The 227,533-nt window shown below is 72.3% G+C and carries 201 protein-coding genes, 2 tRNA genes and 3 pseudogenes (2 of these 206 cut by a window edge); 94 read left to right on the top strand and 112 right to left on the bottom strand.

Features of this window, described 5'->3' with window-relative positions; genetic code table 11:
- Positions 1–53, top strand: the 3' end of a protein-coding gene (locus AB6L24_RS26110; protein WP_405663336.1) for an SLATT domain-containing protein. The gene continues 691 nt to the left of window position 1, outside the view; 53 of the gene's 744 nt are visible here — the last part of the coding sequence; its start codon lies off the left edge, out of view; its stop codon occupies positions 51–53.
- Between the two features lie 121 nt (positions 54–174).
- On the opposite strand, the gene AB6L24_RS26105 is transcribed toward AB6L24_RS26110, so the two are convergent.
- The 5 genes from AB6L24_RS26105 to AB6L24_RS26085 all read right to left on the bottom strand — a co-directional run bounded on the left by AB6L24_RS26105 (position 175) and on the right by AB6L24_RS26085 (position 6,421).
- Positions 175–825, bottom strand: a complete 651-nt coding sequence (locus tag AB6L24_RS26105) for a hypothetical protein (RefSeq protein WP_380842556.1) — start codon at positions 823–825, stop codon at positions 175–177.
- An 87-nt stretch (positions 826–912) separates the two neighbouring features.
- Complete coding sequence (locus AB6L24_RS26100; protein WP_405659041.1) at positions 913–3,360, bottom strand: dolichyl-phosphate beta-glucosyltransferase; 2,448 nt, start codon at positions 3,358–3,360, stop codon at positions 913–915.
- Positions 3,357–4,112 carry a GntR family transcriptional regulator gene (locus tag AB6L24_RS26095; protein WP_405659038.1) on the bottom strand — a complete coding sequence of 252 codons (756 nt, stop codon included), beginning with the start codon at positions 4,110–4,112 and terminating at the stop codon, positions 3,357–3,359. The genes AB6L24_RS26100 and AB6L24_RS26095 overlap by 4 nt, the downstream gene beginning before the upstream one ends.
- A gap of 193 nt (positions 4,113–4,305) precedes the next feature.
- Positions 4,306–5,664 (bottom strand): aspartate aminotransferase family protein, encoded by a 1,359-nt coding sequence (locus tag AB6L24_RS26090; RefSeq protein WP_380842562.1) that lies wholly within the window; start codon positions 5,662–5,664, stop codon positions 4,306–4,308.
- 322 nt (positions 5,665–5,986) lie between these two features.
- A complete protein-coding gene (locus tag AB6L24_RS26085; RefSeq protein WP_405659036.1) occupies positions 5,987–6,421 on the bottom strand; it encodes a hypothetical protein in 435 nt (144 codons plus the stop codon).
- A gap of 163 nt (positions 6,422–6,584) precedes the next feature.
- On the opposite strand from AB6L24_RS26085, the pseudogene AB6L24_RS26080 reads away from it, so the two are divergent.
- Together AB6L24_RS26080 and AB6L24_RS26075 are read left to right on the top strand one after the other, a co-directional pair.
- Positions 6,585–7,274: pseudogene (locus tag AB6L24_RS26080) on the top strand (response regulator transcription factor); the annotation flags it as partial.
- A 167-nt stretch (positions 7,275–7,441) separates the two neighbouring features.
- Positions 7,442–8,806, top strand: a complete 1,365-nt coding sequence (locus AB6L24_RS26075) for a sensor histidine kinase (protein ID WP_405659034.1) — start codon at positions 7,442–7,444, stop codon at positions 8,804–8,806.
- Here the strand turns inward: AB6L24_RS26075 and AB6L24_RS26070 are convergent.
- On the bottom strand, positions 8,754–9,551 hold the full coding sequence (locus tag AB6L24_RS26070) for a VTC domain-containing protein (protein ID WP_405659032.1): 798 nt from the start codon (positions 9,549–9,551) through the stop codon (positions 8,754–8,756). The genes AB6L24_RS26075 and AB6L24_RS26070 overlap by 53 nt on opposite strands.
- Complete coding sequence (locus tag AB6L24_RS26065) at positions 9,548–10,165, bottom strand: DUF4956 domain-containing protein (protein WP_051811654.1); 618 nt, start codon at positions 10,163–10,165, stop codon at positions 9,548–9,550. The genes AB6L24_RS26070 and AB6L24_RS26065 overlap by 4 nt, the downstream gene beginning before the upstream one ends.
- Before the next feature lie 177 nt (positions 10,166–10,342).
- Between AB6L24_RS26065 and AB6L24_RS26060 the strand changes: the two genes are divergently transcribed.
- The 5 genes from AB6L24_RS26060 (at position 10,343) to AB6L24_RS26040 (ending at position 16,016) form a co-directional block, all read left to right on the top strand.
- Positions 10,343–10,939 (top strand): DJ-1/PfpI family protein, encoded by a 597-nt coding sequence (locus tag AB6L24_RS26060; RefSeq protein WP_405659030.1) that lies wholly within the window; start codon positions 10,343–10,345, stop codon positions 10,937–10,939.
- A gap of 134 nt (positions 10,940–11,073) precedes the next feature.
- Positions 11,074–11,508 carry a MarR family winged helix-turn-helix transcriptional regulator gene (locus AB6L24_RS26055; protein WP_405663334.1) on the top strand — a complete coding sequence of 145 codons (435 nt, stop codon included), beginning with the start codon at positions 11,074–11,076 and terminating at the stop codon, positions 11,506–11,508.
- Positions 11,509–11,666: 158 nt separating this feature from the next.
- Positions 11,667–12,173, top strand: coding sequence for a flavodoxin family protein (locus AB6L24_RS26050; RefSeq protein ID WP_405659028.1), 507 nt, complete (start codon positions 11,667–11,669; stop codon positions 12,171–12,173).
- A 127-nt stretch (positions 12,174–12,300) separates the two neighbouring features.
- Positions 12,301–14,241 (top strand): serine/threonine-protein kinase, encoded by a 1,941-nt coding sequence (locus AB6L24_RS26045; protein WP_405663333.1) that lies wholly within the window; start codon positions 12,301–12,303, stop codon positions 14,239–14,241.
- Positions 14,242–14,414: 173 nt separating this feature from the next.
- Positions 14,415–16,016 (top strand): substrate-binding domain-containing protein, encoded by a 1,602-nt coding sequence (locus tag AB6L24_RS26040; protein ID WP_405659026.1) that lies wholly within the window; start codon positions 14,415–14,417, stop codon positions 16,014–16,016.
- Here AB6L24_RS26040 and AB6L24_RS26035 read toward each other — a convergent pair.
- Positions 16,013–17,296, bottom strand: a complete 1,284-nt coding sequence (locus AB6L24_RS26035) for an adenylosuccinate synthase (RefSeq protein ID WP_380842583.1) — start codon at positions 17,294–17,296, stop codon at positions 16,013–16,015. The genes AB6L24_RS26040 and AB6L24_RS26035 overlap by 4 nt on opposite strands.
- 174 nt (positions 17,297–17,470) lie before the next feature.
- Here AB6L24_RS26035 and AB6L24_RS26030 point away from each other — a divergent pair, with 174 nt between their 5' ends.
- A complete protein-coding gene (locus tag AB6L24_RS26030) occupies positions 17,471–18,325 on the top strand; it encodes a diacylglycerol kinase (protein ID WP_405659023.1) in 855 nt (284 codons plus the stop codon).
- Positions 18,326–18,344: 19 nt separating this feature from the next.
- Here the strand turns inward: AB6L24_RS26030 and AB6L24_RS26025 are convergent, their stop codons facing one another.
- Positions 18,345–18,863 carry a GbsR/MarR family transcriptional regulator gene (locus AB6L24_RS26025; RefSeq protein WP_405659021.1) on the bottom strand — a complete coding sequence of 173 codons (519 nt, stop codon included), beginning with the start codon at positions 18,861–18,863 and terminating at the stop codon, positions 18,345–18,347.
- 93 nt (positions 18,864–18,956) lie between these two features.
- On the opposite strand from AB6L24_RS26025, the gene AB6L24_RS26020 reads away from it, so the two are divergent.
- Both AB6L24_RS26020 and AB6L24_RS26015 read left to right on the top strand, forming a co-directional pair.
- Complete coding sequence (locus AB6L24_RS26020; RefSeq protein WP_405659018.1) at positions 18,957–19,889, top strand: ATP-binding cassette domain-containing protein; 933 nt, start codon at positions 18,957–18,959, stop codon at positions 19,887–19,889.
- Positions 19,886–21,511 (top strand): ABC transporter permease, encoded by a 1,626-nt coding sequence (locus AB6L24_RS26015; protein WP_405659015.1) that lies wholly within the window; start codon positions 19,886–19,888, stop codon positions 21,509–21,511. The genes AB6L24_RS26020 and AB6L24_RS26015 overlap by 4 nt, the downstream gene beginning before the upstream one ends.
- Before the next feature lie 24 nt (positions 21,512–21,535).
- Here the strand turns inward: AB6L24_RS26015 and AB6L24_RS26010 are convergent, their stop codons facing one another.
- The 15 genes from AB6L24_RS26010 to AB6L24_RS25940 all read right to left on the bottom strand — a co-directional run bounded on the left by AB6L24_RS26010 (position 21,536) and on the right by AB6L24_RS25940 (position 38,732).
- Entirely contained in the window at positions 21,536–22,744 is a 1,209-nt protein-coding gene (locus AB6L24_RS26010) for a cytochrome P450 (protein ID WP_405659013.1), read from the bottom strand.
- An 85-nt stretch (positions 22,745–22,829) separates the two neighbouring features.
- A complete protein-coding gene (locus tag AB6L24_RS26005; RefSeq protein WP_030363193.1) occupies positions 22,830–23,510 on the bottom strand; it encodes a response regulator transcription factor in 681 nt (226 codons plus the stop codon).
- Positions 23,510–24,970, bottom strand: coding sequence for a sensor histidine kinase (locus tag AB6L24_RS26000; RefSeq protein ID WP_405659011.1), 1,461 nt, complete (start codon positions 24,968–24,970; stop codon positions 23,510–23,512). Before AB6L24_RS26000 ends, AB6L24_RS26005 begins: the two co-directional genes overlap by 1 nt.
- A gap of 1,032 nt (positions 24,971–26,002) precedes the next feature.
- Complete coding sequence (locus AB6L24_RS25995) at positions 26,003–26,950, bottom strand: alpha/beta hydrolase (RefSeq protein WP_405659009.1); 948 nt, start codon at positions 26,948–26,950, stop codon at positions 26,003–26,005.
- A gap of 233 nt (positions 26,951–27,183) precedes the next feature.
- Positions 27,184–28,467 carry a kynureninase gene (kynU, locus tag AB6L24_RS25990; RefSeq protein ID WP_405659007.1) on the bottom strand — a complete coding sequence of 428 codons (1,284 nt, stop codon included), beginning with the start codon at positions 28,465–28,467 and terminating at the stop codon, positions 27,184–27,186.
- 16 nt (positions 28,468–28,483) lie between these two features.
- Positions 28,484–29,356 (bottom strand): tryptophan 2,3-dioxygenase family protein, encoded by an 873-nt coding sequence (locus AB6L24_RS25985; RefSeq protein ID WP_405659004.1) that lies wholly within the window; start codon positions 29,354–29,356, stop codon positions 28,484–28,486.
- Positions 29,357–29,535: 179 nt separating this feature from the next.
- Complete coding sequence (locus AB6L24_RS25980) at positions 29,536–29,949, bottom strand: DUF3151 domain-containing protein (RefSeq protein WP_405659002.1); 414 nt, start codon at positions 29,947–29,949, stop codon at positions 29,536–29,538.
- Between the two features lie 513 nt (positions 29,950–30,462).
- Complete coding sequence (locus AB6L24_RS25975; protein ID WP_405659000.1) at positions 30,463–31,614, bottom strand: MalY/PatB family protein; 1,152 nt, start codon at positions 31,612–31,614, stop codon at positions 30,463–30,465.
- Positions 31,615–31,696: 82 nt separating this feature from the next.
- Positions 31,697–32,719, bottom strand: coding sequence for a class II fructose-bisphosphate aldolase (fbaA, locus tag AB6L24_RS25970; RefSeq protein WP_405658998.1), 1,023 nt, complete (start codon positions 32,717–32,719; stop codon positions 31,697–31,699).
- Positions 32,720–32,883: 164 nt separating this feature from the next.
- Positions 32,884–33,435, bottom strand: a complete 552-nt coding sequence (pyrE, locus tag AB6L24_RS25965) for an orotate phosphoribosyltransferase (protein WP_380842611.1) — start codon at positions 33,433–33,435, stop codon at positions 32,884–32,886.
- Positions 33,436–33,445: 10 nt separating this feature from the next.
- Positions 33,446–34,249: an aldose 1-epimerase gene (locus tag AB6L24_RS25960; RefSeq protein WP_405658996.1), complete on the bottom strand. Its 804-nt coding sequence runs from the start codon at positions 34,247–34,249 to the stop codon at positions 33,446–33,448.
- Positions 34,250–34,738: 489 nt separating this feature from the next.
- Positions 34,739–35,602, bottom strand: coding sequence for an SRPBCC domain-containing protein (locus AB6L24_RS25955; RefSeq protein ID WP_405658994.1), 864 nt, complete (start codon positions 35,600–35,602; stop codon positions 34,739–34,741).
- A gap of 70 nt (positions 35,603–35,672) precedes the next feature.
- Positions 35,673–37,262 (bottom strand): polyamine aminopropyltransferase, encoded by a 1,590-nt coding sequence (locus AB6L24_RS25950; RefSeq protein WP_405658991.1) that lies wholly within the window; start codon positions 37,260–37,262, stop codon positions 35,673–35,675.
- 195 nt (positions 37,263–37,457) lie between these two features.
- Positions 37,458–37,979: a DUF2617 family protein gene (locus AB6L24_RS25945; RefSeq protein WP_030362063.1), complete on the bottom strand. Its 522-nt coding sequence runs from the start codon at positions 37,977–37,979 to the stop codon at positions 37,458–37,460.
- Between the two features lie 477 nt (positions 37,980–38,456).
- A complete protein-coding gene (locus tag AB6L24_RS25940) occupies positions 38,457–38,732 on the bottom strand; it encodes a hypothetical protein (RefSeq protein ID WP_405658989.1) in 276 nt (91 codons plus the stop codon).
- Positions 38,733–38,905: 173 nt separating this feature from the next.
- Between AB6L24_RS25940 and AB6L24_RS25935 the strand changes: the two genes are divergently transcribed.
- The gene (locus AB6L24_RS25935) at positions 38,906–40,195 is read left to right on the top strand and encodes a pyridoxal phosphate-dependent aminotransferase (RefSeq protein ID WP_405658987.1); all 1,290 of its coding nucleotides are present in this window, start codon (positions 38,906–38,908) and stop codon (positions 40,193–40,195) included.
- A gap of 69 nt (positions 40,196–40,264) precedes the next feature.
- Positions 40,265–41,458: a hypothetical protein gene (locus AB6L24_RS25930; protein WP_405658984.1), complete on the top strand. Its 1,194-nt coding sequence runs from the start codon at positions 40,265–40,267 to the stop codon at positions 41,456–41,458.
- Positions 41,459–41,479: 21 nt separating this feature from the next.
- Here AB6L24_RS25930 and AB6L24_RS25925 read toward each other — a convergent pair whose 3' ends face one another.
- Together AB6L24_RS25925 and clpB are read right to left on the bottom strand one after the other, a co-directional pair.
- Entirely contained in the window at positions 41,480–42,022 is a 543-nt protein-coding gene (locus AB6L24_RS25925; RefSeq protein WP_190117929.1) for a YbjN domain-containing protein, read from the bottom strand.
- Positions 42,023–42,115: 93 nt separating this feature from the next.
- Positions 42,116–44,752 carry an ATP-dependent chaperone ClpB gene (gene clpB, locus AB6L24_RS25920; protein ID WP_405658981.1) on the bottom strand — a complete coding sequence of 879 codons (2,637 nt, stop codon included), beginning with the start codon at positions 44,750–44,752 and terminating at the stop codon, positions 42,116–42,118.
- 118 nt (positions 44,753–44,870) lie between these two features.
- On the opposite strand from clpB, the gene AB6L24_RS25915 reads away from it, so the two are divergent.
- Complete coding sequence (locus AB6L24_RS25915; protein WP_405658979.1) at positions 44,871–45,296, top strand: pyridoxamine 5'-phosphate oxidase family protein; 426 nt, start codon at positions 44,871–44,873, stop codon at positions 45,294–45,296.
- Positions 45,297–45,410: 114 nt separating this feature from the next.
- Here the strand turns inward: AB6L24_RS25915 and AB6L24_RS25910 are convergent, their stop codons facing one another.
- Positions 45,411–45,782 carry a hypothetical protein gene (locus AB6L24_RS25910; protein WP_087885128.1) on the bottom strand — a complete coding sequence of 124 codons (372 nt, stop codon included), beginning with the start codon at positions 45,780–45,782 and terminating at the stop codon, positions 45,411–45,413.
- A gap of 348 nt (positions 45,783–46,130) precedes the next feature.
- Between AB6L24_RS25910 and AB6L24_RS25905 the strand changes: the two genes are divergently transcribed.
- From AB6L24_RS25905 to AB6L24_RS25895, 3 genes are read left to right on the top strand one after another with little or no spacing between them, the layout of a single operon-like run.
- Positions 46,131–47,081, top strand: coding sequence for a helix-turn-helix transcriptional regulator (locus tag AB6L24_RS25905; protein WP_405658977.1), 951 nt, complete (start codon positions 46,131–46,133; stop codon positions 47,079–47,081).
- Positions 47,078–48,058, top strand: a complete 981-nt coding sequence (locus tag AB6L24_RS25900; RefSeq protein ID WP_087885125.1) for a LuxR family transcriptional regulator — start codon at positions 47,078–47,080, stop codon at positions 48,056–48,058. The genes AB6L24_RS25905 and AB6L24_RS25900 overlap by 4 nt, the downstream gene beginning before the upstream one ends.
- A 55-nt stretch (positions 48,059–48,113) precedes the next feature.
- Positions 48,114–49,088: a LuxR C-terminal-related transcriptional regulator gene (locus AB6L24_RS25895; protein ID WP_405658974.1), complete on the top strand. Its 975-nt coding sequence runs from the start codon at positions 48,114–48,116 to the stop codon at positions 49,086–49,088.
- 32 nt (positions 49,089–49,120) lie between these two features.
- Here the strand turns inward: AB6L24_RS25895 and AB6L24_RS25890 are convergent, their stop codons facing one another.
- The 3 genes from AB6L24_RS25890 to AB6L24_RS25880 form a co-directional block, all read right to left on the bottom strand.
- On the bottom strand, positions 49,121–49,516 hold the full coding sequence (locus AB6L24_RS25890) for a hypothetical protein (protein ID WP_405658972.1): 396 nt from the start codon (positions 49,514–49,516) through the stop codon (positions 49,121–49,123).
- On the bottom strand, positions 49,513–50,187 hold the full coding sequence (locus AB6L24_RS25885) for an XRE family transcriptional regulator (protein WP_405658970.1): 675 nt from the start codon (positions 50,185–50,187) through the stop codon (positions 49,513–49,515). The genes AB6L24_RS25890 and AB6L24_RS25885 overlap by 4 nt, the downstream gene beginning before the upstream one ends.
- A 329-nt stretch (positions 50,188–50,516) precedes the next feature.
- Positions 50,517–51,497: an MBL fold metallo-hydrolase gene (locus AB6L24_RS25880; RefSeq protein ID WP_405658967.1), complete on the bottom strand. Its 981-nt coding sequence runs from the start codon at positions 51,495–51,497 to the stop codon at positions 50,517–50,519.
- A 296-nt stretch (positions 51,498–51,793) separates the two neighbouring features.
- Between AB6L24_RS25880 and AB6L24_RS25875 the strand changes: the two genes are divergently transcribed.
- Together AB6L24_RS25875 and AB6L24_RS25870 are read left to right on the top strand one after the other, a co-directional pair.
- The gene (locus AB6L24_RS25875; RefSeq protein ID WP_405658965.1) at positions 51,794–53,053 is read left to right on the top strand and encodes a LuxR C-terminal-related transcriptional regulator; all 1,260 of its coding nucleotides are present in this window, start codon (positions 51,794–51,796) and stop codon (positions 53,051–53,053) included.
- Positions 53,054–53,206: 153 nt separating this feature from the next.
- Positions 53,207–54,388 (top strand): LuxR C-terminal-related transcriptional regulator, encoded by a 1,182-nt coding sequence (locus AB6L24_RS25870; RefSeq protein WP_405658962.1) that lies wholly within the window; start codon positions 53,207–53,209, stop codon positions 54,386–54,388.
- 309 nt (positions 54,389–54,697) lie between these two features.
- On the opposite strand, the gene AB6L24_RS25865 is transcribed toward AB6L24_RS25870, so the two are convergent.
- The 5 genes from AB6L24_RS25865 to dnaK form a co-directional block, all read right to left on the bottom strand.
- Positions 54,698–55,216 (bottom strand): hypothetical protein, encoded by a 519-nt coding sequence (locus tag AB6L24_RS25865; RefSeq protein WP_405658959.1) that lies wholly within the window; start codon positions 55,214–55,216, stop codon positions 54,698–54,700.
- A 207-nt stretch (positions 55,217–55,423) separates the two neighbouring features.
- Positions 55,424–55,879, bottom strand: coding sequence for a heat shock protein transcriptional repressor HspR (locus AB6L24_RS25860; RefSeq protein ID WP_030362079.1), 456 nt, complete (start codon positions 55,877–55,879; stop codon positions 55,424–55,426).
- A gap of 4 nt (positions 55,880–55,883) precedes the next feature.
- On the bottom strand, positions 55,884–57,083 hold the full coding sequence (gene dnaJ / locus AB6L24_RS25855) for a molecular chaperone DnaJ (protein ID WP_405658957.1): 1,200 nt from the start codon (positions 57,081–57,083) through the stop codon (positions 55,884–55,886).
- An 84-nt stretch (positions 57,084–57,167) separates the two neighbouring features.
- Entirely contained in the window at positions 57,168–57,896 is a 729-nt protein-coding gene (grpE, locus tag AB6L24_RS25850) for a nucleotide exchange factor GrpE (RefSeq protein ID WP_405658955.1), read from the bottom strand.
- Positions 57,896–59,767 (bottom strand): molecular chaperone DnaK, encoded by a 1,872-nt coding sequence (dnaK, locus tag AB6L24_RS25845; protein ID WP_405658953.1) that lies wholly within the window; start codon positions 59,765–59,767, stop codon positions 57,896–57,898. Before dnaK ends, grpE begins: the two co-directional genes overlap by 1 nt.
- Before the next feature lie 319 nt (positions 59,768–60,086).
- Between dnaK and AB6L24_RS25840 the strand changes: the two genes are divergently transcribed.
- Both AB6L24_RS25840 and AB6L24_RS25835 read left to right on the top strand, forming a co-directional pair.
- Positions 60,087–62,369 (top strand): (Fe-S)-binding protein, encoded by a 2,283-nt coding sequence (locus AB6L24_RS25840; protein ID WP_405658951.1) that lies wholly within the window; start codon positions 60,087–60,089, stop codon positions 62,367–62,369.
- A 129-nt stretch (positions 62,370–62,498) separates the two neighbouring features.
- Positions 62,499–63,812 carry an FG-GAP-like repeat-containing protein gene (locus tag AB6L24_RS25835; protein ID WP_405658948.1) on the top strand — a complete coding sequence of 438 codons (1,314 nt, stop codon included), beginning with the start codon at positions 62,499–62,501 and terminating at the stop codon, positions 63,810–63,812.
- Here AB6L24_RS25835 and AB6L24_RS25830 read toward each other — a convergent pair.
- The 3 genes from AB6L24_RS25830 to AB6L24_RS25820 all read right to left on the bottom strand — a co-directional run bounded on the left by AB6L24_RS25830 (position 63,805) and on the right by AB6L24_RS25820 (position 65,846).
- Entirely contained in the window at positions 63,805–63,993 is a 189-nt protein-coding gene (locus AB6L24_RS25830; RefSeq protein ID WP_405658946.1) for a hypothetical protein, read from the bottom strand. The genes AB6L24_RS25835 and AB6L24_RS25830 overlap by 8 nt on opposite strands.
- The gene (locus tag AB6L24_RS25825) at positions 63,990–64,496 is read right to left on the bottom strand and encodes a hypothetical protein (RefSeq protein WP_405658943.1); all 507 of its coding nucleotides are present in this window, start codon (positions 64,494–64,496) and stop codon (positions 63,990–63,992) included. Before AB6L24_RS25825 ends, AB6L24_RS25830 begins: the two co-directional genes overlap by 4 nt.
- A gap of 87 nt (positions 64,497–64,583) precedes the next feature.
- The gene (locus AB6L24_RS25820) at positions 64,584–65,846 is read right to left on the bottom strand and encodes a helix-turn-helix domain-containing protein (protein ID WP_405658941.1); all 1,263 of its coding nucleotides are present in this window, start codon (positions 65,844–65,846) and stop codon (positions 64,584–64,586) included.
- Positions 65,847–66,082: 236 nt separating this feature from the next.
- Between AB6L24_RS25820 and AB6L24_RS25815 the strand changes: the two genes are divergently transcribed.
- The 5 genes and pseudogenes from AB6L24_RS25815 to AB6L24_RS25795 all read left to right on the top strand — a co-directional run.
- Positions 66,083–67,474: an FG-GAP-like repeat-containing protein gene (locus tag AB6L24_RS25815; protein WP_405658939.1), complete on the top strand. Its 1,392-nt coding sequence runs from the start codon at positions 66,083–66,085 to the stop codon at positions 67,472–67,474.
- Between the two features lie 52 nt (positions 67,475–67,526).
- Positions 67,527–68,963 (top strand): FG-GAP-like repeat-containing protein, encoded by a 1,437-nt coding sequence (locus AB6L24_RS25810; RefSeq protein WP_405658936.1) that lies wholly within the window; start codon positions 67,527–67,529, stop codon positions 68,961–68,963.
- Between the two features lie 296 nt (positions 68,964–69,259).
- Positions 69,260–70,729, top strand: a complete 1,470-nt coding sequence (locus AB6L24_RS25805; protein ID WP_405658933.1) for an FG-GAP repeat protein — start codon at positions 69,260–69,262, stop codon at positions 70,727–70,729.
- Positions 70,730–70,807: 78 nt separating this feature from the next.
- On the top strand, positions 70,808–72,286 hold the full coding sequence (locus tag AB6L24_RS25800) for an FG-GAP-like repeat-containing protein (protein ID WP_405658930.1): 1,479 nt from the start codon (positions 70,808–70,810) through the stop codon (positions 72,284–72,286).
- A gap of 747 nt (positions 72,287–73,033) precedes the next feature.
- Positions 73,034–73,420, top strand: a pseudogene (locus tag AB6L24_RS25795) (YIP1 family protein); the annotation flags it as partial.
- A gap of 164 nt (positions 73,421–73,584) precedes the next feature.
- Here AB6L24_RS25795 and AB6L24_RS25790 read toward each other — a convergent pair.
- On the bottom strand, positions 73,585–74,082 hold the full coding sequence (locus AB6L24_RS25790) for a phosphoribosyltransferase (RefSeq protein WP_030362096.1): 498 nt from the start codon (positions 74,080–74,082) through the stop codon (positions 73,585–73,587).
- Positions 74,083–74,090: 8 nt separating this feature from the next.
- Complete coding sequence (gene dcd / locus AB6L24_RS25785; protein WP_030362097.1) at positions 74,091–74,666, bottom strand: dCTP deaminase; 576 nt, start codon at positions 74,664–74,666, stop codon at positions 74,091–74,093.
- A gap of 611 nt (positions 74,667–75,277) precedes the next feature.
- Between dcd and AB6L24_RS25780 the strand changes: the two genes are divergently transcribed.
- Positions 75,278–75,351 (top strand) — tRNA-Gly (locus AB6L24_RS25780).
- Positions 75,352–75,458: 107 nt separating this feature from the next.
- Here AB6L24_RS25780 and AB6L24_RS25775 read toward each other — a convergent pair.
- Entirely contained in the window at positions 75,459–75,902 is a 444-nt protein-coding gene (locus AB6L24_RS25775) for a PIN domain-containing protein (RefSeq protein WP_405658926.1), read from the bottom strand.
- Positions 75,899–76,159, bottom strand: coding sequence for a CopG family transcriptional regulator (locus tag AB6L24_RS25770; RefSeq protein WP_405658924.1), 261 nt, complete (start codon positions 76,157–76,159; stop codon positions 75,899–75,901). The genes AB6L24_RS25775 and AB6L24_RS25770 overlap by 4 nt, the downstream gene beginning before the upstream one ends.
- Positions 76,160–76,438: 279 nt before the next feature.
- On the opposite strand from AB6L24_RS25770, the gene AB6L24_RS25765 reads away from it, so the two are divergent.
- Together AB6L24_RS25765 and AB6L24_RS25760 are read left to right on the top strand one after the other, a co-directional pair.
- Complete coding sequence (locus AB6L24_RS25765; RefSeq protein ID WP_405663331.1) at positions 76,439–77,611, top strand: 4-hydroxybenzoate 3-monooxygenase; 1,173 nt, start codon at positions 76,439–76,441, stop codon at positions 77,609–77,611.
- 50 nt (positions 77,612–77,661) lie between these two features.
- Positions 77,662–79,362 carry a methyltransferase gene (locus tag AB6L24_RS25760; protein WP_405658922.1) on the top strand — a complete coding sequence of 567 codons (1,701 nt, stop codon included), beginning with the start codon at positions 77,662–77,664 and terminating at the stop codon, positions 79,360–79,362.
- 81 nt (positions 79,363–79,443) lie between these two features.
- Here AB6L24_RS25760 and AB6L24_RS25755 read toward each other — a convergent pair whose 3' ends face one another.
- From AB6L24_RS25755 to AB6L24_RS25745, 3 genes are read right to left on the bottom strand one after another with little or no spacing between them, the layout of a single operon-like run.
- On the bottom strand, positions 79,444–80,004 hold the full coding sequence (locus AB6L24_RS25755) for a CGNR zinc finger domain-containing protein (RefSeq protein ID WP_405658921.1): 561 nt from the start codon (positions 80,002–80,004) through the stop codon (positions 79,444–79,446).
- Between the two features lie 30 nt (positions 80,005–80,034).
- Positions 80,035–80,244 carry a hypothetical protein gene (locus tag AB6L24_RS25750; RefSeq protein WP_405658918.1) on the bottom strand — a complete coding sequence of 70 codons (210 nt, stop codon included), beginning with the start codon at positions 80,242–80,244 and terminating at the stop codon, positions 80,035–80,037.
- Between the two features lie 40 nt (positions 80,245–80,284).
- Positions 80,285–81,322 (bottom strand): alpha/beta fold hydrolase, encoded by a 1,038-nt coding sequence (locus tag AB6L24_RS25745; RefSeq protein ID WP_405658916.1) that lies wholly within the window; start codon positions 81,320–81,322, stop codon positions 80,285–80,287.
- Positions 81,323–81,632: 310 nt separating this feature from the next.
- Between AB6L24_RS25745 and phoA the strand changes: the two genes are divergently transcribed.
- Positions 81,633–83,012 carry an alkaline phosphatase gene (gene phoA / locus AB6L24_RS25740; RefSeq protein WP_405658914.1) on the top strand — a complete coding sequence of 460 codons (1,380 nt, stop codon included), beginning with the start codon at positions 81,633–81,635 and terminating at the stop codon, positions 83,010–83,012.
- 208 nt (positions 83,013–83,220) lie between these two features.
- On the opposite strand, the gene AB6L24_RS25735 is transcribed toward phoA, so the two are convergent.
- A complete protein-coding gene (locus AB6L24_RS25735; protein WP_405658912.1) occupies positions 83,221–84,462 on the bottom strand; it encodes a PucR family transcriptional regulator in 1,242 nt (413 codons plus the stop codon).
- A 314-nt stretch (positions 84,463–84,776) separates the two neighbouring features.
- On the opposite strand from AB6L24_RS25735, the gene AB6L24_RS25730 reads away from it, so the two are divergent.
- Entirely contained in the window at positions 84,777–85,670 is an 894-nt protein-coding gene (locus AB6L24_RS25730; RefSeq protein WP_405663329.1) for a DUF4394 domain-containing protein, read from the top strand.
- Between the two features lie 22 nt (positions 85,671–85,692).
- Here AB6L24_RS25730 and AB6L24_RS25725 read toward each other — a convergent pair whose 3' ends face one another.
- From AB6L24_RS25725 to AB6L24_RS25715, 3 genes are all read right to left on the bottom strand, one after another.
- The gene (locus tag AB6L24_RS25725) at positions 85,693–86,964 is read right to left on the bottom strand and encodes a DUF2201 family putative metallopeptidase (RefSeq protein WP_405658910.1); all 1,272 of its coding nucleotides are present in this window, start codon (positions 86,962–86,964) and stop codon (positions 85,693–85,695) included.
- Positions 86,961–88,274: an AAA family ATPase gene (locus AB6L24_RS25720; RefSeq protein ID WP_405658908.1), complete on the bottom strand. Its 1,314-nt coding sequence runs from the start codon at positions 88,272–88,274 to the stop codon at positions 86,961–86,963. The genes AB6L24_RS25725 and AB6L24_RS25720 overlap by 4 nt, the downstream gene beginning before the upstream one ends.
- A 70-nt stretch (positions 88,275–88,344) precedes the next feature.
- Positions 88,345–89,973, bottom strand: a complete 1,629-nt coding sequence (locus AB6L24_RS25715; protein WP_405658905.1) for a hypothetical protein — start codon at positions 89,971–89,973, stop codon at positions 88,345–88,347.
- A gap of 233 nt (positions 89,974–90,206) precedes the next feature.
- Here AB6L24_RS25715 and AB6L24_RS25710 point away from each other — a divergent pair, with 233 nt between their 5' ends.
- The 4 genes from AB6L24_RS25710 to AB6L24_RS25695 all read left to right on the top strand — a co-directional run bounded on the left by AB6L24_RS25710 (position 90,207) and on the right by AB6L24_RS25695 (position 93,437).
- Positions 90,207–90,767, top strand: coding sequence for a tellurite resistance TerB family protein (locus AB6L24_RS25710; protein ID WP_405658903.1), 561 nt, complete (start codon positions 90,207–90,209; stop codon positions 90,765–90,767).
- Positions 90,768–91,058: 291 nt separating this feature from the next.
- Positions 91,059–91,262, top strand: coding sequence for a cold-shock protein (locus AB6L24_RS25705; protein ID WP_030259935.1), 204 nt, complete (start codon positions 91,059–91,061; stop codon positions 91,260–91,262).
- 195 nt (positions 91,263–91,457) lie between these two features.
- Positions 91,458–92,981 (top strand): DEAD/DEAH box helicase, encoded by a 1,524-nt coding sequence (locus AB6L24_RS25700; RefSeq protein WP_405658899.1) that lies wholly within the window; start codon positions 91,458–91,460, stop codon positions 92,979–92,981.
- A gap of 126 nt (positions 92,982–93,107) precedes the next feature.
- Positions 93,108–93,437, top strand: a complete 330-nt coding sequence (locus tag AB6L24_RS25695) for an SCO5918 family protein (protein WP_405658897.1) — start codon at positions 93,108–93,110, stop codon at positions 93,435–93,437.
- An 86-nt stretch (positions 93,438–93,523) separates the two neighbouring features.
- Here AB6L24_RS25695 and AB6L24_RS25690 read toward each other — a convergent pair whose 3' ends face one another.
- Positions 93,524–93,916: a hypothetical protein gene (locus tag AB6L24_RS25690; RefSeq protein ID WP_405658895.1), complete on the bottom strand. Its 393-nt coding sequence runs from the start codon at positions 93,914–93,916 to the stop codon at positions 93,524–93,526.
- A 174-nt stretch (positions 93,917–94,090) separates the two neighbouring features.
- On the opposite strand from AB6L24_RS25690, the gene AB6L24_RS25685 reads away from it, so the two are divergent.
- Positions 94,091–94,489 carry a MerR family transcriptional regulator gene (locus AB6L24_RS25685; protein WP_405658893.1) on the top strand — a complete coding sequence of 133 codons (399 nt, stop codon included), beginning with the start codon at positions 94,091–94,093 and terminating at the stop codon, positions 94,487–94,489.
- Here AB6L24_RS25685 and AB6L24_RS25680 read toward each other — a convergent pair.
- Positions 94,486–95,082, bottom strand: a complete 597-nt coding sequence (locus tag AB6L24_RS25680) for a TetR/AcrR family transcriptional regulator (protein ID WP_405658890.1) — start codon at positions 95,080–95,082, stop codon at positions 94,486–94,488. The genes AB6L24_RS25685 and AB6L24_RS25680 overlap by 4 nt on opposite strands.
- 88 nt (positions 95,083–95,170) lie before the next feature.
- Between AB6L24_RS25680 and AB6L24_RS25675 the strand changes: the two genes are divergently transcribed.
- The 3 genes from AB6L24_RS25675 (at position 95,171) to AB6L24_RS25665 (ending at position 99,388) form a co-directional block, all read left to right on the top strand.
- On the top strand, positions 95,171–96,790 hold the full coding sequence (locus AB6L24_RS25675) for a PQQ-binding-like beta-propeller repeat protein (protein WP_405658887.1): 1,620 nt from the start codon (positions 95,171–95,173) through the stop codon (positions 96,788–96,790).
- 90 nt (positions 96,791–96,880) lie between these two features.
- Complete coding sequence (locus tag AB6L24_RS25670; RefSeq protein WP_405658885.1) at positions 96,881–98,554, top strand: PQQ-binding-like beta-propeller repeat protein; 1,674 nt, start codon at positions 96,881–96,883, stop codon at positions 98,552–98,554.
- Between the two features lie 132 nt (positions 98,555–98,686).
- Entirely contained in the window at positions 98,687–99,388 is a 702-nt protein-coding gene (locus AB6L24_RS25665; RefSeq protein ID WP_405658882.1) for a hypothetical protein, read from the top strand.
- A 2-nt stretch (positions 99,389–99,390) separates the two neighbouring features.
- Here the strand turns inward: AB6L24_RS25665 and AB6L24_RS25660 are convergent, their stop codons facing one another.
- The 3 genes and pseudogenes from AB6L24_RS25660 to AB6L24_RS25650 form a co-directional block, all read right to left on the bottom strand.
- The gene (locus AB6L24_RS25660; protein ID WP_405658880.1) at positions 99,391–99,819 is read right to left on the bottom strand and encodes a pyridoxamine 5'-phosphate oxidase family protein; all 429 of its coding nucleotides are present in this window, start codon (positions 99,817–99,819) and stop codon (positions 99,391–99,393) included.
- 43 nt (positions 99,820–99,862) lie between these two features.
- Positions 99,863–100,285: a TIGR03618 family F420-dependent PPOX class oxidoreductase gene (locus tag AB6L24_RS25655; RefSeq protein ID WP_405663327.1), complete on the bottom strand. Its 423-nt coding sequence runs from the start codon at positions 100,283–100,285 to the stop codon at positions 99,863–99,865.
- 48 nt (positions 100,286–100,333) lie between these two features.
- Positions 100,334–101,821: pseudogene (locus AB6L24_RS25650) on the bottom strand (MFS transporter); the annotation flags it as partial.
- Between the two features lie 130 nt (positions 101,822–101,951).
- On the opposite strand from AB6L24_RS25650, the gene AB6L24_RS25645 reads away from it, so the two are divergent.
- From AB6L24_RS25645 to AB6L24_RS25635, 3 genes are all read left to right on the top strand, one after another.
- Positions 101,952–102,437: a MarR family winged helix-turn-helix transcriptional regulator gene (locus AB6L24_RS25645; protein WP_030362130.1), complete on the top strand. Its 486-nt coding sequence runs from the start codon at positions 101,952–101,954 to the stop codon at positions 102,435–102,437.
- 95 nt (positions 102,438–102,532) lie between these two features.
- Positions 102,533–102,898, top strand: coding sequence for a PH domain-containing protein (locus AB6L24_RS25640; RefSeq protein WP_030362131.1), 366 nt, complete (start codon positions 102,533–102,535; stop codon positions 102,896–102,898).
- An 87-nt stretch (positions 102,899–102,985) separates the two neighbouring features.
- On the top strand, positions 102,986–103,318 hold the full coding sequence (locus AB6L24_RS25635) for a putative quinol monooxygenase (protein WP_405658877.1): 333 nt from the start codon (positions 102,986–102,988) through the stop codon (positions 103,316–103,318).
- A 67-nt stretch (positions 103,319–103,385) separates the two neighbouring features.
- Here the strand turns inward: AB6L24_RS25635 and AB6L24_RS25630 are convergent, their stop codons facing one another.
- Positions 103,386–103,763 carry a nuclear transport factor 2 family protein gene (locus AB6L24_RS25630; RefSeq protein WP_030362133.1) on the bottom strand — a complete coding sequence of 126 codons (378 nt, stop codon included), beginning with the start codon at positions 103,761–103,763 and terminating at the stop codon, positions 103,386–103,388.
- Positions 103,764–104,058: 295 nt separating this feature from the next.
- Here AB6L24_RS25630 and AB6L24_RS25625 point away from each other — a divergent pair, with 295 nt between their 5' ends.
- On the top strand, positions 104,059–105,072 hold the full coding sequence (locus AB6L24_RS25625) for an SGNH/GDSL hydrolase family protein (protein WP_405658874.1): 1,014 nt from the start codon (positions 104,059–104,061) through the stop codon (positions 105,070–105,072).
- A 17-nt stretch (positions 105,073–105,089) separates the two neighbouring features.
- Here AB6L24_RS25625 and AB6L24_RS25620 read toward each other — a convergent pair whose 3' ends face one another.
- Positions 105,090–106,079: a CU044_5270 family protein gene (locus tag AB6L24_RS25620; protein WP_405658872.1), complete on the bottom strand. Its 990-nt coding sequence runs from the start codon at positions 106,077–106,079 to the stop codon at positions 105,090–105,092.
- Positions 106,072–106,617 carry an RNA polymerase sigma factor gene (locus tag AB6L24_RS25615; RefSeq protein ID WP_380842787.1) on the bottom strand — a complete coding sequence of 182 codons (546 nt, stop codon included), beginning with the start codon at positions 106,615–106,617 and terminating at the stop codon, positions 106,072–106,074. The genes AB6L24_RS25620 and AB6L24_RS25615 overlap by 8 nt, the downstream gene beginning before the upstream one ends.
- Before the next feature lie 106 nt (positions 106,618–106,723).
- On the opposite strand from AB6L24_RS25615, the gene ctaD reads away from it, so the two are divergent.
- Positions 106,724–108,361 (top strand): cytochrome c oxidase subunit I, encoded by a 1,638-nt coding sequence (gene ctaD, locus AB6L24_RS25610; RefSeq protein WP_405658869.1) that lies wholly within the window; start codon positions 106,724–106,726, stop codon positions 108,359–108,361.
- Between the two features lie 5 nt (positions 108,362–108,366).
- The gene (locus AB6L24_RS25605) at positions 108,367–108,711 is read left to right on the top strand and encodes a hypothetical protein (protein ID WP_405663325.1); all 345 of its coding nucleotides are present in this window, start codon (positions 108,367–108,369) and stop codon (positions 108,709–108,711) included.
- A gap of 89 nt (positions 108,712–108,800) precedes the next feature.
- Here AB6L24_RS25605 and AB6L24_RS25600 read toward each other — a convergent pair whose 3' ends face one another.
- Positions 108,801–109,754 (bottom strand): esterase/lipase family protein, encoded by a 954-nt coding sequence (locus tag AB6L24_RS25600; protein ID WP_405658867.1) that lies wholly within the window; start codon positions 109,752–109,754, stop codon positions 108,801–108,803.
- A gap of 328 nt (positions 109,755–110,082) precedes the next feature.
- Positions 110,083–111,153 carry a PP2C family protein-serine/threonine phosphatase gene (locus AB6L24_RS25595; RefSeq protein ID WP_405658865.1) on the bottom strand — a complete coding sequence of 357 codons (1,071 nt, stop codon included), beginning with the start codon at positions 111,151–111,153 and terminating at the stop codon, positions 110,083–110,085.
- 177 nt (positions 111,154–111,330) lie between these two features.
- Between AB6L24_RS25595 and AB6L24_RS25590 the strand changes: the two genes are divergently transcribed.
- Together AB6L24_RS25590 and AB6L24_RS25585 are read left to right on the top strand one after the other, a co-directional pair.
- Entirely contained in the window at positions 111,331–113,385 is a 2,055-nt protein-coding gene (locus tag AB6L24_RS25590) for an ATP-binding protein (RefSeq protein WP_405658862.1), read from the top strand.
- Positions 113,386–113,489: 104 nt separating this feature from the next.
- Entirely contained in the window at positions 113,490–114,161 is a 672-nt protein-coding gene (locus AB6L24_RS25585; RefSeq protein WP_405658859.1) for a TetR/AcrR family transcriptional regulator, read from the top strand.
- A gap of 86 nt (positions 114,162–114,247) precedes the next feature.
- Here AB6L24_RS25585 and AB6L24_RS25580 read toward each other — a convergent pair whose 3' ends face one another.
- Positions 114,248–115,114 carry an LLM class flavin-dependent oxidoreductase gene (locus AB6L24_RS25580; RefSeq protein ID WP_405658856.1) on the bottom strand — a complete coding sequence of 289 codons (867 nt, stop codon included), beginning with the start codon at positions 115,112–115,114 and terminating at the stop codon, positions 114,248–114,250.
- Positions 115,115–115,798: 684 nt separating this feature from the next.
- Between AB6L24_RS25580 and AB6L24_RS25575 the strand changes: the two genes are divergently transcribed.
- The 4 genes from AB6L24_RS25575 to AB6L24_RS25560 all read left to right on the top strand — a co-directional run bounded on the left by AB6L24_RS25575 (position 115,799) and on the right by AB6L24_RS25560 (position 118,844).
- A complete protein-coding gene (locus tag AB6L24_RS25575) occupies positions 115,799–116,371 on the top strand; it encodes a hypothetical protein (RefSeq protein ID WP_405658853.1) in 573 nt (190 codons plus the stop codon).
- 203 nt (positions 116,372–116,574) lie between these two features.
- Entirely contained in the window at positions 116,575–117,402 is an 828-nt protein-coding gene (locus AB6L24_RS25570) for a hypothetical protein (protein ID WP_405658850.1), read from the top strand.
- A 181-nt stretch (positions 117,403–117,583) separates the two neighbouring features.
- Positions 117,584–118,075, top strand: a complete 492-nt coding sequence (locus AB6L24_RS25565) for a cupin domain-containing protein (protein ID WP_380842805.1) — start codon at positions 117,584–117,586, stop codon at positions 118,073–118,075.
- The gene (locus AB6L24_RS25560) at positions 118,068–118,844 is read left to right on the top strand and encodes an SDR family NAD(P)-dependent oxidoreductase (protein WP_405658847.1); all 777 of its coding nucleotides are present in this window, start codon (positions 118,068–118,070) and stop codon (positions 118,842–118,844) included. Before AB6L24_RS25565 ends, AB6L24_RS25560 begins: the two co-directional genes overlap by 8 nt.
- Before the next feature lie 375 nt (positions 118,845–119,219).
- Here AB6L24_RS25560 and AB6L24_RS25555 read toward each other — a convergent pair whose 3' ends face one another.
- Complete coding sequence (locus AB6L24_RS25555) at positions 119,220–119,552, bottom strand: DUF4429 domain-containing protein (protein WP_405658844.1); 333 nt, start codon at positions 119,550–119,552, stop codon at positions 119,220–119,222.
- Between the two features lie 193 nt (positions 119,553–119,745).
- Here AB6L24_RS25555 and AB6L24_RS25550 point away from each other — a divergent pair, with 193 nt between their 5' ends.
- A complete protein-coding gene (locus tag AB6L24_RS25550) occupies positions 119,746–120,147 on the top strand; it encodes a hypothetical protein (RefSeq protein WP_405658841.1) in 402 nt (133 codons plus the stop codon).
- A 5-nt stretch (positions 120,148–120,152) separates the two neighbouring features.
- On the opposite strand, the gene AB6L24_RS25545 is transcribed toward AB6L24_RS25550, so the two are convergent.
- Complete coding sequence (locus tag AB6L24_RS25545; protein WP_405658839.1) at positions 120,153–120,737, bottom strand: hypothetical protein; 585 nt, start codon at positions 120,735–120,737, stop codon at positions 120,153–120,155.
- Between the two features lie 568 nt (positions 120,738–121,305).
- Between AB6L24_RS25545 and AB6L24_RS25540 the strand changes: the two genes are divergently transcribed.
- Positions 121,306–122,646, top strand: coding sequence for a tetratricopeptide repeat protein (locus AB6L24_RS25540; protein ID WP_405658836.1), 1,341 nt, complete (start codon positions 121,306–121,308; stop codon positions 122,644–122,646).
- A gap of 134 nt (positions 122,647–122,780) precedes the next feature.
- Here the strand turns inward: AB6L24_RS25540 and AB6L24_RS25535 are convergent, their stop codons facing one another.
- From AB6L24_RS25535 to AB6L24_RS25520, 4 genes are all read right to left on the bottom strand, one after another.
- On the bottom strand, positions 122,781–123,800 hold the full coding sequence (locus tag AB6L24_RS25535; protein WP_405658834.1) for an endonuclease/exonuclease/phosphatase family protein: 1,020 nt from the start codon (positions 123,798–123,800) through the stop codon (positions 122,781–122,783).
- A 96-nt stretch (positions 123,801–123,896) separates the two neighbouring features.
- Positions 123,897–124,895 (bottom strand): hypothetical protein, encoded by a 999-nt coding sequence (locus tag AB6L24_RS25530; RefSeq protein WP_405658832.1) that lies wholly within the window; start codon positions 124,893–124,895, stop codon positions 123,897–123,899.
- A gap of 107 nt (positions 124,896–125,002) precedes the next feature.
- Positions 125,003–125,848, bottom strand: coding sequence for an ABC transporter permease (locus AB6L24_RS25525; RefSeq protein WP_405658829.1), 846 nt, complete (start codon positions 125,846–125,848; stop codon positions 125,003–125,005).
- A complete protein-coding gene (locus AB6L24_RS25520; RefSeq protein ID WP_405658827.1) occupies positions 125,845–126,903 on the bottom strand; it encodes an ATP-binding cassette domain-containing protein in 1,059 nt (352 codons plus the stop codon). The genes AB6L24_RS25525 and AB6L24_RS25520 overlap by 4 nt, the downstream gene beginning before the upstream one ends.
- Positions 126,904–127,130: 227 nt before the next feature.
- Between AB6L24_RS25520 and AB6L24_RS25515 the strand changes: the two genes are divergently transcribed.
- Positions 127,131–127,526 carry a hypothetical protein gene (locus AB6L24_RS25515; RefSeq protein ID WP_030362368.1) on the top strand — a complete coding sequence of 132 codons (396 nt, stop codon included), beginning with the start codon at positions 127,131–127,133 and terminating at the stop codon, positions 127,524–127,526.
- A 92-nt stretch (positions 127,527–127,618) separates the two neighbouring features.
- Here AB6L24_RS25515 and AB6L24_RS25510 read toward each other — a convergent pair whose 3' ends face one another.
- Positions 127,619–128,923 carry an SGNH/GDSL hydrolase family protein gene (locus tag AB6L24_RS25510; protein WP_405658824.1) on the bottom strand — a complete coding sequence of 435 codons (1,305 nt, stop codon included), beginning with the start codon at positions 128,921–128,923 and terminating at the stop codon, positions 127,619–127,621.
- 225 nt (positions 128,924–129,148) lie between these two features.
- Between AB6L24_RS25510 and AB6L24_RS25505 the strand changes: the two genes are divergently transcribed.
- Complete coding sequence (locus tag AB6L24_RS25505; protein ID WP_405658821.1) at positions 129,149–130,057, top strand: LysR family transcriptional regulator; 909 nt, start codon at positions 129,149–129,151, stop codon at positions 130,055–130,057.
- Between the two features lie 43 nt (positions 130,058–130,100).
- Here AB6L24_RS25505 and merB read toward each other — a convergent pair whose 3' ends face one another.
- The 3 genes from merB to AB6L24_RS25490 all read right to left on the bottom strand — a co-directional run bounded on the left by merB (position 130,101) and on the right by AB6L24_RS25490 (position 132,071).
- A complete protein-coding gene (gene merB / locus AB6L24_RS25500) occupies positions 130,101–130,721 on the bottom strand; it encodes an organomercurial lyase (protein WP_380842822.1) in 621 nt (206 codons plus the stop codon).
- A complete protein-coding gene (locus tag AB6L24_RS25495) occupies positions 130,718–131,209 on the bottom strand; it encodes a hypothetical protein (protein ID WP_405658818.1) in 492 nt (163 codons plus the stop codon). The genes merB and AB6L24_RS25495 overlap by 4 nt, the downstream gene beginning before the upstream one ends.
- Positions 131,210–131,315: 106 nt before the next feature.
- Positions 131,316–132,071: a TetR/AcrR family transcriptional regulator gene (locus AB6L24_RS25490; protein WP_405658817.1), complete on the bottom strand. Its 756-nt coding sequence runs from the start codon at positions 132,069–132,071 to the stop codon at positions 131,316–131,318.
- Positions 132,072–132,245: 174 nt separating this feature from the next.
- Between AB6L24_RS25490 and AB6L24_RS25485 the strand changes: the two genes are divergently transcribed.
- Positions 132,246–133,868 carry an MFS transporter gene (locus AB6L24_RS25485; RefSeq protein WP_405658815.1) on the top strand — a complete coding sequence of 541 codons (1,623 nt, stop codon included), beginning with the start codon at positions 132,246–132,248 and terminating at the stop codon, positions 133,866–133,868.
- A gap of 492 nt (positions 133,869–134,360) precedes the next feature.
- Positions 134,361–136,427, top strand: a complete 2,067-nt coding sequence (locus tag AB6L24_RS25480; RefSeq protein WP_405658813.1) for an FUSC family protein — start codon at positions 134,361–134,363, stop codon at positions 136,425–136,427.
- Positions 136,428–136,620: 193 nt separating this feature from the next.
- Here the strand turns inward: AB6L24_RS25480 and snpA are convergent, their stop codons facing one another.
- Positions 136,621–137,301 carry a snapalysin gene (gene snpA, locus AB6L24_RS25475; protein WP_405658811.1) on the bottom strand — a complete coding sequence of 227 codons (681 nt, stop codon included), beginning with the start codon at positions 137,299–137,301 and terminating at the stop codon, positions 136,621–136,623.
- Positions 137,302–137,510: 209 nt separating this feature from the next.
- Here snpA and AB6L24_RS25470 point away from each other — a divergent pair, with 209 nt between their 5' ends.
- Together AB6L24_RS25470 and AB6L24_RS25465 are read left to right on the top strand one after the other, a co-directional pair.
- The gene (locus AB6L24_RS25470; RefSeq protein ID WP_405658808.1) at positions 137,511–138,629 is read left to right on the top strand and encodes a LysR family transcriptional regulator; all 1,119 of its coding nucleotides are present in this window, start codon (positions 137,511–137,513) and stop codon (positions 138,627–138,629) included.
- 176 nt (positions 138,630–138,805) lie between these two features.
- Positions 138,806–140,107: a hypothetical protein gene (locus AB6L24_RS25465; protein ID WP_405658806.1), complete on the top strand. Its 1,302-nt coding sequence runs from the start codon at positions 138,806–138,808 to the stop codon at positions 140,105–140,107.
- Between the two features lie 104 nt (positions 140,108–140,211).
- Here the strand turns inward: AB6L24_RS25465 and AB6L24_RS25460 are convergent, their stop codons facing one another.
- Positions 140,212–142,332, bottom strand: coding sequence for a PhoX family protein (locus AB6L24_RS25460; protein ID WP_405658804.1), 2,121 nt, complete (start codon positions 142,330–142,332; stop codon positions 140,212–140,214).
- A 784-nt stretch (positions 142,333–143,116) separates the two neighbouring features.
- On the opposite strand from AB6L24_RS25460, the gene AB6L24_RS25455 reads away from it, so the two are divergent.
- The 5 genes from AB6L24_RS25455 to metG all read left to right on the top strand — a co-directional run bounded on the left by AB6L24_RS25455 (position 143,117) and on the right by metG (position 151,030).
- Positions 143,117–144,298, top strand: a complete 1,182-nt coding sequence (locus AB6L24_RS25455; protein WP_405658802.1) for a VWA domain-containing protein — start codon at positions 143,117–143,119, stop codon at positions 144,296–144,298.
- A gap of 108 nt (positions 144,299–144,406) precedes the next feature.
- On the top strand, positions 144,407–144,730 hold the full coding sequence (locus AB6L24_RS25450; RefSeq protein WP_405658800.1) for a trypco2 family protein: 324 nt from the start codon (positions 144,407–144,409) through the stop codon (positions 144,728–144,730).
- A 19-nt stretch (positions 144,731–144,749) separates the two neighbouring features.
- Complete coding sequence (locus AB6L24_RS25445; RefSeq protein WP_405658797.1) at positions 144,750–148,898, top strand: trypsin-like peptidase domain-containing protein; 4,149 nt, start codon at positions 144,750–144,752, stop codon at positions 148,896–148,898.
- Entirely contained in the window at positions 148,895–149,371 is a 477-nt protein-coding gene (locus tag AB6L24_RS25440; RefSeq protein ID WP_405658795.1) for a DUF4913 domain-containing protein, read from the top strand. Before AB6L24_RS25445 ends, AB6L24_RS25440 begins: the two co-directional genes overlap by 4 nt.
- 33 nt (positions 149,372–149,404) lie before the next feature.
- Positions 149,405–151,030, top strand: a complete 1,626-nt coding sequence (gene metG / locus AB6L24_RS25435) for a methionine--tRNA ligase (protein WP_405658792.1) — start codon at positions 149,405–149,407, stop codon at positions 151,028–151,030.
- Positions 151,031–151,115: 85 nt separating this feature from the next.
- Here metG and AB6L24_RS25430 read toward each other — a convergent pair whose 3' ends face one another.
- Positions 151,116–151,700, bottom strand: coding sequence for a TetR/AcrR family transcriptional regulator (locus tag AB6L24_RS25430; protein WP_405658789.1), 585 nt, complete (start codon positions 151,698–151,700; stop codon positions 151,116–151,118).
- Positions 151,701–151,817: 117 nt separating this feature from the next.
- Between AB6L24_RS25430 and AB6L24_RS25425 the strand changes: the two genes are divergently transcribed.
- The gene (locus tag AB6L24_RS25425) at positions 151,818–152,687 is read left to right on the top strand and encodes an NAD(P)-dependent oxidoreductase (RefSeq protein ID WP_405658787.1); all 870 of its coding nucleotides are present in this window, start codon (positions 151,818–151,820) and stop codon (positions 152,685–152,687) included.
- Between the two features lie 45 nt (positions 152,688–152,732).
- On the opposite strand, the gene AB6L24_RS25420 is transcribed toward AB6L24_RS25425, so the two are convergent.
- Together AB6L24_RS25420 and AB6L24_RS25415 are read right to left on the bottom strand one after the other, a co-directional pair.
- Positions 152,733–153,173, bottom strand: a complete 441-nt coding sequence (locus AB6L24_RS25420; RefSeq protein WP_405658784.1) for a VOC family protein — start codon at positions 153,171–153,173, stop codon at positions 152,733–152,735.
- Between the two features lie 117 nt (positions 153,174–153,290).
- The gene (locus tag AB6L24_RS25415) at positions 153,291–154,142 is read right to left on the bottom strand and encodes a helix-turn-helix domain-containing protein (RefSeq protein WP_405658782.1); all 852 of its coding nucleotides are present in this window, start codon (positions 154,140–154,142) and stop codon (positions 153,291–153,293) included.
- A gap of 256 nt (positions 154,143–154,398) precedes the next feature.
- Here AB6L24_RS25415 and AB6L24_RS25410 point away from each other — a divergent pair, with 256 nt between their 5' ends.
- Positions 154,399–154,884 carry an ATP-binding protein gene (locus AB6L24_RS25410; protein ID WP_405658778.1) on the top strand — a complete coding sequence of 162 codons (486 nt, stop codon included), beginning with the start codon at positions 154,399–154,401 and terminating at the stop codon, positions 154,882–154,884.
- On the opposite strand, the gene AB6L24_RS25405 is transcribed toward AB6L24_RS25410, so the two are convergent.
- Complete coding sequence (locus AB6L24_RS25405) at positions 154,827–156,335, bottom strand: MFS transporter (protein ID WP_405658777.1); 1,509 nt, start codon at positions 156,333–156,335, stop codon at positions 154,827–154,829. The genes AB6L24_RS25410 and AB6L24_RS25405 overlap by 58 nt on opposite strands.
- Before the next feature lie 222 nt (positions 156,336–156,557).
- Between AB6L24_RS25405 and AB6L24_RS25400 the strand changes: the two genes are divergently transcribed.
- On the top strand, positions 156,558–156,752 hold the full coding sequence (locus AB6L24_RS25400; RefSeq protein ID WP_380842860.1) for a hypothetical protein: 195 nt from the start codon (positions 156,558–156,560) through the stop codon (positions 156,750–156,752).
- A gap of 6 nt (positions 156,753–156,758) precedes the next feature.
- On the opposite strand, the gene AB6L24_RS25395 is transcribed toward AB6L24_RS25400, so the two are convergent.
- The 4 genes from AB6L24_RS25395 to AB6L24_RS25380 all read right to left on the bottom strand — a co-directional run bounded on the left by AB6L24_RS25395 (position 156,759) and on the right by AB6L24_RS25380 (position 162,804).
- Positions 156,759–158,342 carry an amino acid ABC transporter substrate-binding protein gene (locus AB6L24_RS25395; protein ID WP_405658775.1) on the bottom strand — a complete coding sequence of 528 codons (1,584 nt, stop codon included), beginning with the start codon at positions 158,340–158,342 and terminating at the stop codon, positions 156,759–156,761.
- Between the two features lie 75 nt (positions 158,343–158,417).
- Positions 158,418–160,628, bottom strand: a complete 2,211-nt coding sequence (locus AB6L24_RS25390; RefSeq protein WP_405658772.1) for a hypothetical protein — start codon at positions 160,626–160,628, stop codon at positions 158,418–158,420.
- A 314-nt stretch (positions 160,629–160,942) separates the two neighbouring features.
- On the bottom strand, positions 160,943–162,148 hold the full coding sequence (locus tag AB6L24_RS25385) for a winged helix DNA-binding domain-containing protein (protein WP_405658770.1): 1,206 nt from the start codon (positions 162,146–162,148) through the stop codon (positions 160,943–160,945).
- Positions 162,145–162,804, bottom strand: coding sequence for a TetR/AcrR family transcriptional regulator (locus AB6L24_RS25380; protein WP_405658768.1), 660 nt, complete (start codon positions 162,802–162,804; stop codon positions 162,145–162,147). The genes AB6L24_RS25385 and AB6L24_RS25380 overlap by 4 nt, the downstream gene beginning before the upstream one ends.
- Positions 162,805–162,983: 179 nt before the next feature.
- On the opposite strand from AB6L24_RS25380, the gene AB6L24_RS25375 reads away from it, so the two are divergent.
- Both AB6L24_RS25375 and AB6L24_RS25370 read left to right on the top strand, forming a co-directional pair.
- On the top strand, positions 162,984–163,370 hold the full coding sequence (locus tag AB6L24_RS25375) for a VOC family protein (protein ID WP_405658766.1): 387 nt from the start codon (positions 162,984–162,986) through the stop codon (positions 163,368–163,370).
- Positions 163,371–163,372: 2 nt separating this feature from the next.
- Positions 163,373–163,756, top strand: coding sequence for a VOC family protein (locus AB6L24_RS25370; protein ID WP_405658764.1), 384 nt, complete (start codon positions 163,373–163,375; stop codon positions 163,754–163,756).
- A gap of 33 nt (positions 163,757–163,789) precedes the next feature.
- Here AB6L24_RS25370 and AB6L24_RS25365 read toward each other — a convergent pair whose 3' ends face one another.
- Together AB6L24_RS25365 and aspS are read right to left on the bottom strand one after the other, a co-directional pair.
- Positions 163,790–164,143 carry an SCO0607 family lipoprotein gene (locus AB6L24_RS25365; RefSeq protein ID WP_405658762.1) on the bottom strand — a complete coding sequence of 118 codons (354 nt, stop codon included), beginning with the start codon at positions 164,141–164,143 and terminating at the stop codon, positions 163,790–163,792.
- A 133-nt stretch (positions 164,144–164,276) separates the two neighbouring features.
- Positions 164,277–166,085, bottom strand: a complete 1,809-nt coding sequence (gene aspS / locus AB6L24_RS25360; protein WP_405658759.1) for an aspartate--tRNA ligase — start codon at positions 166,083–166,085, stop codon at positions 164,277–164,279.
- A gap of 213 nt (positions 166,086–166,298) precedes the next feature.
- Here aspS and AB6L24_RS25355 point away from each other — a divergent pair, with 213 nt between their 5' ends.
- Positions 166,299–168,677: a SpoIIE family protein phosphatase gene (locus AB6L24_RS25355; protein WP_405658757.1), complete on the top strand. Its 2,379-nt coding sequence runs from the start codon at positions 166,299–166,301 to the stop codon at positions 168,675–168,677.
- Here AB6L24_RS25355 and AB6L24_RS25350 read toward each other — a convergent pair.
- The 3 genes from AB6L24_RS25350 to AB6L24_RS25340 all read right to left on the bottom strand — a co-directional run bounded on the left by AB6L24_RS25350 (position 168,590) and on the right by AB6L24_RS25340 (position 171,411).
- The gene (locus tag AB6L24_RS25350) at positions 168,590–169,642 is read right to left on the bottom strand and encodes an AI-2E family transporter (RefSeq protein WP_405663323.1); all 1,053 of its coding nucleotides are present in this window, start codon (positions 169,640–169,642) and stop codon (positions 168,590–168,592) included. The two genes, AB6L24_RS25355 and AB6L24_RS25350, sit on opposite strands and share 88 nt — an antisense overlap.
- A 180-nt stretch (positions 169,643–169,822) precedes the next feature.
- Positions 169,823–170,779, bottom strand: a complete 957-nt coding sequence (locus tag AB6L24_RS25345; RefSeq protein ID WP_405658755.1) for a pirin family protein — start codon at positions 170,777–170,779, stop codon at positions 169,823–169,825.
- Between the two features lie 152 nt (positions 170,780–170,931).
- Positions 170,932–171,411: an SseB family protein gene (locus AB6L24_RS25340; protein ID WP_030362335.1), complete on the bottom strand. Its 480-nt coding sequence runs from the start codon at positions 171,409–171,411 to the stop codon at positions 170,932–170,934.
- Between the two features lie 469 nt (positions 171,412–171,880).
- Between AB6L24_RS25340 and AB6L24_RS25335 the strand changes: the two genes are divergently transcribed.
- The 4 genes from AB6L24_RS25335 to AB6L24_RS25320 all read left to right on the top strand — a co-directional run bounded on the left by AB6L24_RS25335 (position 171,881) and on the right by AB6L24_RS25320 (position 176,867).
- On the top strand, positions 171,881–172,741 hold the full coding sequence (locus AB6L24_RS25335) for an alpha/beta fold hydrolase (RefSeq protein ID WP_405658752.1): 861 nt from the start codon (positions 171,881–171,883) through the stop codon (positions 172,739–172,741).
- A 162-nt stretch (positions 172,742–172,903) separates the two neighbouring features.
- Positions 172,904–174,730 (top strand): acyl-CoA dehydrogenase, encoded by a 1,827-nt coding sequence (locus AB6L24_RS25330; RefSeq protein ID WP_405658749.1) that lies wholly within the window; start codon positions 172,904–172,906, stop codon positions 174,728–174,730.
- 283 nt (positions 174,731–175,013) lie between these two features.
- Positions 175,014–176,318: a M18 family aminopeptidase gene (locus AB6L24_RS25325; protein ID WP_405658747.1), complete on the top strand. Its 1,305-nt coding sequence runs from the start codon at positions 175,014–175,016 to the stop codon at positions 176,316–176,318.
- Between the two features lie 51 nt (positions 176,319–176,369).
- Entirely contained in the window at positions 176,370–176,867 is a 498-nt protein-coding gene (locus AB6L24_RS25320) for an LURP-one-related/scramblase family protein (RefSeq protein WP_405658745.1), read from the top strand.
- Positions 176,868–176,990: 123 nt separating this feature from the next.
- Here AB6L24_RS25320 and AB6L24_RS25315 read toward each other — a convergent pair whose 3' ends face one another.
- Positions 176,991–177,779 (bottom strand): carbon-nitrogen family hydrolase, encoded by a 789-nt coding sequence (locus AB6L24_RS25315; RefSeq protein WP_405658742.1) that lies wholly within the window; start codon positions 177,777–177,779, stop codon positions 176,991–176,993.
- Between the two features lie 168 nt (positions 177,780–177,947).
- On the opposite strand from AB6L24_RS25315, the gene AB6L24_RS25310 reads away from it, so the two are divergent.
- Entirely contained in the window at positions 177,948–178,772 is an 825-nt protein-coding gene (locus AB6L24_RS25310; protein ID WP_405658740.1) for a maleylpyruvate isomerase family mycothiol-dependent enzyme, read from the top strand.
- Positions 178,773–178,884: 112 nt separating this feature from the next.
- On the opposite strand, the gene AB6L24_RS25305 is transcribed toward AB6L24_RS25310, so the two are convergent.
- Together AB6L24_RS25305 and AB6L24_RS25300 are read right to left on the bottom strand one after the other, a co-directional pair.
- Positions 178,885–180,207 (bottom strand): nitrate/nitrite transporter, encoded by a 1,323-nt coding sequence (locus AB6L24_RS25305; protein ID WP_405658738.1) that lies wholly within the window; start codon positions 180,205–180,207, stop codon positions 178,885–178,887.
- Positions 180,204–180,911: a GntR family transcriptional regulator gene (locus AB6L24_RS25300; protein WP_405663321.1), complete on the bottom strand. Its 708-nt coding sequence runs from the start codon at positions 180,909–180,911 to the stop codon at positions 180,204–180,206. The genes AB6L24_RS25305 and AB6L24_RS25300 overlap by 4 nt, the downstream gene beginning before the upstream one ends.
- 274 nt (positions 180,912–181,185) lie before the next feature.
- Here AB6L24_RS25300 and AB6L24_RS25295 point away from each other — a divergent pair, with 274 nt between their 5' ends.
- Positions 181,186–182,091 (top strand): D-alanyl-D-alanine carboxypeptidase family protein, encoded by a 906-nt coding sequence (locus AB6L24_RS25295; protein ID WP_405658736.1) that lies wholly within the window; start codon positions 181,186–181,188, stop codon positions 182,089–182,091.
- Between the two features lie 84 nt (positions 182,092–182,175).
- On the opposite strand, the gene AB6L24_RS25290 is transcribed toward AB6L24_RS25295, so the two are convergent.
- The 3 genes from AB6L24_RS25290 to pdhA (AB6L24_RS25280) are packed head-to-tail and all read right to left on the bottom strand — an operon-like array spanning position 182,176 to position 185,878.
- The gene (locus AB6L24_RS25290; RefSeq protein WP_405663318.1) at positions 182,176–183,636 is read right to left on the bottom strand and encodes a dihydrolipoamide acetyltransferase family protein; all 1,461 of its coding nucleotides are present in this window, start codon (positions 183,634–183,636) and stop codon (positions 182,176–182,178) included.
- 20 nt (positions 183,637–183,656) lie between these two features.
- Positions 183,657–184,637 carry an alpha-ketoacid dehydrogenase subunit beta gene (locus tag AB6L24_RS25285; protein ID WP_405658733.1) on the bottom strand — a complete coding sequence of 327 codons (981 nt, stop codon included), beginning with the start codon at positions 184,635–184,637 and terminating at the stop codon, positions 183,657–183,659.
- Between the two features lie 2 nt (positions 184,638–184,639).
- Positions 184,640–185,878: a pyruvate dehydrogenase (acetyl-transferring) E1 component subunit alpha gene (gene pdhA / locus AB6L24_RS25280; protein WP_405658730.1), complete on the bottom strand. Its 1,239-nt coding sequence runs from the start codon at positions 185,876–185,878 to the stop codon at positions 184,640–184,642.
- A 359-nt stretch (positions 185,879–186,237) separates the two neighbouring features.
- On the opposite strand from pdhA (AB6L24_RS25280), the gene AB6L24_RS25275 reads away from it, so the two are divergent.
- On the top strand, positions 186,238–186,897 hold the full coding sequence (locus tag AB6L24_RS25275; protein WP_385709629.1) for a response regulator: 660 nt from the start codon (positions 186,238–186,240) through the stop codon (positions 186,895–186,897).
- 150 nt (positions 186,898–187,047) lie between these two features.
- Positions 187,048–187,518, top strand: a complete 471-nt coding sequence (locus AB6L24_RS25270; RefSeq protein ID WP_405658728.1) for a pyridoxamine 5'-phosphate oxidase family protein — start codon at positions 187,048–187,050, stop codon at positions 187,516–187,518.
- Here AB6L24_RS25270 and AB6L24_RS25265 read toward each other — a convergent pair.
- Positions 187,491–189,092, bottom strand: coding sequence for a protein kinase domain-containing protein (locus AB6L24_RS25265; protein ID WP_405658726.1), 1,602 nt, complete (start codon positions 189,090–189,092; stop codon positions 187,491–187,493). The genes AB6L24_RS25270 and AB6L24_RS25265 overlap by 28 nt on opposite strands.
- A gap of 363 nt (positions 189,093–189,455) precedes the next feature.
- Here AB6L24_RS25265 and AB6L24_RS25260 point away from each other — a divergent pair, with 363 nt between their 5' ends.
- On the top strand, positions 189,456–191,111 hold the full coding sequence (locus tag AB6L24_RS25260; RefSeq protein WP_405658724.1) for a protein kinase domain-containing protein: 1,656 nt from the start codon (positions 189,456–189,458) through the stop codon (positions 191,109–191,111).
- Positions 191,112–191,226: 115 nt separating this feature from the next.
- Here the strand turns inward: AB6L24_RS25260 and AB6L24_RS25255 are convergent, their stop codons facing one another.
- Entirely contained in the window at positions 191,227–191,910 is a 684-nt protein-coding gene (locus AB6L24_RS25255) for a TetR/AcrR family transcriptional regulator C-terminal domain-containing protein (protein WP_405658722.1), read from the bottom strand.
- 177 nt (positions 191,911–192,087) lie between these two features.
- Between AB6L24_RS25255 and AB6L24_RS25250 the strand changes: the two genes are divergently transcribed.
- Together AB6L24_RS25250 and AB6L24_RS25245 are read left to right on the top strand one after the other, a co-directional pair.
- Positions 192,088–192,609: a hypothetical protein gene (locus tag AB6L24_RS25250; RefSeq protein WP_405658720.1), complete on the top strand. Its 522-nt coding sequence runs from the start codon at positions 192,088–192,090 to the stop codon at positions 192,607–192,609.
- Positions 192,610–192,746: 137 nt separating this feature from the next.
- Positions 192,747–193,208, top strand: coding sequence for a carboxymuconolactone decarboxylase family protein (locus AB6L24_RS25245; RefSeq protein ID WP_405658718.1), 462 nt, complete (start codon positions 192,747–192,749; stop codon positions 193,206–193,208).
- Positions 193,209–193,321: 113 nt separating this feature from the next.
- Here the strand turns inward: AB6L24_RS25245 and AB6L24_RS25240 are convergent, their stop codons facing one another.
- The 9 genes from AB6L24_RS25240 to pdhA (AB6L24_RS25200) form a co-directional block, all read right to left on the bottom strand.
- On the bottom strand, positions 193,322–193,861 hold the full coding sequence (locus AB6L24_RS25240; protein ID WP_380842918.1) for a bacterial proteasome activator family protein: 540 nt from the start codon (positions 193,859–193,861) through the stop codon (positions 193,322–193,324).
- Between the two features lie 230 nt (positions 193,862–194,091).
- Entirely contained in the window at positions 194,092–194,598 is a 507-nt protein-coding gene (locus AB6L24_RS25235) for a hypothetical protein (protein ID WP_405658716.1), read from the bottom strand.
- 360 nt (positions 194,599–194,958) lie between these two features.
- Positions 194,959–195,954 (bottom strand): NAD(P)H-quinone oxidoreductase, encoded by a 996-nt coding sequence (locus AB6L24_RS25230; RefSeq protein WP_405658714.1) that lies wholly within the window; start codon positions 195,952–195,954, stop codon positions 194,959–194,961.
- Between the two features lie 70 nt (positions 195,955–196,024).
- On the bottom strand, positions 196,025–197,140 hold the full coding sequence (locus AB6L24_RS25225; protein WP_405658711.1) for a potassium channel family protein: 1,116 nt from the start codon (positions 197,138–197,140) through the stop codon (positions 196,025–196,027).
- Positions 197,137–199,233 (bottom strand): molybdopterin-binding protein, encoded by a 2,097-nt coding sequence (locus tag AB6L24_RS25220; RefSeq protein WP_405658709.1) that lies wholly within the window; start codon positions 199,231–199,233, stop codon positions 197,137–197,139. The genes AB6L24_RS25225 and AB6L24_RS25220 overlap by 4 nt, the downstream gene beginning before the upstream one ends.
- Positions 199,230–200,402 carry an NTP transferase domain-containing protein gene (locus AB6L24_RS25215; protein WP_405658707.1) on the bottom strand — a complete coding sequence of 391 codons (1,173 nt, stop codon included), beginning with the start codon at positions 200,400–200,402 and terminating at the stop codon, positions 199,230–199,232. Before AB6L24_RS25215 ends, AB6L24_RS25220 begins: the two co-directional genes overlap by 4 nt.
- A gap of 90 nt (positions 200,403–200,492) precedes the next feature.
- Positions 200,493–202,187, bottom strand: a complete 1,695-nt coding sequence (locus AB6L24_RS25210) for a dihydrolipoamide acetyltransferase family protein (protein WP_405658705.1) — start codon at positions 202,185–202,187, stop codon at positions 200,493–200,495.
- The gene (locus tag AB6L24_RS25205; protein WP_405658702.1) at positions 202,187–203,191 is read right to left on the bottom strand and encodes an alpha-ketoacid dehydrogenase subunit beta; all 1,005 of its coding nucleotides are present in this window, start codon (positions 203,189–203,191) and stop codon (positions 202,187–202,189) included. Before AB6L24_RS25205 ends, AB6L24_RS25210 begins: the two co-directional genes overlap by 1 nt.
- Positions 203,188–204,330, bottom strand: a complete 1,143-nt coding sequence (gene pdhA, locus AB6L24_RS25200) for a pyruvate dehydrogenase (acetyl-transferring) E1 component subunit alpha (protein WP_405658700.1) — start codon at positions 204,328–204,330, stop codon at positions 203,188–203,190. The genes AB6L24_RS25205 and pdhA (AB6L24_RS25200) overlap by 4 nt, the downstream gene beginning before the upstream one ends.
- Positions 204,331–204,521: 191 nt before the next feature.
- On the opposite strand from pdhA (AB6L24_RS25200), the gene AB6L24_RS25195 reads away from it, so the two are divergent.
- Positions 204,522–205,022 (top strand): Lrp/AsnC family transcriptional regulator, encoded by a 501-nt coding sequence (locus tag AB6L24_RS25195; protein WP_380842935.1) that lies wholly within the window; start codon positions 204,522–204,524, stop codon positions 205,020–205,022.
- A 75-nt stretch (positions 205,023–205,097) separates the two neighbouring features.
- Here AB6L24_RS25195 and AB6L24_RS25190 read toward each other — a convergent pair whose 3' ends face one another.
- A complete protein-coding gene (locus tag AB6L24_RS25190) occupies positions 205,098–205,691 on the bottom strand; it encodes a TetR/AcrR family transcriptional regulator (protein ID WP_405658697.1) in 594 nt (197 codons plus the stop codon).
- The gene (locus AB6L24_RS25185) at positions 205,688–207,202 is read right to left on the bottom strand and encodes a 3-hydroxyacyl-CoA dehydrogenase (protein ID WP_405658695.1); all 1,515 of its coding nucleotides are present in this window, start codon (positions 207,200–207,202) and stop codon (positions 205,688–205,690) included. Before AB6L24_RS25185 ends, AB6L24_RS25190 begins: the two co-directional genes overlap by 4 nt.
- Positions 207,203–207,418: 216 nt before the next feature.
- Between AB6L24_RS25185 and paaN the strand changes: the two genes are divergently transcribed.
- Entirely contained in the window at positions 207,419–209,110 is a 1,692-nt protein-coding gene (gene paaN, locus AB6L24_RS25180; protein ID WP_405658693.1) for a phenylacetic acid degradation protein PaaN, read from the top strand.
- A gap of 35 nt (positions 209,111–209,145) precedes the next feature.
- Here paaN and AB6L24_RS25175 read toward each other — a convergent pair whose 3' ends face one another.
- The 3 genes from AB6L24_RS25175 to AB6L24_RS25165 are packed head-to-tail and all read right to left on the bottom strand — an operon-like array spanning position 209,146 to position 212,148.
- Positions 209,146–209,958, bottom strand: coding sequence for a TrmH family RNA methyltransferase (locus AB6L24_RS25175; protein WP_405658691.1), 813 nt, complete (start codon positions 209,956–209,958; stop codon positions 209,146–209,148).
- Positions 209,959–210,004: 46 nt separating this feature from the next.
- A complete protein-coding gene (locus AB6L24_RS25170; protein ID WP_405658689.1) occupies positions 210,005–211,300 on the bottom strand; it encodes an HTTM domain-containing protein in 1,296 nt (431 codons plus the stop codon).
- A complete protein-coding gene (locus AB6L24_RS25165) occupies positions 211,297–212,148 on the bottom strand; it encodes a DUF5819 family protein (protein ID WP_405658687.1) in 852 nt (283 codons plus the stop codon). The genes AB6L24_RS25170 and AB6L24_RS25165 overlap by 4 nt, the downstream gene beginning before the upstream one ends.
- 251 nt (positions 212,149–212,399) lie before the next feature.
- On the opposite strand from AB6L24_RS25165, the gene paaA reads away from it, so the two are divergent.
- The 6 genes from paaA (at position 212,400) to AB6L24_RS25135 (ending at position 217,439) form a co-directional block, all read left to right on the top strand.
- Positions 212,400–213,413, top strand: coding sequence for a 1,2-phenylacetyl-CoA epoxidase subunit PaaA (paaA, locus tag AB6L24_RS25160; protein ID WP_405658685.1), 1,014 nt, complete (start codon positions 212,400–212,402; stop codon positions 213,411–213,413).
- A complete protein-coding gene (gene paaB / locus AB6L24_RS25155; protein WP_405658682.1) occupies positions 213,410–213,700 on the top strand; it encodes a 1,2-phenylacetyl-CoA epoxidase subunit PaaB in 291 nt (96 codons plus the stop codon). The genes paaA and paaB overlap by 4 nt, the downstream gene beginning before the upstream one ends.
- Entirely contained in the window at positions 213,697–214,482 is a 786-nt protein-coding gene (gene paaC, locus AB6L24_RS25150; RefSeq protein WP_405658679.1) for a 1,2-phenylacetyl-CoA epoxidase subunit PaaC, read from the top strand. The genes paaB and paaC overlap by 4 nt, the downstream gene beginning before the upstream one ends.
- The gene (paaD, locus tag AB6L24_RS25145; RefSeq protein ID WP_405658677.1) at positions 214,476–215,069 is read left to right on the top strand and encodes a 1,2-phenylacetyl-CoA epoxidase subunit PaaD; all 594 of its coding nucleotides are present in this window, start codon (positions 214,476–214,478) and stop codon (positions 215,067–215,069) included. The genes paaC and paaD overlap by 7 nt, the downstream gene beginning before the upstream one ends.
- Entirely contained in the window at positions 215,069–216,136 is a 1,068-nt protein-coding gene (gene paaE, locus AB6L24_RS25140) for a 1,2-phenylacetyl-CoA epoxidase subunit PaaE (protein WP_405658675.1), read from the top strand. The genes paaD and paaE overlap by 1 nt, the downstream gene beginning before the upstream one ends.
- A 151-nt stretch (positions 216,137–216,287) precedes the next feature.
- Positions 216,288–217,439, top strand: coding sequence for an acyl-CoA dehydrogenase family protein (locus AB6L24_RS25135; protein ID WP_405658673.1), 1,152 nt, complete (start codon positions 216,288–216,290; stop codon positions 217,437–217,439).
- A 112-nt stretch (positions 217,440–217,551) separates the two neighbouring features.
- On the opposite strand, the gene AB6L24_RS25130 is transcribed toward AB6L24_RS25135, so the two are convergent.
- The 5 genes from AB6L24_RS25130 to AB6L24_RS25110 form a co-directional block, all read right to left on the bottom strand.
- Positions 217,552–217,881: a rhodanese-like domain-containing protein gene (locus tag AB6L24_RS25130; protein WP_405663315.1), complete on the bottom strand. Its 330-nt coding sequence runs from the start codon at positions 217,879–217,881 to the stop codon at positions 217,552–217,554.
- A gap of 184 nt (positions 217,882–218,065) precedes the next feature.
- A complete protein-coding gene (locus AB6L24_RS25125; RefSeq protein ID WP_405658671.1) occupies positions 218,066–219,013 on the bottom strand; it encodes a J domain-containing protein in 948 nt (315 codons plus the stop codon).
- A gap of 9 nt (positions 219,014–219,022) precedes the next feature.
- Positions 219,023–220,579, bottom strand: a complete 1,557-nt coding sequence (locus AB6L24_RS25120; RefSeq protein ID WP_405658669.1) for a DUF2252 domain-containing protein — start codon at positions 220,577–220,579, stop codon at positions 219,023–219,025.
- A 214-nt stretch (positions 220,580–220,793) separates the two neighbouring features.
- Positions 220,794–221,141 carry a DoxX family protein gene (locus tag AB6L24_RS25115; protein WP_405658667.1) on the bottom strand — a complete coding sequence of 116 codons (348 nt, stop codon included), beginning with the start codon at positions 221,139–221,141 and terminating at the stop codon, positions 220,794–220,796.
- Between the two features lie 399 nt (positions 221,142–221,540).
- Positions 221,541–221,624: transfer RNA gene (locus tag AB6L24_RS25110), tRNA-Leu, on the bottom strand.
- Positions 221,625–222,368: 744 nt separating this feature from the next.
- On the opposite strand from AB6L24_RS25110, the gene AB6L24_RS25105 reads away from it, so the two are divergent.
- The 5 genes from AB6L24_RS25105 to AB6L24_RS25085 all read left to right on the top strand — a co-directional run.
- Complete coding sequence (locus AB6L24_RS25105) at positions 222,369–223,262, top strand: DUF3662 and FHA domain-containing protein (protein ID WP_087884994.1); 894 nt, start codon at positions 222,369–222,371, stop codon at positions 223,260–223,262.
- Positions 223,263–223,272: 10 nt separating this feature from the next.
- On the top strand, positions 223,273–223,779 hold the full coding sequence (locus AB6L24_RS25100) for an FHA domain-containing protein (protein ID WP_030360578.1): 507 nt from the start codon (positions 223,273–223,275) through the stop codon (positions 223,777–223,779).
- A gap of 120 nt (positions 223,780–223,899) precedes the next feature.
- A complete protein-coding gene (locus tag AB6L24_RS25095) occupies positions 223,900–225,495 on the top strand; it encodes a Stp1/IreP family PP2C-type Ser/Thr phosphatase (RefSeq protein ID WP_405658664.1) in 1,596 nt (531 codons plus the stop codon).
- A 26-nt stretch (positions 225,496–225,521) separates the two neighbouring features.
- Entirely contained in the window at positions 225,522–226,934 is a 1,413-nt protein-coding gene (locus tag AB6L24_RS25090) for an FtsW/RodA/SpoVE family cell cycle protein (protein WP_087884992.1), read from the top strand.
- Positions 226,931–227,533: the start of a peptidoglycan D,D-transpeptidase FtsI family protein gene (locus AB6L24_RS25085; protein ID WP_405658661.1), read on the top strand. It continues 861 nt past the right edge of the window; the window shows 603 of its 1,464 coding nt (coding positions 1–603); the start codon lies at positions 226,931–226,933; its stop codon lies beyond the right edge, outside the window. The genes AB6L24_RS25090 and AB6L24_RS25085 overlap by 4 nt, the downstream gene beginning before the upstream one ends.

The raw sequence follows: 227,533 nt of genomic DNA, 5'->3' as shown, positions 1-227,533 counted from the left end.
CGCCCGGGGCCCGGCCGAACATGCCTCGGCAGCGGCCGCCGGAACCCAGGTAGGGGCTGGGTGGGGGCCCTGCCGGGGGCTCCCCAAGCCCGCCCCTTCCCGAAACTGGGGCTCCGCCCCAGACCCCGCTCCTCAAACGCCGGAGGGGCTGAAAATTACCGTCGCAGGCCCGGTTCAGCTGTAGATGATCATCGAGCCCTGCGCCAGGCTCCTCGTCGTCGCCGCGTGCAGGCCCAGCCAGACGTGGCGTTCGCGGGCGAAGGGGCTCGGGTCGTGCGGGGGCGGGGTGGCGGGTTCTTCGAGGGTGGTGGGGGCCTGGGGCGGGGCCGGGGGGAGCGGGGGGTTGGCCGGGTCTATGCCGATGGCGGGGGCCACGAACTCCAGCTCGCGCAGGAGGGCCTGGGAGGAGCCCAGGGGGCCGCCGCCGGAGAGGAGTTCGTCGTTGGACAGCGGGGCGGGGAAGTCCACGGGGACGTACGCGCCCGCGTGGTCGTAGTGCCAGACCAGGTGGGACTGCTGGGCGGTGGAGTCGAACATCTCCAGGAGCTGTTCGTAGTCGCCGCCGAGTTCGTCGACGGGGGTGACCTCCAGGCCGCAGATCTTCAGGAGGTAGGCGCGGCGCAGGAAGTGCAGCGCGTCGTAGTCGAAGCCCGCGACCGGGGCCACGTCGCCGGAGAGCCCCGGCATGTACGCGTACACGGGCACCGCCGGAAGGCCCGCGTCGCCCAACGCCTTGTCGTACGCGGCGAGTTCCTCGGCGAAGGGGTTGTCGGGGCTGTGGCACAGCACGTCGACGAGGGGGACCAGCCACAAGTCGCAGGCCAAGAAATGCTCCTAGGGTCGGTGAACGGGTTCCTCTGTACACAGCTACCGTGCGTGTTGTTCCGGCAGCGTAGTGGCACCGGGGCCTGCTCAGCCTCCCCCGTGCACGTCCCAGATCCACACCCCGTCTACCCACTTTGCGCGCTGCCCAAGAAGGTCGTCGACCGTCGTGCGCAGCGCCGCGGCGCCGGGCTGCGGCGCGAGGACGAGGAGGCCCGCCTTCCAGTACCGCAGGTCGACGCGGGCGGCCTCCCGCCAGGCGTCGGTGATCCGCACGGCCTGACCCGAATTGCGCACGTCCCGCAGGAGGTTGGAGGTGTTGCGGGGCGAGGCGCCGTAGATGCCGACGCGGTCGGGGCCCCAGGGTCCGTTGAAGTAGCCGCCGGGCAGCCGGAATCCCAGGTCGGCGGTGGTCTGCCAGTGCAGGGCCTCGGCGTAGGCGGGGTCGGGCAGCGGCACCGGTACGAGGGTCTCGCCGGACGCCGTGTCGACGTACCGCTTCCAGGTGCCGTCGGCGATGAACGCGGGGACCTCGGTGCGGTCGACGGCCCTCAGGGGCAGCGGGAGGAGGGGGAGGAGGGCGAGGGCGACGGCGGCGAGTCCGGCGTACCGGAGCGGCCGTCCCCACATCGGGCGGCCCTCGGCGCCACGCGCCACGAGCCGCCCCACCGCGAGCGCCACCAGCATCCCCAGCGCGGGCGCGCACACCATCGCCACCCGTGACTCGATGACCGACTCGAACAGCGGCTTGTCGGAGAGCAGCGCCCACGGCCCCGAGAGGACGACGTCGGTCAGCGGGATGCGGAACTTCGGGCCGAGGGACAGGAACGCCGCCGCGACCGCCGTGAAGGCGAGCGCCTTCACCACCGCCTCACGCCACAGCCACACCACGATCAGCAGGGCGAGGGCGACGAGCGGCCAGCCGTAGAAGGCGTTCTGCTCGGTGGGGTTCATGGACAGCGAGGCCGCGGTGTCGGCGTCGCCCGCGAGGGAGCGCTCGGCGAAGGACAGCAGGGCCAGCGGGCTGTTGCCCGCGTTGTCGCCGTGCAGGACGCTCTTGTAGCTCTGCGGCCCGAAGAACTGCCACCAGAGAGGGAAGGCCACCAGGGGCAGGCAGACGGCGAGCCCGATGCCGATGCCGCGCGCCAGCGGACGCCAGGCCGCGCGCGCCACATCGCGGCGCACCACCGCGTACGCCACCGTGAACAGCAGCATGCCCATCGCGGCGAGCAGCAGCGGCTCCTCGCCGAGGAAGATCTGGTACGTCGCGAAGAGCCCGAGGACGACCCCGTCCCGCACGACCCGCGTGCCCTCGCAGAGCCGCAGCGCGCGGTCGACGATCAACGGGATCATGAAAAGGACGATGAAGTTCGGGTGCGCGTGCGCGTGGCTGATCATCGGGGGCGCGAAGGCGGCGAGGGCCGCGCCGAGGACGGCGGCGCCCCGGTGGCGCACGAGACGGCGGACGATCAGCCAGTACCAGGCGAAGGCCGTCGCGGCGAGGCCGAGGGTCATCGCCAGATTGAGGCTGACGGCCGGGCCGAAGAGCCAGGTGACGGGCGCGAGCGGGACGGAGAGCCCGAGCATGACCGTGTTGGCCATGAGGTTCACGCCGTCGGGATACCCCTGGAGATCGGTGAACAGGGGGTTCTGCAGATGCCGCAGGTTGTGGGCCGTGACCTCGAAGAACCACTCCCACTGGTTCTGGTCCTGGAGGGAGTGCGGGAGGTAGCGGTGGTCCGGCGATATCCAGCGGGACGAGTACAGGACCGTCGTGAAGGCGACGAAGAGGGCGGCGACCAGGAGGTCGGCGCGGCGCACGGAGCGGATCCTGAGGGCGGAGACCTCGGCGAGCACCCGGACGTAGTCACCGGGCCTGACCTTCGATCCCTCCTGGTGCGACCAGCGCACCGGAACCTCGGCGACCGGCCAGCCCTCCCTCCTGAAGTGGTGCAGGATCTCCACGTCGATGCCCCAGCCGCTGAGGCGGGACGCGGCGAAGGCCGCGCGGGCACGGTCGCCGTCGAAGAGCTTGAACCCGCACTGGGTGTCGCGGATCCCGGGGACGGCGACCGCGCGTATCAGGAAGTTGCCTCCCCGGCCGAGCAGCTCGCGCAGCCGGTGCTGGTGGACGTCGATCGTCGCGCCCGGCCGCGCGCGCGAGCCGACCGCCGCCGCGTGCCCGTCGGCGAGCGCCTTCTCCAGGGCCTCAAGCTCCTCGATGGGCGCGGCCAGGTCGGCGTCCGTGACGAGGACACGACGGCCATACGAGGCGAGGACGCCCTGGCGCAGGGCGTGGCCCTTGCCGCGGTTGCGGCCGCCGCGAAGCAACTGAATTCTCGGGTCCGCGGCGGCGGCCTCGGCGGCGATCTCCGCCGTGCGGTCCGTGGAGCCGTCGTCGACGACGATCAGCTCCCACTGCGGGCGGCCCGTGTCGGCGGCCGGTCCGTCCAGGTAGGCGCGGATCGCGTCCAGGGTGGGGGCGAGGCGGCGTTCCTCGTTGTAGGCGGGGATGACGATGGTGAGGTCGACGCTCATGCGGGGGCCTGCGGGGAGTGCGGGCCCGGGCCCTCGCCCGGACGGGCCTCCTGGCCGCCGCTCGCGGCCAGACCCTCCACCAGCTCCAGCGAGTGGACGTTGTACTCCGCCACGATCGCGTGCGCGAGGACGGCGTCGCGGCAGGTCAGGGCCTCCACCAGGTCCAGGTGGCGGGACCAGAGGCGGCCGCGCAGGTCGCCGCCGCGCTCCGCCTCGCGGCGCAGGTGCGGGACCGCGCACACCCAGGACTGGACGCGCAGGCGGTGCAGGAAGTCCGAGAGGTAGGCGTTGCCGAACAGGGCGCTCAGTTCGCGCCAGAAGCGCAGGTCGTAGCCGATCAGGACGGTGAGGTCGCCGGCCGCCGCGGCGCGGGCCGCCTCCTCGCCGCGGCGCTTCACGGACACGAAGCTCGCCGCCGGTACGGCCTGGTGGGCCGCCGTCGTCGCGACCTCGCGGAAGATGGCGTCCGCGATGAGGCCTCTGGCCTGGAGCATGCCCCGGTAGTCGGCCAGGGTGTGCTCGTGCACGCGGAAGCCGCGGTGCTGCACGGAGTCCAGGAGGCCCTGCGCCGAGAGGTTCACCAGGGCCTCGCGGACCGGGGTCGCGGAGACGCCGTACTGGTCGGCTATCTCCTTCACCGTGAACTCCTGGCCCGGCACGAGGCGGCCCGCGAGGATCTCGTCGCGCAGGGCGTCGGCGATCTGCTGGCGCAGGGTGCTGCGGATGACGGCCGGGCCGTCGGGTCCGGGCATGGTGGTGGGCCTCCCCCTACGCATTTCTCTGACGTGGGCGTCCTCGAACGGACGTGGGTAAGTTCCGGTCACTTACGAGCACGTCAGACTACGTGGTCGAAGTTCCCCTGCCCCGTGACCGACGTCACCGCACGTCACAGGGGGGCGGTGGGGTGAGCCCACACGCTCACCCCACCCACCCCCGGTCGCCGCGTCAGGCCACGTGGGCGTCGGCGGCGTCCAGGGCCGCGTCCAAGGCCGCGAGGCCAGCCTTCGCGTCGGGCTCCGAGATGTTGCACGGCGGCACCACGTGCGTACGGTTCATGTTCACGAACGGCCAGAGCCCCTGCGCCTTCGCGGCGGCGGCGAACGCGGCCATGGGGGCGTTGGCGTCCCCGGCGGGGTTGTAGGGCACCAGCGGCTCCCGGGTCTCCCGGTCCCGTACCAGCTCAAGGGCCCAGAACATCCCGAGCCCCCGCACCTCGCCCACGCTCGGGTGCCGCTCGGCCAGCTCCCGGAGCCCGGGCCCGATGACGTCCTCGCCCATCCGGGCGGCGTGCTCGACGACGCCCTCGTCCGCCATGACGTTGATCGTGGCGACGGCGGCCGCGCAGGCCAGCGGGTGCCCGGAGTAGGTGAGCCCACCCGGGTAGGGCCGCTTGGCGAAGGTCTCGGCGATCGCGCCGGAGATGGCGACACCGCCGAGCGGCACGTACCCGGAGTTCACGCCCTTGGCGAAGGTCAGCAGGTCGGGGACGACACCCTCGTAGTGGTCGACGGCGAACCACTTGCCCGTACGCCCGAAGCCCGCCATGACCTCGTCGAGGACCAGCACGATCCCGTACCGGTCGCACAGCTCGCGGACGCCCGCGAGGTAGCCGGGCGGCGGCGGCATGATCCCGGCGGTGCCGGGGACGGTCTCCAGGATGATCGCGGCGATCGTCGCGGGACCCTCGAAGGCGATGGTGTCCTCGAGGTGCTGAAGGGCCCGCTCGCACTCCTGGGCCTCGTTCTCGGAGTGGAACGGCGAGCGGTAGAGGAACGGCGCCCAGAAGCGGACCACGCCCGCGGAGCCGTTGTCGGACGGCCAGCGGCGCGGGTCACCGGTGAGGTTGATCGCGGCGGCGGTGGCGCCGTGGTACGAGCGGTACGCGGAGAGCACCTTCGGGCGGCCCGTGTGCAGACGGGCCATGCGGGTGGCGTTCTCCACGGCCTCGGCGCCGCCGTTGGTGAAGAAGATCTTGTCCAGGTCGCCGGGGGTGCGCTCCGCGATGAGGCGGGCGGCCTCGCTGCGGGCCTCCAGGGCGAAGGCGGGCGCGAACGTCGTCATCGTCGCGGCCTGCTCCTGGATCGCGGCGACGACCTTCGGGTGCTGGTAGCCGATGTTCGTGTAGACGAGTCCGCTGGTGAAGTCGAGGTACCGGTTGCCCTCGTAGTCCCAGAAGTACGAGCCTTCCGCGCCGGCCACGGCGAGCGGGGTGATGAGGTCCTGGGCGGACCAGGAGTGGAACACGTGGGCGCGGTCCGCGGCGGACACGGCTGCGCCGAGCTGCGGGTTTGGCTGAGGGGTCATGGGGCCGAGGGTAGATGTCCACTTCGTGGACGGGACATGGGCGTCCTGTCTGGCGGCTGCCGGGGAACGCGACACTTTGTCGGGCGGGGGCGCCTTCCGGGGCTTGCCCCCCCGTCGTCACGGTGCCGTCGGACTGGGGCGTGCCCCTCCCCCGTCGTGACGGTGCCGTCGGACTGGGGCTGTGCCCACCCGTTCCGCCCTCTGGGCGGCCCAGCTGCCCACAGCGTGGGGGACCCCCGTCGCCCCTGGCGGCCCAGCTGCCCCCAGCGGGAAGCCGTCACGGCCTGGGACGCCACAGCGGGGCGGGGGTAGGAGGGGTGGGTCAGTCGTCGTCCGGTTCGGGGACGGCTCGGGCGTGGGGGACGGACCGGGTGCAGTGGATTTCGTAGGTCAGGTCGGGGTGTGCGTCGTCGTCGTTGGCCTCGGCTTCGAGGTGGGCCGTGGGGGACGGGCCGCGGGTGACGTCGTCGTCTATGTGGTAGCCGTCGGCCGGGCTCCAGGAGAGGAGGTAGACGGTGCCGTCGGGGCGGCACTCCACCGTCGCCGTACCGCCCGTGAAGCGGACCGTCGACCGTTCGACGGCCCGTTCCGTCGGCTCGGCCGGGCGCGAGGGCGAGGCCGACGGGGAGTGCGGCGTGGCCGCCAAGGCCCGCCGCACGGCACCCTCGTCCAGGGGCCTGCTGTGGGCGGCCCCGCCGGCATCCGCGCTGGCCAACTGCCAAGCCCCCAGCGCCCCCGCAGCCGTACCCACCGCCACCCACGCCGCCGTACCCGCGGCACTCCACCACTTGCCCACCCCCACACCCTCCCCCACCGTTCCCTAACGTCCGGTTAAAAGCCCGGTTAAGGTCGCCCCAGGGAACGCGAACCGGCGTGAATCGGCGCCCGATTCCCGGTGAACCCCTGGTTACGGTGGCCGCATGGCCCACCTGCTCGTCGTCGAGGACGACCCCCAGCTGCGCGGCGCCCTCGTGCGTGCCCTGCGCGACAAGGGCCACGCCGTCGCGACCGCGCCCACCGGCATGGCGGGGCTCGACGCGGCCGTGACCCACCGGCCCGACCTCGTCGTCCTCGACCTCGGACTGCCCGACGTGGACGGCGCCCAGGTCCTCCGGATGCTGCGGGCGGTCAGCGACGTACCCGTCATCGTGGCGACCGCCCGCGACGAGGAGCCGGAGATGGTGTCCGTCCTCGGCGCCGGGGCCGACGACTACATCGTGAAGCCGTTCGGCGCCGCGCAGTTGGAGGCCCGGGTGAAGGCGGTCCTTCGGCGGCTCGGCGCCGGTGCGGAGGGCGCGGAGCCGCTGCGGGTCGGCGGGCTCAGCGTCGACGTCGCCGCCCGCGAGGTGCGACTTGACGGGGAGCCGGTCGACCTCACGCCCCGCGAGTTCGACCTGCTCGCCCATCTCGCGCGCCGCGCGGGCCAGGTCGTCTCCCGACGCGAACTCCTCGCCGAGGTCTGGCACCAGCCGCTCGGCGGCGCCGACAAGACGGTGGACGTCCATCTGTCGTGGCTGCGGCGCAAGTTGGGCGAGACGGCGCTCGCGCCGCGCTACCTGCACACGGTGCGCACGGTCGGCGTCAAGCTCAGCGCGCCGGACGAGTCCGCGCCGGACGTGCCCGCGGCGGGTGGGTGCGCGTCGGACGAGTCCGCGCCGAATGGGCCCACGGCGGACGGGCCCGCACCGGATGCGTCCGCCCCGGACAGGCCGTCCTCGGACAGCCCCGCGCCGGACGGACCCGCGCCGGACGGACCCGCCCCGAACGGCCCCCTCTGATGCGGCGCCGCCTCCTCCTGCTCACCGCCGCCACCACCGCCCTCGTCCTCACCGCCCTGCTCGTCCCCCTCACCCTCCTCACCCGCAGCCACGCCGCCGACCGCGCCACCGCCGAGGCCACCGCCCGGGCGCAGTGGGTGGCTCATGCGATCGGGCCCGCGCTCGCCTCGGCCGGGGAGCGGCCGACCGCCGAGCAGACCGTCGCCGGGGTCAACGGGGACGGGCTGCCCCGTACGTCGCTCGTCCTCGGGGACGGGACCGTCGTCGGGCCCGGACACCGCTCCGGCGGCGCCGCCGTCACCGACGCCGTGCGGCTCGCCCGGACCGGGCGGGCCTTCACCTACGAGCCCGCGGGCGGCGGACGTCAGGTCCTGGTGCCCGTGCACGGGGCCGCCGACGGCACCGCCGTCGTCCAGGTCACGCTCACCGAGCGGCAGTTGTACGCCGGTACGCTCACGTCCTGGCTCGTCCTCGCCGGGATCGGGGTGGGGCTCGTGCTGCTCGGGCTGCTGCTCGCCGACCGGCTCGGGGCGCGGCTCGTGGGGGCCACGCGGGGGCTCGCCCGGACCGCGGACCGGCTCGCCGCCGGGGATCTCACGGCTCGGGCCGTGCCGGACGGTCCACCGGAACTGCGGCTTGTCGCCGGGGAGTTGAACCGGCTTGCCGGGCGCATCGACGAACTGCTCCGGGCCGAGCGGGAGAACGCCCGCGAGAACGCGGCCGACCTCGCGCACCGGCTGCGGACCCCGGTCGCCGCGCTGCGCCTCGACGCCGAGTCGCTGCGGGACTCCGGGGAGGCCCGGCGGATCGCCGAGGACGTCGCCGCGCTGGAGCGCAGCGTGGACGACGTGATCCGGCGGGCCCGGCTGCCCCTGCGCGGGGAGGCGTGTGCCGACCTCGCTGCCGTCGCGCGTGAACGTGCGGCGTTCTGGGCGCCGTTGGCCGAGGACCAGAGCCGGGGGCTTCTGGTGGACGTACCGGTACGCGGCGGGGACGAAGCCTCCGGCCCCGCGCTCGTCCCCGTCCCCCCGGACGAACTCTCCGCCGCCCTGGACGCTCTCATCGGGAACGTTCTCGACCACACCCCCCACGGCACCGCCTTCCGGATCGCCGTCGAGGTCACGGGGGACGGGCACGCCCGGGTCACCGTCGCGGACGAGGGGCCCGGGTTTCCCGATGGTTACGAGGAGGCCGCCGCGCGTGGGGCGAGTGGGGGCGGGTCGACCGGGCTCGGGCTCGACATCGCGCGGCGGACCGCCGAGGACGCGGGGGGCGGGTTCGTGATCGCGAGCGGGCCGACCCGGGTGACCCTCAGCTTCCCGCTCGCGGGAACACCGTCCGGACCGCCCGCGCCCAGCGGTTGACGCCGAGGTCGGGGCGGACGGCAGCGAAGCCTCCGCAGTACTTGGTGAACTCGGCGGCGCGCAGGCCGTAGCGGTGCAGGACGCGGTCGGCCTCGGTGAGGCGGCCGCGGGTCTTGGTCTCGACGAGGACGAGGCCGCTGTCGGCGGCGGCGGTGCGGCCCGTGGCCACGTCCCGCACCACGAGCGCCGCGTCGCAGGTCACGCGCTGGCCGTCGGCGACGAAGGTGGCGCGGCGGTAGTCCGTGACGAGGGAGGCGGTGAGTCCGTGCGGGGCCTCGATGCCGTACGAACCCCTCAGCACCCCGGCGAGGAAGCCCCGCCGGGTGGCGTCGAGGGCGTGGTCGGCGCCCTCCATCCGCTGCCGGTGCTTGACGGTCTCGCCGCGCCCGGTCTTCAGCTTGATCTCGAACTGCCGCTCCCCGCTGTCCTGGTAGACCCGCTCGCGGACGCGGTAGCGCAGCCTGCGGCCCTGGCGGTGGTCGTGGTACGTGCGCAGGGCGGGGGTGTCGTAGTACGTGGAGAGGTAGCCGAACGAGCGGCGGCCGCCGATGCTGAGGGCGCGGAACGGGCCGCCCGCGCGGCGCGGGTCGGTGAGCAGCGCCGCGAAGTCCTCGAAGATGTCGACGGGGACGAGATAGCTGTGGTCGTAGCGGGCGAGGAGCTCCGCGCGGACGTTCAGCTCGTCGAGCGAGACGGGGTGCGCGGCGAGTGCGGCACGGCTCAGGGCACGTACGGCGGGTTTCACGCGGCCTCCTTGGCGTACGGCGGGGTCACTCGTACGAACTCCCCATCGTGGGCCATAGGTTCCGGCTGGCGGAAGCGGACTTCCAGCACCATGAGGTCGCGTACGTAGTCGACCTCCTGGACGGTCCAGCCGAGCGGTTCGCCGAGGCGCCGGGCCAGCTCGGCGCGGAGGGCGTCCTCGTGCCGGTACACGGCGTCGAGGGTGACCAGGGCGCGGCGGTCGCGGGCGTACAGGCGCGGGTGGTCGCCGACGTACATCACCAGGAGCAGCACGCCGGAGAGACCTGCGGCCAGTGGCAGGGAGAGCCCGGGCAGGCCGCAGAGAAGGCCGAGGACGAGGGTCGTGAAGTAGTACGCGACCTCCTGGTGGCGTACGGAGTCGGAGCGGAGCCGGACGATCGACAGGACGCCGAAGAGCCCGAACCCGAGCGCGAGCCCGCCCCCGCCGGACGCCTCCGACAGCGCCGCGACGACCGCGAACAGGGCGACGTTCAGGGCGAGGTAGGCGGGGACGAGCTCGCGCCTGCGGTGCCGTGGGCAGAACACGGCGAAGGTCAGGAGCGAGACGGCCACGAGGTCGAGGCCGAGGTGCGCGGAGAGGGTCGGGATGTCCATGGGCCGGACGCTAGGGAGGCGGGGGTTAAGGGGACCGCCGACGGGGGTTAATCCCTCGCGGGTCGATCCACCGCGGGTCGATCCACCGCGGACTGCCCACCCCGGACCACCCCCACCATTGACAGCACACTGTCGAGATGACAGCATCCTTACATCAGCCACCGAGTGGAGGTCACCATGAGCACCACCGCTGTCGTTCACCTCGCCGTCTACGACGCCCTCGCCGACTGGGAGACGGGCTACGCCACCGCCTACCTCGCCCGCGCGGGCCACACGATCCGCACCGTCGCCGCCACCCGCGAGCCCGTCACCACGGTCGGCGGGGTCCGCGTGCAGCCCGATCTGACCCTCGACGAGCTGCGGCCCGAGGACAGCGAGCTGCTGATCCTGCCGGGCGGCGACCTGTGGGACACCGGCGACTCGCTGGCCCCGTTCGCCCGCGCGGCCCGCACGTTCCTGGCCGCGGGCGTGCCCGTGGCCGCGATCTGCGGGGCCACGGCGGGGCTCGCCAGAGAGGGGCTCCTCGACGACCGGGCGCACACCAGCGCGGTGTCGATGTACCTGGACGCGACGGGCTACAAGGGCGCGGACCACTACGTCGAGTCGGACGCCGTCACCGACGGCGACCTGATCACGGCGGGCCCGACGGAGCCGGTCGCGTTCGCCCGCGAGGTGCTCAAGCGGATGGGCGCCTTCGAGGGCGAGAAGCTGGACGCGTGGTACCGCCTCTTCCACGACTCGGACCCGACGGCGTACGAGACACTCGAGTCATGAGCAGCGAGAAGCAGGCCGGCCGGCTCGGGAACGGGGAGCCGGCCGGCGGGGACGGGGAGCCGACTGGCGGAGACGGGTCGCAGGTCGTCAACGTCACCGTCGGCGACGGGGTCCTCGCCCGCCCCGAGCAGGACCTGCTGACCCGCACCGCCCTCGGCGTCTTCCGGCTCAACGGCCAGTTCCTCACCGTCTCCGAGGAGATGGCCCGCCCGGCCGGACTGACGGCCGCCTGGTGGCAGGTGCTCGGCGCGGTCCTGCGCGAACCGCAGCCCGTCGCCGGGATCGCCCGCACCATGGGCATCACCCGCCAGAGCGTGCAGCGCGTGGCCGACCTCCTGGTGCGACAGGGCCTCGCCGAGTACACCCCCAACCCGGCCCACCGCCGCGCCAAACTGCTGCGCCCCACGGACGAGGGCCGCGCCGCCGTCCACCGCATCCAGCCCGCCCACGCGGACCTCGCCACCCGCCTCAAGGAAGCACTCGGCGCCGACGGGTTCGCGCGCACAGCCGATGTGCTGGAACGCCTCTCCGAGGTCCTCGCGGGGCTGGAGGCGGACGTCACGCCCTAGACAGGGCGGAGGCGTCGGACAGCGGCGTCAGCGCCCCCCGGGGCGGGGCGAGGACGCGCTCGCGCACCTGCGGTGTGGCGGTCGTCACGCCCAGCTGGTGTCACGTCGGATGCCGCTCCCGTGTCTCAGTGCGGAAGGCGAGAGAAGGGATCGTGAGGATGAAGACCGTCATCGTGTGCGCGTCCGTGTCGCACGGCAATACACGTCGTATCGCCGACAGCATGGCCCAGGTCCTGGGCGCGAAGGTCGTCTCCCCGGAGGAGGCCGACCCGGCGGAGCTGGCCGCGGCCGACCTGGTGGGATTCGGCTCCGGCGTGTTCTACGGCAGACTCCACTCGCGCCTGACCGACTTCGTCAAGGCGCTTCCCACCGGGCGGGGCCGGGCGTTCGTGTTCGCCACCAGCGGGCTCCCCGAACTGCCGGTGGCGCCGTACACCCGCCCTCTGGTCAAGATCCTCGAAGGCAAGGGATACGAGGTGGACGGGCGCTTCACGTGCCGGGCGCTCGACACCTGGGCCCCGTTCAGGCTCGTCGGCGGGATCAACAAGCAGCGGCCGAACTCCGGGGATGCGGCGGCGGCGCGGGCGTTCGCCCGCAGTCTCACGGATGTGTCACAGATTCCGTCGACCGACTGCGGAAAAGGCGCCCATGTAGTGGGCTTATAGAGGACTCGGGGGCGTCCCATGGACCGTACGGACGGTGCGTAGACTCCTCGGTCTGTCGCACGGCGATGTACGCGAGGTCGCCGCACCGCGGTGGCTGAAAACCAGGGGGAGGACGGCGCCGATGGCCATGGAGAAACTCGGCCCCGGGGATCCGCAGCGGATCGGTGCCTACCGGCTGCTCGCGCGGCTCGGCGCGGGCGGCATGGGGCAGGTGTATCTGGCGCGCTCGGACCGCGGGCGCACCGTCGCGGTCAAGCTGGTGCGGGAGGAGCTGGCCGCGCAGGACGAGTTCCGCGGGCGGTTCCGGCAGGAGGTGGGGGCCGCTCGGCGGGTCGGCGGGGCGTGGACCGCGCCGGTTCTCGACGCGGACACGGAGGCCGACATCCCGTGGGTCGCCACGGGATACGTCGCCGGGCCCTCGCTGCAGGCCGTCGTCTCGCACGACCACGGGCCGCTGCCCGAGCGGTCCGTGAACATCCTCGCCGCCGGGCTCGCCAACGCCCTCAAGGACATCCACGCGGCCGGGCTCATCCACCGCGACCTGAAGCCCTCCAACGTCCTCGTCACCATCGACGGGCCCCGCGTCATCGACTTCGGCATCGCCCGCGCCCTGGAGACCGTCACCGACGGAGGCCTCACCCGCACCGGCGCGCTCGTCGGGTCGCCCGGGTTCATGGCTCCCGAGCAGGTGCGCGGCGACCGCGTCACCGAGGCCTGCGACATCTTCTGCCTCGGGTCCGTCCTCGCCTACGCGGCCACCGGAGCGCTGCCCTTCGGCACCGCCAACAGCGGCGTGCACGCGCTGATGTTCCGCATCGCGCAGGAAGAGCCCGACCTGGAGGCCCTGCCCGAGTCCCTGCGTGATCTTGTGGGGCACTGTCTCTCCAAGGCCCCGGGGGACCGGCCTTCCCTGGACGAGATACTCGCCCGGACCGGTGCCGAGGACACCCTCTCCGAGGGCAAGTCCCTGGAGCCCTGGCTCCCCGGGGCCCTCGTCGCCCAACTCGGGCGGCACGCCGTGCAGTTGCTGGAGATCGAGGAGCCCGAGGGGGCGGCGGCAGCCGGGGGCGCGACCGGGTCCGGTGAGTCCAAGTCCGGTGAGTCCAAGTCCGGGGCTGCGGGAGCGGCTGCGGCAGGTGCGGCCGCGCCCTCCGCCCAAGGCGCCCCCGGCCCCGGCACCCCGCCCGCCACACCCCCGGGCGACCCGTCCGGCCCCGACACCCCACCCCCACCCGGCACCCCCGGCCACGCCCCCGTCAACCACCTCCCCACCATGGTCAGCGGCCTGCCCCCGGCCCCGACGGCCGCGCCGACGCCGACCCCCGGACACACGCCGACCCCCGGGCCCACGCCCACCCACTCCCCCGCGTACGCCTACCCCCACCAGTCCCCCGGCTACGGCTATCCGCACCCGCAGCAGCCCCCGTACGGCGCCACCCCGCCCTACGGCCCCACGCCCCCGTACGGCCTCCCCGCCGGGGAGCCGCAGCGGCGCAGCGGGCGTTCCACCGCGCTGCTCGTCGCCGTGGCGCTGATCGTCGCCCTCGGCGCGGGCGGCACCGTGTACGCGACGATGAAGGGCGACGACGGGGACCCGAAGGCGCGGGGCGGAGGCGACGGGAAGAACCGGCAGAGCAGTGCGCCAAAGACGCCCGGCTCGCCGTCGGAGTCCGACTCAGGGCCTTCCCCCTCGCCGTCCACGTCCGCCGTCTCGGACAAGACGGTGCCGGACAAGTTCATCGGGACCTGGAACGGCACGCTCAGCGGCGACGCCGGGGTCAGCACCCGTCGGCTGACCATCCAGCAGGGCGAGCAGGGCGACACCATCCTGTCCATGACGGCCGACGGGCCGCTGGAGGGCGGCGGCACCTACCACTGCGTGTTCCAGGGCGAGTTGAGGTCCGCGAGCGAGGACCGGCTGACCATCGGCCCGACGCGGGTCACCGTCGGCGGCCCCCCGGCCTGCGACCCCGGCAAGCCGACCGTCGTCACGATCCTGCCGAGCGGCGAACTGCACCGCGTCAACACCGACGGCACCCGCGCCCTGACGTACACCAAGGGCAGCTGACAGCGACGACGACCGGCCGCACGGCAGGCGGCAGCGGCGAACACGACCGGCGGTCAGGGCAACCCGCCCGCACGGCAGGTCAGTTGAACCGGCGGCGAACGTCCGGCGGCGGAAGGGCGAAGTCCCCCGCCCGGGCGTTCCCCGCTCCGGGGGCGCCTCCGTAGCGTGCGGGCGTGGACTGGTTGAGCCCCGAGAATGTCGTCGCTGTTCTGACCGCCGCGCTCGGGCTCCTCGCCACGCTGGGTGCCATCTGGTACGAGCGCCGGGTGCCGCGGCGCAAGCGCATCGGCTACCGCGTGCAGATGGACACCGCCATAGGCGACAACGTCCGCACGGGCGGGGCGAACGCGCGCCTCGGGCTCTTCGACGAGACGCCGGAGATGTCCGACGCCACGCTGGTGCTGCTGCGGGTGGAGAACGACGGCTCACAGTCCATCAGCGACGCCGACTACACCGGGCGGGCCCTGCACGGCCTGACCGCCGTGTTCACCGGGCGGACCGTGCGCGGCCTCGCCGTCACCGCGCAGGCGGGCGCCGACCACCTGATGGAGCACTTCACCCCGGCGGCGGGCCTGCGGTACGACGGCTCGACGCTGCACATCCCGCGCGTCCCGCTGAACCGCGGCCAGCACTACAAGCTCCTCGTCCTGCTCACCGGCGGCGCCGTCGGCTGCGAGATCACCGTGTCCGGCGGCATCCAGGCGGGCGAGGTGAAGCCCAACAGGTCCACCACGCCCGACGACAAGCCACCCCTGTTCAGCCGCCCCGCGAAGATCCTGACCGCCCTGCTCACCGCGTCCGTGGTCACGCTCGCCGCGATGATCCTGGTGGGCGAGGACGACCCGACGCCGATCGAGTGCGCCACGGGCCGGCTGACCGTCGTGGGGTCCACCGCGTTCCGGCCCGTCGCCGAGGAGCTGAAGGAGAAGTACGAGGACGACTGCCCGGGCGCCGACATCAGCGTCAACGCGCACGGCAGCACGGCGGGGATACGCGAACTCGACGCGGAGGGCGCCGAGTCGGCGAAGTCGGCGAAGAAGTCGCCGCCCCTGATCGCCCTGTCCGACGGGCCCAAGTCGGACGGCTATCCGCGGCTGGTCGAGCACCGCGTGGCGGTCTCGGCGTACGCGCTGGTCGTCAACGACGGCGTACGGCTGCGGAATCTGTCCCTGAAGGACGTGCGGCGGCTCTACCGCGGCGAGATCAAGAACTGGGAGCAGCTCGGCGGGCCCGACCAGGAGGTCGTCCTCGTCAGCCGCGGGTCCAGCTCCGGCACCCGCGACACCCTGCAACGCCGCCTGCTCGGCGGCGACTTCGAGATCAAGGCGTCGTCCAACGACTGCGTGCGCAAGGACGACGCCCGCGCACCCGTGATCCGCTGCGAACTCGACTCCACCGAGCAGGTCATCGACGCCGTCGGCCGCATCCCCGGCGCCCTCGGCTACAGCGAGCTGCGCGCCGCCACGAGCCTGAAGGGCCTGCACCGGCTGTCCCTGGACGGCACGGAGCCCTCCACGGACGACCTCGCGGGAAGCGACGGCTACCCGTACCGCGAGATCGAGTACGCCTACACCTACGGACAGCCGCCCGCCGACTCGCTCGCGTCCGGCTTCCTCGCGTACGCGCGCGGCAGCGGCCAGGACGTGATCCGCACCCATGGTCATCTGCCGTGCGCGACACCCGAGGGCCTGCGCGCCTGCTCCGAGCTTCCGGACGAGCCGGACTCCCGGACCAGGCGCGCGGGTCGACCCCTCGACGAACGAGCGGACCGCTAGATGAACGAGTTGATCTCGATCGTCTCGGTGCGGCCCGGGCCCACGCCGATCGCGGAGATCGGGGCGCCGGACATCTCCTCCAGGGCCTTCACATAGCCCTGCGCGTTCTTCGGCAGGTCGGAGAAGGTCTGGGCCTTGGTGATGTCCTCGGACCAGCCCGGCAGCGTCTCGTAGATCGGCTTCGCGTGGTGGAAGTCCGTCTGGTTGTACGGGAGTTCCTCGACGCGCTTGCCGTCGATCTCGTACGCGACGCAGACCGGGATCTGCTCCCAGCCGGTGAGGACGTCCAGCTTGGTGAGGAAGAAGTCCGTCAGGCCGTTCACGCGGGTCGCGTAGCGGGCGATCGGGGCGTCGAACCAGCCGCAGCGGCGGTCGCGTCCGGTGGTGACACCGCGCTCGCCGCCGATGGTGCGCAGCGCCTCGCCGTCCTTGTCGAACAGCTCGGTCGGGAACGGGCCCGCGCCGACACGCGTGGTGTACGCCTTCAGGATGCCGATGACCCGGCTGATCTTCGTCGGGCCCACGCCGGTGCCCGTGCAGGCGCCGCCCGCGGTCGGGTTCGACGAGGTGACGAAGGGGTACGTGCCGTGGTCCACGTCCAGGAGCGTGCCCTGGCCGCCCTCGAACAGGACGACCTTGTCCTCGTCGAGCGCGTTGTTGAGGATCAGCGTGGTGTCGGCGACGTACTGCTTGATGTTCTCGCCGTGCTCCAGGAGCTGGTCGACGATCTGCTCGGCCTCGATGGCGCGGCGGTTGAACACCTTCGTCAGGAGCTGGTTCTTCTGCTCCAGGGCCGCTTCGACCTTCTGCTTCAGGATCGACTCGTCGTAGAGGTCCTGGACGCGGATGCCGGTGCGGTTGATCTTGTCGGCGTACGTCGGGCCGATGCCGCGCCCGGTCGTACCGATCTTCCGCTTGCCGAGGAAGCGCTCACCGACCTTGTCGACCGTCACGTTGTACGGCGTGATGATGTGCGCGTTACCGCTGATCAGCAGCTTCGACGTGTCGACGCCGCGCTCGTTCAGACCGCTCAGCTCGGAGAGCAGGACCGACGGGTCGACGACGACTCCGTTGCCGATGACCGGGACACAGTCCGGCGAGAGGATCCCGGAAGGGAGGAGATGCAGCGCGTACTTCTGGTCGCCTACGACAACCGTGTGGCCGGCGTTGTTGCCGCCCTGGTAACGCACTACATAGTCCACGGAGCCACCGAGCAGGTCGGTGGCCTTTCCCTTGCCTTCGTCACCCCACTGAGCACCGAGCAGCACGAGTGCGGGCACAGGCGTACACCCCTTCCGGGCGGGGCATGTCCAAGGTCAGGGGCCACAGCGACAGGCCGTCGGCCGTCGATGTGGGTGTGCCTTGGTTGCCCCGGAATAGACGAAGCCCCTGGCGCAATAGCGCAAGGGGCTCTTGCACAAAGATGCTACCCGAGACCTAAAGAAAGGGCGCACGTGTCGGCTCGCGACCAGCTTCTGGTGGTCATCGACCCGGTCGCCCGGCGCACGGACGGGGAGTCCGTGCGCATCGCCAAGGACGTGCTTGGCGCGGGCGCGGGCGTCAGGGTGTGCCTGCCTGAAAGCCCCGAGGAATTCACGAAAGCGCTGGTCAGACGGGGGACACGGCGGCCCGTGGTGGTGGGCGACGATGCCGCGCTGCTGCGTGCGGTCGGGGTGCTGCACCGGGAGCGGGCGCTCGCGTCCGCCGTTCTCTCCGTCGTGCCCGTCGGCTCCGCCGCGTCCGCCGTCCGGCTCGCCCGGGGGCTCGGCGTGCCCGCCGGGGCGGTCGCGGCGGCGCGGGCCGTCCTGGAGGGCGCGCCCCGGCGGCTCGATCTGCTCGTGGACGACCGGGACGGGGTGGTCCTCGGGGATGTGCTGATCCCGCCCGTGGGGGCGGTGGGGACCGGGCTCTCCGGCGCCGGTGGCGCTGGGGACGCCGGGGGCGGGGAGCGGCATCCGTGGCTGCGGACCTGTCAGTCGCTCGTGCGGACGCTGGCCGTGCGGCCCTCGCGGGTGGTGCCCGGCGGGCCCTCGCGGCTGCGGGTCGAGGCGGACGGGGTGACCCTCGTGGACCTCGACCAGCCCGTCGAGGGCGTGTCCGTGCGGCCCGGTGGCGCGGGGTTCGCGCGGGTCGAGGTGCATCCGGCGTCGGTCGGGGCGGAGGTGGCGCCGGTGCGGGCGCGGGCCCGGTCGGTGACGGTGTCGGGGCCGGACTTCCGGTACCGGGCGGACGCGGTGGTCACGGGTCCGGTGCGGAGCCGGACGTGGCACGTGCGGGCGCAGGCCTGGGGGCTCGTGCTGCCTCGGTGAGGCGCCGCCGACGCGCGGGTCAGCGGGGCTGCGGGCCGAAGAGGGTCTCCCGGTGGGCGCGCCAGCGGGTCATCATGCCCGCCAGTTCCACCTGGACGAACTCGAAGAAGGCGAGGGTCTCCTCCAGGCGGTGGCCCGCCGGGGAGTCGGGGCCGAGGCTCGCGATGCCGTCGCGCAGGGAGGTCTCCCAGCGCTTGAGGACGGAGTCCCGGTTGGTCAGCGCCTCGTACCACTGGTCGCTGTGCACCCGGAAGATGTCGCGCCGCGAACCGGGCTCCCGCTCGCGCGCGACCATGTACTGCTGGCTGAGATAGCGCACCGCCCCCGACACCGCCGCCGGGCTCACATGCAGCCGCTCCCCCAGCTCGGCCGCCGTGAGCGAGCCGGACTCGGAGGCGAGCAGCGCGGCGAAGACCCGGGCGGGCATGCGCGGCATCCCGGCCCAGATCAGCTGCGCGGCGAACTGCTCGGTGAACCGGGATGCGGCCGCCAGGTCCTCCGTACGCCCCGCCGCCGTGTCCTTCTCGTCCGTGCTCATCCCTGGATCATCTCCCTTGCTCGCCCCGGCCCACCCAAGTTTATACAGTTCCTTAACTTCACAAATTTGTGAAAGCAGCGTACTTTCAAAAACATGACGAAGGCAATCACCGTCTCCGGGCTGCACAAGTCGTTCGGCCGGACACGCGCACTGGACGGCCTCGACCTCGACGTCGAGCGCGGCGAGGTCCACGGCTTCCTCGGACCCAACGGGGCCGGCAAGTCCACCGCCATCCGCGTCCTGCTCGGCCTCCTTCGCGCCGACTCCGGCGCCGCGCAACTCCTCGGCAAGGACCCCTGGCACGACGCCGTCGAACTGCACCGGCGCCTCGCGTACGTGCCGGGCGACGTCACCCTGTGGCGGAACCTCTCCGGCGGCGAGGTCATCGATCTGTACGGCAGGCTGCGGGGCGGCCTGGACAAGGAGCGGCGGGCCGAGCTGACCGAGCGGTTCGAGCTCGACCCGACGAAGAAGGGCCGCGCCTACTCCAAGGGCAACCGTCAGAAGGTCGCCCTGGTCGCCGCGTTCGCGTCGGACGTCGAGCTGCTGATCCTCGACGAGCCGACGTCCGGCCTCGACCCGCTGATGGAGGAGGTCTTCCAGAGCTGTGTGGTCCGTGCGCGCGCGGAGGGCCGCACGGTCCTGCTGTCCTCGCACATCCTCAGCGAGGTGGAGACCCTCTGCGACCGGGTCAGCATCATCCGCAAGGGCAGCACGGTGGAGTCCGGCTCCCTCGCCGACATGCGCCACCTCACCCGCACCAGCGTCCGCGCAGAGCTGGCCACGGCCCCCGACGGGATCGCCCACCTGCCGGGCGTGCACGACCTGGAGGTCGAAGGACACCGCGTCGCCCTCCAGGTCGACACCGACAAGCTGGACGCCGTCCTGCGCGCCCTCACCGACTCCGGCATCCGGTCCCTGACCAGCACTCCGCCCACCCTGGAAGAGCTGTTCATGCGGCACTACCAGGACGACGTGGACCCGGCGGGCGCCGGGCGCGGGAGCACGGAGGCGATGGCGCGATGACCGCCGTGACCACCGCGCCGCCCACGACCCCCGCGCGCCGCACCGGCGGCCGGGGCCACCTCGCGGGCACGGGCCCGCTGCTGCGCCTCGCGCTGCGCCGCGACCGCGTCGTCGTCCCGGTCTGGCTCGCCGTCATCGCGATGATGGTCCTGAGCATGCCGAACACCCTCAAGGAGGTGTACGGCACGGCGGCCCAGCGCGCCGACCTGATGGACTCCCTCGCCACCAACGCCTCCCTGCGCGCCCTCTACGGCCCGGTGTTCGACCAGTCCTTCGGCGGGCTCACGGCCTGGCGGGTCGGCACCTTCGCCGGGGTGTTCGCCGCCGTGATGAGCCTCGTCATCGTCGTACGGCACACACGCGAGGAGGAGGAGACCGGGCGCCAGGAGATGATCTCCTCGGCCATGGTCGGGCGCCGCGCGCCGCTGACGTCGGCGCTGCTCACGGCGCTCGTCGCCAACGCGCTCCTCGGCCTGCTCGTCACCGCCGGGCTCGCGGGCGAGGGCGGCGCGGGGGCGCTCGCGCTGGGGCTCGGCATCGCCTGCGTGGGCATGGTGTTCGCCACGATGGCGGCGATGGTCGCCCAGTTCACGGAGAGCGCCCGGCTCGCCAAGGGCCTCACGTCGGCGCTGCTCGGCGCGGCGTTCGTCCTGCGCGCGGCGGGCGACTCGGCGACGGCCGACGGCTCCTCGCTGCTCACCTGGCTGTCGCCGGTCGGCTGGCTGGAGAACATGCGCGCCTTCGGCGCCGAGCGGTGGTGGGTACTGCTGCTCTTCGCGGGCGCCGTCGCCGTCCAGACCATCGGGGCGTACGAACTCGCCGGGCGCCGCGACGTCGGCATGAGCTTCCTGCCGTCCCACCCAGGACCCGCGCACGGCCGCCTCGGCACGGCGGGCGCCCTGGCCTGGCGGCTGCAACGCGGCGCCGTCGTCGGCTGGAGCCTCGGCTTCCTCGCCGCCGGAGTCGTCTTCGGCGGCATGACGGAGGGCGCCACCGACCTGGTCGGCGACAACGAGAACACCCGCGAGATCTTCGAGCGCATGGGCGGCCAGACCGGCCTCACCGACGCCTTCCTCGCCGCGATCGTCGGCATCATCGGCATGGTCGGCGCGCTCTACGCCGTCGCCTCGGTCCTGCGGCTGCACGCCGAGGAGACCTCGCAGCGCGCCGAGCCGGTCCTCGCGAACGCCGTGGGCAGGCTGCGCTGGGCCGCGGGCCACCTCGTCATCGCCTTCGCGGGCGCCGCGCTGATCATGCTGCTCGCGGCCTGCGGACTCGGCATCGGGTACGGACAGGACTTCGGGCCGATCGTCGGCGCCTGCCTGGTCCAGCTCCCCGCGATCTGGCTGATCGGCTCCCTCGCGGTGCTCCTTCACGGCGTCTCGCCCCAACTGGCCGTCGGCGCCTGGGGCGCGGCCGGCCTGGCCCTGCTCATCGGCTGGATCGGCCCCGCACTCGACGTACCGCAGCCGATCATGAACCTGTCGCCGTTCTCGCACCTGCCGAAGCTCCCGGGGCAGGACATGGCGTGGACCCCGGTGCTGCTGCTCACGGCGGCCGCGGTGGTCTTCACGGCGGCCGGGCTCGCGGGGCTGCGCAGGCGGGACCTGGCGACGGGCTGAGCGCGCCCCCGGTCACCTGGTCCCTCAGCACGCGACGAGCAGCTCCTCGAGGCCCCGGATCACGAAGCCCGGCTTGCGCACGGGCTCCGCGGCGAGCCGCAGGTCCGGGGCCCGGCGCAGCAACGCCCGCAGCGAGGCCGCCAGTTCGATGCGGGCGAGGGGCGCGCCGACGCAGTAGTGGATGCCCGCGCTGAAGGAGATGTGCGGGTTGTCGGCGCGGGCCAGGTCCAGGGTGTCGGGGGCGGTGAAGGCGTCCGGGTCCCGGTTCGCGGAGCCGAAGAGCAGCGCGACCTCGCTGCCGCGCGGGATCCGGGTGCCGCCGACCTCGATGTCGTCGAGCACCCACCGCTCGAAGAGCTGGAGCGGGGTGTCGTGGCGCAGCAACTCCTCGACGGCGGTGGGCAGCAGCTCCTCGGGGGCGGCGCGCAGGGCGGCGAGCTGGTCCGGGTGCCGGAAGAGAACGTGCCACCCGTTCGCCGTGGAGTTGACGGTGGCCTCGTGGCCCGCGTTCAGGAGCAGCACACAGGTCGAGATCATCTCCTGCTCGCTCAGCCGCTCGCCCTCGTCGTGCGCGGCGATGAGGGCGCTGATGAGATCGTCCCCGGGCTCCTTGCGGCGCGCGGTGATCAACTCCCTCAGGTACGCCGAGAACTCCACCGACGCGTGCACGGCCCGAGCGGCCGTCTCCGCCCCCGGATTCAGCTCGTACATCCCGCAGATGTCCGCCGACCACGGCCGCAGCGGCCCCCGGTCCGCCTCCGGGATGCCCAGCATCTCGGCGATCACCGCGACGGGCAGCGGCTCGGCGACCCGCGCCACCAGGTCCCCGCCCCCGTCCGCCACGAGCCCCCGCACCAGGTCGTCGGCGAGCCCCTCGACGTACGGCCGGAGCCGCTCGACCGTACGCGGCGTGAACGCCTTCGCCACCAGGCGGCGGACACGGGTGTGCGCCGGGGCCTCCAGGTCGAGCATGCCGTGGTCGTTGAGGACGTGGAACGGCGCGTGCTCGGGCGGCGGGGCCTGGCGGCCGAACTCCTCGTGGCTGAACCGGTGCAGGTACGTGCGGCCCAGGCGGCGGTCGCGCAGCAGGGCCGAGACGTCCGCGTGGTGCGGGATCAGGTACTGGCGGCTGGGTTCGTAGTAGTGCGCGCGGCCCCCGGCGCGGAGGGCGGCGTAGGCGGGGTAGGGATCCGCCACGAACTCGGGCGACCAGGGGTCGAAGGGGGCGTCCATGCACGGACGCTAGCCCCGCGCACCCGGCCTGACCAGCCCCCGCCCAGCCCTCGGCCCTTCACCCCTCGCAGCCCTCGCGCCCCTCTCAGCCCGGCGTGACGAGCCGCGCCTCGTACGCGAACACCGCCGCCTGGGTGCGGTCGCGCAGGCCGAGCTTCACCAGGACCCGGCTGACATGCGTCTTGATCGTGGACTCGGCGACGACGAGACGGGCGGCGATCTCCCCGTTCGACAGGCCCTGCGCGATGAGCACCAGGACCTCCGTCTCGCGTTCGGTCAGCTCGCCGTACTGCGCCTGAGCCTGCGCGGACGCCGCGAGCCGCGGGTTGTCCGACAGCTTCGAGAACTCCGTGATCAGGCGGCGCGTCACGCTCGGCGCGAGCAGGGCCTCGCCGGAGGCCACCACCCGTACACCGTCGGCGAGTTGGCGGGCGGAGGCGTCCTTGAGCAGGAAGCCGGACGCGCCCGCGCGCAGCGCCTGGTACACGTACTCGTCCAGGTCGAACGTCGTCAGGACGAGGACCTTCGTCTCGACCCGGGCGTCCGCGACGATCTCGCGGGTCGCCTCGATGCCGTTCAGCTCCGGCATGCGGATGTCCATCAGGACGACGTCCGGGGCGAGTTCACGCACGCGCTCGACGGCCTCGCGCCCGTTCACCGCCTCGCCGACGACCTCGATGTCCGGCATCGCGTTCAACAGCACGGAGAAGCCCTCGCGGACCATCATCTGGTCGTCGGCGATCAGGACGCGGATGGTGCGGTTCATCAGGCGTGACCTCCGGCGGGCTTGTCGAGGGAGAGGGTGCGGGTGGAATCGGGGGAGGCAGGCCCGGCCGGGGCGGCGGACGGCCCCGGGGCGCCCCCGGTGTCCGCGGCCTTCGGGACACCGCCCGCGTCGGCGGCCCTCGGGGCACCCCCCGCGTCGGCGGCCCTCGGGGCGTCCACCGGCACCGGCAGGAACACCGTCACCTCGTACCCCCCGTCCGCCGTCGGCTCCGCCGTCATGTCGCCGTCCAGCATCGACACCCGCTCCCGCATCCCCGTGATGCCGTGCCCGGCGCCCGGCGAGGGCTTCACCAGCTCCGTCGGCGGCCCGTTGACGACCCGCAGGCCCAGCCCGCCGAGGACGTAGCCGATCTCCACCCGGGCCGTCGCGCCCGGCGCGTGCCGCAGGCTGTTGCTCAGCGCCTCCTGCACGATGCGGTACGCCGACAGCTCCACGCCCTGCGGCAGCTCGCGGGCCGCGCCGGTGACGACCTTCTCCACGGCGAGGCCGGTGCCGCGCACGTTGTCGAGCAGCCGGTCGATGTCGGCGAGGGTGGGCTGCGGGGCGTCCGGGGCCTCGTAGTCCTCCGCCCGGACCACGCCGAGGACGCGGCGCAGCTCGGTCAGGGCGATCACCGCGTTCTCGCGGATCGTCGCGAAGGCCTGCTCCAGCTCCGGCGGCGGGTTCTCCACCCGGTACGGGGCGGCCTCCGCCTGGATCGCGACCACCGACATGTGGTGGGCGACCACGTCGTGCAGCTCCCGGGCGATGTTCGTACGCTCCTCGAGGAGCGTGCGCCGGTCCCGCTCCACCGCCGTGACGGTGCGCTCCGCCACGACCTCGCGGCGGGTGTGGGAGTTCACGGCGATCAGGCTGACCAGGGCGACCGCGACGCCGCTGACCACGGCGAGCGCGCCGCTGTTGGAGGCGTAGTGCGAGCCGCCGGCGTCCGCGACGAACGAGTACACCGTCGTGAGGATCCACATCCAGGCCGCCGTGCGGGGGCGGGTGCGGGCCGCGACCACCATCATCACCATCGTGTGGCCCGCGAAGGAGCCCGGCGACCAGGGGTAGTCGACGCCGCCGCCCACGGCCACGAGGAACGGGGTCACCGCCAGGGACAGCCACCACGCCAGGAGCGGGCGCACCAGCGTCAGGGCCACCGTGGCCGCCGGGACCAGTGACGCGAGGACCTCGATCAGGCCGTTGCCGCCGTAGCCGCCGGACATCCCCGCGTACGTGATCATCACCGTGAGCGCGGCCATCGCCAGGACCACGCCGTGCGGGAACCACACGGCGAGCCTGCGTATCCGCCCCGGCAGCCACTGCACCGGCGCGGCGTCCGGGCTCAGCGGGGGCAGGGGGCGGTAGGCGAAGGCGTCGTGGAAGAGGTCCGTGCGCAGGCCCTGGAGGGCGTTCTGCGCGAGGTGGAACTCCGGGCTGCGCGTTTTCTCGGTCACGCGTTAGACGGTACGGGGCGGGGGGACGGCGCCGCGTCCCCTCCGGGACGGGTTCGCGGGGGTCCGTCCCAGGTACTACGTGCCGAGGGCCGAGCCCCTGCCGGGAGCTCCCCAACCCTCGTCCCAGGCACTACATGCCGAGGGCCGAGCCCTGCCGGAAGCTCCCCAACCCTCGTCCCAGGCACTACATGCCGAGGGCCGAGCCCTGCCGGAAGCTCCCCAACCCTCGTCCCAGGCACTACATGCCGAGGGCCGAGCCCCTGCCGGAAGCTCCCCAACCCCACCCCTTCCCGAAACCGTGGCCCCGCCCCTGGCCCCCGGGGGCGGGTCTCCCCTCCAGCCAGCACAGCTCCCGCCCGGGGGGGGTGGGTCTCCCCTCCAGCCAGCACAGCTCCCGCCCGGGGGCGGGTCTCCCCTCCAGGCAAGACAGCTCCCGCCGATCGGCCTTCGGCCTCGTCCTCAAACGCCGGACGGGCTTTCTCCCACCCACCCGCCCCCGCCATTGCTTCGGCAAGGGTGGGTCGCACTGCCTGCCCGGTGCGCCTCCCGCCCACCCCGGCTGAATCTCAGCCCGTCCGGCGCTTGAGGACGAGGCGCGCAGCGCCGATACGGGGGCGACCCTCGCGGGGCTGAAGGTGCCGGGCTGCCGGGCAGGCCGGTGCAAGTTCGGGCGGGTGGGTGGGAGAGAGCCCGTCCGGCGATTGAGGACGAGGCGCGCAGCGCCGCATCGGCGGTGACCCCGGCGGGGGTGGGGGTGCCGGGCCGTTGGGCAGGACGGTGCAAGTTCGGGCGGGTGGGTGGGAGAGAGCCTGTCCGGCGATTGAGGACGAGGCGCGGAGCGCCGCATCGGGGGTGCCCCCGGCAGGGCTGAGGGTGCCGGGCCGTTGGGCAGGACGGTGCAAGTTCGGGCGGGTGGGTGGGAGAGAGCCCGTCCGGCGATTGAGGACGAGGCGCGGAGCGCCGCATCGGGGGTGACCCCGGCAGGGCTGAGGGTGCCGCCGGCGGGCAGGCGGTGGGACGGGGGGACGCCGGTCAGAAGGCCAGCTGGGCGATTTCTTCTGCGACGACCGCGCACGCGTCGGCCGCCGGATCGATCAGGGGAAAGTGACCGACGTCCTCAAGAAGCGTCAAGCCGACCACCTCTCCGGCCTTGGCCGCCGCATCCGCGTACGCCTCGGACACGGCCTGCGGCACGACGATGTCGGTACGCCCCTGCACGACGGCGGTAGCGATCCCGGTCGGCAGCAACACCGCCGGATCAGCCTGGGCAAGCCGCTCCTCGAACAGCACCTCGGCGTCATCCACGCCGGAACCGACCGCACCAGAACCCATCGGACCAGCCCCAGCCCCAGCCCCACCCAAGAACTGCCGCACCGCCCCCGAACACACCCCCAGCTCATCCGCCACCCGCAAATCCCCGATAGGCGCCAGCGCCACCACCCCCCGCAACGGAGCAGGCCGCGCCAAGTGCCACGGCGAGCTCTCCGGCAGGACATGCCGCGCGGCCGCCCACAACGCGAGATGCCCCCCGGCCGAGTGCCCGGTCAGCACGACCCGGTGCGGGTCGGCCACGGGCAGGGCCGCCCGGACGAGCCCGGGCAACGCGTCGAGCGCGGCGGCCACGTCGTCGAGGGTGTCGGGCCACCGCCCGGCGAGGGGCCCGGCACCGCCCTGCGCCGGCACAAGCCCTCCCGAAGCCCCCCGCCGATACTCGACGTTCGCCACGGCGAACCCCCGCCGGGCCAGGAAGTCCGCGAACGGTGACACGTGCGCGCGGTCGTACGGAGCCCGCCACGCACCCCCGTGCAGCACCACGACGAGCGGAGCGCCCCGATCGGCGGCGCCGCGCGGGGCGTAGAAGTCGATGACCTGGTCCGCGTGCGCCCCGTACGCGGCGGTGGCGTCGGGCGGGACCGCGGGATGCGCGAACGCGGAGTCCTGCTCGGCGGCATCGCGGGCCACGGCGGCGTCGTCCGGCATACGGCAACCCTCTCAAACTCGGCCACTGGCCGCCCCTCGACCACCGCCGGCAACTGTCCGGCGGCCGACGGGCGTTCGTACCATGATCCAGATTTGCCGGACGGTATCAGGATCCGGCCGACATCCGTGCCGCAGGGCCCACCGCACCGCCCCATCCAGCGACCCCACCCGGCGCTCTCCCCGGCCACGGGGAGCCCTCGGGGGCCGCGGGACGCCACGGTGGGCACCCCCGGCTACACCGCCGCCCCGGGCGCCTCCGCCAGCGTCCGCGCGAGGACCCACGCGGCCCGCTCCGCGTCCGCGAACGACACGTACAGCGGCGTGAAGCCGAAGCGCAGCACGTCCGGCGCCCGGAAGTCCCCGACCACGCCCCGCTCGATGAGCCGCTTCATGACGTCGGCGGCGTCCGGGCAGCGCAGCGCGATCTGGCTGCCCCGCTCGGCGTGCGCCGCGGGCGTGACCACCTCGACGCGGCCCGCGGGGACGTACGCGGCGACGCACTCCAGGAAGAAGTCCGTCAGGGCGAGGGACTTGGCGCGCACGGCCGCCATCGACACGCCGTCCCAGACGTCGAGCGCGGCGTCGAAGGCGAGCAGCGACAGGATGTCCGGCGTGCCGACGCGACCGCGTACGGCATCGGGGGCGGGCTCGTACGCGGACCGCATCCCGAAGGGCTCGACGTGCGAGTTCCAGCCGGGCAGCGGCGAGTCGAAGTGCGGCTGGTGCTCCCGGCGCACGTACAGGTACGCGGGCGAACCGGGGCCGCCGTTCAGGTACTTGTAGGTGCAGCCGACGGCCAGGTCCACGCCCTGCTCGTCGAGGCCGATGGGCAGCGCGCCCGCCGTGTGGCACAGGTCCCACACGACGAGGGCGCCCACCGCGTGCACGGCGGCGGTGAGGCCGGGCAGGTCGTGCAGGCGCCCCGACTGGTAGTCGGCGTGGTTGAGCAGGACGGCCGCGGTACGCGGACCGAGCGCGCCGGGGACGTCCGCCGGGGCCACCGGGATCAGGCGGCAGCCGGTGAGGCGGGCGGCGGACGCGGCGATGTACCCGTCCGTGGGGAACGTCGTGGCGTCAACGACGAGTTCGTCGCGCCCCTCATCCGGGGAGGTCCCGTCCCCGTCCCGCTGACGGACGATGCGTACGGCCGCCACGAGCGCCTTGAAGATGTTGACGCTCGTCGAGTCGGCGACGACGACCTGTCCGGGGCCGGCGCCGATCAGCGGGGCGAGCCGGTCGCCGATCCGCTCCGGCGCGGTCCACCAGCCGCTCTCCTCCCAGGAGCGGATGCGCATCTGGCCCCACTCGCGGGTGATGACGTCGACGACGCGGGCCTCGACGCCCCGGGACAGCGCGCCGAGCGAGTTCCCGTCGAGATAGACAGTCTCGTCGAGGACGAACTCCGCGCGCTTGTGGGCGAGTTCGTCCTTGCCGTCCAGGACGGCGGCGGCGTCACCGAGCCGCGCGCGCCCGACGTCCAAGGCCACCTCGCCCGCTTCCGACACCTCTGCCGCCATCTCCGACCTCCGTGTCTCAGACATGGCTGCGCGCCGTCCACAGCTCGGGGAACACGTTCTTCGTGGCCCGTTTCTCCAGCCAGGCCACCCCGGCGGAGCCGCCCGTGCCGGTCTTGGAGCCCATGGCGCGGCGGGTGGCGACCAGGTGGTCGTTGCGCCATCGCCAGACGAGTTCGCCGACGTCGGTCAACGCCTCGCCGAGCCGGGCGAGTTCGTCGCCCTCGTCCCCGGCGTACAGGGCCGTCCAGACGGCCTCGACCTCGGGCGAGGGCTCGTACTTGCGGGAGATGTCACGGTCGAGCACCGCGGCCGGTATCGGGTGCCCGCGCCGGGCGAGGAGCCGCAGCACCTCGTCGTACAGGCTCGGCTCCTGCAGCGCCTTCTCCAGCTCCGCGTGCACACGCGGGGCGCCGCGGTGCGGCACCAGCATGGACGCGGACTTCTCGCCGAGCAGGAACTCCATGCGCCGGTACATCGCCGACTGGAAGCCGGAGCCCTCCCCGAGCGCGCCCCGGTAGGAGTTGAACTGGGCCGGGGTGAGCTGCCCGAGCGGCTTCCACGAGTGGTTCAGGGCCTCCAGCTCCCGCACCGACCGCTTCAGGGCGGCGACGGCCACCGGCACGTCGTCCTCGCGCAGGGCGCGTGCGGCGGTCTCCCACTCGTGGACGATGACGGTGAACCACAGCTCCATCACCTGGGTGGTGACGAGGAAGACCATCTCGCCGGGGTCGTCGGACCGCAGATGCTGGAGGTGGGTGAGGACGTCCGCCTGGACGTAGTCCTCGTAAGGGGTGGTGCCTGCGAAGTCGAGGTTCGGGCTGTCCGGGCTGTCGTCCGTGGTCACGGACTGTGGCCGGGTCTCGTGCGCCGCGTGCGCCTCGTGGGACATCGCTGTCTCCTAGATGCGTACTCCGGGTAGCGGTCCGCCCCTGCCGGTACCGGCACGGGGGCCCCGGTCCCCACCCGCATCCTCCGCAACATCCCGGGAAACGGCAAGACCTGCCTGGTCACACCGGGTGTCCAGGCAGGTCGTGTGCGGCCCGCGGGTGCGGGGGCCCGGCGGGGCCGCTAGCCAAGCGTGTCCGCCGCCGCCGGGGAGGAGTCGCGCAGGAACGTCGAGCAGCGCTCGTACTCCTCCTGCTCGCCGATCGAGCCCGCGGCGCGGGCCAGGGCGTGCAGGGCGCGCAGGAAGCCGCGGTTCGGCTCGTGCTCCCAGGGGACCGGGCCGTGGCCCTTCCAGCCGCTGCGGCGCAGGGAGTCCAGGCCGCGGTGGTATCCCGTACGGGCGTACGCGTACGACTCGACGACGCGGCCTGCCTCGTACGCCTCGTCGGCGAGGCGGGCCCAGGCGAGGGACGACGTCGGGTACTTCGCCGCCACCTCCGTGGCCGGGGTGCCGGCCGCGAGGAGCTCGCGGGGCTCGGGGTCGTCGGGCAGGTGGGTCGGGGGCGGGCCCCCGAGGAGGTTCTCGTGAATGGACATGGGGCAAGTCTGCATGAGCCTGGCGGGGCGCCCCCACCAGGTCGACGGCCTCAGCCCGGAATGCGCCACCCCCGGCCGCGCTCCGCGCCTCGCCCTCAACCGCCGGACAGGCTCTCTCCCACCCGCCCAGACTTGACCGACCTCGGCGACAGCCCGGCACCCCCACCCCCACCGGGGCCACCCCCGCATCGGCGCTCCGCGCCTCGTCCTCAAGCGCCGGACCGGCTTTCTCCCACCCGCCCGCCCCCACCATGCGTTCGACCCGGCAGTCGGCACCTTCAGGACCGCCCCGCCCCGCACCCTTCAGCCCGCCCCGGCGAAGTATTCAGCCCGCCCGGCGAAGTATTCAGCCCGACTCGGGGAAGTTTTCAGCCCGTCCGGCGTTTGAGGACGAGGCGCGGAGCGCCGATCGGGGGTGCGCCGTCTCACGGCAAGGGGGCACCTACCCCCGGGGTCCGGGGCGGAGCCCCGGTTTCGGGAAGGGGTGGGGTTGGGGAGAGCCCCGCAGGGCGCCTACCCCCGGACCGCCCGCACCCCCCGCACCAACGCCTCCACCCCCACCTCGACCTTCCCCCGCGGGCACCCCACGTTCAGCCGCACGAAACCGGGCGCCCCATACGTGCCCCCGGCCATGACGGCGACCCCCTGCCGCTCCACCAGCTCCCGCTGAAGCCCGGCGTCCCCCACACCCCCGAGCACCCCCCGCAGATCGACCCACGCGAGATACCCGGCCTGCGGCGCCACCCACCCCAGCTCGGGGAAGGCCTCGTTCAGCCGCTCCCCGACGTACCGCAGGTTCTCGTAGGTGTAGGCACGCACGGCGTCCAACCACTCCGCGCCCTCCCGGTAGGCGGCGATGTGCGCGACGAGGGAGAGGACGGCGGGCGAGGCCAGCCCTTCTCCCGTGTTCATCCGCCGCACGAAGGCCGCATGGTCGTCAGGATCCCCGACGAAGCCGTAACTCCCGCTCAGGGAGGGGAAGTTGAAGGCCTTCGTGCCGGAGGTGACGAGGGCCCACCGCCCCCGCGCGTACCGGGTCCACGGCAGATGGACGGCCCCGTCGTGCGTGAGGTCGGCGTGGATCTCGTCGCTGATGACGGCGACCCCGTACCGCTCGCACAACGCGGCCATCCCGCCGAGCTCGGCGTCGCTCCACACCCGCCCGGTGGGATTGTGCGGCGAGCAGAGCAGCAGCACCCGCGCGCCGGGCCGGGCCAACTCGGCTTCGAGGAGGGCGAGTCCGGGATCCTCGACGGGCACGGTACGCAGCTCGCGGCCGAGCCCGTCGACCGCCTTCCTGAACCCGTCGTAGGTGGGCGTGTGCACGACCACCCCGTCGCCGGGCTCCGTCCACATCCGCAGGAGCTGGGATATCTGGTTGAGGACGGACGGCGCGTAGACGAGCGAGCCGGGGTCGACGTCGGTGTCGTGGCGCTGCTTGAACCAGTCGCGGACGGCGCCCCGGAAGTCGTCGTTGCGCCAGTCCGTGTAGCCGAAGACGCCGTGCGCGACCCGCCGCTGGAGCGCGTCGAGGACGGGCGGCGCGCAGGCGAAGTCCATGTCGGAGATGGTGAAGGGGAGGAGGTCGGCGACGCCGTCCCACTGCACGCACCAGGTGCCGTGCCGGTCGACGGGGGTGTCGAAGTCGTAGGCCGCTGTGGTCACGGGCGGATCCCTCCGGGCATGCCGCAGGCCCGGCACCCGCGCTGTGGCGGAGTACCGGGCCCGGCGGACGGTGTGGACGGCGTTACTTGAGCTTCGTACCGCTGGAGCGCAGGTTCGCGCACGCCTCGGTGACGCGCTTGGCCATGCCCGCCTCGGCGGACTTGCCCCAGGTGCGCGGGTCGTAGGTCTTCTTGGAGCCGACCTCGCCGTCGACCTTCAGGACGCCGTCGTAGTTCTTGAACATGTGGTCGGCGACGGGACGCGTGAAGGCGTACTGCGTGTCCGTGTCGAGGTTCATCTTCACGACGCCGTTCTCCAGCGCCGTCGCGATCTCCTGCTCGGTGGAGCCGGAGCCGCCGTGGAACACGAAGTCGAAGGGGGACTGCTTGCCGTACTTGGCGCCGACACCCTCCTGGAGGTCCTTCAGGAGCTCGGGGCGGAGCACGACGTTGCCCGGCTTGTAGACGCCGTGGACGTTGCCGAAGGAGGCGGCGAGCAGGTAGCGGCCCTTCTCGCCCAGGCCCAGGGCCTCGGCGGTGCGGATCGCGTCGTCGACCGTGGTGTACAGCTCGTCGTTGATCTCGTGGGTGACGCCGTCCTCCTCGCCACCGGTCGGGGTGATCTCGACCTCAAGGATGATCTTCGCGGCGCGGGCGATCTCAAGCAGCTCCTGGCCGATGGCCAGGTTGTCGGCGAGGGTCTCGGCGGAGCCGTCCCACATGTGCGACTGGAAGAGGGGGTCCCGGCCGGCCGCGACGCGCTCGGCGGAGACGGCGAGGAGCGGACGGACGTAGCCGTCGAGCTTGTCCTTCGGGCAGTGGTCGGTGTGCAGCGCGACCGTGATGTCGTACTTCGCCGCGACGATGTGCGCGAACTCGGCGAGGGCCACCGCGCCCGTCACCATGTCCTTGCTGTACTGGCCGCCCAGGAACTCCGCGCCACCCGTGGAGATCTGGATGATGCCGTCGCTCTCCGCCTCCGCGAAGCCGCGCAGCGCAGCGTGCAGGGTCTGCGAGGACGTCACGTTGATGGCCGGGTAGGCGAACTTGCCTGCCTTCGCCCGGTCGAGCATCTCGTTGTAGACCTCGGGGGTTGCGATGGGCATGTGTCCGCTCCTTGTGATGTGCGGGGTGAGTGCTGCTCTGCTGCTGTGTCCCTGACCTGGGGTACCTGGATGACCGGTGGGACCGGTGGTACCGGGGGCGACGCCGTCGTCGCCCCCATCTTTCCAGACTCGCCGGATTGCTCCAGCTCTACGTCATGTACCGATCAGTCGAGGCCCAGCTCGTCCTTCGAGTACGCGAAGAGGTACGGGACCCCCGCGCCCTCGGTGATCTTCTCGGCGGCGCCGGTGGCGCGGTCCACGATCGTCGCCACGCCCACGACCTCGGCGCCCGCCTCGCGGACCGCCTCCACGGCGGTCAGCGGGGAGCCGCCGGTCGTGGAGGTGTCCTCGACGACCAGGACCCGGCGGCCCGCGATGTCCGGCCCTTCGACCCGACGCTGCAGCCCGTGCGCCTTCGCGGCCTTGCGCACCACGAAGGCGTCCAGGCGGCGGCCCCGGCCCGCGGCGGCGTGCAGCATCGCGGCGGCCACCGGGTCGGCGCCCATCGTCAGGCCGCCCACCGCGTCGAACTCCAGGTCCGCGGTCAGGTCGAGCAGGACCTCGCCGACCAGGGGGGCGGCCTCGCCGTCGAGGGTGACGCGGCGCAGGTCGACGTAGTAGTCGGCCTCGATGCCCGAGGAGAGCGTCACCTTGCCGTGCACGACGGCCTTGTCCTTGATCTGCTGCAGCAGGTCGCCGCGTACGTCGTTCGTCATGGCTACGAGCTTAAAGGCGCCGCCAGGTCCAGGTGGTCGACGTCTCCAGGGGCTCGAGGGGGGTGACGAGGCGCGGTGCCGTGTTGAGGCCGTTCGGCGGGCCGGTCTGCGGTTCCACGCACACCGCTTCCGCGGGCTCGTCGTACACCACGACCCACTGCTCCCTGCTCGCCACCTTCAGCTCCAGGCGGCCCGGCCAGGTCAGGGTCACGTCGACGCCGTCGGGCATCCCGAAGCAGTCGTCCCAGGGGCCGGGGGTCGGGTCGATCCTCGTCCCCGTGGGGAGGTGGTCGTCGCCGCGCAGCTCCTGCCAGGCGGCGTCGAAGCGCAGCTGTACGCCCTCGGCGTCCTCGGGGTCGCCCGCCAGGTGGCGGTTGAACCACGGGTGCCAGCCCGCCTGCGCCGGGAACGAGTCCTCGTACGTCTCGATCGCCATCCTCAGCGTCAGGGCGTCGTCGGTCAGCTCCACGATCTGCGTGACCCTGCCCGGGTACGGCCAGGGGTCCGTCAGGTCGTACGTGAACACCGCCTCGCGGTCGCTCACTCGGGCCGTCTTCCACGCGGCGTCGCGGGCGGTGCCGTGGATCGCGTGCGGCGGCGAATTCACCGGCAGCTGGTGCAGGACGTCCCCGTTCCTGAACTTGCCCTCCCTCGTCCGTCCGCACCACGGCACCATCGGGAAGCTGCCGTACCGCTCCCCCTGCCGCAGCAGCTCGACCCCGTCGACCCGCAGACTCCCGACCCGGCACCCGTCCCCCGGCCGCACGGTCACGTCCGCGCCACCCGCACCCAACCTGATCTCATCGCTACTCACCCCCCGACCTTACGACCCGCTCCCCTGCGGGGCCCCCAATCCCACCCCTTCTCCGATCCCGGGGCTCCGCCCCTGGACCCCGTAGCCAGACGTCCCATGGCGGGCAGACCAGTCCTCCCCCGATCGGCGCTCCGCGCCTCGTCCTCAATCGCCGGACGGGCTGAAAACTCCCCCGAGGCGGGCTGAAGACTTCGCCGGGCGGGCTGAAGTACAGCCGGGGCGGGCTGAAGGGTGCGGGGCGGGGCGGGGCGGTCCTGAAGGTGCCGACTGCCGGGTCGAACGCATGGTGGGGGCGGGCGGGTGGGAGAGAGCCGGTCCGGCGTTTGAGGACGAGGCGCGAAGCGCCGATTCGGGGGTGAGTCCGGCGGGGCTGAGGGTGCCGGGCTGTCGGCCAGGCCGGTGCGAGTCGGGGCGGGTGGGTGGGAGAAAGCCCGTCCGGCGTTTGAGGACGAGGCGCGGAGCGCCGTATCGGGGGCGCCCCCGCCAGGCTCACCGGCGCCGACGCAAAACCCGCCCCACCACAATCGCCGAAGCCAACACCACAGCCGCAGCAGGCGCGGCCCACCGCAACGTGGCGACCCCGCCGGACATCGCCTCGGGCACCGGCACCGGCGCATACCTCCCCCGGGGCGGAGCGTGGTCGACCTCCTCCGCACTGCGCCCGATCATCGTCCGCCGAGCATGCGCGGCCTCAGCAGCGGCCCCGACCTCCAACGGCCGGTCGAAGTCATCGGCCAACGGATCCAACGAAGGCGGCGGCACCTCGGCCTCGTAAATCCCCCCGACCTCCTTGGCGGAGCCGTCGGAGGCATCACCGACGTCGGAGCTGCCGACGACATCGGCGTCGTCGTCGGCGTCGGCGGCGGCGTCGTCGACGTCCCCCACCCCCGGCCCCCGGCCGCCCCCCTCCACAGAAGCCGCAGAGGCCAACCCCTCGCCGAACCGCCCCAGCAACCTCCGCACAGCGGCCTCCACAGCCTGTGGAGAACTCCCGGCGATCTCGGCGATGCGTCCGTCCCCGGAGCCCGTCCCGGTGAAGGCGACGCTGGTGCCGCCCTCCGCACCGGGGGCGAGCCGCAGGACGAGGGAGAACTTCACGGAGCCGTCGCCGCGCACCTCGGTGCCCTCGCCGTCGAGGGAGTAGGAACCCCCGCTCCGGGGGGCGAGCCGCAGGGCACCGCGGTAGGTGATCGTGTGCCCACCGACCCGCACCCGCAGCCGCCCGGACAGGGGCGGCGACTCCGCGTCGGCATCACGCTGCAACCCCGGCACAGCGCCGGCGACCCGCTCGGGGTCGGCCAGCGCTTCGCGGAGCGGCTCTTCCGGGACCGGTACGAACACCTCATGCTCCATGACAGTCGAGCGTACCCACGCCCACCGCGTGATGTACGCCACTTGCCCGCGCGGAGGGCCGGACGACCCGTCAGTCGGCGTACCGCGGATGCACGAGGGTGGAGGGCGGCATGGGTTCCCGGGGTGTGGGGCGGACGCGCTGGGCGGCGCGCGCGCCGGACCGCAGGATGGCGGAGTCCGCGGCGGCGACCAGGCCTTCGTGGCCGCGGGCGGCGAGGACGAAGCCCCAGTCGCGGGCGTGCGCGGAGCCGTCGGCGGTGCGGTCGGGTCCGGCGGCGAAGCCGGAGTGACGGCCCGTCACGCGGTAGGGCGTGGTGGCGAGGCCCGCGGCGCGCAGGGTGGCGTCGACGGTCCAGTAGGTGTGGGCGCGGGTGACGACGGGCCCGGCGTGCACGGCGAGGCGGCCGCCGTCGGTGAGGGCGCGGGCGACGAGACCGTAGAACTCCTGGGAGTAGAGCTTGGTGCTCGCGGTGATGCCGGGGTCGGGCAGGTCGGCGACGACGACGTCGTAGGGGAGGCGGCGGGCGTGCGGCCCGCGCAGCCAGTGGAAGGCGTCGGCGTGCACGACCCGCACCCGCGGGTCGCGGTAGACGTGGCCGTTGAGTTCGCTGAGCGCGGGATCGCTGCGGGCGAGCCGCACGACGCCGGGGTCGATCTCGACGATGTCGACGCGGCGCACCCCGGAGTGGCGCAGGACCTGGCGGGCGGCGAGCCCGTCGCCGCCGCCGAGGACGAGGACGCGGGCGTGCGGCCCGCCGCGCATGGCGGGCTGGACGAGCGCCCGGTGGTAGCGGTGTTCGTCGCGGCCGCTGACGCGGAGCCTGCCGTCGAGGAAGAGGTCGAGGGATGCGTGGCGGCCGCCGGTGAGGACGACTTCCTGGACGCCGGTCCGGACGGCGACGCGGATGTCGGAGCCGTAGACGGCGCGGCGGGCGGCGCGCTCGAAGTCGTCGACGAGGACGGCGGCGGAGGCGAGCACGGCGAGGACGGTGACGTTGGTGGCGAGGAGTATCCAGCGCCCGCGCCCGCTGAGGTCGCGGCCGAACAGGCCGAAGACGAGGGCCCCGCCCGCGAGGACGTTGACGGCGCCGGTGAGCAGCGCCCCGGTGAGCTGTCCGAACCAGGGCAGCAGCAGGAAGGGGAAGGCGAGTCCGCCGACGAGCGCGCCGACGTAGTCCGCGGCGAACAGGTCGGCGACGGCGCCGCCCGCGTCCTGCCGCCGCACGCGCTGGATGAGCACCATCAGGAGGGGCACTTCGGCGCCGATGAGGACGCCGATGGCGAGCGAGAACGCCACGAAGAGGTAGCGCGAGCCGCCGGCCCACACCTCGCCGCGGTCCCCGGCCCACGCGAAGGCCGCGTACAGCGTCATGGCGCTGAGGCCGCCGACGAGGGCGAGCGCGGCCTCGATGAGCCCGAATCCGGCGGCGGCGCGGCAGCGCAGCCGCTTGGCGAGCAGTGAGCCGATGCCCATCGCGAACACCATCACGGACAGGACGACGGAGGCCTGGGTGACGGAGTCGCCGATCAAGTACGAGGCGAGGGCGACGAGTTCGAGTTCGTACACGAGTCCGCAGGCGGCACAGATGAACACGCCCGCGAGGACGAGGAACCGGCCTGTCCGGGGCGTGACGGGCAGACGCTCGGGCGGCTCGATCACGCTGCGAACGCTACGTCACCGAACGCTTACGCCAAGTCCCCCACAAGGGTGGAGGTGCCCGGGTGGACGTGTAGGACGCGTAAAGGGCCGCACGGCGTGTGCGGGTGACACCGGTGTCGCGCCCGCGCACACGGGTCCGCCCGCACCCCGTCCTTCCCGCCCGTCACCGGGCGTCCGCCGGGGAGTTGTGGCACGTCACAGCGGTGCGGGCATCCGCACGCCGACGCGGGTCCTGGTCGCCACCAGCTGTCCGTCCTGCGGATAGGCGTGCCAGGTGCGCCACATGACCGATCCTTCGTGACGCTGGGCGAGCATCGCGGTGAAGGCGTGCGGGATGCCGGGGAAGACTCCGGCGAGGCCGTGCGGGTGCTCGGTGACCAGGGCCAGCAACTCCTGGGCGCGGCCCGCGAACTGACCCCGCGACAGGGTTTCGACGCAGGCCGCGAACTCGTACTCCCACTCCCCCACCCGCTTGGACACGCCGAGCGGCAGCGGGGTGCTGCTGCCGGGGATGCAGGCCACCGTCTCGGAGCAACTGCCGCCGCGCTCCTCCTCCAGGAGCACTTGGTGGGACGCCCCGAGGAGCCTCAACTGCACGGTGGCGCCGGACAGTTCGAGGTCGAGCGTGGCCAGGGCGGGCAACGGCTCGCGGCCGAGGGCCCAGGCCAGGTCCCCGGCGCGCGTGTCGGTATAGACAGTCTTCAGGGTCGTGAGCATGGGTCGGCTCCGCTAAGCACGCAATGGAGGTGGGGGGGCCGGCGCACCCGGTCGGACACCGAGTGGTCGGAATGCCGGCTCGTGCCCACGGAGAAGTCCCGATCGTTGATTGAACTGAGAACGTCCGAGGGCGGTGTGACGGTTAAGAGGGAATCATGAACTGCGACACTGCCACAGCGTTTTTACCCAACTTCGTAGGGTTTCCATCCCCTAGAGGGCCGAACAGTTCATCTGTTCACGTTTCTGCAAACTCAGACGATCCAGAAGCGTCCCGGTACGGTCGCCAATAGCCCCATTTCGCCCCTGCCACTCCGCGCCAACTCCCTGCGCAGCACTTTCTCCGTGCGAGCCGTCAACATCCGTCCCCTGCCCCCGGCGACACCGGCACACCGCACCACCGGACGCCCACAACGACGAAGCGCCCGCCGGGAGTTGACTCCCGCCGGACGCTTCGCCCAGTGGACCAGCTGCCCCGTGTCAGCTGCCTCCGCCGCATCCACCCCCGCCACCGCCGCCGCCACAGGACGAGCCGCCGCCGCAGGACGAGGAGCCACCGCCGCAGGACGAGCCACCGCCGCAGGAGGTGGCCCCGCTGTGGTTGCCGCTGCTCGAACTGCCCGACGCCCACCAGCTGCCGCCGCCGGCCCCGGACGCCGTACGCCGTCCGCGGCTGCCGCGCACCCGGGCGGCACCGATCGCCAGCCCCGCGATCATCAGCACCACAAGCCCAAGGAAGAGGACGACAAGAATCATGTCCCTCACTCACCTTTCCGTTCCCCCGATGCACCGGACGCCTCGTGTTCCCCCGGGACCACGAAGCCTCCGGCGCCCTGCGGTTGTTGTCCCGCGTCGTTGCGTGACAAGGGGATGCCCCCGGCCATTCGCGGCCAAAGCAGAGTTGAGGAAGTCCAGAGGTTCGGCGCAGGATGGCGGCCATGACGTCCTCTCCCTCTGGTCCTGGCTCAACCGGCACCACCGGCGCCCCCGGCGCCCCGGGCTCCTCGGCGGGCGGCCGCCCGCTGCTCAACCGCCGCCTGGCCGAATTCGGCACGACGATCTTCGCCGAGATGTCCGCCCTCGCCGTGCGGACGGGGGCGATCAACCTGGGCCAGGGCTTCCCCGACACGGACGGCCCCGAGGAGGTCCGGGAGGCGGCGGTGCGGGCGCTGCGCGACGGCCGCGGCAACCAGTACCCACCGGGCCCGGGCGTCCCCGAGCTGCGCGCGGCGGTCGCGGCGCACCAGGCGCGGCTCTACGGCCTGAGCTTCGACCCCGACCGGGAGGTCCTCGTCACGGCGGGCGCCACCGAGGCCATCGCGGCCTCGCTGCTGGCCCTGGTCGAGCCGGGCGACGAGGTCATCGCCCTGGAGCCGTACTACGACTCGTACGCCGCCTCCATCGCGCTCGCGGGCGGCACCCGCGTGCCCGTGACCCTGCGGCCCCGTGACGGACGCTTCGTCCTCGACCTGGACGAGCTGCGCGACGCCGTCACCCCGCGCACCCGCCTCCTTCTCCTCAACACCCCGCACAACCCGACGGGCACCGTCCTGACCCGCGAGGAGCTGGCCGCGATCGCGGAACTCGCCGTCGAGCGGGACCTGCTCGTGGTCACCGACGAGGTCTACGAACACCTGGTCTTCGCCGACGCCCCGGCACCCGACGGCTCCGGCTCGCCCGCGCACATCCCGCTGGCGTCCTTCCCCGGCATGCGCGAGCGGACCGTCACCATCGGCTCGGCGGGCAAGACGTTCTCCTTCACCGGCTGGAAGGTCGGCTGGGTGACGTCCACGCCGGAGCTGGTCACGGCGGTGCGCTCGGCCAAGCAGTACCTGACGTTCGTGGCCTCGGGTCCCTTCCAGTACGCGGTCGCGGAGGCCCTCGCACTGCCCGAGTCGTACTTCACGGGCGTCCGCGAGGACCTGCGCGCCAAGCGGGACCTGCTGTCGGCGGGCCTGACGGCGGCGGGCTTCGAGGTCTACCGCCCGCAGGGCACGTACTTCGTCACCACCGACATCCGCCCCCTCGGCGAGGACCGTTCGCACGGCGGCGACGGCTTCGCGTTCTGCCGCGCCCTGCCCGAGCGCGCCGGTGTCGTCGCCATCCCGAACGCCGTCTTCTACGACCACCGCGAGGCGGGCGCGCCCTTCGTGCGGTTCGCGTTCTGCAAGCGCACGGAGGTCCTCACGGACGCGGTGGAGCGGCTCAAGGCGCTGTAGGGCCACCGCACCCACCCACACGGACCCACCCGGCTCGCGCCCGCCGCCACGACCCCGGAGGGTTCGGGTGTGACCCACCCGAGCCCCACCGTCCCGGCCCCGCTCACCAAACCGCCCCGCACCCGCTGCCTCGCCCTGGAGCCCAAGGGCCCGACGGCGGTGCGCGCCCTCGGCGTCTTCGCCGCCGCCCGCCTCACCGGGCTGCTCGCGGTGACGGCCGTGGCGCACGCCACCGGCCAGGACACCTTCCGCCTGCTCGGCCGCTCCTGGGACTCCCGCTGGTACACCGGCATCGCCGCCCACGGCTACGGCCGCACCCTGTACTTCGAGCCCACCGTCGTCCAGAGCGACCTGGCGTTCTTCCCGCTGTACCCGGGCCTGATCCGCGCGGTCACCACCGTCACACCGCTGTCCCACGGGGCGGCCGGGCTGCTCGTCTCCTGGCTCGCCGCCGGGGCCGCCGCCCTCGGCGTCTACGCCATCGCGGCCCGCTTCTACGACCGCCGCACCGCGACCGTCCTCGTGCTCCTGTGGGGCCTCATGCCCCACTCCGTCATCCTGTCGATGGCGTACACCGAGCCGGTCCTCACCGCCCTCGCCGCCTGGTCCCTGTACGCGCTGCTCACCGGGCGCTGGGTGTGGGCGGGCACGCTCGCGGCGCTCGCGGGCCTGGCCCGGCCGAACGGCTTCGCGGTGGCGGCCGCGGTCCTGGTCGCCGCGGTCTGCGAGATCGTCCGGCGGCGCGGGCGCGGAGTTCCCCACAGGCTGTGGACGGGCGCGCTGCTCGCCCCGCTCGGCTGGGGGGCGTACGTCCTGTGGGTCGGGGCCCGCGAGGGCGATGTGCTCGGCGGCTACTTCGCGGTGCAGCGCGGCTGGGGCTCGCGCTTCGACTTCGGCGCGGGTTCGCTCGCCTTCGTCAAGCACCTGCTGCTCGACGGCGACAAGCTGGTCTTCTCCATGACGCTGGTGATCGTCGCGGTGGCCGTGCTCCTGTACGCGCTCCTGGTGGCCGAGCGGGCGCCGCTGCCGCTGCTCGTCTACACCGGCGTGCTGCTCCTGATCACGGTCGGCGGCTCCGGCTTCTTCGAGTCCAAGCCGCGCTTCCTGCTGCCCGCCTTCCCGCTGCTCATCCCGCTCGCGTGCGCGGTCCTGCGCACGGCGAGAGCCCGGCCGCGGGCCGCCTTCCTGGTGGTCGGCGCCCTGGCCGGGCTCTCGGTGGCGTACGGGACGTATCTGGTGACGATCGCCCGCATGCCCTTGTAGTCACCGCGGTGCGGCGGGCCCTCAGGCCTCGTCGTCGCCGGGCTTCTCCTCGCCGTCGGCGGAGTCGACGGCCTGCTCCAGGCCCAGCTGCTCGACGAGCCAGCGGTCGAACTCGATCGCGGCGCGCACCCAGCTGACGGTCGACGAGACGAAGTGCTCCAGGGAGACACCCGTGCCGATCAGCATCTGGGCCTCGCCGATGAGGCGGACCGTGCCGTCGTCGTGGGTGTGGCTGTAGACCTTGGGCCACAGCGTGCGGCGGTTCCAGTCGTCGATGGACTCGAGGAGCTGGAGCTTCTCCTCGATGCCGTGCGGCCGGTCGTAGAACGTCCGCACCGAGAAGACCGCCTGGTCGTCCTCGCCGCGGAACATGAAGTACGTACGGAACTCCTCCCACGGCGCCGCGAGGTCTCCCTCGTCGTCGACGACGTACTTGAGTTCCATCTGGTCCAGGAGCTGCTTGACCAGGTCCTGGTCAGGGACGACGGGGCCCGCCGGTCCTGCGCCCTGCTGCGGTTCGGGCTGGCCCCCGAAATTCGGAATCGAGGACGGGTCGATGCTCACCGTGTATTTCCCTTCGTACGGATTGAGCCATCCTCTCCCATGCCGGGCGGGGGCTCGCAACCCCCGCCCGCCCATGTGTCCGGTTACGGCGCCTTACAGCGTCTTCCCCGTCGTCCCCGGCCCCGCCCCGGCCCCGGCGGGACCGACGATGAGCCCGTCCCCGAAGACGTCCACGCGGACCGTGTCCCCGTCCTTGACCTCGCCCGCCAGGATCTCCTTGGCGAGCCGGTCGCCGATGGAGGTCTGGATGAGGCGGCGCAGCGGCCGGGCTCCGTACGCCGGGTCGTTGCCCTCGTCGGCGAGCCAGGCGAGGGCCGCGGGCGTGACGTCGAGGGTGAGCCGCCGGTCGGCGAGGCGCTTGGCGAGCCGGCCGATCTGGAGCTCGGCGATGTGGGCCAGCTCGTCCTTGCCGAGCGCGGAGAACACCACGAGGTCGTCGAGGCGGTTCAGGAACTCGGGCTTGAACGAGGCCCGGACCACCTCCAGGACCTGCTGCTTCTTCTCCTCCTCGCTGGTCAGGGGCTCGACCAGGTACTGGCTTCCGAGGTTGGAGGTGAGGATCAGGATGGTGTTGCGGAAGTCGACCGTCCGTCCCTGCCCGTCGGTGAGGCGGCCGTCGTCGAGGACCTGGAGCAGCACGTCGAAGACCTCCGGGTGCGCCTTCTCGACCTCGTCGAGCAGCACCACCGAGTACGGCCGCCTGCGCACGGCCTCGGTGAGCTGGCCGCCCTCCTCGTACCCGACGTAGCCGGGCGGGGCACCGACCAGCCTGGCGACGCTGTGCTTCTCGCCGTACTCGCTCATGTCGATGCGGATCATGGCCCGCTCGTCGTCGAAGAGGAAGTCGGCGAGGGCCTTGGCCAGCTCGGTCTTGCCGACGCCGGTCGGGCCGAGGAACAGGAAGGAGCCGGTGGGGCGGTCGGGGTCGGCGATCCCGGCGCGGGTGCGGCGGACGGCGTCGGAGACGGCCTGGACGGCCTCGGTCTGGCCGATGAGCCGCTTGCCAAGATCACCCTCCATGCGCAGCAGCTTCTGCGTCTCGCCCTCCAGGAGGCGCCCGGCGGGGATGCCGGTCCAGGCGGCCACGACGTCGGCGATGTCGTCGGGCCCGACCTCCTCCTTGACCATGGTGTCGGCCTCGGCGGCCTTCTCCTCCTCGGCCTCAGAGGCGGCCTCCAGGTCCCGCTCCAGGTCGGGGATCTCGCCGTACAGGAGCTTCGAGGCGGTGTCGAAGTCGCCGTCGCGCTGGGCGCGCTCGGCCTGCCCGCGCAGCTCGTCGAGCTTCTCCTTCAGCTCGCCGACGCGGTTGAGGGACTGCTTCTCCTTCTCCCACCGCGCGGTGAGTCCCCGCAGCTCCTCCTCCTTGTCCGCGAGGTCGCGCCGCAGCTTCTCAAGACGCTGCTTGGACGCCGGATCGGTCTCCTTGCTGAGCGCCAGCTCCTCCATCCGCAGCCGGTCGACGGCGCGCTGCAGCTCGTCGATCTCGACGGGCGAGGAGTCGATCTCCATCCGCAGCCGCGACGCGGCCTCGTCGACGAGGTCGATGGCCTTGTCGGGAAGGAAGCGCGAGGTGATGTACCGGTCGGAGAGGGTGGCGGCGGCGACCAGCGCGCTGTCGGCGATCTGCACCTTGTGGTGGGCCTCGTAGCGCCCCTTGAGCCCGCGCAGGATCGCGATGGAGTCCTCGACGGACGGCTCGGCGACGAGCACCTGCTGGAACCGCCGCTCCAGGGCGGGGTCCTTCTCGATCCGCTCGCGGTACTCGTCGAGGGTGGTGGCGCCGACCATCCGCAGCTCACCGCGGGCGAGCATGGGCTTGAGCATGTTGCCCGCGTCCATGGCGGAGTCCCCGCCGGCCCCGGCTCCCACGACGGTGTGCAACTCGTCGATGAACGTGATGATCTGCCCGTCGCTCTCCTTGATCTCGGAGAGCACGGTCTTCAGGCGCTCCTCGAACTCGCCCCGGTACTTGGCCCCCGCGACCATGGCGCCCAGGTCCAGCGAGACGAGCCGCTTGTTCTTCAGCGACTCGGGCACGTCCCCCTTCACGATGCGCTGCGCGAGCCCCTCCACGACGGCGGTCTTGCCGACGCCGGGCTCGCCGATGAGCACGGGATTGTTCTTGGTACGCCGCGACAGGACCTGGACGACCCGCCGGATCTCCTGGTCCCGCCCGATGACCGGGTCGAGCTTGCCCTCGCGGGCGGCGGCGGTGAAGTCCGTGCCGAACTTCTCCAGGGCCTTGTACTGCCCCTCGGGGTCAGGGGTGGTCACGCGACGCCCTCCACGGCTCGTCTCGAAGGCGGCGAGCAGCTTCTTCGCGCTCGCGCCGTTCTGGTTCAGGACCTCTCCGGCGGCGCCGCCCTTCGCGGCGAGGCCGATGAGCAGGTGTTCGGTGGAGAGGTAATCGTCGCCCAGCTCCTTGGCGCGCTGCGCCGCGTCGGCGACCACGGCGAGCAGTTCGCGGTCGGGCCCCGGCGGGGAGACCGTCGACCCGGTGACGCTGGGCAGCCCCGCGAGGACGCGCTCGGCTCCGGCGCGCACGGCCGCCTGGTCGGCGTCCACCGCGGCGAGCAGGTCGGTGATGTTCTCGCTTGCTTGGCGGCCTCGCCCCTCCAGCAACGCCAGCAACAAGTGCGCGGGCGTCAGGTCGGGGTTGCCGCCGGACACGGCCCGGCTGGTGGCCGCGTTGATCGCGTCCCGGCTCCGGTTGGTCAGCTCGGCGTCCACGTGCGGTTTCTCCTCCTGGGTCGCGGTCTGTCGGGGCTCCCGGCCCCATGCTGACTTAGACAGCGTACATAAAGTTGAGTCTATTCCGCTCAAGGATGGCAGCCTAGGGTTCTTGCCCATGAGCATCGACCTGGCCGACCCGCCCGCCGCCTACCTCAGCTTCTGGCGGGAACGCCACCTGTGCACCCTCACGACCCTGCGCCCCGACGGCACCCCGCACGTCGTCCCGGTCGGCGTGACCTTCGACCCGGAGGCGGGTATCGCCCGGGTCCTCGCGAACAAGTCCAGCAGGAAGGTGGCCCACGTCCTCGCGGCGGCCGGAGTCGAAGGCCCGGACGGCCCCGGGGCCCGGGTCGCGGTCTGCCAGGTGGCGGGGCGGCGCTGGGCGACCCTGGAGGGACTGGCCGAGGTGTCGGCGGAGCCGGGGCGGGTGGCGGAGGGGGTGCGGCGGTACGAGGAGCGGTACGGGCGGGTGCCGTCGCCGAACCCGGACCGGGTGGTGGTCGAGATACGGGTGACTCGGGCGTTGGGGAAGGCGGGCTGAGGGGGCGCGCCTCTGTACCTGCACACACCACAGCGGCGCCACCGTGTTCAGGTCCACGGTGGCGCCGCTGCTGGGGGAAGCACCTGCGCGATTTACAACGACGGGGGAATCGCGTCAGGCGCTGCGGGGGGTGGCTGCGAGGGAGTCTGCGGAGGCGGTCTGCCGCTCGACGGCTTGTCGGTCGGCCTCCCGCTTGCGCTTGTCGATCACTTGGTGGTCGCGCTGGTCGAGGTTCACGAAGACCATGCCGTACCGCACGGCACAGCGGACCGGCTGCGGCGCGCCGCGGGGGCGGCGCAGGCAGCGGTAGGCACGGATGTCCTCGTCGTCGTCGCGGACGATGACGACGGGCTCTCCGACCAGGGTGACCATCAACGAGTCGCCGGGGTGGGGGATCGCGGTGACGAGGTCGATGAAGTGCCAGCCGGAGCGGTAGGCGGTGGCCATTTCGCGGCGGAAGGTGCGGTCGTCGGGAGGCGTGGTCATGCTGCGCCTCCCGCCGGGGCGACATTCCAGATGATGTCCGGCGGTGCCGACTGGGGCGACGCCGTGGCCGTGGCTGCGCTCTCCGTGTTCCCGCGCACTTCAAGACCACTCAGCGCGCCAACCGTCATCACGACTGAGAAGGCACCGATAAGCACTGAGCGAAGCATTCCCTTGCACATAGCGGGCTTCGTCCTCACTTCCATAGCGACTTCCCCCGGCCTCCCAAGACGATGGCTCATTCGGCCATGCCAACACCACAGAGGCGATGCATCATGTTCCTGCACGTTCATGACCCTGGGGGGTGGAGCTATGACTACAAACGGCCCAATTCGGGCGCATCCGCACTCGATGGCCGATCTATGCGAGGACGGCAAGAAGCTCTACGCCAGCGCACTGCGGTCAGGACGCATCACACGCAGCGAAGCTGCCGCAGCTCCTTGCCTGATGGACTTCGCGCTCCTGCACCCTGATCCGGACGAACCGGAATGGCTCCGACCCATCCCGCCGACGGCAGCGCTCACTCAGCGGCTCCTGCCCATCGAGCGCGAGATCCGGGAACGCCGGAGCCTCGCGACCGAACTGACCGACACCTTTGAGCCATTCATGGCCATCAGTGCTCAGGACCGCCCCGCCGTCCATGCGATAACAGTCCTGGAAGGTGTCACCCGGATCAACGCCGCCATACAAGCTGCCACGGCGGAGTGCGAGTCGGAAATCCTGACCGTCCAACCCGGCGGCGCACGAAACGAGGCCACCCTCACCGAGGCTGTGAAGCAGAGTCAGAGCATCATCGAGCGAGGCATCACGATGCGCACCCTCTACCAGCACACCGCCCGGCACAGCCAAGCAACCATTGCCTACGCCGAGTACATGAAACAAGGCAAAGTGGAGGTGCGCACCCTCGAAGAGCTCATCGAGCGGCTGATGATCTTCGATCGTACGGTCGCCTTCATCCCCGCCCGGGACGACCGCCAAGTCGCCCTGGAACTCAGGCACCCCGGGCTCGTCGAGTACCTCGCGAAGGTCTTCGACCAGCTCTGGCAGCGCGCGGCACCGCTCCTCGAGGAGATGCCGTACGACCCGCCGACGGGGGGCATCACCGGCGTCCAACGCTCCATCGCCCGCCTCCTCATCGAAGGCCACGTGGACGAAGCCATCGCCCGCCGCCTCGGCATGAACGTGCGCACCTGCCGCGCCCACATCGCCAAAATCGCCGCCGCCCTGGGCAGCGGAAGCCGCGCCCAGCTCGGCTACCTCATCGCCCAGTCCGGCATTCTCGAGCAGGACAAACCGAGATGACCACCGAACCCCGCCCGCACCCTCACGGCCCCGACGAGCTGTGCGACGCGGGTTCGGCCCTCTACGCCCGTGCCCTGCGCGAGGGCCGCGTCCGCCACCGGGAGGCCGACACCGCCCCCTGCCTCATCGACTTCGGCCTCCTCCACCCCGACGTCGAGGACATGGCGTGGCTGCGCCCCACCGCGCCCGCCGTGGCCCTGCCCCAACTCCTGCGCGGCATCGAGGACCACATCGCCCGCCACCGCGAGCGGGAGGAGCGCCTCACGGCGATGTTCGAGCCGCTGATGGCCCTGGACGCACGGCAGGCGGCCGGCGGAGAGCCCCCCGAGATCACCGTGCTCGACGGCTTCGAGCGGATCAACGCGGCCATCGACCGGGCCATGGCCGACGCCACCGTCGAAGTCCTCACCGTCCAGCCCGGCGGCGTCCGCTCCCCCGAGGTCCTGGCCGACGCGCTCCCCCGCGAACAGGAGCTGCTCGCCCGCGGCTGCCGCATGCGCACCCTCTACCAGCACACCACCCGTCACTCCCTCCCCGCGCTCGCCCATTACGAGCAACTGGACGGGGACGTAGAGGTACGCACGCTCAATGAGGTAACCGAACGCATGGTGGTCCTGGACCACTCAGTGGCTTTCATCCCCGCGAGCAAGGACCGCACGGTCGCCCTCGAAGTACGCCAACCGGCCATCGTCGACTACCTCATCACCACCTTCGAACGCCTGTGGCGACTGGCCACCCCGATGTTCCCGCACGCGGCCCAGCTCCCCGCCGAGAACGGCATCACCACCCGTCAGCACGCCATCGCCGAACTCCTCGTGGAGGGCCTCACCGACACCGAGATAGCCGCGCGGCTCGGCATGAACGTCCGCACGGCCCGCGAACACATCGCGAAACTCGCCGCGATCCTCGGCAGCAACAGCCGCGCCCAGCTCGGATATCTCATTGGTCAGTCAGGGATCCTCGACCAGAATCACTAGTCGGCGGGCGACCGTCGACCCCGTAGGTGATGCAGGGAGAGGGACGGCGAAGGCAGTGGCGGAGCACAGACCCCACGAGGACGGTGCGTTGTGCGAAGCGGGCAGAGGCCTGTACGTCCACGCACTGCAATCGGGTCGGATTCACGCCGAGGAGGCCCGCGAGGCTCCTTGCCTCGGCGGACTGGGCCTTCTCCAGCCGGACACGGAGCACGCGGAGTGGCTGCTGCCCATCGCCCCGTCCGTGGCCCTGCCGCGCATCCTGCACACCATCGATGTGAGCGTCACCGCGCAGCGGCAACGGGAGTCGCGACTGGCCGACGCCTTCGCGCCGCTGATGACCCTCGGCAGCGAGCGCACCCGTACCGCGCGTTCGTCCGGCACGACCCTGCACACGGGCGTTTCGCACGTCAATGAGGCCATCGACCGCGTGGTGTCCCGGTCGAGGTCGGAGGCCCTCGCCATTCAGCCGGGCGGAAAGCGGTCCGCCGACGAGCTGGTGCGCTCGCTGCCGCGGGTGAACCACATCCTGTCCCTGGGCGGCCGAATGCGCACGCTCTATCAGCACACCACGCGCTACTCCGGCCCTGCGCTCGCCCACTACGAACAACTGGACGGGGACGTGGAAGTCCGCACGCTCGACGAACTGCCGCACCGCATGATGGTGTTCGACCGCTCCGTGGCCTTCATCGCCGTCAGCAAATCCCCCGACGCCGCGCTCGAGATACGCCAGCCGGCCATCGTCGACTACATGGTCGCCACCTTCGACCTGCTCTGGCGCCTCGCCGTCCCCAGATGGCCCCAGCCCATCCCCCAGCCGACCCCACACGGCATCACCCCCCGCCAACAGGCCATCGCCGCCCTCCTCACCGAAGGCCTCACCGACGCCGACATAGCCGCCCGCCTCGGCATGAACGTCCGCACAGCCCGCGTCCACATAGCCAAACTCTCCGCAGTCCTGAAGAGCACAAGCCGGGCCCAACTCGGCTACCTCATCGGCAAGTCCGGCATCCTCGACCGTACGACCGGCTGAGCCGGAGCCGGGCCGACCCGGCCACCGCCCCCCTAGTGGTAGAGCGCCCGCTGCAACGGCAACCCCAACGCCCGCAACGCCCCCCGCACCACACACTCCGCGTCCAAGCCCTCCGCCCCCAGGTCGAGCACCGCGGACTGTTCCCACCGCACCGACGAGGGGCGGCCCATGCTGACCTGCCAGGTGGGGCCGCGGTCGTCCAGGGCGATGTTGAGGACGCGGACCACGGAGACCTTGGCGACGACCTGGAGGGGGAAGTCGCCCGCCAGCATCTGGCGGTCCACGACCCAGGTCACGGGATAGCCGCGGCCGTTGAGGTCGGCGGCCATGGCGTGCAGGAGCGTGGCGAGACCGGCGCGCTCCAGGACCGGACCGACCACCAGCGGCGGCATCACCGGGTCGGGCGCGGCGGCCTTCTCCAGCCTCATGCCGATGTCGGCTTCTCGTCGAGCAGGTCGAAGAGCAGCACGACATGCCGCGCGCCCGGCGAACTCGCCGGTTCCGAGACGACCATCGTGATCTGTCCGGCGCCTTTTCGCGGGTGGTAGAGGGGCCGGACATCACCGTCGGGGTGGATGTACACCTCGGTGCTGCGCTCGTAAATGGGCCCCGCGTACTTGTCGCGTTTCACGTCCGCGTTCAGCCGCGCGAGCGAGCGGTTCTCCGGATGCTGAATGTGGGCGAGCCGGATCTGGTTGAGAATTCCGGGCGCCCAGCGCGTCTCCCAGTCCGTGAGAATGTGATCGCGGGCCTCGTCGGCGAGCGCCATCCACCGCATGGTGTTCTCCGGCGGTATGCCGCCGTCGAAGATGTCGGCGAACGGCTGGTTGTACGCGACCAGGTCCCATTGGACGTTGTTCACGTACGAGATCTCGCGCTGCCCGGAGACGGCCCGCTGCCACGCCGCGGCGGCGGGCATCAGGACGCCGTCCGTGGGGTCCAGGGGGTGCGGCGGCCGCTGGCCGAGGCTGAGCAGATAGACCTGGGTGAACTCGTCCTCGCTCATGCGCAGGATCCGCCCGACCTCGCGCAGGTAATCGTCGCGCGGGGACATCTTTCCGCTTTCGAATCGGTGGTACGTGCCCACCGAGCGGTTCATGAGGATGTCCATGTCGGGTTGTGCGAGACCGTTCACACGAGGCCCGGGACGGCCCGTCGGCTTCGGCGTCAGGCCCACTTCCGCGGGTGTGACTCTGGAACGCAGTTCTTTGAGTATGCGACGCAGCGCTTCCTCGTCCACCGCGTCCCCCCTTTCCCGCTTCCCCGCTCCCCGTAGCCGTGAACATGGCCTGCCACGGGCACGGTTCCTGCACCATAAGCCCAAACGAGTCGCCGACCAACAGATCGTATTCATCGGGCTCTTCCGCGTAGCGGCCGGGTGGTCGCGGCGGGGCGCGGACGGGCGGGGGAGCGGTTCGGACGCGGAGGTCAGCCGGCCGCCGCCGTGGCGTGGTGGTGCGTGTACGCCCAGCGTGCCGCCTGCGTGGCCAGGTCCACCATCTCGATGGGCGCCGTGGCCTCGCCGAGGTGGTGGTACTCGATGAAGGTCAGCATGACGACCCGCTCCGGCGCACCCAGGTGCGGGTGGAATCCGCCGGCGAGGATGTCCGCCGCGGCCTCGTACGCGCCGAGCCCCCGCCCGTGCCGCTCCCTGATCTCCCCTTCCAGGTCGCGCAGATAGCCGATGTACGCGCGCACCCCGTCGGGCCCGATCACCCGGCCGTGGCCGGGCACGATGTGCTCGGCGTCGAGCGCGAGCACCGCCTCGGCGGCCCGGACGACCTCGGCGAGCGGCCCCTCCCAGTGCACGGGGTGGTCGCCCTCGAAGATGACGTCGCCCGCCATCACGACGCCCTGCCCCGGCAGATGCGCGACCAGGTCCCCGGCCGTGTGCGCCGGACCCACTTCGAGCAGGCGCACCTCGATGTCCCCGACCCGGAGGTCGTACGAGCCGTCGAAGGTGACGGTGGGCGGGACCACGGTGATGCCGGTGTAGTCGTACGCCCCGAAGCGTTCGCGCGCGTACCAGCCGAGCGGGTTGGCCGGATCGCTCGCGTGCACCAGGTACTGCATCTGCTGCGGGGAGATCTCGCGGCAGTGCCGCTCCAGGCTCGCCCGGGAGCTGATGATCTCGGCGCCGGGGAAGAAGGCGTTGCCGAAGCAGTGGTCGCCGTTGGCGTGGGTGTTGACGATCGTGCGGACCCGGGCGCCCGGGGGCAGGGCGCGGTCGGCGGCGGCGATGAGCGCGCGGGTCATGCGCTCGTCGTAGGGGGTGTCGATGAGCGCGGTGTCGTCGCCCGAGGTGACGAGCAGGCAGTTGGCGAGGCCCCAGGAGCCCGCGGCGCCGCGCGGCGCCCAGAGGTAAAGGCCGTCGCCGCTCAGGGCGGTGAGGTCCACAGGAAGGTCCATGGACGTATTTTCGTCGGGAGTCGGGGGTTCCCCGGCTGTGGGGATGGCCACAGTGGCGGCATCCGGTATCGTTGAATCTTGAATAATTGGATCCGCATCGCAGGGGATAAACCCGCCATTGATATCGGCTCCCTCGTTGACAAGGATGGCGAGTCACGAAGGATGACAGCTCACGGAGGATGACGGCCCAGGCTCACAACTCGCGGGTGCCCGCCCGAGGGTGACGGCTCGTCGGTGACAGCCGACCGCGGCCGCCGTCATTCGCGCGATCACTGCAATCCGAGCAGGGGGAGCATGTGCAGGACGTAGCGACGCAGGCAGCCCCCACCGTCCGCGGTGGCCCGCAGGGCACGGCCGGGTTCCGCCTGACCGGACCCGCCCCGGGCGGCGAGCCCGCCGCCCGCCACCACGTGCCGCACGAGCCCGTGGACGTGTGCGAGGCCGGCCGCGCGCTGTACCTGCGAGCCCTTCAGGAACGCCGAGTTCCCGCCAAAGCCGCCGCCGCCACCCCCTGCCTCATCGACACCGGGCTCCTCCACCCGGACCCCGACGACGCCACCTGGCTGCGGCCCACCGCGGCCGCGGTCGCCCTGCCGCGCCTCCTCGAGGACATCGAGGGGCGCGTCGCCCGCCAGCGCGGCCGCGCGACCCGGCTCGCCGCCTCCTTCGAGCCCTTCCTGCGGCTCGGCGCCGACCGGACGTCCGACCTCCCGGCCTCGCCGGTCACCGTGCTCAAGGGCGTCCCGCGCATCCGCCTCGCCGTCCGGCAGGCGATGGCCGAGGCCTCCCAGGAGATCCTCGGCATCCAGCCCGGCGACTCCCGGCCGCGGCTCCTTCCGCACAACGAGCCCTGGCGCCTGGAGGAGTTCGCCGGGCGCGGCGGGCACATGCGGATGCTCTCGCGGCCGCGTACGGCCGACGACGTGCTGCCGGGGCTGCGGCGGCCCGAGCCGTCCCCGCACGGACCCTCCGTCGCAGGACCCGCCGCCCCCGGCCCCTCCCTGCCGGGCTCCTCCCTGCCCGGCCCCGGACAGCCCGGATCCGCCCCGGCCGGACCAGGACAGCGCGGTCCCGGCGGGTCCGGGCCCGCGAGCCCCGCCCGTACGGCTCCCGCCGCCTTGGCCCCCGCCCCCGCGAGGGCCGTCGGACGTGAGGTCCGCACGCTCGACGAACTCCCGCCCTGCCTCCTCGTCTTCGACCGGGACGTCGCGTTCATCCCGGCCGTCGAGGACGGCTCGGTCGCCTTCGAGCTGCGCTCCAGCGCCCTCATCAGCTATCTCGCGACGGCCTTCGACATCCTGTGGCGCCTGGCCACGCCCCTGTACCGCGAGGACGCCCCGGCCCCGCCCGAGCAGGAGATCAGCGACGTCCAGCGCGCCATCGCCCACCTCCTCACCGAGGGCCGCACGGACGCGGAGATCGCCCGGCACCTGAACATGAACGTCCGCACCGTCCGGCTGCACGTGGCCAGGCTCGCCGCCCTCCTCGGCAGCCGCAGCCGCACCCAACTCGGCTATCTCATCGGCCGCTCGGGCCTGGTCGAGCACCACCAGTAGGCACACCGCGCGCCCGCGCCCACCCCCGCGCACGGCACGCCGTCTCCGCGATCCCACGCACCCATGGCCTCATGGAGGTGCTGCCCCCGGCACGCACCGCACCGCCGAGCGCGGGCAGCCTGATCGGAGCCTGATCGGGGAGGGAGTACGACCATGTCCGGCGAGCAGAGACCCGGATCCGAGCAGAGACCCGGATCCACGGAGGACCCAGCACCCACGACCGCCCCGCCCGACCCACCCCCCTGCCCCGACCCGAACGCCCCCCACACCCCCCACGCCCCCGACAGCCTCTGCCCGCCCGGCGCCGCCCTCTACGCCCGGGCCCTGTGCGCGGGCCGCGTCCACACCCGCGAGGCCGAACCGACCCCGTGCCTCGTCGACTTCGGACTGCTGCACCCCGACATCGACGACATGCAGTGGCTTCTTCCGAGCGAGCCCACGAGCGCGCTGCTCGGCCTCCTGCGGGGCATCGAGGAACAGGTCGGACAGGAGCGGCAGCGCGAGGCGGAGCTGATGGCGGCCCTGGAGCCCCTGCTCACCCGCGTCCCCACACAGCCGGAGAGCCCACCCGGCGCCCCCACACAGCCGGAGAGCCCACCCGGCGCCCCCGCCCGGCCGGATGAGCCCACCGACACCACACCCGAACCCGAACGCCCCGCGCGTCCCACCAGCCCCGCCCTCACCCTCCACACCACCCTCCCCCGCATCACCCACGCCATCGACGCGGCCGTGTCCCGGTGCGCGGAGGAGGTCCTGACGATCCAGCCGGGCGGGTTCAGGCCGATCGCGGACCTCGGTGCCGCGCCGCCGCGCGAGCAGGCGCTGCTGTCCCGGGGCTGCCGGATGCGCACGCTGTACCAGCACACGACCCGGCACGCCTTCTCCGTGATCGCGCACTTCGAGCGGCTCGACGGCGACGTGGAGGTGCGGACGCTGAGCGAAGTCACCGAGCAGCTGGTCGTGTTCGACCGGGCGGTCGCGTTCGTACCGGCGGACCGGGACTCCACCGAGGCCCTGGAGATCCGCGCGCCCGCCGTCGTCGGCTATCTGGTGGCGCTCTTCGAGAGGCTGTGGCGCCTCGCCACGCCGATGTTCCCGCACCCGGCGGCGCCGCAGCCCGCCAAGGACGGTGTCACCGCGCGGCAGCGGGCCATCGCCGAACTCCTCGTCGAGGGCCTGACGGACGCCGAGATCGCCGACCGGCTCGGCATGAACGTGCGGACCGTCCGCGTCCACATCGCGAAGCTCACCGGCACCTTGGGCAGCAGCAACCGCACGCAACTCGGATTCCTCATCAGTCGCTCAGGAATCCTGCGCCCCGGACACCCCGCGTGAAGCACGATCGTCCGGATTTGCCGCCACTTGCCCCCACCTCCGCCCCTTGCACCGCAACAAGTTGACGGTAGCGGAGCGTGGGCGGGCCGTTGCATCGTGGTGATGGCGGCAGGGAGCGGCCAGAGCCGTCTCAGGTACTGGAACCGACCGCTCCCGGCGGCCGAGTGGCTCTGTCGTGGTCTCCCCCCGCAGAGTCGCGCTTCCCTAAGGGGTTGCCCCGGTTCGGCTACGCCCCGTGGCCGGCCGGGGCGCTCGCGCTTCGGGGGGTGTGAGCGCCCCGGCCCACGGGTGACCCGGGGTGGGGGCTGCTCAGGCGTGTGCCGCGTTGTCGTCGGCCCACTCCTGCAGCAGTCGCTCCCGCTCGTCGCGGCGCGGCGAACCGCCCTCGTGCGCGCGGCCCCACGCGGCCATCGCGGCCAGCGTGGTCATGAGCGTGGCGGCGCCCTCGGTGAGGCGGGCGAGCAGGGCGCGCGAGAGGTCGTACTCCTTCTGGGAGTAGCCCGCGGCCGCGGCGACGTACGCCGTCAGTTCGATCTCCTCGTCGGCCGTCCCGACGCACACCGTCATCGTCGGGGCGTCGTCACCGCCGCCCATGCCCATCGTGAGCGCCATGTCGACGACGGCGCCGACCTGCCGCTTCAGGGACCGCACGGGCACGTCCTCGACGGTGAGCGCCTGGACGTCGTCCCACAGCCACAGGCCGGACTGTCCATGGCCGATACCGGCGATGCCCTCGGGTGTCAGGCGCACCCCGGGGGCGAGCCCGGCCGGTTTCGATCCCACGTACACATCGCCTTCGGCGATCCAGAACAGCCCCACCATGGCCATGGTCTTCCAGCTCCCCCTGTGCCGAGCACAGCGCTCGATTCGATTGCGCGGTCGGGCGAGACGGGCTGGTCAGGGGCGCTCCGCGCCCGGCCCGCGATGATGAGTGCCTCGCCCCGCCCACTATAAGGAGGCAAGCGACCGGGCCGGGAGTTCCCCGAGGGAGCCCCCGGCCCGGACAGAGCGCGGTGCGTGCGCCGGAGCGCGCGGTCAGGCCTCCGGCGACCTCTTCGGCCGCCACACCACGAGCGCGCTGGTCTGCTGGACGTCCTGGTACGGCACGAGGTCGCGGCGGTACGAGGCGTGCACCGCGGCTTCGCGCTGCTGCATCGCCGCCGCGGCGCCCTCGACGGCCGCCGACAGCTCGGCGACGCGGGACTGCAGCGCCGTGACCTGGTTCTCCAGCTCGATGATGCGCTTGATGCCCGCCAGGTTGATGCCTTCCTCCTGCGACAACTGCTGGACGGTGCGCAGCAGTTCGATGTCGCGGGCGGAGTACCTGCGGCCCCGGCCCGCGGTGCGGTCGGGCGAGACCAGGCCCAGGCGGTCGTACTGCCGCAGGGTCTGCGGATGCAGGCCGGAGAGCTGGGCCGCCACCGAGATGACGTACACCGGGGTCTCGTCCGTCAGTTGATACGGGTTGCGTCGGCGGCCGTCCCGCTCCATGAGGTCACGCTCCCTTCGCGGCCTTGAACAGTTCTGCCCGCGGATCGGTGTCCGCAGTCGCCTTGCGGTAGGCCTCCAGGGCCTCCTGCGCGGCGGGGGTGAGGGCGGTCGGCACGGCCACCTCCACGGTCACGAGCAGATCGCCCCGGGTGCCGTCCTTGCGGACCGCGCCCTTGCCGCGGGCGCGCATGGTGCGGCCGTTGGGCGTGCCGGGGGGCAGCTTCAGGGTGACGGGCGGGCCACCGAGGGTGGGCACCTTGACCTCGCCGCCGAGCGCCGCTTCCGCGTACGTCACCGGCACGGTCACCGTCAGGTTGTCGCCCTTGCGGCCGAAGACCGGGTGGGCGTCCACGTGCACGACCACGTACAGGTCGCCTGCGGGGCCGCCGCGCTCGCCCGGAGCGCCCTTGCCGCGCAGGCGGATGCGCTGGCCGTCGCTGACGCCCGGCGGGACCCGGACCTGCATGGTCCGCGAGGACTTGGCGCGGCCGCTGCCGTGGCAGACCTCGCAGGGGTCCTGCGCGATCAGGCCGCGGCCCTTGCAGTCCACGCACGGGTCGGTCAGCGAGAAGCCGCCACCGCCGCCGCGCGAGACCTGTCCCGTGCCCACGCACGTCGGGCAGACGCGCGGGGTGCCGTTCTTGTCGCCCGTGCCCGAACAGGCCTTGCACGGGGCCTGGGACGACATGCGCAGCGGGACCGTCGCGCCGTCCACCGCCTCCGTGAAGCTCAGCGTGACCTCGGACTCGATGTCCTGGCCGCGGCGCGGCTGCGTACGCGTGCCCGCGGTCGCGCCGCCGCGGTTGAACAAGCCCCCGAAGACGTCACCGAGACCGCCCCCGAATCCGCCGGCGCCCGTCTGTCCGCCTCCGCCCGGGGCGCCGCCTCCGAAGAGGTCGCCCAGGTCGAAGTTGAACGATCCGCCGCCGCCGGGGCCGCCGGGGCCCGGCCTGAATCCTCCGCCGTTGCCGAAGAGCGCGCGGGCCTCGTCGTACTCCTTGCGCTTCTTGGGGTCGCCGAGGACGTCGTTCGCCTCGGAGATCTCCTTGAAGCGCTCCTCGGCCTTGGCGTTGCCCTTGTTGGCGTCCGGGTGGTTCTCGCGAGCCAGCTTCCGGTACGCCTTCTTGATCTCGGCTTCGGTGGCGTCCTTGGGGACGCCGAGGACCTTGTAGTAGTCCTTCTCGATGAAGTCCTTGGTGCTCATCCCCGACGTCCCTCCTTCCCTGTCATCCGGCGGGCCCCGGCGCCGAGGTCGCCCTCGGCGCCGAAGCCGCCGTCCGTGTCGGCGTCAGCCCTCGTCCGGGCCACCGCTCTCCTTGCCCTTGGCGTCCGTGGTGTCCGCGGCGCCGTCGGCCTTGCTCTCCGCGTCCGCGGGCGCGCTGTCGTCGCCCTCGGCCGCGTCCGACTTGACCGTCTGCGCGCCGGGCTGCGGCTCGGCCACCGCCACGCGCGCGGGGCGCACGACCCGCTCGCCGATGCGATACCCCGGCTGGAGAATCGCGACGCACGTCGTCTCGGTGACGTCCGGTGCGTAGCTGTGCATCAGCGCTTCGTGGATCGTCGGGTCGAAGGGCTCGCCCTCCTTGCCGAACTGCTGCAGACCCATCTTGGCGACGACGGTCTCAAGGGCTTCGGCGACGGACTTGAAGCCGCCGACGAGCTCGCCGTGTTCCCTCGCCCGGCCGACGTCGTCGAGCGTCGGGAGCAGTTCCGTCAGGAGGTTCGCCGCGGCGATCTCCTTGACCGTCACCTTGTCCCGCTCCACCCGGCGGCGGTAGTTCTGATACTCGGCCTGCAGCCGCTGGAGATCCGCGGTGCGCTCGGTGAGCGCGGTGCGGACCTGGTCCAGCTGGGCGGTCAGGCCCACGATCTGGCTTGCGTCCCCGGCCGGGGCCGCCGGGCCCTCCTCGGTGGAGGGCCCTTCGGCCTGCGGCGCCTTCTCTTCAGGGGTGGCGCCGCCGGAGGGGACGTCGGGCTGCTCGGCGTTCTCGCCGAAGCCCGGGGTCTCCTCCGTCATCAGGCAGCGCCGCCCTTCGCGTCACCGGGCTTCTCGTCGTCGACGATCTCGGCGTCCACGACGTCGTCTTCCTTGGACATGTTCGGGGCCTCGGCGCCCGGAGCGGCACCCTCGGCGCCGCCCGCGGCCTGCGCGCCCTGGGCGTCGGCGTACATGGCCTGGCCCAGCTTCTGGGAGACGGCGGCGACCTTCTCGGCGGCGGTGCGGATCTCGGCCGTGTCCTCGCCCTTGAGCTTCTCCTTCAGCTCGGAGACGGCTTCCTCGACCTCGGTCTTGACGTCGCCGGGGACCTTGTCCTCGTTGTCCTTGAGGAACTTCTCGGTCTGGTAGACGAGCTGCTCGCCCTGGTTGCGGGACTCGGCGGCCTCGCGGCGCGACTGGTCCTCCTCGGCGTACTTCTCGGCCTCTTCGCGCATGCGGTTGACCTCGTCCTTCGGCAGCGAGGAGCCGCCGGTGACGGTCATCTTCTGCTCCTTGCCCGTGCCGAGGTCCTTCGCGGTCACGTGCATGATGCCGTTGGCGTCGATGTCGAAGGCGACCTCGATCTGCGGGACGCCGCGGGGCGCCGGGGGCAGACCGGTCAGCTCGAACATGCCGAGCTTCTTGTTGTACGCCGCGATCTCGCGCTCGCCCTGGTAGACCTGGATCTGCACCGACGGCTGGTTGTCCTCGGCCGTCGTGAAGATCTCGGAGCGCTTCGTCGGGATCGTGGTGTTGCGCTCGATCAGCTTGGTCATGATGCCGCCCTTGGTCTCGATGCCGAGGGACAGCGGGGTGACGTCGAGGAGCAGGACGTCCTTGACCTCGCCCTTGAGGACACCGGCCTGGAGGGCTGCGCCGATGGCGACGACCTCGTCCGGGTTCACGCCCTTGTTGGCGTCCTTGCCGCCGGTCAGCTCCTTGACGAGCTCGGCGACGGCGGGCATGCGGGTGGAGCCACCGACGAGGACGACGTGGTCGATCTCGGAGAGCTGGATGCCCGCGTCCTTGATGACGTTGTGGAACGGCGTCTTGCAGCGCTCCAGGAGGTCGGACGTGAGCTGCTGGAACTGGGCGCGGGTGAGCTTCTCGTCCAGGTGCAGGGGGCCCTCGGCGGACGCCGTGATGTACGGCAGGTTGATCGTGGTCTCCGTGGAGGAGGACAGCTCGATCTTCGCCTTCTCGGCGGCCTCGCGCAGGCGCTGGAGCGCCATCTTGTCCTTGGAGAGGTCCACGCCGTGGCCGTTGTTGAACTGCTTGACCAGGTAGTCGACGACGCGCTGGTCCCAGTCGTCGCCACCGAGGTGGTTGTCGCCGTTGGTGGCCTTCACCTCGACGACGCCGTCGCCGATCTCCAGGAGGGACACGTCGAAGGTGCCGCCACCGAGGTCGAAGACGAGGATCGTCTGGTCGTCCTTGTCCAGGCCGTAGGCCAGGGCGGCCGCGGTCGGCTCGTTCACGATGCGCAGGACGTTCAGGCCCGCGATCTCGCCGGCCTCCTTGGTGGCCTGGCGCTCGGAGTCGTTGAAGTACGCCGGGACGGTGATCACGGCGTCCGTGACCTTCTCGCCCAGGTACGACTCGGCGTCGCGCTTCAGCTTCTGCAGGATGAAGGCGCTGATCTGCTGCGGGTTGAAGTTCTTGTCGTCGATGCCGACCTTCCAGTCAGTGCCCATGTGGCGCTTGACGGAGCGGATGGTCCTGTCGACGTTGGTGACCGCCTGGCGCTTCGCAACCTCGCCGACCAGCACTTCACCGTTCTTCGCGAAGGCGACGACGGACGGCGTGGTCCTGGCACCCTCGGCGTTGGTGATGACGGTGGGCTCGCCGCCCTCCAGAACGCTGACGACGGAGTTAGTCGTGCCCAGGTCGATGCCGACCGCACGTGCCATTTCAATGCCTCCAGATAACTTCTTGAGTGGAACTGACTCAAGGATGCATCAGGGGTTCCCAGGAGTCAACAGACCTGAGTCGGGTCGACTCAACTCTTATCTCTTCCTTACGCGCAACCCGGGGCTGCTGTGCGAGGAGACGCAGCACCCGGGGGACACGGTTGCGCGACGCCGTGGATAGGGCAGCCTGAGCGACGCAGATCACCGCCTGGCTGGCTACAGTGCGGCGATGTAAGTGGGTAGTCTCAGACGGACTGCATAAGTTACCGCTTAGTAATACGTTGGATTGCCCACCCTCGCAGGCCCGAGGAGCCCCGAAATGCAACTCGCCGCGATCATCGTGTCGCTGGTCCTCATCGCAGTCGGCGTCGCCCTGTTCGGCCGTGCCATCCTGCAGATCTACCAGTTCATGCGGCTCGGTCAGCCCGTGCCCGCGGGAACGAGGACCGACGCGCCCGCCGAGCGCACCCTCACCGTGGCCAAGGAGTTCCTCGGCCACACGCGCATGAACCGGTGGGGCGTCGTCGGTGTGGCGCACTGGTTCGTCGCGGTGGGCTTCTTCTCGCTGCTCCTGACGATCGTGAACGCCGTCGGCCAGCTCTTCAAGGCCGACTGGATGCTGCCGATCATCGGTGACTGGGCGCCGTACAACATGTTCGTCGAGTTCCTCGGCACCATGACGGTCCTCGGCATCCTGACTCTGATCGTCGTCCGGCAGCTGAGCCGCCCCGACCGGCCGGGCCGCAAGTCCCGGTTCGCGGGCTCCAACACCGGCCAGGCGTACTTCGTCGAGTCCGTCATCCTCATCGTCGGCGTCTGCATCTTCACGCTGCACGCCCTGGAGGGCGCCCAGCACCACGTGGACGGCTACGAGGCCTCGTTCTTCATCTCGTACCCGTTCGTCTCGTGGTTCGGGGGCATGGACGTCTCGACGCTCCAGAACCTCACGTACTTCTTCGCGGGCCTGAAGATCGCGACCTCCTTCATCTGGATGATCACGGTCGCCCTGAAGACCGACATGGGCGTCGCCTGGCACCGCTTCCTGGCCTTCCCCAACATCTGGTTCAAGCGGAAGGCCGACGGCTCCACCGCGCTCGGCGGGCTGCTGCCGATGACCTCCGGCGGCAAGGAGATCGACTGGGAGGACCCGGACGAGGACACCGTCTTCGGCGTCTCCCAGGTCGAGCAGTTCTCCTGGAAGGGCCTGCTCGACTTCTCCACCTGCACCGAGTGCGGCCGCTGCCAGTCGCAGTGCCCCGCCTGGAACACCGGCAAGCCCCTCTCCCCCAAGCTCCTCATCATGTCGCTGCGCGACAACGCGCACGCCAAGGCGCCGTACCTGCTCGCGGGCGGCGGCAAGACGATGGAGGGCGAGGAGAAGGCGTCCGAGGAGCAGCTGAAGGACGTCCCCGCCACCGCCCTCGCGGAGGCCGAGCGCCCCCTCATCGGCACCCTCGAAGAGAACGGCGTCATCGACCCCGACGTCCTGTGGTCCTGCACCACCTGCGGCGCCTGCGTCGAGCAGTGCCCGGTCGACATCGAGCACATCGACCACATCGTCGACATGCGCCGCTACCAGGTGATGATCGAGTCCGCGTTCCCGTCCGAGGCGGGCACGATGCTCAAGAACCTGGAGAAGAAGGGCAACCCCTGGGGCCTGGCCAAGAAGCAGCGCCTGGAGTGGACGAAGGAAGTCGACTTCGAGGTGCCGGTCGTCGGCAAGGACATCGAGGACCTCACCGAGGTCGAGTACCTCTACTGGGTCGGCTGCGCCGGCGCCCTGGAGGACCGCGCGAAGAAGACCACCAAGGCCTTCGCGGAGCTCCTGCACATGGCGGGCGTGAAGTTCGCGATCATGGGCGGCGACGAGAAGTGCACGGGTGACTCGGCACGGCGTCTCGGCAACGAGCCGCTGTTCCAGCAGCTGGGCGCGGAGAACGTGGCCTCGCTGAACATGGCGTTCGGCGAGTCCCTCGACGAGGACGGGGGCGTGGACGAGTCGACCAAGAAGCCCAAGACCGCCAAGAAGATCGTCGCGACCTGCCCGCACTGCCTCAACACCCTCGGCAACGAGTACCCGCAGCTCGGCGGCGACTACGAGGTCATCCACCACACGCAGCTGCTCCAGCACCTCATCGACGAGGGCAAGCTGATCCCGGTGACCCCGGTCGAGGGCCTCATCACCTACCACGACCCGTGCTACCTGGGCCGCCACAACAAGATCTACACGCCGCCGCGCGAGATCATGGACAAGGTCCCGGGCCTGCGCCAGCAGGAGATGCACCGCCACAAGGAGCGCGGCTTCTGCTGCGGCGCCGGCGGCGCGCGGATGTGGATGGAGGAGCGGATCGGCAAGCGCATCAACACGGAGCGGGTGGACGAGGCGCTGTCCCTCAACCCCGACATCGTGTCGACGGCCTGCCCGTTCTGCCTCGTGATGCTCACGGACTCCGTGAACGGCAAGAAGAACGACGGCGCGGCGAAGGAGTCGCTCCAGGTCGTGGACGTGGCGCAGCTGCTCCTCGACTCGGTGAAGACGCCGGTGGACCCGGCGGGCGACGAGGAGTCGGCGGACGCGCCGGAGCCGGAGCCGGTGAAGTAGCCGCTGCGGCGATACGTGAACGGAGGGGCCGGTTTCGCCTGGGGGCGGGACCGGCCCTTCGTCGTTCGTGTAAACCTGTGGTGCTGTCGTGCACATGAAGTCATCGGGTGACGCTGGGGTGGGTGGGGCATGAGGAGTTCCGGGAGACGTCTGCTGGCCGCCGTCGTGGGCGGCGCCCTGCTCCTGACGGGCTGCTGGGGCGGCGACGACAAGTCCTCCGCCCGCCCCGCCGAGAGCACCCCCGGCCTCGCGGGCAAGAGCGCCCCCCACCAGCCCGTCCCCCGCGGCAAGGGCAGCAAGGTCGACGACGACTTCAACGGGGACGGCGCCCGGGACCTCGTACTCGACGCGCTGGCGCACCGCGGGCAGGGCGACGACCCCGGCATCGGCATCGTCTACGGACGCCGGGGCGGGCTCGCCCCCGGCGCGCGGCAGTTGCTGACGGCGCACGCCAACGGCGCCCGTACGAAGGGCCAGTTGCCCGCCGCGTTCGAGTCCGAGGCGTCCTGCGACCTGAACGAGGACGGCTTCACCGACCTGGTCGTGTCGACGGACCCGCCCTACGACGGCCAGGGCCGCCCCCCGGTCCCCCTCCAGCTCCTCTTCGGCTCCCCCACCGGCCTCACCGGCAAGGCCGTCAAGCTCCAGGTGCCCGCGCGGGCCCGCCTCGGCAACGACTGGGCGGACCAGCCGGTGTGCGGCGACTTCGACGGCGACGGCGCGCACGACCTCGTCCTCCATGCCAGCGGCGCCCATCTCACGTACCTGCGCGGCCCGTTCACGCGGAAAGGCGCCCCGCGCGCGGCGGGCAAGCCGATCACCGCCCCCGGAAACGACCTGGCCACCGGCGCGCCCGCGACCGACGTGAACGACGACGGCTACGACGACCTGCTCGTCCGCGAGGAGGCCCGCGCCTCCAAGGGCAGCCTCGTCCTCGGCGGCCCCAAGGGTCCCACCCGCACCGGCGTCCTCTTCCCCGCCTCGACCGACGTCGCCTTCGGGACGTTCGGCCGCGCCAAGGACATGGACGCGGCCCTCGCGGCCCCCGGCGGGATCGCCCTCCGCTACGACGTCCCGGGCACCGCCCGCGCCAAGATCGGCGTACGGAACGCGAGCGTGTACGCGGGCGACCTCGACGGCGACGGCCGCAGCGAGCTGGTCGTGGGCGGGGGCGGGCCCGGCGAGGTGTGGGTGTACCGGGGCCGCGCGTCCGGCCTCGCGGCCAACGCCACGGCGACGCTGGTGCCCTCCCGCGGCCGGGACGGGACCGTCCAGGTCCTGAAGGTGGCCGACTTCGACGGCGACCGGCGGGCCGACGTGGTCGTGCGGACGGCCTGGGGGCAGGGCCGGGACCGGGTGGAGGTGTACCCCGGCAGGGCGGGGGCGGAGGGGCCGGTGTCCCGGAAGCCGGGGGTCACGTTCTCCACGGCGGGGTTCAAGTAGTCGCCGGGTGCGCCGGGCGGTGGGCGCGCAGGGAGGTGTTCCTGGCCGCCTTCCACGCCTCGCGCAGGCGGGTGCCGGGGGCGCAGTCGTCGCCGCCCTGACAGGGGAGGCATCCGTGCAGGTGGCTTACGTAGGCGGTGTAGGCCTCGGCGGCCCGCGCGTCCAGCTCGGCGACGCTCACGGTTCGACCGCCCTCAGCGTCTCGGCGGTCAGGAGCAGCGCGGCCAGGTGCGCGGGGTCGCACAGGTCGCCCGGGGCGCCGGGCGGGACCACCCACCGGGTGAGGGTCGACACCGACTGGCCCAGGCACGGGACGCCGAGGAAGGTGTGGGTGCTGAGCCGCTCCTCGGCCCCGTTCCAGGGGGAGTCCGGGGCGATGAGGACGTAGTACGGGCCGGGGGCGCCGCGGGTGTCGCGGATGACGGGGCCCGCGAGCCAGTCGCGCAGGAACGCGGCCACCGTGCGGGGGTCGTCGCTGTGGACGGCGGCGTGGATCCGGGCGGCGGGCACGCGGACGGCGTCGAAGCGGGGGCCGAGGGGGAGGAGGGCGACGCCGCGCTCGGCCCAGGCGGCGTGGACGGTGGCGGGGTGGGGGTCGGCGCTCGCGAGCCAGGCGCTGATCCGGTGTGCGTCGTGGCCGAGCATGGGTGTGGAGGGCGCCGGGGGCGGGGGGATTCGGGTCACGTGATGGACGGTAGGCCCGCCCGGGCCCTGCAAGGGGCAGGGCCCGTACCCCCTCGCCGAGGGGTAGCGTTCCTACCTGCTGCGTGATCAGACGGGCACGCCTAGTTCCCGCGCCAGCCCTTCCGCGTCCTCACGCACCATCTGCGGCCCCGACGTCACGAGACCCGGCAGTGCCGACCGCGTGTAGAGGTTGAACTGGATGGTCTCCGGGGACTCCCGGTGGGCGCGTTGCAGGTACGACACGACGGCAGCGCCCTCGTTGCGCAAGCCGTGCGCCCGCGCTGTCTCGATGAGGTGGTACGAACGGCGGGTGGCCGAGGGGATCCCGCGCAGGTTGAGGGCGTCCGCGACCTCCAGCGCCTTGCCCGGTTGTACCAGGTCGTTGTGCATGGTGATGGCGTACGCGGCGACGATGCCCCGCCCGAAGATCAGCCACGGGTGCGCGTAGTCGTCGCCGAGCCTGCGCGCGGCCGCGTCGGCCTTGTCCCAGTACCGCCACGCGTCCCCCGCCTGCCCCGTCTTGGCGTAGGACAGAGCCACCGCCAGGTACAGCAGACCACGGCGGGCGATGCACTCCGGGTCGTCCGTGTCCGGCAGCAGGGCGACGGCCTGCTCGGCAAGTTCGACCCGCGCCTCGGCCGCCTCGCCCGCGTCGCGGTGGACATGGTTGACGTACCAGGCCGCGGCGGCAATGGCGCGCGGGCTGTCGGCGTCCTGCGCCGCCGTCATCGCCCGGTCACCGGTGAGCAGGATCAGGTCCGGGGCGGGCTGGAAGGACAGGAACAGCTGCGCCAGGTGGTACGCCTCGGCCTGCGCCATCAGCGCCCTGCGGCGGTCCGCACCTTCGAGGGTCCGGGCGGCGTGCCGGGTGTCGGCGAGCAGGGCGGGCAGGAGCCGTCCGATGCGGGTGCGGTTGCCCTCGCCGGAATCGATGCGGCCTGCGGGCCGCTCAGCCGCGTGCCACAGCTTCCATGCCTGCCGCAGCCTGGCAGCGAGCACCTCGACCGGCTCGGCCGGTCGGGCGGCGGCAGCCAACTGGGGCTTGTTCAACGCGTCCTTGACGACGGGCAGTTGCCGGTGCTCGGCCTTGGTGAAACTTGCGGCGGCGATGCGGTCGTCCCCGGTCAGCTCCGCGATGTCCTCGACCCCGAGGACCTGCGCGAGCCGCAGCAACTTGGGCAACCGGGGCATCCCGATCGTGCCGCGCTCGACAGCCTTCACCCACTCCTCGGAGTGCCCCATCACATCCGCGACGTACGCACGGGTCCTGCCCGTACGGGTCCGCGCGCGCTGCACACGCTGGCCGAAGGTGAGCTGAGGTACCTCACCGGTGTCGGGGGTCTCGGTCATACCGGCGCCTCCGTTCAGGGCTCGACCCTCCGAACGTACCCCTGGAGGCCGTCCCGTAGGGCGGAACAACAGCCCCGCCCTCGCACGAGGCAACGAGCAACCTGCCCCAGAAGCCCCCGCCTCGCACAACCTTTCCCACCCCCCGCCGGTCACACCCCCGGAACCCCACACCACCGTTCACCCAAGGTCCACCCCCTGGTGACCCCCCGTGAACCCCACGAGCCCGGGAGCCCCACGTGCGCGCAAGAAGCCTGGCCGTCGCGGTCACCGCCGCAACCCTCGCCGCCGGAGGGCTCACGCTGCCCCTGGCCGGGACGGCCGCAGCGGCCCCCGCCGCCCTGAAGGACGACTTCAACGGCGACGGGTACCGCGATCTCGCGGTGGGCGCCCCCAAGGGCAACTCGGTCACCGTGACGTACGGTTCGGCATCCGGCGTGAAGGCGGGCAAGGGCACCACCGTCACGCAGAACACGGCCGGGGTGCCCGGAGCCACCGAGTCCGGCGACGAGTTCGGCGAGAACGTCACCAGCGGTGACGTGAACCGCGACGGTTACGCCGACCTGATCGTCGGCGCCCCCGGCGAGAAGACGGCAGGCAAGCCCGACGGCACCGTCACCATCGTCTGGGGCGGCAAGAACGGCTTCAAGGCGGGCGGCAAGACCCTCACCGCGCCGAGCACCGACGACCGCCGCTTCGGCGAGGCCGCGACCTTCGTCGACATCGACGGCGACGAGGTGGCCAACCTCGCCGTGATCAGCGGCAACCACTGGTGGTACTACGCCGACGGCACCCCGCAGGACGGCCGCGCGATCCCGCTCGAAGTCGACTTCCTGCCCAAGAACGTCCGCCTGGACGACATGACCGCGGGCCACTTCACGAACAAGGACGGCTACACGTACATCCTCGCGGGCGAGCGCGAGGACGGCGGCGCCTACACCGCGTACATGAAGGGCGGCGCCGGTGACCTCGGCTACTGGTCGGGCGTCCTGGCCGAGGGCGACGACCCGACGGCGACGCGCGGCCCGCTCGCCGGGGCCGACGTCGACGGCGACGGCTACGACGACCTGATCAGCGGCAACCCGCGTACGGGCAGGGGCGGTTCGGTCAGCGTGCGCCTCGGCGCGGACTCGAAGATGGGTGCGCCCGTGACGTACACGCAGGACAGCGCGGGCGTGCCCGGCGCGGACGAGGCGGGCGACGCGTTCGGCGCGGCCGTGGCCGCGGGCGACGTGACCGGGGACGGCCGCGCGGACGTGGCGGTGGGCGCGCCCAGGGAACAGGTGGGAACCGTTCCGGGGGCGGGGAGCGTGACCCTGTTCAAGGGCGCGGCGAACGGCCTGACCGGTGGCAGGTCCTGGCACCAGGAGACGACGGGCGTCCCTGGAGTCGCCGAGAGGAACGACCAGTTCGGATCCTCCGTGCGCCTGAAGGACATCAACAGGAACGGCAGGGCCGACCTGTCGATCGGCGCGCGCGGCGAAGCCATCGGCAGCTCGGCGGACGCGGGCGCGGTGTGGGTGCTCCGCGGTACGACGACGGGGGTCACGTCGTCGTACGCGACCTCCTTCAACGGCTCGGACTTCGGCGCGGGCGGCGCGGGGCGCGGCTTCGGCGAGACGCTCCGCTAGACACCCCGACCGACCATCAACTCACGTACGTACAACGCTGGTTGGAGCTACCTTGCGTAAGAAGACTCTCTCCGCCGCCGTGCTGTGCGCGGCGACCGTACTCAGTGTCGCGGGCCTGTCCGCGACCCCCGCCGCCGCGGCCGAGCCCGCCCCGAAGCCGAAGTCCGACTTCAACGGCGACGGCTACGCGGACCTCGCGGTCGGCGTGCCCGGCGCGACGGTCGCCGGCAAGGCCAAGGCGGGCTACGTGAACGTGGTCTGGGGCGGCAAGAAGGGCCTCGGCGGCCACGGTTCGACGACCGTCAGCCAGGGCACCGCCGGGGTTCCCGGCACCGTCGAGAAGGACGACGGCTTCGGGACGGACGTGGCGACCGGCGACATGAACGGCGACGGCTTCACGGACATCGTCGTGGGCACCCCCGCCGAGGACAACGACGCCGGGGCCTCCGCGGGCACCCTCACCGTCCTCTGGGGCGCGAAGTCCGGCATCAAGGGCGGCTTCACGGCCGCCAACGGCCGCTACGCGGGCAACCAGATCGGCGGCCTCCTCTCCACCGGCGACTACGACGGCGACGGCGACCAGGACATCGCGCTCAGCACCAGGAACGACGAGAGCGCCGCGATGGAGGTGCGCCCGGGCCCGTTCAAGGCCGGGTCCCCCGCGACCCTGCAGCGCGTCGACAGCTGGCACTTCAGCGGTCCTCGCGCGGTGACGTCCGGCGACTTCGACGCGGACGGCCGCGACGACCTCGCGGTCACGTACGGGGGCATGGAGATCGCGGGCACGGCGGTGTACGCCACGGGGTCCGCCGGGGCGTGGAAGCAGGCGTGGCGCGCGGGCGACACCGCGACCGCCCTCGCCACCGGCGACTTCGACGGCGACGGCACCGCCGACCTAGCCCTCGGCGAGGTCCGGCCCAACCCCGAGGCGGAGGAGGGCGACGAGGGCTTCTGCGCGAACCGCCTCGGCGGCGCCATCGCCACCGTGTACGGCAAGTCGGGCACGACCCTCGGCGGCGCCGTGTCCTGCACGAACCAGGACACGCCCCGCGTCGACGGCAACGCCGAGGCCGAGGACAACTTCGGCGCGGCGCTCGCCGTGGGCGACCTCGACCGCGAGGACGGCGACGAGCTGATCGCGGGCGCGAGCGCCGAGTCGGTCGGCAGCGACAAGGCCGCCGGCGCGTACTGGATCCTGGAGTCCACCGGCACCGGCAAGGAGCTCTACGGCAGCGGCCTCAACCAGACATCCCCGGGCGTCCCCGGTACGTCCGAGGCGGGCGACCGCTTCGGCGCGGCACTCGCCGTGGACGACTACAACGGCGACACCTACCCCGACTCGGCCGTCGCCGCCCCCGGCGAGAACGCCTCGTCCGGCGGCGTCTGGTACGGCACCCCGAAGGACCGCCCGTCCCCGCAGGTCTCGGTGACTCCGGCGAAGCTGGGGCTCGCGGGGGCGCGGGCTTACGGGGCGGTGCTCGGGCAGTAGGACGGTGAGGTGGGTGCCCGCGGCCGCGCAGTGCGGTGAGGTGGGCACCCGAGCAGTGCGGTGATGTGGGTGCCCGCGCCTCCCCGGCGAGCGCGGGCGCCTCACTCTCACCACACCCCTTCATCACTGCCCCACCGCTCCCCCTCTATAACGACACAGCAACTCCTCATCGACCTCATACAACCCACACATCCCACAAGTGGTCTCTCCTAGGCCGAGGTTGAGGACAACGCGCCCACGAACGCGCGGCCAACCCCCGGCAAACACATTCGCCGGACCGCAGGAGAGACCACCGCATGGCCCAGCTCAAGCGCACCACCGCCCGCGCCACCGCCACGGCTGCCGTTCTGGCGCTGACGGGCGGGCTCCTCACGCTCGTGGCACCCACGGCATCGGCGGCACCCCGGCCCCATCTCACGTCCCCGGACGCGGACTTCAACCACGACGGGCGCTCGGACGTCGCCACGTCGGCCTCCGGCACGTACGTCGGCGGCAAGGCGGCGGCGGGCGCCGTCACGGTGACGTACGGCAAGGAGGGCGGCGTCGGCCGGAGCGTGGCGTACACGCAGAACAGCTCGGGTGTGCCCGGGTCCGCCGAGAAGGGCGACGGGTTCGGCGCCGACCTGGCGTACGGCGACTTCGACGACGACGGCTACGACGACCTCGCCGTCGGGGTGCCGGGCGAGGACGTGGGCGGCGACAAGGACGGCGGCTCCGTCCAGATCCTGTGGGGCTCGCCGAGCGGCCTGAAGGGCGGCACCACCCTCAAGGACCCGCGCTCCTCCCGGCACGACCGCTTCGGCGGCTCCCTGGAGGCCGCGGACTTCAACGGCGACAAGAAGGCCGACCTGGCCGTCGGCACCGGCACCACCGCGGTCGTCGACATCCTGCGCGGCGGCTTCAAGCGCGGCGGCGCGACGGGCGGGCACTCCACGGTCAAGGCCCGCATCCACGGCAACGGCGAGGTCGGCGTCCTCAACCTGCACTCGGGCGACGCCGACGGCGACGGCTACGAGGACCTGATCGTCAACGGCTACGAGAACACCGCTGCGGCCCCGAACGCCAACTTCTGGATCCCCGGCTCCCGTTCGGGCCCCAAGGCGTCCGCCGCCAAGAAGCTCCTGCCGGGCATCATCACGGACCTGGGCGACGTCAACAAGGACGGCTACGACGACGTGGTCATCGGCACGTCGTGGGACAACGGCGTCGCGGGCGCGGCCAGGGGCGGCGCGGTCAACGTCCTGTTCAGCGGCCGCGGCGGCCCCGACAACGACGAGCGCGACCAGATCACCCAGAACACCTCCGGCGTCCCCGGCAGCGGCGAGAAGGGCGACTCCTTCGGCAACGAGCTTGACCTCGGCGACATCAACGGCGACGGCAACCTCGACCTGGTCGTCGGCGCCCCCGGCGAGACCGTCGACGGGATCGAGGACTCCGGCGCGGTGACGATCCTCTACGGCAAGTCGGACGGCTCCGGCCTCACCGGCCGCGGCGCGAAGCTCCTCACCCAGAACACCCCCGGCGTCCCCGACTCCGACGAGAAGCACGACTTCCTCGGCTCGGACGTCCACGTCGACGACCTGAACGGCGACCTCCGCGCCGACGTGATCCTGGGCGCCGTCGGCGAGAACGGCGGCAACGGGGCCGTGTACCCCCTGCTCTCCCGCCCCTCCGGCTCCCTCACGGGCACGTCCGGCATCTACCCCGGAACGGCGAACCTCTCCGGCACGGGCACCCCCCGCCTGGGCGCGAACTTCGCCGACTGACCTTCACCCCACAACCGTTCCCCAACCCCACGTGTCACACAGGTGAACTCAAGCCACCACCAACGAGTTGGAGCCCCTGTGCGCACACGCACCCTCGCCCTGGCCGCCGCCACGGCCCTCGCGGCGACCGGACTCGCCCTGCCGTTCGCCGCGGGCGCGGGCGCCGCCGAGCCGCCCGCGAAGCCCGTCGAGAGCGACTTCAACGGCGACGGCTACGCCGACCTGGCCGTGGGCGTCCCCGACGCCTCCGTGGGCGGCAAGGCGAAGGCCGGGTACGTGAACGTGGTCTGGGGCGGCCCGAAGGGGCTGCGCGGGGCCGGCAACGTACGCGTCACGCAGTCCACCAAGAACGTCCCCGGCACCCCGGAGGCCGGGGACAGGTTCGGCGCGGCCGTCGCCGTGACCGACGTGGACAACGACGGGTACGCGGACCTCGCGATCGGCGCGCCCGGTGAGGACATCGACGGGCGCGCCGACACCGGCGGCGTCACCGTCGTGTACGGCGACGCGGGCGGCTTCGCCGGCTCGCACACCGCCGCGCGCGGCGAGAAGCCCGAGGACCAGTACGGCAACGCCGTCGTCGCCGCGGACTTCACCGGCGACACGGACATGGACCTCGCGATCGGCGGCACCGACAAGGTGGTCGTCAACTACAACCCGCGCGCCGACCGCACCCAGCCCGGCATGGGCGACCGCATGGGCGGCCGCGCCCCCGTCCTGTCGACGGGCGACTACAACGGCGACGGCCGCAGCGACCTGGCCGTCGCGTACTACACGAAGCAGCAGCCGTACACGCAGTCCCACGTCATGCTCTACCACTACGACAGCCGCGAGGGCCGTCTCCTCCTCGACTGGGCCAACAGCAACGGCGCCACCTCCGCCTTCGCCACCGGCGACTTCAACGGCGACGGCCACGACGACCTCGCTCTGGGCAACTGCCGCGAGATAGCCGACGAGAACATCGACGACCCGTGCGGTCCCGAGGAGCTGACGAAGGGCGGCGGCATCCACATCCGCTACGGCGGCGACCGCCCCGACAGCTTCGGCACGCGCAAGCAGACCCTCAACCAGGACACCCCGGGCGTCCCCGGCGTCGCCGAGGCCGGCGACGGCTTCGGTGAGGCCGTCACCGCCGCGGACGTCAACGGCGACGGCCGCGACGACCTGATCGTGGGCGCGCCCGGCGAGGCCATCGGGGCCAAGAAGAACGCGGGCAGCGCCACCGTCCTGCTCGGCGGCAAGAAGGGCATCCTCGACGCGGACGACGAGATCGGCGACGGCACCGCCAAGGGCTACGCGTTCCAGCAGGACACGTACCAGATCCCCGGCACCGCCGAGACCGGCGACCGGTTCGGCGCGGCGCTCGCCACCGGCGACCACGACAAGGACGGCACGCCCGACCTGGCCGTCTCCGCCCCCGGTGAGAACGCCTCGGCGGGCGGCGTCTGGGCCGTCCCGGGCGCGCTCCCGCCCGGCACCACCGCCCTCACCCCCAACTCCCTCTCCCTCCCGGCGACTTCCACCGCACTGGCGTACGGAAGCGTTCTCGGGCGCTGACCCGAGCCCCTGACCTGGGGTTGTCCCCTCAGGGTCCCCCTAGGGGTTGTCACAGCTCAGCCGCAAAGCCGCTCTCCTCCACAGGACGGACGACCGCACCCCGCCAGACCAGGTACGTTCGATTCCGTGGCTGGATTCAGGATCGGACGCGGCGGCCGGGACAACCGCGCACAGCAAGGACCCCGACAGGGCCCGCCCCAAGGCGGGCACCCCGGTCAGGGCGGTCACCCGGGGCCGCACCAAGGACCGCGGCAGGACCCGTACGGACAGCAGGCCCCCCAGGGCGGCCAGGCGCCGTACGGGTACCCGCCCGCGCCCGGCGGCGGCCGCCCGGCCCCGCAGCCGTACGGGGGACAGCCGCCGTACGGCGGCCCGGGCCCCGGCCAGTACGGCGGCGGGCAGCGCGGCGGCCCGCAGGGCGGGGGTCAGCACCACGGCGGCGCCCAGCAGTGGCCGCAGCCTCCGGGCGGCCAGGGCGAGCCCGAGTACTTCGGCGGCCAGGGCGGGCACGGCGGCCACGGTGGCCAGGGCGGACCCGGCGGACCCGGCGGGCACGGCGGCGGCCACGACCCGTACGCCGCCAACAACCCCGGGCACACCCAGGCCTTCTCCCTCGGCGAGGACCCGTACAACCACGGCGACACCTACCGCGCGGGCCAGGCCCCCGCGGGCCCCATCGGCCCGAAGCTCCCCTGGAAGGAGCTGCTGCGCGGCATCGTCTTCCGCCCGGTCCCGACGTTCCTCCAGATGCGGGACTACGCGATGTGGGCCCCGGCCGTCATCGTCACGTTCCTCTACGGCCTGCTGGCCGTCTTCGGCTTCGACGAGGCCCGCGAGGACGTGCTCAACGCCACGCTGTCCACGGCGATCCCGTACGTCATCACGACCGGCGTCGCGATCTCCCTCAGCGCCTTCATCCTCGGCATCGTCACGCACTCCCTGGCCCGCCAGTTCGGCGGCGACGGCGCCTGGCAGCCGACGGTCGGCCTCTCCATGCTGATCATGGCGATCACGGACGCCCCGCGCGTCGTCGTCGCCCTGTTCCTCGGCGGCGGCAACGGCTTCGTCCAGCTCCTCGGCTGGGCCACCTGGCTGGCGGCCGGCGCGCTCCTCACCCTCATGGTGAGCAAGTCCCACGACCTGCCGTGGCCGCGGGCGCTGGGCGCGTCGGCGATCCAGCTCCTGGCGATCCTGTCGATCGTCAAGCTCGGCACGTTCTGAGCTTCCGTACGCGGCGAAGGGCCCCGGCGAGCACAAGCTCACCGGGGCCCTTCGCCGCGCACAAGAACCGCTGACCGCTACGCGTCGAGAACCTGCCCCTGCCGCTTCACGACGGGCGGCTCGACACTCCACGGGAAGTTGATCCACTCATCGGTGCGCTTCCACACGTACTCGCACTTCACGAGCGAGTGGGACTTCTCATAGATGACGGCGGAGCGCACCTCGGCGACGGTGTCGAGGCAGAAGTCGTGGACGAGCTTCAGCGTCTTCCCGGTGTCGGCGACGTCGTCGGTGATGAGCACCTTCTTGTCGGAGAAGTCGATGGCGTTCGGGACGGGAGCCAGCATGACCGGCATCTCCAAGGTCGTCCCCACCCCCGTGTAGAACTCCACATTCACCAGGTGGATGTTCTTGCAGTCGAGGGCGTACGCGAGCCCGCCCGCGACGAAGACGCCGCCGCGCGCGATGCTCAGCACGATGTCGGGCTCGTACCCGTCGTCGGCGATGGTCTGCGCGAGCTCGCGGATCGCGCCGCCGAACTTCTCGTACGTAAGGTTTTCGCGAACGTCACTCATGCTGGGGCTCACACCTGGGTCCGATGGAAATTGAGGAAGGAACGGGAGGCGGTGGGTCCGCGCTGGTTCTGGTAGCGCGAGCCGTAGCGCTCGGACCCGTAGGGGGACTCGGCGGCGGAGCTCAGCCGGAACATGCACAGCTGGCCGATCTTCATCCCCGGCCACAGCTTGATGGGCAGCGTGGCGAGGTTGGAGAGCTCCAGGGTCACGTGACCGCTGAATCCCGGGTCGATGAACCCGGCGGTGGAGTGCGTGACGAGCCCGAGCCGCCCGAGGCTGGACTTGCCCTCCAGGCGCGACGCCAGGTCGTCGGGGAGGGTGATGACCTCGTACGTGGAGGCGAGCACGAACTCCCCGGGGTGGAGGATGAACGGCTCGTCCCCCTCCGGCTCGACGAGCCGGGTCAGATCCGCCTGCTCGACGGACGGGTCGATGTGCGGGTAGCGGTGGTTCTCGAACACCCGGAAGAAGCGGTCGAGGCGCACGTCGATGCTCGACGGCTGCACCATGGATTCGTCGTAAGGATCGATCCGGACCCGCCCGGCGTCGATCTCGGCCCGGATGTCCTTGTCTGAGAGAAGCACGCACCGAGGATACGCAGAGCGCGCGGGACCGCCCCAATCGGACAGACCCGCGCGCCCCGGTCAGGGAGGCTGTGCCCCCTTCCCCTGCCGCTACCGCTTCTGCAACTCCACCGGAACCGCGTGCCGGAGCCGGGCACAGCGAGGACATCGGATCAACCGACCCGGGCCGAGCCGGTCGGCCTGCTGCATCGGGAACGAAGCGGTGCTGAACACGTGCCCTTCGGCACAACGGACGACGGTGCGCTCCATCAAGTCCTCGGGTCCCTTCCCCAGAGCCGTTACGCAAGTGCCGTCCACCCACGAACGGAGGCCGTTCCCGGCCTTCCGATCCGACCTTCCGGCCGACGGCGAAAGCCACATTACGGGATGAAAGGGACGCCACTCCAGGCGGCACTCCGTCTCCGACGGGGCCCTCACGGAACCCTCACCGCAACCCCGACCGACACCGGAGCCACACCCCCGAGGCGGCCCCCACCGTACGCCCCAACTCCCTTCGCCCGCAGTCACGCAGAGCCCACACAGCGCAGCGGGGCCTCGGCGCGGCGGCGCCCGGGGCCAGGGATGGGGTAGAGTGTGCGAAGCTACGAAACCGGTTCAACCGGGAGCGTCGCGCGGGTGTAGTTTAGTGGTAGAACATCAGCTTCCCAAGCTGAGAGTGCGAGTTCGATTCTCGTCACCCGCTCCACAGTTGAGGCCCAGGTCGGACGACCTGGGCCTTCTTGTTGCCCGCGCGGCGGCGGCCTTCGCGGCCTGCCCGATCAGCCGCTGCGGCGAGGTGCGGGAGTGCCCTCGTCACAGGGGCAAGTCGTCGGGCAGGACCCGGAAGGCCTTGTGTCGACCCAGAGGGCGTACCGCTCGGAAGTCGCGTCGGTCGAGGGTGAGGATCGCGTCGGTGTCGTAGTCCGCGGCCAGGGCCACGTTCACCGCGTCGGTGAGGTCGAGGTCCAGTGCGCGGTAGCGGCCACGGACCGACTGGGCAGCGCCCAGATGTCCCTCCGTGATCTCCGGTACGACGACGCGGCCTCGACCCATCCAGCGCCGGAGGTCGTCGATCGCGCTGATGGCGGCCTCCCGCCCGAGTTCGCGCGTGGCCAGGTGGTCGAGTTCTGCCAGCAGGAGCGGGGACATGACCAGGAGGCCGGCCGCCATGATCGCCTCGTTCGCCGCCCCGTGCTCCGGATGGGCCGAGTCGAGAGCGGCGAGGAGGCCGGACATGTCCGCGATGACGATGATCACGCGGCGGTTCCGGGATCCGTCTCGCGCCGGACCGCGTCGACCACCGCGTCCTGGACCTCGGCCTTGGACGGCGTACGACCCGGCCCCTCGAAGGTCCGCGAGAACAGCGGCTCGTCCCAGACCCGGTTCGCCATCGCCGCGAGGTGGATCCCCTGACGGATGATCTCGGCCTCGCTTATCCCGCGCCGCTTGGCCGCCTCCTTGATGATCGCCAGGTCCTCGGGGTCGGCGTAGACGTTCGTGCGCTTCATGGACATGTACCAAGAGTAGTCCATACACCAGTTTGGTGTATGTCCTGTCGATCGCCTACAGCAAGGGCCACACCGAGGTGACGGCCGCCCGGGCCACCGACCCCGTCCCACCCCGGCGGAAGCCGAGCCCGCGCCCGTCGTCGCACGTCAGCGCACCCCCCACCCCGCACGCCCCACCTCACTGCTACGACCCCGCTCCTTCAGGTGATTTCGTCAGGTAAGCCGGTTTCGTGGCACCTACGATCCCGGTTTGTGACAGACGTGCAGGGGCGGCGTGAAGCCGATGTGGTGGTTCTTGGGGCTGGGCCGGCCGGGCTTGTGGTCGGGAATCTTCTTCAGGGGGGTGGGGTCGACTGTGTCGTTCTGGAGCGGGCCGAGCGCGCGCATGTGCGGGCGCGGGCGCGGGCCGGGTTCCTCGGTGCGAACACCGTGCGGATTCTGGAGCGGCACGGGCTGGATGAGGGGCTGCGGTTGCGGGGGCGAGCGCACAGCACGTGTGAGTTCCGGAGTGAGGGTGGGCGGTTTCGGCTGGATTACAGCGGGCTCGGGCGTGGTGAGCGGCACACCGTCTATCCCCAACAGGAGTTGGTCGATGATCTGTTGACGCGGTTTCTGGGGCTCGGCGGGCGCGTCCACTTCGGCGTCGAGGCCCTCGCCGTCCACGACGCCGACACCGGCCGGCCCTCCGTCACCGTGCGCGACGCGGAAGGGCGGCCCGGGCGGTGGCACGCGCGGTACGTCGCCGGGTGCGACGGGCGGCACGGGGCGGCACGGCGTTCGCTGCCCGCCGGATCGGTGCGCCGTCACCACCTCGACCACGGCGTGACCTGGCTCGGGCTGCTCGCCGAGGCGCCGCCCAGTCTGGACGCCGTCGGGTACGCCGTGCACGAGCGCGGTTTCGCCGGGCACATGGCGCGGACCAGTGAGGTCACCCGGTACTACGTGCAGTGCGCGCGCGGGACTCCGGCCGACGCCTGGTCCGAGGAGCAGGTCTGGGAGGAGTTGGAGCTGCGGATGCGGGCGGATGTGTACGGTCCGCTGCGCCGGGGGCGCCTCGTGCAGCGCGCCGTCGTCGACCTCGACTCCGACGTGCTCGAACCGCTGCGCCACGGCTCGCTGTTCCTGGTCGGCGACGCCGCCGCACTCGTCAGCCCCTCCGCCGCGAAGGGCGCCAACCTCGCCGTCCTGGAAGCGGAGATGCTCGGCGGCGCCCTCATCGACGACCTCGTCCACGGCGACGACAAGGGCCTCGACGCCTACTCCGCGCGCTCCCTCGCGCACATCTGGCGCGCGCAGGAGTTCTCGCACTGGATGATCCGGCTGCTCCACGGCTCCCCGTCCGGCGAAGCCGACGACTCGGCGGCCTTCCACGACTCCCTGCGGCGCGCCCGGCTCACCTCGCTGCGGACTTCGCGCAGCCAGCAGGACTGGTTCGCCGAGCACTACGTCGGCCTGTGACTGCTTTTCCCCACCCTCACCCCCACCCCCAACCCCTGAGGATTCGCGCCATGATCACGACGTTGTCGGGCGACACGTCCCGCCTGCTCTCGACCGTCGACTTCGTCAAGGAGCAGGACACCGCCGCCCTGCTCCCCCTCCTCTTCCCCGGGCTCGACGGGCCCGAGCTGCGGACCCTCGTGGAGCACTGCCGTTTCTCGCATGCCGCGCAGCTCGTCTTCCCCGCGGACGATGCGGAGTTGCGGAGCATGCTCACCACGTGCGGGCTCGTCCCGGCGCTGCCGCCGGGGCCGAGTGTCGTCGTACGCGAGCGACTTGCCGTACGGCATCGGCGGCGGGCGGGCGAGCTGGACGTCGGCATCCTGCGGCCCCCCGTCGTCGGCGTGGACGGGGCGCACCGGACGGTCGAGGTGTTCGTGCTGACCGTGCCGCCGGGGTCGGACCTGGGCGCCGTCGCCGAGGCCGAGCGGGAGGGGCAGCACGAGGCGCACGTGGCCTTCGAGGTCGTGGCGCCCGACCCGCTGGTGCTGCGCGGCCTGTGTGCGACCTTCGCGCGCTACGGGGCCACCGCGGACGGCGGCGGCTACAACCCGCACGAGAACGGCACGGTCTTCTACTTCGGTGCCGCTGCCGAGACCAAGGTCGGGTATCGGCGCGTGGAGTTGTACGTCCCCGGCGACCACCGCGACGTACTCTCCGCGCACCTCGCGGAGCATCGCTCCCGGCAGCCCGCCGAAACGGTCCTTCGCCTGCTGACCGGGGCGTGGACGACCCAGGCGCTCGCCGCCTTCACCGAGCTGCGGGTGCCCGACGTCATGGAGGGGGAGGGCGGGCGCGGCACCGGCGTCGAGGAGTTGGCGCGGCAGGTCGGCGCGCGGCCGCGGAACCTGGCGACGCTGCTGCGCTATCTCGCGATGGTCGGCGTGGTGGTGGAGGGCCGCGACGGCTTCCGGCTCACCGCGGTCGGCGGCCTGCTGCGGGCCGGTGACCGGGGGTCGATGCGGGCGCTCGCGCTGATGTACGGCGGACCGTTCTACCAGTCCTTCGCCGGGCTCGGGCACACCGTGCGCACGGGACAGGTCGCCTTCGAGCACCACTTCGGCGAGAACCACTTCGACCACTTCGCCCGCGACCCCCGGCTCGCGGAACTCTTCGACCAGTCCATGGCCGCCGGGTCCGCCATGTTCGACCCGGTCCCCACACACCCGGTGCTCACCGCAGCGGCCGGGGCGCCCGCCGGGGCCACGGTGGTCGACGTCGCGGGCGGCAACGGGGAGTTGCTCGGCCGCGTCCTCGCCGCGCACCCACGCCTGAACGGGGTCCTGCTGGAGCGCCGGCACGTCGTCGAGGCCGCCCGCCGACGGCTGGAGGACCTTGGCCCGCGGTGCGCCTTCCTGGTCGGGGACTTCGCGGACGTACCCGAGAACGGTGACGTCTACGTCCTGTCCCGCGTCCTGCACGACTGGGACGACGAGCAGTGCCGCGAGATCCTGCGCCACTGCGCCCGCGCGATGCCCGCCCACGCCGACCTCCTCGTCGTGGAACGCGTCCTGCCCGCCGACGGGGCGTTCTCCCTGGCGACCGCCTGGGACCTCCACATGATGTGCAACGTCGGCGGGCGCGAGCGCACCGCCGCCCACTACGGCGGGCTGTTCGCCGACGCCGGGCTCGCCCTGGTGGGCGAGGTGCCGCTGCCGCTGGACGGGACGGTGTTGCACGTGAGGAAGGCTGATCGGTCGGCCTCGGCGTAGGGGCGGACATGGCGCGGCGCGGCGGTGGGAGGGGCCCAGGGAGGGGGAGGCCTTGGGCGCGCTCCGGCCGGGCGGCGTCGGTCAGTGCGCCACCACCGGCCCGCTCCTCCTGCGCGCCCGGTACGCCGCCGCCTTGATCTTGTTGCCGCACGACTCCATCCCGCACCACTGCCTGCGCGTGCCCCGCGAGCGGTCGATGTACGTGCGCGTGCACTCGGGATCGCCGCACTCCTTGAGCAGCGGTACGTCCGGGCCGCCGAGCAGTTCCACGGCGTGCCGCGCCACCATCGACAGGGCCTCCCCCGGGGTGGCCTGCGTCCAGCGGCCCGCGGGGGTGAGCTGCGGGACGGCGGGCTGCCCGCGGGCCGCGTCGTTCAGCACCGTCAGCGCCGTCCCGCCGTACTCCTCGCCGAGGCGGCGCGCCGTGACGAGCAGGTAGATCGCTTCCCGCACCGCCTTCGCCTGCGCTACGTCACCCTCCTGCCCCGGGGAGACCGCGTCCACCAGGCCCGACTCCACGTACCAGGCGTTCAGCCGCTCCGGCGACACGAACATCTCGAAGCGCAGGGAGCGGCGGGCGCGGAGGGTCGCGGCGAAGTCGAGGGCCGGGTTGCCGCAGACGAAGACGTGGCCGAGGTTCACGTCACTGTTCCGGCAGGTGCCGGGGCGGGCTCAGAGGCCCAGGTCGGCGGCCACGCAGGCGAAGGACCGCCATGATCCCTCGGGGTCGTAGGAGTACCGCGACGGGTGGTGCGGTGTGGCCGTCCGCTCCTCGACCATGTCCTCGTAGCGGATGCGGGCGGGGAGTTGGCCGAAGGTCGCGCGACGGGCTGCGGATTCGATGGCGTCCGCGCTGCCCTGTGTGTGCTGGTTGCTCTCCATGGTCGAACTCCGTTCTCACTGTCGGAAGTTGTCCGCGTCGTCAGAAGTTGTCGACGTCCACGACCGCCTGCGCGAAGGCCGCCGGGGCCTCCTGCGGGAGGTTGTGGCCGATCCCCGCCAAGGTCCGGTGGTCGTACGCGCCCGTGAACCGGTCGCGGTACGAGGCTCCGTCGCCCGGCGCGGTGAAGGGGTCCCGTTCGGGGTCGAGGGTGATGGTGGGGACCGTGATGACGGGGCGGGTGGCGAGTCGGCGCTCCAGGGCGTCGTAGCGGCGCTCGCCGTCGGCGATGCCCAGGCGCCAGCGGTAGTTGTGGATGACCACGGCCGCGTAGTCGGGGTTGTCGAAGGCCGCGGCGGTGCGCTCGAAGGTGGCGTCGTCGAAGTCCCACGTCGGGGAGACGGTGTCCCAGACGAACCTGGTCAGGTCGTGGCGCAGGGCCTTGTCCTCCATGGCGCGGCGGCCGCGCTCGGTGGCGAAGTAGTACTGGTACCACCAGGTGCGTTCGGCGGCGGGGGCCAGGGGCTTCTGGTTGGCTTCGAGGTTGGTGATCAGGTAGCCGCTCACCGAGACGAGGGCCTTGCAGCGGTCGGGCCACAGCGCGGCGATGATGTCGGCGGTGCGGGAGCCCCAGTCGAAGCCCGCGAGGACCGCCTTCTCGATCTTGAGGGCGTCCATGAGGGCGACGATGTCGGTGGCGATGGCCGACTGCTGGCCGTTGCGGAAGGTCCGGGCGGAGCGGAAGCGGGTCGGGCCGTGGCCGCGCAGGTACGGGACGATCACTCGGTAGCCCTGTTCGGCGAGGAGCGGGGCGACGTCGACGTAGCTGTGGATGTCGTACGGCCAGCCGTGCAGGCAGATGACCACGGGGCCGCGGGCGGGGCCCAGTTCGGCGTAGGCGACGCGCAGCAGGCCGGCGTCGACGTGCTTGAGGCGGGGGAAGGCGGGTGTGGCCCTCGGGGCGGCGGTGGACGTCGTGCCGGGGGTGGCCGCGGACGCGCCCCGCACGCCTGCCAGCGACGCGGCCGTCGCCCCCGCGCCCAGCCCGAGACCCTTGCTGAAGCCACGCCTGCTGATCATGCGTATTCCTCCGCGTGTCCACGAATCCACGTACACCGGCTTGCCCGGTGACTGACTTTTGCATGGGCGACGTCACCAGTCAAGACGGTGACGTACGAGGAGTATGCGTCAGGTGGGCGTCATGCATCACCATTTCAATGGGTGACGACACATGCACCGAAGCCGGAGAGCCCCCTCCCACCGACGGCAGGCGTCACGTCGCCCTCAGGTCATCAAGAAAGCACCGGTACGTCCCGTCCGGTTCATGTGGCGCTGGTGAGGTGGCTGCACCGTACAAGCACGTGACAAAGCACGTTTTGAGGAGTTCTCCATGGCCGGACCGCGTCTGTCCCGTCGTCGCCTGATAGCTGCCGGTTCCGTGGCCGCCGCCACCGCGGCGGCCGTGACCCTCACCGCGTCGGCGGGGGCGTCCGACACCGAGGACCAGGCCCAGCGGGCCATCAAGGGCGGGAAGGCGAAAAACGTCATCCTGCTCATCGGCGACGGCATGGGCGACTCGGAGATCACGCTCGCCCGGGACTACACGGTAGGCGCGAACGGCCGCCTGAACATGGACAAGTTCCCGCTGACGGGCGCGTACACGACGTACGCGGTGCACAAGGACGGCTCGCCCGACTACGTCACCGACTCCGCCGCGAGCGGCTCGGGCTGGGCCACCGGCGTGAAGACGGTCAACGGGCGCATCTCGAAGACGCCGGGCACCGACAAGGCCGTACCGACGATCCTGGAGCTGGCCCAGAAGAAGGGCTACGCGACCGGCTCGGTCACCACCGCCGAACTCACCGACGCCACCCCGGCCGTGCTCGCCTCGCACGCCACCGACCGCAGCTGCCAGGGCCCGGCCGACATGGCCAAGTGCCCGAAGGACACCATCGCCAAGGGCGGGCCGGGCTCGATCGCCGAGCAGAGCGTCAACCACAAGGTGGACGTGCTCCTCGGCGGCGGCAAGCAGCGGTTCGACCAGAAGGTCACCGACGGCAGGTACAAGGGGCTGACCGTCACGGAGCAGGCGAAGAAGCTCGGCTACCAGGTCGTCACGAACAACCGCGAGTTGAAGAAGGTCAAGTCGGTCGGGAACGGCAAGCCCGTGCTCGGCCTGTTCGCGCCGGGCAACGTGCCCGTCGAGTGGACGGGCAAGGCGGCGACCAAGGGCGGCACGGACCCGCAGCGCTGCACGACGTCCAACCCGGGCCGTCCGTCGGGCACTCCGGAGCTGAAGGACCAGGCGAGCAAGGCCCTCAAGCTCCTCGAGGCCAAGCAGAAGAGCGGCAACAGCAAGCAGGGCTTCTTCCTGCAGATCGAGGGCGCCTCGATCGACAAGCAGGACCACGCCGCCGACCCGTGCGGCCAGATCGGCGAGACCGCGGCGTTCGACCGCGCGGTGAAGGTCGCCCGCGACTACGCCAAGAAGCACCCGGACACCCTGGTCGTCACCACCGCCGACCACGCCCACACCAGCCAGATCGTGCCCCTGGAGGCCCAGCCCCCCGGCCTCTCCTCCACCCTCGTCACCAACGAGGGCCAGCAGCTCAAGGTCAACTACTCCACGAACACCCCCGGCCAGTCCCAGGAGCACACCGGCACCCAGGTCCGCATCGCGGCCCAGGGCCCGCAGGCGTACCGGGTCCTCGGGGTGACGAACCAGACGGATCTGTTCACGACTGTGCGGGAGGCGCTGCGGCTCGGCTGAGCCAGGTCCAGCACAGAGGTGAGGGTGCCGACCACGGTGTCGGCACCCTCACGCATATGTGCCGGCCGCCGACGGCCGCCCCTCAGCGGCTACCGCCCCGGCTTCCCCTCCGCGTCCTCGCGTACATGCGGGCCTGAATGGGCGCGTTGAAGTGCGAGCTAGTCGACTCCACGCCCCCGTGCACGCGCCGGAGCAATCGCGGCCTCTCTCACCCCCAAGCCCCCGACAACCCCCTCCGCACCACCGAACTGAGCACCCGCACCCCCCGCGTCGACCCCGGTGCGAGCCCCGTCAGTTCGCGTACGCGGCGCAGGCGGTAGTCCAGGGTGCGGGGGTGGACGTTGAGGGCCGTTGCCGTGGTCGTGCGGTTCATGTCGTGGGTGTAGTACGCGTCGAGGGTGAGGAGGAGGTCCGGGCCGGGGGCCAGGCGGTGGGCGAGGGTGTGGAGCCAGGCGTCGACGAACGGGACGTCTGCAACGGCGAGTTCCACGAAGACGTCGGCTGTCGTGTGGGGGTGGATGGGGGTTCGTCGCAGGGGGGCCGCCCTGCTGATGCGTCTCGCTCGGTCGAGGGCCGTGGGCAGGTCGGGGAGGTCGGCCGTGGTGGTGCCTGCGGCGCAGGGGGTGGGGAGGGACCGGGCGAAGTCCTGGATGAGGGTGAGGACTTCTTTTGGTTGTGTGGGGGCGGGTGGGGCTGCGGGTGGGGCTGCGGGCGCGGGGGCCATGGGGGGCAGTGGGGTCAGGGCTATCAGTTCGCCTGGGATCGACTCCGTCGGTGGGGACCACATCAGGGGGGTCTGGTGCTCCTTGATCAGTGCCTCGATCTCGCCCTCCGGGCCCCGGGCCCGCTCCGCGCCCGGGGTGCCGGGCGGGCCCGGGACCCGGATCACCGTCACCGCGCAGTACGCGGGCATCTCCATGCCGACGGCGCGGGCGAGTTCGGCCGCCATGGGGTCGCCGGACAGGAGGGCCTTGACGAGGAGCGCGACCTGGTCGACGTACGGGAGCCGGTGGCGCAGCGCGGAGACGAAGCCCTGGCAGTAGGCCTCGATGCCGCGTTCGCCCTGGGCGGCGAACCAGCCGAGGAGGCGGACGAGTTCGTCGGCGTCGCCGTCGCGCTGGGCGTCCGTCGCCTCGTTGACCTCGCGCAGCATCAGCGCGGTGTGCAGGCGCAGGACGCGCTGGCGGGATTCCAGGGACAGGCCCGTGGCGGCCCGGGCCTCGCCCATCGCGGCGATGGCGGTGAGGTCGGAGGGGGTCAACTCGTCGTTGGTGGGCGCCAGTTCACCCGTCCGGCGGCGCAGCCACACCGCGTACTCCAAGGTCTCCGCCCTGGCCCGGGCGTCCGTGTCCAGGATCCCGAACTCCGGGATCTCGCGCGCGTACGCGTCGACCTCCCGGCGGGCGCTGCTCGACGCGCGCCGGGCCAGCTCCGCGAAGAGGTCGCCCATGGCCGGGAGCATGCCATTCCCGTCGAATTGATCGACAGGTCAGATCCGGACGGGGTTTGTCACTTCGCGTGAGTCGGGGGTGAATTCGCACGGGATTCGCGTTGTGCATTTATCAGGGTGCGCAAAGTTTTCCGGCGGCGACGGGCATGTCGTTCTCTTCGCTTGTGGGGCGCCGACGGCGCGGGCTTAATGGGGGGTCCGGTCATACCAGAGCCATATTCACGTCCGTCCGGCCCTCTTCATTCGGGAGGAAATCAATGAGACGCGATCTCAGAACCAGGACGCGGACCACCAGGTCCAGGAAGAGCACGAGAATCGTGGCCGCCCTGTCCGCGTCGGCCGCCTGCGCCGCCCTCCTGGTCGCCGCGCCGGGCGCCAGCTCGGCCCCCGACCCGGCGGGGAGCACCAGAGCCACCACCGCCACCAAGAGCCCCGCCGCCACCCCGAGCCTCCGCGCCTTCGGCATCCTCGTGAACGGCACCCGCATGGCCACGTTCACCACCGACAAGCCCGGCCAACTCGACTGGGTCAAGATCATCAAGGGGCTCAAGGGAGACACGAGGCTGATCGGCATCGACTACCGGGTGCAGAACGGGCTGCTGTACGGCGTCGGCGACCAGGGCGGGATCTACACGATCAAGACCCCGCCGGACGTCCCGGACGTCGAGGTCACCAAGGTGTCCCAGCTGCAGATCGCCCTGTACGGAACGAAGTTCGGCGTCGACTTCAACCCCGCCGCCGACCGGCTCCGCGTCATCAGCGACAACGCGCAGAACCTGCGGCACAACCTCGGCAACGGCACCACCGAGGAGGACGGCATCCTCACCACCCCGCCGAGCCCCTCCCCCGCCCGGGGCGTCACCGCCGCCGCGTACACCAACAACGACCTCAACGGCGCGACCGCGACCACCCTGTTCGACGTCAACACCACGTCCGACCAGGTCGTCATCCAGTCGCCCGCCAACAACGGCACCCTGGCCCCGACCGGCTCCCTGACCCTCGACGCGGGCGCGGATTCCGGTCTGGACATCTTCAGTTATCTGACAGGCGGCAAGACCACCTCGAATATCGCCTTCGCCTCCCTCACCCCGTACGGGGCGGAAGGCCCGTCCTTCTACAGCGTGAATGTCTTCACCGGTGAGGCGACCGTCATCGATCAATTCCCGCTGGATGTCACCGACGTGGCGATCAAACTCGGCGGCAGCTGAAAGGATATCGGGTAACCGCCCGCTATCCGATCTCCACCACCCGCGCCCACTCCGGTGGTGTGTCCGGTACGTAGTCGGGGTCGCTCTCGTCCCGTGTCGAGGTGTCGCGGCGAGGGCGGGGAAACAGGCCGACCACCGTCCGGCACGACGGCTGAGCGCTCGGCCACGGCGTCCGGCCGTCGGTGAGGACCACGACGACGTCCGGCCGTGGCCGGGTCCGCAGCGCCCGGGCGAAACCCGTGCGCAGGTCCGTGCCCCCGCCGCCGATCAGCGGGATGCCCTCGCCCGCGCACAGGGGGTGGACGATGCGGGCCGACGCGTCGCAGGGCAGCACGGACACCAGGTCCCTGCGGCCGCCCACGGCGCGGGCGATCGCCGCCACCTCCAGGAGCGCGCTGCCCAGTTCGGCGTCGCTGACGGAACCCGACGTGTCGACGACCACGGCGACGTGCGGGGGCCTGCGGCGCAGGCTGGGCAGCAGCACGCCGGGCACCCCGGCCGACCGCCGCGCGGGACGCCCGTACGTGTAGTCCGCGCCCGCACCCGGCCCGGACGCCGCCGAGCGCACCGCGGCGCCCAGCAACTCCCGCCAGGGCTGCGGCGGATGGAACGCCTCCTCCGCCCACCGCTTCCACCCCTTCGGCGCCTTCCCCGGACGCCCGTTCAGGCCCTGCGCCACCCGGAACCGTACGGCGTCCCGCTCCTGCGCGCTCAGGCCGTGGGCGCCCTCCGGGCCGAGGTCCCAGTCCCGTTCCCTGCCGTCGGCGCCGCTGCCGCAGTCCAGCCAGGACAGGTCCGCCGTGCGCGGCCCGAGCCGGAACTGCCGCAGGTAGTCCTCCATCAGCTCCCCCGGCGGCAGCGCCAGCGTCTCCGGCCGCACGGCCCCTTCGGGCCGCGCGAGCCCGTCCCCGTACACGTCGTCGTTGATCTCGCAGTCCGCCGCGATGTTCATCCGCAGCCTGTCCCCCGCGCCGGTCAGGCCCCGCTCCCGCGCGACCCGGTCCCCGCGCCCGTGGTGGTCGCGCAGCAGGTGCGACACCTCGTGCACCCACACCCCGGCCAGCTCCGCGACCGGCGTCCGGGCCACGAAGTGCGGCGAGACGTAGACCCGCCAGTACCGGTCCACGGCCATCGTCGGCACGTCCCGCGACTCGACGACGTGCAGGGCGAACAGCGCCGTCGCCAGGTACGGCCGCACCCGTGCCGCGTGCAGCCGGGCGGCGAAGAGCTTGTCGCGGTCCAGGGGAAGGGGCCGCGCGTCCGCGAGGTCGGGGTTCGGTGAGGTCGCCGTCATCGCGCCGCCCTCGCCGCAGGCGCCGTCGCCGCACCGGCCCCCGTCCCCGCCTTCGCCGCCTTCGTCCCGCCCCTCGCCCGGTCCGCCCGCTGCGAAAGCGACACCGCTCCGGCAAGCCGCTCGATCGACTCCGGTACGTCCCAGTCCTCCTGCCGCAGCGACGCCAGCGTGGTAGCGGGTACGACGACCAGGTCCGGGGCGCCGGTCTCCAGGGCGCGGACGAGCAGCGCCCAGGCCGCGTCCCAGCGGGCCCGGTCCGGGCGGTTGCGGACCGCGGCCACCACGCCGTCGAGGGCGGCCTGGCGCAGGTCGCCGCGCTCGGGCAGTTCGGCGACGGCCGGGTCGGCGAGCAGCAGTTCGGGGTCGGGGAGGTCCATCCGGTCGATCCCGGCGAGGAGTTCGAGACCCGGCCCGTCCCCCACCGTGCCCCTGGCGAGCAGGGCGAGCACTTCCCGCGACGAGCCCGCCGCGGTCGCGAACGCGATCAGGCGCAGGGTCATCTCCCAGCTCCGCGGCGAGGGCCAAGGACCGCCCCTGCGCGTCTCGTTGCTCGGCAGCCGGTGCACGAGGGCGGGGCGCGCGGCCAGCAGTCCGCACACCGCGCGCCGGGCGAACTCCACGGCCTCCGGCAGCTTCCCGGGGTCGAGCCGGGGCAGGGTCGCCCGGGGCCAGGTCCCGCCGAGTCCGCGTACGACGACCTCGTGGTCGTGGGTCCACTGGAGGTGGACGAACCGGTTGGCCAGGGGCGGGCTCAGCTCCCAGCCGTCGGCCGCCGACGAGCGGGGGTTGGCGGCGGCCACGATCCGTACGTCCGGCGGAAGTTGGAGGGTGCCGATGCGGCGCTCCAGGACGAGCCGGAGCAGCGCCGCCTGCACGGCCGGGGGCGCGGTGGACAGCTCGTCGAGGAACAGCAGCCCCCGGCCCGCCCTCACCAGGCGCACCGCCCAGTCCGGCGGGGCCATGGGGACGCCCTGTTCCGCCGGGTCGTCCCCGACGACGGGCAGCCCCGAGAAGTCCGACGGCTCGTGCACGCTGGCGATCACCGTGGTCAACGGGAGGCCCAGGGACGCGGCGAGCTGGGTCAGCGCGGCGGTCTTGCCGATGCCCGGCTCTCCCCACAGGAGCACGGGCAGGTCGGCGGCCACGGCCAGGGTCAGGGCCTCCAGCTGGATGTCGGGGCGGGGTTCGGTGGTGGTGTCGCGGAGGAGGGTCAAGAGGTCGGCGGCGACGTCGAGTTGAGTGGTGGTGTCGGTGGTACCGGCCGAAGAGGCGGACAGCGCGGGCAGGACGGACGGCGTGCATGTGGGCATGTGTCATCACCTTTGGGTTCGGTGGTCGGCCACGTGCGGCCGACCGCAAGCGAGAAAGAGGGAGGGCGCGTCAGTACGCGGCGGTGCGGCGCGGCTGCGCGCGGCGATCGCGGGCCCGGCCCCGGCCGGGACGGAGCCGGGTCCCGGGGCCACCGCCACCCCTCGCCCCCGCGCCCAACAGCCCCGCCCGGAAGAGCCCGTACGTGATCCGCCGCGCCGCCGCGGCCTCCAGCTCGTCCCGCAGCGGGCCCGCGCGCAGGACGGCCTCGGGGCCGAGCAGGCCCTCGACGACGGCGAGCGCGCCGGCGGTGTCGCCGTGGTCGAGGCGTTCGCGGACGCCGGTGAGGCAGTCGGGGCGGCGGTGGGCCTCGTCGATGGCGCGCAGGCACGGCAGCGGGGGTCCGCCGAGGGCGACGAGGAGTTCCTCGCGCCGCACCTCGACCGGGTCGTGGTCGAGCGCGGCGAGGACACCGTCGACGAGTCCGATGCGGTGCCGGGCGCCCCGGCAGTCCACTACGCGCGGGTCGCCGGCCCGGTCGGGGGTGCGGGACGGCGGTTCGAGCGGGCGGTCCGGTACGAGCGCCGAGGCGACGAGGGGGTGCAGCCTGTCGGCGTCGAGGGCACCGGTGCGGAGCAGGTCGAGGTCGGGCAGGACCCAGGTGGCGGCATCGGGCAGGACGGGCGGCGCGGCACGGTCCTGGCCACGCCCGCCGGCACGGCCCTCGCCACGCCCGCCGACACGCCCCTCGGCCCGACCACCGGAACGTCCGCCGCCCCCGTCGCCCACAACCTCCACCCCGCCCGCCCCGCCCGCCCCGTCCGCCCCGTCCAGGCGCAGCACCACCCGCCGCCCGCCCCCGAGCCGCACGGCGAACACCCCGTCGGCCCGCCCCTCGGCGCGCAGCAGGATCTCCGCCTCGGCGGCCCAGCGGTCGACGGCGCAGCCGAGCGCGGGCGGCGCGGGCGGCGGCAGTTCGAGGTCGGCGAGGAAGAGGGAGTCGGCGGGCGTCCGGTCGGCCCCGGAGCGTACGCGCAGCTCACCGGCCCTGCGCGCGTCCCACAGGTGCCGGTGCAGGTCGAGCCGGAACCGTCGGCTGGGATACGGGTGGGGGTGCGGGTACGGCCGCGCACGCGGGTACGGGGACCGGGGCGAGGGCGGGTCCTGGTGGCCGAGGGCACCGGGCCCCGCGCGGGACCCGTCCCACAGCGCGAGGCTGACCCGCTGCCCCGCGTCCGCCCACGCGGGCGGCGTGCGGACCACCAGGTGCACCGGGTGCGGGGCGCCCGCGCCGCCCCACGCGCCCGTGTCGTACCGGGGCTCCCCCGTGCCGTACGGGAAGTCCCCCATGTCGTACCGAGCGAGCGGAATCGTGAGCCCCGGCCGCAGCAACCCGTCCGGGGCGATCCTCGGCAGGTGCCAGCGCAGCAGGTCGGGCGCGAGGTGGCGGAGGTCGTCGCGGACGCGGGCGGCGAGTTCGCGGCCGTGCGTGCGCGTCAGGGAGCGCGGGCTGAGGTCCACGTCGACGCCCGCGGCGGCGCACGCCCCGGCCCAGTCACCGGCACGGCGGCGGGCGGTCGCGGTCTCGATCATGGCGGGCGGCACGGCGAACTCGCGTACGCGCGGCCAGAAGGACGGGCGCCGGTCGAAGGGGCGCCGGAGGGAAGGGCGGGTGTGCCCGTTCGCGATGTCGGTGAGCATCAGCACTCACCTTGCGCGGACGGGTCCCCCAATCTGTCAACAGAGTGAGTCGTCATCGCGAGGGATGGTACGGCCCCGCCCCGCGCCCTGTCAGGTGTTTTTCCCGAGCTGTACCGAGTCCTGGTCCGCGCTGTACTGACACTGGAACTTCGGGGAACGTGAGGGCGTTGGCAGAAGGACGCGCGGAACGCGCGCGCACGAGCGGTTACATGGCAGAAGCTGAGGTGGCACGGATGGCTATGTGGGACAAGCTCAAGGAGCAGGCCAAGGGTCTGCAGCAGGCGCAGGGTTCGCGCTCGGGCGGCAGCTCGGGCGGGCACGGCAGCGGTCGGCCCGGCGGGTCCTCCGGCGGCTCGAAGGCTCAGCTGATCAGCGCGCTCAAGTCCCAGCTCACGTCCCTCAAGACGGAGCTGAAGAGCGGTTCGTACCGCGACGCGAGCATGGCCATGTGCGCCCTGGTCGCGGCCGCCGACGGCCAGGTCGACCCGGCCGAGCGGCAGCACGTGGAGTCGCTGATCCTGCAGAACGACGTGCTGCAGAACTTCCCGCCGGAGCAGCTGCGCCAGCGGTTCAACAAGCACGTGGACCAGCTGGCGTTCAACTTCCAGCAGGGCAAGACGGAGGTCATGCAGGAGATCGCCAAGGCGTCCAAGAAGCAGACGGAGGCCCGTGCGGTCGTGCAGACCGGCCTGGTCGTCGCGGGTGCGGACGGGTATGTCGCCCCGGCCGAGGAGCAGGTCCTGCGCGAGGCGTGCGCCGCACTCGGCCTGTCCCCGCAGGAGTTCGGCCTCTGAGACGGCCGGGCGGCGGCCGCCGGGACGGACGGCCGGGCGGCGGCCGCTGAGATCCCGGCGGGACAATATCTGTCGCGGCGGCATGAGGAATTGCGGCGAGGCGCGTTGAGGATTCCTCGCACGGCAGCCGGAGCAATTCCTTTTCCCACCGTTTCCAGGACCTGCCGTGCTACGGTCGATCTCAGTTGCAGTTGTGGTTCCCGAAAACGGTTCATCTTTCCGACGGGGTCATCACGGCGACACGGGGTCCGCACAGGGCGGGCTCCGAGCACCGCCCCGAAGGAGAATAAAATGGCTGCCGGTACCGTGAAGTGGTTCAACTCGGAAAAGGGCTTCGGCTTCATCGAGCAGGACGGCGGCGGCCCCGACGTCTTCGCCCACTACTCGAACATCGCCACCCAGGGCTTCCGTGAGCTGCTCGAGGGCCAGAAGGTGACGTTCGACATCGCGCAGGGCCAGAAGGGCCCGACGGCGGAGAACATCGTCCCCGCCTGACGCAGCGGATACACGCACTTCGCAGCTGGGGCCCGCACCTTGGGGTGCGGGCCCCAGCTCGCTGCGTTCTCGGCGAATTATCGCGGGAAAAAACCCGCCACTCTTGGCTCGTTCTTGCGATTCTCTGCGCCGCCCCTTGTGCTGCGGGAATTCCTTGATACCTGCCGATACGTGCCACATCGAGGAAGGCCCCGCATGAACCGCGCCCGCAATGGCGACCGCTACACCCGTACCCGAACCGGAAGTTCCGGCCGCCCGAATTCCACGGGCCGCACCGGCTCCGGCCGACCGAATTCCAACGGCCGCGCCGGCGGCCCGTCCCGGCCGAACGGCCACGCCCGGCAACGCGCGGCGCTCCAGGGCGAGTTCGCCCCGCCGAAGACGATCACCCCCGCGCTGCCCGCCGTCGAGGCGTTCGCCGACCTGGAGATGCCCGCGGAACTCCTCACCGCGCTCGGCCGGGAAGGCGTCACCGTGCCGTTCCCGATCCAGGCGGCCACCCTGCCCAACACCCTCGCAGGCCGTGACGCGCTCGGCCGCGGCCGCACCGGCTCCGGCAAGACCCTCGCGTTCGGCCTGGCCCTGCTCGCCCGCACGGCGGGCCGTCGCGCCGAGCCCCGGCAGCCGCTCGGACTCGTCCTCGTACCCACCCGTGAACTCGCCCAGCAGGTCACCGACGCGCTCACGCCCTACGCCCGCTCGCTGCGGCTGCGCCTCGCCACCGTCGTCGGCGGGATGCCGATCGGCCGCCAGGCGAGCGCGCTGCGTGGCGGCTCGGAGATCGTCGTGGCGACGCCCGGGCGCCTGAAGGACCTCATCGACCGGGGCGACTGCCGCCTCGACCAGGTCACGACCACCGTCCTCGACGAGGCCGACCAGATGGCCGACATGGGCTTCATGCCGCAGGTCACGGCGCTGCTCGACCAGGTGCGGCCCGAGGGGCAGCGGATGCTGTTCTCCGCCACCCTCGACCGCAACGTCGACCTGCTGGTGCGGCGCTATCTGAACGACCCGGTGGTGCACTCCGTCGACCCGTCCGCGGGGGCGGTGACCACGATGGTCCACCACGTGCTGCACGTGCGCGCCGCCGACAAGCGCCGGGCCACCACGGAGATCGCGGCCAGGGACGGCCGGGTGATCATGTTCCTGGACACCAAGCACGCGGTGGACCAGCTCACCAAGGACCTCCTGAGCAGCGGTGTCCGCGCCGCCGCGCTGCACGGCGGGAAGTCCCAGCCGCAGCGCACCCGGACCCTCACCCAGTTCAAGGACGGGCACGTGTCGGTGCTCGTCGCCACCAACGTGGCCGCGCGCGGCATCCATGTCGACCAGCTCGACCTGGTCGTGAACGTGGACCCGCCCACCGACCCCAAGGACTATCTGCACCGCGGCGGCCGCACGGCCCGCGCAGGGGAGTCCGGCAGCGTCGTCACCCTCGTGACCCCGAACCAGCGGCGCGCGATGAGCCGCCTGATGGCGTCCGCGGGCGTCACCGCGCAGACCACCGAAGTACGCTCCGGCGAGGCCGAGTTGAGCCGCATCACCGGAGCCAGGGAGCCGTCCGGGATCCCCGTCGTGATCCGCGCGCCCGCCCCCGAGCGGCCCCGCCGCAGCGCCTCCTCCACACCCCGTGGGCGCCGCGGCCGCGGCGGTCGGAACAGGTCCGCATCCCCGAGGACCCAGGGTCGGCCCGCCGGACAGGCCCTAGAGTCTCCCTGAGGGCCCCGTGGCCCGGTGGACCCGCAGCCACGCCCGGGCCGCCCGGCCCCCTCGCCACCCGGCCCCGTCAGGACCGCTCAGCCCGTAGCCCCGCTCAGCCCCTTCTCTCCCCGTCTGTGAGGCATCATGCGCTGCGTCATCGCCAGGTTCCCGTTCGACCTCTCCAAGAGCGAAGTGCTGGCCACGATGAAGGACGTCGAGCCCGAGCCGGTCACCGGCGGCGAGTACGTGATCATCGGCCGCCGCAACTACCCCGCCAAGCAGGTCGGCGCCGTCATCACCCGCCAGGACCGCCGCGACTTCACCAGCGGCGAGGTCACCCGGGCCATGACCCGGCTCGGCTTCACCTGCCGCAGCGCCCAGGAGCCCGCGCCCCAGCAGCCCCTCGCCCCCGTGGCGAACGCCTCGGCGCTGCTCGGCGGCCCCGTCCCCGGCCCCGTCGCGCCGGAGGCGTGAGCAGGCGCTCGCAAGCTGTGAAGGGCCCCGCCGGCAGACGTCGGCGGGGCCCTTCCTTCATGCGGCCGGCCACACGGCCCGCGTGATCACTGGTCGGAGTAGCTGAGGTCACCCACGGTCCAGGCGCTGACGTCCTTGATCGCGACCCGGTACATGCCCCCGGTCTCGGGGATCCCCACGCTGCCCTGGAGGATCCGGGCGAGGTGGAAGTGCAGATGCGTGGGCGCCGTGCCGCCGGTGTCGCCGGAGTCCGGGACGGACCGGACCGGCGCGCTGTGACCGGCGAAGACGTCGGAGAACGGGCCGAGGCGGTCCGAGTCCTTCAGGACCTCGGAGACCCGCTGCCTCCACACGCGTTCGGGAGCGAGGCGGCCGGTGAGCACGGCACCCGCGACGACCACGGTGAGCGACATCTGGTTGCTCTGCTCCGACTCGACCATGGCGGAGATGTTGACGAGCAGCTCGTCAGGGTTCGACATGACAGCGGATTCTATTCAGCGGCCCGTCCCGGCCCCACCCCGCGTACGGCCCCGGCCGGGCCGTAACCGGAAAGTCGCCGGGGCGGCGGGGGCGACGCATGGTGTTGAATTCGTTCGGGGTCCCGGGTGCCGTACGGCATCGGGGCCCTTCGACGCGTTGCACAACGAGGTGACATGACAGCAGATATCCCCCTCAGTGGTCGTCTGGACGACGACGACTACCCCGCCTACACGATGGGCCGAGCAGCGGAGATGCTCGGCACCACCCCCGGTTTCCTCCGGGCCATCGGCGAGGCCCGCCTGATCACCCCGCTCCGCTCCGAGGGCGGCCACCGGCGCTACTCCCGCTACCAGCTGCGCATCGCCGCCCGCGCCCGTGAACTCGTCGACCAGGGCACCCCCATCGAGGCCGCGTGCCGCATCGTCATCCTTGAGGACCAACTTGAGGAGGCCCAGCGGATCAACGCGGAGTACCGGCGGGCGGCGAGCGAGGCGGCGGGCGGCGCGGCTGCCGCAGCGGACGGGGCGGACGGCCCGGCTCCCGCGAAGGACGACCCGGCCTCCGGCGCCTAGTCCGCCCGCAGCGACCGCCAGATCCGGTCCGGCAGGACCCGCACCGCCTCGTCCAGATCCACCTCGTAGGTGCCGGAGAGCCAGCGGTGGGCCGTCTCCGCGACCGGGCCGAGGAGCAGGACCTCGATCATCTGGTCGGGAAGCACCGCCACCTCGCCGGCGGCGACGCGGGCGTACATCCAGGAGGCGATGGCGGCGAACTTGGTCTCCTTGGCCGCCGCGACCTCCTTGGCGTGGGCCGCGAGATAGCGGGAGTACGCGGAGGCGTGCACGAAGGTGGCCACGTCGCGGTGTTCGCGGGTGAAGTCCAAGTACGCCTTGACGAAGGCCTGGACGCCCGTGCGGGCGGTGCGGCAGCGGGTGACGGCGGCCACCACGGGGTCGCACAGCTGGTCCTGACAGCGGATGTACAGCGCGGCGGCGAGTCCGTCGAAGCTGCCGAAGTGGTGGTAGAGGCTGCCGAAGCTGACGCCGCTCGCGGCCGTGACCGCGTTGACCGTGAATCCCTGCCGTCCCGATGCCGCGTACACCCGCAGGGCCGTGTCCAGGAGCAGGTCGACCGTGGCCTCGCCACGCTGCTGCTTAGGCGCCATGCGGAACAGCGTAGTTCAGATCCAGCATCGGAAACTTTTTCTAGAAAAAGTCTCTAAAAAGTCCGTTGGTTGGGACACACTCTCTGCCATGGTCAGTCATGAGCCCGAGTCGGGTCGCCCACCGGCACACCAGCCGGTCCCCGGCAACCCCTACGCCCAGCCGCTGCCACAGCCCCCCGCCCAGCCGCCCTTCCCGCCCCCGGCCGGACCGCCGCCCGCGGGCCCCCGCAGGCGCGGTGCCCTGATCGCCGGCGTCGGCGCCCTCGCCCTGGTGCTCGTGGGCACCGGCGTCTTCGTGCTCACGCGGGGAGACGGTGACGGGGACAAGGACGGTTCCCGCAAGCCGGTGGCGCAGGACTCGGACAAGCCCGCGCGCGACGGACGCGAGTCGGCGCCCCCGCGCGACGGCAGCGACGACGACGGCGGCAAGGGCACCGGGTCGGCAGGCCAGATCGACGTCAACGCGGGACGCAAGCCCGGCGACGCGAAGGCCTGGCTCGCCGTCAACGACGTGAAACTGCCGGGCAAGGGCGGCCAGTTGCTCGACCTGTGGCGCGTGGACGGCCTCGTCGCGCAGGCCGAGTACGACGAGGTCACCGCGTTCAAGGTGGCCGACGGCACGCGGGCGTGGCGGGTGCGGCTGCCCGGCGAGGTCTGCGACACCCCGGTGAACCCCTCGCCCGACGGCAAGGTCGTCGTCGTCTACACCAAGAGCGAGGCCCGGGTCGGGGGCAAGTGCGACCAGCTGCAGCAGATCGACCTGAGGACCGGGAAGAAGGGCTGGCACAAGCAGCTCAAGGAGCACGGCACGCAGGACAGCACCACCGCCACGCACGTGGCGATCAGCGGCTCCACCGTGATGGTCGACCAGGACTCGACCGCGCACGCCTACCGCATGCGGGACGGCAAGCGGCTGTTCACGACCAAGCACCAGCGCGAGGGCGCCTGCTTCCTGCGCGGTGTCGCGGGCGGCCCCGCGCTGCTCCAGGTGCGGTCGTGCGCGGCGGGCTCGGAGCTCACCCACGGGCGGTTGCGCAAGCTGGATCCCCGTACCGGCAAGACCGAGTGGGAGTACCGCAACAAGAAGGGCTGGACCCTCGACAAGGTGTTCTCCGTCGCTCCCGTCGTCGTCGCCCTGCGCAGCCGCGCCGAGCCGGACAAGTGGGCCCTGGCCGCCGTCGACGAGCGGGGCAAGCAGCGCTCGTGGATCGACCTCGACCGGCGCAAGGAGAAGTTCGAGCAGTGCACCGGCGCCGGGGACTCCGGCGAGGGCGTGCAGAACTGCGTCGGGGGTGTCGTCGCCCACGACACCCTCTACCTCGCGAGCAAGCCCAAGAAGATCCTCGGGCCCAACAGGATCGTCGCCTTCGACCTCGGCACGGGCAGGGCCAAGTGGTCCGTCGAGGCCGGGGGACGGCAGCTTCTGCCCGTCACCGTCAGCGCGCGGGAGGGCAAGGGGGTGATCGTGTACGGGCGGCCGTACCGGGAGGAGACCGGGCGGACCCTGTTCCTGCCCTCCGGCGGCGGCAAGCCCAAGGTGCTCCTGAAGCACACCGCCGCCGCGCAGAAGATCGAGGTCTTCATGTTCGCCGGGAACACCCTGTACGCCGACGGCCGGCTGTTCGTCACGCCGACGCGCCTCGACGGCAGGAGCCACGGTTCCGCGGGCGAGGAGGGGAACGGGCGGATGCTCTCGTTCGGACCTTGACGCAGCCGTTCCCGCGGCCGCTGCGGACCTTGACGCAGCCGCTTCGGCCCTCGCCCGCACCGCCGTCCCCTCGCCGTTCCTGGAGCCACGATGACCAACCCGCCCCCACCGCAGTCGCAGCCGCCCCTGCCCGGCGGCTTCGGGCCGCCGCCGCCCCAGCAGCCCCAGCAGCCCCAGCAGGGGCCCCAGGCGGGCGGCTTCGGCCCGCCGGTCGACCCGCCGCCCGGCGGGTACGGGCAGCCCGGCGGGAACCCGCAGCAGGGTCCGTACGCGCAGCCCGGCCCGTACTCACAGCCGGGCGGCTTCGGGCCGCCCCAGCCGGTGACCACGCCGGACCCGACACCGGGTGGGGGCGGGCGCTCCCGGGGCCGGGCGGCGATCATCGGCTCCGCGGTGCTCGCGGTCGCACTGATCGTCGGCGGCGGTGTCTGGTACGCCACCCAGCAGGGCGATGACGACGGCTCGAAGGACAAGGCGGCGGGCAAGCAGCGGCCCGACGGCGCCGGACCCGCGTACGAGAAGCCGAAGGAGCCGGTGCCCGCCGACCCGAAGGCCTTCTTCAAGGGCGCGGCCGGGCAGCCCAAGTTGCCGAAGGGCGCGAGCACTTATCGGGTGAAGGGGTCCTGGCTCACCGACAAGGTGTACGCGAAGGCGTCGGTCAAGCGGATCACCGGACTCGACGCGGCCACCGGCAAGGACGTGTGGAAGCTGGACAAGCCCGGCATGTCCTGCGCGGGCTCCACCAACCTCGGCAACGGCAACATAGCCGTCGTCGTCACCCAGCCGGCACCGAAGGCCGGGGACGACGAGCGGAGCTACGCGCCCTGCACCGAGGTCATGGCGTTCGACGTCGACACGGGCGAGAAGCTGTGGACCAAGTCGGTCGGCATCGGCTACCAGAAGGACAAGACCCAGTTCAGCCAGGCCACGATCGCCGGGAACACCGTGGCGCTCTCCGGCCTGTACGGCGGCGCCGCCTTCGACCTGCGCTCCGGCAAGCTCCTGTGGAAGCCGAAGCTGGGCGAGAAGTGCCGGGACGTCGGCTACGGCGGCGGCGACCGGCTCGTGGCGGTGCGCTCCTGCGGTGAGCTGAGCACGCCGAAGTTCAAGGTCGAGCTGCTCGACCCGGCCACGGGCAAGCCCAAGTGGAGCTACGGGATGCCCGAGGGCGTCAAGTCCCCGAACGTCATCTCCACCTGGCCGGTGGTTCTCGGCACGGACTCCGGCGAGATCACCTCGTCCGGCGCGTCCGACATCTTCTCCCTCGACGACCGCGGCAAGCTGCGCACGAAGTTCCAGCTGCCGGACGGCCAGTACATGCACACCTGCGGGACGTCGTCGACCAACGAGGACTGCAAGGGCATCGTCGCCGGGAACGGCAAGCTGTACGTGGCGACGGCGCGGCGCGACGGCGACAAGGAGTACACGACGACCAACGACATCGTGGTGTTCTCCCTGGCCACCGGCAAGACCACGGGGCAGCGCCTGAAGGGCGGCGACGAGGCCCCGATCTTCCCCCTCCGCATGGACGGCGGGAACGTCCTCGTCTACAAGAGCGGCCCCTACGCCCGGGTCTACTCCGTCCACGGCCGCACGATGAAGCAGACCCTGCTGCTCGACGCCACCACGCGCCCGACCGCCCTGCCGCCCCTCATCTCGGAGGTGCACTACAAGCACAACAAGCTGTACCTCAGCTCCGACCTGCTGTCCCGCCCGGTCTCGGACCGCAAGTCGATCATGATGATGGGGTTCGCCGCGAAGTAGCGACCGCGCCCGAAGCGCGGGCGCAGCGAGGGGCCGGGGCGTCGCAAGCATGATCTAACCTGGCCCTCGACGGACATATGTGTGCGAAGTGCCGGGCGGCGCGACGCGGTGGGGAAAGAGGACGGTCAGCCGATGCCGCGAGCTGTGCGGGCCGTCCGCCGCGTCCGCGCCGTCCTGCGGGCGGAGTGGCAGTCCCTCTGCCTGGCCGCGTGGCGGGAGCTGCGGGAACGCCGCCTGGCCGGGGTCTCCCTGGCCGTGGCGGCGGCCCTCGCCATGATCTGCCTGCACGAGCTCCAGCAGATCCCGTCGAGCGACCGCGTCGTGCGCCGCGCCAGCGAGGTCCGCGCCGACCAGCCGCTCTGGCTCTCGCTCCTGCGCACCCCCGTCTCCGTCCTGGTCCCGACCCGGGACCAGCCCGTCTGGGGCGGCCTGCCCCGCCTGCTCCTGTCCCTCGGTCTCGCCCAGCTCCTCATCGGCTGGAGACGCACCCTGCTCGTCGCGTACGCGGCCACGCTGGCCGGCACCCTCAGCGCCCGGGTCATGGTGGCCATCGGCCCCGACCACTTCGCAGGGGTACCGGCCGCGTACGCCCACGACGTGGACACCGGCGCGTCGGCGGCCGTCGTGGGCCTCTTCACCTACCTCTCGGTGCGGGTGCGGGCCCCCGTCCTGTGCCTCCTGACCGTCGTGCCGACGGTGGTGGGCTCGCTCCTGAAGCCGAACCTGGCGGGCCGGGAACACCTGGTGGCGGTGGTGTGCGTCCTCGCCGTGGCCCTGGCCCAGGAGTACCGAAGACCGAACGCGTTCCGCGGGGACGGGGCCCGGGCCACCTGACGTCAGACCGACCCGAGGTCCGACGAGACCCAGTGCTCCGGCCGCAGCCGGATGACGATCTGCTCGCCGTGCTCCTTCAGAGCCATCTCCACATACCCGTCGACCTTCTCGGCGGGCAGATACCGGGCGGAGATCTCCCGCAGCTGCCCCACCGTGGCGTCCTCCGTGCCCACGACGGCCCCCTCGACGCTCACGTACCGGATCGTCGGCTCCAGCCGCTCCACCATCAGCGAGAACCGCCCCGCGGCACCGATCAGCCGCGCCTTGCGCGAGTCCCGCCCCGTCAGGACCCACACGTCCCCACCGGGCGCGTACTGGTACCAGATCGGCACGACGAGCGGCGCCCGCCCGTCCTCCCCCGAGTCCACGGCCAACGCCGCGATGTGCGCCTCGGCCAGGAACTGCTCGCGTTCGTCACGGGTGAGAGCCATCGTCGATCCCCTTTGCCTCGTCGAACTCGCGTGTCCCTCCTGCCTACACGTCCAGCGCCGTCCCGTACACACGGGACACCCGGATCCGGATCACCACTCTGTGGTCCTTCGCCATCTGGTCCAGGTAGGCCCTCTCGTCCTCGGGGTCGGGGAAGCCCGGGGTCATGGCGAGGAGTTCGCGGCCCGTGGGGTCGCCGGGGGTCGTCGAGGGGGGTGAGACCTCGGCCTCGCCCTCGGCGACCGCGAAGGTGAAGGGGTCGGGGGACACGTGCAGGGAGGCGTGCGGGTCGCGGGACAGGAGGCGGGGCTTGAGGCGGTCGGCCGTGGTCGAGACGCGCAGGGTGCGGGTGTCGGGGTCCCAGTGGTGGGCGACCGTCGACAGGTGCGGGTGGCCGGTGGAGCGGACCGCGGCCAGGACGCCGAAGGGGTGCTTGTGGAAGATGTCGGTGGCTTCGGCGTCGGTCAGGGGGCGGGGGGCCGGGCCGGTTCCGGGCTTGGGGTCGGGGGCGGGGGTCGGGGCGGGGGCGGGCGTCGGTCGTGTCGGGCGCAGGACCGTCAGCGTCACCACCAGGGCCGCCGCCAGGAGGGCCGCTCCGACCGTGAACGCCAGGTGGTAGCCGGACGTCAGGGCCTCCGCGCGGGTGCCGCCCGCGGCCAGGGTCTTCTCCGTGCGGGAGGCGGCCAGGGTGGACAGGACCGCCACGCCCAGGGCGCCGCCGATCTGCTGCGTGGTGTTGAACAGGCCCGAGGCGAGGCCCGCGTCGTCCTCGCGGGCGCCGGACATGCCGAGGGTGGTGAGGGCGGGCAGGGCCAGGCCGAAGCCCGCGGCGAGGAGCATGACGGGGAGGAGGTCGAGGGCGTAGGAGGAGTGGACGGGGACGCGGGCCAGGAGGGCGAGCATGGCGAGGAGCAGGAGCAGACCCGCCAGGAGGACGTTGCGCTCGCCGAAGCGGGCGTTGAGGCGGGCCGAGACGCCCAGGGACACCGCGCCGATGGCCACGGCGGCGGGGAGCATGGCGAGGCCGGTGGCCGATGCTCCGTAGCCGCGTACGTTCTGGAGGTAGAGGGCCACCAGGACCTGGAAGGCGAACAGGGCCGCCACCATGAGGAGTTGGACCGCGTTGGCGCCCGTGACGCTGCGGGAGCGGAACATGCGCAGGGGGAGGAGCGGGGTGCGGGCGCGGGTCTGGCGGATCACGAACGCGGTGAGCAGCAGGGCGGACGCGGCGCCGATGGCCAGCGTGTGGGTGGACAGCCAGCCGTGCTCCTCGACCTTCACCACGCTGTAGATCCCCGCCATCAGGCCCGCCGTGACCAGGAGCGCCCCGGTCACGTCCGCCCCGGCCCTGATGCCGAGGCCCCGGTCGGCGGGCAGCGCGGGCAGCGCGAGGAGCAGCGCGGCCAGGCCGATCGGCAGGTTGATGAAGAAGATCCAGTGCCAGTTCAGGGCATCCGTGAGGACTCCGCCGAGTACCTGGCCGAGGGAGGCGCCCGCCGCGCCGGTGAAGCTGAAGACCGCGATGGCCTTGGCCCGTTCCCGCGGCTCCTTGAACAGGGTCACGAGGATGCCGAGGCTCACCGCCGAGCTCATCGCGCCGCCGATGCCCTGGAGGAAGCGGGCCGCGATGAGGGTGGCCGGGTCGGCCGCGAAGCCCGCGAGGACCGAGGCGAGGGTGAAGACGGCCGTGCCCGCGAGGAACATCCGCTTGCGGCCGATCAGGTCGCCCAGGCGGCCCGCCAGGAGCAGCAGGCTGCCGAACGCGATCAGGTAGGCGTTCACCACCCAACTCAGGCCTGCCGAGGTGAAGTTCAGGTCCTGCTGGATCGCCGGCATCGCGACGGTCACGATCGACCCGTCGAGGATGATCATCAGCATTCCGGTGGCGATGACGCCGAGGGCCAGGCGTTTCTGGCGGGCGGTGGGCTCCGGATCCGGCTCCCTGGCCGCCGCGGGGGCGGGTGTCGGGGCGGAACCGGTGGGGGCGGTGGTGGTGGCGGACATGGGCTCTCCCGTTGACGAAGGCGCGGCCCGGTGCTGCCCGGGCCGTCCGATGTGCAGGACCGTAGCAGATAGTTTTGTTGCAGACTATCTATCTCGGGCACACATCCGTCTTCTCGGCTACGCTGGCGACATGACCGCCATGGCACCCGCCCGCACGGAACCGGACCTCTCCTTCCTGCTCGACCACACGAGCCACGTCCTGCGCACGCAGATGGCGGCGGCGCTCGGCGAGATCGGGCTCACGGCGCGCATGCACTGCGTCCTGGTGCACGCCCTGGAGCAGGAGCGCACCCAGGCGCAGCTCGCCGAGCTGGGGGACATGGACAAGACGACGATGGTCGTGACCGTGGACGCCCTGGAGGAGGCCGGGCTCGCCGAGCGGCGGCCCTCCAGCCAGGACCGGCGGGCCCGGATCATCGCGGTCACCGCCGAGGGCGCGAAGGTCGCGGCCCGCAGCCAGCGCATCGTCGACCGGGTGCACGAGGAGGCCCTCGGCGCCCTCTCGGCGACGGACCGCACGGCCCTGCTCCGCGCCCTGAACCGGCTGGTGGACGGGCATCTGGCGACCCCGGCGGAGAGCCCGCGCCCGGCCCGCAGGGCACGTCAGCGCGGGTAGGGCCCGTCCGGGGCCCGGGCCCCGCGGGCGGGCGTTCACGTACGGTGGCTGGACGCATCGTCACACGGACGCATCGTCACACGAGGGGGCCTGACATGGCGCTGTTCGGAAACGCCCACACCGTCGACCCGGCGTCGGCGCAGCAGGACTACGCCCGGCTCATGGGCCACGGCGAGCAGGTCTACGCCGCGTACAAGCTGATCCGCGACACCATCCTGCTCACCGACCGCCGCATGGTCTTCATCGACAAGCAGGGCATGACCGGCAAGAAGGTCGAGTACCACTCGGTGCCCTACCGCAGCATCACGCACTTCGCGGTCGAGACCGCGGGCCACTTCGACCTCGACGCGGAGCTGAAGATATGGATCTCCAGCAACCCCGTGCCGATCGAGAAGACCTTCACCAAGGGCGTCGACATCTACGAGGTGCAGGCGATACTCACCCAGTTCGTGGCCAGGTAGGCGCCGAGCAGTCGCCAGGTAGTCGAAGGCCCGGGGACGGGGTACGTTCATGGGTGCACTGCACAGCAATCCAGGGAACGACCCCCCATGATCTTCATCACCGTAAAGTTCACCGTCCGCCCCGAGCGGAGCGACGACTGGCTCGACCTCGTCGACGACTTCACGCGGGCCACCCGCGAGGAGCCGGGCAACCTGTTCTTCGAGTGGTCGCGCAGCGTCGACAACCCGCACCAGTTCGTCCTCGTCGAGGCGTTCCGCGACGGCGAGGCGGGCGCGGCGCACGTGGAGTCCGCGCACTTCAAGACCGCGATGGACACCATGTCGTACGCCATCGCCGAGATCCCCCAGATCGTCTCCACCGAGATCCCCGGCATGGACGGGTGGGGCCGGATGGGCGAGGTCGCGCCGCGCGAGGCCTGACCGATCCGTACGCGCGTGGGGCCCCGGACCAGGACGGTCCGGGGCCCCACGCGTGCGCGGGCGCCGTTCAGGCGGCCGGCAGCCGGTCGAGGAACCCGTGCACCGCCCGGATCCGGCCGTCCTCCGCCAGGACGATCACGTCGAACCCGGCCACCGGCGCCGAGCCGTCCGCGTCGGACACCAGCTCCCAGGTGAAGCGGGCGATGCCGTGGTGGCCGTCGACCGCACCGGTGTGGCGGAACGAGAAGCCGGGGAACTGCTCCCGGGCCCCGGCGATCACCGCGGCGACGCCCTCGTGCCCGGCGACGTCGGCCAGCGGGTCGGTGTAGGTGCCGTCCTCGGTCCACGCGGCGGCCACGGCCTTGCCCAGGCTCGCGGGGTCGGCGCTGTTCCAGGCCTCGAAGTAGCGGGCGACGGCGGTCTCGTGAACGTCCTGTGCGGCCATGGGTGTTCGCCTCCGGCGGTGTCGTGGGTCAAGGGCTGTGTGCGGGTCCCGTGCCCCGAAGACCGGGCGGAGTGCGCCGCCCGGGCTCCGGTGAACCCAAGACTGCCGGGCGGGCTCGCGGGGGTCGATTACGCCCGAGGTAATGGCCGGGGCGGCGCCGGGGCGCGGCCGACGGCGCCCCGCCACGGCCCACGGCACCCCCGTTCCGGCACGGTCGGCGCACGCATGACTTTCGCCGCCGCCCCACCTGTGCTTGCCTGGGGGCCGATTCCGTGGGGTGGGACGGGAGTTGCGGATGCGTAAGGCGTGGTGGGTCGGAGTGCTGCTCGGCGCGCTCCTGGTCGGCGGGTGCGGGGACCCGGGGTCCGACGGCGAGGGCGGACAGGGGGCGCCGCCCGCGCCCGCCCCGGGCGACCCCACCGACGGCGCGTCGCAGACCACCCGGGGCCGCGCGGAGGCGGACCGCGGCGCCCGCGAGAAGGGCGACCGGGGCGAGGGCGGCGACAAGGGCGAAAGGCCCGGCGGCAAGAAGGCCGCACCCGTCACGCGCCCCGCCACCCGCCCCGAGGTCCTCTACCTCGGCGACTCCCTCGCCATGGAGAACCAGAGCGACCTCGGCACCCTCCTGCGCGACCAGGTCGGCGCCCGCTACACCAGCGCGCCCTACTCCGGCACGACCCTCTGCGACTACCTGGAGGGCACCGGCAAGGACTCCCTCGTACCGGACAAGGACAAGGCGGCCACACTCGTGCGCGAGCTGCGGCCCGACTATGTGGTCCTTCAGTTCTGGGGCAACGCCTGGGGCTACACGCCCTGCATGGAGGGCATCACGTACGACAAGGCCCGTGGCAGGTACTTCTCCCGGTACGCGGCCGACGCGCGCCGTCTGACCGGGCAGATCACCGACGCCGCGCGCGAGGCGGGCGGCAAGCGGCCCAAGGTGGTGTGGGTGTCGCAGGGCCCGGACCCGATGACCCCGGACCGGGTCCGCCGCGTCAACGCGCTCTACCGCCAACAGGCCGCCGCGACGGGCGACTTGGTGTCCGACGCGGGCAGGTCCGTCAGCCCCGCCGCCGCCCGCCACACCTGGGCGGAGAAGCTGCCCTGCACGGCGTACGAGCGCGCCCACCGCGCGTACTGCACCGAGCCGGAGCGGGACCGCACCGCCCTGCACCGCTCCGACGACCCGCTGCACTTCTGTCTGGCCCCCACGACCGCCAAGTCCCGCCCGTGCCCGGTGCGTTCACCGGGCATCCGGCGCATCACGCAGGCGGTCACGGACACGCTGCGGGCGCACGCGACCCGCTGACGGCCGCGGGGCGTCCGCTAGCGCCGCCAGGCGCTGTACGACATGACGTCCCCGGCCTCGACCGCGAACCGCGGCCGGTCCTTGGTGAAAAGGACCTCGAGGCCCAGTGGCCCGCCCGATTCGGGGTCGAGGATCAGCATGTACCGCAGGTGCTCGGCGCGGGAGTCGTGGACGTAGGCCTGGCCGGAGCGGCCGAGCCGGTCGGTGACCGTGCCCGCGGGGCGCAGGCCGCCGCTGTCGGCGAGGAGCCGGGCCAGGGCGGCGCTCTCCCGGGCGCCGAGCGTCCAGGCGTCGAGGAGCGAGGGCAGCGCGTCCAGGATCTCCTGGGTGCTCGCGGGCGTGGTGCGGCGCGGGAAGCCCGGGTCGTGGACCTCGGTGAGGTAGTCGCGCAGGGCCGCCGCGGTGTGCGGTGGGCGGGACCGGGGCGGGGCGTCGGACCAGCTCGGCGGGAAGACGCGCTCGCCGAGCAGCTTGCCGTCGGCCTTGACGCGTTCGGTGCGGCTGCCGTCCGGGTGCCAGCGGACCTCCCGCTCCTCGGGCAGCGTGACGGGGCGCTTCGCGTCCGGGCCCTCGTCCATGGCGAGGCTCCAGGTCTGGACGTGGGAGCCCTTGCGCAGCCGCGGTCCGCCGTCGCGGGCGGCGGCCCCGGCCCGGTCCGCGAGGCGGTCGAGCGTGAGCGTGGCGCCGTCGCGCGGGTGCAGGGCGCCGGGCACGGCGGCGGTGGCGGGCGCGGCGGCCAGGTCGGGCACGGTGAGCGCGAGGACGGCGGCGAAGGCCACGGCGGCGGCCTCCGCCCACAGCACCACGCGGCGGCGGGCACGGCGGGCCCGGGTGCGGTGCAGGAGCTGGTTGAGGCCGCGCTCGGCGACGGCGTTCAGGGGGCGGTCGCGCCAGGGGCCCGCGGTGGCGGAGACCGGGTTGGCGGCGCGCAGCAGGTCGAGGTCGGCGTCCGGGCCGGAGGTGTCCGGGCCGGGGGCGTCGCGCCGGTCGTCCAGGTGGTCAGTCACGGCTCTCAGCTCCCGCTCGTCCCGCAGTCACGTTCATCTGCATCCGGTCGATCTCCGCGCGGAGTCTGCGCCGGGCCCGGTGCAGCCGCATCGCCGCCGCGCCGGGGCTGCACTCCAGGGCCACCGCGAGCTCGTCGACGCCCAGCTCCTCCCAGGTGGTCAGGCGCAGGGCCTCCTGGTCGGCGGGGGAGAGCCGGGCCAGGGCCTCGTGCACCCAGGAGCCGGGGCGTTCGGTGTCCGGGCTGTCCACGACCTGGTTGCCGTGGGCGCTCTCGTTGAGGCCGATGCGGTGCAGCAGGCGCCGCCGGCGGCCGAGGCCGCGCACCGTGTTGGCCAGGCAGTTGCGGGCGACGGCGTACAGCCAGGGCAGCGGCACCTCGGGGAGTTCCGCGCGGCGCCGCCAGGCTATGGAGAAGACGTCCGCCACCACCTCCTCGACCTCGTGGGCCTCCCCCGCGTCGAGCCTGCGCGCGACGAACCGGCTCACCGCCCAGTAGTGCTCGCGGTAGGCGGCCGCGAAGGAATCGTCCGTGCTCATGGACCGTAGGTGTCCGGCATGCGTCCGATCCTCACACCCGGCCGCTGTGATTCTCGCGGCAGGGGGTGACGGTGATGCCGCCCCGCCCTCCGGACACCTACGGGGCATGAGGTCAACCGTGAAGTGGCTGACGACCACGGACCACAAGACGATCGGCACGCTGTATCTGGTGACGTCGTTCGCGTTCTTCTGCATCGGCGGCGTCATGGCGCTCTTCATGCGCGCCGAACTGGCCCGCCCCGGCACGCAGATCATGTCGAACGAGCAGTTCAACCAGGCGTTCACGATGCACGGCACGATCATGCTGCTGATGTTCGCGACGCCGCTGTTCGCGGGCTTCGCGAACTGGATCATGCCGCTCCAGATCGGCGCGCCCGACGTCGCGTTCCCGCGCCTGAACATGTTCGCCTACTGGCTGTACCTGTTCGGCTCGCTGATCGCCGTCGGCGGCTTCCTCACCCCGCAGGGGGCGGCGGACTTCGGCTGGACCGCGTACGTCCCGCTGTCGGGCGCCGTGAACTCGCCGGGCATCGGCAGCGACATGTGGATCATGGGCCTGGCGTTCTCCGGCTTCGGCACGATCCTCGGCTCGGTCAACTTCATCACCACCATCATCTGCATGCGCGCCCCCGGCATGACGATGTTCCGGATGCCGATCTTCACCTGGAACGTGCTGCTCACGGCCGTCCTCGCGCTGCTCGCGTTCCCGGTGCTCGCGGCCGCGCTGTTCGCCCTGGAGCTGGACCGGAAGTTCGGGGCGCACATCTTCGACGCGGCGAACGGCGGGGCGCTGCTGTGGCAGCACCTGTTCTGGTTCTTCGGCCATCCCGAGGTCTACATCATCGCGCTGCCGTTCTTCGGGATCATCTCCGAGGTCGTCCCGGTCTTCTCGCGCAAGCCGATGTTCGGCTACATGGGCCTGGTGGGCGCGACGATCGCCATCGCGGGCCTGTCGGTGACGGTGTGGGCGCACCACATGTACGTGACGGGCGGCGTCCTGCTGCCCTTCTTCTCGTTCATGACACTCATGATCGCCGTCCCGACGGGCGTGAAGTTCTTCAACTGGCTCGGCACGATGTGGAAGGGGTCCCTGTCCTTCGAGACGCCGATGCTGTGGGCGGTCGGCTTCCTCATCACGTTCGTCTTCGGCGGTCTGACGGGCGTGATCCTGGCGTCACCGGTGATGGACTTCCACGTCTCGGACTCGTACTTCGTCGTCGCGCACTTCCATTACGTCATCTTCGGCACCGTCGTCTTCGCGATGTTCGCCGGATTCCACTTCTGGTGGCCCAAGTTCACCGGCAAGATGCTCGACGAACGCCTCGGCAAGATCACCTTCTGGACGCTCTTCGTCGGCTTCCACGGCACGTTCCTCGTGCAGCACTGGCTCGGCACGGCCGGCATGCAGCGCCGCATCCCGGACTATCTGGCGGCGGAGGGCTTCACCGGCCTGAACACGCTCTCCACGATCTTCTCGTTCCTGCTCGGCCTGTCCCTCCTCCCGTTCTTCTACAACATCTGGAAGACCGCGAAGTACGGCGAGCAGGTCACCTCCGACGACCCCTGGGGCTACGGCCGTTCCCTGGAGTGGGCCACCTCCTGCCCGCCGCCCCGCCACAACTTCACCTCCCTGCCCCGCATCCGCAGCGAGTCGCCCGCGTTCGACCTGCACCACCCAGACATCGCGGCGGCCGACACCGGGCTCGCGGCGGCGCCCGAGCCCGAGGAGGTGGCCGCGCGGTGACGGCGATGGACGAGCGCGGGGCCGACGCGCGGGCGCTGGTGCGGGACCTGGAGGGGCTGCTCCTCGTCGAGGCCGCCCGGGCGGAGGGCCGGGCCGCGGCCGAGCGGTTCGCCGACCGGCTCCCCTGGCTCACGGACGGCCAGCGCGAGGATCTCGAACGGCACTACACGGAGGAGCACCTGCTGCTCGCCCGCCGCGCCTGGGACCGCACCGCGGCCCGCTCGCGCGAGCTGCGCGCCGAGTACGAGGAGGCGTACCGGGTGCTCCAGCGGCGGACGTTCGCGTGGTGCCTGGTGGGGGCGGCGCTGTTCATGGGGGCGGTGCTCGAACTGAGCCGGGGGTGGGGCTAGCCGGGGCGACCGCCCCGGGCCCCGCCCCCGCCTCCCCGACACCGACACCGACGCCCCGGCCCCCGGCACCGGGGCGTCGGCCCGTCAGCTCAGAGCGGCAGCCCGTAGTCCTCACACCTGGGCTTGAAGTCCGGCTTGTCCGCGCCGAGCGCGTTGACGACGTTCTGGGTCGTCGGGCCGTCGGTGAACAGGCCGACGTGGCCGACCGGGTTCTTCGGGCACTGGTCCTGCACGACGATGTTGCGGACGTTGTCGCCCTTCAGGAAGCCGTTGCCGTACGGGCTCGCGATCAGGTCGTACTTGGTGGCGATGACCGTGTAGCGCACGCCGGGGACGGTGTCGCCGTCGGCCCACAGCGCCTTCTGGAAGTCGGAGCCCTCCTGCTGGTCCTTGAGGCCTTGCAGGTTCAGGTGGTCGAAGGCGCCGTTGACGATGCCGAGCACACCGAGCGCCTTGCCCAGGTTCACCAGGCCGCTGAGGGTGGTGCCGTGGTTGGTGGGGGCGAGCGCGACGAGCCGGTCGACCTTCTGCGCGCCGCCGAGCCGCTTGATGTAGTAGTTGGGCATCATGCCGCCCTGGGAGTGCCCGAGGACGTCGACCTTCTTGGCGCCGGTGGCCGCGAGCACCTTGTCCACGAACGCACGCATCGTCTCGGCGGACTCGGCGATGCCGGTGAGGCCGCCGACGCGCCCGCCGAAGTTGAACGGGCTGCCCATGCCGTAGTTGAAGGCGTAGACGCAGTGGCCCTCGTTGGCGAGCGTCGGGCCCATCTTGACCCAGTTGGCGCCGAGGTTCACGCCGGTGCCGTGCACGAGGACGACCGGGTTGGGGTGGGCCGAACCGGGCTTGCAGTTCCAGTCGTTCACGCCGGTCACCGCGTTCGGGCTCAGTAAGAAGTTGCTCACGCCCTCGGCGACGCCGCCGACGGGGTACTGCCTGCGCGGCTTCTCGTCGGCCTGCGCCGGGACGGCCGCGGCGGTGAGCGCCGTGGCGGCCAGGGCGAGGGCCGCGGCCAGGCGGGCCGGTGCGGAGGTCTTGTTCATGGTTCCGGTCCCTTCGGATGCACGAATGGGTCGGCCGGACGCGGCTCCGCCAAGGAGCTTCGTCATACGCGTGACAGATCTCCCGAGCGCCTTGTCATAGGCATGACAGATCTCCGTCCGGCAATCTGAAACGACCTCACTTCAGATTTGGTTACTTGAAAGTAGGGCCACGGAAACACCCGCGCAAGACTTGCGCGTACGAGAATTTCCCGACAGGACAAGGGAGTTGGTGCCGACGCGCGTGACCTCGGCGGATGCGGTCCGGACGGGTCGGACGCGGCCCGAACGCGGCGGACGTAACCCGAACGCGGCGGACACGGCGCCCGGGTTACGGCTGGGGCCTGGCCGGCCGCGACCGTGCGCCCCGCTCCTGCTCCACCGCCATGAGGCTGTGGGTGGGCTGGGCGATGACGATGGTGAGGTCGTCCCCGAGCGGAGCGCCGCCGGTGTGCCGGACGACCAGGTCCGTCAGGCACTCAAGCGCGTCGGGCAGGGCGGGTTCGGCCAGCGCCGCGTGGACCTGGGGGACGTCGAGCCGGAACGGGACGCGGTCGCCGTCGCGGGCGTCGGTGAGGCCGTCGGTGTGCAGCAACAGGCGCTGGCCCGCCGAGAGATGGACGCGCTGCACCTGCGGGACGGGGCCGAGGCCCAGCGGGGGCGAGGGCCGCGGCGGGGCGAGCGGGCACAGGCGGCGGCCGACGCGCAGCGGCGCCGGATGGCCGCAGTTGACGATGCGGACCTCGCCGGGGCGGAAGTCGGCGAGCAGCAGCGTGACGAAGTCCTCAGGACCCAGCTCGGGGCGCAGCAGCTCGTCGAGGGTGTGGGCGAGCCGGACCGGGTCGGGCTCGGTGGCGGCGGCGCGCCGGAAGGCGGCGAGCACCGCGGCGGACACCCGGATCGCCTGCGCCCCGTGCCCCTTGACGTCGGCGAGCAGCAGGCGCGGACCGGCCGAGGTGAGCACGGCGTCGTGGACGTCGCCGCCGAGCAGGGCGTACGGGTCGCAGGAACGGGTGTACGCCGCGAGGTCGACGTGGCCGACGCGGTCGGGCAGGGGGCGGGCCAGGGCCTTCTGCGCGGTGGCGGCGAGCCGGGTCACGTCGTCGAGGGCGCGCTCGGCGCGTGCGCGGGTGTGCGCCGTGAGCACCGCCCACAGCGAGACCGCGGCGACGTTCAGCGCGACGCCCAGCGCGCTCGACCGGGTGGACGACGCGCCGAGGAGCGTCACGGTGACGGCGACCGCCCCGAGGACGGCCGTGACGCGCGCCGACAGGCGGTGGGCGGCAAGGAGCGGCCCGATCAGCGACAGCCCGTACGAGGGAACCTGCGCGACGAGCTCCACCGAGGCCGCGACGGACTGCGCGCCCGCCGCCGCGGCCAGCCCTTTGCGCCGTGTCTCCACTGCGTCCCCCCGGTCGTTCGGCGAAGTGCGTCTTCTTCGCGCACGGCCCATGTGTGCGGGGGTACTGTGCCAGTTTCGATGACGGTCCGTGGCCGATTCGCCACAGCCTGCGCGCCGACCGCCCGGCGTCGGCAGCATGGAGGGCGGAACCGCCGGGACACGACGCAGGGGGCGAAGGTGGCTCAGTCGCGGGGACCGAGGGTGGGCGACCTGCCGCCCGGGAGCGACACGGGACTTGTCGGCCGGCGACGCGAACTCGCCGAGCTGCGCGGACGGTTGGCACAGCACCGCCTCGTCACGCTGAGCGGCGTCGGCGGCGTCGGCAAGACCCGCCTCGCCCGGCAGGCCGCCGCCGCCCTGCGCCCCCGCTTCCGGGACGGCGTCTGGTGGGCCGAGCTGTCCCCGCTGGCGGACGGCGCACTCCTGACGTACGCGATCGCCGAGGCGCTGCCCCTGGTCGACCAGAGCGGGCGGCCGATCCTTGAGGCGGTCGCCGAGTACCTGGCGGGGCGTGAGCTGCTGCTCGTCCTCGACACCTGCGAGCACGTGGTCGGGGAGTGCGCCGACGCGGTGGCGGCCCTGCTGATGACGGCGCCGGGGCTGCGCGTGCTCGCCACCAGCCGCCGCCCGCTCGGCCTGTCCGTCGAGGACGTCGTGCCGCTCGCCCCGCTGCCCGAGGCGGACGCGCGGGCGCTGCTCGCCCTGCGCGTCGGCGACGCGGTCCCCGGCCACGCCGGCGACGACAGCGAGGTGGCCGCGCTGTGCCACAGGCTCGACGGCCTTCCGCTCGCCATCGAGCTGGCCGCCGCCCGGCTGCGCGAGATGTCCCCGGCCGAGCTCAACCGGCGGCTCGACGACCGCTTCGAGGTACTCGGCGAGACCCGGCAGCCCGTGTACGAGGCGGACCCGCCCTGGCACCAGGCGCTGCGCACCGCCGTCGGCTGGAGCCACCAGCTGTGCACCCCGGCCCAGCGCCTGGCCTGGGCCCGCCTGTCCGTGTTCGCGGGGACCTTCGACAAGGAGGCGGCCCGCCGGGTGTGCGCGGACGACCGCCTGCCCGCCCGTGACGTGTCGGACCTGCTCGCGTCGCTGGTGCAGAGCTCCATCGTGGAGTGGGTGCCCGCCGGGCCCGTGTCGCGCTACCGGATGCTCGACACCATCCGTGAGTTCGGCCTGTTCTGGCTGCGCGGACTCGGCGAGGAGGAGGCGGTGCGGCGCCGCCACGCCGACCACTGCCTGGCGCTCGCGCACGCCGCCGAGGCCGCCTGGTCGGGGCCCGACCAGGCGGCCTGGTACCACCGCGTGAACGCCGAGCACGCCAACTTCCGTGCCGCGCTCGACTCCTGTCTCGCCGCCGGCGACGGGCACCGCGCCCAGGAGCTGAGCGGCACCCTGTGGTTCGTCTGGTTCGCCTGCGGCTTCGCCACGGAGGGCCGCCACTACCTGGACCGGGCCCTGGCCCTGCGCCACACGTCCGACGACGCCCGCGCCAAGGCGCTGTGGGCCCGCGGCCTCGTCGCCCTGACCCAGGGCGAACCGGAGGCGACCCACCGGGCGTCCGTCGCCCTGCGGGACGCCACCGCCGACAGGGACGACCCGACCGCGCCGTACGCCTGCGCCTATCTGGCCGGTGCCGCCCTCGTCGCGACCGGCAGGCACGCGGCGGCGATCGAGACGCTCGAAGCGGTCCCGGCCCCCCGGCCCGCGCCCGGCGGCTACGACACCGCCTGGGGCCTGGTCCGCACCGCCCGCGCCTTCTCCCACGTCTGCCTCGGGCAGTACGACGAGGCCGCGGCCGTCTCCGCGGAGCTGTGCGCCGACTGCTCCCGCCGCGGCGAGCTCTGGCTGCACGCCTACGGCGACTACACCCGCGCCCTCGCCGAGCTCTCCCGCGGCCGGGCCGCCGAGGCCGTCGTGCACGCCCGCGCCGCGGTACGCGGCAAGCACCGCTTCCGCGACGGCCTCGGCCTGGCGCTCGCCCTCGACGTGCTCGCCTGCGCGTCCGTCGCCACCCGGGACGCCGTCCGCGCGGCCCGGCTCCTCGGCGGCGCCGACCGGGTCTGGCAGACGATGGGCAGCGCGCGCGCCGGTTCCGAGGACATGGTGGCCGCGCGCCGGGCCTGCGAGGCCGCGGCCCGCGGCCTCATCGGCGACGAGACGTACGGGGCCGCGTTCCGCGCCGGCTACGAGGACGACCTGGACGCGGTCGTCACGGAGGCGCTCGCGGTGTGAGCGCGACGCCCGCGGGAACCCGGCGCGCGGGACCGGTGTGAGCGACAATTCCCGGGTAGGGGCGGGTGGTTGAGGCCATGCAGGCGAGGGGAGCGGGATCGGTGTTGTCCGACGAGGCACGGGGCGCGCGGCGGGCTTCGCGGGCGTACGGGGGCAAGTCCGCCGAGCAGCGCCGGGCCGAGCGGCGCAGGCGCCTGCTGACGGCGGGCGTCGAACTCTTCGGCTCGGGCCCCGGCGCGTTCCACTCCGCGTCGGTGGCGTCGCTGTGCGCCCGCGCCGACCTGTCGACGCGCCAGTTCTACGAGGAGTTCCGCAACCTCGAAGAGGTCCTCGCCGTCCTGCACCGGCACGTCCAGAAGGCCGCGCAGGCCGCGATCACGGAGTCCCTGGCCAAGGCCACGAGCGGCAGCGTCCGCGAGCGCGCCGACACCGCGTTCCGGGCGTACGCGCGCGTGCTCACGGCCAACCCGCATCTCGTACGGATCGCCTTCGTCGAGGTCACGGGCGTCAGCCCCGAGCTGGAGAAGCAGCGCCTGGAAGCCCGCAGGGGCTGGGTCGACCTCCTGGTCGCCGCCCTGGACGAGGCCGCCGCGCGCGGCGAGATCGGCGCCCGCGACTACCGGATAGCGGCGCTGGGTTTCGTCGGGGCGGTCAACGGCCTGCTGTACGACTGGACGGCCGGGTACGTGGACGCGAGCCTCGACACGATCGTGGACGAGCTGATGCTGATGTTCATGGGGCTGCTGCAGCCGCCGGAGGGCGGCTGGGCGGCGTAGCTCCGCGACCACCGGGACCGCCACTGCCGCCGGGACCACCCCTGCCGCCGCGACCACCCCTGCCGCCGCGACCGCCGCGCCCCGGCCTACATCTCCGGCGGCCCCTGCTCGATCCGGCGCAGCACCGCGTCGAGGCGGTCGAGGCCGGGCCCGGTCTGGAGCTGGCGCTCGTCCCACCAGGTGACGCCCGCGTCGCGGAGCGGTCCGAGCAGGTCGCGGGCGCGGGCGGGGTCGCCGGGCGTGGCGCCGCCGAGGACGATCTCGTACGGCGCCGCCGGGTCCTCCCGGTGCCCCCGCACGTACGCCACGAGGTCCCGCACCTCGTCGAGCGGCGGGATCTCCCCGTGCCGGGCCGACTCGAACAGCGGGACGGCGCCGTCCCAGCGGGCCGCGCGGCGCATCGGCGGCCGGTTCGGCCAGAAGCCCGCGATCCACACGGGCGGGCGGGGCCGCTGCGCGGCGGCGGGCAGCAGCTGCACGTCGTCGACGTGGAAGTGCTTGCCGTCGTGCGTGACCCGCTCACCGGACCAGTACCGGTCGAGCAGGCCGAGCCCCTCGTCGAGCAGCTCGGCGAGCACCTTCGGGTCGGTCGGCTCGCCGAAGCTCGCGTACTCGTCCTGGACGGGACCGCCGAGCCCCGCCGCGAACGTCACCCGGCCACCGCTCAGCGCGTCCAACGTGGCGACCTGCCGCGCCAGTTGCTGCGGGCGCCGCCGCGCCACCGGCGTGACCAGCGTCCCCAGCCGGATCCGCTCCGTCGCGAGCGCCGCCGCGGTGAGCAGCATCCAGGGATCCCCGAACGGCTTCCCCCGCTGCACCTCCTTGTCGTGCACGACGTGATCCCACACGAAAAGTCCGTCCCAGCCCGCCTGTTCGGCCGCCACCGCCACCTGGGCGACGGTCCTGGCGTCCGCGAAGTCACCGAAGTTCGGAATGTTGATCGAGAAGCGCATCCCGGCATGGTGGCGCGGGCGGCCCCGGTCGGGCAACGGGTTTCGCGCGCCCCACCCGCGCGCGGTCGCGCCTCTTTCTCCCCGACTTCCCTTATGGATCTCGCCCCGCCGATAGCATTTCGTACGTCAACGGGCGTGATGTGCCACGGGGGTGGGGGGCACGAGATGCGGGCAATTCCCAACGGACGGTCACAACCGTCCCCTTCTTATCGGTGGACCCCGTTGTCCACACTCGTCGCACTCGGGGTCACCGGGGCCCTGGTGATTTCCGGGTGCGGGTCGGGGGATTCGCAAAGCCGTTCCCCCGGCGGATCCCCGAACGGTTCCCAGAGCGGCTCCCAGAACGCGTCCCCGAATGGTTCTTCGAGTGACTCTTCGGACGAGCCTTCGGACGGATCCCCGAGCGGGTCGGGGAATGCGTCCGAAGGGTCGAACGGGGGCGGCAACGGCAGCTCTTCCGGCGGGCCTTCAGACGGCTCGGGCACGTCCGACGGGTCCACCTGGGACGGGGGTGGCAGTGGCGGGTCCACCTGGAAGCCCGGGGACGGCACGGACTCGGGCGGGCGGTCGGCCAAGCCACGGCCGAAGCCGAAGCCCGCCCCGGAGAAGGAGTTCTCGTGGACCCCGCCCGGACCCGAATCCCCTTCCTTCGACGGGTCGGACACCGACCACATCTACGACCTGGTGCACAACAGGAACTGTCGGCAAGCCAAGATTTGGTACGACTTGGCGGGGCCCGGGGAACGGGCGCAGAATCCGACCGGGTGGAAACTCGTCGGCGGGCTGGTCGGCGCGTGCTTCGCCGTCGGCGGGCAGGAACGTGAATGGCGGACCGTGACCGACGCGTACGAAGCCATCAGGAATCAGCCGTCCGGAGACTGCAAGTACGTCGCGGGCCGACGCACCCTTCAACAGCTGGCCGAATTCCGCATCGCCCACCCGAAGGGGAAGATCCGCATTCGCCCGGCGCCCAAGAGCGTTCAGGCCTGTCCCCCCGGCATCAAAGAGATGCGCCCCCAGAGGGCGGCGCCCGAGGACACGGTGTTTGTGCACGGGACCTGGCCCAGTGAGGTGACGGTCTACCTGGACAGCCAACCCGTCACCATCCTCCCCCATCCCGACTACCCCCCTTGCTGTCACAACACCGCCGTGACGTTCGAGGTGCCGAAGGACACCCCCGACGGGCAGGTACGGGTCACGCTGCGGACGCGGACCATCACCTTGGACGCGGGCCTGCTGACGATCAGCCGCTCCTGACGATGGCCGCACCGCGACCGCGTGCCGGGTCCTGGTTCGGATCCCTTGCCGCACGCCTTCGGAGTCCGCGCCCGACGCCGACACCGGCCCCCGCACCCGACCCGGACCCCGCTCCACCCCCGACACCACCCCCTACACCGCCCCCACCACCACCCACACCCCCGCCGGCCCCCGCACCCGAAGGCCCCGCGCGCCCCGCCTTGATGGAGCTCCTCGGCACCATCGGCTCCCTGGTCTCCCTCTTCGCCGCCGTCCTGTTCTACTTCGGCTGGGCCAGCACCGACGCCGAGACCCGTGCCTTCGAACTCCGCGACTCCGTCTTCCGCCTGTCCACCAGCGACTACCTGCTGCGCAGCGTCCAAGCCCTGTTCCTGCCCGCGTGGCTGGTCGTGGGGGCGCTGCTCGCGGCCGTCGTCCTGCGCGCCTGGCTCACGAAGAACCCCGGCCGCGCCGAGTCCGTCGTACCGCGCCTGCGGTGGAGCTGGCTCCTCCCCGTCGGCCTCCTCGCCTGCTACCGCCTGCACCCGGCCTTCTTCGAGCTGGCGATCCCCCTCACCGCCATCCCCTGCCTCCTCGCCACGGCGTACGCCCACACCCGGCCCGGCGCCCGGCCCGACGCGGCCGAGCAGCGCCACCGGCTCCATGTCTGGGCGCTCACCCTCGTCCTCTGCGTGCTCTCGCTCTTCTGGGCCGTCACCTCGTACGCCGGGATCGTCGGCCGCGGCCGCGCCGAGGAAGCGGCCCGCGCGGTCGACACCGCCGCCTTCCCCAGCGTCGTCGTCTTCAGCGAGAAGGACCTGATGATCCGCGGGGACGGGGTCTGCGACCAGCGCGTGAGCGGCAGGGGCAGCGCGTACGGATACCGGTACTCCGGACTCCGGTTGTTCCATGTGTCCGGGGACCGGATCTTCCTCGTGGGGCGGGACTGGAGCCCGGCGCAGGGCACGTTGTGGACCGTGCGGGAGAACGAGGCGGTGCGGGTGGAGTACGTGAGCGGGGTGGTGGGGCGGAGGGAGGGGTGCGGGGGCTGACGCAGGTCCCGGCGGGCCTTCGCCGAGGTGAAACCCCCGTCCGTGAACTGGCTGAAGACGGACGGGGGTCGCTGCTTGTCGGGGCCGTGACGGGCCGGTGGCGGGTTACCGTGCTGCCGGAGCACACGGGCACGACCACCTGGTGCGAGTGCGGCGACGGAGAGGCAGGCGAGGGAGCGGCATGGCGAGATCCCCTGTGACGCCCGAGGAGCTGATCGCCCGGCACGGTCTCGAACCGCTGCCCTTCGAAGGCGGGCGTTTCCGCCAGACCTGGGCCGGGCCGCCGGACACCGCGTCCGGCCACCCCACCGGTACGGCGATCATCATGCTCCTGACGTCCGCCGCGGGCGACTTCTCGGCGCTGCACCGCCTCCCCACCGACGAGGTCTGGCACTTCTACCAGGGCGACCCCCTGGACCTGCTGCTGCTCCACCCCGACGGGACGGACGAGCTGCGGATACTGGGCGACGGGGACGGGGAGGAGTTCCAGCTCGTCGTGCGCGCGGGCACCTGGATGGGGGCGCGGGTGCGGGACGGCGGGGAGTGGTCGCTGTTCGGGACGACCATGGCTCCCGGGTTCCTGGAGTCGGACTACGAGGGCGGGGATCCGGACGTGTTGGCCGCCCGCTACCCCCAACAGGCCGAACTGATCCGGAGGTTGTGCCGTGTCTGATCCCGGGCTGCCCTCACTGGCGGGGCGGGTGGCGCTCGTCACCGGCGCCAGCGGACTGATCGGCGGCGGCATCGCGCGCAGCTTCGCGCGGGCGGGCGCCGCGGTCGTCGTGCACGGCAACAAGGGGGTCGAGCGGGCGCGGGAAGTCGCCGCCGAGATCGAGGAGTCCGGCGGTGACGCCCTCGTCGTCACCGCCGACCTCGGCGAGGAGCGGGAGTGCCGGCGGCTCGTCGAGGAGGCGTACGGCTGGCGGAGGCGGCTCGACTCGCTCGTCAACAACGCCGGGGTGCAGCCCGTGCAGGAACTCGCGGGGATGTCCGCCGGGGACTGGCGGGGGATGTACGACGCCAACGTCACCAGTGCGTTCTGCTGCACGCAGGCCGCTGTCGGGGTCATGGCGGGGCAGGACGGGGGTGGCAGCGTCACCCACATCGCGTCCATCGAGGGGCACCAGCCTGCCGTCGGGCACGCCCACTACAGCGCCGCCAAGGCCGCGCTCATCATGTTCGCGCGGGCTGCCGCCGTGGAGTACGGAGGGCGGGGGGTGCGGGTCAACTCCGTCTCGCCCGGGCTCGTCGGGCACCCCTCGTTGGCCTCGGAGTGGCCCGACGGGGTCGAGCGGTGGGGGCGGGCCGCGCCGCTCGTCCGGCTGGGGCGGCCCGAGGATGTCGGGGCCGCGTGCGTGTTCCTCGCGTCGGACGCGGCCGGGTGGATCACGGGCACCGACCTGGTGGTCGACGGCGGAGTCAGCGCACGCTCGACGTGGTGACCCTCGCGGGGCGCCCGGCATCGATCAGCGGCTCCGCCGCAGGCAGGGGCACGCTCCAGCACAAGCGCAGCCGAACATGCGCAGCCGCCGCACGCTCTCTGCCAGGTGCCATGTGAGGGCAAGGCCCCGGACGTTCCGCTCCCTTGCTCTCTCACCCACGGCGTATCGCCGATGGCCACGATGACCCTCTCAAGCGTCTCCGTCCGGCTCACGACGATGCGCTGTTCGCCGATGAAGGCGCCGTGGCCTTCCGCGGCCCGGTAGCGCTGCCCGGGGAAGGGAAGGTCGACAACCCCCGGACTGACCGGTCGTTCGCGATTCATCGCAGTCAGTGCCGACAGCCGGCCCTCGGAGCAGCCCTCCTCATGCCCCCGTTCACTCTGTAGAACGAGCCTGCTCCACCGCGGCAATCAGCTTGGTCGCAGCGTCATTGCTGCGACGCCGGATAGAGAGACTGTGCGGGGCTTCGTGCGGCGGCCGTCCACCGTCCCAGATGCTCCTCTTCTCTGCCGCAGGTAGGGAGCCAGACAGCACGAACTGCACGTAGCCGTGGAAGAGCCTGGTACCAGGCTTGAGGCGGGTGCCATTGACGTCAGCAGCGCGCAGCCTGAAGTCCCTTGCACGCTGGCTTGGTTGCCGCTTCGTGATGGTGATCCATACTCCGTCGAAGTGGACCTCGCCGAGCACGCCTTTGACTCGAATGTCCATAGAGCCCCAGAAGCACCTCGCAGTGGCAGTGCCTATGGCAGCACAGCTGCGGGCTAGGCGTCAGAAAGATTGACGAGACGCTGCAGATGCCGGGCATTCTGGGTGGAGGTCCACCCTGGCAGCCGTCGCCCTTACAGGGTGGCGCCTCCCAGAGCGGCATCGTTCCCATTTCGGCCACGCTACGCTGCCGCCCATGGCTGAGGCATTCGTCACCGGTGACGGCCACCGCGCATGCGGCATCTGCCCTTCGCGTCGCTTCCCGCTCGGCGAGTTCGACGTGGCCGAGCGTCCCTCGCGCGAGTTCCCGTTCAACCCCGAGGACGGCCACAGATACACGCTGCAAGGCGTTCCCGTCTGCGTCCACCCGGAGAAGGTCGGCCTGCCGCCCGCCCCGTACAAGACGGAAGGCGTGGCTCTGGTGGCAGACGTCGTGCTGCCCGACGACATCGCCGAACTCGATGGGTACCTGCGTGAGTTGGTGCACGGCGCAGCCCCCGGTGCCCTTGAGGTGCTGATCGACCTGGCGGACCGTGAGATCCGTCGTACCTTTCCTGAGGTCGACGCCACCTTGGCCCTGCGCCGTGCGTTCAACTAGCTCTCCTAGCTGGCGGTGGCGAACCCGGGCGCGAAGCGGCGGCCGCCGTCAAGGATGCCCACCGGCTCGTACTTCGCCATGACCACCGCCCTGCGCTTCGCGGTCTCGGCCTTGCCGAACCAGTACCGGTCGTTCATCGGCCCCCATGCGGCCCGGTAGACCTGGTGGGTGTAGTCGCCGTGGTCCCACTCCCCGATGGCCTCGCGGTCGGTGGCGTGGACGAACTTGATGCCGGTACGGCTCTGGATGCGGGACAGCACCGTGAACTGCGCCGCAAGCGCGTGGATCATCTCGTCCACGGGGATGGCCACAGGGACCTCGGCGGCCTCCTCGTCGCCGTCCGTCATCTCGTAGACGGCCGATTTGATCGCCATGGCGCGCATGGCTTCGGGGAACAGCGGCTCCGTGTCCGTCGCGATGTCGAACCCGTCCACGAGGGCGTACCCCATGAAGCTCGTCCAGTCCTCGTCGTACTTCGCGCATGCGGTGCGCAGACGGTCGTACTCCCGATCGCCCTCGACGATCATCAAGATCTCTCGCGCACGCCGGGCCACGATCTCCGGGGCGGGCCGTACTAGCGTTGTGGACACTGCTGCACTCTCCTTCGGTGGTTGGGTGCATCGGTGGGCCCGTCCGGCTGCCGACCGCCGTCACACGTACGACAGTCGGACGGGATCTACCGCCCTGTCAGACGGGAGTCATGCCCTCCTCGGCCGCGTGTGGCTGAGCCACGATTCATGCGGCTTGGGAGGAGTCCAGTGGGTCGGCACGGCTCACAGCCGCTCGCCCCTGCTGCGTTCGTTGGCCGCACGGACCTGGCTGCCGAGTGCGCCGTTGGGTCCCTCTTGCGTCTGGACTGCACGGTGCTGCGGGCATTGGCACGGCGGGTACTTCATGGACCCTGGGGGCAGTTCGCACCCGTCCACGACGTCGACCTTCAGCACACCGTCCGTACCCTGCTCTTCGGTCATTCGGGCAAGTGATGCCCTCGCTTCGCTTCTCATGACTCAGCCCCTTAGGGGAGACGTCTGCGGCGAGCGTTTCGCCGATCTTTCATGTGCTCTACGCAACCGTCTGACCACGCACGGCGGTACCGTTGCAGCGGCGCAAGGACTTGAAACCCTTGAAAGCACGCAAGAGCGTGGGGAGTTGAGGGGCATGGCACAACGCGAACCGAACACAGCGCTCGGCCACCTGCTCGCCGAGAGCCGCTGGACGTATCGCCAGTTCGCACGGGCCGTGAACCGCATAGGCACAGAGACCGGCACTCCCCTGCGCTACGACGAGTCGGCCGTGAGCCACTGGCTCGGCGGCACCATCCCCCGCGACGCCGTGCGGGCCTGCATCCTCGAAGCCTTCTCTCGTCGGCTCGGTCGTCCCGTCACGCATGCTGAGGCAGGTCTGCCCGTTCCCCTCGATCGTTCCCCCGGGTCCACGGATACCGTGGAGGGGTTGATCGACCTGGGGAGGCAAGACATGGATCCGTCCCGCCGCAGAGTCCTCGGTGCGGGTGTGTTCTCGGTGGCCCTGACGATCCCCGGGTGGCCCGACGTGATCGGCCGGGCGGAGGCTGTGCAGTCCGGCCGTGCGTCACGCATCGGCATGAACGAAGTGGACATGGTCATCGCGATGACCGAACGGGTCTCCGAGTTGGACGACCAGTTCGGCGGACGTCACGCGCGGCCCATGGCTGCCTCGTTCATGGTCAACACGGTCGCCTCGTACCTGCGCGCGGATGCGCCGGAGGACGTACGGCAAGCCATGCAGTCGGCCGCCTCGGACCTGCTGTATCTGACCGGCTACATGGCGGTCGACGAGGGCCTCCACGGGCTCGCCCAGCGCTACTACATCAAGGCCCTGGAACTGGCGGGCGCGGCTGAGGACCATCTGACGTACTGCACGACCCTTCGCGGCATGAGCGTGCAGGCTGTCGATCTGCGGCACGGGACCAAGGCCATGGAGCTGGCGGACGCCGCTGCCGCAGCGTCCCCGAAAGCGGGGCCTCGGATGCGGGCCTTCCTCGCCGGTCAGCAGGCACACGCGGCCGCCCAGACAGGCGACCGTACGAGCGCACTCCGATACATCCACGAGGCGGAGGCGGCCATGGACCGCGCCGAATCGCGCGGCAAGGCATTCGGCTCGTACGACCCTTCGTCACTCAACTACCACATCAGCCAAGTGCGTTATGAACTCGGTGATGTGCCCGGAGCGGTCGAAGCCATGCAGCAGTCGGACAAGGTGCGCTTCAGCGTCTACCGGCGCGCACGCGTGCGGCACCGGGCCACGCTGGCTGAACGGCAGTTGGAAATGGGTCACCTGGAAGCGGCCTGCGCAACCTGGCACCAGGCGCTCGACGACTACCCCATGGTCCAATCCGGACGGGCGGACGACCGCATCAAGGCTATGTTCGGGCTCATCCGCCCTCACCGGAAGAACACTGCGGCCCGCGATCTGTACGACCGCGCCCGGACGATCGCACCCCCCGCCTTGGCCAGTTGACCTGCTTCCCCAAGACCATGGATCGCGCATCGCCCCACGCGGCAGGCGCAGCGTGGAGCAGACGTGACCAATTTGGCGCCCGAACAGGCGTGACTCCCCTCGATTTCCCACACCTCGCAACGCTCACTCAGCGTTCAGGCCTCGTCCCGATGCAACGTCAAGTCCACCAGCAAGGCACGATGATCCGTGTCCCCGATCTCCAGGAACCGCGCGTCGTGCGCGGCGAAGTCGTCCGACGCCAGGACATGGTCGATCTGCGCCCCGAACGGCCGGGGCAGCGCCGTGGGCCAGGTCGGCGTGCGCGACGCCCCGGAGAGCCGAGCCGCGTCCCGCAGCCCGGCGTCGAGGACGCGACGGAACGCGGCGTGGTCCTGCGTGGCGTTGAAGTCCCCGGCGACGATGGTGGGCCCGTCCCCCGCCGCCGCGTAGTCCCGAAGCCGCCCCAGCTCGGCCCGCCACCGCCCGAGGTCCCCGGGCGTCGGCGGCATCGGATGGGCGAGCTGCACCCGTACCGGAATCCCCTTCACCTCGGCCACGGCCCCCGGCATGCCAAGGGTCCCCCGCACCCCGGGAGCCTCCTTCAGCGGCACATTGCTGAGGATCACCGACCCGTCGGCCCCGTCGGCCCCGGCGGAGGCGACGGCGGCCCGGTAGGGGTAGGCGGTCTCCGGCAGCGCGTCCCGCAACTTCCCGTCGCACGCCCGGTCGCACTCGGAGACGAAGACCAGGTCCGGCTTCCGCTCCCGTATCGCCTTGATCAGCCCGGGCGTACCGCGTCCGAACTCCACGTTGGACGCGAGCACCCGCAGCTCGGCGACGGGCGGCCCGTCCGGTTCTGACACCTTGCCGTACGGCTCGATGAACCAGGCGAGCCCGCCGAGCACGGCCACGGCCCAGACGAGGCCGACCCGCCAGCGCCCGAGGGCGGCGAGGAGCAGCCCGGCGGCGGCGGGCACGAGGAGCCAGGGCAGGAAGGCGAGGACCTGCGGCACGGGAGTGACGGCGTCGGTGTCGGCGATGCGGCAGCCGAGGACGGCGCTCACGGCGGCGAGCAGGAGCCCGGCGGTCCAGGCGGCGACCCGGTGACTCTGCGGCCGCCGTACGTCCACAGGGCCGTCGGGTTCGACCTCGGGGAAGTCGGGCGGTGCCGTCACGTGCTCCAAGGGTCGCCCTTTCGTCGCCGGTCGGCGGGGCAGCGGGCTCCTGACCGGCGTGCCCGCATCCGCCACGTCCTCAGAACAGATCCTCCCTCAGGGACGCGGCGGGACGGCGGAGGGGTTGCGCCGGGGCGAGGAGCCCGCCGGGCGGGGCGCGTCGGAGGTGCCGGTTTCCCTGCTCGCGCCGGTCATACCCGGGCTTCCGGGACCACCAGAAACATCAGGACCACCGGCATCACCCGCACCACCCCCACCGGACGACACCCCCACCCGTCCGCTCACCCAAGCCCCCACCCCCACCACGACCCCCACCCCCGCGATCACCCACGACGCCGTGCGCAGTGTGTCCGTGAGGGCGTCGTAGACGGCGCCCGCTGCGGCGCGGGAGACGTCGGGGGGCAGGTCGTCGAGGGTGAGGGCGCGGCCCGCGGCGATGGCGGCGGCGAGGGCGGCGGCGCCGACGGCCGCGCCGAGGGCGGTGGCGGTGACGGCGCGGCGGCGGCGTACCGCGAGGAGGATGCCGCCCGTGGCGAGGAGCACGGCGGCGGCGGGCAGCCAGAGACCGGCGACCTGGAGCATGCGGAAGCCCTTCCGGAAGTGGCTGAGGTCCTGCGCCTTCATGACGGTGACCTCGGTGTGCCGCACCGGGATGCGGCCGGCGAACGGCGTGCCCTCCTCGATGAGTTGACGCTTGACCTGCTCGGTGATGGGGGCGAGGTCGATGGTGACGGCGCCGTCGGAGCCGTGGGTGAGGGCGGCCTGCACGGCGTCGTGGGCGGCGCGGTTGGCGGCGTTCCACGCGGTCTGGAAGGCGCCGGTCTCGGTGAAGGAGTGCACGGCGTCGCGGACGAAGGAGGCGACCGTGGCCCGCAGCGGACCGGCGTCGATCTCCTTCATCACGGAGTCGGTCACGGCGTCGGCGACGGAGGCACGGACGTCGGGGTCGGCGGCGAGGGGCGCCATCGTGGCGACGTACGCGTCGGTGTCCTCGATCTCGTACTTCGCCCAGGTGGAGACCGTGCCGAGGGGGACGAGCAGACAGGCGAGAACGAGCAGCACGGCGGACAGGGCGGCGCGAGGACGTCGGAGCACGTCCTCAAGGCAAGACCCCGGCCGCCCTCGGGGCGACCGGGGTCACTGCATATGGGGGCAGGATTCCCCGCCTTTGTGGGACGCCGGCGGCGCGCCGCCGGTCACCGCTACTTGCGGTTGTACAGCCGCATCGTGACCGGCCCGAACACCGCCACGAGCAGCCCCGCCCAGCCGAGGCTCCACGCGATGTCGGCGCCCGGCCAGTCGCCCGCCATCAGGCCGCGCACGGCGGAGGCGACGTGCGTGACGGGGTTGTTGTTGACGAAGGCCTGGAGCCAGCCCGGCATGGTCTCGGGCTTCACGAAGATGTCGCTGAGGAACGTCAGCGGGAACAGCACCATCATGCTGACGCCCATCACGGACTTCTCGGTGCGAAGCAGCAGCCCGAACATCGTCCACACCCAGGAGAAGGCGAACGAGAAGACGAGCAGCAGGAGCACGCCGCCGAGGACGCCGAGCGCGCTGTCCGGGCGGAAGCCCATGATGATGCCGACGGTGAGCATCACGGCGGACGCCATCGCGTACCGCAGGGCGTCGCCGAGGAGATAGCCGACCAGCGTCGAGGGCCGCCAGATGGGCAGCGAGCGGAAGCGGTCGAAGACGCCCTTCTCGATGTCGGTGTTGACCGAGACGCCCGTGTACATCGTGATCATGACGACGGACATCACCAGGATGCCGGGGAGCAGGTACTGGATGTACTCGCGCGGGGATCCGGCGAGGGCACCTCCGAAGAGGTACGTGTACATCAGCACCATCATGATCGGGAACGCCGTGACGTCGAACAGCTGCTCCGGCACGTGCTTGATCTTGAGTATGGCGCGCCAGCCGAAGGTCAGGGACGTGGAGAGGGCGCCCGGGCGCGGCGGGCGCTCCTTGGCGATGAGCAGTTCGGCGAGGGACTCGGTGCGCACGGGCGCGAGGTCCTGGGCCTCGGTGGTGGTCGCGGTGCTCATCGGGAGACCTCGGCTTCCTTCAGGTCCTGCGGGGCGTCCTGGCCGCTGGTGGGCTCGGGTTCGCTGGGGTGGCCGGTCAGGGCGAGGAACACCTCGTCGAGGCTGGGCTGGCCCAGGGAGAAGTTGTCGACGGTGATGCCGGTGCGGGCCAGCTCGGCGAGGGCACGGGACGCCTGCTCGGCCGCGCCCCGGCCGTTCGCCGCACCGCCGCCGACGCGGGCGGTGAGCGCGACCGGGTCGGGTTCGAGGTTGACCTCGGCGTCGAGCGCGATGCGCAGCACCTCCTCGGCCTGCGGGCGCTGCTCGGCGTGGCGCAGCCGGACGTGCACGGAGCCCGCGCCGACGGACGCCTTCAGCTCGCCCTTGGTGCCCTCGGCGATGACCTTGCCCTTGTCGATGACGGCGATGCGGGCGGCGAGCTGGTCGGCCTCGTCCAGGTACTGCGTGGTCAGGAGCACCGTGGTGCCGTGTCCCACGACCGCGCGGACGATGTCCCAGACCTGGTTGCGGCTGCGCGGGTCGAGGCCCGTCGTCGGCTCGTCGAGGAAGAGCAGGTCGGGGGTGTTGAGGATGGACGCGGCGATGTCGATGCGCCGCCGCATGCCGCCCGAGTAGTTCTTGACCTGGCGGGACGCGGCGTCACCGAGCCCGAAGGCGTCGAGGAGCTGCTCCGCGCGGCTGTACGCGGCCTTCTTGCCGTGGCCGGTCAGGCGGGCCAGGAGCACCAGGTTCTCGGTGCCGGTGAGGTCCTCGTCGACCGAGGCGTACTGCCCGGTGAGGCTGACCAGGCCGCGGACGGTGTCGGCCGCGCGGACCACGTCGTGGCCGAATACGTGTGCCTCGCCGCCGTCCGGGCGGAGGAGCGTGGCCAGCATCTTCACGGTCGTCGTCTTGCCCGCGCCGTTGGGCCCGAGGAGGCCGTAGACCGTCCCGGCCGGTACGGCGAGGTCGACGCCGTCGACCGCGCGGTTGTCGCCGAAGGTCTTCACCAGGCCCGCGGTCTCGATGGCCAGGCCCCCGGAGCCGGAGTCCCGGTGCGGCTGCTTGCTGCTCATGTCCCTGCGCCCTCCGCATGCGGATCGTCGGCCGCTCGTCGGCTGCTCGGCAGCGGCTCGTCATGAGGGGAGACCGGACCCGTGGCGGAAACTCATCGCCGAGCGCGTCGCCGATTTCCAGAGTGGCACGGGCTCCGGTGGAGCGCGGGGTCGAACGGGTGTTTCCTTGATGGGACGCCGCAAGGCGTGAGCAGCACACCGCAAGGCGTGAGCAGAGAGGAGCCGTCATGGCTCACACCGCACACGGAGCGCCCGGCACCCCCACCCTCCCCGGCATCCGCGCGCTCTCCGGCACCTGGGCGGGCCCCGCCCTCCTCGCCGTCGTCTACGGCCTCTGGGCCGCCGCGATCAACCGCGACGGCGGACCCATCACCAGCGGAAACGTCCTCTTCGGCGTGGTCTCGGGCGTCGCGTTCGGCGCGCTGTACGCGGCCGTGCGCCGCCTCGCCCCCGCCCTGCCGCGCGAGCTGCGCGCCACGGCCTGGGCGACCTTCGCGGGCGTGTCCTTCGGCTTCCTGTACAGCCTCACCGACGCGAGCGTGCTGCGGTCGGTGGGGATGGCGGGCACGGTGGCCGCGAGCGTGTTCGCGGTGACGTTCTACCGCTTCTACACGCGGGAGTGACCGTACGGTTCCCGCACGCGGGGACCCGGGCACGGCGGAGCGGCCGGGGCGGGCTGGTCCGCCCCGGCCGCCCCGGCCGCGCGCCGTGGTGCTCAGAGCGAGCCGAGGTCGACGGCCCGCGCCATCGCCGCGTACCCGGCGTCGTTCGGGTGCAGGTGGTCGCCGCTGTCGTACGCGGGCCGGATCCGCTCCGGGTCCTTCGGGTCGGCGAGGGCCTTGTCGAAGTCGACGTAGCCGTCGTACTCACCCGACGTGCGCACCCACTCGTTGAACTTGTCGCTGACCGCGGCGGCGCGCTCGCCGTAGTGGTCGGAGCCGCCGAGCGGGAGCAGCGTCGCGCCGACGGCCTTCAGGCCCTTGTCGTGGGCGGCGCGGATCAACTTGCGGTGCCCGGCGATGAGTTCGTCGGCGCTGACGATCGGCGCGGGCTTGTAGGTGGGCTTGTCGGTCTCGCTGAAGCCGATGTCGTTGAGGCCTTCGAGGATCACGACGGTGCCGACGCCGGGCAGGTCGAGGGCGTCCCGGCCGATGCGGCCCGTGCCCTTGGCGCCGTACCAGGCCGAGTCGTTGAGGACCATGTTGCCGCCGATGCCGGAGTTCACGACGGGCCGGGGCTTGCCCGACTTGGCGAGGCGCTCGGCGAGCGCGTCGGACCAGCGGCGGTTGAGGTCGGTGGAGGAGGCGAAGCCGTCGGTGATGGAGTCGCCGAAGAGGACGACGCCGTCCCGCGCGGCGGCCCGCCCGCCCGCCTTCCCGCTGTCGGCGACGTCCACGCCGGACAGGTAGTACCAGGACTCGGTCGACTCCTTGAAGGCGTCGGCGCCGGTGTCGCGGGTGTGGTCGCCGTCGGCCCGGTAGCTGGTCGCGAAGGCCTGCGCGTGGAAGGTGGCGGGCCCGGTGGTGCCGGACAGGTGCAGGGTGACGGTGACGGACTCGAAGCGGTCCAGGTCGAGCCCGGCGGCGTCGCTGGAGAGTTGGCCGCCCGCCGGGACGGTCACCGACTTCTTCCCGCCGAAGGTCAGCGTGCGCACCGAGCCGCGCTCGACGCCCGCGCCCTTGCCGCCCTCGGTGCGGGCGACGGTGGCGCTCGCGACGTGCAGCGGCGACGCGCCGTAGGCGTTGGAGAGGCGGATGCGGGCTCTGTCGCCCTTCTCGGTCACGCGGACGACCTGGCGCACGGTCTGGTCGTCGAAGCCCGCCTCGGACCAGTTGGCCTTGAAGCCGGTGCTCGGCCGCTGCGGCGACGCGGCCCACGCCGCTGACCAGGCGACCCCCTTCCCGGCCGCGTGGCGGCCTTGGCCCGCGCCGCCGTCGGAGGCCTGGGCGACGGTGACGGCGGTACCGGCGGTGACGGCGAGGGCGACAGCGACGGCGAGGGTGCGGGTACGCGAGAACATCATGAACTCCTGGAGGTCGGGGCCGGATTCGGCGGCTGCCGCTCCGACTCCTCAAAGATCCGCCGATCGCACCGGACCATCAACGCCGATCCGTGAAACGATCTCGAAGCCGAGGCTTATCGATGCAGGTCAGGCCGTTCGGGAAGGGTGCGGGGGCCTGCCGGTGTTGCCGTCTTCGGGGCTCCGCCTAGGGGTCCTCAGGGCCTACGCAAGGGGGAGCGCGCCGTGGAACGACAGGAACTGCAGACCTTTCTGACCCTCGCCGAGGAGCTGCACTTCGGCCGCACCGCCGAACGCCTGCTGCTCTCGCAGGCGCGGGTCAGCCAGACCGTGAAGAAGCTGGAGCGCAAGATCGGCGCCCCCCTCTTCGAACGCACCAGCCGCGTGGTGCGGATGTCCCCGCTGGGACGGCAGCTGTACGACGAGCTCGCGCCGCTGCACCACCGGATGGAGGAGGCCGTGGCCCGCGCCAAGGACCAGGCGCGGGGCATCGACGGGGAGTTGGGCGTCGGCTTCCTCGGCTCCGGCGCCGGATCGCTCACACAGCCGATCCTGAAGCTGTTCCGGGAGCGGTGCCCCGGCTGCGAGGTGCGGATGCGCGAGACGCAGTTCCAGGACCCGCTGGGCGCGCTCCGCGCGGGTGACATCGACATGCTGTTCACGTGCCTGCCGGTGGAGGAGCCCGACCTGACCGTCGGCCCCGTCGTCATCACCGAACACCGCGCCCTCGCCGTGCCCGTCGGCCACCGCTTCGCCGGCCGGACCTCGCTGTCCTTCGAGGAGTTGGCGGGCGAGACGTTCTTCCGGGTGGCGGGCGGCGCGCCCGCGTACTGGTGGGACTTCCATGTGCCGCCGCGCACGCCGAGCGGCCGGGAGATCCGGCGCGGGCAGGCGGTGGCGACGTTCCAGGAGCTGATGACGCTGGTCGCCACGGGGCAGGGGGTCTCCCCGGTCATCGCCTCCGTGGAGACGTACTACTCGCGTCCCGACGTGGTGTTCGTGCCCGTGCACGACCTGCCGACGGCGGATGTGGCGCTGGTGTGGCGGACCGGCAGCACGGGGTCTCGCGGGGACGCGTTCATTCGGACGGTGCGGGACGCTCTGGCCGCTCATGGGGGTCCGGCGTCGTTCTAGACCGCCCGCTTCGCGGCGGATCTTCCCCACCCACCCACCCTTCTCAGAACAGGTCAGCCAGGCGCTTCGCCACCGTCCACGCCTCCGCCGTCGAGCAGACCGCCAGGTCCGTGTCCTGGAGGGTGGCGTCCGTCGCCAGGGCCTCGCTGGCGTAGAAGTTGACGCGGTCGCAGAAGACCTCGCGGATGTCGGCGCCGGTGGCCGGGGCCAGGGTGACGGCGGCCGTGGCGGGGTGGACGTCGCGGACGCCGGACGGGGTGACGGTGGCGTGGACGGGCTCGCCGGTGGTGGCGCAGCGCGAGGTGATCCGGGAGACCGACTCGTCGAGGACGACGGGGAACATCAGGGCGTCCAGGGCGCACCAGCCGCGCACGGTGCGGCCGCGCAGCTCCATCGAGTGCGGGCGGTCGGCGTTCAGGGAGACGCCCGCGCCGATGATGTTGCCGTCGGGGTCGGTCTCCAGGCGGAAGTCCATGGCCTCGAAGCGGGGCAGGACCTCGTGCGGCGGCCAGCCCAGCATGCGCCCGGCCCGCTCGTGGGTGAGCGGGCCGAGTTCGAGCAGACCGTCGACGATCTTCGCGCCCGCGGCGCGGAGCCGTGCGCCCTGCGGCGAGGTCCACTTGGCGACGAGCTGGTCGCCGAGGGCGGCGGCGGGCGGGTTCACAGGCCGGGGGCCGCGCCGGGACGGTCGGCGCCCGGGTCGCCGGGGCCGCCCGCGCGCGAGCCGCCCGTGCCGGAAGCGTCCGCCCCGGACCGGTCCGCGCCCGACCCGTCCGCGCACAGCGCCCAGATCACGAACATGCCGAGCGCGATCGAGACCAGCGCCCACAGGGGTGTGTACGGCAGCCACAGGAACTGGGCGACGATGCTCACCGCCGCGAGGCCCACGCCCGCGCCCCGGGCCCAGTCCATGCCCTTGAGGACGCCCCAGCCGGTGACGGCGACGACCACCCCGAGCACCAGGTGGATCCAGCCCCAGGTGGTGAGGTTGAACTTGTAGACGTAGTCACCGAGGCGGGCGTACACGTCGTCCTTCGCGATGCCCGTGATGCCCGCGAGGACGCTGAGGACGCCGTTGACGAGCATCAGGACACCGGCGAACAGGGTGGGGCCGGAGGCGGGGGAGGTCGTGTCGCGCTGTGCAGAGTCCATGGTCCGAGCCTTGGGCGCGCCCGCGCGGAGGGCCACGCGGGACGAGCCATTCGGGCGTCGCCCACCCGGAGCGTGACCCCGGCCGGGCCTGCCCCCGCCTCCGGGCCTACTGCCTGCGCTGGGCCTCAAGCCCGTCCAGGATGCAGTCGAGCCCCTGGTCGAAGTTGCTGCGCCGGGTCTCGTCGACGGCGCCCGCGGTCTGCTCGGCGTACAGCCGGCGCATGCGCGGGTAGGGAGCCATGGCCTGCTCGGCGATCGACGCCATGCCCGCGAGCCACTCGTCCTCGCTCTGGCCGCTGCGGGCCAGCGCCGTCATCCAGGCGGCCTCGGTGGCGGCGATGCCGAGGACGTACGACCAGATGGTCTTGAGCGCCATCTCGCCCTGGTCCAGGTCGAAGCCGCCGGACTCGAAGAGCTCCAGCATGTCCTCGGTGAGCCGCATCATGTTCGGCCCCAGGTACGACATGCCCATCTCGCCGAGCACGGAGGCGATCCAGGGGTGCCCGAGGATCACGGAGCGCACGTTGTTGCCGCACTCCAGGGCGGCGGCGCGCCACTCGGCGCGCGATGCCGCCTTCGGCACCTCGATCTCGCCGTAGACCTGGTCCACGACCAGCTCGATCAGCTCGTCCTTGTTGGACACGTGCGTGTAGAGCGAGGTGGCCCCGGCGTTCAGGCGGGTGCCGAGCTTGCGCATGCTCAGCGCCTCGATGCCGTCGGCGTCGAGCAGGGCGACGGCCTCGGCGACGATCTGGTCGCGGCTGAGCGCGGGCTGCTCGCGGCGTGAGCGCTGTGGACGCGTCCACACGGATCCGGTCGACGGGTCGGACGACGGCTTGGTCGGCTGCGCGGCGCGTGGCATGCGGCCACCCCTTTTCTGCTCGGCGAGTGCGTCTCGTCCCCTCCACCCTAGCGCAGCGGGCGCACGCCGTTCGGATGTTGCGAACACTGTACGGCGTACGTACAGTGTGCGGAGTTGGCGAACGCCGTACGGAGCGTTCGCGCATCACTCGTTGCTCATTGGGGAGGTCCGGAGATGGACGGGTCGGAAACGAAGGCGGCGACCGCGAAGGCGGTGGCGCGGGATCCCAAGCGGTGGCTGATCCTGGTCGTGCTCTGCCTGAGCACGCTGGTCCTGGTCGTCGACAACATGGTCCTGACCGTGTCCGTCCCGCCGATCGCGGAGGACCTGGACGCGAGCGCCTCGGACCTCCAGTGGATCCTCGACTCGTACATGCTGGTGTTCGCCGGTCTGCTGCTGACCTCCGGATCGCTCTCGGACCGGTTCGGGCGCCGCAAGGTGATGATCATCGGCCTGGTGCTCTTCGGCGCGGCCTCCCTGCTCGCCACGGTCGCCGAGTCGCCCGAGCAGCTGATCGCCGGACGCGTCCTGATGGGCGTCGGCGGCGCGCTGATCATGCCGAGCACCCTGTCGATCCTCATCACCGTCTTCGACGAGGACGAGCGGCCCAAGGCCATCGCGGCCTGGAGCGCCGTGGCGATGGTCGGACTCGTCGGCGGCCCCGTCCTCGGCGGCGCGCTGATCGGTCACTTCTGGTGGGGCGCGGTCTTCCTGATCAACGTCCCGATCGCCGTGCTCGCCATCGTCGCCGCGCTCGTCCTGATGCCCGAGTCCAAGGGCCCCTGGCGCAAGGCCGACCCGGTCGGCATGGTCCTGTCGGTCGTCGGCATGGTGGCCCTCGTCTGGACCATCACCGAGTGGCCGAAGGTCGGACTCGACGACCCGAAGGTGTACGTCGCCGCGATCGTGACCGTGCTCTGCCTGGTCGGCTTCGCCGTCTGGGAGACCCGTGTGGCCGAGCCGATGGTGCCGCTGTCCCTCTTCCGCAACCGGGTCTTCACCGGTGCCAGCTTCTCCATCGTGCTGCTGACCTTCGCCAACGGCGGCCTGATGCTCGTCCTCAGCCAGTACCTCCAGTTCGTCCTGGAGTACTCCCCCACCGACACCGGCTGGGCCTTCGCGCCGCTCGCCGTCGCCTCCCTCGTCTTCAACACCCTCGGCGCCACGCTCGGCCAGAAGGCCGGCAACCGCGTGATGGTGGCCCTCGGTCTGACCATCACCGCCGCCGGGTTCTTCACCCTCACCACGCTGCAGCCCGGTGACGGCTTCGGCATGGTCACCGTCGCCATGGTCCTCATGGGCATGGGTGGCGGCCTCGCCATGCCGGCCGCGCAGGCCGCCCTCATGGGCGCCGTCCCCGCCGAGCACGCCGGGGTCGGCTCCGCCCTCAACGACACCGTCCAGCAGGCCGGTGCCGCCCTCGGCGTCGCCGTCCTCGGCTCCATCCTGTCCCACACGTACGGCAACGAGATGCCCGCCGACGTTCCCGGCAAGGCCGACGAATCCATCGTCGAAGCCTTCGCGGAGGCCGCGCGCACCGGCAACACCGCCCTCGTCGACACCGCTCGGGACGCGTTCACCGAGGCGATGTCCGCGAGCTTCGTGGTCGGGGCCGTGGGTGTCCTCGTCGCTGCGGCCCTCTCTCTCCTCCTGATGAAGGACCGTGCGCCCGCAGACGCGGTGGTGGTCCCGGAGGCCGGTACGGAGTCGGCGGGTGCTGGTGCGCCCGCCGAGGCGGGTGCTGCCGCGCCTGCCTCCGACGGGGCCGCTGCCACGGCCCCGAAGCCCGGCCCCTGAGACCCACGGCCCCGGGCCCCGCGCCCGGGCCTCACCGCGACGACGGCCGCCCCGCGCTCTCCCCAGCGCACGGGCGGCCGTCGCCGTCCTCGCGGGGCGCCCCGGTCCCGCCCCTTCTCCGAAACCGGGGCTCCGCCCCTGGACCCCGCGGGTGGGTGCCCCGTTGCCCTGGGCCGGGGGCACCCTCGATCGGCGCTCCGCGCCTCGTCCTCAAACGCCGGACGGGCTGAAATATCCCCGGGGCGGGCCGGAAAGGCACTGCGGGGCGGGGAGAGGTGCCGCGGGGCTGAGGGTGCCGGGCTGTTGCTCGGATGGGCCGAGGTTGGGCGGGTGGGTGGGAGGAAGCCCGTCCGGCGATTGAGGACGAGGCGCGGAGCGCCGATGCGGGGGTGACCCCGGCGGGGCTGAGGGTGCCGGGCTGTTGGGCAGCAGGCCCAGGGAGCGCGCTGTCCCACCCGAGAGGGCCACGCGGCCCCGGGCGATAATGAGCCCATGCGGCACCGCACCCTCACCCCTCCCGACTGGCTGGTCAGGTCGCTCAAACCGCAACCCGCCCCCATCCCCTGGGCAGCCGTCACCCGCGCGGCGATCGGAATGTCGCTCCCCCTGGCCATCGGCACGGCGGCCGGAAAACCGACCTACGGCGCCCTGGCCGCGATGGGCGCCCTGTCAGGGGTGATCGGCGACACGGCGGACGCGTACCGCATGCGGATCCTGAACATCGCGGTACCGCAGCTGTTCGGCGCCCTGGGCGTCACCCTGGGAGCCCTGGTCTTCGGCCACGGCTGGACGGCGGTCGCGGCGGTGACCCTGGTCGCCCTGATCTCCGGCATGATGTCGACGATCGGCGCGGTCGCCTCCGTATCGGGACTGTTGCTGCTGCTCAACTGCGTGATCGGCGCGGGCCTCCCCCTCCCCGGCGCGTGGTGGCTCGCCCCCGCCCTGATGACGGGCGGCGGCCTCCTCGTCCTCGCCCTGGCCCTCCTCGCGTGGCCCCTGCGCTCCGGCGTACCGGAACGCGCCGCGGTCGCCGCGACGTACCGCGACGCCGCCGCCCTCCTGGACGCCGCGGGCACCGGCGACGGCGACGACGAGGCGTACGACAAGGCCCGCGCGGCCGTCACCGCGTCCCTCAACCAGGCGTACGACCTGGTCCTCGCCCGCCGCACCCGCGACCACGGCCGCAGCCCCGACCTGGTCCGCCTGATCGCCGAACTCAACGCCGTCACCCCGGTCGTGGAGGCCGCCCCGGTCGCCCACCGGTACGGCGAGAAGCTCCCGCCCGAACTCCCCGCGGCCATGCGGGAGCTGGCCAAGGCCGTGGAACGGGGAGAACGGGGAGAACGCGGCGAACGGGGAGAACGCGGTGAACGCGGCGAACGCGGCGAACGCGGCGAACGCGGCGAACCCGGCGGCGGCCACCACAGCGGCAGCGGCTACGGCGACCTCGGCCTGCCCGAAGAACTCCCCGAGCCGCACGGCGCGGCCGCCCGCGCCGTGCACCACGCCCTGAAGCACGCCGCCGACACCCTCGCCGACCCCGACCCGCTCACCGTCGTGCACGCCGAGGACCGCCTCGGCCGCCCGGCCGCGCTACGGGTCCGTGCCCGCCGCGCCACCCGCAACGTCATCCTGTCGGGGGCGTCCTGGCGCTACGGCCTGCGCCTCGCCCTGTGCATCGGCATCGCCCAGGCGCTGGTGTCCCTCATCGACGTACCGCGCTCGTACTGGGTGGCCCTGACCATCACGTTCGTCCTCAAGCCCGACTTCGGCTCGGTGTTCTCGCGGGCGGTGCTCCGGGCGCTCGGCACGGCGGTCGGCCTGGTCGTGGCCGCAGCCGTCCTCTCCGCCGTGGAACGCGGCTGGTGGGACGTCCCCGTCGTCCTCGTCCTCGCCACCCTCATCCCCGCGCTCACCCCGCGCGGCTACGGCTACCAGACAGCCGCCATCACCCCCGTCATCCTGCTGCTGTCCGACGTCCTCAACCACCAGGGCTTCGGGCTCGTCGTGCCGCGCCTCGTCGACAGCCTCATCGGCTGCGGCATCGCGCTCGTCGCGGGGTATCTGCTGTGGCCCGAGAGCTGGCACACCCGCATCGGCGACCGGCTCGCCGACGCCGTCTCCGACACGGCCCGCTACGTCGAGTGCGCCTTCGGTCCCGGATCCGACGCCACCGCGCCCGCCGCGCGGGCCCGGATGCGGCGCCGCCTCTACCGCGACCTCTCCGACATCCGCACCGAGTTCCAGCGCGCCCTCACCGAGCCACCGCCGACCGGCGCGCGTGCCGCCGCATGGTGGCCGCTCGTCGTCGCCGTCGAACGGATCGTCGACGCGACGACGGCGGCGCGGGTGCGGGTGCGGCACGGGGCCGAGTCTCCCGGGGCCGGGGAAGTGGCCGAGGTGTCCCGGCAGTTGCGGGAGCTGGCCGAGGGCCTTCGGGAGGTGGAGGTTCTGGTGCCGGTTCCGGTGGAGTTCACCGGGTCGTCCAAGGACAGCGTGCTCGATCCCCTCCGGCAGGAGGTGGGGGCGGCGCGGGCGGTCGCGTCACCGCGGGCGTAGGGGCCTCGCAGGTGCGCCCCAGTCCCACCCCTTCCCGAAACTGGGGGCTCCGCCCCCAGACCCCCGCTCCTCAAACGCCGGACGGGCTGGTTTCAGCCCGTCCGGCGTTTGAGGACGAGGCGCGAAGCGCCGATCAGCGGAGGTCCGGGGGCGGCAGCCCCCGGTTCGGGAAGGGGCGGGGTTGGGGAATGTCTCAGCCCTGCTTCTGGACCTGCTTCATCGCCTTCGCCAGACCGTTCGCCCACAGCCGGTCGACCCGGGCACGCTCAGCCGCGTTGGGCTGGGCGTTCTGGCAGGACGTGCCGGGCCCGCCGCCCGACATCAGCTCGGAGCACGGGCCCCGGTAGTTGTCGGGAAGACCGAGGACGTGCCCGGTCTCGTGGGCGGTGACGCGAGTGGAGTTGTACTGCTGGTTCTGCCGGTAGTCGAGGAAGATGTAGCCACGGCCGTGGCCGTCGGTGCTGGCGTACGAACCACGCGGGTCATTGCCCTCGCGGTACGAGAAGCTGGCACCACTGCTGCCCTGCTGGAGCTTGACGTTGGTGACCGCGGCGTTCCATATGGAGGTGGAGGACGCGATCTGCTGACGGAAGGTCGGAGCCTGCGAGGCGTTGTACGTCACGGTGACGGCCTTGGCGCCCGGGTTGGCGGCGCGCTTCTCGGCGACGGCCTTGACGACCGCGTCGAAGAACGCCTTGTTCGCGGCGGCCTCTTCACCGGAGCCCTGGTAGCGGGCGACGGAGGCGGCCGTGGACACCGAGGACTTCTCGGCACCCGCCCGGGGGGAGTCGGCGGCCGAGGCGACGGTCGACGTTCCGAGCGCGGCGGCGGCGAGGCCGAGGGCGGCGGCGACGGACAGATAACGCTTGTGCATGTGGGGGGCTCCCTACTCGTTCGGTGAAAGGTGAACGTTTCGGTACCCGTGAGTGTCGGGGAGCCACGGCGCCGGCGGATGATGGCAGATGGCGATAGGGCGGTGCTATCGCCGCACATCCGGACACCGTCCATACGTGCCAACTCGTGGGGGTCCGTAGGGGTTTGGGAGGCTGGTGTGAGCACGTCAGCCGTTCTAGTCTCACGCCCATGGAGCTCGAGGTCAGGCATCTCCGCGCACTCTGTGCCATCGCCGACACCGGAAGCCTGCACAAGGCCGCCCGCCAACTCGGCATGAGCCAGCCTTCCCTGACCACCCAGCTGCGCCGCATCGAGCACGCCGTCGGCGGCCAGCTCTTCGCCCGCGAGCGCACCGGCTGCCGCCCCACCCCCCTCGGCCGCGTCGTCCTGAGCCGCGCCCGCCCCCTGGTCGTGGAGATGCGTGCCCTGGTCACCGAGGCCAGGGCCACCGCGGCGCGCGCCGACGACGGCACCCCGCAGCTGCGCATCGGCTCCACCGCGAGCCGCGCCATACCGGGCTGGCTGCGCCGGCTCAGGCACCGCATGCCGGGCACCGAGACCTCCCTCCAGATGGACGTCTCCGCGAACGCGCTCCTGCAAATGGTGGCCGCCGGTCAGCTTGACATCGCCTTCGTCCACGAGGTCGAGGGCTGCCCGCTGCGCCTGCCCGACGGACTGCGCCGGCGTGTCCTCGTCGACCGCGAGCCGCAGTTCGTGTCGCTCGCCGCCGACCACCCCGCGACCCGCAAGGACGTCGTCCACCTCACCGACCTCGCCGCCGACCGCTGGATGGTGGACCCGACGGTCGACGGCGAATGGGACGGACTGCAAAGGGTGTTGCGGGAGGCCGGTCTCAACCCGCGTGTCCTGCACGGCGATTACCTCACCGCCGCCACCCTGGTCGCCACCGGCGAGGTCGTCACCGTCTGCCAGCCCACCTCGGTGGCGAGACCCGACATGGCGGTCAGACCCCTGGCCGGCGATCCGCTCGGCGTCCGCCTCCTGGTCGCCGCCCGTACGACGGCGGAGCTCGACGCGGTCTACGGCGAGCTGGAGGCCGCGTACTGGGAGGCCGCCGCGGAGGCCCCGGCGTACCAGGACTGGCTGCTCGGCGGCAGGGGCAGCGGCAGACCCAGCGGGAGACCCGACGCGAGATACGACGGGAGATACGACGACGACCGAGTCACCGCCCCGGTGCCGATCCCCGTGGCGATACCGGTCTCCGCCCCCACCCCCGTCACCGCCCCCGCCCCACCCCCGGACCTTGGTCCCGCAGCTTCTCAGGACCTTCGCCCCACCCCTCTCTAAACCCCCTCCGACCTGCGGTTTTCTCCGTTTTACGGTTCCGCGTCACGGTATCCGGCCGGTTGTTACGTTCCCTACGGATGACGCACACATGGCGCCCGTAGCTTCATATCCGTCGCCACCGCAAAGGGGCACAAAGACGGACAGTTCGTAAGCCAGCCACGAGGGAAGTTCACGCCATGCGCGCCACCCGACGCACCATCCGCACCGCCGCCATCGCCACCGGCGCGATCGCCGCGCTCGCCGTCCCCACCACCGCGGCGTTCGCGGACGCACCGTCCACCCCGCGGTCCCACGTCGCCCCGGACGACGAGGCCACCCCGGCGCCGAAGCCGGACGACGAGGTCGCACCGACCCCGAAGCCCGACGACCAGGTCACCCCGACGCCGGGCCCGGACGACAAGACCACCCCGGACGACAAGACGACGCCCGACGACAAGACCACCCCGGACGACAAGACCACGCCCGACGACAACACCGACCCCGACAAGCCGGTCCCCGGCGGCTGGGAGTCCAAGGGCACCGTCTCGCTGGGCGGCGGCTGGACCGCCGACGTCGAGGTGAACGCCTCCGCGCGGTCCGCCAAGGCGCAGATATCCCTGGACGGCACCCCCAAGGGCTCGCTGAGCGCCGAGGGCCGGTCGGCGAGCACGAAGATCGACACCTACACGTTCGTGCTGGGCCCCGACGGCTCGGTCCACAAGTCCGGCGGCGACCAGGACAACCGCGACCGGGACAAGGACAAGCCGGTGCCCGGCGGCTGGGTCTCCAAGGGCACCGTCTCCCTCGGCCACGGCTGGACCGCCAAGGTCGACGTGAACGCCTCCGCCCGCAGCGCCAAGGCGCAGATCTTCCTGAACGGCAAGGCCAAGGGCTCCCTGAAGGCGTACATCAAGCCCGCGTCCACGAAGATCAACGGCTGTACGTTCACGCTCGCCGCCGACGGCGGCATCACCAAGACCGGCAAGCCGACCCCGCCGAAGCCCAAGCCGCAGCCCGCGAAGAAGCGGACCTTCGTCCGCGAGTACAAGAACCTCGGCAAGTCCGGCTTCGACGCCAAGGTCTACAGGACCAAGGCCGGGTACGAGGCCGACATGATCGGCAAGTCCCCGAGCAGCGGCAAGAAGATCGTCTGGGACACCCTGAAGCAGCGCGGCAACAAGGCGGCGTACGGCCAGCACAACGGCGCCCACTTCGTGCTCTACCCGAACGGCACCATGAAGGGCTGGGTCGACGGCCGCACCGGCGGCAAGCCGAAGACGCACACCGGCGGCACGGCGACCGGCACGGGCACCGGGACCGGCACGGGCACCTCGGCGTCCGACCGCGCCGTCCCGCAGGGCGGTGTGAAGGCCGGTGCCGAGAACGCCACCCCGGCCTCGCACGGCACCCCGCTGGTCGCCGCGGGCGGCGGCATGGCGGCGCTCGGCGCGGCGGGCCTCGGCTTCGCGATGTACCGGCGCAAGCAGCAGGGCCAGTGACACGACCAGCAGCACGCGGTACGTGAAGGGGGCGCCCCTCCCCCGGGGGGCGCCCCCTTCACGTACTCACGAAAGCAACGCGAGCAGCGGCACCGCTCGGCGTACTAGACGCCGATGTCCCCGCCGTCCTTGCGCCACACCGACACGACCGCCGGGCGGACGATCTTGCCGGGGCCGTCGGGCCAGACGCTCGCGGGCTTCTCGACGGACGCGCCGTCGATCTCGCCCGGGTGCTGCACGGCCACCAGGACGCGGCGCTCCTGGACGAGCGGGCCGCAGGTCTCCGCGCCCTTCGGCATGGTGAGGAACTGCTTCAGCTCACCGCGCCGGTCGCCCTTCGTGGCGACGCCGAACAGGCCGTCGTGGGAGCCGAGCTGGTTGCCGTCGGTGGAGATCCACAGGTTGCCGTGCGGGTCGAAGGCCACGTTGTCGGGGCAGGAGATGGGGCTGACCTTGTCCTTCGGGAAGCCCGCGAAGTAGGTGGCCGGGTCGTTCGGGTCGCCCGCGACGAGGAAGAGGTTCCAGCCGAAGCGGGTGGACTCCGGCCGGTTCCTGGACTCCGTGAGCTCGAGCACCTGCCCGTGCTTGTTGAGGTTGCGCGGGTTGGCCTCGTCGGCGCCGTCCTTGCCGGGCTTGCCGCGGTCGGTGTTGTTCGTCAGGGCGACGTACACCTTGCCGCTGCTCGGGGAGGGCTCGATGTCCTCGGGGCGGTCCATCTTCGTGGCGCCGACCTTGTCACCGGCGAGGCGCGTGAAGACGTACACCTCGTCGGCGGTCATGCCCTCGACGTGGCTGACGGCCTTGCCGCCCGCGTACGCGGTGGCCAGCGGGATCCACGTGCCGCTGCCGTCGAACTCGCCGTCGGACGGCAGCTTGCCCGTACCGTCGATCTCCGCGGCCGGGGAGTCACCGGTGAACTTGGCGACGTACAGCGTGCCCTCGTCGAGGAGCGTCAGGTTGTGCTCGCGGGCCCAGCGGGAGTTGCCCTTCGCCATCCGCTTGCTGCCGACGAACTTGTAGACGTAGTCGAAGCGCTCGTCGTCGCCCATGTACACGACCGGGCGGCCGTCGCTGGTCAGACGGGGCTGGGCGCCCTCGTGCTTGAAGCGGCCGAGCGCGGTGCGCTTGCGCGGGACGGAGTCCGGGTCGTACGGGTCCAGCTCGACGACCCAGCCGAAGCGGTTGGGCTCGTTCGGCTCCTTGGTGAGGTCGAAGCGGTCGTCGAAACGCTCCCACTTGCGCTCGGACTCGCCGCCCGCGACGCCGTACCGCTTCAGGCGCGCCGCCTGCGTCGGGTCCGTCACCTTGTCCGCGTGGCCGAAGTACTGGTTGAAGTTCTCCTCGCCGTGCAGCGTCGTGCCCCACGGGGTGGTGCCGCCCGAGCAGTTGTTGAGCGTGCCGAGGACGGTGACGCCGCGCGGGTCGGCCTTCGTGCGGACGAGCTCGCTGCGGGCCGCCGGTCCTGTGAGGTGGAACTTGCTGGTGGTGGTGAGGCGCCGGTTCAGCTGGTGGCGCGGTACGGCGCGCAGGGCGCCCGTCCTGCGCTCGCCCTCGACCACGACCACGGACAGGCCGTGCGCGGCCCAGGCGATCTCGACCTGCTCGCGGGTGGGGTTCTTGGCGTCGTACCCCTTGAACATCAGGATTTCGTCCGTGTACTCGTGGTTCGCCACGAGGACCTGACGGCCGTGCTCCTCGCCGTGCTTCTCGCCGCGCAGCGGGAGCAGGCTGAGGAAGTCGTTGTTGTAGCCGAACTGGCCCGCCTGTGCCTTGGCGGTCTGCTTGTCCGCGTGGAACGCCGGGGCGCCGCGCAGGATGGGCTCGCCCCAGCGGATCACGACGTTCTGGCCGTAGCCGCCGGGGACGGTGACCGTGTCGGCGGTGTTCGGGGCGACGGGCGTGAAGCGGAGGCCGCGGGCCGCCTTTTTCCCTCTGCGTTTCGCCTCGGCGGCCGCGGCTTCTCCGGCGGCGGCCTGGGCCTCCGCGGCGCCGGGGCCGAGGGCGAGGCCGCCCGCGGCGGAGGCCGCGACGGTGACCACGGCCGCGGCGCGCATCATCGAGCGGCGGCTCAGGGCCCCGGCTATGACGTCACCCATGTACTCGTTGTCGCTGGTGTTGGGCACCGGGTGGAAGCAGGCGTCACCGCAGCGGAACCGGCACGTCATGGCCGAGCGGCCGCCGGAGCCGCCCGGGTGAGAGGTGATCAGGGGCAGCAGCTTGCGCACGGGGTCCTCCATGGGTGGCCGGTTGACGGCGCTTTGGCTTCTTTTTGCCGGTGATTCCGGCTGGAGGCTAGGGGTGGCGGCAGGACCTACGGGGGACTGCGGATGAACGGCGGGTGAATCCGTGTCAGGTCCGGCCCGACTGCTCCCCCCGAGCGGTGGCCGCTAACCTTACGTGTCTCTCATGGCCAGGGGCCGGCTGCGGGAACAAGTCATGCGAAGGGTTGCGCACATGGGCATTCTGGGACGTCTGCGAGCCGTCTTCCGACGGTCTTCTTCCTCTACGGTTCCTGAGGTCGAGCCGGGCTCGGCTTCGGCCTCTACGGTGTCCGAGGGGGCCTCGGGCTCGGCGGTGTCCGGGGAGGCGTCGGCCTCTGCGGTGCCTGAGGCGCGCTCGGGCTCGGCGGTGCCTGAGGCGCGCTCGGCCTCGGCGGTGTCCGACGAAGCGTCGGGCTCGGCTGCGCCTGTGGAGAGCGCGCCGAGGGCGGCGGAGGCGGGTGCGTCGGTGACGGGCGGCTCTGCGGCGGGTGCCGCTGGCGGTGGTACGTCGGAGAGTGCGCCCCGGGCCGGCGGCGGTAGGCGGTCCGCCGCCGAGGCGTTGGTGGCTGAGGCCTTCGACAACGTGACGGTGCGTGTCCCGGCCCACCGCTCCGCAGCGGATGACTCCCACCCGCCCACCCGTGACTCCCAACATCAGGGTGCCCCCACGGCAACCCCGGCCCCGGAGCCGCCCCCTGCCCCCGAGGCCCCCACTGCCCAGGCGGACGCCACGGCCCCCGAGGCGCCGGTGGCCCCCGAGTCCCCGGAGGACCTGGATGCCCCGAAGGCCCCGGAGGACAAGGAGGCACCCGAGGCCGCCGCAGACCTCGCGGACGCCACGGCTTCTGCGGGGTCGGTGGACACCGTGAAGGGGGCGGACCGCGCGGACACCGTGGACGCGGCGGCCCCCGTCACCCCGGAACTCGACGCCCCGGGCGAACCCACACCCCCAGCCCCGGCCCTCACGGAGCCCGAAGCCCCGGCCGCCCCGGGAGCTGACACCCCGACGGAGCCCGACCCCCAGGCCAAGCCCACCATCCCGGCCGCCCGGCAGGCCGTCACCCCCGACTCGGCCCTCACCACCGAGCCGACCAACCCGGCCGACCTCACGGCGCAGCCGGAAGCCTCTGCCCCGGCCCAAGCGGAGCCCGCCCCGGCGCAGCCGGAGACCACCCCGGCCGAGCCGGACCTCACCGTCGAGCCGGAGCCCGCTCCCGCGCAGCCGGAAGCCTCCACCCCCGCCCCGGTGGAGCCCGCCCCGGCCAAGGCGGGCCCCGCCCTCACCCCGGCCAAGGTGAAGGCAACCGCCCCCACCCTCGCCACCGCGTACCGCGCCGCAGCCGCAGCCCTCCGCAAGCGCGAGCTGGACGGCACCCGAGCCCACGTCTACCTCGTCCTGGACCGCTCCGGCTCCATGCGCCCGTACTACAAGGACGGCTCCGCCCAGAACCTCGCCGACCAGACCCTGGCCCTCGCCGCCCACACGGACCCCGCCGCCACCGTCCACCTGGTCTTCTTCTCGACGGACATCGACGGCACCGCCGACCTCACCCTCGACGCCCACGAGAACCGCGTGGACGAGCTGCACGCCGCCGCGGGCCGCATGGGCCGCACCAGCTACCACCGCGCCATCGAGGAGGTCGTCGCCCACTACGAGAAGTCGGACCACGTCGGCGAACCCGCCCTCGTGATCTTCCAGACCGACGGCGCCCCGGACACCAAGGGCCCCGCCAACCAGGCCCTGGCGGACGCCGCCCGCCACCCCCTGTTCTTCTCGTTCGTCGCCTTCGGCGACAAGGACGCCAAGGCCTTCGACTACCTCCGCAGGCTCAAGGCGGACAACACGGCGCACTTCCTCACGGGCCCCGACCCGAGGGAACTCACCGACAAGGAGCTGTACGAGGGCGTGCTCGCCTCCTGGCGCCCGTGACCCGGTAGCCGCCGGGCCATCCGGTACCGCCGATCTCATGGCGTCAACTCCGGCCCTTACGTATCGTGTTGACGTTTTCCACGCGAGTAGAGCGAGGGGGCGGCACCCGTGCGCGGTGGCGACAGCGGACATCCCGGCGACGACGAGTGGCTCGACCTCGCCGACGCCCTCGACCTGCTCCGAGGGCAGATCGGCGAGGCCCAGCGCCGCGCCCGCACCGCCGACGTGCGGTTCGACGTCGAAGCGATCACCGTCGACTTCGAGGTCGAGCTGGGGCGTACGCACGGCGGCAGCGGCGGACTGCGGTTCGGGATCGCGCAGGCCGACGGCCGGCGGGAGAGCGCGCGGCGGGCGGTCCAGCGCGTGAGTCTGACGCTGACGCCGCGCACCGCCGCGAGGGGTGACCTGACCATCGGGGACGGGGAGTCCTGAGCATCGGCGGAGGTGATCCTTGGAGCAGGACCGCGTCATACGTGTCATCGCGCACGGACCCGCCGACGGCCCGCCCGGCAGCGCACGCTCCGGCACCGGCCACCTCATAGCGCCCCGCCTCGTCCTCACCGCCGCCCACCTCGTCCCGCCCGGCACCGCCCCCGCCGTGGTGACCGCGCCCGGCGCCGAGCCGTACCGGGCCGCCGTGCGCTGGCGCCGCGACACCGACACCCTCGACGCCGCCCTCGTGGAGATCCGCGACACCGCCTGGCAGCCGCCGGAGTCCTTCGGGGAACGCGTCGGGCGCCGCCCGCAGCGCTGGGGGCGGCTCGTCACCCATCACGTGGGGCAGTCCGTGTGCTGCCACGGCTTCCCCCGCGTGCAGCGCGCGGCGGAGGGCGCGGGGCCCGGCGCCGGGCCGATGGAACAGATCTCGGCGCGGATCAATCCGCTCACCGGTTTCCCCGTGCGCCGCTACGAACTCGTGGGCCCCGTCGGCGTCTTCGGCGCCGGACGCGATCTGGACTCGCCCTGGGCAGGCCTGTCAGGTGCCGCCGTCTTCACCGCCGAACCCGGCGGCGTACCGGGCGAGGAGCGGCCGGGCGACCTGCTGCTCGGCGTCGTACGGGCGGACCGGCAGGCCGACAGCGGCGTGCGGCTGACCGCGACGCGGGCCGAGGACCTGCTCGCCGACCATGTGTTCCGGGCCGTCGTGGAGGAGCACTGCGGGGTGCCGCCCGAGCTGGAGGCGGCCGAACTCGCGGGCCTGCTCGCGCCGGTCCGCGCCCTGCGGGAGCTGCGCTCGCCGCTGACGGTGCTGCGCGCGGACGTGGAGGCCGTGTCGTTCCGGGGGCGCGAGAAGGAGGTGCGGGAGCTGCGCGCCTGGTGTGTGGAGTCCGGTGCCGCGCAGCAGGTCGGGACGCTCGTCGGGCCCGGCGGACAGGGCAAGACGCGGCTCGCCCGGGAGCTGGCGGGGCGGCTGCGCGCCGAGGGCTGGGTGGCGGGGCGGCTGCGGCACGAGGCGCTGCCCGGCGACCCCGCCCGCCTTGAGCGGCGCCTGCGGCCGCTCGTCGACGTCCGGTACCCCACGCTCGTCGTCGTCGACTACGCCGAGACCCGCCCCGACGTGGTGCGCGCCCTCGCCGCGCTGGCCGAGGACGCCCGCGACCGGTTCCGGGTGCTGCTGCTCGCCCGTTCCCTCGGCACCTGGATGACGTCCGCCCTCGGCCGCCTCGACCCCGGCCGCGGCACCGCCGACCGCGCGTCCGGCGTCCCCGACTTCAGCCTGGGCCCCCTGTACCGGGACCCGGCGCCCGCCGCCGACGCCTTCCGCCTCGCGGTCGCCGACCTGGCCCGGCTGCTGCCGCTGGTCCCCGGGTACGAGGGCGTGGACTGGCCCCTGACCGCATCCGGCATCCAGCCGCCGCCCGCCCGGAGCGACAGCCGGGAGAGCCCGCTGTCCCTGCACATGCGCGCCCTTGAGTCCCTGCTCAGGAGGGGCCTGCCGGACGCCGGGGCCGAGCGGAGGCAGGGGCTGCTGCTCGAACAGGCACTGCTCCAGCACGAGTCGGACTACTGGGCGCGCGCGGCGGTCTCCCACGGCCTGAGCACGGACCCGACCGCGCCGGGCGCGGACACGGAGGCGCTGCTGCGGCGTGCCGTCGCCGCCACCACCCTGTGCGGCGCCGCGGACCGCGCCGAGGCCCGCGCGACCCTGGCCCGGCTGCCGCGCGAGCCGTACGAGCCGCCGGTGCCGGTGGCCCGCCTCGACGAGTGGCTGCGCGGCCTCTACCCGGCCGCGCGCGACCGGCACTGGGGCACCCTGCACCCCGACCGGGTCGCCGAGCACCAGGCGGCGCAGGAGGTCACCGACGACCCGGAGCTGCTGCCCGCGCTGCTCACCGACGCCTCCGACGCGCAGTGGACCAGCGCCTTCACCGTCCTCACCCGCGCCGTCGTCGCCCACACCAACGAGGACCGCCCGGAGCGCGCCCACGCGGTGCTCGCCGTCCTGGACCGCACCCTGGCCGACCTCCCGGCGAGCACCGCCGCCCTGCGGGCCTGTCTGGACGCACTGCCCCGGGAGTCGCAGGTCCTGTGCCGGTTCGCGGCGCGTCTCGCCAGGCGGCTGGTGGACAGTCACCGGGACGCCCCGTGGCCCGACGGCCCCACGGACGCCGAACGCGCCCGCGACCAGCACCACTTGGCGGCCCGCCTGGGCGCGGTCCAGCAGTGGGACGAGGCCGTGCATGTCGCGCGGACCGCTCTCGGCACGCGTCGGCAGCTCGCGGAGGCGGATCCGCGGACCCACGAGGCGGACCTCGCCGCGAGCTACGACCTGTACGCGCAGTGCCTGCGCGCCGTCGAGGAGGTGGAGGAGGCCCTGCGGCACGTGCGGCGCGCGCTCGCCATCCAGCGCCGCCTGGACCGGCAGCGGCCGGAGCGGTACCGCAGCGGCCTGATCGAGTACCTGAACACGGCCGCGGTGATCGAGTGGGACCACGACCGGCGCGACAAGTCCAACCGGCTCTCCGCGGAGGCCGCCGGGCTGAGCCGCTGGCTGCAGAGCACCCAGCCCGGCGATCACCTGAACCTGCTGATCGACAGCCTCAACTCGCAGAGCATCGGCTACTGGAACGACGGCCGCTACCAGGAGGCGACCCGCGTCACCGACGAGTCGCTGCGCATCCTCGACGAACAGGTGGCGGTCAACCGCGATGCCTACGCCCCGTACCTCGCCACCGCGCTGATGTCGCAGGCGCTCAACTACGACCCGCAGGGCGGGCGGCAGGAGAGCCTCGACCTGGCGCACCGCGCGGTCGCCGTCCGCCGCCGTCTCGCCGCCGACCTGCCCGAGGCGCACGAGGCCGCGCTCGGCGAGGACCTGCGCAACCTGGCCTTGACCGAGTTCTTCGCGGAGCACCGCGAGCCCGCGCTACGGCTGCTCCGGGAGGCCGTCGACGTGTGGGGCGCGGTCCACCGGCGGACGGGCCGCGCTCGGCACGGCCGCGATCTCGCCATGGGCCTGTGGGCCCTCTCCGACGTCCTCTCCCGCGCGGACGACGATCTGGGCGAGGCGATCACCGCCCTTGAGAAGTCCGTGGACATCCGCCGCCGCGTCGCCGCCTCCTACGGGCAGAACCCGAACGCCCCCGTGGCCGATCGACTCATGGACCTCGGCCACTATCGGCGGCGGCGCGCCTTGCTCGAGGGCGCGGACTTCGACCAGGAGCTGGCCGAGGCCGTGCGGATCTTCCAGGAGTGCGTGTTCCTGCGCCGCGACCTGGCGGCCGAGGATCCGGCGGCCGACCGCCAGGGCGACCTGTGCGACGCCTTGATCAACCTGCTCGGCTGCTACGAGGCGGCGGGCCGGACCACCGCGTACCGGGTCCTGCTGCGCGAGGTGCTGCCCCTGCTGCGCGGGCTCGCCGCGCGGGACCAGGAGTGGCGGCCCGCCCAGGTCAGAAACGAGGCGGACCTGGGCATGGAGTACGAGCTGTCGGGGCGGGAGTCCCTCGCTCTGCCCCTGCTCACCAAGGCGCTGGCCGATGCCCCGCCGCTGGAGCAGATGGGCGTCACCCCGTACCGCCTGCGCCAGTGGCTGCACAGTCTGCTCCGTGCCCAGAGCAAGCACCGGCGGTACGCCGCCGCGGTCCGCACCGCCGAGCGGATCGTCGCCGAGGTGCACCGCGAGCGGGAGCAGGACCCGGACTGCGCGGCGCCGCTCGGCTCCGACACGGTCGCCCTGGCCCTGGCGTACGCCCGCGCGGGACGGCACGGCGAGGCCCTGCGGCTCGTGGCGGACGGAGCCGCCCTCGTCCGCCGCGAGGCCGCCGGGGAGTCGGTCGCCTGGCAGACGTACGCGCTGTGCGAGGAGGCGGAGACCTACCTGGTCTGCGCCCGGGCCACCCGCAGCCCCGTCACCGCACGCGCCGCGCTGGCCCCGGCGCGCGCGGCGGTGCGGCTGACCCGGCGGGAGCGGCCGCCCGGCCACACCGCCCTGCGCACGGCGGTGGACACGCTCGCGGCGGTCTATGTCCAGCTGGGACGCGCGGGCGACGCCGACCACGTACGCCGGTCGCTCGCGCCCCCGCCGGAGCCCCGCTCGCGCGCGCACCGGGCGGCCCACGGCACGACCACGGCACGGACAGCGACGGAGGCGACATGACCACCCAGGAACCCGGCCCCGGCGAGACGGCCCACGACAGCGACGCCGACGACGGCGAGACCACCGACCGGGCCCGCCTGATCGAGGAGGAGCACCGGGCGGGCCTGGTCTTCGGCTCCCTCGCGAGCTTCGTGGGCGACTACCTCACCCAGGTCGTCCGGCCTCGCCTCGACGACGGCAGCCACGTCTGGTGCCCCTACTGGTGGCTCCACCCCGAGTCCGTCGTCCGGCTCTCCTCGATGTGGCGGGCCTTCGAGTACCTGCACCACGATCCCTCGCTCGGCATGTCCAACTGGTGGCTGCACCACGCCGACCCCCACCTGGCGCGGCTGCTCTCCCCGTCCGGCCCGTTCCACGCGTGCGCCGACGGGCAGCACACCGATCCGCCGCCGCTGGCCTCGGAGGCCGTACCGCCGGGCGTCATGGACGACCCCGCGTTCACGCTGCTGCCCGAGGACCCCTTCGCCATGTGAGTGGATCTTCATTGGGCCGTTAGGATTTCGACCATGGCGGCCACTGGATCCGAGAAGCAGGGGGCGAACGACGTGCAGTCGTACTACGTCTCGACCCCCATTTACTACGTCAACGACGCTCCTCACCTGGGCCACGCCTACACGACCGTCGCAGGCGACGTGCTCACGCGCTGGCACCGTCAGCGCGGCGAGAAGGTGTGGTACCTCACCGGCACGGACGAGCACGGTCAGAAGATCATGCGCACGGCCGAGGCGAACGGTGTCTCCCCGCAGGAGTGGTGCGACAAGCTCGTCGAGGAGGCCTGGCGGCCCCTCTGGGAGCACCTGAACATCGCCAACGACGACTTCATCCGTACGACGGAGAAGCGGCACACGGACCGCGTGCAGGAGTTCGTCCAGGATCTCTACGACAAGGGCGAGATCTACAAGGGCGGGTACGAGGGGCCGTACTGCGTCGGCTGTGAGGAGTACAAGCTCCCGGGCGAGCTGCTCGACGGCGAGGGCGACTTCGCGGGCGAGAAGCTCTGCCCGATCCACAAGAAGCCGGTGGAGCTGCTCAGCGAGGAGAACTACTTCTTCAAGCTGAGCGAGTACACGGAGCGGCTCCTCGCGCACTACGAGGCCAACCCGGGCTTCATCCAGCCCGAGTCGGCGCGCAACGAGGTCGTGAACTTCGTCAAGCAGGGCCTGCAGGACCTGTCCATCTCCCGCTCGACCTTCGACTGGGGCGTCCCGGTCCCGTGGGACACCAAGCACGTCATCTACGTCTGGGTCGACGCGCTCCTGAACTACGCGACGGCCGTCGGGTACAACGAGAACCCGGCGAAGTTCGACGGCACCTTCCCCGCGAACGTGCACCTCGTCGGCAAGGACATCCTGCGCTTCCACGCGGTGATCTGGCCCGCGATGCTGATGGCGCAGGGCCTGCCGCTGCCCGGCAAGGTCGCCGCCAACGGCTGGCTGATGGTCGGCGGCGAGAAGATGTCGAAGTCGAACCTGACGGGCATCAAGCCGCAGGACCTGACGTCCCACTTCGGCGTGGACGCCTACCGCTGGTACTTCCTGCGGGCCATCGCCTTCGGCCAGGACGGCTCGTTCTCCTGGGAGGACTTCACCGCCCGGTACACCAGCGAGCTGGCCAACGACTACGGCAACCTCGCGTCCCGCGTCGCCGCCATGGTCGGCAAGTACTTCGGCGGCGCCCTGCCGGCCGACGAGGCGCCCGGCGCGGCCGAGCAGGCGGTCCGCGAGGGCCTCGCCAAGGCCGTCGCGGAGGCCGACCGGAAGGTCGGCGACGACCTGGACTTCCAGGGCGGCATCCTCGCCGTCTTCGACTTCGTGAAGCAGGTCAACGGCTACATCACGGAGCAGGAGCCGTGGAAGGTCGCCAAGGACGAATCGCCCGAGGGCAAGGCGCGCCTGGCTTCCATCCTCTACACGGCCGCCGAGTCGCTCCGCGCCGTCGCCGTGCTCCTCAACCCGGTCATGCCCGAGACGTCCCAGCAGCTCTGGGACTCCCTCGGCGCCGAGGCCCCGCTCGGCGCGCTCGCCGACCAGCGGGTGCAGGACGCGGGCACGTGGGGCCTGCTCCCGGCCGGAGCCACGGTCACCAAGGGCGCGGTGCTGTTCCCGCGCCTGGAGGAGAAGAAGGACGCGTAGGTCTGTTCGTACGTGAGTGAGGGCCCCGGGACCTGGTCGGTTCCGGGGCCCTCACGCGTGTACGGCCGCGTACGGGCCCGCGCCCTCAGGCGTACGACCCCACCAGCCGGGCCAACTGCCGCCCGGCCGCCCGCAAGGGCTCCTCGCTGCGGGCGACCTGGGACGTGACCTCGGCGCCCTCCAGGGCGCTGATGACGGTCGTCGCGACCTCGCGGGCGTCCTCGGGGGCGAAGCCGGAGCCGAGGAGTTTCTCCTCGACGATCCGCTCCCAGCCGAGCAGCGCCTCCGCGCACACCCGCTGGATCTCGGAGTCCGAGCCGAGGGTCTCCAGGGCGGCGGCGGTGACGGGGCAGCCGTCGGTCCAGCCGGACTCCCGCAGGCCGACGGCGAGTTCGACGGCGCAGGCCTCGACGGCGGTGGCCGGGTCGGCCTCGCGGTGCAGCGCGTCCTCCAGGAGCCATCTGAACTCCTTCTCGCCGTGCTTGAGTGCGGCCACGGCGACGGCCTCCTTGCCGCCCGGGAAGAAGTGGTAGACGGATCCGAGCGTGGCCTGCGCCTCTTTGGCGATCTGCTTGATGCCGGTGCCGACGTAGCCCTGCCGCTGGATGAGCCGCGCGGCGACCACGACGATCCGCTCACGCGTGCTGGGGGGCGCGCTGTACTCACTCATCCGCCCACCTTACCCACTCTCTGAGTAGAGCGTTCGTTCTAGAGCTGTGCTACGTTTCCTTCCAGCGCCAGATAGAGCGCTCGTTCTAGTAACTTTACGTATACATCGGAGCCATCCATGTCACGATCCGTCACCGTCATCGGCCTCGGCCCCATGGGCCACGCCATGGCCTCCGCCTACCTCGACCGGGGCTACGAGGTCACCGTCTGGAACCGCACCCCGTCCCGCGCCGACGCCCTGGTGGCGCGCGGCGCGAAGCTGGCCGCCACCACCGAAGAAGCCCTCGCCGCCAACGAGTTGGTGGTCCTCAGCCTGATCGACTACGACGCGATGTACACGGCGTTCAAGGGCGCGGAGCACGCCGTCGCGGGCCGGGTCCTGGTGAACCTCAGCTCGGACGTGCCGGAGAAGGCGCGCGCGGCGGCCCGCTGGGTGGAGGGGCTCGGCGGCACGCATCTGACGGGCGGCGTCCTGTCCCCGCCGCCGGGCATCGGCAGTCCGGACATGTCGACGTTCTACAGCGGCCCGCGCGAGGCGTACGAGAAGTTCCGCGCGGATCTTGAGGTCATCACCGGCAAGACCGACTACCGGGGCGAGGACCCGGGCGTGGCCGCGCTCATGTACCAGCTGAACATGGTCATCTTCTGGCCCGCGATGCTCGCGTACTGGCAGGCCGTCGCGCTCGCGGGCGCGCACGGCATCAGCGCCTCCGAGATCGCCCCGTACGCGACCGAGAACTACGCGGGCATGGGCCAGTTCATCGACTTCTACGCGCCCCGCATCGACGCCGGGAACCACGCGGGCGACGTCGACCGCATCTCGATGGGCGTGGCGAGCATGGAGCACGTCGTCCACACGAACGCCGACGCGGGCGTGGACACGGCGTTCCCGGAGGCGGTCCTCGCCGCGTTCCGCCAGGGCGCGGCGGCGGGCCACGGGTCGGACAGCTTCAGCAAGCTGGTGGACCTGATCCGGAAGGGGGCCTGACGGCGGACGGGGCGGGCCGTGCGGGCGGGGCAGGCCGCGCAGCCCCTACAGCACGCAGAACTCGTTGCCCTCCGGGTCGGCCAGCACCACGTGGTCGGGCCTGCCGTCCAGGTCGTGCTCACCCACGACCCGCGCCCCGGCGGCGGTGAGCCGCGCCACCGCCGCCGTGACCAGCGGCCACCGCACCTCCCAGGGCGTCTCGCGGCCACCGCTCACCCGCAGGTCGAGGTGGACACGGTTCTTGACGACCTTGTCCTCGGGGACCTTGAGGAAGGAGATGGACGGCCCCCGTCCGTCCGGGTCGGCCAGATAGGCCCCGTCGTCCCACTCCTCCTCGGGCACGCCGTGCCGCTCCAACCACTCCTCCCAGTTCGCGAACCCGGCGGGCGGCGGCTTCTCGACGTAGCCGAGGGCGAGCGCCCAGAAGCGGGCGAGTTCGCCGGGACGGGCGCAGTCGATCGTCAGGGTCCAGGGAGTGGTCGTCATGGGCCCGTTCCTACCACTCCGGTACGACAACCACCCCGACCGGCGCTCCCGCCCTGCTGCACGCGGCCCCCGCCATGGTCGGCGTCCTCACGGCGCCCGAGGTGTGGTCGCGCCTGCTCACAGCTCCTTCGCCAGCCGACGGATGAAGTCCCGCGACCGCACCGGGTCGAGGGCCGCCGACGTGACCTTCTGGAAGAGGGCACGGAAGAGGGCCAGTTGGGGCTCCGCGTCCAGGAAGGGGCCGCCGTGGGGCTCGTCGCGCTTCGCGGTGTCGAGGCGCGGCACGGGTCCGCCCAGGTAGAGGGCCGCCGCGTTGGCGCCCGCGAAGCCGTCGACGTCGAAGGGGATGACGCGGACTGTGATATTGGGGCGTTCCGACTGGCGCAGGATGCGGGCGAGTTGGGCGCGGGCGACGTGGCGGTCGGCGACGCGGGTGCGCAGGACGGACTCGTGCAGGACGGCCTCGTAGGGCACCGCGCCGGGGCGCTCGACGGCGACCCGGCGGCCCAGGCAGTGGGCGACCCGCGGCTCCAGCTCGGCGCTGGGGAGTTCGGGGGAGGGGTATGCGAAGACGGCGCGGGCGTAGTCCTCGGTCTGGAGGATGCCGGGGACGTGGGCCGTGGCGGTCACGTGCAGGAAGGTGGCGTGGTGCTCCAGCTCCGCGAGGTCGAGGAAGGCGGGCGGTAAGACGCCCCGGTACTCCTCCCACCAGCCCCGGGTCCGGTCGGTCGCCATGCCGACGAGGCCCTCGACCAGGCCGGGGTCCACGCACGCGTAGTGGGCGGCCAGCCTGCGCACCCGCGCCTCGCTCACCCCCGCGATCCCCGCCTCCATCTGGCTCATCTGGGCCGACGTCGAACCGAGGAGCTCCGCCACCTCGCGGGCGGTCATCCCGGCGGCGTCCCGCAGCCTGCGCAGCTCCGCGCCGAGGCGTACCTGCCGTGCGGTGGGCCGATTCCTCGGCGGCATACCGACCTGCCCCTCAACGGTGTTCGCAGCAGGGCGTGTTGACACCCCTCTTTCGGGGGGCAGGTTACGCGCCCTGTTGCCGGGGCAGAAAATAATGCCCTACCTTCAGTGATGAAGCGACCACCCACAGCGACACCCACAGCAACCCCCGGGTCCGGAAGTGCACCGCGTCGCCCCGCCACAGCGGGCACCGGCAGGCCACCACCCCGAGAGCGTCGATCTCTTCCAACTCCTCAACGACCCAACGGAGTTACGCATGAACGAGAGCTGCGACCCCGGCGCCGACTTCGACGAGTCCCACCCTCCCCGGCCCGCCCGCACCCCCTCCCGGGCCCCCTGGCAGTACACCCTCCACATCCCCAACGACCTCCGCGCCGTCACTGTCTGTCGTCATACGCTCGGCCTGATCCTGACCGCCCACGGCCTCCCGCACCTCGCCGACTCGGCGGAACTGGTCGCGACGGAGCTGGTGGCCAACGCCGTGACGCACACCAAGGGCCCCGCCGCCCTGCGCCTGCACTGGTCCTGCGGCATCCTCCGCATCGAGGTCTGGGACGCCGACCCCACCCCGCCCGAGCCCCCGGCGCCCCCGGCCAGGGACCTGGTCCTGGCGGAGGCGGGGCGCGGCCTCGCCCTGGTCAAGGGCTGCGCCGACGGCTGGGGCTGGTATCACCTGGGCGGCGCTCACCTCCCGGGCGGCGAGGGCAAGTTCGTCTGGTGCGAGCTGGCCGAGGCGGCGTGATCCCGGTCCCGCACCCCGAGCAGCGCCCACGCCACGCACGCCGCGCCCGCCAGGATCCCGAAGCCGACGAGCAGCGCGCTGGTGTAGCCGTGCACCGAGGCCGCCGTCGGGGTCGCGCCCCGGTGGTCCGCCAGGTACGTCCCGGCGGCGCTGGACGCGACCGTGTTGAGCAGGGCCGTGCCGAGGGCCGCCCCCAACTGCTGCGAGGCGTTGTACGCGGCCGACGCGGCGCCGATGTCGTGGCCCCGCATCCCGGCCGTCGCCAGGCTCGCCGTCGGCGGCAGGACACAGCCGAGGCCGAGGCCGGTGAGGGTGAGCGCCGGGACCAGGTACAGCCAGAAGACGTGCCCGCTGTCCGGGGTGAGCCGGGTCAGCAGGAACATCCCGGCGGCCGCCGCGAGCAGACCCGGTACGACGAGGGCCACCGGCCGCGCCCTGCCGTGCAGCTTGCCCGCGATGAACGTCGCCCCGACCAGCGCCGCGAGCGCGTTCACGATCAGCGTCAGACCGGCCTCCACCGGCGAGTAGCCGAGCACCGTCTGGGTGTAGTAGCTCATGAAGAGGTAGAAGCCGAACATCGCGACGAACAGCAGCGTGATCGCGAGGAACGCCCCCGCCCGCGCCCGGTGCACCAGGATCCGCAGCGGCAACAGCGGCCGGGGCGCCCGCAGTTCCACGGCGACGAACGCCCCGAGGAGCACGACGCCGACGGCGAGCAGCGCGAGCACCCGCCCCGAGCCCCACCCGCGCGGCTCCGCCTCGTTGAACGCGTACACCACCGCCGCGAAGCCCCCGGCGCTGAGCAGCGCGCCCGGCACGTCGAGCCGTCCGCCGCCCGCGGCCCTGTCCCTCGGCACGAACGTCGCCCCGACCACGGCGAGCAGCGCGAGCGGCACGTTCACATACAGGCACCAGCGCCAACTCGCGTACTCCGTGAGCAGTCCGCCCGCCACCAGGCCCACCGCCGAACCCGCCGCCCCGACGGCCGCGAAGACGCCGAACGCCCGGCCCCGGGCCCGCGGCTCCGTGAACGTGATCGTCAGGAGCGAGAGCCCGGCGGGCGCGAGCAGCGCCGCGAACACACCCTGCAGCGCGCGGGCCCCGAACAGCATCCCCGGGTTCACCGCCGCCCCGCCCAGCGCCGACGCGGCGGCGAATCCGGCCAGGCCGACGACGAACGTACGACGGTGTCCGAGCGCCCCGCTGATCCGGCCACCGATCAGGAGCAGTCCGCCGAACGCGAGCGCGTACGCCGTGACGGCCCACTGGCGGCTCGCGTCCGACATGTCGAGGGCGCTCTGCGCGGACGGCAGCGCGATGTTCACGATCGTCCCGTCCAGGACGACGAGGAGCTGCGCGGCGCTCACCGCGAGCAGCGTCCACCAGTGTGTGCTTCGTTCAGTTCGTTCGGAGGAGGGACTGGTCACCCGGTCCGTGTCTGCGGCAGTCATGGATTCAAGTGTTTCGTTGAAGGAATCCCGGAGACTTCGCGCGCACAGGCACGTGGTCACAGCGATGGGGAGCCGGAAAAGTCTCAAGCACGGGTGCGGGGGCAGAACGGGCGAGGGGCCCGGGGTCCGGGGTGGCTGGATATACACGGTGCGAGTGAGCTGTTGATCACTTCGTGATCGGTCTCACTTCGCCTTCACTCCGGCGCACGTACGCTTCACAGTATGGCCACGAATCCCGCTTCCGAGAGCCGGCGGTCCTCGCGCACCGCCGACGAGGTGAACGAGGAGATCCGTGCGCTGTGGCTGCGCTGCGGCGGGCGGCTGAGCACCGAGCAGCGGCGGGAGTACCAACGCCTGGTGACGGAGTGGGCGACGGCGGAGGCGGAGAGTCACGGCTCTCCGACCAGGGCGGCGTAAGCGGAATCACCTGGTCCCACTCGGGACCACGCAGTCCTTCGGCTGTTCGCGGCCTTCCGGCCAGCCCAATCCCACGAACGCGAGCCTTCGCGTTCGCGGATCCAGCTGGACGACGGCCACCGGCTTGTCGTAGGGATTGCCCGCGTTGGTGAGGCACACCCACCCGCTGGTTCCGGCCACCCGGTGCGCGGACTCCAGGCGGGACCACTGGGCGGACACGCGCTCGCGGGGCGGCACCTCGCCCGGCGACTGCGCGTTCGCGAGGAACACCGCCTCCGCGATGGTGCGGAAGCCGTCGTGCACCAGCATGGTGCGGGAGTCGTCAAGGCCGACGGGTCCGATGTCCCCGGCGCGCCGCCCCGAGACGAGCTGCCGCAGCTCCGCCAACTGCCGCTGCGGCTCCACCAGATGCCCGGGCCGCTCCCGCTCCCCGCTCAACTCCTTGTCCCACGCGCCGGGATGCGCGGGGGCGGTGTACTGCACGGTGACGGCGGCGTGCCGCGCGCTCGCGTCGCCCCGGAGCTTCTTCCAGTCGGCCTCGCTCATGTACCGGTCCAGGGTCGCCGCCCCCGACCCGCTCACGACCGTGTACCGCTTGCCGTCGCACGGCACCTCCGCCAGCTTGATGGCGAAGAGACGCAGATGGACGGGGCGCCCGGCGAAGTAGACGACGCGCGCGCGGGACTGGCAGATGTTGTGGCCGATGAGGGAGAAGTCGTTGCCGGTGGCCCCGGCGTCGTTGATCGACGGGGACGTGAACTCCTGGTCCTTGGCGCCGGGCGGCCCCGGCTCGTCCGCGCTGAACGCCCGCGCGAGGGACTCCACGTAGATGTCGTCGGGACGGGTGTCCTTGACCAGGACGGTGTCCTGGTCCTTCAGGCCGCGGTGGAACTCGGCGAGGGCCTGCGCCTGTTGGCGGTTGGTGGGGATGACCCGGGCCAGGCCCTTGAAGCGCGGCTTGGCCTCGCGGCCCTCGGGGTTGGCGAGTTCGTCGGCGCTGGCGCGGCTGATCAGGACGGGGATGCGCAGCTCGTTGGTGAGGCGGTCCACGGCGTCGATGGTGTTGCGCAGGCTCAGGTTGAAGCCGGTGACCGCGCGCAGGTTGTGCTTCGTGGAGTCCGCGAGGTCGGCCAGGTCGTCGACGACCCGCTCCTGCTGGGCGTAGTTCCGGCCGGGGTTGGCGAGGACGAGGCGGAGCAGGGGCTTCTGCTCGCTGCGGTTGGCGCGGTACTGGGCGAGATAGGCACCCTGTACGTCGCTGCGGAGCTGTTTGCGCTCGACCGCGGACTCCGGCTGGAGCGGCAGCATCATGGCGACGGTGACGTGCGGCTTGTCCTCGACGCGCCGGTTCTCCTCGGCGATGGCGTCGCTGACCTTGCTGATCTCGGGGGTGCCGAAGTCGTAGCCGGAGCCGTTGACGCCGACGCACTCCCCGTCGTGCCGCTCCACGCCGTCGGCGCAGGTGTCGGGGCCGCCGACGTTCCGCGGCACGAGGATGCCCGCCGCCGCCCCCACCGCCACGACGACCAGGACGGTCACGGCCTTCTTCAAGGGGGTGGCCCACAGATGGTTGTACAGCCAGTTCAGCACCGCGTACGCCCTCTCCCGCCGTTCACCGTCGCCTCCTCCTCCGGCACGGCCCTTCGCCGGCCGGGGTCCGTCGCGCTAGCCGAGGTGCCGCGTGCACGCGCACGGCTTCAACGGCTGTCTCTCCTGGGCCCGTTGCGCCCACTCCCCGGCCGTGCGCGTGAGCACCTCCGTGCCCGGCACCGGCTCCTCGCCGAGCCGGTCGAGCAACGGCCGCCACGTGCCCGTGAGCGCCTGGTCGACCGGGCGCGTCCGGTCCTCGTACAGCCACACCGCGTGCAGCAGCCGGTCGACGCGGCGCCGCAGCCAGTCGCCGCCTGCGGGCGGGGCCTCGCCGAGCGCGCGGGCGTGCCGGTCGTCCGGCGCGCCGGACAGCGGGGCCGCGCACGGGGCGCCCGCGACGGCGAGCAGTTCCTCGCACCACCGCGCCATGGAGCGCGAGGGGTCCCGCAGCGGGAACGCCCCGGTCAGATGGTCGACGGCCGCCTCGACGCCCCCGGCGGCGAGGTGGTGGTGGGCCGCGTGCGCGGCGGCCGTGCCGCACGGCTCGTCGGCAGCCGGGTCGGCTGGGTCGGCGCGGCCCGCGAAGTGGGCGCGCAGCAGCTCGTGGTCCTCCTGCCAGGCCGCGCCGTGCGGACGCAGCCGGTACAGCCGGCGCATCAGCAGATGCCGGAGCCCCCGGTCGCCGATGAAGTGGCGCGGGCACTGCGGCCAGCCGCTGTCGGCGAGGAGTTCGGTGATGCGGTACGCGGACAGGCGCTCGTCGCGGCCCTCCTGGCAGGCCTGCATCAGGGCTTGCGCGCACGCCCCGGTGTGGGCGACCGACAGATGGCTGAGCAGGTCGAGCCAGTGGTCGTGCTGCTCGGGCGGCAGTTCCTCGGGGAGCTGCCGGGTCACCAGGTCGTCCAGGAGCAGGTCGGCGACCGGCACGGGCCGTCCCTCCGGCTCCGCCCGAGAGCGCACCGGCGCGTCCAGGAGGTCCCAGTCGGTGAACGCGGCCGGGTCCGGCGCCCGCAGCGACGCGGCGCCCTCGCCGAGGCGCGTCACGAACCGGGGCCGACCGCCGCTGAGGCGGTGGATGCCGCTCTCCACGCGCAGCCGCGATGCGTGCTCGCCGGGCTGGTGCCCGGCGGGGCCGGGGTGCGCGGGGTCGCGGCCCCCGTGCCCCTGGAGCCGCGCCACCTCGTTGTTCTGCTGCTCCGTCGTCAGCGTCGGCATGCCCACGAGCAGGGCGCCCCGCGCGGGCGCGACAAGGCCCGGCACACCGCCCTGCCTGCGCTGCCAGGCGGGCAGCCCGCCGTCACCGGGACCCCAGGACGTCACGACCCCCGCGTCGGCGTCCGTCGACCGGTAGAGGAAGCGGCCGCCGTCCGCGCGGCGGGCCGTCGCGCACACCACCACCCGGTCGTGGTGCCCGCTCTCCCGGTCGAGCAGGACGGGCCGGAGCAGCCGTCTGCCGAGGGCGTTGTCGGCGTGGTCGAGCAGCACGGCGGGCCGCCCGGCCCGCGCCATCCGCCCCCGTACCGAGGTGTACGCGGCCTCCACGTCCTCCCGCAGCGCCCGGAACAGGAAGCTCTCGGCGTTGGCGCGGCCCTCGCCGCCCTGCTGGAAGTCGACGCTCAGGGCGTGCAGGCCGAGCCGGGGGTGTCCGGCCGCGCCCGAGTAGGCGCCGTAGCAGTCCTCCAGGGTGGCCTTGCCCTCCGAGGAGACCCGCTCGAAGAGTTCGTCGAGGATGGCGGTGATGAGCGGGGTGGCGAGGGGCTGGGCGGCGAAGAGGGCCGCGAGCGCGGCGAGGTAGGAGCGGAACGCGCGGTGCAGCACACCGCCCCAGAACGAGCCCTTCGGCAGCAGGTCGTCGTGCCTGCGCACCTCGTCGAGCCCGGCGGCCTGGCCCGCGAGCGGGTCCCCGGCCGCGACGGCCACCAGGCCCGCGTACAGGCGCGGCACCCCGATGGCCCCGCCGTCCCCGCTCCAGGCGCCGAACTGCACGGCCAACTCCCGCAGGGCCTCGGTGACTTCGGAGCGGGTGCTCGGGTGCTGGGCGGCCCGTTCGGCGTGCACGGGCGCGGCGCAGTCGAGGTGGGCCGCGGGGATGTGGCGCCCGAACTCGTCCCGTACGCAGCGCAGGAGTCGCCCCTTGCCCATGCCGGGGCCGCCGGTCAGGAACACCACCGGCAGGTCGGGCCCGTACAGGAGCGGGCGGTTGCGCCCCTTGCAGGTCTTGCCGAGCAGCCGGGCGACCAGGCCGTCGTCGTCCAGCAGCTTGCCGAATCCCAGATCGTCGGACACCGGCCCCCCGATGTGTCGCCGTTCTGCCCGTCCGGCGCGCGCCGCGCGCGCCCCGCGTGCACGCACTGTGTGCGTGATGAATCGTCAGAGTAGTGGAGTGGCCCGGGAATGGGACCGGGCTGTCCGAAGTCACCGGGCGGGGCGCCCTGCCTCGGGCGGCAACCCTCCCCGCCGCTCCGCGGCGGGTTCCCCCGCCCGCCCCCAAGCTCTCGGCTCCGCTCGAGCAGGGGGACCCCCATCCCGTTACTGCCGTCCCCGCGGCGCCCTCGGGGGGATGTGCCCCGGCGCCCGCGCGCCAGACCCCCCTCACCCCCTCACCCCTTCCCTCCCACCAACTCCCTCTCCAGCGGCGTCCGGTACGCCGGCGTCACCCGCGTCGGGCCGAGCCACGCGGCCAGTTCCCCGGCCCGCCCCGCCACCGCCTCCCGCGCCTCCGCGCCCACGTCCGTGAGCAGGCGGTACGCCACCTCGCCGTCCGCGCGCTGGGCCCACGCGCCGACGATCCGGCCGTCGGCCCAGACGGTCGGGCCGATGTTGCCGTTGCGGTCGAAGAGGACGGGGACGTGCGCCGGGTCGAGGTAGAAGTCGCGGTGGCGGCGGCCCATCGGTGTGGGGTCGAGGCCGGGGAGCAGGGCGACCCAGGGTTCGGCGGCGGGCACGGGGGCCTCGTCGTCGGGCGCGAGGCAGCCGGTACCGCCGCCGTCCAGGTCCACCTCCACCGCGCCCGCCGCCGCGAGCGCCTTGCGGGCGTCGGTGAGCGTCCAGCCCGTCCACCACTTCAGGTCGTCCACGGTGACCGGGCCGAAGGCGTGCAGATAGCGGTGGGCGAGGGCGGCCTTGGCCGTGACGGGATCGGCGTCGGGGCCGAGGCCGGAGTCGGTTCCGTCCGCCGGGAGTTCGGGGGCGACCGTCCACCGGAACTGGCTGGACGTCCAGCTGCCGCGCGGCCTGGCCCGCCGGATGCGCCCCTCGGCCGCGAGGACCCGCAGGATCCGCGAGCCCGCGCTCTGCCAGGCCTCGTACGACTTGCCGGGGTGCACGAGCACCTTCTCCGCCAGCGCCGGTACGTCGACGGCGAGTTCGGCGGCGCCCGCGGTGCCCCGGGCGGCGAGCGCGGCGAGTACGTCCCGCTCCACAGCGGCGTACCTGCGCTCGTCCCAGCCCGCCCCCGCCAGGAACGCCGCGCAGCCCGCGCGCTCCTTGGCGGCGACGGCCCGCGCGGTCGAGGCGTGCACGAGCGGCGCGAGCGGTGTCGGCACCACGAACATGGTGCGCCGCATGCACAGCATCCGCGTCACCGTGAGGTCGTCGTACAGGCCGCGCTCGACCTCGGCGACGGTGGGCTTCGCGAGGCGCGCGGCGGCGGACAGGAACACCGTGGCCGGGTCGGTGGCGTGCAGGCCGACCAAGGCGTCGGCGACGTCCTCGATCCGGGCGGCGCGGGAGCGGGGCCGCAGCAGGTGCCGGGCCCCGAGCCGGTGCCTGCGCTCGGCTTCGGTGACGGTGCGGCGGGCGCTCACCGGGCGGCCTCCTGCCCGGCGTCCGGGGTGAGCTCCGCGTCCGAGGTGAGCTCCGCGTCCGCGGTGAGCGCCGGATTCGGGGTGAGCGCCGGATTCGGGGTGAGGATCCGCCGCAGGATCCGCTCGACCTCCGCCCGGGTCGGCGGGGCGGGGGCCGCGAGTGCGCGCAGGCTGATCCCCATCAGGGCTGCGCCCGCGGCGGCCGCCGTCTCCGGGTCCGTGTAATGGGCCAGGGCCCTTACGGACAGCTCGTTGTGCTCCTCGGCGACGGCCCGCAGCGCGGGGCGGCGAAGGGCGGCCAGGTAGAGCTCGAACTCCACGACCTGCTGGGCGCGTTCGGGCCCATCCGCGGGCGGCAGCACGGCGTCGGCGAGCAGCACGGCGCACTGGTCGGGCGTGAGGTCGGGTCGGCGCGCCACCCACTCGTCGAGATACGCCCCGAACCGGTCGACGGAGCGGCGCAGCGCGGCCGCGATCAGGTCGTCCTTCGTGGCGAAGTGGTACGTCGTCGCGCCCAGCGGCACCCCCGCCTCGGCGGCGACCGCGCGGTGCGTCACGCCCTCGACGCCCCGCACGGCGATGACCCGCTCGGTGGCTTCGACGATCTCCTCGACCCGCCGCGCGGGATCCCGGCGGCGACGCCCTTCGACGGCCATACGGGGCTCCTCAGCACACAGGGACGACTTGATCAGTACGTACGTACAGTATCGCCAATCCCCTCACCAGGTGAAATCGAATGCGAAAGATGTCCGTATTGCACCCTTGCTCAGCCTGCCTTACAGTACAGATGTACTAGTTACCGCCCACCCCATCCCCACCCCGAGAGGTGATCCCCATGAGCTCCCCCGTCATCGCCCCCTGCCTCGGCGTCACGGACACCGACGTCACCGTCGCCTTCTACGAGAAGCTCGGCTTCACGGCGCTGCCCGGCAACGACGACCCCGACGACGACTTGCGCATCCTGCTGTTCGACGGCAGGTTCGCGCTGATGGTCCACCGCGCCGAGCACCTGCGGAAGTGGCTGCCGGTGCACAAGGACTTCCCGGTGGGAGCGTTCGGCATGTTCTATCTGGGTGTGGCCGACTTCGACGGGTACGTGGAGCGGATCAGGCCGCTGGTCGACGTGATCAAGGAGACCGACGTCGAGGGCCGCAAGATCCTGTACTTCACCGACCCCGACGGCTACGTCATCGGCGTCAACCAGCGCCAGGAGGGCGAGTGACCATGACGGACCCCGTCACCGGCAAGATCGCCTCGTACGCCTTCTGGGGCCACGACGGCCGCGCGCTCGCCGACTTCTGGGCGGCGGCGCTCGGCTGGCGGCTCACCCAGGAGTACCCGGACGAGAACGGCGTGCCCGTCGCCTTCACGGTCACCGACGGCACGACGACGTACATCTTCTACACGGCCGAGAACCACAGGCCGCCGAACTGGCCCGCCGAGGAACTGCCCTTCCACCTCGACCTGAGCTTCCCGGACGTCGCGGCGGCCGAGCGACGCCTGCTCGACCTCGGCGCGACCAAGCCCGAGCACCAGCCCGGCGGGGAGTACTGGACGGTCTTCCTCGACCCGTCGGGGCAGCCGTTCTGCGTCAGCGCGGCCACCTGACGCCGACGCCGCGCCGACCGGTCCCGGCCCCGGTCAGCCCGCCTCGTCCGCGTCCGGATCGTCGATGATCTTGCCGTTCTCGTCGAGCGTGTGCGTCCGCCAGTACACGTCCCACTTGTCGTCGACGTGCTTGGGCACCTTGCCCTCGGGGTAGCGCACGTACCCCGACGGCGGCTTGTCGTCGTTCGAGACACAGGCCGAGCCCGTGCCGTTCACGGTCATCACCGGATACTCGTCGCCCATGCAGACGTCCTCTTTGAAGTCGAGGGCGGAGCAGCCGGTGAGGGCCATGAGGGCGGCCCCGCCGGCGAGGGCGACGGCGACGACGGGGCGGACCCGGCGCCGGGACGCCGCGGTGGGCCTGCTGCTCCTGCGCGACACGAGCATGGTGGTCTCCAGTCGTTGGACGTGCCACCCACTCTCGCCGCCGGACGTCACCGGTACCTGAGTACGCGTACTCAAACAGCGAAGGGCCCCGACCGCGTCAACGGTCGGGGCCCCTGCTGCCGTGTGCCGGAGGCTACTTGGCGTCCTGCTCGCCCTTGGCGGCGGCGCCCTCGCCCTTGGCGGCGGCCACCGGCTTGCGCAAGGAGATGTTCAGCTCCTTGAGGCGGGACTCCTCCAGCTCGGTCGGGGCGCCCATCATCAGGTCCTGGGCGTTGCCGTTGAGCGGGAAGGCGATCGTCTCGCGGATGTTCGGCTCGTCGGCGAGCAGCATCACGATGCGGTCGACGCCGGGGGCGATGCCGCCGTGCGGCGGGGCGCCGAGGCGGAAGGCCTTCAGCATGCCCTTGAACTCGTGCTCGACGGTCTCGGCGTCGTAGCCCGCGATCGCGAAGGCCTTCAGCATGACGTCGGGCTCGTGGTTCCGGATGGCGCCGGAGGACAGCTCGATGCCGTTGCAGACGATGTCGTACTGCCAGGCGAGGATGTCGAGCGGGTCCTTCTCCTCCAGGTCCTTCATGCCGCCCTGGGGCATGGAGAAGGGGTTGTGGGAGAAGTCGATCTTCCCGGTGTCCTCGTCCTTCTCGTACATCGGGAAGTCGACGATCCAGCAGAACCGGAAGACGTTCTCCTCGAAGTGCCCGGCGCGCTTGGCGGCCTCGACGCGCACCGCGCTCATGATCTTGGAGACCTCGTCGAACTCGCCCGCGCCGAAGAAGACGGCGTGGCCGGGGGCGAGGGAGAGGCGCTTGGTCAGCTCCTCCACATTGCCCTCGGTCAGGAACTTCGCGATCGGGCCCGTCAGCGAGCCGTCCTCGGCGACGCGCACCCAGGCCAGGCCCTTCGCGCCGTGCTCGACCGCGTACTCACCGAGGCCGTCGAAGAACTTGCGGGACTGCGACGCGGTGTCCGGCACCGGCAGGGCGCGCACGTGCTTGCCCGCGAACGCCTTGAACTCGGAGTCGGCGAACACGTCCGTGATGTCGACGAGTTCGAGCTTGGCGCGCAGGTCCGGCTTGTCGTTGCCGTACTTCAGCATCGACTCGCGGAACGGGATGCGCGGGAAGGGGGACGTCACCTCGCGGCCGCCGCCGAACTCGGTGAACAGCTCCGTCATCAGCTTCTCGATCGGCTGGAAGACGTCCTCCTGCTCGACGAAGCTCATCTCGACGTCGAGCTGGTAGAACTCGCCCGGCGAGCGGTCCGCGCGGGCGTCCTCGTCGCGGAAGCAGGGCGCGATCTGGAAGTACCGGTCGAAGCCGGAGATCATCAGGAGCTGCTTGAACTGCTGCGGGGCCTGCGGCAGGGCGTAGAACTTGCCCGGGTTCAGACGGGAGGGGACCACGAAGTCGCGCGCGCCCTCGGGGGAGGTCGCGGTGAGGATCGGGGTCGCCATCTCGTTGAAGCCGAGGGCCACCATCTTCGAGCGGATCGAGGCGATCACGGCGCTGCGCAGCATGATGTTCCGGTGCATGCGCTCGCGGCGCAGGTCCAGGAAGCGGTACTCCAGGCGGCGCTCCTCGTTCACGCCGTCCTCGGCGTTGATCGTGAAGGGCAGCGGGGCGGCCGCGCCGAGCACCTCGACCTCGACGGCCTCGATCTCGACCTCGCCGGTGGGCAGCTCCGGGTTCACGTTCTCCGCGCCGCGCGAGACGACCTTGCCGTCGACGCGGACGACCGTCTCCTTGGAGAGCTTGTCCAGGGTCTCGGCCGCGGCGGTGCCGGGGCGGGCGACGAGCTGCGTGATGCCGTAGTGATCACGGATGTCGATGAAGAGGATGCCGCCCAGGTCGCGCCGATTGTGCAGCCATCCGCTCAGCCGGACGTCGGTGCCGACGTCAGAGGCCCGGAGCTCACCGCACGTGTGCGACCTGTACCGATGCATCGTCGTTCATCCAGTCTTTCGGAATCGGGGAGTGCCCGGCCGGGGGCCTGCCCCGGCGGGTGTGAAGAAGGTGCTGGCTGTCAAGGCTACCGTCCGGTGGAAGATCACTTCCCCCCGTATTCGGGCGCCCCCCGGTGTCCCGTCTGCCCGCGCGTCCCGGGGCGGGCGGGCACAAGGTGGCGAGCGGTGCACAACTGTTCCTACAGTGATTCAATGCGCACCGATGAGCCCCGCGAGCAGGTGGGGGACGCCTCCCTGCCCCCCGACCGGGACTCCCTCCCGCCCGTGAGCGCCGTGCTCTCGATCATCGCCACCGGCCTGTGGCGCTGGGACAACGCCACCGGGACCGTCACTCTCGACGCCGAGGCGGCCCGGCTGCTCGGCCTCCCGCCGCACGCCCAGACCACCACCGAGGCGGGTGTGCGCTCCCGCTTCCACCCCGTCGACTGGAACGAGATCCACGGCATCGTGCAGCTCGCCGTCGCCGAGGGCACCCTCGCCGAGGCCCGCCTGCGGATCATGGACGAGCAGGGCCGCCGCGTCCTGCGCACGGTGCGCAGCCGTACGAAGCCGATCGTCCACGAGGGCGGCAGCACCTACGAACTGCTCGGCACCATCCAGGAGGTCTCCGAGCCGTCCCCCGGCTCGGCCGCCCGCTCGCCCGTCACCGGGGACTGGCGCCGCTCCCGCGAGGCGTTCCTGCTCGACGCGGGCCGCGCGCTCGCGGAGGCACGGTCCACCAAGGAGGTCCTGCGGGTCGCCGCGGGCCTGTCCATGCCGGGCTTCTCGCCGGACGGGCTCGCCGTCTTCGGCGCCAAGGCGGACCGCCTGACCCTCGTCGGCCACCACGGCCACCACGGCTACGGCCACGACGACCCGCTCGCCTCGATGCCGCTGGACACCGACTACCCGGCCGCGGAGGTCCTGCGCACCGGCCGCGCGGTCTATCTGTCGTCCCCCGCGGACTACCGCCGCCGCTACCCGACCGCGTGGCCGCTGGCCTCGCGCTTCGAGCGGCAGTCCTGGGCGTTCCTGCCGCTGATCGTCGCGGGCCGCACGATGGGCGCGTGGATGGCGGCGTTCACCTACCCCGTGTCGTTCACGCCCGACGAGCGCTCGGTCCTGACGACGGTCGCGCGCATGCTGGCGCAAGCCCTGTCGCGGGCCGGGGTCGCGGAGTCCGAGCGGGAGCTGACGGAGGGCCTGCAGCGCTCGATGCTGCCGGTGCTCGGCCCGGAGATCCCCGGCATGAGCGTCGCCGCGCGCTACGTACCGACGGGCGGGGGCCTTCAGGTCGGCGGCGACTGGTACGACGTGATCCCGCTGCCGAGCGGCCGCATCGCCTTCGTCATCGGCGACGTGCAGGGCCACGACGTGCGGGCGGCGGGTCTGATGGGGCAGCTGCGCATCGCCCTGCGCGCGTACGCCTCCGAGGGGCACCGCCCGGACGCGGTGCTGTCCCGCGCCACGCGCTTCCTGTCCGGCATCACGGACGGCATCGCCTACGGGTCGACGGACACCCGCGACGACCACGGGGGCGCGGCGGCCGACCCGCGCTTCGCGACCTGCCTGTACGTGGAGGCGGATCCGGCGACCGGGGTCCTGGAGATCGCCCGCGCGGGCCATCCCGAGCCCGTCATACGCATGAGTGACGGGACGGTCCTCCAGCGGCCCATCGCGGGCGGCCTCCCCCTCGGCATCGACCCGGACGCGGACTACCCGACGACCCGCCTGGTCCTCGACACCGGCGAGACCATGCTGATCTGCACGGACGGCTTGATCGAGACGGGCGGCCACGACCTGGAGACGGGCTGGACGCGGATCCGCAGGATTCTTGAGCAGGCCGAAGACGGAGGGGCCGGAGGGGCCGGTGGGGCCGGCAGGGCCGACAGGACTGGCGGGGCGGGCACCGAGGGAGACGCCGTCGAGCCCGAGGGGCACGAGGGCTTCGGTGCCTACGAGGCCCCGCCGACCGGCGACGACAGCCTCGAAGTGCTCGCCGACACCCTCGTCCAGGCCGTGCACGGGCCCTCCTCGCACCACACCACGGGCCCCCTCGCCGACCGCCGCGAGGACGACATCGCCGTGCTGCTGCTCCGCCGCACCGGCCGCCCCGACCAGCGCGCCCACGCCCGGCGCACGATGCTGACCATCGCCCAGGCCGAGCCGGAGCGCGTCGCGGGGGCGCGCCAGCACCTGCGGGACCTGCTGCACGACTGGTCGGACGCCGACCAGGTCGACTCGGCGGTCCTGCTGGTCTCCGAGATGATCACCAATGTGCTCGTGCACACCGACGGCGACGCGCTCCTGGTCGCCGAGGTCACCGGCGAGGTCCGGGCGCGCAGGCTCCGGGTGGAGGTCGCCGACGGCAGCGACGACCTGCCGCACAAGCGCCACCCCGGCGAACTCGCCTCGTCCGGGCGGGGACTCGTGCTCATGGAGCTGCTCGCCGACCAGTGGGGGGTGGATCCGCGGGGCGAGGGCAAGAGCATCTGGTTCGAGCTCTACGAAGGCTCGGGGGACTCGCCCGGCGAGGGTGACGCTCCTGGGGCCGGAGACTTCGGCGGCGCGGACCCGGACGCCGCGCTGTAGCGGGCGCGCAGCTCGGAGAGCACGCCGAACGCGGCGGCCGTCAGCGGTACGGCGAGCAGCATCCCGATGATCCCGGCGACGGACGCCCCCGCGGTGATCGCCAGCATCACCACCGCCGGATGCATCTGCACGGTCCGGCTCTGGATCATCGGCTGGAGCACGTGCCCTTCGAGGACCTGCACGGCGAGGACCACGCCGAGCGCCCACAGCGCGATGACGGGACCGCGGTCGGCGAGGGCGACGAGGACGGCGATGGCGCCCGAGAGGAACGCCCCCAGGTACGGGATGTAGGCGCCGACGAACACGAGCGCGCCGAGCCCGGCGGCACCCGGCACGCGCAGGATCAGCAGGCCGACGGTGATGCACACGGCGTCGATCAGCGCGATGAACGTCGTACCGCGCATGAAGCCCTCGACGGCCGTGAACGCGCGGCGTGCCATGGCCTCCACGGTGTCGGCGGAGGACGCGGGCACCAGGGAGCGCAGGGCGCCCGCGGTCTTGTGCGAGTCGCGCAGGAAGAAGAACACGAGCAGCAGCGCGAGCACGGCGGTCGCGATCATCTCGCCGACCACGCTGATCCCGCTCACCACCCCGGAGGCCGCGGTGCCGCCGAACTTCCCGAGGAGGTCCTTGGCGTTGGACGCGAGGTCGTCGAGGGAGGTGCCGGCCGCGCCGAAGTGCTTCGACAGGTCGACGGCGGCTTCCTTGAGGGACGAGATGATCTGGTCGCCGGTGTCGATGAGCGCCTTGACCACGATGTACGTGGCGCCGCCGACGACCGCGAGCACGGCGGCGCAGGTCAGGCCCGCGGCGAGCGAGCGCTGCACCCGCATCCGCACGAGCCGCCGGTACAGCGGCCCGAGCAGCGCGGTGCCGAGGAGCGCGAGCAGCACGGGGGTGACGGCCGTCTTGAGCACCGTGCACAGCCACACGCCGACCCCGGCCACACCGGCGACGAGCAGCATGACCACGCACCAGGCGGCCACGCGCCGCACGGCCTCGGGCAGAAGGGTGTGCACGGCTCCACCCGAACACGGCGGTACGGCCTACGCAGCGGAGCGTAGGCCGTACGGACGGCGCCGGGTCACCTCGGTGTGCGGGCGGATCGCATGCCGTGGTGCCGGGTCACATGCCGTGGAGCAGGGTCACATGCCGTGCACGGCGGGGACCTTGCCCAGCAGGCCCTTCTGGAAGTCCTCGAAGGCCTGCTGCAGCTCCGCGCGGGTGTTCATCACGAACGGCCCGTAGTGCGCCATGGGCTCCCGGATGGGCTGCCCGCCGAGCAGCACGACCTCCAGGTCGGGCGTGTGGGAGTCCTGCTTCTCGTCCGCCCGGACGGTCAGCGAGCCGCCCGCTCCGAAGACGGCGGTCTGCCCGATCTCGACGGGCCGCCGCTCCGCGCCGACGGTGCCGCGTCCCGCGAGGACGTACGCGAGGCCGTTGAAGTCCTCCCGCCAGGGCAGCGTGACCTCGGCGCCGGGCCGCACGGTCGCGTGCACCATCGTGATCGGCGTGTGCGTGATGCCCGGGCCCTCGTGGCCGTCCAGCTCGCCCGCGATGACCCGCAGCAGCGCACCGCCGTCGCCGGTGGTCAGGAGCTGCACCTGGCCGCCCCGGATGTCCTGGTAGCGGGGGTCCATCATCTTGTCCTTGGCGGGCAGGTTCACCCACAGCTGGAGGCCGTGGAAGAGGCCGCCGGACATGACGAGGGATTCGGGCGGCGCCTCGATGTGAAGCAGCCCGGACCCGGCGGTCATCCACTGGGTGTCGCCGTTCTGGATGGTGCCGCCGCCACCGTTGGAGTCCTGGTGCACGAAGGTGCCGTCGATCAGGTACGTCACGGTCTCGAAGCCGCGGTGGGGGTGCCAGGGCGTGCCCTTGGGCTCCCCGGCCGCGTACTCCACCTCGCCCATCTGGTCCATCATGATGAACGGGTCGAGGTACTTGTAGTTGATCCCGGCGAAGGCGCGCCGCACCGGGAACCCTTCGCCCTCGAAGCCGCTCGGCGCGGTCGTCACGGCGAGCACGGGGCGGGCCACGGCGTCGCCCGGCACGGTCACCCTGGGCAGGGTCAGCGGATTCTCGACGGTCACTGCAGGCATGGATGGGACCTCCTTGTACGCTCAGATTAGTTGAACGTAGAACTTTCTGCCACCTGGAACACAGAACGCCCGGAGGGCATTCCCTCCGGGCGTTGTGGTGATCACTGGGGGCGGGGTCCGTGGCCGAAACCGGCGGCCGCGCCCGCGGTCCGTCATCCGTACATGCGGCGCATGGCGAAGTCGACCATCTGCTCGACCGCCTTCGCGTCGAACACCATGCGGTGCTCGCCCTCCATGTCGAGGACGAAGCCGTAGCCGGTCGGCAGCAGGTCGATGACCTCCGCGCCGGTGATCACGAAGTACTTGGAGTCCTTGCCGGCGTACCGGCGCAGCTCCTTCAGCGACGTGAACATCGGGATGACCGGCTGCTGGGTGTTGTGCAGCGCGAGGAAGCCGGGGTTGTCGCCGCGCGGGCAGTACACCTTCGACGTCGCGAAGACCTGCTGGAAGTCCTCGGCGGCCATCGAGCCCGTGGTGAACGCGCGCACCGCGTCCGCGAGGGACGGAGGCGACGGCTCCGGATACAGCGGGGGCTGCTGGCCGTAACCACCGGGCGATTGCGCTTGCGGCGGCGGCTGTTGCGGCGGGACGTACCCCTGCCCGACACCCGCGTGCTGGTCGTAGCCGTACATACGGGCCAGCGTACCGATTCTGGCGGGGGCGCCATACGCGGACGCCGGTTCCGTGGGGCCCAGGGCGCCCCACGCCCCGGCCGGCCCGGGGCGCCGCCCCCTCCCACCCGCCCACCCGCTTCTGGCCCACCACGAGGTGAACGCCGCCCGCGGGGGCCCTTCGCCGTCGGCGCCTGCGGACCCGTGCCACCCACCTGCCCACTTCCGACCCGAGAGCCCGCCGTCACCGCGACTGCCGCCACCGCTGTGGGCAATCGTCCCGCAGGGCGATAGGGGTCTCCCCTGCTCGAGCGAAGCCGAGAGCTTGGGGAAGGGTGGGCACAGCCCCGGCCCACGGTGCGCTCTCCGCCCCGGGCCGCGTGGCCTGCGGCGGGAGTTTATGTAGCGGTCACTAGACAAAGGTGTGAGAGGGCGGTTACCGTTTTTGTAGCGGGGGCTACAGATACTCGAACCCTAGGGGGACCCAAGCATGTCCGCAGGCACGAGCACGCGCACGCACACGACCGGGGCGCCGTACGCCCGGACCACCGCCGGAAAGGGCCCCGCCCTGCTGTTGGCGCACGGCGCGGGCGGCTCCGTGGAGGCGAACTTCGGGGCCGTCCTGCCGGGGCTCGCGGCGGCCCACAGGGCCGTGGCCGTCGACTATCCGGGGTCGGGGCGGACGCCCCGCGCAAAGGAGCCCCTGACCTTGGACACCCTCGCGGACGAGCTGATCGCCGCGGCCGACGCGGAGGGCGCGGACACCTTCGCTTTGGCGGGGTACTCACTGGGCACCGCCGTGGCCGTCCGCACGGCGGCCCGCCACCCGGACCGGGTGAAGGCCCTGGTCCTGACGGCCCCCTTCGCCCGCCCGGACACCCGCATGACCCTCACCGCCCAGACCTGGCACCACCTGGCCCCGTCCCGCGACCAGGACAAGCCGACCTCGTCCCGCGACCGGGACACGCTGGCCCGCTTCCTGCTCCCCCTCGCCCTGAGCCCCGAGGCCCTGGACGCCCTGACCCCGGAGCAGCTCGCGGCGACCCTGCGGGGCACGGCGGACTCGGCCCCGGAGGGCACCGCGGACCAGGTGGACCTGGTGATCCGCACGGACGTCCGCGCCGACCTGGCCGCGATCACCGCCCCGACCCTGGTCATCACGACCACCCGGGACCAGCTTGTCCCGCCCGCCCTCCAGCGCGAGGTCGCGGCCGGGATCAAGGGCGCCCGAGTGGCCGAGACAGCCACCGGCCACCTCCCCTTCGCCGAGGCCCCCGCCGAGTGGCAGCAGCTGATCACCGACTTCCTGGCCGAGGCGGAGGTGGAGGCCGGGGCGCGGACGAGGTCCTAGCCACGATCCGGAAGCGGCCCCGCCCAAATAGACCCTGCTCACACTTGGGCCATCAGGGGTTGCCCCTTATTACCGACGGGTAGCATCATGGTCAACGACTAGCTACTTACTGGTACGCCCACGAGGATTCCAGCCTCCCAAGCCACTTACGGAGCCGTCGCCATGGGGCACTACAAGTCGAATCTCCGCGACATCGAGTTCAACCTCTTCGAGGTGCTCGGCCGCGACAAGCTGTACGGCAGCGGCCCGTTCGCGGAGATGGACGTCGAGACCGCCAAGAGCATCCTCAGCGAGCTGTGCCGCCTCGCCGAGAACGAGCTCGCCGAGTCCTACGAGGACGCCGACCGCAACCCGCCGGTCTTCGACCCGGCGACCAGCACCGCCCCGGTCCCGGCCTCCTTCAAGAAGAGCTACCAGGCCTTCATGGACTCCGAGTACTGGCGCCTCGGCCTCCCCGAGGAGATCGGCGGCACCACCGCCCCCCGCTCCCTGATCTGGGCGTACGCGGAGCTGCTGCTCGGCGCCAACCCGGCGGTCTGGATGTACTCCTCGGGCCCGGCCTTCGCCGGCATCCTCTTCGAGGAGGGCAACGAGGCGCAGAAGAAGGTCGCCGAGATCGCCGTGGAGAAGCAGTGGGGCTCCACGATGGTCCTCACCGAGCCGGACGCGGGCTCCGACGTGGGCGCGGGCCGCACCAAGGCCGTGCAGCAGGAGGACGGCTCCTGGCACATCGAGGGCGTGAAGCGCTTCATCACGTCCGGTGAGCACGACATGTCGGAGAACATCCTCCACTACGTCCTCGCCCGCCCCGAGGGCCACGGCCCCGGCACCAAGGGCCTGTCCCTCTTCCTCGTGCCGAAGTACGACTTCGACTGGGAGACCGGCGAGCTCGGCGAGCGCAACGGCGTCTACGCGACCAACGTCGAGCACAAGATGGGCCTGAAGGCGTCCAACACCTGCGAGATGACGTTCGGCGACCAGCACCCCGCCAAGGGCTGGCTGATCGGCGACAAGCACGACGGCATCCGCCAGATGTTCCGCATCATCGAGTTCGCCCGGATGATGGTCGGCACGAAGGCGATCTCGACGCTCTCCACGGGCTACCTGAACGCCCTGGAGTACGCCAAGGAGCGCGTCCAGGGCCCCGACCTCGCCCAGTTCATGGACAAGACCGCGCCGAAGGTGACGATCACTCACCACCCGGACGTGCGCCGCTCCCTGATGACGCAGAAGGCGTACGCGGAGGGCATGCGCGCCCTCGTCCTGCACACCGCCGCCGTCCAGGACGAGATCGCGGTCAAGGAGGCGAACGACGAGGACGCCTCCCAGCTCCACGCCCTGAACGACCTGCTCCTGCCCATCGTGAAGGGCTACGGCTCGGAGAAGGCCTACGAGCAGCTGGCGCAGTCGCTCCAGACCTTCGGCGGCTCGGGTTACCTCCAGGAGTACCCGATCGAGCAGTACATCCGCGACGCCAAGATCGACACCCTCTACGAGGGCACCACCGCGATCCAGGGCCAGGACTTCTTCTTCCGGAAGATCGTCCGCAACCAGGGTGCCGCGCTGAACGGCCTCGCCGAGGACATCAAGAAGTTCCTCGCCGTCGGCACCGGCGGCGAGCAGCTCGCCGGGGCCCGTGCGGAGCTGGCCAAGGCGGCCGTCGAGCTGGAGGCCATGGTCGGCGTCATGCTCACCGACCTCGCGGCCACGGAGCAGGACGTCAAGTCCATCTACAAGGTCGGCCTCAACACCACCCGCCTCCTCCTCGCCTCCGGCGACGTCGTCGTCGGGTATCTGCTGCTTCGGGGGGCCGCCGTCGCCGCCGAGAAGCTGGAGACCGCCACGGCGAAGGACCAGGCGTTCTACCAGGGCAAGATCGCCGCGGCCAAGTTCTTCGCCGCGAACGTCCTGCCGGGTGTCGCCACCCAGCGCGCCCTCTCCGAAACGGTCACCCTCGACCTGATGGAGCTGGACGAGGCGGCGTTCTAGCCCGCCCCCTCCGAGACCAGGTGGCCCGCTCCTCCGCCCCGGGGACCGGGCCACCGTCATGTCCTTGTGCCCAGCCGCAGCCGCCGACGGCGAACACACCCCACGGGCGGCGTCCACCTCGCCGTGAGGCAGAAATGGGATGGGGGTCCCCCCTGCTCCTTAAGAGCTTGGGGGAGGGTGGGAGATATCCGCCGCGAAGCGGCGGGACAGGAACAGCCCCGGCGGCGCCGCACACGAAAGAACCACCCCCAGCCCCCCGCAGGGGCGTAGCTAAGGTGACGCCATGAGCACACCCTCCCGCTTCGACCGCGGCCACACCGACGACCTCATCACCTTCCTGGCGGCGAGCCCCTCCCCGTACCACGCCGTGGCGAGCGCCGCCGAGCGCCTGGAGAAGGCCGGCTTCCGGCAGGTCGCCGAGACCGACACCTGGGACGGCTCGACCGGCGGCAAGTACGTGCTGCGGGGCGGCGCGATCGTCGCGTGGTACGTCCCGGAGGGCACCGCCCCCCACACCCCGTACCGCATCGTCGGCGCCCACACCGACTCCCCGAACCTGCGCGTCAAGCCCCTGCCGGACACCGGCGCCCACGGCTGGCGCCAGGTGGCCGTGGAGATCTACGGCGGCCCCCTGCTCAACTCCTGGCTGGACCGCGACCTGGGCCTGGCGGGCCGCCTGTCCCTGCGCGACGGCACCTCCCGCCTGGTCAACATCGACCGCGCCCTGCTCCGCGTACCCCAACTGGCCATCCACATGGACCGCTCGGTGCACACCGACGGCCTGAAGCTCGACAAGCAGAAGCACATGCAGCCCATCTGGGGCCTCGGCGAGGACGTCCGCGAGGGCGACCTGATCCGCTTCGTCGAGGAGGAGTGCGGACTCGCCCCCGGCGAGGTGACCGGCTGGGACCTGATGACCCACTCCATCGAGCCGCCCGCGTACCTGGGCCGCGACCGCGACCTGCTCGCGGGCCCCCGCATGGACAACCTCCTGTCCGTGCACGCCGGTACGGCGGCGCTCGCCGCCGCGGCCACCTGCCCCGATGCCGACGCGCTCCCGTACATCCCCGTCCTCGCCGCCTTCGACCACGAGGAGAACGGCTCGCAGTCCGACACCGGCGCCGACGGCCCGCTGCTCGGCACGGTCCTGGAGCGTTCGGTGTTCGCGCGCGGCGGTACGTACGAGGACAAGGCGCGGGCCTTCGCCGGCACCGTCTGCCTGTCCTCCGACACCGGCCACGCCGTCCACCCCAACTACGCCGAGCGGCACGACCCGACGCACCACCCGCGCGCCAACAAGGGCCCGATCCTGAAGGTGAACGTCAACAACCGGTACGCCACCGACGGCGGCGGCCGTGCCGTCTTCGCCGCCGCCTGCGAGAAGGCGGGCGTGCCGTTCCAGGCGTTCGTCTCCAACAACTCGATGCCCTGCGGCACGACGATCGGCCCGATCACGGCCGCGCGGCACGGCATCAAGACGGTCGACATCGGCGTGGCGATCCTGTCGATGCACAGCGCGCGCGAGCTGTGCGGCGCGGACGACCCGCACCTCCTCGCGGAGGCGCTGCTTGCGTTCCTGGAAGGCTGAACCGGCCGGTCGCCGGGGGGATATCGCCCGTTTCGGGGTACTCATGGGCGCATGAGACTTCTCGTACGCGACCGGCTCTTCGGCATCGGCGACGACTACTGGATCGAGGACGACCGGGGCCGGAAGGTCTTCCTCGTCGACGGCAGGGCGATGCGCCTGCGGGACACCTTCGAGCTGAAGGACATGCAGGGGCGGGTCCTCATCGACATCCGGGCGAAGATGCTCGCCCTGCGCGACACGATGCTGATCGAGCGCGAGGGCGAGCCGCTCGCCCGGGTGAAGCGCAAGCGGCTGTCCCTGCTCCGCAACCACTACCGGGTCGAACTCGCCGACGGCTCCACCGAACTCGACGTCAGCGGCAAGATCCTCGACCGCGAGTTCGCCATCGAGTACGAGGGCGAACTCCTCGCCGACATCTCCCGCCGCTGGTTCTCGGTCCGCGACACCTACGGCGTCCACATCACCCGCGACGACGCCGACCCGGCGCTGCTCCTGGCGATCGCGGTCTGCGTGATCCGCCTGGCGGAGAAGGAACGCGGCGCTGACTGACACGGCTGAGTCGGGTACCGCTGTGGGCAGCTGGGCCGCCCAGAGGGCGATGGGGGCACCTCCTGCTCGAGCGAAGCCGAGAGCTTGGGGGAGGGTGGGCACAGCCCCGTCCCACGGTGCCCGTTACGGCAACCTGCGGTCCTTGAGCGCCGGGAACTCTTCCCGCGTCTCGGCCACCCTGGCCAAGTCAAGGTCCACCGTGAGGACAACCTCCTCAGCCCCGTCCGCCTCGGCCAACACCTCACCCCACGGGTCGACCACCACGCTCGCCCCCGCCTGCGGCACCCCCGCATGCGTCCCCGCGGTCCCACAGGCCAGCACGAACACCTGATCCTCGACGGCCCGAGCCCGCGCGAACAGCGACCAGTGCGCCCGCCGCCGCGCAGGCCACCCCGCGGGCACGACGAACACCTCGGCCCCGGCGTCGACGAGCCCCCGGAACAGCTCGGGAAAGCGCAGGTCGTAGCAGGTGGCGAGGCCGAGCACGGCCTCGGGCGTACGGGCGGTGACCAGCTCCGTGCCCGCGCCCATCATCACGGCCTCCCCCTTGTCGAAGCCGAACCGGTGGATCTTCCGGTAGGAGGCGGCGAGCTCGCCCTCGGGCGAGAAGACGAGCGAGGTGTTGTACAGACCCCCGTCGGGGGCGCGCTCGGGGATGGACCCGGCGTGCAGCCACACCCCGGACTCCCGCGCGGCCTTGGCCATCACTTCGTACGTGGGCCCCTGGAGCGGCTCGGCCTCGGCGTCGAAGGACTCGTAGGCGAAGGCACCCGTCGTCCACAGCTCGGGCAGCACGACCAGGGCGGAACGCTCCCGCTCGGCGACCTCGCGTACCAGCGAAGACACCCGCTGCCGACGGGAATTGACTGATTCGTCATCGTCTACGGCGATCTGGAGGAGAGAGGCGCGCACACTACCACCGTCCTGGCATTCGAGCCGTCAAGTAGGCCTACGATCGTCACACGAAAGCACTGCAGGGGTGCCAGCGGGCAGCGTACTGTGATTTTCCGGGGGAGCCCCCCGGACCCCCACGACGCGTCCCAGACACCCACCGCCCGCGTACGACCGCCGAGGGGTCCCGTGAGTCTCCATCCCAGCCTTCAAAACTACGCCGATGCCTGGACCCACTCCGTGGAAGCGATATCCGAGCTGGTGTCCCCCCTCACCGAGGGAGAGTGGAACCAGCCGACCCCCTGCCCGGCCTGGTCCGTGCGGGACATCGTGTCCCATGTCATCGGCCTCGACTGCGAGATGCTGGGTGACCCGCGCCCGATCCACACGCTGCCCCGCGACCTGTACCACGTACAGACCGAGGCCCAGCGCTACATGGAGATGCAGGTCGACGTCCGCCGCCACCACACGGCGCCGGAGATGACCTCCGAGCTGGAGTACACGATCATCCGCCGCTCCCGGCAGCTGCGGAACGAGTCCCGCGACCCGTCGACGAAGGTGCGCGGCCCGCTCGGCTCGGAACAGACCCTGGAACTGGCCATGCGGACGCGGGCGTTCGACGTGTGGGTGCACGAGCAGGACCTGCGCACGGCCCTCAGAAAGCCGGGGAACATCGAGTCACCGGGCGCGTACGTCGTCCGTGACCTGCTCCTTCAGGGGCTGCCGAAGGTGGTCGCGAAGAAGGCGGGCGCCCCGGCGAACTCCGCGGTGGTCTTCGACGTGAGCGGTCCCGTCGAGTTCCTGCGCACGGTGCGCGTCGACGCGGAGGGCAGGGCGACGGTGGACAGCGCCCCCTCGCTCGGCCCGCTCGCCACCATCGCCATGGACTGGGACACGTACTTCCGTCTCGCCTGCGGGCGGGTCTCGTACGCGGCCGTCAAGGACCGGGTGAAGGTCGAGGGCGACCAGGAGCTGGGCGACGCGATCCTCGGGGAGTTCGCGGTCACGCCGTAGCGCGCCGGCCGGGGTTCCGGGGCGGTCCCGGAACCCGGCGGCGCGGCGGGCCCCCGCGGCGTGCCGGGGGCGTACACCACCCACGGGGACGCGCGCCGTCAGACGGGCGCCGTCAGACGGGCACGTGCACCGTCTCCACCCGGCTGGCCACGAGCCGCTCCCGCTCCCTGCGTGCCGCCCGGGTCCGCAGCCGCAGGATCTGGCTGAGGCCGACCGCCTCCAGGACGAAGACCGCCGAGAAGGCGATCCGGTAGTTGTCGCCGGTCGCGTCAAGGAGCACACCGACGGCGAACAGCGTCGTCATCGAGGCGATGAAACCACCCATGTTGGTGATGCCGGAGGCCGTCCCCTGCCGCTCCGGCGGATTCGCGGGCCGCGCGAAGTCGAAGCCGATCATCGAGGCGGGACCGCAGGCGCCGAGCACCACGCACAGGACCACGAGCAGCCACAGTGGCGCGTGCGCCCCGGGCCAGGCGAGCGTCGCCGCCCAGACGGCCGCCGTCGCGCCCACCGTGCCGAGCGCGAGCGGCAGCCGCGCCGTGTGGTGCCGGGCCACGACCTGCCCGAAGACCAGGCCGATCGCCATGTTCGCGAGGACGATCAGCGTGAGCAGGTCCCCCGCCGCGCCGCGCGACAGACCCTGCGCCTCGACCAGGAACGGCAGGCCCCACAGGAGCAGGAACACCATCGCGGGGAACTGCGTCGTGAAGTGCACCCACAGGCCGAGCCGGGTGCCGGGCTCCCGCCAGGACAGCGCGATCTGTTCGCGTACGAAGCCGGGTCCGCCGCCGGACCTGGCCGCGGGCGGCTGAGGCTCGTGGCCCTCCGGGTGGTCCTTCAGGAACACCGCCATCACCACGAGGACGACGACCCCGGCGAGCGCGCTGCCCGCGAACGCGGTGGTCCAGCCGACCTCGTGCAGAACCCTGGCGAGCACCAGCGTCGAGACCAGGTTGCCCGCCATGCCGACGAGCCCGGCGAGCTGTGCGACGAGCGGGCCGCGCCGGACGGGGAACCAGCGGGTGCCGAGCCGCAGCACGCTGATGAACGTCATCGCGTCGCCGCAGCCGAGCAGCGCCCGCGAGGCCAGCGCCATGCCGTACGAGGGCGAGAGCGCGAAGCCGAGCTGGCCGAGGGTGAACAGGACGACGCCGAGGGTCAGGACCTTCTTCGTGCCGAGCCGGTCCACCATCAGGCCGACGGGTATCTGCATGCCCGCGTACACCAGGAGCTGGAGTATCGAGAACGTCGACAGGGCGGAGGCGTTGACGTGGAAGCGGTCGGCGGCGTCGAGGCCCGCGACGCCCAGCGAGGTGCGGAAGATGACGGCGACGAAGTAGACGGAGACGCCGACGGACCACACGAGCACGGCCCGCCGTCCGCCCGGCGGGTCCCCGGGCAGCCTGGGGGCCGCGGCCATCGCGCCGGTGGTCATCGTGCGGCTCCCCGGGCGAGGTTCTGGAACCAGCCGACGTGCCGCGTGACCACGTCGACCGCGGCCTCGGCGTCCTCGGCCGTGAGGGCCGCGAGGATCTCCTCGTGCTCGGCGAGGGTCTTGGCGATGCGGTCGGGGTGGGAGTGCATCACGGCGACGCCCATCCGCAGCTGGCGGTCGCGCAGCTGGTCGTAGAGGCGGGACAGGATGTCGTTGCCGCCGCTGCGGACGATCTCGGCGTGGAAGCAGCGGTCGGTCCTCGCCGCCGCCGCGAGGTCGCCGGCCGCGGCCTGCTCCCGCTGCTGTTCGAGCAGCGCCGTCAGGCGGTCGATGAGTCCGGCGGGGGCGGGCACCGCCTTGCGCACCGAGTGCGTCTCGACGAGCAGCCGGGTCTCGACGACGTCCGCGATCTCCTGCGCGGAGACCGGCAGGACGAGGGCGCCCTTCTTCGGGTAGAGCCGCAGCAGCCCCTCGACCTCCAGCTTCAGGAGCGCCTCGCGCACCGGCGTGCGGGACACCCCCACGGCCTCGGCCAGCTCGCCCTCGGTGAGGAGCGTGCCGCCCTCGTAGTGGCGCTCAAGGACGCCCTGCTTGACGTGCGCGTAGACGCGCTCGGCGGCGGGGGGCTGCTTGAGGGAGGACTTGGGGGACGACTTCGGGGAGGCGGCGGTGGGGGGCTCGGCGGCGGAGGGGGGCGGGGTCATGGCGGCAGCGGGGGCGGAGGGGGCGGCTGGCATGCGCACAGCATAGATACAACACGTATACGCGGGGAGTCCGGTCCACGATCCGGACGGTGATCCACGCGCACGTGATCCACACGACATGACTTGGCCGCATCTTTACCCGTTTGGCACGCATCCGTTCCGCCCTCTCGTCAGTCATCCCTGTGACGGCTCTTCCATCTCCCCTTCATCGCAAGGAGATTCGGGACATAAGCCGCCAACTACCTCACCAAGCAGGGACAACGGAGCGTTCACCTTGAGAATCCGCACCCCGGGCGTGCGCGTGCGCCGCATAAGCGCAGCCGCTGCCGTCACCGCCGGAGCCGTCCTGACCACGGGCATCGCCGTGGCTCCCGCGCAGGCCGCCGCGCCGCCCAAGCCGTCGATCGCCGCCAAGGGCGGCTTCCTGATGAACAACGGCTCGGGCAAGGAACTGTTCAACAAGTCCGCGGACACGCGCCGCGCCACCGGCTCGACGACGAAGATAATGACCGCCCGGGTGGTCCTCGGCCAGCGGAACCTCAACCTGGACTCGAAGGTCACGATCCAGAAGGCGTACAGCGACTACATCGTCCGCAACAACGCCTCGCACGCCCGCCTGATCGTGGGCGACAAGGTGACGGTCCGCCAGCTCCTGTACGGCCTGATGCTGCCGTCCGGCTGCGACGCCGCGTACGCCCTCGCGGACAAGTACGGCAAGGGCTCGACCCGCGCCAAGCGCGTGAAGTCCTTCATCGGCCAGATGAACAAGACGGCCAAGGACCTGAAGCTGAAGAACACGCACTTCGACTCGTTCGACGGCATCAGCAACGGCGCCAACTACTCGACGCCGCGCGACCTGACGAAGCTCGCGAGCAACTCGATGAAGTACTCGCAGTTCCGCACGATCGTGAAGACCAAGACCTACACGGCGAAGACGAAGACGAAGACCGGCGGCACCCGCACCATGGCGCCCTGGAAGAACACCAACGCCCTGCTCGGCTCCTACCGCGGCGCGATCGGCGTGAAGACGGGCTCCGGCCCGCAGGCCAAGTACTGCCTGGTCTTCGCGGCGACGCGCAACGGCAAGACCGTCATCGGCACGGTGCTCACGTCCACGTCCTCCGCGGCCCGGGTCTCGGACGCGAAGAAGATGATGGACTACGGCTTCAAGGTCGCGTAGTCGTCCTGCCGAAGCAGTCCTTGAGCACGAGAGACGGGGCCCACCGCACATCGCGGTGGGCCCCGTCCCTCGTATCGGCGGGTGCTACGCCCAGGTCATCAGCCGCTTGGGCTGCTCCAGGATCGCCGCCACGTCGCCGAGCACCTTCGAGCCCAGCTCCCCGTCCACCAGGCGGTGGTCGAAGGAGAGCGCGAGGGTGGTCACCTGACGGGGCTTCACCTTGCCCTTGTGGACCCACGGCTGGAGCTTGATCGCGCCGACCGCGAGGATCGCGGACTCGCCGGGGTTCAGGATCGGCGTGCCCGTGTCGATGCCGAAGACGCCGATGTTCGTGATCGTGACCGTGCCGCCCTGCATGGCGCCGGGCGACGTCTTGCCCTCGCGGGCCGTGGTCACGAGCTCGCCCAGGGACGCGGCCAGCTCGGGCAGGGTCTTGGCGTGCGCGTCCTTGATGTTCGGCACGATCAGACCGCGCGGGGTCGCCGCGGCGATGCCCAGGTTCACATAGTGCTTCTGGACGATCTCCTGGTTCGGCTCGTCCCAGGCCGCGTTCACGTCCGGGTTGCGGCGGATCGCGAGGAGCAGCGCCTTGGAGATCAGAAGCAGCGGGTTGACCCGCAGCCCCTCGAAGGCACGATCCTGCTTGAGCTCCTCGACGAGCTTCATCGTGCGCGTCACGTCCACCGTCACGAACTCCGTGACGTGCGGCGCCGTGAAGGCCGAGCCGACCATCGCCTGCGCGGTGGCCTTGCGGACGCCCTTGACCGGGATGCGGGTCTCGCGGGCGTCGCCCGCCGCCACCGGGGCGGCGGCCGGGGCGGGCGCGGCCGGGGCCGTGACCGCGGCGGGCGCGGGCGCCGGGGCGGCCACCGCGGCGTGCACGTCCTCGCGGGTGATGATCCCGTCGGGGCCGGTCGGCGTGATGGTGGCCAGGTCGACGCCCAGGTCCTTGGCGAGCTTGCGGACCGGGGGCTTGGCGAGGGGGCGGGCGCCGGTGGATGCGGCGACCTGGGGGGCGGCCGGGGCGGCCGGAGCCGGTGCCTGGGCGGCCGGAGCCGCGGGCGCCGGGGCGTGGCCGTTCAGCTCGCCCTGCACCGCCGCCGCGTAGTACGTCCCGGCGGGCGGCTCATCCCCCTGGCCCGGCACGGGCTTGCGGGCCCGGCGCTTGGTGGAGGACTCGGAGACGCCGTACCCGACGAGGACCGGCTGGCGGCCCTTGGGGGCCTCGGGCTCCTCGGGTGCGGCGGGGGCGGTCTCGGGCGCGGCCTCGGGGGCGGGCACGGCGCCGCCGGCCGGACCCACCGTGATGATCACCTGGCCGACGTCCACCGTCGCGCCCTCGGCGAAGCGCAGCTCCGTCACCGTCCCGTCGAACGGGATGGGCAGCTCGACGGCGGCCTTGGCCGTCTCCACCTCGCACACGACCTGTCCGTCGGTGACGGTGTCACCCGGCGCGACGTACCACTTGAGGATCTCGGCCTCGGTGAGTCCCTCGCCCACGTCGGGCATCTTGAACTCGCGCACGGCCGAAGCGGTGTCAGTCATTGTCGTCACGACCCTCTTCCTCAGTACGCCAGCGAGCGGTCGACGGCGTCGAGCACCCGGTCCAGGCCCGGCAGGTAGTCCTCTTCGACCCGGGCGGGCGGATACGGGGAGTGGAAGCCGCCGACGCGAAGGACCGGCGCCTCCAGGTGGTAGAAGCACCGCTCGGTGATGCGGGCGGCGATCTCGGCGCCCGAGCCGAAGAACGTCGGCGCCTCGTGCACCACGATCAGGCGGCGGGTCTTCTCGACCGAGGCCTGCACCGTGTCGAAGTCGAGCGGCGAGATCGTGCGCAGGTCGACGACCTCCAGGGACTTGCCCTCCTCGGCGGCGGCCGCGGCGGCCTCCAGGCAGGTCTTCACCATCGGGCCGTACGCCACGAGGGTCGCGTCCGTGCCCTCGCGGACCGTGCTCGCCTTGTGCAGCGGGCCGGGGATGGCGTCGGTGTTGACCTCGCCCTTGTCCCAGTACCGCCGCTTGGGCTCGAAGTAGATCACCGGGTCGTCGCTCTGGATGGCCTGCTGCAGCATCCAGTAGGCATCGGACGCGTTCGAGGGCGTGACCACCTTCAGGCCCGCGACGTGCGCGAACAGCGACTCCGGGGACTCGCTGTGGTGCTCGACGGCGCCGATGCCGCCGCCGTACGGAATGCGGATGACGACCGGCACCTTGATCTTGCCGAGCGCCCGCGCGTGCATCTTCGCGAGCTGCGTGACGATCTGGTCGTACGCGGGGAAGACGAAGCCGTCGAACTGGATCTCCACCACCGGGCGGTACCCGCGCAGGGCGAGGCCGATGGCCGTGCCGACGATGCCGGACTCGGCGAGCGGGGTGTCGATGACCCGGTCCTCGCCGAAGTCCTTCTGCAGGCCGTCGGTGACCCGGAAGACACCACCGAGCTTGCCGACGTCCTCGCCCATGACGAGGACCTTCGGGTCGGTGTCGAGGGCCCGGCGAAGGGACTCGTTGATCGCTTTGGCGATCGGAAGTTTCTGTACGGCCATGGCTACTTGACCTCCCCGCCCGCGGCGGCGTTCACAGGTGCGTCCGCGAACGACGCCTGGTAGGCGGCGAACTGGGCGCGCTCCTCGTCCACGAGCGCGTGCCCGTCGGCGTAGATGTTCTCGAAGATCGACATCGGCTCGGGGTCCGGCATCGCCCGCACCACGTCGCGCACTCGTTTGCCCAACGTCTCGCTCTCGGCCTCGAGTTCCGCGAAGAATCCCTCATCCGCGTGACCCTGCGCCTCCAGGTACGCCCGCAGCCGCAGGATCGGGTCCTTGGCCTCCCACGCCTCGCGCTCCTCGTCGCGCCGGTAGCGCGTCGGGTCGTCCGAGGTGGTGTGGGCGCCCATGCGGTACGTGAACGCCTCGATCAGCGCCGGTCCCTCGCCGCCGCGCGCCCGCTCCAGGGCCCACTTGGTGACCGCCAGGCAGGCGAGCACGTCGTTGCCGTCGACGCGGACGCCGGGGAAGCCGTAGCCCTGCGCGCGCTGGTACAGCGGCACCCGGCTCTGCTTCTCGGTCGGCTCGGAGATCGCCCACTGGTTGTTCTGGCAGAAGAACACCACGGGGGCGTTGTAGACGGCGGAGAACGTGAACGCCTCGGCCACGTCGCCCTGGCTGGTGGCCCCGTCGCCGAAGTACGCCACCACCGCGCTGTCGGCGCCGTCCTTGGCCACACCCATCGCGTAGCCCGTGGCGTGCAGCGTCTGCGAGCCGATGACGATCGTGTACAGCTGGAAGCCGTTGGTGTTCGGGTCCCAGCCGCCGTTGTTCACGCCGCGGAACATGCCGAGCAGGAGCGTCGGGTCGACGCCCTTGCACCAGGCCACGCCGTGCTCACGGTAGGTGGGGAAGACGTAGTCGTCCGCGCGGGTCGCGCGGCCCGATCCGACCTGCGCGGCCTCCTGGCCGAGCAGCGACGGCCACAGGCCGAGCTCGCCCTGTCGCTGCAGCGTGACGGCCTCGGCGTCGAAGCGGCGGGTGAGGACCATGTCCCGGTACAGGACACGGAGGTCCTCCGGCGTGAGGTCCGCGACGTACCGGTCGTACTCGGAGTTCTCGACCCGCTCGCCCTCGGGCGTGAGCAGCTGTACGAGCTCCGGCTCGCCGCCCTGGGCGGCGTCCTTGCCCTGCGCGGCGCCCTTGCCCGGGCTCGCGGTCTTCTTGGCGCTCGCACTGGCGCGCTTGCCGCCGCTGCTTGCGCGGCGCGGTGTGCGCGCGGCGGTGCTTTCCACGGTCACGTGTGCTCCTCCGTCGGTCCGGCCCCCGGGGTCCACCGGGAGGCCAGTACGGCTCGCCCGATTCCAGCCCGTCGCACGGGGTGGGTGCGGCTCAGCCGGGACAAGGCGTGACAGTTGCTCCGGCGAGCGCCCTTCTCCAAGCACGTTACCCAGTGCGTCCCAAAACTGTGAAACCCCGTCTGACCTGCAATTTTGCTTGGATTTCCAAGTAAATGCCGCTAGGAAATCCAACTAAATCGAGAAGAACGGAAACACAGCCTGGTCACAGCACTGATCACAGCCTGGCAGGGGGCCGGAACACCGGCACGTTATCCCGGCCACCCCGGGCACGGGAAGACTTGATGTGTGACACTGGCAGGGTGCGCGAAGAAGGAAAAATCACCGTATTCCTGCTCGACGATCACGAAGTCGTGCGGCGCGGAGTCCACGAACTGCTCTCCGTGGAGTCCGACATCGAGGTGGTCGGCGAGGCCGGCACGGCGGCCGACGCGCTGGTGCGGATTCCGGCCACGCGGCCTGATGTGGCGGTCCTCGACGTGCGGCTTCCGGACGGCAGCGGGGTCGAGGTGTGCCGTGAGATCCGTTCCCAGAGCGACGACATCAAATGCCTGATGCTCACGTCGTTCGCCGATGACGAGGCCCTCTTCGACGCCATCATGGCCGGTGCTTCCGGCTATGTCCTCAAAGCCATTCGCGGCAATGAACTCCTCTCCGCGGTGCGCGATGTCGCCGCCGGAAAGTCCCTGCTCGACCCGGTCGCCACGGCCCGCGTCCTGGAGCGCCTGCGCGACGGCAAGAACCCCAAGGGCGACGACCGGCTCGCGAACCTCACCGATCAGGAACGCAAGATCCTGGACCTGATCGGCGAGGGCCTGACCAATCGCGTCATCGGCGAGCGACTGCACCTCGCCGAAAAGACGATCAAGAATTACGTCTCCAGCCTGCTGTCCAAGCTCGGCATGGAGCGCCGGTCGCAGGCCGCCGCGTACGTGGCCCGGATGCAGGCCGAGCGGCGCTGACGCCCCACCCCCTGTCCGCCCCCTCCGGCCCCCTGTTCACGGTCTGCGTCCCCTCTGCCCCATTAGGCAGCCTTACACGGGACTTATGGCCCCCTCTTGAGGGGCGGGCGGCTCTTCTTCCGGCGCGGGCCGCTGACGCAGGGTGGGGGAATGCCGACCGAAGAACAGCTCGCCTACGAACTGCTGCGGCGCACGGACTACGGCAGGGTGGCGACCAGCATGCGCGCGCTGCCCTTCCTCGCGGTGGCCCGGCACGTGGTGGTCGACGGCCGCATCCTGCTGCGCATGCACCGGGGCTTCGGCTACCACCAGGCGTGCGTGGGCAGCGTGGTCGCGTACGGCGCCGACAACCTCTCCACCGAGACGGCCCGCGACGGCCAGTGGACGGTCCAGTTCGTCGGCATGTGCGAGACCTTCACCCCCACGACCACCGACCTGGAACTCTTCGGCCCCACCCCCCACTACGTGGACGGCGACCTCTTCGACCCGGTGTACCTCCGCATAGACCCGCAGCTGGCGAAGGTCCACACGCTGACCCGCGCCGGGGGCGGCGCCTCTCGGTCGCACACCCCCGTGGGCAGTCCGGAGCGGTGTTACTCCGTGTCGCCCTCGCCGCCCTGAGCGGCCCCTTCGTTGTTGCCCCCGTCATCCGGCGGCGACTGGGGATCGGTCGGCTCGGTGGGCGGATCGGTCGGATCCGTGGGCGGATCCGTCGGGTCGGTCGGCGGGTCCGTCGGGTCGGTCGGCGGGTCCGTCGGATCCGTGGGCGGATCCGTCGGCTTCGTAGGCTGCTGAGTGTCCTGCGTGGGCTGCCGGGTCCAGTCCCCGGTCTGCCCCCCGCTCCCGTCGCCACCGGGCTGAGTCGCCCCGTCGGGCGTCTCCTCTTCCTTGCTCTTGCTGGGCGACTTCTCCTGCGACTGCTTCGTCGAGGGAGTCGTGGGCGTCTTGTCCTTCTTGTCGCCCTTGTCGTCCGCCGCGGACAGCGCGAAGGCGACACCCGCGACGATCGCGATGACGGCGAGCACGGCGAGGATCCACACCTTGCCGCGCCCGCGCCCCCGGCCACCGTCACGGTGACCGCCGTCGAAGCCGCCGTCGTCGCCGCCCGGCGGCCGCAGCATCGGCCCGGGGATCTGCTGGGTGCCGGAGTCACCGGGGTGCGGCATGGCGGCCGTACCGGCGACGCCCATCGCGGGCGTGTGACCGCCCTCGTGCATTCCGGCCATCTCGACGGGCCCGGTGTTCCAGGTCCCGGTGTGGCTGCCCTGCTCGGCGAGCATCTGCAGGCCGTACTGGACAAGACCGCGCATCTCCTCGGCGGTCTGGAAGCGGTCGTCCGGGTCCTTGGCGAGGGAGCGCATGACGAGCCCGTCGAGCTCCGGCGGCGCCGCGTCGGAGACCTCCGACGGCGGCACGGGAGCGTCCTGGACGTGCTGGTAGACCACGGAGAGCGGCGTCTCGCCGGTGAACGGCGGCCGCAGCGCGAGCAGTTCGTAGAGGAGGCAGCCGGTCGCGTACAGGTCGCTGCGGTGGTCGACGGCCTTGCCGAGCGCCTGCTCGGGCGAGAGGTACTGCGGCGTGCCCATGACCATGCCGGTCTGCGTCATCGTCGACTGCGCCCCGTGCAGGGCGCGCGCGATGCCGAAGTCCATCACCTTCACGGAACCGGTGTGGGTGATGCTGACGTTGGCGGGCTTGATGTCGCGGTGCACGATGCCGTGCTGGTGGGAGTAGGCGAGCGCCTCGAGGACACCGGAGACGATGATCAGGGCCTGCTCGGGGCCCGGCGCCTCCGCGTTGATCAGCAGATCGCGGATGGTGCGGCCCTCGACGAGCTCCATCACGATGTACGGCACGGAGTTGCCGTTGATGTGGTCCTCGCCGGAGTCGTAGACACCGACGACCGCGTGGTGGTTCAGGCCGGCCACCGACTGGGCCTCGCGCGTGAAGCGGGCCTTGGAGACCGGGTCCTCGGCGAGGTCGGAGCGGAGCAGCTTGACCGCGACCGTGCGCCCGAGGCGTACGTCCTCGGCGGCGAACACCTCGGCCATGCCACCGCGGCCGAGCCTGCGGGTGAGCCGGTACCGGCCGTCCCCGACGAGCCCGCCATTGCCCCACATCTCGGGTACATCCGACATTCCGCCGCCAGACGCCTCGGGGTCGGACGGGCCCTGAGCGCGCTGCGTCTGTGCCATCAGTCCTCGCCGTCGTTTCTGATCGTGGTCCGTCGTGTGAGGAGCGTGTACCGGATACGTGATAGAGCGGTACGGGGTACTCCGCCGTGCCACGCTACAGCCTTCACGGGGCCCGCCGGTCCGAGCTGGACCGGCCATCAAACCCGCCGGGCGCCCCGAGGGGCAAACTTGTAACGCTTCCGAGACTCTTCTTGCGCGTACGGTCACGGAACGGGCACCGAGCTTGACGTGTCGGGGCCCTCGGGCAGACTTGGCCAGGAATAGCGGATCGATCACGGTCGGAAAGACGTCGTCGATCGCACCCATAGTCACAGTCACAGCAGCGGCGCCGTCTCGCGCCCGCGCCGATGGGGGACGCACGACATGAGCCAGGACGGCGCTCAGGGCCGGTACGCGGGCAGTTCACTGGCCGGTGGCCGCTATCAGCTGCGCGATCTGCTCGGCGAGGGCGGCATGGCCTCGGTCCACCTCGCGTACGACACGGTGCTCGACCGGCAGGTCGCGATCAAGACACTCCACACGGAGCTGGGCCGCGAGCAGTCCTTCCGCGAGCGCTTCCGCCGCGAGGCGCAGTCCGTGGCCAAGCTCACGCACACCAACATCGTGTCGGTCTTCGACACCGGCGAGGACACGCTGTCCATTGGCGGCTCCGCCGCGGGGGACGGCGCGATGATGCCGTACATCGTCATGGAGTACGTCGAGGGCAAGCCGCTCGGCTCGGTGCTCGACGCGGCGATCCAGCAGTACGGCGCGATGCCCAGCGACCAGGCCCTGAAGATCACCGCCGATGTGCTCGCGGCCCTGGAGATCAGCCACGAGATGGGCCTGGTCCACCGCGACATCAAGCCCGGCAACGTGATGATGACCAAGCGCAACGTCGTCAAGGTCATGGACTTCGGCATCGCCCGCGCCATGCAGTCCGGCGTCACGTCGATGACCCAGACCGGCATGGTCGTCGGCACCCCGCAGTACCTCTCCCCGGAGCAGGCCCTCGGCCGCGGCGTCGACGCGCGCTCCGACCTCTACTCCGTCGGCATCATGCTCTTCCAGCTGGTGACCGGACGCCTCCCGTTCGAGGCGGACTCCCCGCTGGCGATTGCGTACGCACACGTCCAGGAGGAGCCGGTCGCTCCCTCCTCGATCAACCGTTCCCTTCCGCCCGCGATCGACGCGATCGTCGCCCGCGCGCTGAAGAAGAACCCGAACGAGCGCTTCCCGACCGCCGAGGCGATGCGCGACGAGTGCCTGCGCGTCGCCCAGTCCTTCCAGGCCCCTCTTTCCCAGGCCCCCAACATCGTGCCCGGCGCGCAGACCGCGAGCGGCGCGGGCGTCGGTTCCGCGGTGTTCCCGCCGGTCGACACGGCCGCCCCGGCCGCGGGCAGCGTCCAGACCCCGTACCAGCCGGGCCCCTACGGCCCCGCGACCCCCGCCCCGACCCCCACCCCGGGCTACGGCTACCCCCAGCAGGGCTACCAGACCCCGGCCCCCACCAACGCCTACGCCCCCCAGGCCGCCCAGACCCCGCCCCCCTACAACCTCTCCCCGCAGCCCGCGACCACCGCCCCGTCCCCCACCGGCGGCTCCGGCGGCGGCCGCAAGCGCAACATGCCGGTGATCGTCGGCTCGATCGTCGTCGCCCTGCTCGCCATCGGCGGCGTCATCGCGGCGGTCTCCCTGAACGGCGGCGACGACGGCAGCGACGGCAAGGAATCCAAGAAGCCGGTGGCGGGCCACCGCGGCCCGGACCGCACCAAGACGGTCGAGAAGACCGTGTGCACGGAGCCGGAAACGGCGTACAACGACCCGGACAAGATCAAGATGCCGGAGTTCGCCTTCAAGGACTGGCGTTCGGTGCTGAGCTGCCTGCAGGCGGCCGGCTGGCACTACGACAAGAACGAGGTCGACGAGAACACCTACGGCCAGGACACGGTCATGCGGACCGTGCCCAAGGCGGGCGAGGACATCGACCCGAAGGACGTGAACATCCAGTTCGACATCTCGACGGGCGATCCGTCCTGACGACGGTTTCGGCCTGAGGTACGCACGGGGCCCGGCACGCGATGCGCGTGCCGGGCCCCGCCGTTGTCTCAGGTCAGGCGTCTCAGGTCCGTTGTCGCGGGTCCGTCGCCCGGGGTCAGGAGGCTCGGCGGGTGGCGAGTTGGGTCTCGTAGCCGTCGAGGAGGGTGGACAGGCCGTGGGTGAAGGTGTCCTCGGGGGAGGCGCCGAATTCGGCTGCGGGGGTTTCCAGGCGGGTGCGCAGGTGGGGGTAGGCCTCGGCCACCTTGCGGGCCTTGGCCATGAAGTCCGCGAGGCGCTCGGCCGGGTCGCCGTCCTCGCGGCTCAGGCGGCGGGTGAGGGAGGCGGTGGCGGCGGTGCCGAGGACGTTGCCGAGGACGAAGGTGAAGACGCCGGCCGCGGCCCGGTCCGCCTCCGCGCGGGTGAAGCCCGCGCCCTCGTGGACGGCCAGACAGTGGTCGTCGTACCGGGCCTTGGCGGGGCCGTAGAACAAGTACGAGCCGAAGGCCTGCACCAGCCACGGGTGCCGCGTGCACATCTCGCGCAGCCCGACGGCCATCGACGTGACCGCCGCGCGCCAGCCGACGGCGTCCGGGTCGGCCAGCTCGATCTCGTTCCACACCTCGTCGCCGACGAGCTCGACGAGGTCGTCCTTGTTCTTGACGTGCCAGTACACCGCGGTCGCCGCCGAGTCGAGGCGCTTGCCGAGGCTGCGCATGTTCAGGCCTTCGAGGCCCTCGTCGTCGAGCAGCTCGACGGCCGTCCTGATGATCTGGTCCTTGGTCAGCGTGTTGCGCGGCATGGACCGACCTTAGGCCCGCACTCCCTCTCGCACAAAGTTCAGGAGCAGGCTTCTTGAACTAAGTGCAGAACTCTCTTGCACATAGTTCAAGTCCTGCTCTACGGTCTTCCTGTACTTAGTTCAAGTCACCGCCGCGGGGCCTGTCCCCCACCCACACGTCCCGCAAGGAGAGCCCCCATGAACACCGTCGCCGCCGTCTGCCAGCTGCTCGTCGCCGCCGCCTTCCTCAGCATCCCGCTGGTCCGCCACCGCTTCGGCCCCGCCGCCAAGACCGCCGCCGACCGCGAGCTGGACCGCCAGGGCGTGCCCGCCGGGGTCCTCGAGGCCAACGGGCTGCGCTTCGACGCGGGCGGCCACGAGACCCTCGCCCCCCTCGCGGTCGCCGCGGTGATGGTCGCCCTGGCCGGGCTCGGCCTCGCGGGCCACTCCTGGTCCCACCCGCTGACCTGGGTCTTCCAGTCCCTCGTCATCGCCATGAACGCCCTGATCCTGCACAGCAACCTGACCGCGACCCGCTCCGTCGAGGCCGCCTTCCGGCGCAAGGGCGACCCGGTGCTCGCCCGCATCGACGTGGCCGCGTTCCTCAAGGCCGCCGAGGGCGCGTTCCCCGGCTGGGTGACGGTCCTGCAGAACGTCCGCCACGTGGTGGTGTTCGCCGGGTCGGCGCTCGCGCTGGTCGGGATCGCGGTGGCGGGCTGAACTTTTTTCCCCGCATCGGTCACATTCGCCTCGCGCCCTCCGTCAGTGAAGTGAAGCAGGGCGGCGAGGCACCGGCCGGGCCACAGCCACCGCGTACCGGAACACGAACACCCACTCAGAACACAAAGGACACGATCATGCAGGCACGTATGAAGAACCCGGCTTTCGTCCTCCCCGACGGCATCAAGGGCATCGGCACCCTCTTCAAGGCCATCGCCGACGGCGGCCTCTCCCAGGAGATCCAGGAGATCGTGGGCCTGCGGGCCAGCCAGATCAACGGCTGCGGCGCCTGCGTCCACGGCCACACCGAGAACCTGGTCAAGGCCGGGACCAGCACGGAGCGGATCGCCGCCGTGGCTGCCTGGCGCGACGCCCCCTTCTTCACGGACGCCGAGCGCGCCGCCCTCGCCCTGACCGAGAACGTCACCCGCCTCGCCGACCGCTCCACGGAGTCCGTGCCGGACGAGCTGTGGGACGAGGTCGCCGACCACTTCGACGAGCGGGAGCTGTCCGCCCTGATCCTCGTCATCGGCGTGACGAACCTGTTCAACCGCATCAACACGACGATCAAGGAGCCTGCGGGTACGACCTGGGGCTGAGCCCACCCGGCATACCTGCGCGAAGGGGCCCGGCACACGTTCTGTGTGCCGGGCCCCTTCGCGCCACGGGCGGTGCCTCACGGGACCCGGAGGTCCTGGAGGCGCTGGAGGTCCTAGAGGTAGGGGCCACCGCTGCGGCCCGCGATGCCGCCGTCCTCGCCGTCCTCGCCGCCGCCCACACCCGGCGGCAGCGCCCGGCGCATCTGCTCCAACTGGGCCCGCGCGGCCATCTGCTGGGCGAACAGCGTCGTCTGGATCCCGTGGAAGAGCCCTTCGAGCCAGCCCACCAACTGCGCCTGCGCGATCCGCAGTTCCGCGTCGCTCGGCGTCGTCTCGTCCGTGAACGGCAGCGAGAGCCGCTCCAACTCCTCGACGAGCTCGGGCGCGAGGCCGTCCTCCAGCTCCTTCACCGAGCTGGCGTGGATCTCCTTGAGGCGCACTCGGCTCGCCTCGTCCAGAGGCGCGGCACGCACCTCTTCCAGAAGTTGCTTGATCATGCTGCCGATGCGCATGACCTTCGCGGGCTGCTCGACCATGTCCGTCACCGGGACCTCGCGGGACTCGTCGTCTCCGCCACCGAGAGCCATCCCGTCCTGGCCCACGACCAGGACCTGGGGGTTCTCCGGCGACCGTTCGTTCCTCGGCATCTCCATGCCGCCATTCTCTCGTACCTGTTGTCCACACATCCGTGGTGCCCCCGTCGGAAGATGATCCACCGTGTACGGGGGCCCGCGTGTTGTCCACTGTGCGGTCCACCGGGGCAGTGGCGGGGCTCGCGCGGGCGGGACTGCGCCGGTCGGGTGAGGGGTGGCCGCCGGGCCGCACCGGGGTGGATCCGCCCCTGGTGCGCCTGGCCGGTGGATGCGCCCCCGGCGAGCCCCGCTCAGCCACGGCGCAGGCGCAGTCCGAGGAAGCCGAGGCCCAGGCCGATCAGGACCATCCCGCCGCCGAGCGGCAGGACGCGCAGGCCGGGGAACGCCGGGCCTTCGGCCGCCCGCTCCCGGGGCGCGTCGGCCGAGCCGGGCTCGACGGGGGTCGCCCGCGGCCGCTCGGGCCTTCGGACCTCGCGCGGCGGGGGCGGCAGGGGCCGCCAGACGGCGGGGTCGGGCACGGCCACGGGGTCCGCGCGCCCGGGCCGCAGCCGCCCTTCCCCCGCCCGGCTTCCGGCGAGGGAGCCGGTGCCGTAGTAGGGGGCGGATGCGGTGGGGGACGGCTTGGTGGGGGGTGCGGGAGGTGCCGTGGGCGCTGCGGGGGCGTCAGGGCTCGCGGGAGCCGCGAGGGCGGCGGGTGCCGCGTGCGCCGTCGGCGTACCGAGTCCGGCGGGGAGCAGCAGCGCCAGCAGCACCGGTGGTCCCGCCGCGCGCAGCGCGCCCCGCAGCCGTGAAGTCACCGCGCTGGCCCCCTCCCGGTGCCGGGTCTTCGCCGAGATCGCAGAGATCGCAGAACGCCCGGATCCGCGCCGCGGGCGGGATCAATGGGCGTACGGCCAGCGTCACATGAGGTGCGGCATCCGGCATCTCGGGTGGGCGTGGCCCCGCCCGGGGGCGAGCAGGGCACGGTGCCCGGAGAGGGGGCCCGCCCTCGGGCCTGGGAACAGGGAGCCCGGCCCGAGGGGCGAAGGCCGGCGCCGGAAGCAAAGGCGGCAGGCCCGGCAGCGGGCGCCCCGAAGAACGCGCAGCCCCCGCCGGAGAGGGGGCAGCCCCCCGGTTGGAGGGGCAGCCCGCACCGGACCAGCCCCGCCCCCGGCCTCTCAGGCCGCCCCCTGCTCCTCCCGTACGAGGAGCACCTTGCCGATGTGCCCGCTCTCCTCCAGCACCCGGTGCGCCGCCGCCGCGTCCCGCATCGGGAGGGTGCGGTCGACGACGGGGCGGACCTGGCCCGCGCCGATCAGCGGCCAGACGTGCTCGCGTACGGCCGCGACGATCGCCGTCTTCTCGGCCACGGGACGGCCCCGCAGCGAGGTCGCGGTGATGGCGCCGCGCTTGCGGAGGAGCGCGGCGATGTTCAGCTCGGCCTTCACGCCGCCCTGCATGCCGATGATGGCGAGGCGGCCGTTGACGGCGAGGGCCTGCACATTCCGGTCCAGGTACTTGGCGCCCATGATGTCCAGGATCACGTCCGCCCCGGCGCCGTCCGTGGCGGCCCGGACCTCCTCGACGAAGTCCTGCTCGCGGTAGTCGATGAGCACATCGGCGCCCAGTTCCCCGCAGTACGCCAGCTTCTCCTTGCCGCCCGCCGTCACCGCCACCTTGGCGCCGACGGCCTTCGCGAGCTGGATCGCCATGGTGCCGATGCCGCTCGCGCCGCCGTGCGCGAGCAGCGTCTCGCCGGGGCGCAGATGGGCGACCATGAACACGTTCGACCAGACCGTGGAGGTGACCTCCGGCAGCGCGGCCGCGGTGACGAGGTCGACGCCGTCCGGCACGGGAAGGACCTGCCCCGCGGGCACGGCGACCCGCTCCGCGTACCCGCCGCCCGCGAGCAGCGCGCACACCTCGTCGCCGACCGACCAGCCCGCGACACCGGGCCCGAGCGCGGCGATCCGGCCCGAGCACTCCAGGCCGGGGTACGGGGACGAGCCGGGCGGCGGATCGTAGAACCCCTGCCGTTGCAGCAGGTCGGCGCGGTTCACGGCACTGGCGGCCACATCGATGAGGACTTCGCCCTCGCCGGGTACGGGATCGGGGACCTCGGCCCAATGAAGCGCCTCGGGTCCGCCGGGTTCGGGGATCGTGATCGCATACATGCGGGCGAGGCTACTCCGGGGCGGGGCCACTCCGGACAGGCGGACACCCCACCCCGCGCTCAGTCCACGCTCAGCCCTGCCGGGGCGACCGCCACGCCTCCGTCGCGACCGGGGGCGGCATGGCCGTCGCACTCGGCGACGCCCGCACGATGGTGATCAGACGGTCCGTCAACTGCAGCTCGCCGATCGCCGGATCGTCGTACCCGAGGACCCGATGGCCGCGTACGACACTCACGATCAAGTCGTCCGTCTCCCGCACGCCTCGCCCCACCTCGGCCTTTATCACCGGCCTTTCGACGAGGTCGAGCCCGCTGCCCTGCTGGATCAGGTCCTCCATGACCAGGCCCGCGCTGGGGCTGAGCACCGAGAGGCCGAGCAGCCGGCCCGCCGCGCTGGCACTGGTGATGACGGCGTCGGCGCCGGACTGGCGCAGCAGCGGCGCGTTCTCCTCCTCGCGGACCGCCGTCACGATCTTCGCCCCGCGGTTCAGCTGCCGGGCGGTGAGCGTGACGAGGACCGCCGTGTCGTCGCGCTGGGTGGCGATGATGACCTGGCGGGCGCGCTGCAGTTCGGCGCGGAGCAGGACATCGCTGCGGGTCGCGTCGCCGACGACCCCGGCGAAGCCCTCCGTGGTGGCCGCGTCGACGGCCTTCGAGCTCGGGTCGACGATCACGATCTGCTCGGGCTTCAACCCGGTGGCCTGCAGTGTCTGCACCGCCGACCGGCCCTTGGTGCCGAATCCGACGACGACGGTGTGGTCACGCAAGTTGGACCTCCAGCGGGACAGCCGCCATTCCTCGCGGGTGCGTTCGGTAAGGACTTCCAGGGTGGTGCCGACCAGGATGATCAGAAAGAGCACGCGCAGCGGTGTGATCAGCACGATATTGGTGAGCCGCGCGCTGTCGCTGTGCGGCACGATGTCGCCGTATCCGGTGGTGGAGAGCGTCACGGTGGCGTAGTACGAGGCATCGAGCAGGTCGACCTCGTTGTTCGCGTTGTCGTGGTAGCCCTCGCGGTCGAGCCACACGATCAGGATCGTCAGCGCGAGCACGCACAACGCCATCAGGAGCCGCTTGCCGACCTGGACCAGCGGACGCTCGACCACACGTCGGGGCAGTTTGACCCGATGCGTCACCAGATGTTCGTCGGCTTGGCGCGCGATGGCGTCATGGCCGGGAAGTTTCACGTGAAACACACCTCGTCGTCGGGGCCGCCGATGCCCAACTCGCCGGGCAGGCCGCCCGGTTCGGTCCAGGGCAGATCAAGGATCTCCAACTCCCGCCCCCGCCGCGCGCCGCCCGGCGGAATCACCGCGAGCCCGTCGGCGACGGCAATGCCCCGCAGCATCGCGGGGCCGTTGTAGTGCAGCGGTACGGCGTGCTCCCCACGCAGCACGACCGGGACGAGCCGGGTGTCGTGCGGATGGCCGTGTACGTCCTCACGCAGCGGCGCGGTGTACGGCTCCGCGGCGGGACGGCTCGCGAGCCCGCGCAGCAAGGGCTCGGCCAGGGTGAGGAGGCCGGAGACGGCGGCGAGGGGGTTGCCGGGGAGTCCGACGAGGTGGCGTACGCCTGTGTTCCCCTCCTCCGTGGAGGGGAGGCGGGCGAGCAGCATCGGGTGGCCGGGGCGGACGGCGACCCCGTCGACGAGCAGCTCGGCGCCGAGGCGGCGCAGCGTGGGGTGGACGTGGTCGACGGGCCCGGACGCGGTGCCCCCGGTCGTCACGAGGACGTCGGCCGTGGAGGTGGCGAGGGCTTCGTACAGCGCCTCCGCGTCATCCCCGAGCCGCCGCACCGCGGTCACTTCCGCGCCCAGCGCCCGCAGCCACGGCGGCAGCATCGGCCCGAGCGCGTCCCGGATCAGGCCGTCCTGGGGAAGCCCCTCGGTCAGCAACTCGTCCCCGAGGACGAGGACTTCGACCCGGGGGCGGGCGGCGACGTACAGCGCGTCGTAACCGGCGGCCGCGGCGAGGCCGAGCACGGCCGGTGTCACGAGCGTGCCGGACGGCAGGAGTCGTTCGCCCGCCCGGCACTCCTGGCCGCGCGGCCGGATGTCCTGTCCCGGTACGACCTCCCGCTGCGCGTGCAGCCGTCCCTTGCCGTCGACGTGCCCGTGCTCGCTGCGGATCACGGCCGTCGTGTCACGCGGGATCCGGGCCCCGGTCGCGATCCGCACGGCCTCCCCGTCCCCCAGCGGCTCGGGACTGCCCTGCCCCGCGAGGATCCCTTCGGCCAGCACCCCCCAGGGCCCCGGCCCCGCCACGGCCCATCCGTCCATCGCGGAGGTGTCGAAGGAGGGGAGGTCGGTGAGGGCGGTGAGGGGGGTGGAGAGGGTGCGGCCGAGGGTTTGGGGGAGGGGTGTGCTTGTTGCTGGCGGGGGCGCCTGGAGGGTCGGGGGAGCCGGGGTGGCCCCGGACGCCGAGGTGGCCCCGGACGCCGAGGTGGCCGGAGGTGCCTGGGTGGCCCCTGAGGCTCCGGCGCGGCGCGCGATGGTGCGGGCTTCTGGCCAGAGGGTGGCGCGGGTGTGGGGCTTGGGGGGTGCGGAAGCTTGCGCGGGTGGGGGGTGAGGGGTGTTGGTGGGGGTGGGTGGCTGCGTGGTGGGAGTGTGGGGGGCTGTGGGGTGGGTGCCCTGGGCTGTGGGGTGGGTGCCCTGGCCTGTGGGGTGGGTGCCCTGGCCTGTGGGCTGAGTGCCCCGGCCCGAGGACTGAGTGCCCCGGCCCGAGGGCTGGTCGCCCGGGGTGAAGCGGGCGCCGGGGGCATGGGTGCGGGCGCCGGGTGGGCCGGGCGGAGGGGCGGAGACGTCGGGCCAGGCACCGGTGGCGGTGGGACGGTCGCCGGGGCCGGGGGGCCAGCCGCCGGGCGGGGTGAGGGGGTCGGCAGGGGTGTCGGACGTGCCTTCGGGCGGGGTGGGGGGTGCGCTGGGGGCGTTGCGTTGGGTTCCCGGTGTACGGGGGGCCGTGCCGGGTGCGTCGGGGGAGCGGGCGCCGGGGGCGTGGGCGGAGGCTGCGCCGGGGGCGTGGGCGGAGGCTGCGCCGGGGGCGTGGGCGGAGGCTGCGCCGGGGGCGTGGGCGGGTTCTACGTCGTCCGGGTGGGCCTGGTGGGCCGCGTTACCCGGGTGGTCCGACCCGCCCGGGTGGTCCGACCCGTCCGGGTGGCCCGACCCGTCCGGGTGGCCCGCGTGGCCCGGGTGGGCGGCGCCTGCCCCGGTCCTGGCCCGGTCCTCGTTCACCAGGGCGAGGGCTTCGTCGAACTCCGCGTCGGCCGCGTGCTGGCCGGTCATCGGGGGCCCGGCTCCGTGCCGGAGGGCGCGCCGGGGGCCGTGCCGGAGGCCGTGCCGGGTGGCTGCGTGCTGGAGGCCGCGCCGGGTGGCTGCGTGCTGGAGGGGTCCTGCGTACCGGAGGGGTCCTGCTCGCCGGACGGCTCCTGCTTGCCGGACGGCGTCGGCGCATCGGACGCGGGCTGCGTGCCGGACGGCCTCGACGTCCCCGCCCCGGGCGCCGACGCGCCGCCGGGCTCGTCCGGCTGGTCCTCGTCCGCCCACCGGACGGCGAGCGCCGCCGCCTTCCGCGCGGCCTGGGCCACGGCTTCCGGGCCGCCCCCGCCCGCTTGGGCCAGCGCCGCCGCGTACCCGACGAGGAACGTGGTCAGGGGCGCCGCGGGCCGCGCCACACCGTGCGCCGCGTCGCGGGCGAGGTCGAGCAGGATGCCGGTGTCGACGTCGAGCTCGATGCCCAGTTCGTCCTTGACTGCGGAAATCCATTCATCCAACACGTGCCCATGCTCCCTGATCCGCGCGCGGGCCGTGGCGATGTCGTCCCAGGTGTCGCAGTCGAACGCGGCGAGCGGGTCGGTGACGCGGACGAGCGCGAGGCGGGCGGTGAGGCGTCGGAGGGGCAGCCCGGTGAGGCCGTGCGCGCTCTCGGCAGCGCCGGACGAGGGCGCTTCGCCACGGCCCACCTGGGCGTCCGGGGCCTCCGGGGACTCCCTCAGACCCGCCAGTTCCCTCCGCAGCGCCCCGCTCCGGTAGGCCGCGACGAGCGGCTGGTCCCGGCCCTCGGGGTCGGTGAGCAGCACGCCGTCCGCGCCGTCGGCCGTGGCGAGGGTGGTGACGAGTCGGCGTACGGTCTCCGGCCGCAGGAACGGCAGGTCGGCGGAGAGCACCACGACCAGCTCGGCGCGCGTGCGCCGCAGCCCGGCGTCGAGGGCGGCGAGCGGACCGCCGCCCACGGGCTCCTCGCGGGCCCACTCCACGGGCCGTCCGGTGGGCCGGGGCGCCGCGACGACGACGGTGGTCCCGGCCCCGGCGCACGCCGCGAGCACCCGGTCGAGCAGGGCCCTGCCGCCCACGCGCACGCCGGGCTTGTCCGCGCCGCCGAGCCGCGCGGCCCGCCCGCCGGCGAGCACGACGGCGTCGAACGCGGCGGTGTCCGGAGCTGTGCGCGAGGTCATCCCCCGAGTATGGGCGCACCCCCGGTCAATGCCACCCCCGCACCCGCGCTCCGGCCCGCACCGCACTCCCGGTGCGTGCCGGAGCGTGCGTCACACCGACCGCAGCAGCACCGCCGGCTGCTCCACGCAGTCCGCGACGAACCGCAGGAACCCGCCCGCCGTGCCGCCGTCGCACACCCGGTGGTCGAAGGTGAGCGACAGCTGGACGACCTGACGGACCGCCAGCTCGCCCTGGTGCACCCAGGGCTTGGGCACGATCCGGCCGACGCCGAGCATCGCCGCCTCGGGGTGGTTGATGATCGGCGTGGATCCGTCGACCCCGAACACCCCGTAGTTGTTCAACGTGAACGTCGACCCCGTGAGTTCCCCCGGCGTCAGCGTCCCGGTCCTGGCCGCGTCCGAGAGGCGGGCCAGCTCCGCGCTCAGGGACTCCGTGTCGCGTGCGTGCGCGCCCTTCACGACGGGCACGACGAGGCCGCGGTCGGTCTGCGCGGCGAAGCCGAGGTGCACCTCGTCGAGCCGCACGATCTCACGGGCTTCCATGTCGACCGTGGAGTTGAGCTCGGGGTGGCGCGCGAGGGCGGCGGTGCAGACGCGGGCGAGGAGGGCGAGCAGGGAGACCTTCGGGCCGCCCGCCGCGTTCATCGCCCGGCGCGCGGCCATCAGTTCCGTCGCGTCCGCGTCGACCCAGCAGGTGGCGTCCGGTATCTCACGACGGCTGCGCGCCAGCTTGTCGGCGACGGCGCCGCGAACACCGCGCAGCGGGATCCGCGTACCGCCCCCGGAGGTCGCGGCAGACCGTGCGCCACCGACTGCCCCGCGCGCGCCGGCCGGTGTCTGCGCCCGCGCCGCCGTGCCCTCGGTGACGCCCGCCCCGGGGGTCCCGAAGGTGGCGCCGATGCCCGACGCCACGGCCCGTGCCGCCGCGGACGCCGACGCCGGGCCCGCGACCGGCGCGACCGCCGCCGCCGACGCCCGCATGGCGTACTCCACGTCGGCCCGCAGGATCAGCCCGTCAGGACCGGATCCCACCAACTCCCGCAGGTCCACGCCGTTCTCCCGGGCGAGCTTGCGGACGAGCGGGGAGATGACGGGGACCGGGCCGTCCCCATGAGCGGGTGCCGCACCCGGACCGGGGCCGGCCCCGGCTTCGGCCGCAGCAGGCGTGCCCGCCGCCCCTGCCGTCACGGTCGCCGGTGAGCCCTCCGCGTGGGAGGCGGCGCGAAGACCCATGCCCGCGTCCGCGGAACCCCCGCCCGAACCCGTACCGGCACCAGCACCGGACACCGTGTCCGCGCCGCCGCCTCCGGGCTGCCCGGCAGCCCCCGACGCGCCCCCGCGCGCGGGCCGCACCCGGCGCCGTCGCGCGGGCGCCGCCGCCGTGCCGTATCCGACGAGGACGTTCCCGGACGCCTCGTCCCGGCCCTCCTCGGGAGCACTGCCCGACTCGTGCGCACCGCCCGCCTCGGAAGTGCCGTCGGCGGAAGCACCCGCGCGCGTACCGGAGTCGGCCGCGCCGGTCTCCAGGTCAGCGACCGACGCCCCCACCGCGACCGTCAACAGCGGCGCGCCCACGGGGAGTTCCGTGCCCTCCTCGCCGAAGCGGGCCGTCACCACGCCCCCGTACGGACAGGGGACCTCGACCATCGCCTTGGCGGTCTCCACCTCCACGACCGGCTGGTCCACCTCGACGACGTCGCCGACCCGCACCAGCCAGCGGGTGATCTCCGCCTCCGTGAGGCCTTCGCCGAGATCGGGCAGCTTGAACTCGAGGACCTGCGCCATCAGCTCTCCGCCTCCCACTGCAGCCGTGCCACCGCGTCCAGGATCCGGTCGACGCCGGGCAGATGGTGCCGCTCCAGCATCGGCGGCGGATAGGGGATGTCGAACCCGGCGACCCGCAGCACCGGCGCCTCCAGGTGGTGGAAGCAGCGCTCCGTGACGCGCGCGGCGATCTCCCCGCCGGGGCCGCCGAAACCGCCCGACTCGTGCACGACGACCGCGCGCCCCGTGCGCCGCACGGACGCCGTCACCGTCTCGTCGTCGAACGGCACCAGCGAGCGCAGGTCGACGACTTCGAGGTCCCAGCCCTCGGCCCGCGCCGCCTCGGCGGCCTCCAGGCAGACGGGCACCGACGGGCCGTACGTCAGGAGCGTCGCGCTGCGGCCCGCCCGCCGCACCACGGCCTTCCCGATGGGTTCAACGGTCGAGGGCGCGTCCGGGTTCCAGTCCGCCTTGGACCAGTAGAGGCGCTTCGGCTCCAGGAAGACGACCGGGTCGTCGGAGGCGATGGACGCGCGCAGCAGGCCGTAGGCGTCCTCGACCGTGGCGGGCGTGACGACGTGCAGCCCGGGCGTCGCGATGTAGTACGCCTCGGAGGAGTCGCTGTGGTGCTCGACGCCGCCGATCCCGCCGCCGTACGGAACCCGGATGGTGATCGGGAGCGGCATGCCGCCCCGGGTGCGGTTGCGCATCCGCGCCACATGCGAGATCAACTGCTCGAACGCGGGGTACGCGAACGCGTCGAACTGCATCTCGACGACGGGCCGCAGCCCGTACATCGCCATGCCGACCGCCGTCCCGAGGATGCCCGCCTCCGCGAGCGGGGTGTCCGTACAGCGGTCGTCGCCGAACTCCTTCGCGAGTCCGTCGGTGACCCGGAAGACCCCGCCGAGGGTGCCCACGTCCTCGCCGAGGACGTGCACGGACGGGTCGTCGGCCATCGCGTCGCGCAGTGCGCGCCCGAGTGCCTGCCCCATGGTGGCCGGTTTCACGGCGACAGTGGTCATCGTCCTGCTCCGTCCGCCTCGTTCTCGGCCTCCAGCTCGGCCCGCAACAGGGCCGCCTGCTCCCGCAGTTGGCTGGTCTGCTCGGCGTACACGTGCGTGAACAGGTCCATGGGGTCGAGGGCCGGGTCCTGGTTCATCCGGGCCCTGAGGTCCGCGGCCATCGCCTCGGCGTCCTCGCGGACCGCGCGCCTGCGGTCCTCGTCGAGCAGGCCGCGCTCGGTGAGTTCGCGCTCCAGGAGGACGATCGGGTCGTGGTCCTGCCAGGCCTCGACCTCCGCGTCCTGGCGGTAGCGCGTGGCGTCGTCGGCGTTCGTGTGCGCCTCCATCCGGTACGTGACGGCCTCGATGAGGGTGGGGCCGCCGCCCTCACGGGCGTGGCGCACCGCTTCGGAGAGGACCTCGTGCACCGCGACCGCGTCGTTGCCGTCGACGAGACGGCCCGGCATGCCGTATCCGACGGCCTTGTGGGCAAGGGACGGCGCGGCCGTCTGCTTGGCGAGCGGCACGGAGATCGCGAAGCCGTTGTTCTGCACCAGGAAGACGACGGGCGCCTGCCAGACCGCGGCGAAGTTCAGCGCCTCGTGGAAGTCGCCCTCGCTGGTGCCGCCGTCGCCGACCATGGCGAGCGCCACCACGTCGTCGCCCTTCAGGCGCGCGGCGTGGGCGAGGCCGACGGCGTGTGGGAGCTGGGTGGCCAAGGGGGTGCAGAGGGGGGCTATGCGGTGCTCACGCGGGTCGTAGCCGGTGTGCCAGTCGCCGCGCAGCAGCGTGAGGGCCGCCACCGGGTCGAGGCCGCGGGCGACCGCCGCGAGGGTGTCGCGATAGCTGGGAAACAGCCAATCCTGCTCGCGCAGGGCGAGCGCGGCGGCGATCTCGCACGCCTCCTGGCCGGTGCTGGACGGATAGACGGCGAGCCTGCCCTGCTTGGTCAGGGCGGTCGCCTGCGTGTTGTACCGCCGGCCGCGCACGAGCTCGCCATGGAGGCGGAGAAGCAGCTCCCGGTCCGCCTTGCGCGCGGCGTCCGTGCCGAGCACGCGATACGGCTCGGCGTCCGGCAGCAGCGGCGCCGGATCGGTCCTGAGCTGCCATGCGGGGGGCGGGGCGGGCCGGTAGGCGCCCCGCTGCTCCATGACCGTCATGACGGCACCTCCTGGTGGGAAGCGATCTCCTCGTGGGAGCGGCAACAGAGGCGCGACGATGTGATGCGCCTCACCTACCGATTGTTCGGTCGTCGGCACATTTTGGCTACAGGCACCTCCAGGCTGTGGACAAACGGTTCTCCACAGCCTGAGATGAACGCAGTACGTCCATGGTAGGGAGGCGGGGAGACATGGCACCTGAACGAATGGCCGACGGGAACGCGGCGGGACGTCCGGAACCCCAGCCCCGCCCGCTGGACGCGATCGACCGCGACATCCTGCAGATCCTGCACACGGACGGTCGTGCCTCGATACGCTCCGTGGCCGAGCGGGTGCACGTCTCGCGGGCGAACGCCTACGCGCGTATCAACCGCCTCATCGAGGACGGCGTCATCCGTGGCTTCGGCGCCCGCATCAACCACGAGCGGGCCGGCCAGGGCGCCTCCGCCTACATCACCCTGAAGATCGTCCAGAACACCTGGCGCACGGTGCGCGAGCAGCTGCGGACCCTGCCGGGCGCGTCCCACATCGCGCTGGTCAGCGGGGACTTCGACGTACTGCTCCTGGTGCACACGCCGGACAACCGCGCGCTGCGCGAGCTGGTCCTCACACGTCTCCAGGCCATGCCGGAGGTCCTCAGCACGCGCACGCTGCTGGTCTTCGAAGAGGACGACCTGGAGGCGGAGGGCTGACACCGGGCGGCCGCACAGCGCGGCCCCGGACGCCCTCCCCCGTCAGCCGCCTGTCAGCCGTCGGGCGGCCGTCGATCAGCCGTCGGTGCGCAGCCCCGCGAAGGCCATCTGCACGACGGCGTCGGCGACTTCCTGGCCGCTCGCGGCGTTGTGGGCGTCAGGGCGGTACCACTCCACGATGGAGTTGATCATTCCGAAGAGCAGCCGGGTGGCGAGCCGCAGCTCGACGTCCGAGCGCAGGTCGCCGTCCGCGACGGCCTCCTTGAGCAGCCCGGCGACCTCGTGGTCGAACTCCCTGCGCCGCTCAAGGGCCCAGCGCTCGGTGTCCGTGTTGCCGCGCACGCGCAGCAGCAGCGTCACATAGGGCAGCTCGGCGACCAGGACCTCGACGGTGCGGCGCGTGACGTACTCCAGGCGTCGCACCGCGCTGCCCTCGCGCGCGTGCTCCTCGGCGAGGATCCCGAAGAGGCCGTCGAGCGCCCGGCTCACCGCGCGGCGCAGCAGTTCCTCCTTGCCCGCCACGTGGTGGTAGATCGACGACTTGGAGATGCCGGCCGCCTTGGAGAGGTGCTCCATGGACGTGCCGTCGTAGCCGCGCTCGTTGAAGACCCGCACGGCGACCTCGAGGAGGGTATCCGGGGTGTACGTGTCGCGCCTGGCCGCGGTCATGAGTGCTCCTCCCGCGCGGCCGCCTGGCGCAGCGCCTGTGAGGGGGCGTAGCGCCCTGTGGGGTACTCGCCGTGCATGCTGTCGAGGAACTCCGCCACCCAGTACGTGCGGAGCGCGGCTCCCCAGGAGAGCGGTCCGCGCGGGTAGTTCACGCCCAGGCGCATCGCGGTGTCGATGTCGTCGACACCGGCCACGCCGCGCGCCACCGCGTCGTGCGCGAAGTCCACGAGCTGGGCGACCGTACGGGCCACGATCAGCCCCGGGGCCGCGCCCACGACGCTGACCTTCTTGCCGAGCGCCTGGAACAGCCCCACCGCCTCGGCGAGGGCCTGCTCGCTGACGCGGGCCGCCGGGGCGAGGGCGATCCGGGTGGCCGAGGCGTAGTCGAGCGCCAGGTCGAACTGGACGGTGGGCTCGGCTGCGGCGTCGGCGGACGAGCCGTCGGCCAGGCAGAGCCGGACGCCGCTGGGCAGTTCGAGCCAGCCGGGGTAGTCCGGGTGCGTCGCGTCCCCGGCCTCGACGCGGACCCCCGCGGCCTCGATGAGCGGGACCAGTGCGGCGGCCTGGAACAGCTCGCCGTGCAGGGCGACGGACTCCGGGGCGGGCGCGGGTGCCGCGGTGTGCGGCTCGGCCTTCTCGGCGTCCTCTCCGTAGGCGTACCAGCCCTGCCCCGACTTGCGTCCCAGACGCCGCGACTCGACGAGGCGGCGCTGGGCGAGGGACGGGGTGAACTTGGGGTCCTGGAAGAACGACTCCCACACCGAGCGGGTGACGGCTTCGTTGACGTCCTGGCCGATGAGGTCGGTGAGTTCGAAGGGGCCCATCTTGAAGCCGCCGCACTCGCGCAGGACCGCGTCGATCGTCGCGGGGTCGGCGGCGCGCTCCTCGTGGAGGCGCAGCGCCTCGGCGTAGAAGGGCCTGGCGACGCGGTTGACGATGAACCCGGGGGTGTCGGCGCAGCGCACCGGTGTCTTGCCCCAGGCCTTCGCGGTGTCGTACGCGCGCGTGGCCGCCGCTTCGTCCGTGGCGTGGCCGCTGACGACCTCGACCAGGGGCAGCAGCGGGGCGGGGTTGAAGAAGTGCAGTCCGACGAAGCGGCCGGGGTGCTTCAGGGCGCCCGCGACGGCGGTCACGGACAGGGACGAGGTGTTGGTCGCGAGCAGGCAGCTCTCGGCGACGACCTCCTCCAGGTCCTGGAACAGCCGCTGCTTGACGTCCAGTTGCTCCAGGACGGCCTCGACGACGAGGTCGCACCCGGCGAGGTCGGCGAGGCCCTCGACGGCGGTCAGGCGGCCGGTCGCAGCGTCGCGGGCGGCGGCGTCGAGGCGGCCCTTCGCCACGAGCCGGTCGAGACGGGCGGTGATCGCGGCGGCCGCCGTCTTCGCGAAGCCGGGCGCGGCGTCGTACAGCCGCACGGGGTGGCCCGCCACCAGCGCGACCTGGGCGATGCCCTGGCCCATGGTGCCGGTGCCGACCACGGCGACGGGGCCGCTGAGATCGAGTGCTGTCATGCTCGCGATCCTCCCGCACGGGGGTATTGGCCGGGGAACAGGGGTCTTGGCCAGGGGTTCGGGGCGGCCGGGGGGAGGTTTTCCACAGGTTCGGCAGACCCCCTTGTACCGACCGATCGTTCGGTTACTCTAGCCCTGTCCAGCTGTTCCTGCCCACTGCCCCTGCCCAGCTCGCCAGCTCGAAGGAGAGCTGACTCGACGAGGAGTTGGTCCCTCATGGCCGCCGAACTCACCGCGCACCAGCTGATCGCCAAGCACCGGCCCACCCTCGACCAGGCGCTGGAGACGATCCGCACACGCGCGTACTGGTCGCCGCACCCCGAACACCCCAAGGCCTACGGGGAGAACGGAAGCCTGAGCCTGCCCGAGGGCAAGGCGGCCTTCGAGGCCCTCCTGAACAGCCGCTTCGACCTCGACCAGCCGGGCACCGACGACTGGACGGGCGCGGAGACCTCGCCGTTCGGCCCCGAGCTGGGCGTCACGTATCCGCATCCGGACGTGGACACCCTGCTGCCCGCCATGCGCGCCGGGATGCGCGCCTGGCGCGACGCGGGCGCGGAGGCCCGCGCCATGGTCTGTCTGGAGATCCTGTCGCGCATCAGCGCCCGCACGCACGAGTTCGCGCACGCGGTCATGCACACCAGCGGCCAGGCCTTCATGATGGCGTTCCAGGCCGGCGGCCCGCACGCCCAGGACCGCGGCCTGGAAGCGGTGGCGTATGCCTATGTGGAGCAGTCCCGCACCCCCGACAGCGCGGAGTGGACCAAGCCCCAGGGCAAGCGCGACCCGCTCGCCCTGACCAAGCGCTTCACACCGGTCGGCCGCGGCATCGCCCTCCTGATCGGCTGCAACACCTTCCCCACGTGGAACGGCTATCCGGGCCTGTTCGCCTCCCTGGCCACCGGCAACCCCGTCCTGGTCAAGCCGCACCCCCGTGCGGTGCTGCCGCTGGCCCTGACGGTGCGCGTCGCCCGCGAGGTCCTCGCCGAGGCGGGCTTCGACCCGAACCTGGTCGCGCTCGCCGCCGAGCGGCCCGGAGAGGGCATCGCCAAGACCCTCGCGACCCGCCCCGAGATCAAGATCATCGACTACACGGGCTCGACGTCCTTCGGCGACTGGCTGGAGGCCAACGCCCGCCAGGCGCAGGTCTACACGGAGAAGGCGGGCGTCAACACGGTCGTCGTCGAGTCGACCGACAACTACAAGGGAATGCTGTCGAACCTGGCGTTCTCCCTGTCGCTGTACAGCGGCCAGATGTGCACGACCCCGCAGAACCTCCTGATCCCCCGCGAGGGCATCGCGACGGACGCGGGCGCGAAGTCGTACGACGAGGTGGTCGCGGACCTCGCGAGCGCGGTGGACGGCCTCCTCGGCGACGAGGCCCGGGCCAACGGCATCCTCGGCGCCCTGGTCAACCCGGACGTGAAGGCCCGCCTGGACGCGGCCCCCGGCATCGGTGAAGTCGCCCTCGCCTCACGGCAGGTCAGCAATCCGGAGTTCCCCGACGCCGTGGTGCGCACCCCGGTCATCGTCAAGCTCGACGGCGCCAAGCCGGACGCCGAGGCGGCGTATCTCAGCGAGTGCTTCGGCCCGGTCTCCTTCGCCGTCGCGGTCGACTCGGCGGCGGACGCGGTGGAGCTGCTGCGGCGCACGGTGCGCGAGCAGGGCGCGATGACCGTCGGGGCGTACACGACGTCCGCGGAGGTGTCCTCGGCCGTCGAGGAGACCTGCCTGGAGGAGAGCGCCCAGCTGTCGCTGAACCTCACGGGCGGGGTCTATGTGAACCAGACGGCGGCGTTCTCGGACTTCCACGGCTCCGGCGGCAACCCGGCGGCGAACGCCGCGCTGTGCGACAGCGCGTTCGTGGCCAACCGCTTCCGCGTGGTGGAGATCCGCAAGGAGGCGTGAGCCGGGCGGCGCCACGGCCCCCGGGGGGAGCAGGCTCAGGCCTGGGCCTTCGGGGGCGTGCCCGACGACCAGTGGAACAGCGCCATCGCGACGCTCGTGGCGAGGTTGTAGCTCGACACCTGCGGCCGCATCGGCAGCGCCACCAAGTGGTCGGTCCGGGCGCGCAGTTCGGCCGACAGGCCGCTGCGCTCGGACCCGAAGGCCAGCACGGCGTCATCCGGGATCTCGACGCCTCGGATGTCCTCGCCCTCCGCGTCCAGGGCGAACAGGGGCCCCTTGGGCAGCTCCCCGACGTCCACGCGCTCCACGGCCGTCGCGAAGTGCAGGCCCGCGCCACCGCGCACGACCGTGGGGTGCCAGGGGTCGAGAGTGCCGGTCGTCACCACTCCCGTCGCGCCGAAGCCCGCCGCGAGCCGGATCACGGCCCCGGCGTTGCCGAGGTTGCGGGGGTCGTCGAGGACGACGACGGGGGCGGCCCTGGGGGTGTGCTCCAGCGCCCGCAGGTTGGCGGCACGCGACGGACGTACCGCCAAGGCGGCCACGGCCGTGGGGTGCAGCCGGGGCACGAGCGCGCGCAACGTCGCCTCGTCGGTCTCGGCGAGCAGCGCGTCGAGCGCGTCCGACACGTCCGGCGCCAAGTCCTGCGCGAGGGCGAGGACGGCGGCCTTGTCGCTGGTCAGGGCCACAGGGATGGAGGCGTCGAAGCGAAGCGCGTGCTTCAGGGCGTGGAAGCCGTCCAGGAGTACGGAGGTGTCGGCGAGGCCGTGCCAGACACGGACCGGCTCGGTCGGTTCCCCGCTCCGCGGACCGCGGTCGCCCGCCCCGTCCGTACGACTGCTACCGCTCATCGCCCACTACCGCCGCTTTTTCTCCGACCCGTACTGCCGCTGCCGCTCACGCACCGAAGCCTACGCGCGCGTGCTCAGCGGCATCGCGGGGCTGTTCCTCCCCTGGCGGCCCCTGCGGCACCTCCGCGCGGGAGAGCCGCGGCACCCGCGCGAGCAGCCGCGTGCGCGTGCGGGCCACCCAGCCGCCGAGGCGCCGCAGGAACGACGTGGGCAGGAACACCGCGTCGGCCGCGATCATCGCGAGCGAGAAGAACGGCAGCCCCAGGACGACGGCGATGACGGCGTGCTCGAAGATCATCACCGCGAGCAGCACGTTCTTGACGCGCCGGTTGAACAGCGTGAACGGGAAGGCGACCTGCACGGCGACCGTCCCGTATGTCACCAGCATCACCAGGACGCCGTGCGAGGTCAGCAGGTCGGCGAGCTCGGGCCAGGGCGAGAAGTAGTCGAGCTGGAGCGGGTAGTAGACGGCCGTCCCGTCCTGCCAGCGGCTGCCCTGGATCTTGTACCAGCCCGCCGTGGCGTAGATCAGGCACGCCTCGACCATGATCACCAACAGGGCGGCGTTGTGGGCGAGGTTGGCGACGACGTCGAGCAGCACACGCGCCTCTCCGTCCGGCGCGCGCCGGACGGCTGCCCACCACAGCCCGTGCGCGACCCACATCCCCCAGAACAGCAGCAGCCAGAACCAGCTGAGCTCCCCCAGGAACGTCACCACGGACAGGGCGAGGCCGAGCACCCACCACAGGGCGGGACCGACCCGGTCACCCCCGCCCACACGGGCTCCACCGTCGGCATGGCGGTCGTCATCAACGGCATGACTGTCGTCAAGGCCGCCGTCGTCCCCGTGGTCGTACTGCGGGGCACGCGCGCGTGCCGCACGGCGCGCGTCCAGGGACCAGACCTGGCCGCACCGCGTGAACACCAGGTAGATCGCCATGAGGTGGATGACGTTGTCGCCGCCGTCCCCCATGAAGATGCTGCGGTTCTGCAGCGAGAGCACGCCGATCATGAACAGCACGGACATCGTGCGGGTGCGCCAGCCGACGAGCAGCAGGGCGCTGGAGACGATCGCCAGGAAGTAGACGCTCTCGAACCACAGCCGGCCGTCCGACCACATCAGCGCCGTGAAGGCGTCGTTGGCGGAGATGAGCTGCCGCGCCATGTCCCAGCTCCACGGGCCGTCGGGCCCGTACAGCTCACGCCGGTGCGGCAGTTCACGCAGCAGGAAGAGCAGCCAGGTGGCGGCGAAGCCGATACGGACCACCGCGGTCTGGTACGGGCCGAGGGCCTGGGCCGTGACACGCTGCACGCCCCGGGCGAGCGGATCGAAACTGATCACCGGACGCCCCCGTTCTGCGCCACGGCCACATCCCTGTGCGCGCGGTCCTCACCGGCCAGCGGCAGGTCGCCCGGCGTGACCGACCACCACGGAAGCACCCGCAGCACGGGCTTGCCGCTGATCTTCTCGTCACTCCACTCCGGCGGCTGTACGGCCGTGGTCCGGGACCTGACCTGCACCTGGTCGAACGCCTCCCCGCGGGCGAGCGGCTCGTGCCGGTGGAGGCGCAGCAGCACCATGCGCCGGATGTAGCGCTCCGACAGCTCACCGCGCAGACCGGTGGGACGATTCTGCGCGTCGTGCGTGGAGACGAAGAAGTCCCAGCCGCGGCGCAGCTCGTTCTGCTGCGTGTGGCTCGGCAGCAGGTTGTGGTCGATGGCGGCGCCGTCCTGTGCGGACAGGTCGTACCAGCGTGTGGTCCGGCCGGCCCCGTCCGCGGTCCGGATCTGCGCGCGGACCTGCACCGCCACGTTCTGCTGCAGTGGGTTCGGCGCGAACAGCTTCCAGTTCTGCTCGAACTCGGGGTAGATCCAGTCGTCGACGGTCCGGCCGTGCTCCTTGGTGACGGTGTTCGACGGCGCCACGTGCAGGAACACCATCCCGACGTGGACGCAGACGGTGGCCACGACCACGGCGAGGACGAGGACAGCGACGGCCTGCGAGCGGCGGGAGAGGGCGGCGATGCCGGTCCGGGCGGGTGCGGCGCCGGAGCCTGCGGGTACGGATGCGGATGCGGCGCCGGAGTCCGCGGGTGCCGCGTCAGGGCCCACGGGCACGGCGTCGGAGCCCGTGGGTGCGGCGCCGGACCCGGCGGATTCGCCGCCCACATCCTTGTCGTGCCCGTCCATCTCGCCCCGTTCCTCGACCCCACGACCGAACCCTGCCGCCGGAACCGTACTCAGGCCCGCCCGCCAGGCCCAGCGTCCCGGAGGTTATCCACAGGGTTGACACCTTATGGCGAGGCGCCGCACCATTGAATTCCAACGAACCGAACGATCGGTCGGTCGGCGGGTTCGACGGAATGCCGGAAGACCGGTGCGAGGCGCACCGGTCAGGACGAGATGTGTCGAGACACTGCCCGAGGTCGAGGGGGACCGAGATGGCGACAGCGCACCAGCCGCTCACCACGGCACCGCACAAGCCCGCGGCCGCCGCCGTGGACAGCGCCGTGGACACCGCGGTGCTGGAGTCGGCCTTCGACGCGGCCGTCGCGGCCGACGAGCGCATCGAGCCGCGTGACTGGATGCCGGACGCCTATCGCGCCACGCTCGTGCGCCAGATAGCGCAGCACGCCCACTCCGAGATCATCGGCATGCAGCCCGAGGCCAACTGGATCACGCGCGCGCCGTCCCTGCGCCGCAAGGCGATCCTGATGGCCAAGGTCCAGGACGAGGCGGGCCACGGCCTGTATCTGTACAGCGCCGCGGAAACGCTCGGCGCGAGCCGCGACGACCTCCTCGACAAGCTCCACTCGGGCCGCCAGAAGTACTCATCGATCTTCAACTACCCCACCCTGACCTGGGCGGACGTAGGCGCCATCGGCTGGCTCGTGGACGGCGCGGCGATCACCAACCAGGTCCCGCTGTGCCGGTGTTCGTACGGCCCCTATGCCCGCGCGATGGTCCGCGTCTGCAAGGAGGAGTCGTTCCACCAGCGCCAGGGGTACGAACTGCTGCTCGCCCTCAGCCGCGGCACCGAGGCACAGCACGCGATGGCCCAGGACGCCGTGGACCGCTGGTGGTGGCCGTCGCTGATGATGTTCGGCCCGCCGGACGCGGAGTCGTCCCACTCCGAGCAGTCCATGATCTGGAAGATCAAGCGCCACTCGAACGACGAGCTGCGTCAGCGCTTCGTGGACATCTGCGTCCCCCAGGCCGAGTCGCTCGGCCTGACGCTCCCCGACCCGGACCTGAAGTGGAACGAGGAGCGGGGACAGCACGACTTCGGCCCCATCGACTGGAGCGAGTTCTGGTCGGTCCTCAAGGGCAACGGCCCGTGCAACGACCAGCGGATCACGCAGCGCAGACGAGCCCACGAAGAGGGCGCCTGGGTGCGTGAGGCGGCGGCCGCGTACGCCGCCAAGCAGAGCGAGCGCAAGGAGGCGACCGCATGACCGGCTCGACCGAATGGCCGCTGTGGGAAGTGTTCGTGCGCTCGCGCCGCGGCCTGTCCCACACCCACGCGGGCAGCCTGCACGCCCCGGACGCCGAGATGGCCCTGCGCAACGCCCGGGACCTGTACACCCGCAGGAACGAGGGCGTCTCCATCTGGGTCGTGCCGTCCGTGGAGATCACCGCCTCCTCACCGGACGAGAAGGACTCCTTCTTCGAGCCCTCCGCCGACAAGCCCTACCGCCACCCGACGTTCTACGACATCCCGGAAGGAGTGAAGCACCTGTGACCCCCACGCCCACGCCCCCCGCGCCGTCGGCCACCGAGGCCGCGCCCCCCGCCACCCCGGCCCCCGACGCCCCCGCCGTCCACACCGCGGCCCTCGCCCTGGGCGACGACGCCCTGGTGCTCTCGCACCGCCTGGGTGAGTGGGCGGGCCACGCCCCCGTCCTCGAGGAAGAGGTGGCCCTGGCGAACATCGCCCTGGACCTGCTCGGCCAGGCCCGGGTGCTGCTCTCCCTGGCGGGCGACGAGGACGAGCTGGCGTATCTGCGCGAGGAGCGCTCCTTCCGGAACCTCCAGCTGGTCGAGCAGCCGAACGGCGACTTCGCCCACACCATCGCCCGCCAGCTGTACTTCTCCGTGTACCAGAACCTCATGTACGGCCAACTGGCCGCGACGGAAAGCCCGTTGGCGCCACTCGCCGCGAAGGCCGTCAAGGAGGTCGCCTACCACCAGGACCACGCCGAGCAGTGGACGCTCCGGCTCGGCGACGGCACGGCCGAGAGCCACGAGCGGATGCAGCGCGGCGTGGACGCGCTCTGGCGCTTCACCGGCGAGATGTTCGCGCCCGTGGCCGGTCTCGACCTCGACCGGGAAGCCCTGCGGGAGCAGTGGACGGCCACGGTCACCACCGTGCTCCAGAAGGCGACGCTCACGGTGCCCGAGGGCCCCCAGAGCGGGGCGTGGACGGCCGGCGCAGGACGCGAGGGCCTGCACACCGAGTCGTTCGGCCGGATGCTCGCCGAGATGCAGCACCTGCACCGCAGCCACCCGGGGGCGTCATGGTGACCAAGGCCCCCCAGGCACCCACGACGACGCACACCGCGCCCGTCGGCCCCTCGGCACCCACGGCACCCACGGCACCCGCCGAGCCGACGACGGCTCCCGCGCCCACGGCCCTAGAGGCCCGGCTCCACGCCCTCGCGGGCTCCGTGCCCGACCCCGAGCTGCCCGTCCTCAGCCTGGCCGAGCTCGGCGTGCTCCGCTCCGTCCGGGTCGGCGCCACCGGCCATGTGGACGTCGAGCTGACCCCGACGTACACGGGCTGCCCCGCCATAGAGGCCATGAGCGCGGACATCGAGCAGGTCCTCCGCGAGGACGGCCGGGACGACGTCACGGTGCGCACGGTGCTCTCCCCCGCCTGGTCGACGGACGACATCAGCGCCGAAGGCCGCCGCAAGCTCGCGGAGTTCGGCATCGCGCCGCCCCGTCCGCACGCCGCCGAGGGGCCGATCCCGCTCACCCTCACGGTCCGCTGCCCGCACTGCGGCTCCACGGACACCGAACTGCTCAGCCGCTTCTCCTCCACCGCCTGCAAGGCGCTGCGTCGCTGCGTCACCTGCCGGGAGCCCTTCGACCACTTCAAGGAGCTGTGATGGCGCGCTTCCACCCGCTCCGCGTGGCGGCCGTCGAGGAGCTCACCGACGACGCCGTGACGCTGACGTTCGAGGTGCCACCCCACCTCCGCGAGGAGTACAGATACGCTCCCGGCCAGCACCTCGCCCTGCGCCGCGTCGTCGACGGCACGGAGATCCGGCGTACGTACTCGATCTGCTCCCCGGCCCCGGACCCTCAAGCTCCCGGTGAGCCCAGGCAGTTGCGGGTGGGGGTGCGCGTGGTGGAGGGCGGCGCCTTCTCGACGTACGCCCGCAAGGAGGTCGTCGTCGGGGACGATCTTGAGGTGATGACCCCGGCGGGCCGCTTCACCCTGGACCCGGCTCCGGGGAGGTATGCCGCGGTGGTCGGCGGCAGCGGGATCACGCCGGTGCTCTCCATCGTCACCACGCTCCTCGAGCGCGAGCCGGACGCCGAGTTCTGTCTGATACGCAGCGACCGTACGGCCGCGTCCACGATGTTCCTCGACGAGGTCGCCGACCTGAAGGACCGCTGGCCGGACCGCTTCCAGCTGGTGACGGTGCTCTCCCGCGAGGAGCAGCAGGCGGGGCTCAACTCGGGGCGTCTTGACGAGGAGCGGCTCGCGCGGCTGCTGCCCGCGCTGCTGCCGGTCGAGGAGGTCGACGGCTGGTTCCTGTGCGGTCCTTACGGCCTGGTGCAGGGCGCGGAGCGGACGCTGCGGGCGCTGGGCGTGGCGCGGCGGCGCATCCACGAGGAGATATTCCACGTGGACGACGGCGTCACCACGGCACCGGCGGTGCCCGCCCCGGCGGACAGCACGGTCACGGTCACCCTCGACGGCCGCTCCGGCACCTGGCCGGTGCAGGCGGGGGAGTCCCTGCTCGACACGGTGCTGCGCAACCGCGCGGACGCGCCGTTCGCCTGCAAGGGCGGCGTGTGCGGCACGTGCCGGGCGTTCAAGGTGTCCGGCGAGGTCCGCATGGACCGGAACTTCGCGCTGGAGCCGGAGGAGACCGAGGCCGGCTACGTCCTCGCGTGCCAGTCGCATCCGACCACGGACAAGGTGGAGTTGGACTTCGACCGCTGAGCGCCCCACCGCGCGAGGCCGGCGCCGGACCGCTCACCGGACCGCGCGCCACAGCTGTTCCCTTCCCATAGAACGTGTTCTATCTTGACGACCCGTCAGAAACTGTGGCGGAGCCGACGAGACCGAACCGGCCGGTGCGGAGGGACAAGCAGTGGACTTCACCTTCACCGAGGAGCAGCAGGCGGCGCTCGATGCGGCCAAGGCGGTCTTCGCCGGGGTCGCCCCGGACGGCGTGCCCAGCCCCGCCCTCACCCCCGGGGCCGTCGCGGAGGACTTCGACCGCGCGCTGTGGGCCAAGCTCGCCGACGCCGACCTGCTCAGCCTCCTTGTGGCACCCGAGTACGGCGGGTCGGGCCTGGACCCCATCGCGCTCTGCCTGGTGCTGCGCGAGTCGGCGAAGGTGCTGGCACGTGTCCCGCTCCTGGAGAGCTGCGCGGCGGCGTACGCCGTCCAGCTCCACGGCGGCGACGAGTTGAAGCGGGCCGTCCTGGAGTCGGCCGCGCGCGGCGGCACCGTGCTGACCGTCGCCGCGAACGGCCGCACCGGTCACGACGGCGCTGAACTCGCCGTCAACGCGCGCCCCGACGGCGACAAGTGGATCCTGGACGGCCTCCAGACCGGCGTCCCCTGGGCCTACGACGCCGACATCACCGTCGTGCCCGCCACCGCCCCCGACGGCCGCGCCGTCCTCGCTCTCGTGCCGCGCGGCCTGTCCGGGCTCGCCCTCGCCGAGCAGTTCTCCACCAGCGGGGAGCGGCTCGGTGAACTCCGCCTGGACGCGGTGCGGGTCGACGCCCGGGACGTGATCACGGCGGACGGCGCCTGGGACTTCCTGCGGGACCTGCTCGCGACCGGCACCTGCGCGCTCGCACTCGGGCTCGGTACGGGCGTGCTCGGCATGACGAGTGAATACACCGGCAAGCGCGAGCAGTTCGGGTTCCCCGTCGCCACCTTCCAGGCGGTCGCCATGCAGGCCGCCGACCGCTACATCGACCTGCGCGCGATGGAGGTCACCCTCTGGCAGGCCGCCTGGCGCCTCAGCTCACCGGACCGCGCGGGCGCGGGCAACGGCGGGCCGCTCCCGGTCTCCGGGGATGTGGCGGTGGCGAAGATCTGGGCGTCGGACGGCGTGCGCCGGGTGGTGCAGACCGCGCAGCACCTGCACGGCGGCTTCGGCGCCGACACGGACTACCCCCTGCACCGCTACCACGCCTGGGCCAAGCACCTGGAGCTCGCGCTCGGCCCGGCCGCGGCGCACGAGGACGCCCTGGGCGACCTGCTCGCGGCGCACTCCCTCAGCTGAGACGACGGCTCACGACCGGCAGGCGGTCACACCACGCCCACTGCCACTGCCACGCCCACGCCGGACCAGGATCACGGAGCCCGACCGGACCGGGTCACGGAGCCCGCTCGGGCTAGATCACCGTGCCGGGCTGGTCCTTGTCGTCGACGACGGTCTTGCCCGAGGCCTCCCAGACCTGCATGCCGCCGTCGACGTTCACCGCGTCGATGCCCTGCTGCGCGAGGTACATGGTCACCTGGGCGGAACGGCCGCCGGACCGGCAGATCACATTGACCTTGCCGTCCTGCGGCGCCGCCTCGGTCAACTCGCCGAAGCGGGCGACGAAGTCACTCATCGGGATGTGCAGTGCCCCCGGCGCGTGCCCCGCCTGCCATTCGTCGTCCTCTCGGACGTCAAGGAGGAAGTCTCCGTCCGAGAGATCGCCGATCGTGACCGTGGGCACACCAGATCCGAATTCCATGCCTCCGACGCTACCCGACCACCGTCGCCCCGACGCCGCCCACCCACGGCACACAGCTCACCGAACCGGCACCACCGGCAGAGCCCGACGTGCGGCACACGGCGGGCGGCACCGGAGGCCGACGGGCACGGCACCGCACTGCCGTCCAGCTCGGACGGCCAGGCCCTCAGGCCGTCAGCCGCTCCAGCTCAGCCTCGCGCTCCGCGACCTGCGCGAGCAGCTGTTCGGCGATCTCCTCCAGGAGCCGGTCCGGGTCGTCGGGCGCCAGCTTGAGCATCGACCCGATCGCGCTCTCCTCCAGCTCCCTGGCCACGACCGAGAGCAGCTCCTTGCGCCGGGCGAGCCATTCGAGCCGGGCGTACAGCTCCTCGCTCGGGGTGGGCCGCAGCTCCTCGGGCACCGGCCCCGCGGCCCACTCCGCGAGCAGCTCCCGCAGCAGCGCCTCGTCGCCACGGCCGTACGCGGCGTTCACGCGGGTGATGAACTCGTCCCGGCGCTCGCGCTCCTTCTCGTCCTGCGCGAGGTCGGGGTGGGCCTTGCGGACCAGATCCCGGTAGAGCTTGCGGACCTCGTCGCTCGGCCGCACCCGCTGCGGCGGCCGCACGGGCTGCTCGGTGAGCATCGCGGCGGCCTCGGGGAACAGCCCGTCGCCGTCCATCCAGCCGTGGAACAGCTCCTCGACCGCCGGCATCGGCAGCACCCGCGCCCGCGCCTCGTCCGCCTTGCGCAGGTCCTCCGGGTCACCGGACCGCGCCGCCACGGCCTCGGCGATCAGGGCGTCCAGCTCGTCCAGGCGCGAGTACATCGGGCCGAGCTTCTGGTGGTGCAGCCGGGAGAAGTTCTCCACCTCGACCCGGAACGTCTCCACCGCGATCTCGTACTCGATCAGCGCCTGCTCGGCGGCGCGCACGGCCTTCTCGAGCCGCGCCTCGGGCCGCGCACCCGCACCCGCACCCGCCTGACCGTCCGCCGCCGCCTGCGGCTGCTCCGCCGCCTCATGCAGCTGCTCCGCCGCCTCGTGCGGCCGCTCGGGCGTCTCCTGCGGCTGCTCCGCCGCCGCCTGCGGCTGCTCGGGCGTCTCGGGGCTCGTCGGCTCGGCTTCCGGGGTCGTCACCTGTCCAGCCTAGGCCACGGCTCCCGGGGCCCCGGCTTCCTGGTCGGCGGCCCGCAGCCGCCCCTCGCGCACCGCGGTGACCAGTTGGGCGTGGTCGGCCTCCGTGCGGTCCGCGTAGGTCACCGCGAAGGCGGCCACGGCCTCGTCCAGCTCGTCGTTCTTGCCGCAGTACCCGGATATGAGCCGGGGGTCGGCGCTGTGCGCGTGGGCGCGGGCGAGCAGGGCGCCGGTCATGCGGCCGTAGTCGTCGAGCTGGTCGGCGGCGAGGGCGGCCGGGTCCACGCTGCCCTTGCGGTTCCTGAACTGCCGTACCTGGAAAGGCCGTCCGGATATCGTCGTCCAGCCGAGCAGGAAGTCGCTGACGACCTGCATGCGCTTCTGGCCGAACACGACCCGCCGGCCCTCGTGCTCGCTCTCCTGCTCCTTGAAGCCGGCCACGGGCAGGTGCGGCAGCAGCGCGGAGGGCCCGGCCTCCTTGACCTGGAGGACCAGCGGCTCCCCCCGATGGTCGAGAAGCAGCACCACATAGGAGCGCAGTCCGACGCTGCCGGTGCCCACGACGCGGAAGGCGACGTCCTGGATGGAGTACCTCGCGAGGAGGGGGAGGCGGTCCTCCGGCAGGGTGGTGCGGTACTCGCCGAGGGCCGCGGCGACCGCCGCCGCTTCGTCGTCCGGTGTCCGCCGCAGCACCGGGGGCGCGTCGACGAAGCGCCGGGGCGTGATGTGGCCCGCCGGGGTCCCGGCGTCCGGGACCGGTTCGGTGGACTTGGCGGCGAAGCGGGCGCTCGTGTTCTGCCGGGCCTTCTCGGAGACGCGGTCGAGGGTGCCGAGCAGGTCGCGGGCGTCGGTGTGGGAGACCAGTTCCTCGTCGGCGATGGCGTTCCAGGCGTCGAGGACGGGGAGCTTGGCGAGGAGGCGCATCGTGCGGCGGTAGGCACCGACGGCGTCGTAGGCCGCCTCGGCGCACGTGTCCTCGTCGGCGCCCGCCTCGCGTCCGGCGAGCACGAGGGAGGTGGCGAGGCGCTTGACGTCCCACTCCCACGGCCCGTGCACCGTCTCGTCGAAGTCGTTCAGGTCGATGATGAGGCCGCCGCGCGCGTCTCCGTAGAGACCGAAGTTGGCCGCGTGGGCGTCGCCGCAGATCTGGGCGCCGATGCCGGTGAGCGGGGTGCGGGCGAGGTCGTACGCCATGAGTCCGGCGGAGCCGCGCAGGAAGGCGAAGGGGGACGCGGCCATCCTGGCCACTCTGAGCGGCGTCAGCTCCGCGAGCCGTCCTCTGTTGGTCTCCTCCATCGCGGAGACGGGGTCGGGGCGGTGGTCGTCCGTCACGAACTCCGCGTGCGCGGAGCGCGGGGTGCGCCCGCGCAGCGCCTTGCCCTCCTGCTTGGGCTGCGGGAACCCGCCGGAACCAGCGGCCCCGGACGCAGAGCCGGCGGACCCGCCCGCCCCGGCCGCGGGCCAGTGCGCGAACCCCTCCACCCGCGGCAGCCGCCGACCACCCGACCGCTCGCCGCCTCCCGAGCCACCGACTCCCGAGAACGCCACTCCGTCGCCGCCCACACTCATCGCCCCCCTGTTGCTGACACACGACCTTGTTGCCGACACACGACCTTGTTGCCGACACACGGCCTTCGCCGACCCTCCGGACCCGATCACCGGGCCTCGCGGACTCGACTCGACTGACACCGACGGTACCGCCGCGGGCGAATCCCCGTCACAGCCTGTGGATAACTCCCCCGCCGCACCCGCCACGCTCCCACCGAGCCCACGAAATGCCTGTTCAGGCGGCAAGCCCCAGCGCCAGCGCACCGACGACCGGAGCCGCGTACACCAGCGGGAAGGGAATGTGGGCGTACCAGCGCGCCCGGACCACGGCGACGACGGCCCCGGCGAAGTACAGGACGAGCCCGATCCCGGCCGCGGCCCCCACCACCGGCAGGAACAGCCCGGCAACGAGCCCGAGCGCGCCCGCCGCCTTGGCCGCGCCGAGCCACGGCAGCCAGGCCATCGGAATGCCGTAGTCGGCCATGGGCTCGACGACCCACTTGGCCCGCAGGAAGACGGAGGCGGCGGAGAAGCCGGTCATGGCGGCGGCGACGAGGGTGACGACGACGTGGGCGGTGGACATCAGATGGGCTCCTCATCAAGCGAGTGCGCCGGCGCGATCCCGCTCCGGCCGGGCCGGTGCGGCCCGTCACCGCCATGACGCACCGCGCCGCGGGAATGTGACCGGTGGGAGCCGGGAATTTCGCGCGGACCCCGATCGTGAGATAGCTCACCGCGAGTCCCGGGTCACCCGGAGCGGCCGGAAGGGCCGAGGCATCCGGGGCCCAGAACACCCGGGAGCCGAGGACACCCAGCACCCCGGAAACACCCGGGCAGCCGGGCCACGGGCCAGGCGCCGCAGACCACAGACGCAGACCGCAGACCGCAGACCGCAGACCGCAGACCGCAGAACCAACACGAGAAACGGGCCCTCACCAGGACTCTCGTCCTTGGTGAAGACCCGTTCATCGGTTCTTCTCTGTGCGCGAGGGGGGAGTTGAACCCCCACGCCCTTTCGGGCACTGGAACCTGAATCCAGCGCGTCTGCCTATTCCGCCACCCGCGCATGGGTGTTGTCTTTGGGTCTCTCACTTGTTGGTGCGAGCGCCTGCCGACATCCAGAAGATTAGCACGCTGGAGAGGGTGGATTCACATCCGTATTCGGGGGCACCCGCGCGGTACCCGGGGACGTGGCGACAGCCTGCGCGGACGTGTCGTACCCCGTCCTCACCAGCCGCCCCGGCCCGATCGCGGCCCGCCGGAGGCCCGGCCCCGCGCGGGGCTCCGCACGGGTCTCCGCCGGGGCGGAACCGGACGAACCACCCGCCCGACGCAACCAAGGCGGACGTCAAGTCCTCCTCCTAGGTCCACAGCCGCGTGCGGGACACTGTCTCGGGACCCCCTCTACGATCCCTGGTAAGAGGAAGTAGGAGGAGGCCCGAGCCAGGCGCGGCCCGGGACCCCGGAAGGAGCCCACAAGGAGCCCAGGAGGAGCGCATCAGCCCCGAGCGGAGCGCGGCACCAGGCGCGGAGCGAGCCCGGACCGAGCCGTCGGCCACGCCTCCGACGCGGGACTCAGGACGGTTCCCGCGGGAGCCCTGACCGATCCCCGAGGATCGGCGGAGCGAACCCGGGCCGAGCCCCGGGACACCCCTGAAGGAACCCTGAGGATCGCGGAAGACCAGTGCGGGCATGCCTTGTGAGAGGCGACACTCGTGGTCCGGGCGGACAGGGGGAACCACCTGATTTCCCGGCGCGTGGATACGATCAGTAAGCAGTACGAGGATGACAACGACGGAGGAGGTGCCCCATGGGAGTCCTGAAGAAGTTCGAGCAGCGACTCGAAGGTCTGGTCAACGGCACCTTCGCCAAGGTGTTCAAGTCCGAGGTCCAGCCCGTCGAGATCGCCGGCGCCCTGCAGCGCGAGTGCGACAACAACGCGACGATCTGGAACCGCGAGCGGACCGTCGTTCCGAATGACTTCATCGTGGAGCTCAGCGCGCCCGACTTCGAGCGCCTGAGCCCGTACTCCGGACAGCTCGGCGACGAGCTCTCCGGCATGGTGCGTGAGTACGCGAAGCAGCAGCGGTACAGCTTCATGGGCCCCATCAAGGTCCACCTGGAGAAGGCGGAGGACCTGGACACGGGCCTCTACCGGGTGCGCAGCCGCACGCTCGCGTCCAGCACCTCGCAGACTCCCGACCCCGCTCCCGGTGCCCCCGCGGGCCCCGGCGGGCCCGGCGCCCCCGGCGGCGGCCCCACGAGCGCGGGCCAGGGCCCCCGCGGCGGCTACGGCTACCCGCAGGGCCCCTCGGGCGCCCCTCCCATGCCCGCCGCGCCGCCTCCCGGCGCGGGCGCGGGCCGCGGAGCCGCTCCGGCGGCGGCGCGGCCGCAGGGGCCGGGCTCCGGCTCCCCGGGCGCGCAAGTGCGGCGCTGGATTGAGATCAACGGCAACCGCCATCAGATCTCCCGCCCGACGCTGGTGCTGGGCCGCAGCACCGACGCCGATGTGCGGATCGACGACCCCGGCGTCTCGCGCCGGCACTGTGAGATCCGGACCGGAACGCCCTCGACGATCCAGGATCTCGGGTCTACCAACGGCATCGTGGTAGACGGGCAGCACACCACCCGCGCTACGCTCCGCGACGGCTCGCGGATCGTCGTGGGCAGCACCACCATCATTTACCGGCAAGCCGAAGGGTGAAGCGGGGGCAATGTCAGAGCTGACCCTGACGGTCATGCGGCTGGGTTTCCTGGCCGTTCTGTGGCTGTTCGTGATCGTGGCCGTCCAGGTCATTCGCAGCGACCTGTTCGGAACGCGTGTCACTCAGCGCGGTTCGCGCCGTGAGGGCGGCCGCCAGGCGGCCCGCCAGCAGGCCGCACCGCCGCCACAGCGCCAGCAGAGCGGTGGCCGCCAGCGTCGTGGCGCGCCCACCAAGCTGGTCGTCTCGGAGGGCACCCTGACGGGCACCACCGTCGCGCTCCAGGGGCAGACGATCTCGCTGGGCCGGGCACACGATTCGACCATCGTGCTGGACGACGACTACGCCTCCAGCAGGCATGCCAGGATCTACCCGGACCGTGACGGCCAGTGGATCGTCGAGGATCTCGGGTCCACGAACGGCACGTATCTGGACCGGACCCGCCTGACCACCCCGACGCCCGTTCCGCTGGGCGCGCCGATCCGCATCGGCAAGACCGTCATCGAGCTGCGGAAGTAGTACGACAATGAGCGAGCGGAGCGAGCGAGCCGACGCGGTCCAGGACTTGGACGCCAGCGCGCTCCCGACCGGAGGGTGGGCACCGTGCGGATGTACCCGGAGCCGACGGGCGAGGTGCGCATGAGTCTGTCACTGCGCTTCGCCGCCGGATCGCACAAAGGCATGATCCGGGAGGGGAACGAGGACTCCGGCTACGCGGGTCCGCGTCTCCTCGCCATCGCCGACGGCATGGGGGGCCAGGCCGCGGGCGAGGTCGCCAGCTCCGAGGTGATCTCGACGCTCGTCACGCTCGACGACGACGTCCCCGGCTCCGACATCCTCACGTCGCTCGGCACGGCCGTGCAGCGGGCCAACGACCAGCTGCGCCTCATGGTCGAGGAGGACCCGCAGCTCGAGGGCATGGGCACCACCCTGACCGCCCTGCTGTGGACCGGCCAGCGGCTCGGCCTCGTGCACGTCGGCGACTCGCGCGCGTACCTGCTGCGCGACGGCGTGCTCACGCAGATCACGCAGGACCACACCTGGGTGCAGCGGCTCGTCGACGAGGGCCGCATCACCGAGGAGGAGGCGACGACGCATCCGCAGCGCTCGCTCCTGATGCGCGCGCTCGGCAGCGGCGACCACGTGGAGCCGGACCTGTCGATCCGTGAAGTCCGCGCCGGCGACCGGTACTTGATCTGCTCCGACGGCCTCTCCGGCGTCGTGTCCCACCAGACGATGGAGGACACCCTCGCCAGCTACCAGGGCCCCCAGGAGACCGTGCAGGAGCTGATCCAGCTCGCGCTGCGCGGCGGCGGCCCCGACAACATCACGGTGATCGTCGCCGACGTCCTGGACATCGACACCGGCGACACCCTCGCGGGCCAGCTGTCCGACACCCCCGTGGTGGTCGGCGCGGTCGCCGAGAACCAGCTCCAGGCGAACGACGACGGCGCCATGCAGACGCCCGCGGGCCGCGCGTCGGGCCTCGGCCGCCAGACGCCGCCCAGCCCCTCCGGAGGCGGCTTCGGTCCGCCCGGAAGCGGCGACGGCACTCCGGGATACGCCCCCGAGGGCGGCTCCTTCGGGGCGTACGGCGACGAGGACCTGGTGAAGCCCGGCGGCGGCCGCAAGTGGCTGAAGAGATCGCTGTACATCGCGCTGGCCCTCGCCGTCGTCGGCGGCGGCCTGTACGGCGGCTATCGCTGGACCCAGACGCAGTACTACGTGGGCACCAAGGACGAGCACGTCGCGCTCTACCGCGGCATCGACCAGGACCTCGCCTGGGTGAGCCTGTCGAAGGTCGAGAAGGACCACCCCGAGATCGAACTCAAGTACCTGCCGCCGTACCAGCGCAAGCAGGTCGAGGCGACGATCGGGGAGGGCAACCTCGACGACGCCGAGAAGAAGATCGGCGAGCTGGGCCTGCAGGCGTCGGCGTGCAAGAAGGACGCCGAGCGGCGCGCGATCGAGCGGGAGAACCGCGAGAAGGAAGAGCGCGAGCGCGAGAAGAACGACAACAACAAGCCCGGTGAGGGCGAGGCGGGCGGCCAGGACGGCCAGCCCGACCCGGCCGACACCTCCAAGCCGGACTTCCGCAACGCGAGCTTCCGCGCGGCGGACGACCCCGGCGCCAAGGACGACAAGTCCAAGTCCACCACCGCACCGACTCCCACACCCGGCCCCAGCCTCTCCCAGCAGGAGAAGGATCTGGTCCCGCAGTGCGGTAAGCAGTAAGCAGCCGTTGGGGGCCCTTGCACGCCATGAGCAGTAGCACTACACAAACGTCGACGATCGGCGCCATCGGTGCGCCGAGCCGGCGCAACACGGAGCTCGCGCTCCTGGTGTTCGCCGTCGTCATCCCGCTGTTCGCCTACATGAACGTGGGCCTCGCCATCTCCGGCGAGCTGCCCCCCGGCATGCTCGGGTACGGCCTCGGCCTCGGCCTGCTCGCGGGCGTCGCGCACCTCGTCGTGCGCAAGTTCGCGCCGTACGCGGACCCGCTGCTGCTGCCCCTGGCCACGCTGCTCAACGGCCTCGGCCTGGTGGTCATCTGGCGGCTCGACCAGTCGGAGAAGCTCCAGGCGCGGCCCACGTTCTCCGAGGCCGCGCCCAATCAGCTGCTCTACTCCGCGGTCGGCATCGCCCTGTTCGTCGGCGTACTGCTGCTGCTCAAGGACCACCGCGTCCTGCAGCGGTACACGTACATCTCCATGGTCGCCTCGATCCTGCTGCTCCTGCTGCCGCTGGTGCCCGGCCTCGGCATGAACGTCTTCGGCGCGAAGATCTGGATCCGCGTCGGCGGGTTCTCGATTCAGCCCGGCGAGTTCGCCAAGATCGTCATCGCGGTGTTCTTCGCCGGATACCTGATGGTCAAGCGCGACGCGCTCGCCCTCGCCAGCCGCCGCTTCATGGGCCTGTACCTGCCGCGTGGGCGTGACCTCGGTCCGATCCTGGCCGTGTGGGCGATGTCCATCCTGATCCTGGTCTTCGAGACCGACCTCGGTACGTCGCTGCTGTTCTTCGGCATGTTCATCGTGATGCTGTACGTGGCCACGGAGCGCACCAGCTGGATCGTGTTCGGTCTGCTGATGTCGGCCATCGGCGCCGTCACCGTGGCCTCCTTCGAGCCGCACGTCAAGGTGCGTGTGGACGCCTGGCTCGACCCGTTCAACAAGGAAGTCATCGCGTCGACCGGGACCGACCAGATCGCCCAGTCGATGATGGCCTTCGGCTCCGGCGGCACCCTCGGCACCGGCCTCGGCCAGGGCCACTCCGACCTCATCGGCTTCGCCGCCAACTCCGACTTCATCCTCGCCACGTACGGCGAGGAGCTGGGCCTCGCCGGGATCATGGCCGTCCTGCTGATCTACGGCCTGATCGTGGAGCGCGGTGTGCGCACGGCGCTCGCGGCCCGCGACCCGTTCGGCAAGCTGCTCGCGGTCGGCCTGTCCGGCGCCTTCGCCATCCAGGTCTTCGTCGTCGCGGGCGGCGTCATGGGCCTGATCCCGCTGACGGGTATGACGATGCCGTTCATCGCGTACGGCGGTTCCTCGGTGATCGCGAACTGGGCGCTCGTGGGCATCCTGCTGCGCATCAGCGACACCGCGCGCCGCCCGGCCCCGTCGCCCGCCCCGAACCCCGACGCCGAGATGACCCAGGTGGTACGGCCGTGAACAAGCCTCTGCGCCGCATCGCGATCTTCTGCGGCCTGCTCGTCCTCGCGCTGCTCGTCCGCGACAACTGGCTGCAGTACGTCAAGGCCGACCACCTCGCCGAGCACGACATGAACCGCCGCGTGCCCATCGAGCGGTACGCCCAGCCGCGCGGCGACATCATCGTCGACGGCAAGGCCATCACCGGCTCGCAGAAGGTCGACGGCGACGACTTCAAGTACAAGCGGACGTACAAGAACGGGCCCATGTGGTCGCCCGTGACCGGTTTCGCCTCGCAGCGCATCGGCGCCACCCAGATCGAGTCCATCGAGGACCGCATCCTCACCGGCAACGACGACCGGCTCTTCTTCCGCCGCAGCCTCGACATGCTGACCGGCAAGAAGAAGGAGGGCGGCAACGTCGTCACGACGCTGAACGCCGCCGCGCAGAAGGCCGCGTACAACGGTCTGAAGAACAAGGGCAAGGGCGCTGTCGCCGCCATCGACCCCTCCACGGGTGCGATCCTCGCGCTGGCCTCGACGCCCTCGTACGACCCGTCGAGGTTCGCCGGCAACACCAGTGCCGAGGCGGAGACCTTCGGGAAGCTCGACAAGGACTCC

This window comes from Streptomyces sp. RK9 (assembly GCF_045070545.1).
Classification (GTDB): domain Bacteria; phylum Actinomycetota; class Actinomycetes; order Streptomycetales; family Streptomycetaceae; genus Streptomyces; species Streptomyces alboflavus.
This window is presented reverse-complemented; position numbering and strand designations above follow the sequence as displayed.

Bases quoted from the DNA above. Each gene is read 5' to 3' on its own strand.
- AB6L24_RS26100 (WP_405659041.1), bottom strand. From the start codon at position 3,360: ATGAGCGTCGACCTCACCATCGTCATCCCCGCCTACAACGAGGAACGC.
- AB6L24_RS26095 (WP_405659038.1), bottom strand. From the start codon at position 4,112: ATGCCCGGACCCGACGGCCCGGCCGTCATCCGCAGCACCCTGCGCCAG.
- AB6L24_RS26090 (WP_380842562.1), bottom strand. From the start codon at position 5,664: ATGACCCCTCAGCCAAACCCGCAGCTCGGCGCAGCCGTGTCCGCCGCG.
- AB6L24_RS26075 (WP_405659034.1), top strand. From the start codon at position 7,442: ATGCGGCGCCGCCTCCTCCTGCTCACCGCCGCCACCACCGCCCTCGTC.
- AB6L24_RS26065 (WP_051811654.1), bottom strand. From the start codon at position 10,165: ATGGACATCCCGACCCTCTCCGCGCACCTCGGCCTCGACCTCGTGGCC.
- AB6L24_RS26060 (WP_405659030.1), top strand. From the start codon at position 10,343: ATGAGCACCACCGCTGTCGTTCACCTCGCCGTCTACGACGCCCTCGCC.
- AB6L24_RS26050 (WP_405659028.1), top strand. From the start codon at position 11,667: ATGAAGACCGTCATCGTGTGCGCGTCCGTGTCGCACGGCAATACACGT.
- AB6L24_RS26045 (WP_405663333.1), top strand. From the start codon at position 12,301: ATGGAGAAACTCGGCCCCGGGGATCCGCAGCGGATCGGTGCCTACCGG.
- AB6L24_RS26025 (WP_405659021.1), bottom strand. From the start codon at position 18,863: ATGAGCACGGACGAGAAGGACACGGCGGCGGGGCGTACGGAGGACCTG.
- AB6L24_RS26020 (WP_405659018.1), top strand. From the start codon at position 18,957: ATGACGAAGGCAATCACCGTCTCCGGGCTGCACAAGTCGTTCGGCCGG.
- AB6L24_RS26015 (WP_405659015.1), top strand. From the start codon at position 19,886: ATGACCGCCGTGACCACCGCGCCGCCCACGACCCCCGCGCGCCGCACC.
- AB6L24_RS26010 (WP_405659013.1), bottom strand. From the start codon at position 22,744: ATGGACGCCCCCTTCGACCCCTGGTCGCCCGAGTTCGTGGCGGATCCC.
- AB6L24_RS26005 (WP_030363193.1), bottom strand. From the start codon at position 23,510: ATGAACCGCACCATCCGCGTCCTGATCGCCGACGACCAGATGATGGTC.
- AB6L24_RS25995 (WP_405659009.1), bottom strand. From the start codon at position 26,950: ATGCCGGACGACGCCGCCGTGGCCCGCGATGCCGCCGAGCAGGACTCC.
- kynU (WP_405659007.1), bottom strand. From the start codon at position 28,467: ATGGCGGCAGAGGTGTCGGAAGCGGGCGAGGTGGCCTTGGACGTCGGG.
- AB6L24_RS25985 (WP_405659004.1), bottom strand. From the start codon at position 29,356: ATGTCCCACGAGGCGCACGCGGCGCACGAGACCCGGCCACAGTCCGTG.
- AB6L24_RS25980 (WP_405659002.1), bottom strand. From the start codon at position 29,949: ATGTCCATTCACGAGAACCTCCTCGGGGGCCCGCCCCCGACCCACCTG.
- fbaA (WP_405658998.1), bottom strand. From the start codon at position 32,719: ATGCCCATCGCAACCCCCGAGGTCTACAACGAGATGCTCGACCGGGCG.
- pyrE (WP_380842611.1), bottom strand. From the start codon at position 33,435: ATGACGAACGACGTACGCGGCGACCTGCTGCAGCAGATCAAGGACAAG.
- AB6L24_RS25955 (WP_405658994.1), bottom strand. From the start codon at position 35,602: ATGGAGCATGAGGTGTTCGTACCGGTCCCGGAAGAGCCGCTCCGCGAA.
- AB6L24_RS25945 (WP_030362063.1), bottom strand. From the start codon at position 37,979: ATGCTCACGACCCTGAAGACTGTCTATACCGACACGCGCGCCGGGGAC.
- AB6L24_RS25940 (WP_405658989.1), bottom strand. From the start codon at position 38,732: ATGATTCTTGTCGTCCTCTTCCTTGGGCTTGTGGTGCTGATGATCGCG.
- AB6L24_RS25935 (WP_405658987.1), top strand. From the start codon at position 38,906: ATGGCGGCCATGACGTCCTCTCCCTCTGGTCCTGGCTCAACCGGCACC.
- AB6L24_RS25915 (WP_405658979.1), top strand. From the start codon at position 44,871: ATGAGCATCGACCTGGCCGACCCGCCCGCCGCCTACCTCAGCTTCTGG.
- AB6L24_RS25910 (WP_087885128.1), bottom strand. From the start codon at position 45,782: ATGACCACGCCTCCCGACGACCGCACCTTCCGCCGCGAAATGGCCACC.
- AB6L24_RS25905 (WP_405658977.1), top strand. From the start codon at position 46,131: ATGGCCGATCTATGCGAGGACGGCAAGAAGCTCTACGCCAGCGCACTG.
- AB6L24_RS25900 (WP_087885125.1), top strand. From the start codon at position 47,078: ATGACCACCGAACCCCGCCCGCACCCTCACGGCCCCGACGAGCTGTGC.
- AB6L24_RS25890 (WP_405658972.1), bottom strand. From the start codon at position 49,516: ATGAGGCTGGAGAAGGCCGCCGCGCCCGACCCGGTGATGCCGCCGCTG.
- AB6L24_RS25885 (WP_405658970.1), bottom strand. From the start codon at position 50,187: ATGAACCGCTCGGTGGGCACGTACCACCGATTCGAAAGCGGAAAGATG.
- AB6L24_RS25880 (WP_405658967.1), bottom strand. From the start codon at position 51,497: ATGGACCTTCCTGTGGACCTCACCGCCCTGAGCGGCGACGGCCTTTAC.
- AB6L24_RS25870 (WP_405658962.1), top strand. From the start codon at position 53,207: ATGTCCGGCGAGCAGAGACCCGGATCCGAGCAGAGACCCGGATCCACG.
- AB6L24_RS25865 (WP_405658959.1), bottom strand. From the start codon at position 55,216: ATGGCCATGGTGGGGCTGTTCTGGATCGCCGAAGGCGATGTGTACGTG.
- AB6L24_RS25860 (WP_030362079.1), bottom strand. From the start codon at position 55,879: ATGGAGCGGGACGGCCGCCGACGCAACCCGTATCAACTGACGGACGAG.
- dnaJ (WP_405658957.1), bottom strand. From the start codon at position 57,083: ATGAGCACCAAGGACTTCATCGAGAAGGACTACTACAAGGTCCTCGGC.
- grpE (WP_405658955.1), bottom strand. From the start codon at position 57,896: ATGACGGAGGAGACCCCGGGCTTCGGCGAGAACGCCGAGCAGCCCGAC.
- dnaK (WP_405658953.1), bottom strand. From the start codon at position 59,767: ATGGCACGTGCGGTCGGCATCGACCTGGGCACGACTAACTCCGTCGTC.
- AB6L24_RS25840 (WP_405658951.1), top strand. From the start codon at position 60,087: ATGCAACTCGCCGCGATCATCGTGTCGCTGGTCCTCATCGCAGTCGGC.
- AB6L24_RS25835 (WP_405658948.1), top strand. From the start codon at position 62,499: ATGAGGAGTTCCGGGAGACGTCTGCTGGCCGCCGTCGTGGGCGGCGCC.
- AB6L24_RS25820 (WP_405658941.1), bottom strand. From the start codon at position 65,846: ATGACCGAGACCCCCGACACCGGTGAGGTACCTCAGCTCACCTTCGGC.
- AB6L24_RS25805 (WP_405658933.1), top strand. From the start codon at position 69,260: ATGGCCCAGCTCAAGCGCACCACCGCCCGCGCCACCGCCACGGCTGCC.
- AB6L24_RS25790 (WP_030362096.1), bottom strand. From the start codon at position 74,082: ATGAGTGACGTTCGCGAAAACCTTACGTACGAGAAGTTCGGCGGCGCG.
- AB6L24_RS25770 (WP_405658924.1), bottom strand. From the start codon at position 76,159: ATGTCCATGAAGCGCACGAACGTCTACGCCGACCCCGAGGACCTGGCG.
- AB6L24_RS25760 (WP_405658922.1), top strand. From the start codon at position 77,662: ATGATCACGACGTTGTCGGGCGACACGTCCCGCCTGCTCTCGACCGTC.
- AB6L24_RS25750 (WP_405658918.1), bottom strand. From the start codon at position 80,244: ATGGAGAGCAACCAGCACACACAGGGCAGCGCGGACGCCATCGAATCC.
- AB6L24_RS25745 (WP_405658916.1), bottom strand. From the start codon at position 81,322: ATGATCAGCAGGCGTGGCTTCAGCAAGGGTCTCGGGCTGGGCGCGGGG.
- phoA (WP_405658914.1), top strand. From the start codon at position 81,633: ATGGCCGGACCGCGTCTGTCCCGTCGTCGCCTGATAGCTGCCGGTTCC.
- AB6L24_RS25735 (WP_405658912.1), bottom strand. From the start codon at position 84,462: ATGGGCGACCTCTTCGCGGAGCTGGCCCGGCGCGCGTCGAGCAGCGCC.
- AB6L24_RS25725 (WP_405658910.1), bottom strand. From the start codon at position 86,964: ATGACGGCGACCTCACCGAACCCCGACCTCGCGGACGCGCGGCCCCTT.
- AB6L24_RS25720 (WP_405658908.1), bottom strand. From the start codon at position 88,274: ATGCCCACATGCACGCCGTCCGTCCTGCCCGCGCTGTCCGCCTCTTCG.
- AB6L24_RS25715 (WP_405658905.1), bottom strand. From the start codon at position 89,973: ATGCTCACCGACATCGCGAACGGGCACACCCGCCCTTCCCTCCGGCGC.
- AB6L24_RS25710 (WP_405658903.1), top strand. From the start codon at position 90,207: ATGGCTATGTGGGACAAGCTCAAGGAGCAGGCCAAGGGTCTGCAGCAG.
- AB6L24_RS25705 (WP_030259935.1), top strand. From the start codon at position 91,059: ATGGCTGCCGGTACCGTGAAGTGGTTCAACTCGGAAAAGGGCTTCGGC.
- AB6L24_RS25700 (WP_405658899.1), top strand. From the start codon at position 91,458: ATGAACCGCGCCCGCAATGGCGACCGCTACACCCGTACCCGAACCGGA.
- AB6L24_RS25695 (WP_405658897.1), top strand. From the start codon at position 93,108: ATGCGCTGCGTCATCGCCAGGTTCCCGTTCGACCTCTCCAAGAGCGAA.
- AB6L24_RS25690 (WP_405658895.1), bottom strand. From the start codon at position 93,916: ATGTCGAACCCTGACGAGCTGCTCGTCAACATCTCCGCCATGGTCGAG.
- AB6L24_RS25685 (WP_405658893.1), top strand. From the start codon at position 94,091: ATGACAGCAGATATCCCCCTCAGTGGTCGTCTGGACGACGACGACTAC.
- AB6L24_RS25680 (WP_405658890.1), bottom strand. From the start codon at position 95,082: ATGGCGCCTAAGCAGCAGCGTGGCGAGGCCACGGTCGACCTGCTCCTG.
- AB6L24_RS25675 (WP_405658887.1), top strand. From the start codon at position 95,171: ATGGTCAGTCATGAGCCCGAGTCGGGTCGCCCACCGGCACACCAGCCG.
- AB6L24_RS25670 (WP_405658885.1), top strand. From the start codon at position 96,881: ATGACCAACCCGCCCCCACCGCAGTCGCAGCCGCCCCTGCCCGGCGGC.
- AB6L24_RS25665 (WP_405658882.1), top strand. From the start codon at position 98,687: ATGCCGCGAGCTGTGCGGGCCGTCCGCCGCGTCCGCGCCGTCCTGCGG.
- AB6L24_RS25660 (WP_405658880.1), bottom strand. From the start codon at position 99,819: ATGGCTCTCACCCGTGACGAACGCGAGCAGTTCCTGGCCGAGGCGCAC.
- AB6L24_RS25645 (WP_030362130.1), top strand. From the start codon at position 101,952: ATGACCGCCATGGCACCCGCCCGCACGGAACCGGACCTCTCCTTCCTG.
- AB6L24_RS25640 (WP_030362131.1), top strand. From the start codon at position 102,533: ATGGCGCTGTTCGGAAACGCCCACACCGTCGACCCGGCGTCGGCGCAG.
- AB6L24_RS25635 (WP_405658877.1), top strand. From the start codon at position 102,986: ATGATCTTCATCACCGTAAAGTTCACCGTCCGCCCCGAGCGGAGCGAC.
- AB6L24_RS25630 (WP_030362133.1), bottom strand. From the start codon at position 103,763: ATGGCCGCACAGGACGTTCACGAGACCGCCGTCGCCCGCTACTTCGAG.
- AB6L24_RS25625 (WP_405658874.1), top strand. From the start codon at position 104,059: ATGCGTAAGGCGTGGTGGGTCGGAGTGCTGCTCGGCGCGCTCCTGGTC.
- AB6L24_RS25615 (WP_380842787.1), bottom strand. From the start codon at position 106,617: ATGAGCACGGACGATTCCTTCGCGGCCGCCTACCGCGAGCACTACTGG.
- ctaD (WP_405658869.1), top strand. From the start codon at position 106,724: ATGAGGTCAACCGTGAAGTGGCTGACGACCACGGACCACAAGACGATC.
- AB6L24_RS25605 (WP_405663325.1), top strand. From the start codon at position 108,367: ATGGACGAGCGCGGGGCCGACGCGCGGGCGCTGGTGCGGGACCTGGAG.
- AB6L24_RS25600 (WP_405658867.1), bottom strand. From the start codon at position 109,754: ATGAACAAGACCTCCGCACCGGCCCGCCTGGCCGCGGCCCTCGCCCTG.
- AB6L24_RS25580 (WP_405658856.1), bottom strand. From the start codon at position 115,114: ATGCGCTTCTCGATCAACATTCCGAACTTCGGTGACTTCGCGGACGCC.
- AB6L24_RS25570 (WP_405658850.1), top strand. From the start codon at position 116,575: ATGGAGCTCCTCGGCACCATCGGCTCCCTGGTCTCCCTCTTCGCCGCC.
- AB6L24_RS25565 (WP_380842805.1), top strand. From the start codon at position 117,584: ATGGCGAGATCCCCTGTGACGCCCGAGGAGCTGATCGCCCGGCACGGT.
- AB6L24_RS25555 (WP_405658844.1), bottom strand. From the start codon at position 119,552: ATGGACATTCGAGTCAAAGGCGTGCTCGGCGAGGTCCACTTCGACGGA.
- AB6L24_RS25550 (WP_405658841.1), top strand. From the start codon at position 119,746: ATGGCTGAGGCATTCGTCACCGGTGACGGCCACCGCGCATGCGGCATC.
- AB6L24_RS25540 (WP_405658836.1), top strand. From the start codon at position 121,306: ATGGCACAACGCGAACCGAACACAGCGCTCGGCCACCTGCTCGCCGAG.
- AB6L24_RS25525 (WP_405658829.1), bottom strand. From the start codon at position 125,848: ATGAGCACCGCGACCACCACCGAGGCCCAGGACCTCGCGCCCGTGCGC.
- AB6L24_RS25520 (WP_405658827.1), bottom strand. From the start codon at position 126,903: ATGAGCAGCAAGCAGCCGCACCGGGACTCCGGCTCCGGGGGCCTGGCC.
- AB6L24_RS25515 (WP_030362368.1), top strand. From the start codon at position 127,131: ATGGCTCACACCGCACACGGAGCGCCCGGCACCCCCACCCTCCCCGGC.
- AB6L24_RS25510 (WP_405658824.1), bottom strand. From the start codon at position 128,923: ATGTTCTCGCGTACCCGCACCCTCGCCGTCGCTGTCGCCCTCGCCGTC.
- AB6L24_RS25495 (WP_405658818.1), bottom strand. From the start codon at position 131,209: ATGGACTCTGCACAGCGCGACACGACCTCCCCCGCCTCCGGCCCCACC.
- AB6L24_RS25490 (WP_405658817.1), bottom strand. From the start codon at position 132,071: ATGCCACGCGCCGCGCAGCCGACCAAGCCGTCGTCCGACCCGTCGACC.
- AB6L24_RS25485 (WP_405658815.1), top strand. From the start codon at position 132,246: ATGGACGGGTCGGAAACGAAGGCGGCGACCGCGAAGGCGGTGGCGCGG.
- AB6L24_RS25480 (WP_405658813.1), top strand. From the start codon at position 134,361: ATGCGGCACCGCACCCTCACCCCTCCCGACTGGCTGGTCAGGTCGCTC.
- snpA (WP_405658811.1), bottom strand. From the start codon at position 137,301: ATGCACAAGCGTTATCTGTCCGTCGCCGCCGCCCTCGGCCTCGCCGCC.
- AB6L24_RS25470 (WP_405658808.1), top strand. From the start codon at position 137,511: ATGGAGCTCGAGGTCAGGCATCTCCGCGCACTCTGTGCCATCGCCGAC.
- AB6L24_RS25465 (WP_405658806.1), top strand. From the start codon at position 138,806: ATGCGCGCCACCCGACGCACCATCCGCACCGCCGCCATCGCCACCGGC.
- AB6L24_RS25440 (WP_405658795.1), top strand. From the start codon at position 148,895: ATGACCACCCAGGAACCCGGCCCCGGCGAGACGGCCCACGACAGCGAC.
- metG (WP_405658792.1), top strand. From the start codon at position 149,405: ATGGCGGCCACTGGATCCGAGAAGCAGGGGGCGAACGACGTGCAGTCG.
- AB6L24_RS25430 (WP_405658789.1), bottom strand. From the start codon at position 151,700: ATGAGTGAGTACAGCGCGCCCCCCAGCACGCGTGAGCGGATCGTCGTG.
- AB6L24_RS25425 (WP_405658787.1), top strand. From the start codon at position 151,818: ATGTCACGATCCGTCACCGTCATCGGCCTCGGCCCCATGGGCCACGCC.
- AB6L24_RS25420 (WP_405658784.1), bottom strand. From the start codon at position 153,173: ATGACGACCACTCCCTGGACCCTGACGATCGACTGCGCCCGTCCCGGC.
- AB6L24_RS25415 (WP_405658782.1), bottom strand. From the start codon at position 154,142: ATGCCGCCGAGGAATCGGCCCACCGCACGGCAGGTACGCCTCGGCGCG.
- AB6L24_RS25410 (WP_405658778.1), top strand. From the start codon at position 154,399: ATGAACGAGAGCTGCGACCCCGGCGCCGACTTCGACGAGTCCCACCCT.
- AB6L24_RS25405 (WP_405658777.1), bottom strand. From the start codon at position 156,335: ATGACTGCCGCAGACACGGACCGGGTGACCAGTCCCTCCTCCGAACGA.
- AB6L24_RS25400 (WP_380842860.1), top strand. From the start codon at position 156,558: ATGGCCACGAATCCCGCTTCCGAGAGCCGGCGGTCCTCGCGCACCGCC.
- AB6L24_RS25380 (WP_405658768.1), bottom strand. From the start codon at position 162,804: ATGGCCGTCGAAGGGCGTCGCCGCCGGGATCCCGCGCGGCGGGTCGAG.
- AB6L24_RS25375 (WP_405658766.1), top strand. From the start codon at position 162,984: ATGAGCTCCCCCGTCATCGCCCCCTGCCTCGGCGTCACGGACACCGAC.
- AB6L24_RS25370 (WP_405658764.1), top strand. From the start codon at position 163,373: ATGACGGACCCCGTCACCGGCAAGATCGCCTCGTACGCCTTCTGGGGC.
- AB6L24_RS25365 (WP_405658762.1), bottom strand. From the start codon at position 164,143: ATGCTCGTGTCGCGCAGGAGCAGCAGGCCCACCGCGGCGTCCCGGCGC.
- aspS (WP_405658759.1), bottom strand. From the start codon at position 166,085: ATGCATCGGTACAGGTCGCACACGTGCGGTGAGCTCCGGGCCTCTGAC.
- AB6L24_RS25355 (WP_405658757.1), top strand. From the start codon at position 166,299: ATGCGCACCGATGAGCCCCGCGAGCAGGTGGGGGACGCCTCCCTGCCC.
- AB6L24_RS25350 (WP_405663323.1), bottom strand. From the start codon at position 169,642: ATGCTGCTCGTCGCCGGTGTGGCCGGGGTCGGCGTGTGGCTGTGCACG.
- AB6L24_RS25345 (WP_405658755.1), bottom strand. From the start codon at position 170,779: ATGCCTGCAGTGACCGTCGAGAATCCGCTGACCCTGCCCAGGGTGACC.
- AB6L24_RS25340 (WP_030362335.1), bottom strand. From the start codon at position 171,411: ATGTACGGCTACGACCAGCACGCGGGTGTCGGGCAGGGGTACGTCCCG.
- AB6L24_RS25335 (WP_405658752.1), top strand. From the start codon at position 171,881: ATGTCCGCAGGCACGAGCACGCGCACGCACACGACCGGGGCGCCGTAC.
- AB6L24_RS25330 (WP_405658749.1), top strand. From the start codon at position 172,904: ATGGGGCACTACAAGTCGAATCTCCGCGACATCGAGTTCAACCTCTTC.
- AB6L24_RS25325 (WP_405658747.1), top strand. From the start codon at position 175,014: ATGAGCACACCCTCCCGCTTCGACCGCGGCCACACCGACGACCTCATC.
- AB6L24_RS25320 (WP_405658745.1), top strand. From the start codon at position 176,370: ATGAGACTTCTCGTACGCGACCGGCTCTTCGGCATCGGCGACGACTAC.
- AB6L24_RS25305 (WP_405658738.1), bottom strand. From the start codon at position 180,207: ATGACCACCGGCGCGATGGCCGCGGCCCCCAGGCTGCCCGGGGACCCG.
- AB6L24_RS25300 (WP_405663321.1), bottom strand. From the start codon at position 180,911: ATGACCCCGCCCCCCTCCGCCGCCGAGCCCCCCACCGCCGCCTCCCCG.
- AB6L24_RS25290 (WP_405663318.1), bottom strand. From the start codon at position 183,636: ATGACTGACACCGCTTCGGCCGTGCGCGAGTTCAAGATGCCCGACGTG.
- AB6L24_RS25285 (WP_405658733.1), bottom strand. From the start codon at position 184,637: ATGGCCGTACAGAAACTTCCGATCGCCAAAGCGATCAACGAGTCCCTT.
- AB6L24_RS25270 (WP_405658728.1), top strand. From the start codon at position 187,048: ATGCCGACCGAAGAACAGCTCGCCTACGAACTGCTGCGGCGCACGGAC.
- AB6L24_RS25265 (WP_405658726.1), bottom strand. From the start codon at position 189,092: ATGGCACAGACGCAGCGCGCTCAGGGCCCGTCCGACCCCGAGGCGTCT.
- AB6L24_RS25260 (WP_405658724.1), top strand. From the start codon at position 189,456: ATGAGCCAGGACGGCGCTCAGGGCCGGTACGCGGGCAGTTCACTGGCC.
- AB6L24_RS25255 (WP_405658722.1), bottom strand. From the start codon at position 191,910: ATGCCGCGCAACACGCTGACCAAGGACCAGATCATCAGGACGGCCGTC.
- AB6L24_RS25250 (WP_405658720.1), top strand. From the start codon at position 192,088: ATGAACACCGTCGCCGCCGTCTGCCAGCTGCTCGTCGCCGCCGCCTTC.
- AB6L24_RS25245 (WP_405658718.1), top strand. From the start codon at position 192,747: ATGCAGGCACGTATGAAGAACCCGGCTTTCGTCCTCCCCGACGGCATC.
- AB6L24_RS25240 (WP_380842918.1), bottom strand. From the start codon at position 193,861: ATGGAGATGCCGAGGAACGAACGGTCGCCGGAGAACCCCCAGGTCCTG.
- AB6L24_RS25230 (WP_405658714.1), bottom strand. From the start codon at position 195,954: ATGTATGCGATCACGATCCCCGAACCCGGCGGACCCGAGGCGCTTCAT.
- AB6L24_RS25220 (WP_405658709.1), bottom strand. From the start codon at position 199,233: ATGACCGGCCAGCACGCGGCCGACGCGGAGTTCGACGAAGCCCTCGCC.
- AB6L24_RS25215 (WP_405658707.1), bottom strand. From the start codon at position 200,402: ATGACCTCGCGCACAGCTCCGGACACCGCCGCGTTCGACGCCGTCGTG.
- AB6L24_RS25210 (WP_405658705.1), bottom strand. From the start codon at position 202,187: ATGGCGCAGGTCCTCGAGTTCAAGCTGCCCGATCTCGGCGAAGGCCTC.
- AB6L24_RS25205 (WP_405658702.1), bottom strand. From the start codon at position 203,191: ATGACCACTGTCGCCGTGAAACCGGCCACCATGGGGCAGGCACTCGGG.
- pdhA (WP_405658700.1), bottom strand. From the start codon at position 204,330: ATGACGGTCATGGAGCAGCGGGGCGCCTACCGGCCCGCCCCGCCCCCC.
- AB6L24_RS25195 (WP_380842935.1), top strand. From the start codon at position 204,522: ATGGCACCTGAACGAATGGCCGACGGGAACGCGGCGGGACGTCCGGAA.
- AB6L24_RS25190 (WP_405658697.1), bottom strand. From the start codon at position 205,691: ATGACCGCGGCCAGGCGCGACACGTACACCCCGGATACCCTCCTCGAG.
- AB6L24_RS25185 (WP_405658695.1), bottom strand. From the start codon at position 207,202: ATGACAGCACTCGATCTCAGCGGCCCCGTCGCCGTGGTCGGCACCGGC.
- paaN (WP_405658693.1), top strand. From the start codon at position 207,419: ATGGCCGCCGAACTCACCGCGCACCAGCTGATCGCCAAGCACCGGCCC.
- AB6L24_RS25175 (WP_405658691.1), bottom strand. From the start codon at position 209,958: ATGAGCGGTAGCAGTCGTACGGACGGGGCGGGCGACCGCGGTCCGCGG.
- AB6L24_RS25165 (WP_405658687.1), bottom strand. From the start codon at position 212,148: ATGGACGGGCACGACAAGGATGTGGGCGGCGAATCCGCCGGGTCCGGC.
- paaA (WP_405658685.1), top strand. From the start codon at position 212,400: ATGGCGACAGCGCACCAGCCGCTCACCACGGCACCGCACAAGCCCGCG.
- paaB (WP_405658682.1), top strand. From the start codon at position 213,410: ATGACCGGCTCGACCGAATGGCCGCTGTGGGAAGTGTTCGTGCGCTCG.
- paaD (WP_405658677.1), top strand. From the start codon at position 214,476: ATGGTGACCAAGGCCCCCCAGGCACCCACGACGACGCACACCGCGCCC.
- paaE (WP_405658675.1), top strand. From the start codon at position 215,069: ATGGCGCGCTTCCACCCGCTCCGCGTGGCGGCCGTCGAGGAGCTCACC.
- AB6L24_RS25120 (WP_405658669.1), bottom strand. From the start codon at position 220,579: ATGAGTGTGGGCGGCGACGGAGTGGCGTTCTCGGGAGTCGGTGGCTCG.
- AB6L24_RS25115 (WP_405658667.1), bottom strand. From the start codon at position 221,141: ATGTCCACCGCCCACGTCGTCGTCACCCTCGTCGCCGCCGCCATGACC.
- AB6L24_RS25105 (WP_087884994.1), top strand. From the start codon at position 222,369: ATGGGAGTCCTGAAGAAGTTCGAGCAGCGACTCGAAGGTCTGGTCAAC.
- AB6L24_RS25100 (WP_030360578.1), top strand. From the start codon at position 223,273: ATGTCAGAGCTGACCCTGACGGTCATGCGGCTGGGTTTCCTGGCCGTT.
- AB6L24_RS25095 (WP_405658664.1), top strand. From the start codon at position 223,900: ATGAGTCTGTCACTGCGCTTCGCCGCCGGATCGCACAAAGGCATGATC.
- AB6L24_RS25090 (WP_087884992.1), top strand. From the start codon at position 225,522: ATGAGCAGTAGCACTACACAAACGTCGACGATCGGCGCCATCGGTGCG.